This window comes from Siccirubricoccus sp. G192, assembly GCF_019084075.1.
Taxonomy (GTDB): Bacteria; Pseudomonadota; Alphaproteobacteria; order Acetobacterales; family Acetobacteraceae; genus G192.
This window is the reverse complement of the sequence record NZ_JAHREN010000001.1, coordinates 4,042,895-4,262,716: the sequence shown is the minus strand read 5'-3', so window position 1 is coordinate 4,262,716 and position 219,822 is coordinate 4,042,895. Positions and strand designations below refer to the sequence as shown.

The 219,822-nt window shown below is 71.3% G+C and carries 208 protein-coding genes, 1 tRNA gene and 21 pseudogenes (2 of these 230 only partly in view); 120 read left to right on the top strand and 110 right to left on the bottom strand.

Annotated elements, in window-relative coordinates:
- The 5 genes in view from KSF81_RS20555 to KSF81_RS20535 are tightly spaced (at most 2 nt apart) and all read left to right on the top strand, a layout consistent with a single transcriptional unit that may run on beyond the window.
- On the top strand, nt 1-381 hold the 3' end of the coding sequence (locus tag KSF81_RS20555) for a branched-chain amino acid ABC transporter permease (RefSeq protein WP_217380539.1). Its footprint begins 489 nt before the window's first position; 381 of the gene's 870 nt are visible here — the last part of the coding sequence; its start codon lies off the left edge, out of view; the stop codon is at nt 379-381.
- Nucleotides 378-1,253 (top strand): branched-chain amino acid ABC transporter permease, encoded by an 876-nt coding sequence (locus tag KSF81_RS20550; RefSeq protein WP_217380538.1) that lies wholly within the window; start codon nt 378-380, stop codon nt 1,251-1,253. The genes KSF81_RS20555 and KSF81_RS20550 overlap by 4 nt, the downstream gene beginning before the upstream one ends.
- Nucleotides 1,250-2,017, top strand: coding sequence for an ATP-binding cassette domain-containing protein (locus KSF81_RS20545; RefSeq protein ID WP_309139638.1), 768 nt, complete (start codon nt 1,250-1,252; stop codon nt 2,015-2,017). The genes KSF81_RS20550 and KSF81_RS20545 overlap by 4 nt, the downstream gene beginning before the upstream one ends.
- Nucleotides 2,014-2,778: an ABC transporter ATP-binding protein gene (locus tag KSF81_RS20540; protein ID WP_309139637.1), complete on the top strand. Its 765-nt coding sequence runs from the start codon at nt 2,014-2,016 to the stop codon at nt 2,776-2,778. Before KSF81_RS20545 ends, KSF81_RS20540 begins: the two co-directional genes overlap by 4 nt.
- Before the next feature lie 2 nt (nt 2,779-2,780).
- Nucleotides 2,781-3,557 (top strand): fumarylacetoacetate hydrolase family protein, encoded by a 777-nt coding sequence (locus tag KSF81_RS20535; protein WP_217380537.1) that lies wholly within the window; start codon nt 2,781-2,783, stop codon nt 3,555-3,557.
- 5 nt (nt 3,558-3,562) lie between these two features.
- Here KSF81_RS20535 and KSF81_RS20530 read toward each other — a convergent pair whose 3' ends face one another.
- From KSF81_RS20530 to KSF81_RS32355, 4 genes and pseudogenes are all read right to left on the bottom strand, one after another.
- On the bottom strand, nt 3,563-4,915 hold the full coding sequence (locus KSF81_RS20530) for a tetratricopeptide repeat protein (RefSeq protein WP_217380536.1): 1,353 nt from the start codon (nt 4,913-4,915) through the stop codon (nt 3,563-3,565).
- A 22-nt stretch (nt 4,916-4,937) separates the two neighbouring features.
- Nucleotides 4,938-6,224 (bottom strand): hydantoinase/carbamoylase family amidase, encoded by a 1,287-nt coding sequence (locus KSF81_RS30210; RefSeq protein WP_309139636.1) that lies wholly within the window; start codon nt 6,222-6,224, stop codon nt 4,938-4,940.
- Nucleotides 6,221-6,850: a CoA transferase gene (locus tag KSF81_RS30205; RefSeq protein ID WP_254453658.1), complete on the bottom strand. Its 630-nt coding sequence runs from the start codon at nt 6,848-6,850 to the stop codon at nt 6,221-6,223. The genes KSF81_RS30210 and KSF81_RS30205 overlap by 4 nt, the downstream gene beginning before the upstream one ends.
- Before the next feature lie 52 nt (nt 6,851-6,902).
- Nucleotides 6,903-7,352 (bottom strand): annotated as a pseudogene (locus tag KSF81_RS32355) (CoA transferase); the annotation flags it as partial.
- Nucleotides 7,353-7,422: 70 nt separating this feature from the next.
- Here KSF81_RS32355 and KSF81_RS20520 point away from each other — a divergent pair.
- From KSF81_RS20520 to KSF81_RS20505, 4 genes are all read left to right on the top strand, one after another.
- The gene (locus KSF81_RS20520) at nt 7,423-8,391 is read left to right on the top strand and encodes a tripartite tricarboxylate transporter substrate binding protein (RefSeq protein ID WP_254453656.1); all 969 of its coding nucleotides are present in this window, start codon (nt 7,423-7,425) and stop codon (nt 8,389-8,391) included.
- A gap of 26 nt (nt 8,392-8,417) precedes the next feature.
- Entirely contained in the window at nt 8,418-9,419 is a 1,002-nt protein-coding gene (locus tag KSF81_RS20515; RefSeq protein WP_217380534.1) for an NADPH:quinone oxidoreductase family protein, read from the top strand.
- A gap of 96 nt (nt 9,420-9,515) precedes the next feature.
- Nucleotides 9,516-10,901 carry an MFS transporter gene (locus KSF81_RS20510; protein WP_256444358.1) on the top strand — a complete coding sequence of 462 codons (1,386 nt, stop codon included), beginning with the start codon at nt 9,516-9,518 and terminating at the stop codon, nt 10,899-10,901.
- Between the two features lie 98 nt (nt 10,902-10,999).
- Nucleotides 11,000-11,314: a DUF3574 domain-containing protein gene (locus KSF81_RS20505; protein ID WP_217380532.1), complete on the top strand. Its 315-nt coding sequence runs from the start codon at nt 11,000-11,002 to the stop codon at nt 11,312-11,314.
- Here KSF81_RS20505 and KSF81_RS32350 read toward each other — a convergent pair.
- From KSF81_RS32350 to KSF81_RS20485, 5 genes and pseudogenes are all read right to left on the bottom strand, one after another.
- Nucleotides 11,311-11,644, bottom strand: a pseudogene (locus KSF81_RS32350) (DHCW motif cupin fold protein). The gene KSF81_RS20505 and the pseudogene KSF81_RS32350 sit on opposite strands and share 4 nt — an antisense overlap.
- Before the next feature lie 4 nt (nt 11,645-11,648).
- The gene (locus KSF81_RS20495) at nt 11,649-14,741 is read right to left on the bottom strand and encodes an efflux RND transporter permease subunit (RefSeq protein ID WP_217380531.1); all 3,093 of its coding nucleotides are present in this window, start codon (nt 14,739-14,741) and stop codon (nt 11,649-11,651) included.
- 21 nt (nt 14,742-14,762) lie between these two features.
- Entirely contained in the window at nt 14,763-15,347 is a 585-nt protein-coding gene (locus KSF81_RS30195; protein WP_309139739.1) for an efflux RND transporter periplasmic adaptor subunit, read from the bottom strand.
- Nucleotides 15,293-15,889, bottom strand: coding sequence for an efflux RND transporter periplasmic adaptor subunit (locus KSF81_RS30190; protein WP_254453655.1), 597 nt, complete (start codon nt 15,887-15,889; stop codon nt 15,293-15,295). The genes KSF81_RS30195 and KSF81_RS30190 overlap by 55 nt, the downstream gene beginning before the upstream one ends.
- A gap of 66 nt (nt 15,890-15,955) precedes the next feature.
- Nucleotides 15,956-16,555, bottom strand: coding sequence for a hypothetical protein (locus tag KSF81_RS20485; RefSeq protein ID WP_217380530.1), 600 nt, complete (start codon nt 16,553-16,555; stop codon nt 15,956-15,958).
- A gap of 374 nt (nt 16,556-16,929) precedes the next feature.
- Between KSF81_RS20485 and KSF81_RS30185 the strand changes: the two are divergent.
- From KSF81_RS30185 to KSF81_RS20460, 4 genes and pseudogenes are all read left to right on the top strand, one after another.
- Nucleotides 16,930-18,645 (top strand): annotated as a pseudogene (locus KSF81_RS30185) (MG2 domain-containing protein); the annotation flags it as partial.
- A gap of 82 nt (nt 18,646-18,727) precedes the next feature.
- Nucleotides 18,728-21,343: an alpha-2-macroglobulin gene (locus tag KSF81_RS20470; protein ID WP_217380529.1), complete on the top strand. Its 2,616-nt coding sequence runs from the start codon at nt 18,728-18,730 to the stop codon at nt 21,341-21,343.
- Nucleotides 21,344-21,463: 120 nt separating this feature from the next.
- Complete coding sequence (gene pbpC, locus KSF81_RS20465; RefSeq protein ID WP_217380528.1) at nt 21,464-23,452, top strand: penicillin-binding protein 1C; 1,989 nt, start codon at nt 21,464-21,466, stop codon at nt 23,450-23,452.
- Nucleotides 23,453-23,519: 67 nt separating this feature from the next.
- Nucleotides 23,520-24,015 (top strand): annotated as a pseudogene (locus tag KSF81_RS20460) (YaiI/YqxD family protein).
- 191 nt (nt 24,016-24,206) lie between these two features.
- On the opposite strand, the gene KSF81_RS20455 reads toward KSF81_RS20460, so the two are convergent.
- The 5 genes from KSF81_RS20455 to secA form a co-directional block, all read right to left on the bottom strand.
- A complete protein-coding gene (locus tag KSF81_RS20455; protein ID WP_217380527.1) occupies nt 24,207-24,656 on the bottom strand; it encodes a hypothetical protein in 450 nt (149 codons plus the stop codon).
- Nucleotides 24,657-24,876: 220 nt separating this feature from the next.
- Nucleotides 24,877-25,842, bottom strand: a complete 966-nt coding sequence (locus KSF81_RS20450; protein WP_217380526.1) for a tripartite tricarboxylate transporter substrate binding protein — start codon at nt 25,840-25,842, stop codon at nt 24,877-24,879.
- A 29-nt stretch (nt 25,843-25,871) separates the two neighbouring features.
- On the bottom strand, nt 25,872-26,291 hold the full coding sequence (locus KSF81_RS20445; RefSeq protein ID WP_217380525.1) for a hypothetical protein: 420 nt from the start codon (nt 26,289-26,291) through the stop codon (nt 25,872-25,874).
- Nucleotides 26,288-27,064 (bottom strand): RluA family pseudouridine synthase, encoded by a 777-nt coding sequence (locus tag KSF81_RS20440; RefSeq protein WP_217380524.1) that lies wholly within the window; start codon nt 27,062-27,064, stop codon nt 26,288-26,290. The genes KSF81_RS20445 and KSF81_RS20440 overlap by 4 nt, the downstream gene beginning before the upstream one ends.
- Nucleotides 27,010-29,745 (bottom strand): preprotein translocase subunit SecA, encoded by a 2,736-nt coding sequence (gene secA / locus KSF81_RS20435; protein ID WP_217380523.1) that lies wholly within the window; start codon nt 29,743-29,745, stop codon nt 27,010-27,012. Before secA ends, KSF81_RS20440 begins: the two co-directional genes overlap by 55 nt.
- Before the next feature lie 282 nt (nt 29,746-30,027).
- Here secA and KSF81_RS32345 point away from each other — a divergent pair.
- The 8 genes and pseudogenes from KSF81_RS32345 to KSF81_RS20400 form a co-directional block, all read left to right on the top strand.
- Nucleotides 30,028-30,645: pseudogene (locus KSF81_RS32345) on the top strand (peptidylprolyl isomerase); the annotation flags it as partial.
- Nucleotides 30,536-31,036, top strand: coding sequence for a peptidyl-prolyl cis-trans isomerase (locus tag KSF81_RS32340; RefSeq protein WP_254453653.1), 501 nt, complete (start codon nt 30,536-30,538; stop codon nt 31,034-31,036). The pseudogene KSF81_RS32345 and the gene KSF81_RS32340, both read left to right, overlap by 110 nt.
- A gap of 14 nt (nt 31,037-31,050) precedes the next feature.
- Nucleotides 31,051-32,290, top strand: a pseudogene (gene argJ, locus KSF81_RS20425) (bifunctional glutamate N-acetyltransferase/amino-acid acetyltransferase ArgJ).
- Between the two features lie 85 nt (nt 32,291-32,375).
- A pseudogene (locus KSF81_RS20420) lies at nt 32,376-33,405 on the top strand (bifunctional GNAT family N-acetyltransferase/(deoxy)nucleoside triphosphate pyrophosphohydrolase).
- A gap of 47 nt (nt 33,406-33,452) precedes the next feature.
- On the top strand, nt 33,453-33,752 hold the full coding sequence (locus tag KSF81_RS20415; protein WP_217380522.1) for a FitA-like ribbon-helix-helix domain-containing protein: 300 nt from the start codon (nt 33,453-33,455) through the stop codon (nt 33,750-33,752).
- Nucleotides 33,749-34,171: a type II toxin-antitoxin system VapC family toxin gene (locus KSF81_RS20410; protein WP_217380521.1), complete on the top strand. Its 423-nt coding sequence runs from the start codon at nt 33,749-33,751 to the stop codon at nt 34,169-34,171. Before KSF81_RS20415 ends, KSF81_RS20410 begins: the two co-directional genes overlap by 4 nt.
- Nucleotides 34,168-34,928 (top strand): annotated as a pseudogene (locus KSF81_RS20405) (competence/damage-inducible protein A). The gene KSF81_RS20410 and the pseudogene KSF81_RS20405 overlap by 4 nt, the downstream one beginning before the upstream one ends.
- Nucleotides 34,929-34,936: 8 nt before the next feature.
- Nucleotides 34,937-35,620 (top strand): HAD hydrolase-like protein, encoded by a 684-nt coding sequence (locus KSF81_RS20400; protein WP_309139634.1) that lies wholly within the window; start codon nt 34,937-34,939, stop codon nt 35,618-35,620.
- A gap of 8 nt (nt 35,621-35,628) precedes the next feature.
- Here the strand turns inward: KSF81_RS20400 and KSF81_RS20395 are convergent, their stop codons facing one another.
- Complete coding sequence (locus tag KSF81_RS20395) at nt 35,629-36,648, bottom strand: succinylglutamate desuccinylase/aspartoacylase family protein (protein ID WP_217380520.1); 1,020 nt, start codon at nt 36,646-36,648, stop codon at nt 35,629-35,631.
- Nucleotides 36,649-36,894: 246 nt separating this feature from the next.
- On the opposite strand from KSF81_RS20395, the gene KSF81_RS20390 reads away from it, so the two are divergent.
- Nucleotides 36,895-38,454 (top strand): M81 family metallopeptidase, encoded by a 1,560-nt coding sequence (locus KSF81_RS20390; protein WP_217380519.1) that lies wholly within the window; start codon nt 36,895-36,897, stop codon nt 38,452-38,454.
- Here the strand turns inward: KSF81_RS20390 and arsB are convergent.
- The 7 genes from arsB to KSF81_RS31165 form a co-directional block, all read right to left on the bottom strand.
- Nucleotides 38,397-39,485 carry an ACR3 family arsenite efflux transporter gene (gene arsB, locus KSF81_RS20385; RefSeq protein WP_217381788.1) on the bottom strand — a complete coding sequence of 363 codons (1,089 nt, stop codon included), beginning with the start codon at nt 39,483-39,485 and terminating at the stop codon, nt 38,397-38,399. The genes KSF81_RS20390 and arsB overlap by 58 nt on opposite strands.
- A 35-nt stretch (nt 39,486-39,520) precedes the next feature.
- Nucleotides 39,521-39,955, bottom strand: coding sequence for an arsenate reductase (glutaredoxin) (gene arsC / locus KSF81_RS20380; protein WP_217380518.1), 435 nt, complete (start codon nt 39,953-39,955; stop codon nt 39,521-39,523).
- Nucleotides 39,952-40,443, bottom strand: a complete 492-nt coding sequence (locus KSF81_RS20375) for an ArsI/CadI family heavy metal resistance metalloenzyme (RefSeq protein WP_217380517.1) — start codon at nt 40,441-40,443, stop codon at nt 39,952-39,954. The genes arsC and KSF81_RS20375 overlap by 4 nt, the downstream gene beginning before the upstream one ends.
- Entirely contained in the window at nt 40,440-40,799 is a 360-nt protein-coding gene (locus tag KSF81_RS20370) for a helix-turn-helix transcriptional regulator (RefSeq protein ID WP_217380516.1), read from the bottom strand. The genes KSF81_RS20375 and KSF81_RS20370 overlap by 4 nt, the downstream gene beginning before the upstream one ends.
- A 156-nt stretch (nt 40,800-40,955) precedes the next feature.
- Nucleotides 40,956-41,765, bottom strand: coding sequence for an MBL fold metallo-hydrolase (locus KSF81_RS20365; RefSeq protein ID WP_217380515.1), 810 nt, complete (start codon nt 41,763-41,765; stop codon nt 40,956-40,958).
- A 6-nt stretch (nt 41,766-41,771) separates the two neighbouring features.
- A complete protein-coding gene (locus KSF81_RS20360) occupies nt 41,772-42,509 on the bottom strand; it encodes a DsbA family protein (RefSeq protein ID WP_217380514.1) in 738 nt (245 codons plus the stop codon).
- Nucleotides 42,506-43,924 carry a M48 family metalloprotease gene (locus KSF81_RS31165; RefSeq protein ID WP_217380513.1) on the bottom strand — a complete coding sequence of 473 codons (1,419 nt, stop codon included), beginning with the start codon at nt 43,922-43,924 and terminating at the stop codon, nt 42,506-42,508. The genes KSF81_RS20360 and KSF81_RS31165 overlap by 4 nt, the downstream gene beginning before the upstream one ends.
- 181 nt (nt 43,925-44,105) lie before the next feature.
- Here KSF81_RS31165 and KSF81_RS20350 point away from each other — a divergent pair, with 181 nt between their 5' ends.
- Both KSF81_RS20350 and KSF81_RS20345 read left to right on the top strand, forming a co-directional pair.
- A complete protein-coding gene (locus KSF81_RS20350; RefSeq protein ID WP_217380512.1) occupies nt 44,106-45,485 on the top strand; it encodes a gamma-glutamyltransferase in 1,380 nt (459 codons plus the stop codon).
- 3 nt (nt 45,486-45,488) lie between these two features.
- The gene (locus tag KSF81_RS20345; RefSeq protein WP_217380511.1) at nt 45,489-46,673 is read left to right on the top strand and encodes a pyridoxal phosphate-dependent aminotransferase; all 1,185 of its coding nucleotides are present in this window, start codon (nt 45,489-45,491) and stop codon (nt 46,671-46,673) included.
- An 83-nt stretch (nt 46,674-46,756) separates the two neighbouring features.
- On the opposite strand, the gene KSF81_RS20340 is transcribed toward KSF81_RS20345, so the two are convergent.
- Nucleotides 46,757-47,281 (bottom strand): transposase, encoded by a 525-nt coding sequence (locus KSF81_RS20340; protein WP_217380510.1) that lies wholly within the window; start codon nt 47,279-47,281, stop codon nt 46,757-46,759.
- A 604-nt stretch (nt 47,282-47,885) separates the two neighbouring features.
- Here KSF81_RS20340 and KSF81_RS20335 point away from each other — a divergent pair.
- From KSF81_RS20335 to KSF81_RS20315, 5 genes are all read left to right on the top strand, one after another.
- Nucleotides 47,886-48,818 carry a DUF1259 domain-containing protein gene (locus KSF81_RS20335; RefSeq protein ID WP_217380509.1) on the top strand — a complete coding sequence of 311 codons (933 nt, stop codon included), beginning with the start codon at nt 47,886-47,888 and terminating at the stop codon, nt 48,816-48,818.
- Between the two features lie 177 nt (nt 48,819-48,995).
- On the top strand, nt 48,996-49,967 hold the full coding sequence (locus KSF81_RS20330) for a YncE family protein (RefSeq protein ID WP_217380508.1): 972 nt from the start codon (nt 48,996-48,998) through the stop codon (nt 49,965-49,967).
- A gap of 19 nt (nt 49,968-49,986) precedes the next feature.
- Nucleotides 49,987-50,751 carry a hypothetical protein gene (locus KSF81_RS20325; protein ID WP_217380507.1) on the top strand — a complete coding sequence of 255 codons (765 nt, stop codon included), beginning with the start codon at nt 49,987-49,989 and terminating at the stop codon, nt 50,749-50,751.
- A 276-nt stretch (nt 50,752-51,027) separates the two neighbouring features.
- Nucleotides 51,028-51,699, top strand: a complete 672-nt coding sequence (locus KSF81_RS20320; RefSeq protein ID WP_217380506.1) for a hypothetical protein — start codon at nt 51,028-51,030, stop codon at nt 51,697-51,699.
- Nucleotides 51,696-52,931 (top strand): MFS transporter, encoded by a 1,236-nt coding sequence (locus KSF81_RS20315; RefSeq protein WP_309139633.1) that lies wholly within the window; start codon nt 51,696-51,698, stop codon nt 52,929-52,931. Before KSF81_RS20320 ends, KSF81_RS20315 begins: the two co-directional genes overlap by 4 nt.
- An 88-nt stretch (nt 52,932-53,019) precedes the next feature.
- On the opposite strand, the gene KSF81_RS20310 is transcribed toward KSF81_RS20315, so the two are convergent.
- Nucleotides 53,020-53,367 carry an antibiotic biosynthesis monooxygenase gene (locus KSF81_RS20310; protein WP_217380505.1) on the bottom strand — a complete coding sequence of 116 codons (348 nt, stop codon included), beginning with the start codon at nt 53,365-53,367 and terminating at the stop codon, nt 53,020-53,022.
- A 100-nt stretch (nt 53,368-53,467) separates the two neighbouring features.
- Here KSF81_RS20310 and KSF81_RS20305 point away from each other — a divergent pair, with 100 nt between their 5' ends.
- Both KSF81_RS20305 and KSF81_RS20300 read left to right on the top strand, forming a co-directional pair.
- Complete coding sequence (locus KSF81_RS20305; protein WP_217380504.1) at nt 53,468-54,175, top strand: helix-turn-helix transcriptional regulator; 708 nt, start codon at nt 53,468-53,470, stop codon at nt 54,173-54,175.
- Complete coding sequence (locus KSF81_RS20300) at nt 54,175-55,416, top strand: MFS transporter (protein WP_217380503.1); 1,242 nt, start codon at nt 54,175-54,177, stop codon at nt 55,414-55,416. The genes KSF81_RS20305 and KSF81_RS20300 overlap by 1 nt, the downstream gene beginning before the upstream one ends.
- Nucleotides 55,417-55,514: 98 nt before the next feature.
- On the opposite strand, the gene KSF81_RS20295 is transcribed toward KSF81_RS20300, so the two are convergent.
- Complete coding sequence (locus KSF81_RS20295) at nt 55,515-58,628, bottom strand: ribonuclease E/G (protein WP_254453652.1); 3,114 nt, start codon at nt 58,626-58,628, stop codon at nt 55,515-55,517.
- A 791-nt stretch (nt 58,629-59,419) separates the two neighbouring features.
- Between KSF81_RS20295 and KSF81_RS20290 the strand changes: the two genes are divergently transcribed.
- The 3 genes from KSF81_RS20290 (at nt 59,420) to prfB (ending at nt 64,415) form a co-directional block, all read left to right on the top strand.
- Complete coding sequence (locus KSF81_RS20290) at nt 59,420-60,496, top strand: N-acetylmuramoyl-L-alanine amidase (RefSeq protein ID WP_254453651.1); 1,077 nt, start codon at nt 59,420-59,422, stop codon at nt 60,494-60,496.
- A 128-nt stretch (nt 60,497-60,624) separates the two neighbouring features.
- On the top strand, nt 60,625-63,228 hold the full coding sequence (locus KSF81_RS20285; protein WP_217380501.1) for a penicillin-binding protein 1A: 2,604 nt from the start codon (nt 60,625-60,627) through the stop codon (nt 63,226-63,228).
- 55 nt (nt 63,229-63,283) lie between these two features.
- Nucleotides 63,284-64,415 (top strand): peptide chain release factor 2 gene (gene prfB, locus KSF81_RS20280; RefSeq protein WP_217380500.1). Its coding sequence is split into 2 segments (ribosomal slippage): nt 63,284-63,352 and nt 63,354-64,415, totalling 1,131 coding nucleotides; the frame shifts between segments, so codons are not numbered across the junction.
- Between the two features lie 116 nt (nt 64,416-64,531).
- On the opposite strand, the gene KSF81_RS20275 is transcribed toward prfB, so the two are convergent.
- Together KSF81_RS20275 and KSF81_RS30150 are read right to left on the bottom strand one after the other, a co-directional pair.
- Nucleotides 64,532-64,795: a hypothetical protein gene (locus KSF81_RS20275; protein WP_217380499.1), complete on the bottom strand. Its 264-nt coding sequence runs from the start codon at nt 64,793-64,795 to the stop codon at nt 64,532-64,534.
- Between the two features lie 184 nt (nt 64,796-64,979).
- Nucleotides 64,980-65,201 carry a hypothetical protein gene (locus tag KSF81_RS30150; RefSeq protein ID WP_254454294.1) on the bottom strand — a complete coding sequence of 74 codons (222 nt, stop codon included), beginning with the start codon at nt 65,199-65,201 and terminating at the stop codon, nt 64,980-64,982.
- Between KSF81_RS30150 and KSF81_RS30145 the strand changes: the two are divergent.
- The 3 genes and pseudogenes from KSF81_RS30145 to KSF81_RS30135 form a co-directional block, all read left to right on the top strand.
- Nucleotides 65,170-65,304: pseudogene (locus KSF81_RS30145) on the top strand (hypothetical protein); the annotation flags it as partial. The gene KSF81_RS30150 and the pseudogene KSF81_RS30145 overlap by 32 nt on opposite strands.
- Before the next feature lie 67 nt (nt 65,305-65,371).
- Nucleotides 65,372-65,581: pseudogene (locus tag KSF81_RS30140) on the top strand (glycosyl transferase family 1); the annotation flags it as partial.
- A gap of 337 nt (nt 65,582-65,918) precedes the next feature.
- Nucleotides 65,919-66,323 (top strand): glycosyltransferase, encoded by a 405-nt coding sequence (locus KSF81_RS30135; RefSeq protein WP_254453650.1) that lies wholly within the window; start codon nt 65,919-65,921, stop codon nt 66,321-66,323.
- A 96-nt stretch (nt 66,324-66,419) separates the two neighbouring features.
- On the opposite strand, the gene KSF81_RS20265 is transcribed toward KSF81_RS30135, so the two are convergent.
- Nucleotides 66,420-66,659: a hypothetical protein gene (locus tag KSF81_RS20265; protein ID WP_217380498.1), complete on the bottom strand. Its 240-nt coding sequence runs from the start codon at nt 66,657-66,659 to the stop codon at nt 66,420-66,422.
- A gap of 21 nt (nt 66,660-66,680) precedes the next feature.
- On the opposite strand from KSF81_RS20265, the gene KSF81_RS20260 reads away from it, so the two are divergent.
- Nucleotides 66,681-67,244: a response regulator transcription factor gene (locus tag KSF81_RS20260; RefSeq protein ID WP_217380497.1), complete on the top strand. Its 564-nt coding sequence runs from the start codon at nt 66,681-66,683 to the stop codon at nt 67,242-67,244.
- A 24-nt stretch (nt 67,245-67,268) separates the two neighbouring features.
- Here KSF81_RS20260 and KSF81_RS20255 read toward each other — a convergent pair whose 3' ends face one another.
- Nucleotides 67,269-68,402 carry a hypothetical protein gene (locus KSF81_RS20255; RefSeq protein ID WP_217380496.1) on the bottom strand — a complete coding sequence of 378 codons (1,134 nt, stop codon included), beginning with the start codon at nt 68,400-68,402 and terminating at the stop codon, nt 67,269-67,271.
- Nucleotides 68,403-68,575: 173 nt separating this feature from the next.
- On the opposite strand from KSF81_RS20255, the gene KSF81_RS20250 reads away from it, so the two are divergent.
- The 5 genes from KSF81_RS20250 (at nt 68,576) to KSF81_RS20230 (ending at nt 75,614) form a co-directional block, all read left to right on the top strand.
- A complete protein-coding gene (locus KSF81_RS20250; RefSeq protein WP_217380495.1) occupies nt 68,576-70,420 on the top strand; it encodes a glycosyltransferase in 1,845 nt (614 codons plus the stop codon).
- A 138-nt stretch (nt 70,421-70,558) separates the two neighbouring features.
- Nucleotides 70,559-71,974 (top strand): mannose-1-phosphate guanylyltransferase/mannose-6-phosphate isomerase, encoded by a 1,416-nt coding sequence (locus tag KSF81_RS20245; protein ID WP_309139631.1) that lies wholly within the window; start codon nt 70,559-70,561, stop codon nt 71,972-71,974.
- Nucleotides 71,975-71,984: 10 nt separating this feature from the next.
- The gene (locus tag KSF81_RS20240) at nt 71,985-73,157 is read left to right on the top strand and encodes a glycosyltransferase (RefSeq protein ID WP_217380493.1); all 1,173 of its coding nucleotides are present in this window, start codon (nt 71,985-71,987) and stop codon (nt 73,155-73,157) included.
- The gene (locus tag KSF81_RS20235; RefSeq protein WP_217380492.1) at nt 73,157-73,849 is read left to right on the top strand and encodes a hypothetical protein; all 693 of its coding nucleotides are present in this window, start codon (nt 73,157-73,159) and stop codon (nt 73,847-73,849) included. Before KSF81_RS20240 ends, KSF81_RS20235 begins: the two co-directional genes overlap by 1 nt.
- A 349-nt stretch (nt 73,850-74,198) precedes the next feature.
- Complete coding sequence (locus KSF81_RS20230) at nt 74,199-75,614, top strand: amidohydrolase (protein WP_217380491.1); 1,416 nt, start codon at nt 74,199-74,201, stop codon at nt 75,612-75,614.
- A 141-nt stretch (nt 75,615-75,755) separates the two neighbouring features.
- On the opposite strand, the gene cysQ is transcribed toward KSF81_RS20230, so the two are convergent.
- Nucleotides 75,756-76,574 (bottom strand): 3'(2'),5'-bisphosphate nucleotidase CysQ, encoded by an 819-nt coding sequence (gene cysQ / locus KSF81_RS20225; RefSeq protein ID WP_217380490.1) that lies wholly within the window; start codon nt 76,572-76,574, stop codon nt 75,756-75,758.
- A 160-nt stretch (nt 76,575-76,734) separates the two neighbouring features.
- Here cysQ and cysD point away from each other — a divergent pair, with 160 nt between their 5' ends.
- Both cysD and cysN read left to right on the top strand, forming a co-directional pair.
- Complete coding sequence (cysD, locus tag KSF81_RS20220; RefSeq protein ID WP_217380489.1) at nt 76,735-77,655, top strand: sulfate adenylyltransferase subunit CysD; 921 nt, start codon at nt 76,735-76,737, stop codon at nt 77,653-77,655.
- Nucleotides 77,655-79,529, top strand: coding sequence for a sulfate adenylyltransferase subunit CysN (gene cysN / locus KSF81_RS20215; RefSeq protein ID WP_217380488.1), 1,875 nt, complete (start codon nt 77,655-77,657; stop codon nt 79,527-79,529). Before cysD ends, cysN begins: the two co-directional genes overlap by 1 nt.
- A gap of 42 nt (nt 79,530-79,571) precedes the next feature.
- Here cysN and KSF81_RS20210 read toward each other — a convergent pair whose 3' ends face one another.
- Entirely contained in the window at nt 79,572-80,297 is a 726-nt protein-coding gene (locus KSF81_RS20210) for a sugar phosphate isomerase/epimerase (protein ID WP_254453649.1), read from the bottom strand.
- A gap of 350 nt (nt 80,298-80,647) precedes the next feature.
- Here KSF81_RS20210 and KSF81_RS20205 point away from each other — a divergent pair, with 350 nt between their 5' ends.
- Genes KSF81_RS20205 through KSF81_RS20195 form a run of 3 tightly spaced genes read left to right on the top strand, consistent with a single transcriptional unit; the run spans nt 80,648 to nt 84,545 of the window.
- Complete coding sequence (locus tag KSF81_RS20205) at nt 80,648-81,700, top strand: ABC transporter substrate-binding protein (RefSeq protein ID WP_217380487.1); 1,053 nt, start codon at nt 80,648-80,650, stop codon at nt 81,698-81,700.
- Nucleotides 81,701-81,724: 24 nt separating this feature from the next.
- Entirely contained in the window at nt 81,725-83,470 is a 1,746-nt protein-coding gene (locus KSF81_RS20200) for an iron ABC transporter permease (RefSeq protein ID WP_217380486.1), read from the top strand.
- Between the two features lies 1 nt (nt 83,471).
- Entirely contained in the window at nt 83,472-84,545 is a 1,074-nt protein-coding gene (locus KSF81_RS20195; RefSeq protein ID WP_217380485.1) for an ABC transporter ATP-binding protein, read from the top strand.
- A 21-nt stretch (nt 84,546-84,566) separates the two neighbouring features.
- Here the strand turns inward: KSF81_RS20195 and KSF81_RS20190 are convergent, their stop codons facing one another.
- From KSF81_RS20190 to KSF81_RS20160, 7 genes are all read right to left on the bottom strand, one after another.
- On the bottom strand, nt 84,567-85,118 hold the full coding sequence (locus tag KSF81_RS20190) for a transposase (protein WP_217377317.1): 552 nt from the start codon (nt 85,116-85,118) through the stop codon (nt 84,567-84,569).
- A 35-nt stretch (nt 85,119-85,153) separates the two neighbouring features.
- Nucleotides 85,154-85,663, bottom strand: a complete 510-nt coding sequence (locus KSF81_RS20185; RefSeq protein ID WP_217377316.1) for a helix-turn-helix domain-containing protein — start codon at nt 85,661-85,663, stop codon at nt 85,154-85,156.
- A gap of 112 nt (nt 85,664-85,775) precedes the next feature.
- Nucleotides 85,776-87,794 (bottom strand): ABC transporter substrate-binding protein, encoded by a 2,019-nt coding sequence (locus KSF81_RS20180; protein WP_217380484.1) that lies wholly within the window; start codon nt 87,792-87,794, stop codon nt 85,776-85,778.
- A 17-nt stretch (nt 87,795-87,811) separates the two neighbouring features.
- Entirely contained in the window at nt 87,812-88,810 is a 999-nt protein-coding gene (locus tag KSF81_RS20175) for an ABC transporter ATP-binding protein (RefSeq protein WP_217380483.1), read from the bottom strand.
- Nucleotides 88,807-89,808, bottom strand: a complete 1,002-nt coding sequence (locus tag KSF81_RS20170) for an ABC transporter ATP-binding protein (protein ID WP_217380482.1) — start codon at nt 89,806-89,808, stop codon at nt 88,807-88,809. Before KSF81_RS20170 ends, KSF81_RS20175 begins: the two co-directional genes overlap by 4 nt.
- On the bottom strand, nt 89,801-90,931 hold the full coding sequence (locus KSF81_RS20165; protein ID WP_217380481.1) for an ABC transporter permease: 1,131 nt from the start codon (nt 90,929-90,931) through the stop codon (nt 89,801-89,803). Before KSF81_RS20165 ends, KSF81_RS20170 begins: the two co-directional genes overlap by 8 nt.
- Nucleotides 90,928-91,920: an ABC transporter permease gene (locus KSF81_RS20160; protein WP_217380480.1), complete on the bottom strand. Its 993-nt coding sequence runs from the start codon at nt 91,918-91,920 to the stop codon at nt 90,928-90,930. The genes KSF81_RS20165 and KSF81_RS20160 overlap by 4 nt, the downstream gene beginning before the upstream one ends.
- A 310-nt stretch (nt 91,921-92,230) precedes the next feature.
- Between KSF81_RS20160 and KSF81_RS30130 the strand changes: the two are divergent.
- From KSF81_RS30130 to KSF81_RS20145, 4 genes and pseudogenes are all read left to right on the top strand, one after another.
- Nucleotides 92,231-92,398: pseudogene (locus tag KSF81_RS30130) on the top strand (universal stress protein); the annotation flags it as partial.
- Nucleotides 92,399-92,489: 91 nt separating this feature from the next.
- Complete coding sequence (locus KSF81_RS20155) at nt 92,490-93,092, top strand: universal stress protein (RefSeq protein WP_254453648.1); 603 nt, start codon at nt 92,490-92,492, stop codon at nt 93,090-93,092.
- Nucleotides 93,093-93,180: 88 nt separating this feature from the next.
- Nucleotides 93,181-94,257, top strand: a complete 1,077-nt coding sequence (locus KSF81_RS20150) for an NAD(P)-dependent alcohol dehydrogenase (RefSeq protein WP_254453647.1) — start codon at nt 93,181-93,183, stop codon at nt 94,255-94,257.
- 158 nt (nt 94,258-94,415) lie between these two features.
- Nucleotides 94,416-94,835: a CBS domain-containing protein gene (locus tag KSF81_RS20145; RefSeq protein WP_217380479.1), complete on the top strand. Its 420-nt coding sequence runs from the start codon at nt 94,416-94,418 to the stop codon at nt 94,833-94,835.
- Between the two features lie 114 nt (nt 94,836-94,949).
- Here the strand turns inward: KSF81_RS20145 and lon are convergent, their stop codons facing one another.
- From lon to KSF81_RS20130, 3 genes are all read right to left on the bottom strand, one after another.
- Nucleotides 94,950-97,376, bottom strand: a complete 2,427-nt coding sequence (gene lon / locus KSF81_RS20140) for an endopeptidase La (RefSeq protein WP_254453646.1) — start codon at nt 97,374-97,376, stop codon at nt 94,950-94,952.
- 226 nt (nt 97,377-97,602) lie between these two features.
- The gene (locus tag KSF81_RS20135; protein WP_217380477.1) at nt 97,603-97,917 is read right to left on the bottom strand and encodes a hypothetical protein; all 315 of its coding nucleotides are present in this window, start codon (nt 97,915-97,917) and stop codon (nt 97,603-97,605) included.
- Nucleotides 97,918-98,141: 224 nt separating this feature from the next.
- Nucleotides 98,142-98,873 carry an orotate phosphoribosyltransferase gene (locus KSF81_RS20130; protein WP_217380476.1) on the bottom strand — a complete coding sequence of 244 codons (732 nt, stop codon included), beginning with the start codon at nt 98,871-98,873 and terminating at the stop codon, nt 98,142-98,144.
- A gap of 109 nt (nt 98,874-98,982) precedes the next feature.
- On the opposite strand from KSF81_RS20130, the pseudogene KSF81_RS30125 reads away from it, so the two are divergent.
- From KSF81_RS30125 to KSF81_RS20100, 7 genes and pseudogenes are all read left to right on the top strand, one after another.
- Nucleotides 98,983-99,615 (top strand): annotated as a pseudogene (locus KSF81_RS30125) (ELM1/GtrOC1 family putative glycosyltransferase); the annotation flags it as partial.
- A gap of 112 nt (nt 99,616-99,727) precedes the next feature.
- Nucleotides 99,728-99,937 carry an ELM1/GtrOC1 family putative glycosyltransferase gene (locus tag KSF81_RS30120; RefSeq protein ID WP_375293342.1) on the top strand — a complete coding sequence of 70 codons (210 nt, stop codon included), beginning with the start codon at nt 99,728-99,730 and terminating at the stop codon, nt 99,935-99,937.
- A 41-nt stretch (nt 99,938-99,978) separates the two neighbouring features.
- Nucleotides 99,979-100,908, top strand: a complete 930-nt coding sequence (locus tag KSF81_RS20120) for a sulfite oxidase heme-binding subunit YedZ (protein ID WP_217380475.1) — start codon at nt 99,979-99,981, stop codon at nt 100,906-100,908.
- Nucleotides 100,909-100,977: 69 nt separating this feature from the next.
- Entirely contained in the window at nt 100,978-102,066 is a 1,089-nt protein-coding gene (locus tag KSF81_RS20115) for a tartrate dehydrogenase (protein WP_217380474.1), read from the top strand.
- A 384-nt stretch (nt 102,067-102,450) separates the two neighbouring features.
- Nucleotides 102,451-102,741, top strand: a complete 291-nt coding sequence (locus KSF81_RS20110; RefSeq protein ID WP_254453645.1) for a hypothetical protein — start codon at nt 102,451-102,453, stop codon at nt 102,739-102,741.
- 81 nt (nt 102,742-102,822) lie between these two features.
- Nucleotides 102,823-103,197, top strand: a complete 375-nt coding sequence (locus tag KSF81_RS20105) for a DUF1622 domain-containing protein (RefSeq protein WP_254453644.1) — start codon at nt 102,823-102,825, stop codon at nt 103,195-103,197.
- Nucleotides 103,194-103,493, top strand: a complete 300-nt coding sequence (locus KSF81_RS20100) for a hypothetical protein (RefSeq protein ID WP_217380473.1) — start codon at nt 103,194-103,196, stop codon at nt 103,491-103,493. Before KSF81_RS20105 ends, KSF81_RS20100 begins: the two co-directional genes overlap by 4 nt.
- Nucleotides 103,494-103,502: 9 nt before the next feature.
- On the opposite strand, the gene KSF81_RS30115 is transcribed toward KSF81_RS20100, so the two are convergent.
- The 5 genes from KSF81_RS30115 to KSF81_RS20080 all read right to left on the bottom strand — a co-directional run bounded on the left by KSF81_RS30115 (nt 103,503) and on the right by KSF81_RS20080 (nt 108,888).
- A complete protein-coding gene (locus KSF81_RS30115; protein ID WP_254453643.1) occupies nt 103,503-103,811 on the bottom strand; it encodes an aspartate/glutamate racemase family protein in 309 nt (102 codons plus the stop codon).
- Nucleotides 103,709-104,209: an amino acid racemase gene (locus tag KSF81_RS30110; protein ID WP_309139629.1), complete on the bottom strand. Its 501-nt coding sequence runs from the start codon at nt 104,207-104,209 to the stop codon at nt 103,709-103,711. Before KSF81_RS30110 ends, KSF81_RS30115 begins: the two co-directional genes overlap by 103 nt.
- Before the next feature lie 36 nt (nt 104,210-104,245).
- Nucleotides 104,246-104,695, bottom strand: coding sequence for a hypothetical protein (locus KSF81_RS20090; RefSeq protein ID WP_254453642.1), 450 nt, complete (start codon nt 104,693-104,695; stop codon nt 104,246-104,248).
- Nucleotides 104,696-105,216: 521 nt separating this feature from the next.
- Nucleotides 105,217-106,536: a citrate synthase gene (gene gltA, locus KSF81_RS20085; protein ID WP_217380472.1), complete on the bottom strand. Its 1,320-nt coding sequence runs from the start codon at nt 106,534-106,536 to the stop codon at nt 105,217-105,219.
- A gap of 246 nt (nt 106,537-106,782) precedes the next feature.
- Entirely contained in the window at nt 106,783-108,888 is a 2,106-nt protein-coding gene (locus KSF81_RS20080; RefSeq protein ID WP_254453641.1) for a CHAD domain-containing protein, read from the bottom strand.
- Nucleotides 108,889-108,993: 105 nt separating this feature from the next.
- Here KSF81_RS20080 and KSF81_RS20070 point away from each other — a divergent pair, with 105 nt between their 5' ends.
- The 4 genes from KSF81_RS20070 to KSF81_RS20060 are packed head-to-tail and all read left to right on the top strand — an operon-like array spanning nt 108,994 to nt 110,878.
- Nucleotides 108,994-109,326 (top strand): hypothetical protein, encoded by a 333-nt coding sequence (locus KSF81_RS20070; RefSeq protein ID WP_217380470.1) that lies wholly within the window; start codon nt 108,994-108,996, stop codon nt 109,324-109,326.
- A complete protein-coding gene (locus tag KSF81_RS20065) occupies nt 109,326-109,925 on the top strand; it encodes a DUF6134 family protein (RefSeq protein ID WP_217380469.1) in 600 nt (199 codons plus the stop codon). Before KSF81_RS20070 ends, KSF81_RS20065 begins: the two co-directional genes overlap by 1 nt.
- Nucleotides 109,926-109,971: 46 nt before the next feature.
- Entirely contained in the window at nt 109,972-110,106 is a 135-nt protein-coding gene (locus tag KSF81_RS30980; RefSeq protein WP_256444271.1) for a hypothetical protein, read from the top strand.
- Between the two features lie 10 nt (nt 110,107-110,116).
- Nucleotides 110,117-110,878 (top strand): creatininase family protein, encoded by a 762-nt coding sequence (locus tag KSF81_RS20060; protein ID WP_217380468.1) that lies wholly within the window; start codon nt 110,117-110,119, stop codon nt 110,876-110,878.
- Here KSF81_RS20060 and KSF81_RS20055 read toward each other — a convergent pair.
- The 3 genes and pseudogenes from KSF81_RS20055 to KSF81_RS20050 form a co-directional block, all read right to left on the bottom strand.
- Nucleotides 110,856-111,755 (bottom strand): metallophosphoesterase, encoded by a 900-nt coding sequence (locus tag KSF81_RS20055; RefSeq protein WP_217380467.1) that lies wholly within the window; start codon nt 111,753-111,755, stop codon nt 110,856-110,858. The genes KSF81_RS20060 and KSF81_RS20055 overlap by 23 nt on opposite strands.
- A complete protein-coding gene (locus KSF81_RS31610; RefSeq protein ID WP_309139628.1) occupies nt 111,752-112,045 on the bottom strand; it encodes an FAD-binding domain-containing protein in 294 nt (97 codons plus the stop codon). Before KSF81_RS31610 ends, KSF81_RS20055 begins: the two co-directional genes overlap by 4 nt.
- 19 nt (nt 112,046-112,064) lie before the next feature.
- Nucleotides 112,065-113,213 (bottom strand): annotated as a pseudogene (locus KSF81_RS20050) (cryptochrome/photolyase family protein); the annotation flags it as partial.
- A 131-nt stretch (nt 113,214-113,344) separates the two neighbouring features.
- On the opposite strand from KSF81_RS20050, the gene KSF81_RS20045 reads away from it, so the two are divergent.
- The gene (locus tag KSF81_RS20045; RefSeq protein WP_217380466.1) at nt 113,345-113,974 is read left to right on the top strand and encodes a fasciclin domain-containing protein; all 630 of its coding nucleotides are present in this window, start codon (nt 113,345-113,347) and stop codon (nt 113,972-113,974) included.
- 66 nt (nt 113,975-114,040) lie between these two features.
- Here KSF81_RS20045 and pdeM read toward each other — a convergent pair whose 3' ends face one another.
- The 7 genes and pseudogenes from pdeM to KSF81_RS20020 all read right to left on the bottom strand — a co-directional run bounded on the left by pdeM (nt 114,041) and on the right by KSF81_RS20020 (nt 121,107).
- Complete coding sequence (gene pdeM / locus KSF81_RS20040) at nt 114,041-114,733, bottom strand: ligase-associated DNA damage response endonuclease PdeM (RefSeq protein ID WP_217380465.1); 693 nt, start codon at nt 114,731-114,733, stop codon at nt 114,041-114,043.
- A complete protein-coding gene (locus tag KSF81_RS20035) occupies nt 114,730-117,291 on the bottom strand; it encodes a ligase-associated DNA damage response DEXH box helicase (RefSeq protein ID WP_217380464.1) in 2,562 nt (853 codons plus the stop codon). Before KSF81_RS20035 ends, pdeM begins: the two co-directional genes overlap by 4 nt.
- Before the next feature lie 84 nt (nt 117,292-117,375).
- Nucleotides 117,376-118,092 carry a response regulator gene (locus KSF81_RS20030; RefSeq protein ID WP_375293374.1) on the bottom strand — a complete coding sequence of 239 codons (717 nt, stop codon included), beginning with the start codon at nt 118,090-118,092 and terminating at the stop codon, nt 117,376-117,378.
- Nucleotides 117,986-118,564, bottom strand: a complete 579-nt coding sequence (locus tag KSF81_RS31605; RefSeq protein ID WP_309139627.1) for a histidine kinase dimerization/phospho-acceptor domain-containing protein — start codon at nt 118,562-118,564, stop codon at nt 117,986-117,988. Before KSF81_RS31605 ends, KSF81_RS20030 begins: the two co-directional genes overlap by 107 nt.
- Nucleotides 118,565-118,594: 30 nt before the next feature.
- A pseudogene (locus tag KSF81_RS32335) lies at nt 118,595-118,810 on the bottom strand (hypothetical protein); the annotation flags it as partial.
- Nucleotides 118,758-119,615: pseudogene (locus KSF81_RS32330) on the bottom strand (hypothetical protein); the annotation flags it as partial. The pseudogenes KSF81_RS32330 and KSF81_RS32335, both read right to left, overlap by 53 nt.
- Nucleotides 119,616-120,054: 439 nt before the next feature.
- The gene (locus KSF81_RS20020) at nt 120,055-121,107 is read right to left on the bottom strand and encodes a sensor histidine kinase (protein WP_217380461.1); all 1,053 of its coding nucleotides are present in this window, start codon (nt 121,105-121,107) and stop codon (nt 120,055-120,057) included.
- A 917-nt stretch (nt 121,108-122,024) separates the two neighbouring features.
- On the opposite strand from KSF81_RS20020, the gene KSF81_RS20015 reads away from it, so the two are divergent.
- The gene (locus KSF81_RS20015) at nt 122,025-122,258 is read left to right on the top strand and encodes a hypothetical protein (RefSeq protein WP_217380460.1); all 234 of its coding nucleotides are present in this window, start codon (nt 122,025-122,027) and stop codon (nt 122,256-122,258) included.
- 136 nt (nt 122,259-122,394) lie between these two features.
- Here KSF81_RS20015 and KSF81_RS20010 read toward each other — a convergent pair whose 3' ends face one another.
- Nucleotides 122,395-122,715, bottom strand: a complete 321-nt coding sequence (locus tag KSF81_RS20010; protein ID WP_217380459.1) for a hypothetical protein — start codon at nt 122,713-122,715, stop codon at nt 122,395-122,397.
- Between the two features lie 363 nt (nt 122,716-123,078).
- On the opposite strand from KSF81_RS20010, the gene KSF81_RS20005 reads away from it, so the two are divergent.
- The 7 genes and pseudogenes from KSF81_RS20005 (at nt 123,079) to bfr (ending at nt 128,565) form a co-directional block, all read left to right on the top strand.
- Nucleotides 123,079-124,125, top strand: coding sequence for a ligase-associated DNA damage response exonuclease (locus tag KSF81_RS20005; RefSeq protein ID WP_217380458.1), 1,047 nt, complete (start codon nt 123,079-123,081; stop codon nt 124,123-124,125).
- Nucleotides 124,122-125,739 (top strand): annotated as a pseudogene (locus tag KSF81_RS20000) (cisplatin damage response ATP-dependent DNA ligase). Before KSF81_RS20005 ends, KSF81_RS20000 begins: the two are co-directional and overlap by 4 nt.
- Nucleotides 125,740-125,797: 58 nt before the next feature.
- Nucleotides 125,798-126,586, top strand: coding sequence for an HpcH/HpaI aldolase/citrate lyase family protein (locus KSF81_RS19995; protein WP_254453639.1), 789 nt, complete (start codon nt 125,798-125,800; stop codon nt 126,584-126,586).
- A gap of 154 nt (nt 126,587-126,740) precedes the next feature.
- Nucleotides 126,741-127,151: an extracellular solute-binding protein gene (locus KSF81_RS30100; protein WP_254453638.1), complete on the top strand. Its 411-nt coding sequence runs from the start codon at nt 126,741-126,743 to the stop codon at nt 127,149-127,151.
- On the top strand, nt 127,144-127,785 hold the full coding sequence (locus KSF81_RS30095; RefSeq protein ID WP_254453637.1) for an ABC transporter substrate-binding protein: 642 nt from the start codon (nt 127,144-127,146) through the stop codon (nt 127,783-127,785). Before KSF81_RS30100 ends, KSF81_RS30095 begins: the two co-directional genes overlap by 8 nt.
- A 13-nt stretch (nt 127,786-127,798) precedes the next feature.
- Nucleotides 127,799-127,993, top strand: coding sequence for a bacterioferritin-associated ferredoxin (locus tag KSF81_RS19985; RefSeq protein ID WP_217380457.1), 195 nt, complete (start codon nt 127,799-127,801; stop codon nt 127,991-127,993).
- A 68-nt stretch (nt 127,994-128,061) separates the two neighbouring features.
- On the top strand, nt 128,062-128,565 hold the full coding sequence (bfr, locus tag KSF81_RS19980; RefSeq protein ID WP_217380456.1) for a bacterioferritin: 504 nt from the start codon (nt 128,062-128,064) through the stop codon (nt 128,563-128,565).
- A 22-nt stretch (nt 128,566-128,587) separates the two neighbouring features.
- Here the strand turns inward: bfr and KSF81_RS19975 are convergent, their stop codons facing one another.
- The 4 genes and pseudogenes from KSF81_RS19975 to KSF81_RS19960 form a co-directional block, all read right to left on the bottom strand.
- Nucleotides 128,588-128,917, bottom strand: coding sequence for a carboxymuconolactone decarboxylase family protein (locus tag KSF81_RS19975; protein ID WP_309139736.1), 330 nt, complete (start codon nt 128,915-128,917; stop codon nt 128,588-128,590).
- 86 nt (nt 128,918-129,003) lie between these two features.
- Nucleotides 129,004-131,350 (bottom strand): annotated as a pseudogene (gene clpA / locus KSF81_RS19970) (ATP-dependent Clp protease ATP-binding subunit ClpA).
- 207 nt (nt 131,351-131,557) lie between these two features.
- On the bottom strand, nt 131,558-131,905 hold the full coding sequence (clpS, locus tag KSF81_RS19965; protein ID WP_217380454.1) for an ATP-dependent Clp protease adapter ClpS: 348 nt from the start codon (nt 131,903-131,905) through the stop codon (nt 131,558-131,560).
- A gap of 378 nt (nt 131,906-132,283) precedes the next feature.
- Nucleotides 132,284-132,805, bottom strand: a complete 522-nt coding sequence (locus tag KSF81_RS19960) for a phasin family protein (RefSeq protein WP_217380453.1) — start codon at nt 132,803-132,805, stop codon at nt 132,284-132,286.
- Between the two features lie 368 nt (nt 132,806-133,173).
- On the opposite strand from KSF81_RS19960, the gene KSF81_RS19955 reads away from it, so the two are divergent.
- The gene (locus tag KSF81_RS19955) at nt 133,174-134,394 is read left to right on the top strand and encodes a D-alanyl-D-alanine carboxypeptidase family protein (RefSeq protein WP_217380452.1); all 1,221 of its coding nucleotides are present in this window, start codon (nt 133,174-133,176) and stop codon (nt 134,392-134,394) included.
- A 35-nt stretch (nt 134,395-134,429) separates the two neighbouring features.
- Here the strand turns inward: KSF81_RS19955 and KSF81_RS19950 are convergent, their stop codons facing one another.
- The 4 genes and pseudogenes from KSF81_RS19950 to KSF81_RS32325 all read right to left on the bottom strand — a co-directional run.
- The gene (locus KSF81_RS19950; RefSeq protein WP_217380451.1) at nt 134,430-135,536 is read right to left on the bottom strand and encodes a DSD1 family PLP-dependent enzyme; all 1,107 of its coding nucleotides are present in this window, start codon (nt 135,534-135,536) and stop codon (nt 134,430-134,432) included.
- Between the two features lie 136 nt (nt 135,537-135,672).
- On the bottom strand, nt 135,673-138,681 hold the full coding sequence (locus KSF81_RS19945; protein WP_217380450.1) for an SbmA/BacA-like family transporter: 3,009 nt from the start codon (nt 138,679-138,681) through the stop codon (nt 135,673-135,675).
- Between the two features lie 127 nt (nt 138,682-138,808).
- Nucleotides 138,809-139,522 (bottom strand): PHB depolymerase family esterase, encoded by a 714-nt coding sequence (locus tag KSF81_RS30090; protein ID WP_254453636.1) that lies wholly within the window; start codon nt 139,520-139,522, stop codon nt 138,809-138,811.
- 61 nt (nt 139,523-139,583) lie between these two features.
- Nucleotides 139,584-139,844: pseudogene (locus KSF81_RS32325) on the bottom strand (PHB depolymerase family esterase); the annotation flags it as partial.
- A gap of 361 nt (nt 139,845-140,205) precedes the next feature.
- Here KSF81_RS32325 and KSF81_RS19935 point away from each other — a divergent pair.
- The gene (locus tag KSF81_RS19935) at nt 140,206-140,532 is read left to right on the top strand and encodes a hypothetical protein (RefSeq protein WP_217380449.1); all 327 of its coding nucleotides are present in this window, start codon (nt 140,206-140,208) and stop codon (nt 140,530-140,532) included.
- Nucleotides 140,533-140,649: 117 nt separating this feature from the next.
- Here KSF81_RS19935 and KSF81_RS30080 read toward each other — a convergent pair whose 3' ends face one another.
- Together KSF81_RS30080 and KSF81_RS30075 are read right to left on the bottom strand one after the other, a co-directional pair.
- Nucleotides 140,650-140,961 (bottom strand): alpha/beta fold hydrolase, encoded by a 312-nt coding sequence (locus tag KSF81_RS30080; protein ID WP_254453634.1) that lies wholly within the window; start codon nt 140,959-140,961, stop codon nt 140,650-140,652.
- A gap of 2 nt (nt 140,962-140,963) precedes the next feature.
- A complete protein-coding gene (locus KSF81_RS30075) occupies nt 140,964-141,533 on the bottom strand; it encodes an alpha/beta fold hydrolase (RefSeq protein WP_254453633.1) in 570 nt (189 codons plus the stop codon).
- A gap of 152 nt (nt 141,534-141,685) precedes the next feature.
- Between KSF81_RS30075 and KSF81_RS19925 the strand changes: the two genes are divergently transcribed.
- From KSF81_RS19925 to KSF81_RS19890, 8 genes are read left to right on the top strand one after another with little or no spacing between them, the layout of a single operon-like run.
- Nucleotides 141,686-142,159: an SUF system Fe-S cluster assembly regulator gene (locus tag KSF81_RS19925; protein ID WP_217380448.1), complete on the top strand. Its 474-nt coding sequence runs from the start codon at nt 141,686-141,688 to the stop codon at nt 142,157-142,159.
- Nucleotides 142,160-142,167: 8 nt separating this feature from the next.
- On the top strand, nt 142,168-143,658 hold the full coding sequence (gene sufB, locus KSF81_RS19920; RefSeq protein ID WP_217380447.1) for a Fe-S cluster assembly protein SufB: 1,491 nt from the start codon (nt 142,168-142,170) through the stop codon (nt 143,656-143,658).
- Between the two features lie 14 nt (nt 143,659-143,672).
- Nucleotides 143,673-144,419, top strand: coding sequence for a Fe-S cluster assembly ATPase SufC (sufC, locus tag KSF81_RS19915; protein ID WP_217381779.1), 747 nt, complete (start codon nt 143,673-143,675; stop codon nt 144,417-144,419).
- Nucleotides 144,416-145,717 carry a Fe-S cluster assembly protein SufD gene (gene sufD / locus KSF81_RS19910; protein WP_217380446.1) on the top strand — a complete coding sequence of 434 codons (1,302 nt, stop codon included), beginning with the start codon at nt 144,416-144,418 and terminating at the stop codon, nt 145,715-145,717. Before sufC ends, sufD begins: the two co-directional genes overlap by 4 nt.
- Nucleotides 145,717-146,964, top strand: a complete 1,248-nt coding sequence (locus tag KSF81_RS19905; protein WP_217380445.1) for an aminotransferase class V-fold PLP-dependent enzyme — start codon at nt 145,717-145,719, stop codon at nt 146,962-146,964. The genes sufD and KSF81_RS19905 overlap by 1 nt, the downstream gene beginning before the upstream one ends.
- Nucleotides 146,964-147,440: a Fe-S cluster assembly sulfur transfer protein SufU gene (gene sufU / locus KSF81_RS19900; RefSeq protein WP_217380444.1), complete on the top strand. Its 477-nt coding sequence runs from the start codon at nt 146,964-146,966 to the stop codon at nt 147,438-147,440. Before KSF81_RS19905 ends, sufU begins: the two co-directional genes overlap by 1 nt.
- On the top strand, nt 147,388-147,822 hold the full coding sequence (locus KSF81_RS19895; RefSeq protein WP_217380443.1) for an SUF system Fe-S cluster assembly protein: 435 nt from the start codon (nt 147,388-147,390) through the stop codon (nt 147,820-147,822). The genes sufU and KSF81_RS19895 overlap by 53 nt, the downstream gene beginning before the upstream one ends.
- A gap of 19 nt (nt 147,823-147,841) precedes the next feature.
- The gene (locus KSF81_RS19890; protein ID WP_217380442.1) at nt 147,842-148,225 is read left to right on the top strand and encodes an iron-sulfur cluster assembly accessory protein; all 384 of its coding nucleotides are present in this window, start codon (nt 147,842-147,844) and stop codon (nt 148,223-148,225) included.
- A gap of 21 nt (nt 148,226-148,246) precedes the next feature.
- Here the strand turns inward: KSF81_RS19890 and KSF81_RS19885 are convergent, their stop codons facing one another.
- From KSF81_RS19885 to KSF81_RS19870, 5 genes are all read right to left on the bottom strand, one after another.
- Nucleotides 148,247-149,230 (bottom strand): MBL fold metallo-hydrolase, encoded by a 984-nt coding sequence (locus tag KSF81_RS19885; RefSeq protein WP_217380441.1) that lies wholly within the window; start codon nt 149,228-149,230, stop codon nt 148,247-148,249.
- 84 nt (nt 149,231-149,314) lie between these two features.
- Nucleotides 149,315-149,842: an RsmD family RNA methyltransferase gene (locus KSF81_RS31600; protein WP_309139626.1), complete on the bottom strand. Its 528-nt coding sequence runs from the start codon at nt 149,840-149,842 to the stop codon at nt 149,315-149,317.
- Nucleotides 149,843-149,849: 7 nt separating this feature from the next.
- Nucleotides 149,850-150,596 (bottom strand): hypothetical protein, encoded by a 747-nt coding sequence (locus KSF81_RS31595; RefSeq protein ID WP_309139625.1) that lies wholly within the window; start codon nt 150,594-150,596, stop codon nt 149,850-149,852.
- Nucleotides 150,597-150,617: 21 nt separating this feature from the next.
- Nucleotides 150,618-151,817 (bottom strand): acyl-CoA dehydrogenase, encoded by a 1,200-nt coding sequence (locus KSF81_RS19875; RefSeq protein ID WP_217380440.1) that lies wholly within the window; start codon nt 151,815-151,817, stop codon nt 150,618-150,620.
- 92 nt (nt 151,818-151,909) lie between these two features.
- Nucleotides 151,910-153,844, bottom strand: a complete 1,935-nt coding sequence (locus tag KSF81_RS19870; RefSeq protein WP_254453632.1) for a DEAD/DEAH box helicase — start codon at nt 153,842-153,844, stop codon at nt 151,910-151,912.
- A gap of 262 nt (nt 153,845-154,106) precedes the next feature.
- On the opposite strand from KSF81_RS19870, the gene KSF81_RS19865 reads away from it, so the two are divergent.
- From KSF81_RS19865 to KSF81_RS19855, 3 genes are all read left to right on the top strand, one after another.
- Nucleotides 154,107-154,805, top strand: coding sequence for an alpha/beta fold hydrolase (locus KSF81_RS19865; RefSeq protein ID WP_217380438.1), 699 nt, complete (start codon nt 154,107-154,109; stop codon nt 154,803-154,805).
- A 421-nt stretch (nt 154,806-155,226) separates the two neighbouring features.
- Nucleotides 155,227-156,357 carry a type III PLP-dependent enzyme gene (locus tag KSF81_RS19860; RefSeq protein WP_217380437.1) on the top strand — a complete coding sequence of 377 codons (1,131 nt, stop codon included), beginning with the start codon at nt 155,227-155,229 and terminating at the stop codon, nt 156,355-156,357.
- 90 nt (nt 156,358-156,447) lie between these two features.
- Entirely contained in the window at nt 156,448-156,912 is a 465-nt protein-coding gene (locus tag KSF81_RS19855) for an Lrp/AsnC family transcriptional regulator (RefSeq protein WP_217380436.1), read from the top strand.
- Nucleotides 156,913-157,035: 123 nt separating this feature from the next.
- On the opposite strand, the gene KSF81_RS19850 is transcribed toward KSF81_RS19855, so the two are convergent.
- Nucleotides 157,036-158,619: an ABC transporter substrate-binding protein gene (locus KSF81_RS19850; RefSeq protein ID WP_217380435.1), complete on the bottom strand. Its 1,584-nt coding sequence runs from the start codon at nt 158,617-158,619 to the stop codon at nt 157,036-157,038.
- A 186-nt stretch (nt 158,620-158,805) separates the two neighbouring features.
- On the opposite strand from KSF81_RS19850, the gene KSF81_RS19845 reads away from it, so the two are divergent.
- From KSF81_RS19845 to KSF81_RS30970, 7 genes are all read left to right on the top strand, one after another.
- Complete coding sequence (locus KSF81_RS19845) at nt 158,806-160,365, top strand: ABC transporter substrate-binding protein (RefSeq protein WP_254454148.1); 1,560 nt, start codon at nt 158,806-158,808, stop codon at nt 160,363-160,365.
- On the top strand, nt 160,362-161,336 hold the full coding sequence (locus KSF81_RS19840; protein ID WP_217380433.1) for an ABC transporter permease: 975 nt from the start codon (nt 160,362-160,364) through the stop codon (nt 161,334-161,336). The genes KSF81_RS19845 and KSF81_RS19840 overlap by 4 nt, the downstream gene beginning before the upstream one ends.
- A gap of 129 nt (nt 161,337-161,465) precedes the next feature.
- Nucleotides 161,466-162,272 carry an ABC transporter permease gene (locus KSF81_RS19835; protein WP_309139624.1) on the top strand — a complete coding sequence of 269 codons (807 nt, stop codon included), beginning with the start codon at nt 161,466-161,468 and terminating at the stop codon, nt 162,270-162,272.
- Nucleotides 162,269-163,258, top strand: a complete 990-nt coding sequence (locus KSF81_RS19830; RefSeq protein WP_217380432.1) for an ABC transporter ATP-binding protein — start codon at nt 162,269-162,271, stop codon at nt 163,256-163,258. Before KSF81_RS19835 ends, KSF81_RS19830 begins: the two co-directional genes overlap by 4 nt.
- The gene (locus KSF81_RS19825) at nt 163,255-164,298 is read left to right on the top strand and encodes an ABC transporter ATP-binding protein (protein WP_254453631.1); all 1,044 of its coding nucleotides are present in this window, start codon (nt 163,255-163,257) and stop codon (nt 164,296-164,298) included. The genes KSF81_RS19830 and KSF81_RS19825 overlap by 4 nt, the downstream gene beginning before the upstream one ends.
- A 5-nt stretch (nt 164,299-164,303) precedes the next feature.
- Nucleotides 164,304-164,438: a hypothetical protein gene (locus KSF81_RS30975; protein WP_256444270.1), complete on the top strand. Its 135-nt coding sequence runs from the start codon at nt 164,304-164,306 to the stop codon at nt 164,436-164,438.
- Between the two features lie 58 nt (nt 164,439-164,496).
- A complete protein-coding gene (locus KSF81_RS30970) occupies nt 164,497-164,631 on the top strand; it encodes a hypothetical protein (RefSeq protein ID WP_256444269.1) in 135 nt (44 codons plus the stop codon).
- On the opposite strand, the gene KSF81_RS19820 is transcribed toward KSF81_RS30970, so the two are convergent.
- The 6 genes from KSF81_RS19820 to KSF81_RS19795 all read right to left on the bottom strand — a co-directional run bounded on the left by KSF81_RS19820 (nt 164,628) and on the right by KSF81_RS19795 (nt 169,368).
- Nucleotides 164,628-165,806, bottom strand: a complete 1,179-nt coding sequence (locus KSF81_RS19820) for an MFS transporter (protein WP_217380431.1) — start codon at nt 165,804-165,806, stop codon at nt 164,628-164,630. The two genes, KSF81_RS30970 and KSF81_RS19820, sit on opposite strands and share 4 nt — an antisense overlap.
- Nucleotides 165,803-166,615: an NAD kinase gene (locus KSF81_RS19815; RefSeq protein WP_217381776.1), complete on the bottom strand. Its 813-nt coding sequence runs from the start codon at nt 166,613-166,615 to the stop codon at nt 165,803-165,805. Before KSF81_RS19815 ends, KSF81_RS19820 begins: the two co-directional genes overlap by 4 nt.
- Before the next feature lie 5 nt (nt 166,616-166,620).
- Nucleotides 166,621-167,535, bottom strand: a complete 915-nt coding sequence (locus tag KSF81_RS19810; RefSeq protein ID WP_217380430.1) for a carbon-nitrogen hydrolase family protein — start codon at nt 167,533-167,535, stop codon at nt 166,621-166,623.
- Nucleotides 167,536-167,574: 39 nt separating this feature from the next.
- Nucleotides 167,575-167,976, bottom strand: a complete 402-nt coding sequence (locus tag KSF81_RS19805) for a hypothetical protein (protein WP_217380429.1) — start codon at nt 167,974-167,976, stop codon at nt 167,575-167,577.
- 83 nt (nt 167,977-168,059) lie between these two features.
- Entirely contained in the window at nt 168,060-169,049 is a 990-nt protein-coding gene (gene moaA / locus KSF81_RS19800) for a GTP 3',8-cyclase MoaA (RefSeq protein WP_217380428.1), read from the bottom strand.
- 103 nt (nt 169,050-169,152) lie between these two features.
- Nucleotides 169,153-169,368 (bottom strand): DUF3553 domain-containing protein, encoded by a 216-nt coding sequence (locus tag KSF81_RS19795; RefSeq protein WP_375293341.1) that lies wholly within the window; start codon nt 169,366-169,368, stop codon nt 169,153-169,155.
- Nucleotides 169,369-169,435: 67 nt separating this feature from the next.
- On the opposite strand from KSF81_RS19795, the gene KSF81_RS19790 reads away from it, so the two are divergent.
- From KSF81_RS19790 to KSF81_RS19765, 6 genes are all read left to right on the top strand, one after another.
- Nucleotides 169,436-170,089, top strand: coding sequence for a histidine phosphotransferase family protein (locus KSF81_RS19790; RefSeq protein WP_217380427.1), 654 nt, complete (start codon nt 169,436-169,438; stop codon nt 170,087-170,089).
- Nucleotides 170,090-170,200: 111 nt separating this feature from the next.
- Nucleotides 170,201-172,732, top strand: a complete 2,532-nt coding sequence (locus KSF81_RS19785; protein WP_217380426.1) for a chemotaxis protein CheW — start codon at nt 170,201-170,203, stop codon at nt 172,730-172,732.
- A 42-nt stretch (nt 172,733-172,774) separates the two neighbouring features.
- Nucleotides 172,775-173,281 carry a chemotaxis protein CheW gene (locus KSF81_RS19780; protein WP_217380425.1) on the top strand — a complete coding sequence of 169 codons (507 nt, stop codon included), beginning with the start codon at nt 172,775-172,777 and terminating at the stop codon, nt 173,279-173,281.
- Nucleotides 173,282-173,285: 4 nt separating this feature from the next.
- Nucleotides 173,286-173,687: a response regulator gene (locus tag KSF81_RS19775; RefSeq protein WP_217380424.1), complete on the top strand. Its 402-nt coding sequence runs from the start codon at nt 173,286-173,288 to the stop codon at nt 173,685-173,687.
- Nucleotides 173,684-174,781 (top strand): chemotaxis-specific protein-glutamate methyltransferase CheB, encoded by a 1,098-nt coding sequence (gene cheB / locus KSF81_RS19770; protein WP_375293340.1) that lies wholly within the window; start codon nt 173,684-173,686, stop codon nt 174,779-174,781. The genes KSF81_RS19775 and cheB overlap by 4 nt, the downstream gene beginning before the upstream one ends.
- A complete protein-coding gene (locus KSF81_RS19765) occupies nt 174,778-175,605 on the top strand; it encodes a protein-glutamate O-methyltransferase CheR (RefSeq protein WP_217380423.1) in 828 nt (275 codons plus the stop codon). Before cheB ends, KSF81_RS19765 begins: the two co-directional genes overlap by 4 nt.
- A gap of 131 nt (nt 175,606-175,736) precedes the next feature.
- Here the strand turns inward: KSF81_RS19765 and ctrA are convergent, their stop codons facing one another.
- Nucleotides 175,737-176,471 (bottom strand): response regulator transcription factor CtrA, encoded by a 735-nt coding sequence (ctrA, locus tag KSF81_RS19760; protein ID WP_217380422.1) that lies wholly within the window; start codon nt 176,469-176,471, stop codon nt 175,737-175,739.
- 212 nt (nt 176,472-176,683) lie between these two features.
- Here ctrA and KSF81_RS19755 point away from each other — a divergent pair.
- Both KSF81_RS19755 and KSF81_RS19750 read left to right on the top strand, forming a co-directional pair.
- Nucleotides 176,684-177,968 (top strand): annotated as a pseudogene (locus KSF81_RS19755) (FliI/YscN family ATPase).
- Complete coding sequence (locus KSF81_RS19750; protein ID WP_217380421.1) at nt 177,958-178,359, top strand: hypothetical protein; 402 nt, start codon at nt 177,958-177,960, stop codon at nt 178,357-178,359. Before KSF81_RS19755 ends, KSF81_RS19750 begins: the two are co-directional and overlap by 11 nt.
- Nucleotides 178,360-178,409: 50 nt before the next feature.
- On the opposite strand, the gene hppD is transcribed toward KSF81_RS19750, so the two are convergent.
- Complete coding sequence (hppD, locus tag KSF81_RS19745; protein WP_375293339.1) at nt 178,410-179,414, bottom strand: 4-hydroxyphenylpyruvate dioxygenase; 1,005 nt, start codon at nt 179,412-179,414, stop codon at nt 178,410-178,412.
- A 116-nt stretch (nt 179,415-179,530) separates the two neighbouring features.
- The gene (gene phhA / locus KSF81_RS19740; protein WP_217380419.1) at nt 179,531-180,373 is read right to left on the bottom strand and encodes a phenylalanine 4-monooxygenase; all 843 of its coding nucleotides are present in this window, start codon (nt 180,371-180,373) and stop codon (nt 179,531-179,533) included.
- A gap of 117 nt (nt 180,374-180,490) precedes the next feature.
- On the opposite strand from phhA, the gene KSF81_RS19735 reads away from it, so the two are divergent.
- Nucleotides 180,491-180,964, top strand: coding sequence for an Lrp/AsnC family transcriptional regulator (locus tag KSF81_RS19735; protein WP_217380418.1), 474 nt, complete (start codon nt 180,491-180,493; stop codon nt 180,962-180,964).
- 1 nt (nt 180,965) lies between these two features.
- Here KSF81_RS19735 and KSF81_RS19730 read toward each other — a convergent pair whose 3' ends face one another.
- From KSF81_RS19730 to KSF81_RS19715, 4 genes are read right to left on the bottom strand one after another with little or no spacing between them, the layout of a single operon-like run.
- Nucleotides 180,966-181,289 carry a hypothetical protein gene (locus KSF81_RS19730; RefSeq protein ID WP_217380417.1) on the bottom strand — a complete coding sequence of 108 codons (324 nt, stop codon included), beginning with the start codon at nt 181,287-181,289 and terminating at the stop codon, nt 180,966-180,968.
- A 28-nt stretch (nt 181,290-181,317) separates the two neighbouring features.
- Nucleotides 181,318-182,757, bottom strand: a complete 1,440-nt coding sequence (locus tag KSF81_RS19725; protein ID WP_217380416.1) for a hypothetical protein — start codon at nt 182,755-182,757, stop codon at nt 181,318-181,320.
- 7 nt (nt 182,758-182,764) lie between these two features.
- Nucleotides 182,765-183,709 carry a DUF6384 family protein gene (locus tag KSF81_RS19720; RefSeq protein ID WP_217380415.1) on the bottom strand — a complete coding sequence of 315 codons (945 nt, stop codon included), beginning with the start codon at nt 183,707-183,709 and terminating at the stop codon, nt 182,765-182,767.
- 1 nt (nt 183,710) lies between these two features.
- The gene (locus KSF81_RS19715; protein ID WP_217380414.1) at nt 183,711-184,871 is read right to left on the bottom strand and encodes a hypothetical protein; all 1,161 of its coding nucleotides are present in this window, start codon (nt 184,869-184,871) and stop codon (nt 183,711-183,713) included.
- A gap of 212 nt (nt 184,872-185,083) precedes the next feature.
- On the opposite strand from KSF81_RS19715, the gene lysM reads away from it, so the two are divergent.
- Nucleotides 185,084-185,557, top strand: coding sequence for a peptidoglycan-binding protein LysM (lysM, locus tag KSF81_RS19710; RefSeq protein ID WP_217380413.1), 474 nt, complete (start codon nt 185,084-185,086; stop codon nt 185,555-185,557).
- Between the two features lie 34 nt (nt 185,558-185,591).
- On the opposite strand, the gene KSF81_RS19705 is transcribed toward lysM, so the two are convergent.
- Nucleotides 185,592-186,836, bottom strand: coding sequence for a flavin-dependent oxidoreductase (locus KSF81_RS19705; RefSeq protein ID WP_217380412.1), 1,245 nt, complete (start codon nt 186,834-186,836; stop codon nt 185,592-185,594).
- Between the two features lie 112 nt (nt 186,837-186,948).
- Between KSF81_RS19705 and KSF81_RS19700 the strand changes: the two genes are divergently transcribed.
- Together KSF81_RS19700 and mmsB are read left to right on the top strand one after the other, a co-directional pair.
- Nucleotides 186,949-188,538, top strand: a complete 1,590-nt coding sequence (locus KSF81_RS19700; RefSeq protein WP_217380411.1) for an alkaline phosphatase — start codon at nt 186,949-186,951, stop codon at nt 188,536-188,538.
- A 76-nt stretch (nt 188,539-188,614) separates the two neighbouring features.
- Nucleotides 188,615-189,496, top strand: a complete 882-nt coding sequence (gene mmsB, locus KSF81_RS19695; RefSeq protein ID WP_217380410.1) for a 3-hydroxyisobutyrate dehydrogenase — start codon at nt 188,615-188,617, stop codon at nt 189,494-189,496.
- A 15-nt stretch (nt 189,497-189,511) separates the two neighbouring features.
- Here mmsB and KSF81_RS30070 read toward each other — a convergent pair whose 3' ends face one another.
- From KSF81_RS30070 to KSF81_RS19665, 7 genes are read right to left on the bottom strand one after another with little or no spacing between them, the layout of a single operon-like run.
- Complete coding sequence (locus KSF81_RS30070; RefSeq protein WP_309139623.1) at nt 189,512-189,958, bottom strand: hypothetical protein; 447 nt, start codon at nt 189,956-189,958, stop codon at nt 189,512-189,514.
- The gene (locus KSF81_RS30065) at nt 189,894-190,400 is read right to left on the bottom strand and encodes a hypothetical protein (protein ID WP_254453630.1); all 507 of its coding nucleotides are present in this window, start codon (nt 190,398-190,400) and stop codon (nt 189,894-189,896) included. Before KSF81_RS30065 ends, KSF81_RS30070 begins: the two co-directional genes overlap by 65 nt.
- 2 nt (nt 190,401-190,402) lie before the next feature.
- On the bottom strand, nt 190,403-191,446 hold the full coding sequence (locus KSF81_RS19685) for a zinc-binding dehydrogenase (RefSeq protein WP_254453629.1): 1,044 nt from the start codon (nt 191,444-191,446) through the stop codon (nt 190,403-190,405).
- 3 nt (nt 191,447-191,449) lie between these two features.
- Nucleotides 191,450-192,784, bottom strand: coding sequence for a beta-ketoacyl-ACP synthase (locus KSF81_RS19680; protein ID WP_217380409.1), 1,335 nt, complete (start codon nt 192,782-192,784; stop codon nt 191,450-191,452).
- Complete coding sequence (locus tag KSF81_RS19675; RefSeq protein ID WP_217380408.1) at nt 192,781-193,956, bottom strand: beta-ketoacyl-ACP synthase; 1,176 nt, start codon at nt 193,954-193,956, stop codon at nt 192,781-192,783. The genes KSF81_RS19680 and KSF81_RS19675 overlap by 4 nt, the downstream gene beginning before the upstream one ends.
- A gap of 24 nt (nt 193,957-193,980) precedes the next feature.
- Complete coding sequence (locus tag KSF81_RS19670; RefSeq protein ID WP_254453628.1) at nt 193,981-194,415, bottom strand: 3-hydroxyacyl-ACP dehydratase FabZ family protein; 435 nt, start codon at nt 194,413-194,415, stop codon at nt 193,981-193,983.
- A gap of 31 nt (nt 194,416-194,446) precedes the next feature.
- On the bottom strand, nt 194,447-194,734 hold the full coding sequence (locus KSF81_RS19665) for an acyl carrier protein (RefSeq protein ID WP_217380406.1): 288 nt from the start codon (nt 194,732-194,734) through the stop codon (nt 194,447-194,449).
- A 473-nt stretch (nt 194,735-195,207) separates the two neighbouring features.
- Between KSF81_RS19665 and KSF81_RS19660 the strand changes: the two genes are divergently transcribed.
- Nucleotides 195,208-195,501, top strand: coding sequence for a hypothetical protein (locus KSF81_RS19660; RefSeq protein WP_217380405.1), 294 nt, complete (start codon nt 195,208-195,210; stop codon nt 195,499-195,501).
- A 62-nt stretch (nt 195,502-195,563) separates the two neighbouring features.
- On the opposite strand, the gene KSF81_RS19655 is transcribed toward KSF81_RS19660, so the two are convergent.
- Together KSF81_RS19655 and KSF81_RS19650 are read right to left on the bottom strand one after the other, a co-directional pair.
- Nucleotides 195,564-195,646 (bottom strand) — tRNA-Leu (locus tag KSF81_RS19655).
- 46 nt (nt 195,647-195,692) lie between these two features.
- Nucleotides 195,693-196,103: a cupin domain-containing protein gene (locus KSF81_RS19650; RefSeq protein ID WP_217380404.1), complete on the bottom strand. Its 411-nt coding sequence runs from the start codon at nt 196,101-196,103 to the stop codon at nt 195,693-195,695.
- A gap of 132 nt (nt 196,104-196,235) precedes the next feature.
- Between KSF81_RS19650 and KSF81_RS19645 the strand changes: the two genes are divergently transcribed.
- The 3 genes from KSF81_RS19645 to KSF81_RS19635 are packed head-to-tail and all read left to right on the top strand — an operon-like array spanning nt 196,236 to nt 198,653.
- A complete protein-coding gene (locus KSF81_RS19645) occupies nt 196,236-196,451 on the top strand; it encodes a hypothetical protein (RefSeq protein ID WP_217380403.1) in 216 nt (71 codons plus the stop codon).
- A gap of 58 nt (nt 196,452-196,509) precedes the next feature.
- A complete protein-coding gene (gene otsB, locus KSF81_RS19640) occupies nt 196,510-197,289 on the top strand; it encodes a trehalose-phosphatase (protein ID WP_217380402.1) in 780 nt (259 codons plus the stop codon).
- A 23-nt stretch (nt 197,290-197,312) separates the two neighbouring features.
- Nucleotides 197,313-198,653, top strand: coding sequence for a trehalose-6-phosphate synthase (locus KSF81_RS19635; protein WP_217380401.1), 1,341 nt, complete (start codon nt 197,313-197,315; stop codon nt 198,651-198,653).
- Between the two features lie 13 nt (nt 198,654-198,666).
- Here KSF81_RS19635 and KSF81_RS19630 read toward each other — a convergent pair whose 3' ends face one another.
- On the bottom strand, nt 198,667-199,290 hold the full coding sequence (locus KSF81_RS19630) for a glutathione S-transferase family protein (protein ID WP_217380400.1): 624 nt from the start codon (nt 199,288-199,290) through the stop codon (nt 198,667-198,669).
- 24 nt (nt 199,291-199,314) lie between these two features.
- Nucleotides 199,315-199,956 carry a glutathione S-transferase family protein gene (locus KSF81_RS19625; protein WP_254453627.1) on the bottom strand — a complete coding sequence of 214 codons (642 nt, stop codon included), beginning with the start codon at nt 199,954-199,956 and terminating at the stop codon, nt 199,315-199,317.
- A 126-nt stretch (nt 199,957-200,082) separates the two neighbouring features.
- Between KSF81_RS19625 and KSF81_RS19620 the strand changes: the two genes are divergently transcribed.
- The 4 genes from KSF81_RS19620 (at nt 200,083) to KSF81_RS19605 (ending at nt 201,879) form a co-directional block, all read left to right on the top strand.
- Nucleotides 200,083-200,283, top strand: a complete 201-nt coding sequence (locus tag KSF81_RS19620; protein ID WP_217380399.1) for a hypothetical protein — start codon at nt 200,083-200,085, stop codon at nt 200,281-200,283.
- 100 nt (nt 200,284-200,383) lie between these two features.
- Nucleotides 200,384-200,863, top strand: coding sequence for a disulfide bond formation protein B (locus KSF81_RS19615; protein WP_217380398.1), 480 nt, complete (start codon nt 200,384-200,386; stop codon nt 200,861-200,863).
- Nucleotides 200,860-201,396, top strand: a complete 537-nt coding sequence (locus KSF81_RS19610) for a demethoxyubiquinone hydroxylase family protein (RefSeq protein ID WP_217380397.1) — start codon at nt 200,860-200,862, stop codon at nt 201,394-201,396. The genes KSF81_RS19615 and KSF81_RS19610 overlap by 4 nt, the downstream gene beginning before the upstream one ends.
- A gap of 15 nt (nt 201,397-201,411) precedes the next feature.
- On the top strand, nt 201,412-201,879 hold the full coding sequence (locus tag KSF81_RS19605; RefSeq protein WP_217380396.1) for a nuclear transport factor 2 family protein: 468 nt from the start codon (nt 201,412-201,414) through the stop codon (nt 201,877-201,879).
- Between the two features lie 7 nt (nt 201,880-201,886).
- Here KSF81_RS19605 and KSF81_RS19600 read toward each other — a convergent pair whose 3' ends face one another.
- The gene (locus tag KSF81_RS19600) at nt 201,887-202,453 is read right to left on the bottom strand and encodes an HNH endonuclease (RefSeq protein WP_217380395.1); all 567 of its coding nucleotides are present in this window, start codon (nt 202,451-202,453) and stop codon (nt 201,887-201,889) included.
- A gap of 277 nt (nt 202,454-202,730) precedes the next feature.
- Here KSF81_RS19600 and KSF81_RS19595 point away from each other — a divergent pair, with 277 nt between their 5' ends.
- Nucleotides 202,731-204,605, top strand: coding sequence for a triacylglycerol lipase (locus KSF81_RS19595; RefSeq protein WP_217380394.1), 1,875 nt, complete (start codon nt 202,731-202,733; stop codon nt 204,603-204,605).
- Here the strand turns inward: KSF81_RS19595 and KSF81_RS19590 are convergent.
- Nucleotides 204,577-205,248 carry an alpha/beta hydrolase gene (locus KSF81_RS19590; RefSeq protein WP_217380393.1) on the bottom strand — a complete coding sequence of 224 codons (672 nt, stop codon included), beginning with the start codon at nt 205,246-205,248 and terminating at the stop codon, nt 204,577-204,579. The genes KSF81_RS19595 and KSF81_RS19590 overlap by 29 nt on opposite strands.
- 44 nt (nt 205,249-205,292) lie before the next feature.
- Between KSF81_RS19590 and gluQRS the strand changes: the two are divergent.
- Nucleotides 205,293-206,236 (top strand): annotated as a pseudogene (gene gluQRS / locus KSF81_RS19585) (tRNA glutamyl-Q(34) synthetase GluQRS).
- Nucleotides 206,237-206,243: 7 nt separating this feature from the next.
- Here gluQRS and KSF81_RS19580 read toward each other — a convergent pair.
- Nucleotides 206,244-207,434 carry a phosphatidylserine/phosphatidylglycerophosphate/cardiolipin synthase family protein gene (locus KSF81_RS19580; protein ID WP_217380392.1) on the bottom strand — a complete coding sequence of 397 codons (1,191 nt, stop codon included), beginning with the start codon at nt 207,432-207,434 and terminating at the stop codon, nt 206,244-206,246.
- A 60-nt stretch (nt 207,435-207,494) separates the two neighbouring features.
- On the opposite strand from KSF81_RS19580, the gene KSF81_RS19575 reads away from it, so the two are divergent.
- Nucleotides 207,495-208,385 (top strand): DMT family transporter, encoded by an 891-nt coding sequence (locus KSF81_RS19575; protein WP_217380391.1) that lies wholly within the window; start codon nt 207,495-207,497, stop codon nt 208,383-208,385.
- Nucleotides 208,386-208,440: 55 nt separating this feature from the next.
- On the opposite strand, the gene KSF81_RS19570 is transcribed toward KSF81_RS19575, so the two are convergent.
- A complete protein-coding gene (locus tag KSF81_RS19570; RefSeq protein WP_217380390.1) occupies nt 208,441-209,184 on the bottom strand; it encodes a hypothetical protein in 744 nt (247 codons plus the stop codon).
- Nucleotides 209,185-209,253: 69 nt separating this feature from the next.
- Nucleotides 209,254-210,072 carry a pantoate--beta-alanine ligase gene (panC, locus tag KSF81_RS19565; RefSeq protein ID WP_217380389.1) on the bottom strand — a complete coding sequence of 273 codons (819 nt, stop codon included), beginning with the start codon at nt 210,070-210,072 and terminating at the stop codon, nt 209,254-209,256.
- A 167-nt stretch (nt 210,073-210,239) separates the two neighbouring features.
- Here panC and KSF81_RS19560 point away from each other — a divergent pair, with 167 nt between their 5' ends.
- Nucleotides 210,240-211,760, top strand: coding sequence for a DUF3293 domain-containing protein (locus KSF81_RS19560; protein WP_309139622.1), 1,521 nt, complete (start codon nt 210,240-210,242; stop codon nt 211,758-211,760).
- Between the two features lie 17 nt (nt 211,761-211,777).
- Here KSF81_RS19560 and KSF81_RS19550 read toward each other — a convergent pair whose 3' ends face one another.
- The 7 genes and pseudogenes from KSF81_RS19550 to KSF81_RS19525 form a co-directional block, all read right to left on the bottom strand.
- Nucleotides 211,778-211,972, bottom strand: coding sequence for a hypothetical protein (locus tag KSF81_RS19550; protein WP_217380387.1), 195 nt, complete (start codon nt 211,970-211,972; stop codon nt 211,778-211,780).
- A 15-nt stretch (nt 211,973-211,987) separates the two neighbouring features.
- Nucleotides 211,988-213,082, bottom strand: coding sequence for an amidohydrolase family protein (locus KSF81_RS19545; RefSeq protein WP_217380386.1), 1,095 nt, complete (start codon nt 213,080-213,082; stop codon nt 211,988-211,990).
- A 46-nt stretch (nt 213,083-213,128) separates the two neighbouring features.
- A pseudogene (locus KSF81_RS30055) lies at nt 213,129-213,707 on the bottom strand (amidohydrolase family protein); the annotation flags it as partial.
- A gap of 82 nt (nt 213,708-213,789) precedes the next feature.
- Nucleotides 213,790-214,911 (bottom strand): patatin-like phospholipase family protein, encoded by a 1,122-nt coding sequence (locus KSF81_RS19540; protein WP_217380385.1) that lies wholly within the window; start codon nt 214,909-214,911, stop codon nt 213,790-213,792.
- On the bottom strand, nt 214,911-215,705 hold the full coding sequence (locus KSF81_RS19535) for a 3-hydroxybutyrate dehydrogenase (protein WP_217380384.1): 795 nt from the start codon (nt 215,703-215,705) through the stop codon (nt 214,911-214,913). The genes KSF81_RS19540 and KSF81_RS19535 overlap by 1 nt, the downstream gene beginning before the upstream one ends.
- Nucleotides 215,706-215,740: 35 nt before the next feature.
- Entirely contained in the window at nt 215,741-217,174 is a 1,434-nt protein-coding gene (locus KSF81_RS19530; RefSeq protein ID WP_217380383.1) for an NAD(P)/FAD-dependent oxidoreductase, read from the bottom strand.
- 78 nt (nt 217,175-217,252) lie between these two features.
- On the bottom strand, nt 217,253-218,017 hold the full coding sequence (locus KSF81_RS19525; protein ID WP_217380382.1) for a TVP38/TMEM64 family protein: 765 nt from the start codon (nt 218,015-218,017) through the stop codon (nt 217,253-217,255).
- 224 nt (nt 218,018-218,241) lie between these two features.
- Here KSF81_RS19525 and rpmH point away from each other — a divergent pair, with 224 nt between their 5' ends.
- The 4 genes in view from rpmH to yidC are tightly spaced (at most 22 nt apart) and all read left to right on the top strand, a layout consistent with a single transcriptional unit that may run on beyond the window.
- The gene (rpmH, locus tag KSF81_RS19520) at nt 218,242-218,376 is read left to right on the top strand and encodes a 50S ribosomal protein L34 (RefSeq protein WP_217380381.1); all 135 of its coding nucleotides are present in this window, start codon (nt 218,242-218,244) and stop codon (nt 218,374-218,376) included.
- A gap of 22 nt (nt 218,377-218,398) precedes the next feature.
- On the top strand, nt 218,399-218,794 hold the full coding sequence (gene rnpA / locus KSF81_RS19515; protein WP_217380380.1) for a ribonuclease P protein component: 396 nt from the start codon (nt 218,399-218,401) through the stop codon (nt 218,792-218,794).
- Nucleotides 218,791-219,093 (top strand): membrane protein insertion efficiency factor YidD, encoded by a 303-nt coding sequence (gene yidD, locus KSF81_RS19510; RefSeq protein WP_217380379.1) that lies wholly within the window; start codon nt 218,791-218,793, stop codon nt 219,091-219,093. The genes rnpA and yidD overlap by 4 nt, the downstream gene beginning before the upstream one ends.
- 9 nt (nt 219,094-219,102) lie before the next feature.
- On the top strand, nt 219,103-219,822 hold the 5' end (the start) of the coding sequence (gene yidC / locus KSF81_RS19505; protein WP_217380378.1) for a membrane protein insertase YidC. It continues 1,092 nt past the right edge of the window; 720 of the gene's 1,812 nt are visible here — the first part of the coding sequence; it begins with the start codon at nt 219,103-219,105; its stop codon lies beyond the right edge, outside the window.

The following is a 219,822-nucleotide window of genomic DNA, read 5'->3' as shown; positions in this document are numbered from 1 at the left end:
GCCGGGGTGGCGCTGCGCGCCCTGGCGCAGAACCCGGACCTGATCCGGGCCTATGGCCTCTCCTCCTCGCGCCTCTCGGTGCTGACCTTCGCGCTCGGCTCCGCCCTGGCGGCGCCGGCGGCGATCCTGATGGCCATGACCACCGGCCTGAACGAGGCGGTGGGCAACCATGTGATGCTGCTCTCCATGGCGGCGACGATGGTCGGCGGCGTGGGCAGCCTGCGCGGCGCCGCGGTGGCGGGGGTGCTGCTGGGCGTGGCGGAATCGCTGGTGCTGCTGGTGCTGGACACGCAATGGGCGGAGGCCGCCAGCTTCCTGGTGCTGTTCGGCTTCATCCTGTTCCGGCCGACCGGGCTCTTTGGGGTGGTTGCCGCAAGATGACCGCCTATCTCGCCAGCTTGGCGACCCTGGCCGCCATCTTCGCCATCCTGGCGGTGACGCTGAATTTCATGGTCGGCTATGCCGGCATCTTCAGCGTGGCGCATGCGGTGTTCTTCGGCCTCGGCGCCTATGCCGGGGCGCAGGTGGCGCTGCATCTGGTGCCGGATGCGCTGGCGGCCTGCGCGGTGGCGGCGCTGATCGCGGGCGGGCTGTCGCTCTGCCTGGCGCTGCCGGCATTGCGCGTCAGGGGCGAGTATTTCGTCGCCGCCTCGCTGGGCTTGCAGATGATGGCGCTGACCCTGTTCAGCGAGGCGAAGGGCCTGACCGGCGGCCTCGGCGGGCTGATCGGCATTCCGCCGCCGCGCCTCTTCGGCTTCGCGGTGGGTGCGCTGCCGCTGTCCCTGGCGGCGCTGGCGCTGATCCTGCTGGCGATCGCCGCCATGGCGCGCGGCAGTTTCGGCCGCACCCTGCAATCCATCCGTGATGCCGAAAGCGCGGCCGAGGCCCTGGGCAAGAACGTGGCCGTCGCCAAGGCGCTGGCGGTGGCTTTCGCCTGTGCCGGCGCCGGCGTGGCGGGCGCGCTGTTCGCGCTGCACATGCAATTCGTCAATGTGGAGAGCTTCACCCTGGAGCAATCCGTGCTGGTGATGGCCATGGTGATCGTCGGCGGCACCGGCACGCTGCTCGGCCCCGTGGTGGGCGCGGTGCTGCTGCTGAGCCTGCCGGCCGGCCTCGCCTTCCTGCCCTTCATCCCGCCGACCGAGGTGGGGGCGGTGCAGCAGATCATCTACGGCCTGGCGATGACCCTGCTGATGATCTTCCGTCCGGCCGGTCTGGTCGGCGACCTCAGCCGCGGCAGGAGCGAGGCGTGAATCGGCCAGCAAGCATGGACCCGCCGCTGCGTTGCGAGGGGCTGGCGCGCAGCTTCGGGGGCGTGCAGGCGGTGGCCGGCGTCTCGCTGGCCCTGCCGGCGGGCCAGGTGACGGCGCTGGTCGGGCCGAACGGCGCCGGCAAGACAACGGTGTTCAACCTCATCACCGGCAATCTCCGCGCCGATGCGGGGGTGGCCCTGCTGCGCGGCCAGTCCATCCTCGGGCTGAAGCCCTGGCAGGTGGCACGGCGGGGCGTGGCGCGGTCCTTCCAGGATCTGCGGCTGTTCACCCATATGTCGGTGCGGGACAATGTGCTGGCCGCCACCGAGCGCAGCGCCTGGTTCTGGCAGCCCGGCACCGGCCGCCGGGCGCGGGAGGCGGCGGCGGAAGCAGCGCTGGAGGCGACGGGGCTGGCCACGCTGGCCACGGCCCGCGCCGTGGACCTGGCCTATGCCGAGCGGAAATTCCTCTCCATGGCCCGCATCCTGGCCGCGCAGGCGGAGATCTGGCTGCTGGATGAACCCGCCTCGGGCCTCGACCTTGCCTCGCGGCTGCGCTTCGGCCAGTTGCTGAAGGATGCGCGGGCGCGGGGCGTGGCGATCTGCCTGATCGAGCATAATCTGGACGTGGTCGCCGAACTCGCCGACCGCATCGCCTTCCTCGACCAGGGCCGCGTGCTGGCGGAGGGCGAGCCGCAGGCGATTCTGCGCGACCCGCAACTCGCCGCCATCTATTTCGGCGACCGGCCGCAGGAGGTTGCGTGACGGAAACCGTGCCGGAGGCGCGCGGCGTCATGGTCGCGCCGGAGGCGCGTGGCACTGTTGCCATCGAGGCGACCGGCCTCGTCGCCGGCTATGGCGGGCGGGAGGTGTTGCAGGACCTTTCCATCACGCTCCGGGCGGGGGAGGGGCTTTGCCTCATCGGTCATAACGGCGCCGGGAAATCCACGCTGCTGCGCGTGCTGTTCGGGCTGCACCGGCCGGCTGCCGGGCAGATCCGCGTCTTCGGCGAGGTGCTGCCGCGCCATGTCCCGGCGGCGCTGGGCGCGGCCGGCGTGGCGCTGGTGCCGGAGGGCCGCGGCGTCTTCCCCGACCTGACGGTGGAGGAGATCTTCGGCCTCGCGCTGTGGTCGGCCGGGGTGGACAAGGTCGAGGGCGCGCGGCGGGTGGAGGATGTGCTCGACCTGCTGCCGCGCATCAAGGAATTCCGCAGGCGGCGCGCCGGCACGCTTTCCGGCGGGCAGCAGCAGATGGTCTCGATCGCCCGCGCCCTGCTCACCCGGCCGCGCGCGCTGCTGCTGGACGAGCCCTCCATCGGCCTGGCCCCCAAGCTCTTCCAGGACCTGATGGAGCCGATCGCGCGGCTGCGCCAGGAACGCGGCGTGGCGATCCTGCTGGTGGAGCAGAACCTGCGGGAGGCTTTCGCCGTTTCCGACCGTGTGATCGTCATGCGGTCCGGGCGCTTCATCTTCGAGGGGACGCCCGCCGATCTTTCCGACCATACGAAGCTGATGGAGCTGTTCTAGCCATGGCGCTCTGGGTGCGGTTCGCGCGCGACGGCGCGGAGGGCTTCGGCCTGCTGGAGGGCGATTCCGTCCGCGTCCATGCCGGCGATATCTTCGCCGCGCCCGAACCGACGGGGGAAAGCCTGCCGCTGGCCGATCTGCGGTTGCTGCCGCCGGTGCGGCCGGCGCGTTTCATCGGGCTCTGGAACAATTTCCACGAGGTGGCGGCCAAGGCCGGCAATGCCATCCCGGCGGAGCCGCTGTATTTCCTGAAATCGCCCGGCAGCATCATCGGGCCGGAGGCCGCCATCCGCCCGCCCGCGGGCTATACCGGCAAGGTGATCTATGAGGGCGAGCTCGGCCTGGTGATTGGCCGGACCTGCACCAATGCCACGGAAGCGGAGGCCGGGGCGGCGATCTTCGGCCTCACCTGCGTCAATGACGTGACTGCGCTGGACCTGTTGCAGGCCGACCCTTCCTTCCCGCAATGGGCGCGGGCCAAGGGCTGCGACACATTCGGCCCGGTTGGCCCCGCCATCGCCACGGGGCTGGACTGGTCCGCGCAGCGCGTGAAGGTGGCACTGAACGGCCGCGTGCGGCAGGACTATCCGTTGAGCGACATGATCCTGCCACCCGCGCGCATCGTCAGCCTGATCTCGCGCGAGATGACCTTGCATCCCGGCGACCTGATCGCCTGCGGCACCTCGCTCGGCGCCCTGCCGATGCGGCCGGGCATGGTGGTGGAGGTCACCATCGAGGGCATCGGCACGCTCCGGAACAGCTACGCGCCCATAGCCTGACCCCCTCAATGCGCCACGGCGCGGGCGGCTTCGGCATAGCCCACCCGCCGTTCCGGCGGCACCGGATGCCGGCCGGCGACCCGTTCCAGCAGCAGCCGCGCATCCTCGGCAAGCTCGGCCTTCATGGCGGCATCGAGGAAGAATTGCTCCAGCACGTCCTGCTGCGCGTGGCTGCCGCCCAGCACATACATGCCGCCCAATGCCGGGCGCATCGCCGCCACCGCGCCGGCATGGTCACCCTGCCCATGCCGCAGCACCGCCTCGCAGACCGGCAGCGCGATGCGCCCCACGATGGAAGCGGCGCTGCCATGGTTGGCGCCGGCGAAGTCCCGCATCCCCTCGAGCATCCGCCGCGCCGCCTCCCAGCGCCCGGTCGCGGCCAGCGCCATCATCCAATGCGGCAGGGTGAAGGTGGAGAGGCAGTCGCCGATCCGCGCCTCCGCCTTGTCGGCCAGCTCGGTCCAGCGGTCGCCGACCTCGATGCCATGGCGTTGCAGCCGGAACAGCATGGAGGCGGCATTCTGCACATCGATGTAGAGATCGGGCTGCGCCTGCGTGACCGGGCTCTCCAGGTCGCGGAAGCGGCGGTCATAGAGGTCGAGCACCGCGGCGAATTCGCGGCGCTCCATGTGATACATGGCCCGGTGCCACCAGAGGTGGTGCATCAGGTTGTTGCCGCCTTCCCAATGGCGCTCCAGCCCGGCGACCCAGGCGATGCCCTCGCCACGGCGGCCCTGCATCTCCAGCACATGCGCCACCGCATGCGCCGCCCAGAGATCGCCGGGATCGAGCGCGATGGCGGCGCGGCCGGCGGCCTCGGCCACGGTGTAATTGCCGCATTCCTCCTGCGCGAAGGCACGGCAGGCCAGCACGCTGCCATAGGCCGGCAGCCCCTCGCCCCAATGCGGCAGCACATGCTCCGCCGCCACCGCCATGTCCGGCGCGCGGCCAAGCCAGAAGGAGCAGAAATGGTGCAGCCGGAAGGCCAGGATGTCGTGCGGGTGGTCCCGGAAGATGCCGTTCCAGATGGCGATCGCCTGGTCCATGCCGCCATCCGCCCAGGCTTCCAGCGCCGCCACATGCGCCTGTTCGCGCGGGGTCGCGCGGGCGGTGTGGCGCCTGGCCTCGGCCAGCGCCTCCTGCGCCGCGGGCACCAGGTCCTGCTTGTGGGCCAGCATGGTGAAATAGCCCCGCAGCACATGCAGCAGGCCGAATTCCGGGTCCGCCAGCAGGGCGCGCTTGAGCCGCTGCGGCGTATCGGCGCGGTATTTCAGGTAGCCCTGCAGGCTGTCATCGAAGCCGCGCACCGCTTCCGGCGAATCCGTGCTGACCGCCAGGCCATGGGCATCCTTCAGCATGGGCTTGTCCTCCCTGCCGGCATCATGCCGCCTCGCAGCCCGCCTCCGCCAGCCAAACCGCCAGCACGGCGATGGCCGCCATCAGGTCCGCCGTCTCCATTTCCTCATGCGGGTTGTGGCTGCCGTTACGGTTCCGCACGAGAAGCATCCCGGTCGGGATGCCGGCGGCGGCGAAATCCGCGGCATCATGGCTGGCCGGGCTGCCCAACGGGTGCTGCGCGATGCCGAGCCGCGCCGCCGCATCCGCAAGCCCCGCCCGGATGCCCGGGTCCATCTGGCCCACCGCGCCGGCATTGCGCTCGCCGAGGTCGATGGTCACGCCGCGCGCCGCGGCGATGCGCGCGACGATGCCGTGCAGCCGCTGCTCCAGCGCCGCCAGATGCCCGGCCTCATAGGCACGGAGGTCGAGGCTCATCTCGAAACCGCCCGGCACCACGGTCATGGCGTGGCGGTCCGCAAGCGTGTGGAAGCGGCCGATGGTGCAGGCCATGGCGCGGCCGGCTACCTCCTCCTCCCGCCACAACGCCTCCAGCGCCAGGGCAAGGTCGGCGCCGGCCAGCGCGGCGTCGCGGCGGAAGCGGCGCGGCAGGCCGACATGCGCGTCCTCGCCGGTGATGCGGATGCGGGGGTGGCGGATATTGCCGGGGATGCCGGTGCAGACGGCAATGGCCGCATCCGCCTCCACCAGTTGCGGCGCCTGCTCGATATGCACCTCCAGGAAGGCGCGCACCGTGGCGGGCTCGATCAGCCGGGTGCCGGCAGCCAGCGCCTCCGGTTCGCCGCCGCAGTCGCGGATGTGGTCGGCCAGGCTCCGGCCGGTGCCCGTGCGCGGCAGGCCCAGCGCCGCCACCGGCAGCAGGCCGAGCGCCGCGCGGCTGCCGATCAGGCCAAGCTGGAACCACACCGCCTCCTCGCAACGGGTGGCCAGGAGCGTGATGTCCTGCCGCGGCCGCAGCCCCAGCCCGCGCAGCGCGGCGATGGCGGCGAGCCCCGCCAGCACCCCGGCGGCGCCATCGAAATTGCCGCCATGGAGGACGCTGTCGAGATGCGACCCGATCATCAGCCGCGGCGCCGACCGGTCCGCGCCGGGCCAGGTCATCGCCAGATTGGCCGCCGCATCGCTGGCCAGCACCAGGCCGAGGCCCCGCGCCGCCTCCGCCACCAGCGCCTGCGCCTGGTTCTCGCCGGGGCCGAAGGCGTCGCGGGTGATGCCGGGCGGGTCGGCACCGATCTCAGCCACGCCATCCAGCAGCCGCTGCACCAGCGGGCGCTGCGCCGCCACCGCCGCGGCGATGCGTGCCGGGGTCACAGCCCGAGTTCCGCCAGCACCTCCGCCGTATGCTCCCCGAGCGCCGGCGCCGGCACGCTCCAGGGGCCGAGGCCGGGCAGGGCCGGGAAGGGCAGGGTGCCGAGGCCGGGCTGCGCCAGCGGCACCGCCGCCCCCACCGCCTGCACATGCGGGTCCGCCAGCCAATCGAGCGGCGTGTTCACCCTGTCGCAGAGCATCCGCGCCGCCTGGAAACGCTCCACCCATTCGGCGACCGGCCGCCGCAGGAAGGCTTCGCGCAGCATGGGCAGCAGCGCCTCCCGGTTCCGGCCGCGATCGACATAGGTGGCGAAGCGCGGGTCCCGCGAGAGATCGGGCAATTCCAGCACGGCGCACATTTGCACGAAGTCCGGCTCCCGCAGCAGCGCCACCATCACCCAATGGCCACAGCTTCCCTGATAGGTGCCGGCCGGGACATTGGGCGGCTCCGCGGCGCGGCCGAGCAGCCCCTGGTCGGCGATGTTGAAGCCGAGGAAGGCCGCCGCCGACTGCATCAGCGAGACATCCAGCACCCGCGGCCGCGGCGCCGCGCCGGATACCCGGTCCCGCGTCTGTTCCGCCAGGGCCGCCTGCACCGCGGCGAAGGCGGAGATTCCCGGTGGCGACATCCACCGCCATGATCTGCCCGGTGCGGTGCGGCACGCCATCCACCCCCGCATTCAGCGAAACCAGCCCGGTGAAGGCCTGGGCCACGCTATCCGTGCAGGGCCGCTCGGCATAGGGGCCCTGCTGGCCGAAGCCGGAGATGGAGAGGAAGACCACATCCGGCTTCCCCGCCTCCGGCACCAGCCCGATCCGCCGGGCGACCCCCGCCCGGAAGGCTTCCAGCATCACATCCGCCCGGGCCGCCAGCTTCGCCAGGGCGGCACGCCCGGCCTCGGTCTGGAGGTCGAGCACCACGCTGCGCTTGCCGCGGTTGAAGCTTACATGCATCACGCTCTGCGTGCCCTCCCGCGTCGAGAGGCCGCGGGACCAGTCGCCGGCGGGCGGCTCGATCTTCACCACATCGGCGCCGCAGGCGGCCAGCAGGGTGGCGCAATAGGGGCCGGCGATGCCCTGGCTGGCATCCAGTACAAACAGGCCCTTGTAGGGTTTCAGAGTTTCGGCCATGGCGTTTCCCCGCTTTCCCGTCAGGGCCTATCCTGCCTGGAACGCGGCTTGAGGGAAGGGACGACCTGAAATGGGCATCACGCGCCGCCTCGCGCTTGCGGGGCTTGCCGCCGCGCCGCTCACCCCTGCGGCCGCGCAAACGGCGGAATGGCCCAGCCGGCCGGTGCGCTTCGTGGTGCCCTATCCGCCGGGCGGGCCCACCGACATCATGGGCCGCGTCGTGGCGCAGCGGCTCACCCAGGACCTGCCGCAGCCGGTCGTGGTGGAGAACCGCACCGGCGCCAGCGGCTCCATCGGTTCGGAGCAGGTGGCGCGGGCGGCGCCGGATGGTACGGTCTTCCTGGTCAATGCCTCGGCGCATGTGATCCTGCCGCATATGCTGCGGGTGCCCTATGACGCGCTGGCGGATTTCGTGCCCGTCACCAACATCGCCTCGGTGCCGCTGATCCTGGTGGTGACGCCCTCGCTGCCGGTGCATTCGGTGGCGGAGCTGATCGCCTATGCCAAGGCCAATCCCGGGCGGCTGTCCTTCGCCTCTTCCTCCAATGGCGGGGCGCCGCATCTGGCCGGCGAGTTGTTCAAGCTGATGGCCGGGGTGGAGATGATGCATGTGCCCTATCGCGGCAGTGGCCAGGCGCTGCCCGACCTGATCGCCGGCAATGTGCAGGTGATGTTCGATTCCATGCCGAGCAGCGCCGGCGCGGTGCGCGAAGGCCGGCTGCGACCGCTGGCGGTGACGACCGAGGGGCGCCAGGCCGCCTTCCCGGATCTGCCGACCATCGCCGAGGCCGGCCTGCCGGGCTACGAGATCAGCACCTGGTACGGCATCTGGGCGCCGGCCCGCACCCCTGCCGATATCGTGGCGCGGTTGCAGGCAGCGGTGGCGGCGGGCCTGCGGGCGCCCGAGGCGCAGGAGCGGATGGCAGCGCTGGGCGCCGTGCCGGTGGCCGACAGCCCCGAGCATTTTGCCGGCTTCGTCCGGCGTGAATTCGAGCGCTGGGGCAAGCTGGTGCGCGACGCGAATATCCGGGCGGATTGACCCGCTGGCGGCGCTGACGGAACGAGGTGCGGCATGAAGGCCCTGGTCTGCGAATCCTGGCGCGAATCGATGCGCTGGAGCTGAAGGACATCCCGCCGCCGCCGCTCCGCCCCGGCGGCGTGCGCATCCGGGTGGCGGCGGCCGGCGTCAGCTTCGCCACCCAGCTCGTGGTGGCCGGCAAATACCAGCGCCGGCCGCCGCTGCCCTTCGTGCCGGGGACCGAGGTGGTGGGCAGCGTGCTGGAAAGCGCCCCGGACGTGCCGGACCCGCTGCCCCCCGGTACCCGCGTCTTCGCCGTGCTGGACTGGGGCGGCCTGGCGGAGGAGGCGGTGGCGGATGCCATCCATGTGGTGCCGGTGCCGGAAGGATTGCCGCTGGAACCCGCCGTGGCGATGCCCATCAGCTACCCGACCGCCGCCTCCGCGCTGCTCTGGCGGGCGCGGCTGGAGCCCGGACAATGGGTGCTGGTGCAGGGCGCGGCGGCCGGGGTCGGCCTTGCCGGGCTGGAGGTGGCGAAGGCGCTCGGCGCCCGGGTCATCGCCCGCTGCGGCGCCGCCAAGCGAGGCGTGCCGGAGGCCCGCGGCGCCGATGCGGTGCTGGACAGCGCCCAGCCCTTCCGCGACGCGGTGCGCGACATCACCGGCGGCCAGGGCGTGGCGGCGGTGCTGGATACGCTGGGCGGCGCCGCCTTCGACGAGGGGCTGCGCTGCCTCGGTGATGGCGGCACGCTGGTGACGGTGGGCTTCGCGGCGGGCGCCATCCCGCAGCTTCCGGTGAACCTGCTGCTGCTGAAGAACATCGCCGTGGCCGGCCTCAATTGGGGCACCTATGTCGGCTGGTCGCCCGGCGACAACCGGCAATTGCACGCGCCGCGCGCCCGGGCGCTGTGGAACCGGTTGATGGGCTGGTGGCAGGACGGCGCGCTCCGGCCCGAGGTGCATGCCGGCTTCCCGCTCGCGCAATTCCGGGAAGCGATGGCCGAGGTGCGGGAGCGCCGGGCCACCGGGCGGGTGGTGCTGCGGCCTTGATTGGCGCAGTGCCTCCGGGAGCGTAGCCTGCCGGCATGAAGGACACCCCCGGGGGCGCCCCGGCCCCCCCTTGCGCCGGCCAGGGCCGATCCGCGGCTGATCGCGGCCATCGTCGCCAGCGCGCTGTTCATGCAGAACCTGGACAGTTCCGCCATCGCCACCGCGCTGCCCGCCATGGCGCGCGACCTCGGCGAGGAACCGGCGCGGCTCGGGGTGGCCGTGACCTCCTACCTGGTGTCGCTCACCGTCTTCATCCCCTTCTCGGGCTGGGTGGCGGACCGCTTCGGGGCGAAGCGGGTCTTCATGGCGGCGATCGTGGTCTTCACCCTGGCCTCGCTGCTCTGTGCCCGCTCCACCGGCCTTGGCGAGTTGGTGGGCGCGCGGGTGCTGCAGGGGATGGGCGGCGCCATGATGGTGCCGGTGGCGCGGCTGCTGCTGCTGCGGCAGATCCGCAAGGACGAGATGCTGAGCGCCATGACCTGGCTCACCATGCCGGCCATGATCGGGCCGATCAGCGGGCCGCCGCTCGGCGGCTTCCTGACCGATGCCTTCGGCTGGCGCTCCGTCTTCCTCATCAACCTGCCGATCGGCGTCATCGGCCTGGCGCTGGTGGCCTGGAAGATCCCGCGTGTGCCGCCCGCCGATCCCGGGCCGCCGGACCGGCTGGGGCTTTTGCTGCTCGGCCTCGCCCTGGCACTGTTCATGTTCGGGCTGGAGACGGTGGGGCGCGGCGTCGTGCCGCGCGGGCTGCCGGTGGCGGGGCTGGTGCTGGGCTTCGGCCTCGGCTGGGCGGCGGTGCGGCATTGCCGGCGGGTGCCGCGCCCGGCGCTGGATTTCAGCCTGCTCCGCATCCCGAGCTTCAACATGGCGGCGCTGGCCGGCAGCCTGTTCCGCACCGGCGCCGGCGCCACGCCCTTCCTGGTGCCGATGCTGCTGCAGGTGGGATTCGGGAAAAGCGCCTCCCAGGCGGGGCTGGTCTCCTTCGCGACGGCGCTTGGCGCCCTGGCGATGAAGCCGCTGGCCCAGCCGATCCTGCGCCGCTTCGGCTTCCGCCGGGTGCTGGTGGGCATGGCCCTGCTTTCGGCGGCGGGCATCGCGATCTGCGCCGCCTTCACCCCGGCCTGGCCGCTGACGGCGATCTTCCTGGCCCTGGCGCTCGGCGGGCTGTTTCGCAGCCTGCAATTCACCGCATTGAACACCCTGGCCTTCGCCGACCTGCCGATGGCACGGCTTTCCGCCGGCACCAGCTTCTTCGGCACCTTGCAGCAGCTCGCGCCGGCGCTCGGCGTGGTGCTGGCCAGCGCGACGCTGGAGGCGAGCGCCGCGCTGGCCGGCCGGCCGGCGGTCGCGGTGGCGGATTTCGCGATGGGGTTCCTGGTGGCGGCCGGCGTCGTCATCGCCTCGGCTCCCTTCTTCGCGCGGCTGGCGCCGGATGCGGGGGAGGCGGTGAGCGGCCACCAGGCCCGCCGGCCGCCGTCCTGACGGGAACGGCAGCCCGGCTCTGCGGCCTCGCGCTGCTGCTGGCCGGCTGCGCGGGGCCCGCTGCACCGGATTGTGCGGCGCTGGGCGGGCAGCCCGCCGTGCTGGCCACGCTGTTCTTCGGCCGGGCGGTTCAGGGCGGCCCGCCCGTGTCGCAGCGGGAATGGGAGGATTTCGCCGATTCCGTCATCACGCCGCGCTTCCCGGAGGGCTTCACGGTGCTGGAGGGCCAGGGCCAATGGCGCAACCCGGAGACGGGGCGGCTGGTGCGGGAGGATAGCAAGATCCTCCTCCTCGGCGCCGCCGACCAGCCCGCCACGCTGCGCGGCCTGGACGAGATCGCGGCGGAATGGCGGCGCCGCTTCCGCCAGATCTCGGTCGGGCGCATCACCCGGCGCGTCTGCGCCGCTTTCTAATCCACGATGAACAGCTTCACCCCGGTGCGGGTGGAGGACCGGTGCGGCGCATCGCCGAAATCGGAGACCTGGTAGCTCATCCCCGGCGTCAGGGTGAAGCGGCGGCCATCCCGCAACTCGGTTTCCAGCTCGCCCTCCAGCACGTAGAGCACGTGCCCGCGGTCGCACCAATGATCGGCCAGGTAGCCGGGGGGAATAGTCCACCCGCCTTATCCGGAGATCGCCGATCTCGAGCGTCTGCCACACCGCCTCGCCGGTCTCGCCGGGATGGCGCGTTTCCGCCACGCCGGTCCAGTCGGTGACGGTGAAGGGCAGGGGCGGGATCTTCATGGTGCTACTCCGCTGGTGCCGCGGCCGCGGGCGCCTGCCGCCGCCGGGTGGTGAAGCGCCGCGCCAGGCTGTCGAAGCCGAGATAGAGCACCGGCGTCACGAACAGGGTCAGCACCTGCGACACCGCCAGGCCGCCCACCACGGCAAGGCCGAGCGGCTGCCGCAATCCCGCCGCCGCGCCCCAGCCGGCCGCAATCGGCACCGCGCCGGCGCCGGCCGCCAGGGTGGTCATCAGGATCGGCCGGAAGCGCAGCAGGCAGGCCTCGCGCACCGCGCTGAAGGGCGCGGCGCCGGCGCGTTGCCGTTGCAGCGCCACGTCCACGATCATGATGGCGTTCTTCTTCACCAGCCCGATCAGCAGCAGCACGCCGATCACCGCGATGACGGAGAGATCGAGGCCGAACAGCCAAAGCGTGGCGAAGGCGCCGAGCGCCGCGGCCGGCAGGCCGGAGAGGATGGTCAGCGGGTGGATCAGGCTCTCATAGAGCACGCCCAGCACCACATACATGATGAGCACCGCCGCCAGCACCAGCATGCCTTGGCCGGCAAGCGCCTGCTGGAACACCTGCGCCGCGCCGCTGAAGCCGGTGACGATGGTGGGCGGCATGCCCATCTCGCGCTCCACCGCGCGGATCGCCGTGACGGCGTCCCCCAGCGCCACGCCGGGCGGCGTGTTGAAGCCGATCACCACCGCCGGAAGCTGGCCCTGATGCGAGACGTTCAGCGGCCCGGAGCGCCGCTCGATGGTCGCCACCGCCGAGAGCGGCACCAGCCGCCCGCTGGAGGAGCGGAGATAGAGCTTGGCCAGCCCCGTCTCGTCCCGCTGGTCCTCCGGCAAGGCTTCCAGGATCACCGGATAGGCATTGGCTTGGCCATAGATGGTGGAGATCTGCCGCGAGCCGAAGGCGGAGAACAGTGCCTGCCGCACCTGATCGACCGTGACGCCGAAGGCGGTGGCACGGTCGCGGTCGACATTCACCTGCACGACAGGCGCATCGAGCTGGAGGTCGGTGTTCACGTCCTGGAGCTGCGGCAGGGCCTCCAGCCGCTCCTCCAGCCGCGGCGCCCAGTCATACAGTTCCTCAAGCCGGAGGCCCTGCAGGGTATAGAGATACTGGGTGCGGGTCTGGCGGGCGCCGAAATTGATGTTCTGGATCGGCTGCAGGAAGACCCGCAATCCGGGGAAGGCGTTCGCCTTGCCCCGCAGGTCCTGGATCACCGCCTCCACCGGAGGCCGCTCCCCGCGCGGTTTCAGCTCCACAAACATCCGGCCCTGGTTGATGGAGATGCTGCCCCCCACCGTGCCGAGATTGGACACCACATTCGTGACGGCCGGCGAGCGGCGCAGCGTCTCGGCCAAATGGTTCTGCATCTCCGCCATGGCGGCCATGGAGGCGCCGCGCGGGCCCTCGGTATTGACCACCAGCAGCCCGGTATCCTCCACCGGGAAGAAGCCCTTGGGGATGACCACGGCCATCCAGCCGGCGGCACCGACGGAGGCGAGGAACACCACCCAGACCAGCAGCCGCATCCTGAGCGCCCGGTCCAGCAGCCAGGCATAGACGTGCTCGATCCCCAGGAACCCCCGCTCCAGCACCCGGTCGAGCAGGGAGGGCCTGTGCACAGCGCGCAGCCGGCTGGCCATCAGCGGGGTCAGGGTGAGCGAGACCAGGCAGGAGGCGAGCACGGCGAGCGAGACGGTGGCGGCGAAGGCGTTGAAGACCCGGCCCACCACGCCGCCCATCAGCAGGATGGGCAGGAACACGGCGATCAGCGACAGGGTGATGGAGATGATGGTGAAGCCGATCTCGCGGGCGCCGCGGATGGCCGCCTGCATCGGCGCCATCCCCTCCTCGATGTGGCGGACGATGGCCTCCAGCATCACGATCGCATCGTCCACCACCAGCCCGACGGCGATGGTGAGGCCGAGCAGGGTCACGTTGTCGATGCCGTAGCCGAGCCAGTACATCAGCCCGAAGGCGACGCAGAGGCTGATCGGCACCGCCACGGTCGGGATCAGGGTGGCCGAGAGGCGGCGCAGGAACAGGAAGCAGACCAGCACCACCAGGGCGATGGCGATCAGCAGGCTTTCCTGCACGTCATGCACCGCCGCCCGGATCGAGTGGCTGCGGTCGAGCATGACATTGATCTCGGCGCCCGGCGGCAGCGAGGCCTGAAGCTCGGGCAGGCTGGCCTTGACGCCATCCACCACCTCCACGGTATTCGCATCCGGCTGGCGCTGCACCGCCAGGATCAGGGCGCGCTGGCCATTGCGCCAGGAGGCCCGGCGCTCATTCTGGATGCCGTCCACCACCTGGGCGATCTCGTTCAGCCGCACCGGGGACTGGGCGCGGCCGGCCACCACGAGGTTGCCGAAAGCCTCGGCATCCTGCGGCTGGTCATTGGCGCGCAGCGTCAATTGCTGCCGCTGGCCCTCCAGCAGCCCGACCGGGGTGTTGGAATTGGCCTGGGCGATGGATTGCTGCACCGTATCGAAGGCCAGCCCCATGGCGGCGATGCGGTCGGGGTCGAGCCGGATGCGCACGGAATAGAGCTGCTCGCCATAGGTCACCACCTGCGCCACGCCCGGCACGCGGGATAGCGCCGGAGCGATGATGGTGCTGGCGATGTCGTTCAACCGGTAGAGCGGGGTGTCGCCGCCCGAGAGCGCCAGCAGGATCACCGGCGCATCCGCCGGGTTCACCTTGCGGTAGGAGGGCGGGATGGTCATGTCGATGGGCAGGCGCCGCTGCGCCCGCGTCATCGCCGCCTGCACGTCCTGCGCCGCCGCGTCGATGCTGCGGCCCAGCACGAATTGGAGGGTGATCTGGGTGGTGTCCTGGCCATTGATCGAGGACATCGATTCGAGGCCGGCGATGGTGCTGAACTCACGTTCCAGCGGCAGCGCCACGCTGGTGGCCATGGTCTCCGGGCTGGCGCCGGCGAAATTGGCGAAGACGGTGATGACCGGGAAGTCCACCCGCGGCACGGCCGCCACCGGCAGCCGCGTATAGGCGATGACGCCGGCAATGATGGCGGCGATGGCGAGCAGCCCGGTCATCACCGGACGGCGGATGCAGAGTTCTGAAAGCGTCATCCCGCCCGGTCCCCGAATCGCCTATCGCACGCTGGAGACGCGCTGCGGCGTCCCCGGCGGCTGGTTCCGCTCCACCGCCCGGGTGCCTTCGGTGACGCGCTGCGCGCCATCCACGATCACCCGCTCCCCCGCGGCCAGCTCGCCGCGCACCACGGCCCGGCCGCCGACCATCCGCACCAGGTCCACCGGGCGCCGCCGGGCGGTGTTGTCGGGGGCCAGCACGAAGACGAAGCGGCCGCCCTGGCCGGTCTGCACCGCCGGCGCGGCCACGGTGATGGCATTCTCCTGCTCGCGCGGTACCAGCACCACCTGCACGTATTGGCCGGGCCAGAGGCGGGATTCCGAATTGGCGAAGCGGGCCTTCAGCAGGATGGTGCCGGTCGTGGTGTCCACCGCGCTGTCGATGAAGACCAGGTGGCCCTCGACATGCGGCGCCGCATCCTGTTCCGGCTTGGCCCGCACCCTCGGCGTGCCCTCCGCCATCGCGGCGCGGATCTCGGGCAGCCAGCGTTCCGGCACCGCGAATTGCACCAGGACCGGGTCCATCTGCGTCAGGGTGGTGATGGCGGTATTCTCCGCCTGGCGCACGAAATTGCCGACCCGTATCGGGATGGCGCCCAGCCGCCCGTCGATCTCGGCGGTGATGGTGGCGAATCGATGGTGAGCCGGGTCTGGACGATCAGCGCCTCGGTCGCGCGGGCATTCGCGGCGGCGGCCAGGGCATCGGCCTGGGCCTGCTCGAAGCGCTGCTGCGAGGCGAAGCTCTCGCCCCGCAGGGACTGGTAGCGGGCCTGGTCGGCCTGGGTGCGGGCGGAGAGGGCGCGGTCGCGCGCCAATTGCGCCTCCTGCTGCGCCAGGATGGCCTGGTTCAGCCTGGCATCGAGGGTGAAGAGCGGCTGGCCGCGCTTCACCATCTGGCCCTCGGTGACATGCACCTGGGTGATCTGCCCATCCACGCGGGTGCGGACCGTCACCACGGATTCGGAGGCGACGATGCCATTGGCCAGGATCTCGATCGGGACCGAACCGACCTGGACCTGATCGGTGGTCACCGGCACGGCGCCGCCGCCCTGCTGGGCAAGCGCGCCCGCGCCCGGCAGCAGGGCCGCCAGGGCCAGCAGCAATCGTGAGAACAGGCGTCGCTTCATCGGATTCGTCCCTCGGACCGCATATGGCCCTGCCGTCCCGCCCGGGCGAGGTCCGGTCACGCAGGGTTACAATAACGCCTCCCTGGTCCCGTCCCACAAATGATCCCGTGTGGAACGAAAATAGCAACCCCCCATGCCATGGGCTGCCGGGCGCCGGCCCGGCCAGCCTTGCCACATGCCGAAGCAGGGGCGCTGCGCGGCCCGGCTCGGCTGTGGCATGCTGCCGCCATTACGCTTGCCGCCACGCTTGCCGCCCTTGGGGGGGATGCCTTCGCCATGCGCCTGCTGCTGCTCCTGCTCGGCCTGCTGCTCGCCGCGCCTCCCGTCCTGGCGCAGGGCTTCGAATTGCCCGGGCTGTCGCGCGATGCCGAGGGCTATCAGCGCAGCCTCGCCCGCCGCTTCCCGGCCGGCGCCACCGCGCAGCAGCGGAGCCAGGCGGAGGCGCGGGCGGTGGCGGCGGAGCGGGCCGGCACATTGGGCCGCCGCCGCCCAGGCATGGGAGGAGCGCATCGCCGGCGGCGAGGAGCGCCCCGAGCACTGGCTGGCCCTGGCCCGCGCCCAGATGCGGAAGGCCCCGCCCGAGCCGGGCCGGGCCTTGCAGGCGGCCTTCCAGAATTTCCAGATGGTGCCCGGCGGCGCCCCGGAAATCCCCTCGCTCCTGCTCATGGCGGAAGCCCTGGCCGCGCTCGACCGGCCGGTGCAGCAGCTCCAGGCGTTGCAGGCGGTGGTGGAGCGGGCGCCGGAGGACCCCCGCTACCGCCAGATGCTGGCCGAGGCCCGCCGCGCCGCCGGGCTGCTGGTCGCCCGCATCAATACCGAGGCCGAGGCCGAGCCGGCCCGCGCCTGCCTCAGCTTCACCGTGCCCCCCCGCCCGCCGCACCGACTGGCAGCCGGGCGACTGGATCCGGGCCGACCCCGCCATCCCCGGTCTGGCCGTGGTGCGGGAAGGGGACCAGCTTTGCGCTGTCGGCCTGCCATATGGCCAGACCACCCGGCTGATCCTGCGCACCGGCCTGCCCGGCGAGGACGGGCTGCGGCTGATGCGCGATACCCCGGTGCGGGTGGCGATGCCCAACCGGGCGCCGCGCATCATCTTCGACAACAGCAGCTTCCTGCTGCCGCGTGGGCAGGAGCCGCGGGTCGGGCTGGCCACCATCAACATCTCGGCGATCAAGCTGCGGCTGGTGCGGGTAACGGAGCGCAACCTGGTGCCCTTCGGCCGCGACTGGCGGCCGGGCGAGGCGATCGAGGGCTATGGTGCGGACGAGTTGCCCGAAACCTGGGGCCGGGTGGTCTGGGAGGGCCGCGCCGAGCTGCCGGGCTTCGAGGCCAATCGCGTCCAGCGCCACGCCCTGCCGCTGCCGGAGGCCTTCCGCGCCGCCGGGCCGGGGCTCTATGCGCTGGTCGCGCGGCCGGGGGACGGGTCGCGCGCGCGGGCCATGGCGCTGCCGGTGATCGTCACCGATCTCGGCCTCACCGCCTGGCGCAGTCCGCAGGGGCTGGCGGTGCAGGTGCGCGGGCTCCAGGCCGGGCGGCCGGAGGCGGGCGTGCAGGTCCGGCTGCTGGCCACCAACAACGACATCCTGGCCACCGCCGAAACCGGGCCGGACGGGCTGGCGCGCTTCGCCGCGCCGCTGCTCCGTGGCACCGGCCCGATGGCGCCCAAGGCGCTGCATGCGGCGCGCGGAGATGACCTCGTCGCGCTCGATCTCGAAGCCGCCTCCTTCGACCTTTCCGATCGCGGCGCGGGCGGCGTCGCGCATCCCGGGCCGCTGGATGCCTTCCTCTGGCTGGATCGCGGCATCTACCGGCCGGGCGAGACGGTGCAGGCCGCCGCCCTGCTGCGGGATGGCGGCGGCGCGCCGGTGGACCTGCCGGCCCGCTTCCGGCTGCGCCGGCCGAATGGCAGCGTCTTCGCCGAGGCCGTGCCGGCACGGGAGCCCGGCGGCGCCATCCTCTGGCCGGTCGCGCTGGTGGGCGGCGCGCCCGCCGGCGTCTGGACGCTGGAGGTGCTGGCCGACCCCAATGCGCCGCCGATCGGCAGGACCGAGTTCCGCGTGGATGCCTTCGTGCCGGAACGGCTGGAGGTGCGGGCCGGCCCGGCGCCCGGGCCGCTGGTGCCGGGCCAGGTGCTCGACCTGCCGGTCTACGCCCGCTTCCTCTATGGCGCCTCGGGCGCCGGGCTGACCGGCGAGGCCGAATTGCGCCTCACCGCGCTGCGCTCCCCCTTCGAGCAGTATCGGGATTTCCTGTTTGGCCTGACGGATGAGCAATTCGCCCCCGACCTGCTCTCCTTCGACATCGAGCCGCTGGATGGCGAGGGCAGGGGCAGCGTCGCCCTCTCCCTGCCGCGGGCGCCCGACACCACCCGGCCGCTCCGGGCCGAGATCGGCATCTCGATCGACGAGCCGGGCGGCCGCGCCTCCCGCACCTCGGTCACGCTGCCCGTGCGCTCGGCGCATCGGCTGATCGGGGTGCGGCCGCTGTTCAACGACTTCGCCATCGATGCCGATGCCGAGGCCGGATTCGAGGTCATCCTGCTGGAGGGCGATGGCAGCCCCGCCGCCGGGCGGCTCCGCGCCCGGCTGGTGCGGGAGCGGCCGGACTGGCGCATCGTCACCCGCGGCAGCCTGGCCCGCTACGAAACCGTCTGGCGGGACGAGGCGGTGGATTCCACCGAATTGCAGGTGGAGGCCGGCCACCCCACGCGCTTCGCCCGCCGCCTGCCCTTCGGCCGCTACCGGCTGGAGGTGGCGGAGCCGGGGGGGCCTCGCCATCACCTCCATCCGTTTCCGCAGCGGCTGGGCCGGGTCCGAATCCGCGGAGGTGCCGGACAAGGTGGATGTCGCCGCCGACCGCCGCGCCTATGCGCCGGGCGAGACCGCCCGCATCCGCATCACCGCGCCCTTTGCCGGCCCGGCCAGTGTCGCGGTGCTGACGGACCGGCTGGTCGCATTGCAGGAGGTGCAGGTGGCCGAGGGCGGCACCGAGGTGGAGGTGCCGGTCGATGCCGGTTGGGGGCCGGGCGCCTATGTCTCGGTCACGGTCTTCCGGCCGGGCGAGACGCGGCAAGGCCATCCCGGCCGCGCGCTCGGCCTGGCCTGGCTGCAACTCGACCCCGCCTCGCGGCGGATCGAGGTGGCCATTGAAACACCCGAGCGCATCACCCCGCGGCAGCGCCTGGCGGTGCCGCTGCGCCTCGGCAATGCCGGGGATGCCGCGCATCTCACCCTGGCGGCGGTGGATGAGGGCATCCTGCGCCTGACCCGCTTCGCCACCCCGGACCCGGTCGGGCATTTCATGGGCAAGCGGCGGCTCGGCGTCGATATCCGCGACGACTACGGCCGGCTGATCCCGCCCACCGATGCCGCGGTCGCGGCGCTGCGCCAGGGTGGCGATGAGTTCTCGGTCGGCGCCATCGACATCCCGCAGCGCACCGTGGCGCTGTTTTCCGGCCCGGTGGCGGTGGCGCCGGACGGCACCGCCACGGTGACACTGGAGATCCCGGATTTCGCCGGGGAACTCCGCCTGATGGCGGTGGCCTGGGCCGGCAACCGCACCGGCGCCGCCGGCAAGCCCATCACCGTGCGCGACGCGGTGGTGGCAGAGGCGCTGCTGCCCCGCTTCCTGGCGCCGGGCGACGAGGCGCGGCTGCCGGTGCTGCTGCACAATCTCGACCTGCCGGAGGGCGAGGTGGTGGCGACCCTCTCGGCCGAGGGCGCCATCGCCCTCGCCGGCCCCACCCGGCTGGCGGCGCGGCTGGCGCCCAATGCCCGTGCCCTGCCCGCCAGCCTGCTCCGCGCCGAGGCGACGGGGGAGGGGGTGCTGCGGCTGGCTGTCAGCGGGCCGGGCGGCTTCACCGCCAGCCGCGAGAGCCGCATCACCGTGCGCTCCTCCCGCCCCGTCACCACCGAGGTGGCGGGGGCGGAACTGCCGGCCGGCGAGACGCGGTCGCTGAACCCGCCGCTCGGTCGCTTCCTGGCCGGAAGCTGGCGGGCCTCGGCCAGCTTCGGCGGGCCGACCCGCTATGACGCCGCCGGGATGCTGCGGATGCTGGACGACTACCCCTTCACCTGCCTGGAGCAATCCGCCTCCCAGCTTCTGGCCTTCGCCGCCATCCCCATGGACGGCGTGGCGGGGGCGGAGCGGGCGGCGCGCCTGCAGCGGGCGGCGGAATGGGTGCTGAACAAGCAGCGCTTCGACGGCGCCTTCGGCCTCTGGTCCGCCCAGGGCGAGGCGCAGCCCTGGCTCACCCCCTATGCCGTGGAGGCGCTGCTGCGCGCCCACGCCGCCGGTGCCGCCATTCCCGAGGCGGCGCTGGAGGAGGCGCTGAAGCAGATGCTGGAGCAGGTGGACGAGACCAACCGGGACGACACGCCGGAGGAGCGCGCCGCCCAGGCCTATCGCCTGCATGTGCTGGCCCTGGCCGGGCGGCACCGGCTCGGCGCCGCGCGCCGGCTGCTGGAACGGCTGGAGGACCTGCCGACCCCGCTCGCCCGCGCCCAGCTTGGCGCCGCCTTCGCCCGGGCCGGCGACCAGCCGCGCGCCGAGGCGGCTTTCGCCGCGGCCCTGGCATCGGGCGCCCGCCGCCCCTGGCTGTTCGACTACGGCAATGCGGCGCGGGATGCGCTGGCGGTGGCGGTGCTGCTCAAGGAAAGTGGGCTGCTGCCGGCACGGCTGGCGGAATTGCAGGGCCGGCTGCCCGGGCCGGAACTGACCCCGCCCGGGAGCAATACCCAGGAACAGGCCTGGGCGGTGGCCGCCGCGGCGGCACTCGGGCGGGATGGCCGGCCGGTGCGGGTGGCGATCGATGGCCAGGCGCAGCCGCCGGCGCCGCTGGTCATGGTGGCGCTGGGCGGGCCGGCGACGGTGCGGAACACCTCGGATACCGCGGTCTGGCAGGCGGTCTCCGTCACCGGCATTCCGGCCCAGCCGGCGCCGGCCGGGCGGGCGGGGATGCGCGTCACCCGGCGCTTCCTCGACCTCTCCGGGCAGCCGCTGAACCTCGATGCGCTCAGGCAGAACACGGTCTTCGTGCTGCTGCTGGAAGGGCGCGCCGAAACCCGGGAGGCGCATCGGGCCATCGTGCAGCAGGGGCTGCCGGCCGGCTTCGAGATCGCCGGCCGACTGGCGGCGGGCGAGGTGCCGGGAATGCCCTGGCTCGGCACCCTGACCGAGGCGGTGGCCAGCCCGGCGCTCGACGACCGCTTCGCCGCGGCGCTGGACCTGACGCCGGAGGCGCCGGAATCCCGCCTGGCGGTGCGGCTGCGCGCGGTCACGGCGGGGCGGTTCGAACTGCCGGGGGCGGATCTCTCGGACATGTATCGGCCGCAGGTCTTCGCCCGGCAGAATACCGGGCGGATCACCGTGCTCGGCCCCGACGACCCGCTGCCCGCCCTGCCGCCCGCACCGGCACCGCGCCCGGCGGCGCCCGGCGGCGGGATGAAGAACTAGATGGCCGCAATCCGCCTTGCCGGAGCCGCTGACGCCACGGCGCCGGCGGAGGGCTGACCGGTGCGGCGCTGGCGCCGCCATGGCCCGGGCGAGCCCGCGACGGATCGCGCCCGGCCTGGCATGGCGCGATCCACGAAGGCCGGACTCGCTACGCTGGCGCTGGCGGCAATCCTCGGCGCCGGCATCCTGGCGCTGGACCGCGCCCTGCCGCCCGACCTCTCACGGCTGCACAGCCTCGGCACCGAAGTGCTGGACCGCGAGGGCCGCACCCTTTCCGTGCTGCCCGCGCCGGGTGGGATCTGGCGCCTGGCCACCGCCGCCGGCGACGTGCCGCCGCACCTCATCGAATTGTTGATCGCCGCCGAGGATCGCCGCTTCCGCCTGCATCCCGGCGTCGATCCGCTGGCACTGGCGCGGGCCGCGGTGCAATGGGCGCGGGCGGGGAGGGTGGTTTCCGGCGGCTCCACCCTCACCATGCAGGCCGCCCGGCTGCTGGAGCCGCGGCCGCGCAGCCTGCGCAGCAAGGCCATCGAGATCCTCCGCGCCCTGCAACTGGAAGCGCGTTTCAGCAAGGATGAGATCCTCGGCATCTGGCTGACACTGGCGCCGCAGGGCGGCAACCTGGAAGGGGTGCGGGCCGGGGCGCTGGCCTGGTTCGGCCGGCCGGCCGGGCGGCTCGACCCGGCCGAGGCGGCGCTGCTGGTCGCCATCCCGCGCCGGCCGGAAGCGCTGCGGCCCGATCGCCATCCGGAGCGTGCCACGGCGGCGCGCAATGCGCTGCTCACCCGCCGCGCCGAAGGGGCAGCCGGCATCACCCCGGCCGATACCGAATTCGCCCTTGCCATGCGGGTGCCGGAGCGGCGGCTGCCGATGCCGCGTCTGGCGCCGCATCTGGCCCGCGAATTGGCGCAGGGCGCCGATACCCCCCGCATTGCCAGCAGCCTCGACCTCGGCTTGCAGCGGGCCGCAGAGGAGATCGCCACGGCAGCGCTGCGCGGCCTGCCGGACCGTGCCTCGCTGGCGCTGCTGGTGGCCGACCTGCATTCGCGGGAGGTGCGGGCGCTGGTTGGCGGCGATTTCGGCGACCAGGGCCGGGCCGGGGCGCTGGACCTGACGCGGGCGATCCGCTCGCCGGGTTCGGCGCTGAAGCCCGTGCTCTATGCCATGGCCTTCGAGGCCGGCATCGCCGCGCCGGAGACCCTGCTGGCCGATCTGCCGCGCCGCTTCGGCGGCTATGCGCCGGAGAATTTCAACCGCGACTTCGCCGGGCGGATCACCGTGGCGGATGCGCTGCGGCAATCGCTGAACCTGCCGGCGGTGGCGCTGCTTGCGGAGCTTGGGCCACTGCGCTTCGCCGCGGCACTGAAGGCGGCCGGCGCGCCCCCACGCCTGCCGCCGGGCACCGATCCCTCGCTGCCCCTGGCGCTCGGCGGGCTCGGCACCACGCTGCGGGAGATGGTGGGGCTCTATGCGGCGCTCGGCGATGGCGGGCGGGCGGCGCCGCTGCGGCTGGTGCCCATGACGCCGGCCGGGGCGGGGCGCCTGGTGTTCGAGCCGCGCGCGGCGGGCCTCGCCACCGCCATCCTGGTGAACCCTTTCCCGGCCGGCGGGCCGCCGGACATCGCCTGGAAGACCGGCACGAGCTGGGGCGGCCGCGATGCCTGGGCCTTGGGGTTGGATGCCCGGCATGTGGTGGGCGTCTGGGTCGGCCGGCCGGACGGCACGCCGCTGCCCGGTGCGACCGGCGCCCGCATTGCCTTGCCGCTGCTGGCCCGGCTGTTCGAGCGCCTGCCGCCGGCGCCGCGCAGCCCCCTGCCGGCCCGCATCGTCACCAGCCCTGGCGCCACACCCGCCCTGGCCGAGGCGATGGACCGGTTGCGCCTGGTCTTCCCGCCACCCGGCGCGGTGCTGGAGGAAGGGCCGGGCCATGTCACCCTCCGCGCCAGCGGCGGCCGCCGGCCGCTCACCTTCCTGGTGGATGGCAGCCCGGTGCCGGCCGAGCCCGCCCGGCGCGAGGCGGCCTGGACGCCGCCCGGCCCCGGCTTCTACCGGGTGACGGTATTGGACGCGGAGGGCGCGGCGGCGCGGGCGGAGGTGCGGGTGCGGTAGGATTCGCCGGCCGGGGGGCGCGGCGCATGGCTTGCGGCCCGGGGCCGCCAACCGCATGGTCGCCCGCATGACAAGCATCCATGTGGACGGCGATGCCTGCCCGGTGCGGGAGGAGGTGTTCCGCGTCGCCACCCGCCTCGGCCTGCAGGTTTTCGTGGTGAGCAACGGCTCCCGCCCGGTGCGACCGCCGGGCCTGCCGAATGTGCAGATGGTGGTGGTGGCCGAGGGCGCCGATGCCGCCGATGACTGGATCGCCGAGCGGATCTCCCGCGGCGATGTCTGTGTCACCTCCGACATCCCCCCTGGCCGCGCGCTGCCTGGCGAAGGGCGCACGGGCGCTCTCGCCCAAGGGCAGGCCCTGGACCACCGACAATATCGGCGGCGCGCTGGCCGGGCGGGAGGTGGCGCAGGGCCTGCGCGCCGCCGGGGTGATGACGGGCGGCCCGGCGCCGCTGACCCGCGCCGACCGCTCCCGCTTCCTCGCCGCGCTGGATGCCGAGGTCCAGGCGGCGCGGCGCGATGCCACGGCCGCGCCGCCGCGACCCTGGGTGGCTTTCGAGTAGGGATTCCGGGCGCTTTGCGAGACGGGTGCCGGCCAAGCCGGGTGGCGACCGGCTTGGCTGCGGCAGGACCCCCTGCCGCCAGAGGCAGCCAAGCGATTCAGCCCCGCGGAAGCAAGCCCCCTTCGGCCATCGCGCGGCCTTGTATCTTCGGCCCGATTCAGACCTCCAGGCCCTGCGGTCATCGGGCCGCCTCAGCGCCGGGGGCCGACATCCGGTGCTGGAAGCGGCGCCGTCGGGGCCAGTTCGCGGGAGAGTGCATTGAGGTCGCGCAATTGCTCGCGCTCCCGCTCCGGCGGGGTGCTGACGCCGGCGGCACGCTGCTGCTGCTCGACTTGGCCACGCAGGCTGGGTTGGCTTTGCTGCGCCTGGCTGTTCCGCCCCTGCTGCCCTGCCGTGCCCTGGTTGGCGCCGCCGGAGGCCGCGCCGCCGCTTCCTCCGCTGCCCGCGTAAGGCGCCGTGGCCTGGCTGCTGCCAGGGGTGCCGCGGCCTGCTGCGCTGCTGCCCGCCGAACCACCCGGGACGCCCGGCTGCCCGACCTGGCCGGCGGCACCCCGGTTGGCGGCCGCCGTGCCGGGGGCGCCGGCCGATCCGCCCCCCCGCGGTGCCCGCCGCGCCGCCCGCGCTTGCTCCCCCTGCGCCACCCGATCCGCCCCCGCCGGAGCCGCCGCCCCCGCCCGATTGCGCCAGGGCCATGGGCGAGGCCAGCAGGCCAAGCGAGAGGCAGGCCGCGGCGGCCAGATGGGGCGCGCGGGCGGCGCCGGGGAGCCTTGCGCGGATCATGGCATATCCTTTCGGGACAGGAGGCAGATGCCCGGGATCAACGCGCGCCGCCTCGCCGGGATCGCCGCGCCCGGGGCGCCCCTATTCCGGCCGGACGCCGGCAGCGCGCAGCAGCGGCCCGACCCGCTCGATATCGGCCAGCACGAAGCGGGTGACGGCCTCCGGCGAGGCCGCTTCCGGCACCGGCTGCACCCCAAGCTCGCCAAGCCGGCGGGCGGCCTTGGCCGTGGCGGCGTTGAACAGGGCATTGAGCCGCGCCACCGCGGCCGGCGGGGTGCGGGCGGGGGCCAGCACCGCCACCCAGGCATCGGCGCGGAAATCCGGCAGCCCGGCCTCCGCCGCCGTCGGCACATCCGGCAGGATGGCGCTGCGGTTCGCCGCGCCGACCGCCAGGCCGCGCACCGAGCCGCCCCGCACATGCGGCGCGGCGGAGGCGACGGGGTCGATCACCATCTGCGTCTCGCCGCCGATGACCGACTGCATGGCCGGCCCGCCGCCGCGATAGGGGACATGCAGCATCTCCACCCCCGCCGCCGAGAGGAACAGCAGCGAGCCCAGATGGATGGCGCTGCCGACCCCCGCCGAGGCATAGGCGTAACGCCCGGGATTGGCCCGCAGCAGGGCCAGGAAGCCGGCGAGGTCCTGCACCGGCAGGCGCGGGTCCACCGCCACCACCTGCGGGATATTGCCGAGCACCGCCACGCCGGTGAAGCCGCCCGCCGGGTCATAGGGCAGCCGCGCCACCAGGGCGGGGGCGATGGCATGGGCGCTGGAGGTGATGAGCACGGTCTGCCCATCCGGCTCCGCCTTGGCCGCGGCATCGGTGCCGACCACGATGCCGGCGCCGGTGCGGTTCTCGATCACCACGGGCTGGCCGAGCAGGCTGCCGGCGGCCTCCGCCACCACCCGGGCCACGACATCGGTAGTGCCGCCGGGGGAGAAGGGCAGGATGGCGCGGAGCGGGCGTTCCGGGGCGGTCTGGGCACGCGGCACGGTGGGCGCGGCAAGGACCGGCAGGGCGAGCAGGGCACGGCGGCTGGGCTGCATGATGGCGTTTCCCCTTTCCGCCGCCGTTATCAGGAGCAGCCCTGCCGGTCCAGCCGCCCCCGCGCCAGCCCGGCTGAGAAGCGGGCGCGGTCGAGGCTGCGGCGGAGGCGCTCCAGGCTGGCCTCGCTCCCCGCCTGTTCCGCCAGCCCGGCGGCTTCCATGGCATGCAGCGCGGCTTGGCGGCAGCCGCAGCCGGCCAGGCTGGCGGCGGCCGCATGCAGCCGCGCCCCCAGGACCGCCGCTTCCTCCCGCCCGGCGGTGAGGGAGGCGGGGGGCGCCGCCAGCCCGCGCTCGGCCTCCCGCAGGGCGTCCAGCCCCGCAGCCAGGCCGCAGCCGCCGCGCTGCGCCAGGGCGGGGGGTGCCGCCAGCAGGGCGAGCAAAGCGAGGGCGGGGGGTGCCGCCAGCAGGGCGAGCAAAGCGAGGGCGGCGCGGTGGCGCAGTTGGTTCATTCCGCGGCCTCCCGCCAGCCGCAAGCCGCCAGGGCGGCGCGCATATGCGGCGGCACCGGCGCGGTGGCCGTCACCGGCGGGTCGAGCGGCAGGGCGATGGCGCGGGCCAGCAGGTGCAGCATGGCCGCTTCGCCGCCGCCATACCGCGCATCGCCCAGGATCGGGCAGCCGAGATGCGCGCAGTGGACGCGGAGCTGATGGGTGCGGCCGGTGCGGGGGCGGAGTTCCAGCCAGGCGAGGCCCCCGGCTTCGCCCAGCACCCGCCAGGCGGTCAGCGCCGGCTGGCCTTCCGGGTCCACCACCATGCGCCAGCCATCCCGGGCGGTGCTGCGCTTGGCGAGCGGCGCGGCGACCTCCCCCGCCGGCGCCGGCGGGGCGCCGCGCACCACCGCCCAATAGGTCTTCTCCACCCGCCCGGCGGCAAACAGGGCGCCGAGCGCCGCCAGGGCCGGCTTCGTGCGGCCCAGCACCAGGCAGCCCGCGGTGTCGGTATCGAGCCGATGCGCCGGCTGCGGCGCCCGCCGCTTGCCGAGGGCTAGGACGGGCAGCCAATCCTCCAGCGAGGCGCCGCCGCGCGGGCCGCGATGCACCGGCAGGCCGGCCGGCTTGTCCAGGACCAGAAGCTGGCCGTCCCGGTGCAGCAGCCGCGCCTCGGCATCGGGCGGCGGGGCGCCGCCCTGGCGGCTCGGCTCCGGCGCCCGCCTGAGTCGCGCCCTGCCTAGCCGAGGCGGCCGTGGCAGTGCTTGTACTTCTTGCCGCTGCCGCAGGGGCATGAGGCATTGCGCGGGGTGCGGTGCCAGGTGGCGGGATCGGCCGGATCGACGCCCTCGGCCTGGCGCGGCGCCGTGGCGGTGCCGATCGGCATGGCGGCATAGCCGGGGCCGCCGGCATCGGCCATTTCCAGCTCGGCCATGGCGGGGTCGGGGTGGCGCAGGTCGAGCACCCGCACCGGCTCCGGCGAGGGTGGCGGCTGGTCGGGGCGGAGTTCGATCCGCAGCAGCACGCCGGTCACCCGCTCCCGCAGGTCGGCCAGCATGGTGTTGAACAGGAGGAAGGCTTCGGACTTGTACTCGTTCAGCGGGTCGCGCTGGCCATAGGCGCGCAGCCCGATGCCCTGGCGCAGATGGTCGAGCGCCAGCAGGTGCTCCTTCCAGACCTGGTCGAAGATCTGCAGCAGCAGCGACTTCTCGACCATGCGCATGAGGTCGGGGCCGATATTGGCGGCCTTGGCGGCATAGACCTGGTCGGCGGCGGCCTGGATGCGGTCGCGCACCGCCGTCTCGTCGATGCCCTCCTCCTTGCCCCAGGCGATGACCGGCAGGTCGAGGCCGAGCTCGGTGCGGACCTTCTCCTCGAGCCCGACCAGGTCCCATTGCTCGGGATAGGCGTTCTCGGGGATCGCCTTGTCGACCATGTCGCCGATGCTTTCGCGGCGCATCTCGGCCACCGTCTCGGCCACGTCCTCGGCCTGCATGAAGGCGCGGCGCTGGGCATAGACCTCCCGCCGCTGGTCATTCATGACATCGTCGTATTTCAGCAGGTTCTTGCGGGTGTCGAAGTTCCGTGCCTCGACCTTCTTCTGCGCCTTCTCCAGGGCCTTGTTGATCCAGGGGTGGACGATCGCCTCGCCCTCCTTCAGCCCGAGCTTCTGCAGCATGCCGCCCATGCGGTCGCTGCCGAAGATGCGCATCAGGTCGTCTTCCAGCGAGAGGAAGAAATGGCTGGCGCCCGGGTCGCCCTGGCGGCCGGAGCGGCCGCGGAGCTGGTTGTCGATGCGCCGGCTCTCATGCCGCTCGGTGCCGATGACGAAGAGGCCGCCGGCCGCCTTCGCGGTGGCGCGGGCGGTCTCCACCTCCGCCTTGTGGCGGGCGAGCGCGGCCTCGTAGTCCGACCCCTCGCTAGCGCCGCTCTCCTGCCGCGCCAGCATCTCGACATTGCCGCCGAGCTGGATGTCGGTGCCGCGCCCGGCCATGTTGGTGGCGATGGTGACGGCGCCGGGGCGCCCGGCCTGGGCGACGATCTCCGCCTCCTGCTCATGGTAGCGGGCGTTCAGCACGTTGTGCGGCACGCCGCGCTTCTTGAGCAGGGAAGAGATCAGCTCCGACTTCTCGATGCTGGTGGTGCCGACCAGGCAGGGCTGGCCGCGGGTGCGGGCCTCGTCGATCAGGGTGATGACGGCGTCGTATTTCTCGGTGGCGCTGCGATAGACCTCGTCGTCGCTGTCCTTGCGGATCACCGGGACGTTGGTCGGGATCTCCATCACTTCCAGCTTGTAGATCTCGGCGAATTCGTCGGCCTCGGTTGCGGCCGTGCCGGTCATGCCGGCCAGCTTGGGATAGAGCCGGAAGTAGTTCTGGAAGGTGATGGAGGCCAGCGTCTGGTTCTCGGGCTGGACGGTGACGTGTTCCTTCGCCTCCAGCGCCTGGTGCAGGCCATCGGAATAGCGCCGGCCCTCCATCATGCGGCCGGTGAACTCGTCGATGATCACCACCTTGTCGTCCCGGGTGATGTAGTCGACATCCCGGGTGAACAGCACATGGGCGCGCAGCGACTGGTTGACGTGGTGCACCAGGGTCACGTTGTGGAAGTCGTAGAGGGCGCCTTCCTGTAGCAACCCGGCCTCGCGCAGCCGCTGCTCCACCGCCTCCGAGCCTTCCTCCGTGAGCGAGGCGGTGCGCTGCTTCTCGTCCTTGTCGTAGGTGGCCTTGTCCTGGACCAGCAGCTTCACGACCTCGTCCACCTGGCGGTAGAGGTCGGAACTGTCCTCGGAGGGGCCGCTGATGATGAGCGGCGTGCGCGCCTCGTCGATGAGGATGCTGTCCACCTCATCGACGATGGCGAAGTTGAAGTCGCGCTGGACCATCTCGTCCAGCCGGTACTTCATGTTGTCGCGGAGGTAGTCGAAGCCGAATTCGTTGTTGGTGCCGTAGGTGACATCCGCGGCATAGGCGGCGCGGCGCTCCTCATCGGTCAGGCCATGGACGATGACGCCGGTGGAGAGGCCGAGGAAGCGATACAGCCGCCCCATCCATTCCGAGTCGCGCTTCGCCAGGTAGTCGTTCACCGTGACGACATGGACGCCCTTGCCGGCGATGGCATTGAGGTAGACCGGCAGCGTCGCCACCAGGGTCTTGCCCTCGCCGGTCTTCATCTCGGCGATCTTGCCCTCATGCAGGACCATGCCGCCGATCATCTGCACGTCGAAGTGCCGGAGGCCGAGCACGCGCTTGGCCGCCTCCCGCACCGTGGCGAAGGCCTCCGGCAGCAGGCTGTCGAGATCGGCCCCGGCGGCGAGCTTCGCCCGGAACTCCTCGGTCCTGGCGCGGAGCGCGTCATCCGGAAGCACGGCCAGGCCGGGCTCCAGCGCATTGATCTCGGGCACCCGCTGCTGCAGGCGCTTCAGCGCCCGGTCGTTCGAGGTGCCGAAGAGGGCGCGGGCGATGCGGGCGAACATGCGGGCCTTGCTTCTCCGGGGTTGCGCGGGCCGGCCGCGCATGCCACGCGGCCCGGCGGCCCGGCAGACAGCAGTAGGAAACGGAAGGACGGGGCCTCGCCCCTGACCCCTCCGGGCGGCGGGTGCTGCGCGACCCCGGCGCGGCCGCACAGATAGGCAAGCGGCGGGCCGAGGTCAACGCCGGGTCGTGGCCTGGCCTGGCAAGGCTGCCTGGCAGGGGCTGCTTGTGGACCCATCGCGGTTCCGTCATCCTCCGCCACCGTCCCGGAGTTCTGCCCCCGCATGCGTTTTCGCCCCGCGATTCTCGCCGCCTCCCTGCTTACCCCGGTCCTGGCCCTGGCCCAGGCGGCGCCCCAGGCCGGCCCGGCCGCCGCTGCCCCAGCCCCTGGCACCCCGGCCCTTGGCGCCCCGGCTCCCGCGGCCGAGAACCCCTTGATCGCCAAGGTGAATGGCGAGGAAGTGCGGCTCTCGGACGTGGCCGCCACGGCGGCCGAGGTGCTGCCGCCCGAGATGCGCTCGATGCCGCCCGCCATGCTGCTGCAGATGCTGCCGCCCGAGATCTCCCGCCAGCTCGTGGAGCGCACCATCACGGAACGGGCCCTGGTCGCCGCCGCCCGCGCCGCCGGGCTCGACCGCGACGAGGAGGTGCGCGCCCGCATCCGCCGGGCCGAGGAGCAGGAGCTGACCCAGGCCCTGCTCTCCCGCGAGGTGGGCGCCACCGTGACCGAGGCCGCCATCCGCGCCCGCTACGACCAGGAAGCCGCCCGCCGCACCGGGGAGGAGGAGGTGCATGCCCGCCACATCCTGGTCCAGACCGAGACCGAGGCGCGGGCCGCCCTGGCCGAGGTCAGCGGCGGCGAGGATTTCGCCGCGGTGGCGCGCCGCCGCTCCTCCGGCCCCGGGGCGCAGGAGGGGGGCGACCTCGGCTTCTTCAAGCGCGGCGACATGGTGCCGGGAATTCGCCGCGGCGGCCTTCGCGCTGCAGGCCGGGCAGGTGAGCCAGGCGCCGGTCCGCACCCCCTTCGGCTGGCACATCATCAAGGTGGAGGAGCGCCGCACCGCCCCGGTGCCTCCCTTCGAGGAGGCCCGGCAGCAGCTCCAGCGCAAGATGCTGGAGGAGGGGGTGGATGGCGTGGTGCGCCGCATCCGCGCCAGCGCCCAGGTGGAGCGGTTCGACCAGCCGCCGGCGCCGACCCCGGGCGGCGCCCTTCTCGACAATGCGGCGCCGCCGGCGCCCGCTTCACCCCCCGCCGGCCGCAGCCCCACCGCGCCGCAACCGCAACGCCGCTAGAGAGAGCCCGAACCATGGCTGGCAAGGACCTGCCCGTCTCCCCGCTCGCCCTGCCCCTGCCGGAAGTGCCGCCGGTCGCCGGGCTCCGCCTCGGCGTCATCGAGGCCGGCATCCGCTATCGCGGCCGCGCCGACCTGACGATGATGGAATTCCCCCCCCGGCACCAGCGTCGCCGGGGTCTTCACCCGGAACCGCTGCCCCGGCGCGCCGGTGGACTGGTGCCGCGCCGCGCTGAAGGGCGGCCGGGCCCGGGCGCTGGTGGTGAATGCCGGCAATGCCAATGTCTTCACCGGCAAGGCCGGGCGGGAGGCCACCCGGGCCACCGCCGAGGCCGCCGCCGCCCTGGTCGGCTGCAAGCCCGGCGAGGTCTTCCTGGCCTCCACCGGGGTGATCGGCGAGACCCTGCCGCACGAGAAGCTGACCGCGGCGCTGCCGGCGCTGCATGCGGCGCTGGCGCCCGACGCTTGGGCCGATGCGGCGCGCGGCATCATGACCACCGACACCTTCCCCAAGGCCGCGGTGCGGACGGCGGAGATCGGCGGCGCCACCGTCAGCATCGCCGGCATCGCCAAGGGCAGCGGCATGATCGCACCCGACATGGCGACGATGCTCAGCTTCATCGCCACCGATGCGAAACTCCCGGCCGCCGCCTTGCAGGCGCTGCTGAAGCGGGGCTGCGACCGCAGCTTCAACTGCGTGACGGTGGATTCCGATACCTCCACCAGCGACACCGTGCTCGCCTTCGCCACCGGCCAGGTGAAGCACCCCCGCGTGCCGGCGGAGGGCGGGCCGCTGCTGCGCGACTTCGCCCGGGCGCTGGACGAGGTGCTGATGGACCTGGCGCTGATGGTGGCGCGGGACGGGGAGGGGGCGCAGAAGCTGGTCCGCATCGAGGTGACCGGTGCCACGAGCAAGCGCTCGGCGCATCGCATCGCCATGGCGGTGGCCAATTCGCCCCTGGTCAAGACCGCCATCGCCGGCGGCGACGCCAATTGGGGCCGCATCGTCATGGCCGTGGGCAAGGCGGGGGAGCCGGCGGACCGCGACAAGCTCTCCATCGCGGTCGGCGGCACCTGGATGGCGCGGGAGGGCGGCGTGGTGCCGGGTTATGACGAAACGCCGGTGGTCCAGCACATGCAGGGCCGCGAGGTGGAGATTACCATCGATCTCGGCCTCGGCCGCGGCCAGGCCACCGCCTGGACCTGCGACCTGACGCATGGCTACATCGACATCAACGGCAGCTATCGGAGCTGAACCCGGCCCGATCCGGCGCGCCGCGCGTTGACAGCGGCGCGCCTCTGGCCATCCATGCGCCCCCACCGCGACCCCAGGGGCCCCGATCCGCTTGACCCTCTCCCCCCCCGATTTCACCCCGCTGAAGACCGAGCGGCTGACGCTCCGCCCGCTCCGTGCCGAGGATGCGCCCGCGCTGCACCGGCTGGTCAATGACTGGGAAGTGGCGAAGACCCTGGCCCGCGTGCCCTTCCCCTATCCGCGGCCGCTGGCCGATGAATGGATCGCCTCCACCTGGGCGCAGCTCGCCGCCGGGGAGGCCTGGCACTTGGCGATCGTCGGCGAGGAGGCGGGGCGGGAGGTGCTGGTGGGCTGCGTCGGCCTCACCCGCGACCGCGGCAGCAACGACCGGGGCGGCAGGCTGGCGGAACTCGGCTACTGGGTCGGGCGGCGCTTCTGGGGGGCATGGCGTCGCGCCGGAGGCGGCTGGGCGGCTGCTGCGCTGGGCACTGGCCAATCTCGACATCGAGGGCATCCGCGCCAGCGTGCTGCGCGACAATGCCCGTTCCGCGGCGGTGCTGCGGCGCCTCGGCTTCCTGGAGGTGGGGGAGGCGATGCAGCCCTTCCTCTCGCGCGGCGGGCCGATGCCGGTGCTGCTGTTCCAGGGCGGCCGCGAGGACCTCACCGCCGATCCGGCGCCGGAACCTGCGCTGGCCGCGCCGGTGGCACCAGGCGGCAAGCCGATCCTGCTGGTGGCCGCCTGCGCCCTGGTGGATGTCGATGGCCGGGTGCTGCTGGCCCGGCGGCCGGAGGGCAAGCCGCTGGCCGGGCTCTGGGAATTCCCCGGTGGCAAGGCGGCGCCGGGGGAGACGCCGGAGGATGCGCTGATCCGCGAACTGAAGGAGGAGCTGGATATCGATGTCTCCGCCAGTTGCCTGGCCCCCTTCACCTTCGCCTCGCATGCCTATGAGGCCTTCCACCTGCTGATGCCGCTCTACCTGTGCCGGCGCTGGGGCGGCATCGTGCGGGCCACCGAGGGCCAGGCGCTGGCCTGGGTGCGACCGCAACGGCTGGGCGACTACGCCATGCCGCCAGCCGACAAGCCGCTGGTGGCGATGCTCAGGGACTTCCTGTAGCCAGCCGGCACCCCATTTGATAGCACTGCACGCTAGCGGAGGATGCCATGGGCCAGGTTCTCGTGCGGAACCTTGATGATGCAGTGATCGAGCGGCTGAAGCAGAAGGCGCAATCGCGCGGCACCTCGCTCGAACAGGTGGCGCGGGAGGCGCTGGCCGCGGCGGCGCAACTCGATGACCGCAAGGCCTGGGCGGATCGCGCCGATGCGCTGCGGGCGCAGACCACCTACGACCCCACCTGGGATTCGGTGGCGGTCATTCGTGCCTACCGTGACTACGACCGGATGGAACGGCTGCTGGACGAGCAGCTTGCCAAGCAGACGACGGAGGCGAAGGAAGCGAAGTGACGCCGGTTGTCTGCGACGCCTCCGTCACCGTCGCCTGGTACGCCGATGAGGTGCAATCGCCGATTGCGCGCCAGTTGCAGCGCGGCGCCGCCCCGCTCTTCGCGCCCACCCTGGTGCTGGCGGAGACCGCGAATGCGCTGTTGAGCCGCATCCGGCGCCGCCTTCCGACGCCGCCTGGCTATCCGGAGACAGCCCTGCACGAACTCCAGACCGGTGCTATCAGCTTCATCCCCGATCCGGTGCTGCTGGATAGCGCCATGGCAATCGCCCTGCGTCTCGGCCACCCCATCTACGACTGCTTCTACCTGGCGCTCTGCCGGCGGGAGGAGGCGATGCTCGCCACCTTCGATGCACGGCTGGCGCGCCATGCCGAAACCCTCGCCATCCCGCTCTGGACCCCGGAGGCCCCCGCCCCATGAATCCCACCGCCTGCCTGCTCATCATCGGCAACGAGGTGCTCTCCGGCCGCACCCGCGACGCCAACCTGCAATTCCTGGCCACCCGCCTGGGCGAGCTCGGCATCCCGATGCGGGAGGTGCGGGTGATCCCGGATGTGCCCGAGACCATCATCGCGACGGTCAATGAGGTGCGGGCCAATTCGACCATGTCTTCACCACCGGCGGCATCGGTCCCACGCATGACGACATCACCAGCGAATGCGTGGCCCGCGCCTTCGGCGTGCCCTGGGAGGTGCATGAGGAAACCCGTGCCCTGATGGCCGCCGACTACGCCCGCCGCAGCCCGCCGGTGGAGTTCAACGCCGCCCGCCTCCGCATGGCGACCCTGCCGCGCGGCGCCGTGCCGATCCGCTGCGACGAGACCAGCGCGCCCGGCTTCAGCATGGGCAATGTGCATGTCATGGCCGGCGTGCCCCGCATCATGCGCTCCATGTTCGAGGCGCTGGCGCCGCAACTGCCGCGCGGCCGGCCGGTGCTGTCGCATACCGTGCATGCGGATGGCGTCTATGAGGGCCTGATCGCCGAGGGGCTCGCGGCGATCCAGGCGCGCTACCCCGCGCTCGATATCGGCAGCTATCCCTATTACCGCGCCCCCGGCGGCGGCGTGGCGCTGGTGGCCAAGGGCACCGAGGCGGCGGCGGTGGAGGCGGCGGCGCGGGACATCGCCGATTTCCTGCGCCGGCTTGGCCATGAGCCGGTGGAGGGGGAGCCGGCCTGACCCTGCCCGTGCCGAACCAGGCCATGCCCTGGCGGCTGGCGATCTTCGATTTCGACGGCACTCTGGCCGATAGCCTCGACTGGATGCGCGGCGCCATCAATGAGGTGGCGCAGCGCCACGGCTTCCGCCAGGTCTCGGAGGCCGAGGTCGAGATGCTGCGCGGCCAGGACAACCAGGCCATCATCCGCCATCTCGGCGTGCCGCTCTGGAAGCTGCCGGCGATCGCCGCCGCCATGCGCCGGCGCATGGCCGAGCAGGCCGGGGAGGTGCCGCTTTTCGCGGGCACCGGCGGCATGCTGCGGCGATTGGCGGCAGGGGGCGTCACGCTCGCCATCGTCAGTTCCAATACGGAGGCGAATATCCGGCGCATCCTCGGGCCGGAGAATGCCGCGCTGATCGGGCATTACGGCTGCGGCGCCGCGCTCTTCGGCAAATCCGCCAGGTTCCGGCGCATCCTGGAGCGGAGCGGCGTGCCGGCCGCGCAGGCCATCGGCATCGGCGACGAGACCCGCGACATCGAGGCGGCGCGGGCCGCCGGCATCGCCGCCGGCGCGGTGGGCTGGGGCTATGCCAGGGCCGAACTGCTCCGCTCCCGCGCGCCGACGGTGCTGTTCGGCAGCATGGAGGAGATCGTGGCGCTGCTGCTGGGCTGCGGCCGGCCAGTCACCGAAGGGCTGGGCGCCAAGGTTTGATGCCGCGCTCAGCCCCCGACGAAGCGCGCCAGCCGCACCGCGGTATGGCCCGGCATGGTGCGCAGGCTCGGCATCACCAGCAGGCAATCGTCGTGCGGGGTGCGGATCTCCTCCTCGCCATCCAGCGCGATCAGCGTGTTGCGCGCCGGCACCACCTGGCCGCCACGGAAGGGGCGCATGAAGGCGAAGCCCGGGGTGCGGGCGGTGATGGTGCGCGTCACCTCGGCCAGGCGGGGCCGCGGCATCTCCCGGCCCGGCGGGTCCGGCCGGAGCAGGGCATCCTCCGCGCCCGCCGTGCCGAGCAGGCGGAGCAGCCGCGCCGCCACCGCCTCCATGGTGTCGATGGTCGAGGCCTCCCAATGCGCGCCGGCCTCCACCAGCAGGCCGGTGCAGCCACGCCCGGGGTCGGCGAAGGGGCCGAAATCGATCAGCCGCCGGCCGGCCGCATGGCCCTCATCGGCCACCACCAGCGGCGGCAGCCCGACCTCCAGCGCCAGGCGCTGCGCCCGTGCCGTGCCGCCCGCCAGGATCAGCGGGTCGGAGGGCCAGAGCATGGAATGCAGGTCGAGCAGCACATCCACCGTCTCGAAGAACGGCCGCAGCAGCCGGGCGCGGCGCAATTCGCAGGAGCGGCGGCCGCCCGAGAGCGTCTCCTCGTCCCAGAGGCGGTTCATGTCCTCGTCGATGAAGCGGCTCGCGGTGGGGTCTTCCGGGTCGAAGCGGGAATAGGCGTCGAGATTGGCGAAGACCAGGCTGAGCCGGCCCCGCTGCGGCCGGAGGCCGGCGCGCAGCCAGCGGTCCAGCACCACGGCGCCGGCGATCTCGTTGCCATGGGTCAGCGCCACCACCGCGACATGCGGGCCAGGCTCCGGCGCGGTGAAGCTCCAGACGCCGGGCAGCGCATTGCCGGTGATCCAGGGGCGGAGATCCGGCGCGCCGATCCGCACCTCGAGCGGCGGCGCCACCTCGCGGGACAGGCCCGCGACGATCGCCGCCAGCGCGGGGGGGAGGGCATCCTCCCGTATCATGCGGCACGGCGCCCGCTGGGCCGCGGCGCCGAAGCGCCGCCGCCATGGCCTGGGTCGCCCCCGCTGCCGCCTGTACCTGATACCCCCAACCGGGCGAGCATCCCGACCGACTCCCCGATCCTGCCCATCATCCACCCTGCCCCTTGCCGGGCGACGCTTCCCGCCTTGGACCCGGCGGCCCTCCGCGATCGCTGAAACACAGTCTATACGGGCTTGCGGGAGCGGCAATCGGGGGGAGGCACGGAGATGGACCGGAACGGCAGGACAGCGCCCAGGATCGCGGTGCTGGGGTTGCATCTGGAGGCGAATGCCTTCGCGCCGCCCACGGTGCTGGAGGATTTCACCCGGCAATGCCTGGTGCGCGGCGAGGAGATCACCGCGCTCGCCCGGGCCGAGGCCAGCCAGATGCCCTCCGAGGTCGCCGGCTTCTACCGCAGCATGGATGCGGCCGGGCCCTGGGTGCCGCTGCCCTTGCTGATCGCCGCCGCACCACCCGGCGGGCCGATCGAGCAGGCGGTCCTGCACGGCTTCCTGGACGAGATCGCCCGCGGCCTGGCCGCCGCCCTGCCGCTGGACGGGGTCTATATCGCCAGCCACGGCGCCTCCTCCGCCACCGGCGACGAGGATAGCGACGGCACCCTGGCCGCCCTGGTGCGGCGGATCGTCGGGCCGGCGGTGCCGGTGGTCTGTTCGCACGACCTTCACTGCAATGTGAGCGAGCGGCTGGTCGAATCCGTCGATGCCTTTGTCGCCTACCGCACGAACCCGCATGTGGACATGGCCGCCCGCGCCGCCGAATCGGCCGGGCTGCTGCGGGAATTGCTGGCGGGCGGGCATTTCGCCCGCGCCTTCATCCGGCTGCCCCTGGCGCCGCCGACGGTGACGCTGCTGACCGCCGCCGGCCCCTATGCCGACCTGGTGCGGGATGCGGAGGCGCTGATGCGGGAGGATGCGCGCATCGCCAATGCCTCCGTGACGGGCGGCTTCGTGTTTTCCGACCTGCCGAAATGCGGGATGACGGTGACGGTCACGGCACGGGACGGCGCGCTGGACGTGGCACGCGCGGCGGCGCTCGGGCTGGCGCGGCGCGCCTGGGCGGAGCGCGGGCGGCATGTGCGGCGCCTGCTCTCGGTGACGGAGGCGACTGACCTCGCCTTGCGGGCCGGGCGGGGCGAGCATCCGCCGGTGATCTTCTCCGATTCCGGCGACAATCCCGGTGGTGGCGGCCGCGGCAATACCGCCTGGCTGCTGCGGGCGCTGCATGAGGCGGGGGCGCAGGGCGTCGTGCTCGGCGTCTTCATCGATCCGGCGCTGGCGGCGGAGGCGCATCGGCTGGGCGAGGGGGCGCGGTTCGAGGCGGTGTTCAACCGCGTGGAGAGCGAATTCTCGAAGCGCTTCACGGCGCCGGCGCGGGTGCTGGCGCTGCGCGACGGCAAGGGGGTGGGCCGGCGCGGCACCATGGCCGGGCGGCGCTTCGACCTCGGCCCCTCGGCGCTGCTGGAACTGGAGGGGTCCGGGCTGCGCGTGGTGCTGGGCAGCCTGCGGCGGCAATTGCATGAGCCGCGGATGCTGGAGATGCATGGCGTGGACATCGCCGCCGCGCGCTGCGTGGTGGTGAAGAGCCGCGGCCATTTCCGCGCCGGCTTCGACGAGTTCTTCCCGGAGGACCGCATCTTCGAGGTGGATGCGCCGGGGCTGACCAGCCCGGTGTTGGCGAATTTCGCATGGAAGCGGTTGCCGCGGCCGGTTTATCCGCTGGACGAGGGGGCGGAGTGGCGGGAGCCGGATTGGGCGGCGGGGATGTAGCGCGCCGCCGCGCCGCGCTCGTACCACCCCCGCGAGCGGCGGAGGATGTGCACGACCGAGAGCATCACCGGCACCTCGACCAGCACGCCGACCACGGTGGCGAGCGCCGCGCCCGACTGGAAGCCGAACAGCGCGATGGCGGTCGCCACGGCCAGCTCGAAGAAATTGCTGGCTCCGATCAGGGCAGAAGGACCGGCCACGCACCACTCGACCCCGAGCCGGCGGTTGAGCCAATAGGCCAGCCCCGCATTGCAATAGACCTGGATCAGGATCGGCACCGCCAGCAGCGCGATAACGGCCGGTTGCCGCATGATCTGCTCGCCCTGCAGGCCGAAGAGCAGCACCAGCGTCAGCAGCAGCGCCGCGAGGGAGAGCGGGGCCAGCCGCCGCAATATGCGGCCGAGCGCCGCCTGGCCACCGCGCGCCAGCAGCGCCCGTCGCCAGAGCTGCGCCACCACCACCGGCACGAGGATGTAGAGCACCACGGAGAGCAGCAGCGTGTTCCATGGCACCGTGATCGAGGACAGGCCCAGCAGGAGGCCCACGATCGGCGCGAAGGCCACCACCATGATCATGTCGTTGAGCGCGACCTGGCTGAGCGTGAAATGCGGTTCGCCATCCACCAGGTTCGACCAGACGAAGACCATGGCCGTGCAGGGCGCCGCCGCCAGCAGGATCAGCCCGGCCATGTAGCTGTCGATCTGCCCGGCCGGCAGCCAGGGCCGGAACAGCCAGCCGATGAAGAGCCAGCCCAGCAGCGCCATGGAGAAGGGCTTGACCAGCCAGTTGATCCCGACCGTGGCGGCGATCCCCCGCCAGTGCCTGCCGATCTGCCCGAGCGCGGCCAGGTCGATCTTGAGCAGCATCGGCACGATCATCAGCCAGACCAGCACCGCGACCGGCAGGTTGACCTCCGCGAGCGTCGCCGCGCCGATCGCCTGGAAGGCGGCCGGCATGGCCTGGCCGAGCGCGATGCCGGCGAGGATGCAGAGCGCCACCCAGAGCGTCAGGTAGCGCTCGAAGACCCCCATGGAGGGCGCCTTGGCCGCCTCGGCCGCCGTCACGCTCAAGGTGCGGACCCCGTCACCCGGTTGCCCCGGGCGTCCGTGACCGCCTCGCCATCCTCCTTGGCGAAGGCGCCATGCTGTGGTGCGGGCAGGATGTCGAGCACGGCTTCGGATGGGCGGCAGAGCCTCACGCCGAGCGGCGTGACCACGATCGGCCGGTTGATGAGGATCGGATGCGCCATCATGGCGTCGAGCAACTGGTCATCCGTGAGGCCGGGATCGTCCAGCCCGAGCGCATCATGGGGCGTGCCCTTCCGGCGCAGCAGGTCGCGCACCGGGATTCCCATGCGGGCGATCAGGCTGGCCAACTCCTCCCGGCCTGGCGGGGTCTTCAGGTACTCGATGACCTGCGGCTCCTCCCCGCTGTTGCGGATCAGGCCGAGGACGTTGCGCGACGTGCCGCAGGCCGGGTTGTGGTAGATGGTGACGGTCACGATGCGCGCTCCTCCGCCAGCGCGGGACCGCAGCAGGCGGCCGCCGGCTTTGCCTGCACCTGCGGCGCGCAGCAGGCCCCGCCCGTGGTCCTGACCGCCTCGGCGCCGAAGCCGTCGCCATAGACCGTGCTCTCGCCATGCGTCAGGAAGGTTTCCCAGGACAGCCCTTGCGGGTCGGTGATCCAGGACTTTTCCGACCTGGCATAGCAGCAGGTGGTGGCGCCCTCCTCCAGCACCGGCCGGTCGGCCTGTTGCAGCCGGCCATAGACCTCGTGCAGTTCCTCCGGCGTCTCGACCTGAATCCCAAGGTGATCGAGGCCACCCGCCCTGCCACGCGCGGATATGGCGAAATTCACGCGCGGATCATCGAGCATCCACTTCGCATAGTCGGGCTTGAGGACGCTCGGCGTCGTGGCGAAGAGGGCGCTGTAGAACCGGACGGATTGGGCGATGTCCTCGACGGACACATGCACATGCAGGCGCTTCATTGGCGGGTGCTCCCTTCCTTGGCTTTGACGAGGGCGGTGGCATCGCAGAGGCCGGCGTCGCAGCCGGCCGGCTCGCCCTGGCAGCAATTCTCGGTCAGGTAGGCCAGCAGGTCGTTCATGGCACCGTATTCGGCCGCGTAGATCAGCGACCGCCCCTCCCGCCGGAAGGTCACCAGGCCAGCCTGACGAAGCTGGTTCAGATGGAAGGAGAGCGTGGCCGAGGGCAGCCCCAGCCGCTCCCCGATCTGCCCGGCCGGCAGCCCTTCGCCGCCGGCCTGCACCAGCAGGCGGAAGATATCGAGGCGGGAATCCTGTGCGAGGGCCGCGAGGGCGGCGATGGCGCCTGCTTTCTCCATATCTCTAGAATCATGGAAATGAAGGCGCCTGTCAAGCACCATGAGACGGGCGGAGCGATGCGCCACCGGAAATCTACCGGCCCGGGCCTGGTGGACGCTTTGCCACCGCAGCCGCCCGGCAGGATGCCGATGGGCGAGGGTCGTGCAGCAGGCCCCTCACGGCTCCACCATCCCCGCCACCCACCGGCAATACCGCTCCGCCGACCGCGCCACCGCCTGCTTCCCGCCTGTCGTGATCTCCCGCCCCTCGAAGGCGCCATAGATCGCATCGAAGGCCAATGCCTCGCAGCGCGCCGCCATGCGCCGCACCTGCTCCGGCGGCAGCGGGATCAGGCAGGGGTAGCTCCGCATGAAGCCGAGGTGCTTTCGGTCCGGCAGCACCTGCAGGATGTCGCCCGAAAGCAGCACCCCCGCGCCGCGCGCCCAATGCGCCACCGTGCCGCCGGCGAAATGCCCGCCCAACCGGTGCAGCGTGAGCCCCGGCAGCACCGGCTGTTCCTCGCCCTCCCAGAACCGCAGGCAGGGGTCCGGCCGCATCACATGCGCCCGGTCCGCCTGGTGCAGCCAGACCGGGCAGCCGAAGGCGCGGCCCCATTCCACCATGCTGGAATAGTAATGCGGGTGGGAGATGGCGATGCCCGCCAGTCCGCCGAAGGCCCGGATCATCGCCTCCGTCGCCCCATCCAGCAGGGCAATGCAATCCCACAGGAAATTCCCCGCCGGCGTCCGCACCAGCAGCGCCCGCTGGCCGATGCCGAGGCTCGGAGTGGTCTGCACCGCCAGCAGGTCCGGCTCCAGCATCCGCCAGCCATTGGTGTGGGACCCGCACAGCCGCTCCAGCGTGGTCCAGCCCTGGCCACTGGCGGGCACGTATTGCCGCTCATCCTCGCACATCGGGCACCTGGGTGGCGGCGCCGGGCTTTCGGCGAATTGCGTGGTGCAGGTGGTGCAGAGGAAATGCGGCATGGCGCGCTACCTCGCTGGCCTGGCTTCCGCCACCAGCCGCTCCAGCGTCGCCAGATCGACCGCGCCGGGGATCACCGTATCGCCGATCACCAGGGCCGGCGTGCCCTCGATCCGGAGCGCCTGGGCGAGCCGCATGGTGCCGGCCAGCCGCTGCTGCACCACGGGATCGTCCATCTCCCGCCGCAGCCTGGCCCAGTCGAGCCCGATCCGCTCCGCCTCGCGCCGCAGCACCGGCTCGGCCGGCTCCTCGCGCAGCTTCAGCAGCGCGTCGTGCAGTTCCGCGTATTTGCCCTGGCGCTGCGCCGCCAGCAGGGCGCGGCTGGCCAGCACGCTGTTCGGGCCGAGGATCGGCAGGTCCTTCAGCACCAGCCTCACATCCGGCTGCCGCCGCAGCAACTGCTCCATGGTCGGGTGCAACTGCTTGCAGTAGCCGCAGCGGGCGTCGAAGAATTCCACCAGCGTCACCACGCCCTGCGGGTTGCCGCGCACCGGGTCGGCGGGGTCGCGGAACAGGGCATCGGCATGGGCGGCGACGGCGGCGCGCAGCGCGCCCTCGCGGTCCCGGGTCTCGGCCGCCTCCAGCGCCACCAGCGCGTCCCGCAGGATGGAGGGGTCCTGGCGCAGGGCCTCGCGCAGGATGCCGACCACCTCCTGCCGCTGCTCGGGCGTGAACCGCGCGCTTTCCTGGGCATGGGCCGAGGTCGCCAGGGCAAGGGCGATTACCGCGCCCAACACAATCTTCACCGTCTTGTTCTCCGTCGCATGGCGTCTTCCGCGTCGCGCTGCTCGCGCGTCAGGTTATCCCGTTGCGCGGCATGGCGCAGGTCCTCCGCGCGCAGCCGCAGCGGCCCGGGCGGCAGCGCCGCCGCCGCCCGGCGGGAAAGCAGGCGCACCGCGGCGTAGTCGCCCTCCAGCATGGCTTCCTCGGCCAGGGCGATATCCGCCCGCGGCATCCGCCCCAGCCTTCCCTCCGCGATGCCAAGCTGGCGCCAGACGAAGGCATTGTCCCGCTCCATGCGCAGGCTGGCCTCGAATTCACCCACGGCGGCGCGCAGCAGGGGCGCCTCGCCCGCCTCCATCAGCGCGCGGCCGAGCGCCAGGCGGATCAGCGGCTCGCCCGGAGCCAGCCGCACCGCCTCCCGCAGCACCGGGATGGCCTGCCGCAGCCGCCCGGCCTCGAACAGGATCTGGCCCTGCAATTCCCGCAGCCAGGGGCTGCCCGGCTCCTCCCGCAGCAGCCCCTCCAGCAGCTCCAGCGCCGCATCGGTGCGGCCGGAGCGGAACAGCGCGATGGCGCGGGCATAGCGCGCGGGGGCGGAGGCATCCTCCTCCCGGGTGCGCCGCAGGGTGGTGGCGGGGGCGCCGATGAAGCCGTCCAGCTTGGCGCGGACCAGGCGGAAGCCGCTTTCGAAGCCGGGCGGGAAGGCGGCGCCGGCATGCGGGCTGCGGGCCACCCAGTCCTGGGTGAATTCCAGCCGGTCGCGGGAGAGGGGATGGGTGCGGAAATACGGGTCCTGCCGCGCCTCCGAGAGCAATTCCTGCTCCTGCATCCGCTCCAGCAGGTGCGAGAGGCCGCGGCCGGACCAGCCCAGCCGTTCCAGGTACTGCATGCCCGCCTGGTCCGCCGCCTGTTCCTGGGCGCGGGTGAAGGCATAGAGCTCCCCCATCGCCATGGCCTGGCTGCCGAGCAGCAGCGCGCCGGCCGCGTTGCCGCCGACATCCCGCCCGCCCGCCGCCGCCGCCGCGCCGCCCAGCAGCATCCCGGCGATGGAGCGGATCATGGCGTTCCGCATCTCCTCCGGCAGCCGGGAGATATGGCCGCCGGCGATATGCCCGGTCTCATGCGCCAGCACGCCCACCAGGTCGCCGACCGTCTCGGACTGCTGGATCAGCCCCGTATTGATGAACATGCGGTTGCCGGTGGTGACGAAGGCGTTTATGGGCCGCGCCTGGATCAGCGTGATGCGCACCAGGGCGGGATCCACACCGGCGGCGCGAAACAGGGGATGGGCGATCATGCGGAGCAGGCTTTCGGTCTCCGCGTCGCGCACCGTCACCACGGCGCCGCCTTGCGCCCATGCCCGCGAGGGCCAAAGGACGGGGACCGGGGACGCCAGCATGACCAGCAGCGCCGAGAGCAGGGCTAGCGCCTTCCGCATGGGGATTTCTCTAGCCTGCGATCGTCCCGGGTGGAAACACCCAGGGCGTGAATCGCTGGCTCGGCAAGCGCATGGGGCCGCGCCGGGGCCAGACGCGGGCGGGCGGCGGAACGGAAGCGGGCGGGGCATCCGCGCCGGCGCGCTGCTCGGCGCCACCCTGGCCCTGGCCGGCTGCGAGACGATGAACAGCCTGCTCTCGCCCTTCACCGGCAGCGGCCCGGCCCAGGGCGCCCCCGGCTTCGTGCGCGGCTTCCTGGGCGGCGTGGCGGCCGAGGACCCGGCGGCGGCGCTGGCGGCGCGGAGCGTGCTCTCGGCCGGCGGCACCGCGGTGGATGCGGCCGTCGCGGCCGGCTTCACCATGGCGGTGACGCTGCCCTCCCGCGTCGGGCTCGGCGGCGGCGGCGCCTGCCTGGTCTTCGACCCGGCCAAGGGCGCGACCGAGGCGGTGCTGTTCCTGCCCGGCGCGCCGGCGGGCGTGCCGCCCGGCGCCGACCGCCCGGCGGCGGTGCCGCTGCTGGCCCGCGGCCTCTTCGCGCTGCATACCCGCAAGCCCGGCCGCCCCTTCGAGGAGCTGATCGCCCCGGCCGAGCAGCTTGCCCGCTTCGGCACCGAGATGGGCCGGGGCCTGGCCGCCGACCTCGCCGCGGTCTCGGGGCCGCTGCTGGCCGATCCCGGCGCGCGTTCGGTCTTCGCCGGGCCCGGCGGGGCGCCGCTCCAGGCCGGGCAGCGGCTGGTGCAGCCGGAACTGGCGGGCACGCTCGGCCAGTTGCGGGTGGCCGGGGTCGGCGACCTGCATCAGGGCAACCTGGCCCGGCGGCTGGCCGAGGTGTCCCAGGCAGCCGGCGGCGGCCTCACCCTGGATGAGTTGCGGGCCGCCTTGCCCAACCTGGCCGCGCCACTGGTGCTGCCGAGCCGTGGCGGTGACCAGATCGCCTTCCTGCCGCCGCCGGCCGATGGCGGCCTGGCCGCTGCCGTCAGCTTCGCCGCTTTGCAGGCGGGGCAGGGGCTGGAGGCGGCGGCGCAGCGCGGCCTGGCCGCCGCCGCCGCCTGGCGGGAGCGGGGCGGCGACCCGCGCGCCTATCTCACCGCGGCGGCGCCGGCCGGCGGGCCGGGGCTTGGCGTGCTGCCGGCCTCGGCCGGGCTGATGGTCTTCGACCGCAGCGGCAATGCCGTGACCTGCGCCTTCACCCTCAACAACCTGTTCGGCACCGGCCGGATGGCGCCGGGCATGGGCTTCCTGCTGGCCGCGGCGCCGGGGATCGGCGCGGTGCAGCCGCCGCTGCTCTCGGCCGCCATCGCCTACAACCCGAACCTGCGGGCCTTCCGCATGGGCATCGCCGCCTCCGGCCAGCAGGCGGCGCCGATTTCGGTGGCCGGCCCGGCGGCACTGCACCTGCTGCGCGGCGCGGATACGGCAGCGGCGCTGGAGAACGGCACGCTTGGCACCGGGCGGGCGCAGATCGGCGCCTGCCTGAACTACCTGCCGGGCTACCCGGACCGCTGCGTGGCGCGGTCCGACCCGCGCGGCACCGGCGTGGCGCTCGGCGCCGTGGACCAGTAGGGCATGGCGCTGAAGATCGGCCGCGGCGCCGCAGCGCCGCCCTTCCTGGTGATGGACGTGATCGCGGCGGCCAATGCCCGGGCCGCCACGCTGCCGTCCGGCGCCCATGGCGATTCGCTCGGCGTGATCCGCATGGAGGTCGGCCAGCCCGGCACCGGCGCCCCGCGCGGCGCCGCCGAGGCGGCGATCCGCGCCCTCCAGGGGGCCGCGCCGCTCGGCTATACCGAGGCCTTCGGCCTGCCCTCGCTGCGCGAGCGCATCGCCCTGCATTACGCCGAGCGTTACGGCGTGACCGTGCCGGCCAGCCGCATCGCGGTGACGGTCGGTGCCTCCGGCGCCTTTCCGCTGGCCTTCCTGGCGGCCTTCGACCCCGGCGACCGGGTGGCCATGGCGGCGCCTTTCTACCCGCCCTATGCGAATATACTGACCGCGCTCGGCATGCAGCCCGTGCTGCTGCCCTGCGACACCGCGACGCGCTGGCAGCCGAGCCTTGCCATGCTGGAGGCGCTGGACCCGCGGCCGGAGGGGCTCATCATCGCCAGCCCCTGCAACCCCGCCGGCACCATGCTGCCGCCTGAGGACCTCGCCGCCATCGCCCGCTGGTGCGAGGCCAATGGGGTGCGGCTGATCTCCGACGAGATCTACCACGGCCTGACCTATGGCGAGGTGGCCGAGGCCACGGCGGCGGGCTTCTCCGCCAGCGCCGTGGTGATGAACAGCTTCAGCAAGTATTTCTCCATGACCGGCTGGCGGATCGGCTGGCTGCTGCTGCCGGAGGACCTGGTGCGGCCGGTGGAGTGCCTGGCGCAGAACCTCTTCATCTCGGCGCCGCATATCGCCCAGGTGGCGGCGGAGGCGGCCTTTGCCTGCAAGCCGGAGCTTGAGGCCAATATCGCCCGCTACCGCCGCAACCGCGCCCTGCTGCTGCGCGAATTGCCGGCCGCGGGGCTGGACCGGCTCTCGCCGGCCGATGGCGCCTTCTACCTCTGGGCCGATATCGGCCACCTGACCAACGACGCCACGGCATTCTGCGCCCGGATGCTGGCCGAGGCGGGAATCGCCGCGACGCCGGGGGTGGATTTCGACCGCGAGCGCGGCAACCGCTTCCTGCGGCTGAGCTATTGCGGGCCGGAGGCGGATATGGCGGCGGCGGCGGCGCGGCTGCGGGGGTGGCTGGGGGGCGGATAGGCGGCAGCCTAGGGAGGGCGTTGCCCTCCCTGGGACCCACCCACCAAAGGCCGAAGGGCCTTTGGAAACCGTGAGTTCGGGCATCAGGGTGGGGCCAGCTTCTTCGACCATACCCTGCGGCCGCCGGCATAGGCGAGCAGGCGGCCGAGCCGGGTGAGGGTGCCGGGCGGCGGCGGGTCCGAGAAGAGCCGATCCAGCAGCCTGGCCTGGAAGCGGTGCAAGGCTTCGGACAAATTCCGGTTCGGCATGTAGCAGGGCAGCATCGGCAGCGCGCTGTAGAGGCCGAGGCGGCGGGCGAGCGTCAGGCCGGCCATGCCGAGCAGGCGCATGGCGCGGCGGGCGGCGCGGCAGAGCCAGTACTCGATGGCGCGGAGCGCCGGTGGGCAGCGAGGCAGTGCCAAGGCCGCCAGCAGCCGGGCCCAGAGCCCGGCATGGGTGAGGCGGCGGAAGTGGCGGCTGACGGTGTCGCCCTTGCCGAACTGCTCCGGCAGGGCGTGCCAGGGCTGGCCGGAGACGGCGGCGTGCAGCATGGCGTCCATGCGGTTGCGCCATTCATCCCCGAGCGGCCGTCCGGCCCGCCGCCCGGCCGTGCCGGGCGCGGCCCTCATCCAGCGGCGGAGATGCGGCGCGAGCGCGGCTCATTCGGCATCGGAGAGCGGCATCCAGGCGCGGCGGGGCGTGAAGCGAGGCATGGCGGGCTCCGTCACCCGGGGAAAGTGCTTGGAACATATCATGAACTGCGCTGAAATGCAATGGAATGCCAGCGGCGGGGGCCGACCCGGGTTGAAACCAGTCATTGCCTGGCTTCGAGGCGCCGCACCGTCGCCAGAGCAAGGTGATCCTTGACGAGCCTGGCCCTGCTGCCCATCCTGGGCGCACGGGGCTTCCGCGATCGCCCCGTGAGGCTTCGGCCCAAGCATCGCGTCCACACTCCGGCGCCAAGCGCCGGCGGAGGGGACGCCCATGCAAGCTCCCGACCCAATCACCCCATCCCAACCTGCTCGGCCGCTCGGCACGCCGGATGCCCCTCGCGCCATGGATGTTCGGACAGGCGAGGACGTCCACAGCGGTCCCGGAGCCCTGCCAGCATCCGCCCGGCGAAACTTCCGCTGGCTGTCCGGCCGGACAGGCGGGTTCGGGGATTCCCAGGCTCATCGCGGGAGCCTGAGTTCTGGATGGGGGGCAAAGGGGACCGGACGAGGAGGACTTCGCATGATGCGCAGAACCAGCCTTCGGGCCGCATTGCTCGGCCTTGCGCTGACCTGGCCGGCCATCGGGCTTGCGCAGGGGAGCGGACCCGTGCCCTCCGCCGGTGACGCCGATTGGCGGCGCACGGTTGCCTCCGTGCTCGGCAAGCCGGGAGCCGACATGCCGGGCGGCATCTACCGCGTCGCCCTGCCGCGGACGGACCTGGGTGTGACGCTCGACACCCTGCGGCTCCGTCCGGGCTTCGCGCTCGGCTCATGGCTTGCCTTCCACGAGCACGGCGCGGAGGTGATGGCGATGGGCGACCTGGTGTTGCTGGAGGGCGAGGTCGCACCGGTCATGCGCCGTCTCGCCGAGGGCGGCGTCGAGGTCACGGCGCTGCACAACCACCTGCTGCGCGCCCAGCCCGAGACGATGTACCTGCACGTCTCCGGCCGGGGCGACGCGGCCCACCTCGCCACCGCCCTGCGCAAGGCCCTGGACGAGACGGCGACGCCGCTGCAGGGCGCGGCAGGCCCGGCCGGCGAGGACCGGATCGAGGGCCTCGACACCAGCGCCTTCGCAAGGGCGCTCGGCCGCGAGGGCCGCGCCGCGGGCGGCGTCTACGCCGTCTCGGTGCCCCGGGCCGAGGCCATCCGCGAGCACGGCGAGGAGGTGCCGCCGGGCATGGGCCTCGGGACGGCGATCAACCTGCAGTCGGCCGGGAACGGCAGGGGCGCCATCACCGGCGACTTCGTCCTGACCGCGGCCGAGGTCGTGCCGGTTCAGCGCGCGCTGGTCGAGAACGGCATCGAGGTCACGGCCATCCACAACCACATGCTCGGCGAGGAGCCGCGGTTGTTCTTCATGCACTTCTGGGCCGTGAACGACCCGGAGCGGCTCGGGCGCGGCCTGCGCGCGGCGCTCGACCGCACGAACTCGAAGCGGGCGGAGCGCTGAGCGCATGAGCCGCCGGGGCACCACCGGGCGCAGGCGACGCCCGTGACCGCGCCACTCGGGAAGGAACCGCAGGCGATGGGAAGCGCACCGGGCCGCCGACGGGTCCTTGGGTTGCCCCTGGCGCTGGCGGCGCCGTTCGCCGCGGCAGCGCGGCAGGGCCCGGACGGGGAGGCACCCATGCAGGTCGAGGCGAAGATCCCGCTCGGCGACGTCCATGGCCGCATCGACCACCTCGCCGTGGACGTCGCGCGCCGCCGCCTCTTCGTCGCGGAACTCGGCAACGACAGCCTGAGCGTGGTCGACCTCGCCGCGGGGGCCGCCGCGCACCGGATTCGTGGCCTGCGGGAGCCGCAGGGCGTGGCGTTCGTCCCCGCCGCGGACGTCCTCCTGGTCGCCAATGCCGGGGACGGCACGGTCGAGCGCTACCGCGGCACCGACCTCGTGCCGCTCGGCCGGACGCTCCTCGGCGCCGACGCCGACAACCTGCGCCCCAACCCGGCGGGCGGCGGGCTCGTCTGGGTGGGCCACGGCGGCGCCGGGCACGGGGCCGCGGGCGCCAGGGGCGGCCTGACGGCGCTGGACGCCGCGACTGGGCAGCAGGTCGGCCCGACCATCCCGCTGCCCGCGCACCCGGAATCCTTCCAGCTCGAGGCGACGGGGCCGCGGGCCTTCGCCAACCTCCCGGGCGCGGGCGACGCCGTCGCGGTCCTCGACCGGGCCACGCGGCGGCAGGTCGCCACCTGGTCGGTGCCTGGGTTCCGGGCCAACTTCCCCATGGCCCTCGACGAGCGCGGCGGGCGCCTGTTCGTGGGGTTCCGCGGCCCGCCCACGCTCGCCGTCCTCGACCTCGGCAACGGCGCGGTGCTCGCCCGGCTGCCGCTCTGCGGGGACGCCGACGACCTCTTCCTCGACGCGCGCCGACACCGCCTCTACGCCATCTGCGGCGAGGGCGTGGTGGAGACGTTCGAGGATCCGGGTGGCGCGCGGGCGGAGGCTGCCCGCATCCCGCGCCACCTGACGCGCCTGCCGACCGCCGTGGGGGCCCGCACCGGGCTGTTCGTGCCCGAGCTCGACCGGCTCTTCGTCGCCGTGCGCGCCGCCCCGGGCGAGCCCGCCGCGGTCTGGGTGCTGCGGCCGGGTCCGCCTTGATGCGGAGGGGGTCAGGGCGATGCGCTCCTGCCTGGCGATTCCGCCCCACCTGGGACCCGCATGCCGGGCGGTGCTGCTGGGCGCGGCCCTGCTGGCGCGCAGCCATGACGCGCTCGGCTACAGGCCGTTCGATAGCACGGACGCGGCCGTGGCGCCGCCCAGGGAGTTCGAGCTGGAGCTCGGCCCGGCGGGCGTGCTGCTCGATGGTTCCGACCGGACCCTGATCGCGCCCGCCTACGTGCTCAACCTCGGCTTGGCCGAGGGATGGGAGCTCGTGCTCCAGGGGCGCGGCCAGGAGGCGCTGTCCTCCGCCGCCCACCGGGCCAGCTTCGCGGGCAACGCCCTGCTCCTGAAGGGGATGCTGCGCGACGGCGTGCTCCAGGAGAGGGCCGGGCCGAGCGTCGCCACGGAGTCCGGGCTCCTGCTGCCGGGCATCCACCAGGAGAGCGGCGTGGGCGCGAGCTGGGCCGCCATCGTGTCCCAGCGGTGGTCCGGGCTGACCGTCCACCTCAACGCCGCGGCGGCGCTGACCCACGAGCACCGGGCCGACCTGTTCGTCGGCACCATCTTCGAGGGGCCGTCCGACTGGCGGGTGCGCCCGGTCGCGGAGCTCTTCGTCGAGCGGGAGTTCGGCACCGCCACCACCGTCTCCGGCCTCGTCGGCGCGATCTGGCGGGTCCGGGAGAACCTTTCGTTCGACCTGGGTCTGCGCGAGGCGAGCGTGAACGGGCGTGCCGTGAGCGAGGTCCGGGTCGGCCTGACGTTCGGCTGGGCGGCATGGTGACGCACGGGTCCTCCGGCCGACATCGAGGGGTTCCGCCGCGCGAGGAGTGCCCCGGGTACGAAGTCCACCGGGGGGGACCCACGGCCTCGGCGAATGTCTAGTGGGCCGATTCACCTGACACTTGGTTCCCAAGTGTCAGGTGAATCGGCCCACGAAATCAACGGCTAGTGGTGCGTGCCAGGCGGTAACAACCGTCTGGCACGCACCACTAGAAGGGCAGCTTCCGGCGCGAATGCCGTACCAACAGCCGCCCTGCAGGCGGCCAGGAGGAACCTGATGGCGCACTTCACCCGGCACATCGGCAGGCGCGGACTTCTCCTGGCGGCGGGCTCGCTCGTCGCCGGATCGGTGCATGCCCAAGGCAGGCACATTCGGCAGGACTTCGAGGATATGCCAGTGGGTGGCCCGCCGCTTGGCTTCGCCCTCGGGTTCACGGGCGGCGGTCCGCCGCCGCGCTGGGTCGTCTTGGATGACCCCTCGGCGCCCGCCGGGCCGCGCGTGCTCGCGGAGACCAGCCGCGACCGGACCGACACGCGCTTCCCGCACGCCGTCCTGGACGGCTTCGAGGCCCGCGATGTCGCGGCAGCGGTGCGCTTCCGCCCCGTGGATGGCCGGGTGGACCAGGCGGCGGGCCTCGTGGTCCGCTACCGTGATGCCCGGAACTACTACGTCGCCCGCGCCAATGCGCTGGAGAACAATGTCCGGCTGTATCGCGTGGTCGATGGGCGCCGGATCCAGTTTGCCGGGACCGACGCCCGTGTGCCCCGCGACCGCTGGCAGGCGCTCGGCCTGATGGTCCGGGGCGACCGGTTCGAGATCTCACTGGATGGACGGATGCTGTTCGCGGCCGCGGATCGCACCTTCACGGGGGCGGGGAGGGTCGGGGTCTGGACGAAGGCCGACAGCCTCACCCACTTCGACGCCCTGGAAGCCGAGGAGGTGCCGTGAGTCCTTCGACCCGTGCCGCCATGGCCACCGGCATCGCGGCGACCCGCGATCCTGTCCGGCATATCTTCATCGCGCGGGGGCTGCGCGACTTCGGCGATGGCCTCGTTGCTGTCCTGCTGCCCGCCTACCTCGTCGCGCTCGGCTTCGGCGCGGCGGCGGTCGGCGCCGTTGCGACCACGGCCCTGCTCGGCTCCGCGCTGATGACGCTGGGGATGGGCTTCGTCGGGACCCGCGTGGATCCCCGGTTGCTGCTCCTGCTGGCGGCGCTGCTGATGGCGGCGACCGGGCTCGGCTTCGCCGCGGTCGCGGGCTTCGCCGCGATCGCCGCGGTCGCGTTGGTCGGCACCATCAATCCCTCGGCCGGGAGTGTCAGCATCTTCGCCCCGCTGGAGCAGGCCTTGCTCACGCATGCCGCGGCGGATGCCAAGCGCACCGCGATCTTCGCCCGCTACAGCCTCGTCGGAGCACTCGCCGCGGCGCTGGGAGCCCTGGCCGCGGCTGCCCCGGATGCCATGGCGGCCGCCGGAATGCCCCCGCTCCTCGCGCTTCGGTCGGCATTCCTGGTCTATGCCGTGCTCGGCGTGGCGTGCTTCCTGGCGTATCGGCCCATCCCGCCGCTCCCGGCGGCCGACCGCATCGGGCGGCATGCGCCGCTCGGGCCATCCCGCGGCATCGTCATGCGGCTTGCCGCCCTGTTCTGCGTGGATTCCTTCGCGGGCGGCCTCGCGGTGCAGTCCTTGCTGGCGCTCTGGCTCTTCGAGCGCTTCGGCCTGTCCCTGGCCGAGGCCGGGCTGTTCTTCTTCTGGTCGGGCGTGCTCTCCGCCTTCTCCTTTCCGGTCGCGGCCTGGCTCGCGGCCCGGATCGGGCTCGTGAACACCATGGTATTCACGCATATCCCGTCGAGCCTGTGCCTGATCGCGGCCACGCTCGCGCCGACTGCCGAGGTCGCGCTCGGGTTGCTCCTGCTGCGGTCGGCGCTCTCCCAGATGGACGTGCCGACGCGCAGCTCCTACGTCATGGCGGTGGTCACGCCGGCGGAGCGGACCGCCGCGGCGAGCTTCACCGCGGTCCCGCGCAGCCTCGCCGCGGCGGCAAGCCCGGCCCTGGCCGGGGCGGTCTTCGCCGCGGGGTACCAGGAATTGCCCCTGGTCGCCTGCGGCGTGCTGAAGATCCTCTACGACTTCGCCCTGCTGGCGGCGTTCCGGCACATCAGGCCGCCAGAGGAACGGTAGGCTGGAGCAGCCCGCCCGCACCTCACCCCCCAGCTTGCAAACCCCGCCGGTCCAGGGGGCGCCCGAGGGGGCAAGGCCCCCCTCGGCCCTACCCCCCATGCCTTGCCCGCAAATCCGCCGGCGCCTGCTCCCGCTCATTCATGCCGTAGTCCCTGAGCACCGAGGCCACCCGCAGCCGGTAGCCGGCGAAGATGCCGTCGCGCCCCGCCGCCTGGGTTTCGCGGTGGCCCATATGGTTGCGCCAGTTCGCCACCGCCGCCTCATCCGCCCAGAAGGAGAGGGAGAGCAGCTTGGCTGGATTGCTCAGGCTGCGGAACCGCTCCACCGAGAGGAAGCCCGGCATCTTTTCCAGCGCCGGCCGCAGCCGGGCGGCGTGGTCCAGATAGTCGTCCATCCGGCCCTCGGCCGGTTCCACCTCGAAGATCACGGCGATCATGGCATTGCCTCCCTTGCCGGCGCAGCCTGCCATGCAACGCGCGCGCTGTCCTTCGTTCGGGGGCGAAGCCGGCCGGGCGCGGGGCTGCTACACTCCCGCCATGGCCACACCCGCCGCCTTCGCCAGCCTTGCCGCCCTGATGGGCGACCCCGCCCGCGCCGCCATGCTGCAGGCCCTGCTCAGCGGTGAGGCGCTGACCGCGGGCGAGCTGGCCCGCATCGCCGGCATCGGCGCGCCCAGCGCCAGCGCGCATCTGGCGCGGCTGGTGGAGGGCGGGCTGGTCCTGGTGCATCCCCAGGGCCGGCACCGCTACCACCGTCTGGCCTCCGAGGAAGTGGCTGCGGCGATCGAGATGCTGGGCGGGCTGACCATGACCGTCACCCCCGCCCGCCGCTGGCCGCATGGCGAGGCCCTCCGCACCGCGCGGCTCTGCTACGACCACCTGGCGGGGCGGCTCGGCGTCGCGCTGCATGGGGCGCTGGTGGGGCGGGGCTGGATCGCCCCGGCCGAGGGCGGCTGGGCCGCCACCACCGCCGGGGAGGCGGGGCTGGCCGGGCTCGGCATCGACCTGCCGGCCGCCCGCCGCGCCCGCCGCTTCGCCTGCGACTGCATGGACTGGTCGGAGCGGCGGCCGCATCTGGCCGGCGGCCTCGGCCGCGAGATCGCCGCCTGCTGCCTGCGCCGCCACTGGCTCGGCCGGCTGCCGCCCGAGGGGCCGGCCGACCCGCTCGGCCGCCGCCGGCTGCGGCTGACGCCGGAAGGGGCGCGGCGGCTCGGCGAATCGCTCGGCATCAACGCCCTGCCCTGATGGACGGCCCGGCCTTCCCGCCCGCCCGGACCGGGCTTTCGCCCGCCACCCGGCTGCTGCTGGCGCTGGTGGTGGCGACCAGCGCCAGCCAGTTCCACCGCGCCGCGCTCGGCGTGGTGGGGCCGGAGCTGGCGGCGGATCTCGGCGCCGGCACGGCCATGCTGGGGGCGGCGAATGGCGCCTTCTTCCTGGCCATGGGCCTGGCGCAGATCCCGGTGGGGCTGGCGCTCGACCGGATCGGGCCGCGGCTGACGGTGGCGCTGCTGACCCTGCCCGCCACGCTCGGCGCGCTGGCCCAGGCTTTCGCCCCGGATGCCGGCTGGTTCCTGGCGGCGCGCTTCCTGCTCGGCCTCGGCTGCGCCGCGAGCTTCATGGCCAGCGTGGTGCTCTCCGCCCGCTGGTATGCGGGGGAGGGGCTGACCACGGCGCTGGCCCGGGTGTTTGCGCTCAGCCAGGCCGGCATCCTGCTGGCCGGCGCGCCCTTCGCCGCGGCGGCGGGGCTGATCGGCTGGCGCGGCGCCTATGCCGTTTCGGCGGCGCTGACCCTGCTGCTCGGCCTGCTCTGGTGGGTCTGGGTGCGGGACGACCCGCCGCACCGCCCGCCGCCGCTGCGGCCGGCGGAGACGCTGGGGGCGGCCTTGCTCGGCCAGGTGACGGTCTGGCGCACGCCGGGGCTGCTGCCGGTGCTGGCGATGCACCTGGTCGGCTATGCCAGCATGGCGACGGTGCTGGCGGTCTGGGCCGGGCCCTACCTGGCCGAGGTGCATGGGCTGGCACCGGGGCCGCGCGGCGTGGTGCTGCTGGTGATGGGCCTCACGCTCTCGGCCGGGCTGCTGGGCGTCGGGCCGCTGGAGCGCTGGCTGAACACGCGGAAATGGCTGGTGGCGGGGCTGGCTTCCGGGGTGGTGCTGGTGCTGGCGGCGCTGGCGCTCTGGCCGCAGCCGCCGCTGGCCGTGGCGGTGGGGCTGCTGGTGCTGCTCTGCCTGCTGTCCTGCTACCCGGTGGTGGTGGTGGCGCATGGAAGGTCGCTGTTCCCGGACCACCTGGTCGGGCGCGGCGCCACCACGGTAAACCTGGCGCAGACCGCGGGCAGCGCGGCGCTGCCGGCGCTGACCGGCTGGGCGGTGGCGGTGGCGCCGGGTGCGGCGGCTTGGCCGATCGCCTTCGGCACCCTGGCGGTGGCGCTGGCCCTCGGGCTGCTCGGCTACCTGACGGGGCGGGACGCGCCGCCGCGGCCGTGAGGCGCCCCGGCGCCTGAATCCCGCGGGTGAAAGCGGCGGGGCAGGCACTGGACCACGGCCTTCGCGGCCGTGGTCCAGGCTTGGTCAGGCGTGCCGCTTCAGCGCTTCCACCAGCCGCGCCGCCGCGGCGCCGCCTCATCCACCGCATCGATCAACGTGGGCTGGATCACCGGGCCCAGGACCGGCTCGGCGGGCTGCTGCGCCACCGGTTCCGCGGCGATGGGCGCCGCTTCGGGCTCGGTCGGTTCCGCCGCGGGTGCCGCCGGTTCCGGCTCCGGGGCTGCCGGCTCCGGGGCGGGGCTGGCGGCAACGGGCTCCGGTGCCGCGGCAGCGGCCGGTTCCGCTGCCGCGGTGGGGGCCGGGTCCGGGCTGAGGACCGGCTCGGCCGGGGCAGCGGCGGCCGGCTCCGGCGCGGCGACCGGCTCCACCGGCGCGGCGGGTTCTGCCGCGGCGGGCGCAGCCTCGCCCACCAACTCCGGCGAAGGTTCGGCCGCCGGCGCCTCGGGCATGGCCGGCGCCACCTGGGCGGCCGGGCGGCTGCGGCGGGTCACCGCGGCCTCGGCGGCAACCTCGGCCGCTTCCATGGCGGCGAGGATGTCGTCCACATGGCCGGCGAAGGGGTCGGCCGGCGTCGGGCCGGTGTAGCGCGGCGGCGATTCGGCCGCGTGCGGGGCCTCCGGCCCGGCCTCACCATTTTCGGAGTGCGGGGCGGTGGCGGCACGGCCGCCGCGGCGGCCACGGCGGCGGCGGCGCCTGGCCTGGGCCTCGGCCTCCGTCTCGGCCGCATCGGCCGGCTCGGCGGCGGGTGCCGGGGCGGCTTCGGCCGCATCGCCTTCGGTCGCGGCGGTGACGGCGGTGTCCGCGGCGGGCTGGGCCTCGGCTTCCGTCTCGTCGTCCTCGAATTCGCCCTCGCCCTCCTGCGGCGCATCCGTCTCGGAACGGCCGCCGGTGCGGCGGCGGCGACGGCGGCGCTTGCGGTGGGCGCCATTGGCGGCCTTGTCCTCCGCCTCGGGCGCCCTGGCCTCGGCGGGAGCGGCCTCGGCCTCGGCCTCCTCGGCCTCCGCCTCCTCCTCGGGCTCCGGCGCCTCTGGTTCCGGCGCGTAATCCATGCGGAGCGCGGCCGGCATGGTCTCGCCCATGCGCTGGCCGGGCTCGGCGGCGCGCACCCGTTCCAGCCTGAGCGCCGGCGGCAGCAGGGTGTCGTCCGGCTCGAAGACCACGGCCATGCCGAAGCGCGCCTCGATCTGCGCCAGGCGGTCGCGCTTGCGGTTCAGCAGGTAGAGCGCGATGGAGGTCGCCACATGCACCGCGATCTCGGCGGAGCGGCGCTTGGCGCCCTCCTCCTCGATGGCGCGCAGCACGGCCAGCGCGCCGCTCTCGATGCTGCGGACCTGGCCGCGGCCCTGGCAATGCTGGCAGGTGACGAAGGTGGTCTCGGTGAGCGAGGGGCGCAGCCGCTGCCGGCTCATTTCCAGCAGGCCGAAATGGCTGATGCGGCCCACCTGGATGCGGGCGCGGTCGAAGCGCAGCGCCTCCTTCATCCGGCGCTCGACCATGGCGTCGTTGCGGTTCGACTCCATGTCGATGAAGTCGATGACGATGAGGCCGGCGAGGTCGCGGAGCCGCAACTGCCGCGCGATCTCGTCCGCCGCTTCGAGATTGGTGCGGAGCGCGGTGTCCTCGATATGCCGCTCGCGCGTCGAGCGGCCGGAATTCACGTCGATCGCGACCAGCGCCTCGGTCTGGTTGATGACGATATAGCCGCCGGAGCGCAGTTGCACCGTCGGGCTGTGCATCGCATCGAGCTGCGCTTCCACGGAATGGCGCGCGAAGAGCCCGCCATCGCGGTTCAGGTGGATCTTCCTGGCATGCTGCGGCATCAGCATGCGCATGAACTCGCGCGCCTCCCGGTAGGCCTCCTCGCCATCCACCAGGATCTCCTCGACGTCGCGGGCATAGACGTCGCGGATCGAGCGCTTGATGAGGTCGGCTTCCTCGTAGATCAGCGCCGGCGCGGTGGAAGCCAGCGTCCTTTCGCGGATATTGTCCCAGAGCCGCAGCAGGTATTCGCAGTCCCGCCGGATCTCGGGCTTCGGCCGCTGCGCGCCGGCGGTGCGGACGATCAGCGACATGCCGCCGGGCAGGTTCAACTCGTCGATCACCTCCCGCAGGCGGCGGCGGTCGGTGGTGGAGGTGATTTTGCGGGAGACGCCGCCGCCGCGCGGCGAGTTCGGCATCAGCACGGAGAAGCGGCCGGCCAGCGAGACATAGGTGGTGAGCGCCGCGCCCTTGGTGCCGCGCTCCTCCTTGACCACCTGCACCAGCATGATCTGGCGGCGCTTGATGACCTCCTGGATCTTGTAGTGGCGCATGAAGCGGGGCGTCGAGCGGCGCTCGCCGTTCGAGTCTTCCGGGCCTTCGCCGCCGATGGTCTCGGGCGGCGGCGCCTCCTCGGATTCCTCCCCGTGAGAGGCGAAGCCCCCGGCGTTGTGGCCATTCGGCAGGGGCGCCGCGAGGTCGGGCTGGTCGCCCATGCCCGGGGCTGCCGGGGCCGCGTCATCCTCGGCCTGCGGAGCCGAATCCTGCTCGGCCTGCGGAGCCGCGTCCTGCTCCATGGGCGGGGCCGTGTCATGCTCCGCAAGCGCGGCACCCTCGGCGGCCGGTTCGGCGGCCTCCTGGGCTGACGGCCCGGCGGCCCCGGCCGCGTCGTCCGTGGCCTCGGCCGCGTCGTCCGTGGCCTCGGCCGCCTCGTCGCCGGGGCTCTCCTCGGCGTGGTGGCTCTCGGCCTGCATGGCCAGCGGCGCCATCTCGGACCGGCGCTGCCAGGAATCCGCCTCGTCGCCGCCCCAGTGGGCGGCGCGATCCATGGGCGATTCGGGCGGCTCCTCGTCCTCCCGGTCCCGCTGCGCCTGCTCCTCGCGCGCCTCGGCCTCCTGCATCTCCAGCAGGCGCTGCCGGTCGGCCACCGGGATCTGGTAGTAGTCCGGGTGGATCTCGCTGAAGGCGAGGAAGCCGTGGCGGTTGCCCCCGTATTCCACGAAGGCCGCCTGGAGGCTGGGTTCCACCCGCACCACCTTGGCGAGGTAGATATTCCCCTTCAGCGGACGTCTGGTGGCGGCTTCAAGGTCGAATTCCTCTAGCCGGTTGCCGTCCAGCACCACCACGCGGGTTTCCTCCGCGTGGGATGCGTCGATCAGCATGCGTTTGGTCATCGAAGCTGGTGCTCCGCGCCGCGGCGCGCTTTGGCAGGCCTGCGGCGGATCGGGGTGACGTGGCCCGAGACAATGCGGAAACGCGGCGCGGCGATGGGCATGCGGCGGCGGTCCGTCCTCTCTCGGCGGGGCGGCCGCCGCGCGGGCTGCCAGCGCGCCAGGATTGGCGGGCGCGGGCGGCCCGGGACGTCGCCCCAGGGTTCACGCCCCATGCGCAAGGCACGTCGCCCGCAGCGTGGCGCGGGCGGGGCGGCGTCGGCCGCACGGGAACCGGGAGCGGCAGCGGGCCGCTGAGGGTGCGTGGCGCGACCGGTCCCGCGGGAGCGGAGGAAGGCGGCCCGGGCGATGCCTCGGATGGCGGCCCGGCGAATCGCGGTTCCGACCCAGGCTGGTGCAGCCAGATCGATCCCATGCCAGGCACCATCACGGATCCTGCCGGCGGCCCCTTGGCCGTCCCGGAATCACCGCGCCTTGATCCTCCACCGGCAGCGGGCGCCGCCGGGGCAATGCACCATACGCAAGGGGGGGTGGGTTCCACAAGGCCGCAGGCCCGGGCGCCGCCGTGGCGCCTCAGGTGGAATCTCAGGGCCGCGTGGCAAGTCACCGCCGGGCATGATACAGCCCCGGCTTGCAGGATAACGGCACCGCTGGGGGGGGCGTCGCCGCAATGGCCAGGATGGATGCGGCCGGGGGGACCACGGCCGAGGGGATCACGGACGGGAATCGGCCCATGCGACGGGCTTGGCCGGCGCCAGCTTCTCGGGCTGACGGGGGCGGCCCTGGCCGGCTGGATGCTGCCCGCGCCGGCCGAGGCCGCGGCGCCGCGGATCACCGTGGCGCGCGGCCGCACCCGGCTGGTCCTGCCGCTCGGCCGCGGCATCGCTTGGCGCCTGACCGCGCTGGGCGACCCGCCGCGGCTGGTGCTGGACCTGCCGGGCCAGGCCTGGTCCGGGCCGGCGCGGCTCCGGGGCGCCGGGCTGATCGCCGAGGCGCGGCGCCAGGGCAGCGGCGCCTCGCTGCAATTGGTGCTCCTGCTGGCCGGGCCGGTCGCGGCGCCCCGCGTCACCGCGCGGGCAGGCCAGCTCACCATCGAGCTTGCGGCCGGGCCGGTGGCCGGCTTCGCCCGGATGGCGGATGGCCGGCTGCTCGCCGCCGCGCCGCCGCCGCCCGCCGCGCTGCCGCTGGTGGTCCTGGATGCCGGCCATGGCGGCCGCGACCCGGGCACCATCGGCGCGCGCGGCACGCTGGAAAAGCGCATCACCCTGGCCGCGGCGCTGGAGCTGAAGCGGCGGCTGGAGGCGGGCGGGCGCTGCCGCGTGGCGCTGACCCGCGGGCGCGACGTCTTCATCCCGCTCGGCGACCGGATCGACCTCGCGCGGCGACGGCAGGCGGCGCTGTTCCTCTCGCTGCATGCCGATTCGGCGCCCGGCGCCCGCGGCGCCAGCGTCTATACCCTGTCCGAGACCGCCTCCGACGCGATGTCGGCGGCGCTGGCGCGGCGGGAGAACCTGGCCGACCGGGCCGGCGGGCTGCGCCTGCCCAGCGTGCCGCCCGAGGTCGGCCGCATCCTGCTCAGCCTGATCCGGCAGGAGACCCGGGTCGGGTCCGACCGCCTGGCGCGGCTCGCCGTCGCCTCCTTGCAGGGGGAGGTGCCGCTGCTGCCGAATACCCATCGCCGCGCCGGCTTCGTGGTGCTGAAGGCGCCCGACGTGCCGGCGGCGCTGGTCGAGATGGGCTTCCTGTCGAATCCGCAGGACGAGGCGGCGCTGAACCGCCCGGCGCATCGCGCCAGGATTGCGACGGCGCTGGCCGAGGCGGTGCATGGCTTCCTCGGCGCGCAGGCCGGGGCGGTGGCCCGGATGGGCTGACGCCCCGGCAGGCCAGGCCAAGGCATCGCTCCCCGATGGCCAGGGGCGACCTCCGACCCATATGACGCGCATCGGCACGCGCCGGGTTCATTCGCCGGGCTTCCTGCGGCGCTGTATTGGGATCCATCATGTCCGCCCCCGACCTCCGTGCCCCCGATCGGCACGCCCCCGACCTCCGCGCCGATGCGCCCCTGGCCCCGCCTGCGCCCCGCCACCCCGCGGCCGCCGATGGCCCGCCGCCCCGGCAGCGCCCGGCCCGGCGACGGCGTGGCGTGATCTTCCGGCTGGCGCGCTTCTTCTTCGTGCTCGGCCTGGTGGGGCTGCTCGGCGCCGCGGTGGCGGGCTATGGCCTCTATCGCCATGTCGCCGCCGACCTGCCGGACTACCGCTGGCTGGCCGACTACCAGCCGCCGCAGATGTCGCGCATCTATGCCGCCGACTCGCGCCTGCTGGCGGAACTCGCCGCCGAGCGCCGGGTCTTCGTGCCGATCGAAGCGATCCCGCCGCGCCTGGCCCAGGCCTTCGTCAGCGCCGAGGACCAGCGCTTCTGGGAACACCACGGCGTCGACCCGATCGGCATCCTGCGCGCCGTGGTGACGAATATCGAGCAATACGGGACCGGGCGGCGGCTGGGCGGTGCCTCCACCATCACCCAGCAGGTCGCCAAGAACATGCTGGTGGGCGCCGACCGCACCATGACCCGCAAGCTGCGGGAGGCGATCCTGGCGGTCCGCATCGAGGAGGCGCTGCCGAAGGAGCGCATCCTGGAGATCTACCTGAACGAGATCTTCCTCGGCGCCCAGGCCTATGGCGTGGCCGCGGCGGCCCAGGCCTATTTCAACAAGGGCCTGGATGAGCTGACGGTGGGCGAGATGGCCTTCCTCGGCGCCCTGCCCAAGGCGCCCAACAATTACAATCCCGTCCGCTACCCCGAGGCCGCCCGGTCGCGCCGCGACTGGGTGCTGGACCGCATGGCCGAGGATGCCGCGATCAGCCCGGAGGAGGCGCAGGCGGCCAAGGCCGAGCCCATCATCCCCCGCCCGACGCGGCGGCCGGAGGTGGTGCAGGTCGGCCAGCACTTCACCGAGGAGGTGCGGCGCGAACTCATCAGCCGCTTCGGCCAGGACCAGACCGTGCAGGGCGGCCTCGTGGTGCGCACCAGCCTCGACCCCGCCCTGCAGGCGGCGACCGAGACGGTGCTGCGGCATGGCCTGATGGCCTTCGACCGCCGGCGCGGCGGCTGGCGCGGCCCGGTGGCGCAGATCACCGCGGGCCGCACCGAATGGATGCCGCAACTGGAGGCGGTGCAGCGGCCGGGCGGCGCGCTGCCGGAATGGCGCCTGGCGGTGGCGCTGGAGGTGCGGGACCGCGAGGCGCGGCTCGGCTGGGTGGAACGGCCGGACCCGCGCGGCGCCAGCCAGCCGCGCACCGGCACGCTGCATCTGGAGAACCTGGGCTGGGCCCGGCGGGTGCTGGGGGAGGGCCGGCTCGGCGCCGCGCCCCGCCGCATGCAGGATGTGCTGGCCCCCGGCGACGTGGTGATGGTGGAGACGGTGGCGGCTGCCCAGTCCGGGGGCCAGTCCGGGGGCCAGCCCGGCCGGGCGGCGCCGCCGGAACGCCTGGCGCTGCGGCAGATCCCGCAGGTCGAGGGGGCGGTCGTGGCGCTCGACCCCGGCACCGGCCGGGTACTGGCCATGGCCGGCGGCTGGTCCTTCGACAAGAGCCAGTTCAACCGCGCGACCCAGGCGCTGCGGCAGCCGGGTTCCGCCTTCAAGCCCTTCGTCTACCTGCCGGCGCTGGAGGCGGGCATTCCGCCGAACCAGCGTTTCCTGGACGGGCCGATCGAGATCGCCACGCCGCAGGGCATCTGGCGGCCGACCAATTACAGCGGCGGCGGCCACGGCTATGTCAGCATCCGCACCGCGCTCGAGAAGTCGCTCAACCTGGTGACGGTGCGGGTGGCGCAGCAGATCGGGATGGACCGTGTCTCGGATGCGGCGGCGCGGTTCGGGGTGATCCCGAACATGCCGCGCTACCTGGCGATGTCGCTCGGCTCCGGCGAGACCACGGTGCTGCGGATGGCGGCCGGCTATGCCGGTTTCGTCAGCGGCGGGCGGCAGGTGGTGCCGACCCTGATCGACAGCGTGCAGGACCAGCGCGGCCGGGTGATCTGGCGCAGCGACCAGCGCGGCTGCACCGGCTGCGGTGCCGCTGCCCCGGCCCGCGGGCCGGGCGCCGAGCCGCCGGAACTCACCGATGAGCGGCGGCAGATCACCGATCCGATCGCCGCCTACCAGATGGTCAATATCCTGCAGGGCGTGGTGCAGCGGGGCACCGGCACCCGCGCCGGGCAGGGGCTGAACCGGCCGGTGGCGGGCAAGACGGGCACCACCAACGACTATGTGGACAACTGGTTCGTGGGCTTCACCCCCGATATCGTCATCGCCGTCTGGCTTGGCTATGACGAGCCGCGGTCCCTGGGCAATGGCGAGACCGGGGGGCAGAACGCCGCGCCGATCTTCCACGACGTGCTGGAGGCGGCGCTGCGCGGCAGCCCGCCGGTGCCCTTCCGTGCGCCCCCCGGCGTCGCCCTGGTGCGGATGACGACCGAGGGCGGGGCGACGATCATGGAGGCCTTCCAGCCCGGCACGGAGAATTCGGCGCATGCCCCGGGCGACCATGCGCCGGCCACCGCCACCGGGCTGGATAGCGGGCTGGGCGGGCTCTACTGACCGGGCGCCGGGACGGGTGCTTGCCATCCGGCCCGGCATGGCCTATCCGCCCGGCATGCGCGCAGATGCAGAAAGCTTGCACGAGCAGATCACCGATTCGGTGGCCCTGCTGAGGAGGCATCTTTGACTGGGATGCCGCCGTCCGGAAACTCGATGAGCTGAATGCCCGGGCCGAGGACCCGACCCTGTGGTCGGATGCCGAGGCCGCCGGGAAGATTATGCGCGAGCGGAACCGCCTGGCCGACCAGGTCGAGGGTGTCCGCAAGCTCGAACAGGCCGTGGCCGATGCCGTGGAACTGGTCGAGCTTGCCGAGGCGGAGGGCGATGCCGCCACCGCCGATGCCGCCGTGGCGGACCTGCACGCCCTCGCCGCCGAGGCCAAGCGCCGCGAGATCGAGAGCCTGCTCTCGGGCGAGGCCGATGCCAATGACGCCTATGTCGAGGTGAATGCCGGGGCCGGCGGCACCGAGGCGCAGGACTGGGCCGAGATGCTGCTGCGGATGTACCAGCGCTGGGCCGAGGCGCGCGGCTACAAGGTGACGCTCACCGAGGAAAGCGCCGGCGAGCAGGCCGGGATCAAATCCGCCACCATCCAGGTGAGCGGCCCCAATGCCTATGGCTGGCTGAAGACCGAGAGCGGGGTGCACCGCCTGGTCCGCATCAGCCCCTTCGACGCGGCGGCACGGCGGCAGACCAGCTTCGCCAGCGTCTATGTCTATCCGGTGGTGGACGACAGGATCGAGATCGAGATCAACCCGGCCGATCTCCGCACCGATACCTTCCGGGCCTCGGGCGCCGGCGGGCAGCATGTGAACAAGACGGAATCCGGGGTGCGCTTCACCCATATCCCCACCGGGATCGTCGCCGCCAGCACGCAGGACCGCAGCCAGCACAAGAACCGCGCCATCGCCATGAACATGCTGAAGGCGCGGCTCTATGAGCTGGAACTCACAAAGCGCGAGGCGGTGAATGCGGCGACCGAGGCGGGGAAGACCGATATCGGCTGGGGCCACCAGATCCGCAGCTATGTCCTGCAACCCTACCAGATGGTGAAGGACCTCCGCACCGGGGTGGAGAAGGGCAATCCGGCGGCGGTGCTGGATGGCGAGATCGACGAATTCATGGCCGCGGCGCTCGCCGCCCGGGTCGGCGCCACCAGGTCCGAGGCCAGCGCCTCGGCGCGGTAGCGCCGCTGCCTCGCTAGAGCATGATGCGTTCACCTTCGTTCACGCATCATGCTCCAGGCCTTTGTTTGATCGCGTGATTCACGCTTTTCGGCGCGAGCACCTCAAGCGATCACGCTCTAGGCTTCCAGTTGCAGGCTGATTCGCTGGCGGACCGCCGGGTGCCGCAGCGTGAAGCCGCCCGGCAGCCGGGCCGCCTGCCAGCCGGTGGCCCTGGCATGGCGCATGAGGGTTGCCGGCAGCACGATCACGCCGGCGACGGCGTGGCGGCTCGACACCATGATGCGGTCATCGGCGAATTCCACCCGCCAGCCTTCGCGTTGCGCGAGGCGCAGCAGGGTGGACAGGACGGACCAGTCGGTGCGGTCATAAGCTGGCTGCATTGCAGCAGGGAAAGTGCCGCGGACCGCTCCGCGTTGCCTGCCGCGCGCGAATGTGTGCACCGGCTTGCGTCAGTCCCTCGGCCGGCGACCTGATGCCATGCTGGAACAACCTGCGCCGAAGGGCCGTTCCATTGCGGCCATCAAGGTGGAATGCAACCAGAAGGCGTAAGTTTTCGGTATGCAATTACCTTATTATAATGCAATGCGGCATGCGGAAGTGCCGCACCCGGACGTGCGGCGTCCGAATTGCTGAAGCGGAGCCGGTCGGTCGATGCGGGTATTGTTCGTTCATCAGAATTTCCCGGCGCAATACCGCCATGTCGCGCCGGCGCTGGCGCAACGGCGTGGCGTGCAGGTGATCGCGCTGGGCGAGAATGCCGGGGAGGCGCTGCAAGGCGTGCAGCATCTCCGCTACAAGCCGCCGCCGCCGGGGGGGCAAGGAGATCCACCGCTACGTCCGGCGCTTCGAGACCGCCGTCTATCGCGGCCAGCACGTGATCCGCGCGGCGCTGGCCCTGAAGGAGCGCGGCTTCACCCCGGACCTGGTCTGCTGCCATCCGGGCTGGGGGGGAGGGGATGTTCCTCCGGGATGCCTGGCCCGCGGCCAAGCTGCTGTACTACTACGAATACTACTACCGCTCCTCCGGCGGCGATGTCGGCTTCGACCCGCCCGGCGAGGTTCCGCTCGACGATGCCTGCCGGGTCCGCACCCTGAATGCGAACCACCTGCTGGCGCTGGAAGCCGCGGATTGGGGCCATACGCCCACCCGCTGGCAGGCCAGCCGCTTCCCGGACTGGGCGCAGCAGCGGATGTCCGTGGTGCATGAGGGGGTGGACACCAGCGCCATCCGCCGCCGCAAGGGCGCCACCTTCACCCTGCCGGACGGCCGGGTGCTGCGGGCCGGCGACGAGGTCGTCACCTTCATCGCCCGCGGGCTGGAGCCCTATCGCGGCTTCCATATCTTCATGCGGAGCCTGCCGGAAATCCTGGCCAGGCGGCCGCAGGCGCAGGTGGTGATGGTGGGCGGCGACGAGCCGCATTACGGATCGAACCCGCCGGCGGGGGGGCACCTGGCGGGAACTCCTGCTGGCCGAATTGGGCGACCGGGTGGACCGGAGCCGCATGCATTTCACCGGCAAGGTGCCGCATGCCGCGCTGCTGAACCTGCTCAGCCTGTCCTCGGCGCATGTCTACCTCACCTATCCCTTCGTCCTGTCCTGGTCGATGCTGGAAGCCATGGCTTGCGAGTGCCTGGTCATCGGCTCCGCCACCGCACCGGTGCAGGAGGTGATCGAGCACGGCCGCAACGGCCTGCTGGTGGATTTCTTCTCCTCCGAGGAACTGGCCGGAACGGTGGTGCGGGCGCTGGAGACGCCTGCCGCCATGGCCCCGCTGCGGGCCGCGGCGCGGGAGACGGTGGTGCGCCGTTACGACCTCCGTTCCGTCTGCCTGCCGCAGCAATTGGCCCTGGTTGATGCCGTCGCGGCCGGGCGGATGCCGGAGCATCGGGCGGCGGTGCCGGGCTGATTCCGACCGGGGCCGGAAGTTTATTGTAGACAACAACCCGAGGTTGATTTTATCTGACCAAGATAACGGTTTGTACAGGGACCAGGGTCCAGGTTTTCAGGCGCTATCTGGATTGCGGCTATGCAATAAGGCGCCGCGGTAACGAAACGTTCCGTTGATCTCCTGGGATCGCGGGGTTCCTTCTCCCGCCGCATTTGTCGAGAGGGTCATATGACGCAGCTCGGGCTCGGCATTGTTGAACCGGATACGGTTTTCGGCCGGCAGCTCGTCGGCTTCTTCGGGGAGCATGGCTTCACCGCCGAATTGCATGGCGAGGCCAGCCTCCTGCTCGATCATCTGCCGAGCCGGCCGCCACGCATGGTGGTCCTTGGCGATGGTGGCGGGATGGGGAATGCCTTGCAGGTGCTGCGCCGGATCCGGGAGGTTTCCCTGGTGCCCTGCGTGCTGCTCTCCGGCAAGGCGGATGATGTCAGCGAGATCGTCGTGCTGGAAGCCGGGGCGGACGACCTGATCGACCGCGCGGTGCCGCTGCGCGCCCTGCTCGCCCGGATTCGCGCGGTGCTGCGCCGGGCCGAATGGGGGGTGGTGGAGGCGGTGCCGGCGGTGGCCGTGAATGGCTGGCGCCTGGTGCCGCTGCGCCGGCAATTGCTGCGCCCGGACGGCTCCGAATGCCTGCTGACCACGGCCGAATTCGACCTCATGCGCCTGCTGGTCGATGCACAGGGCCGGGCCTTGACGCGCGACGACATCGCGCTGGGCGTCTTCCGCCGCCCCTTCCGGGCCGAGGACCGGACCGTGGACAACCTGGTGCTGCGGCTGCGCCGCAAGCTCGGCCCGAAGCAGCAATACAGCATCAAGACGGTGCGGGGCGCCGGCTACATGTTCGCCGGCTTCAGCGAAAGCGGCCGTCGCGTCGCCTGACCCGGGATGCCGCGCCGCCGCCGGTCACGCCGCGATTCCCGCCAGCACCGCCAGCAGGCGCCGCTCCGCCGCCCGGTTGCCCTTCCGGTGCCGGCGGGCCAGGATTTCCGGCGCATGCAGCGTCTGCCAGGCGATGCCCTCCGCCAGGGCCGCACCGTCTTGCCAGGCATCGAAGCCGCCGTCCGGGCCCATCACCAGCCGGTTCGGCACGCCGAGGGCCCGCGCCAGCGCCTCCAGTACCCCGCCATGGCAGGACTCGATGCTCGCGGCGGCGCCGGCCACCGCCTCCAGCAGATCCGCGGCGGCGAAGGGGCCGAAGAGGAAGCGGATGCGGGGGCAGGCGAAGCGGTCGCCGAAGAGGCTCGCCTCGGGCTGCGCCGCGATGCCGGCCGCCAGATCCCCCGGCGTGCCGAAGAAGCAGACCACCAGCGCCGGCCCGCCAGGCAGCGCCGCGATGGCCCGCAGCACGGGGCCGAGTTCCAACAGGCCGCGGGGCGTGGCGAAGGCGACCAGGTAGCGCCCGGACTCCCGCCGCGCGCGCTCCAGCAGCGCCCGCATCGGGCTGGCGCCGAGTTCCGGCTGACGCCGCAGCCCCAGGAAATTATAGGGGCCGGTCTCGAAGGCGCAGTCGCAGCATGGCACCGGCCGCGGCTCCGCCGCCGCCAGCCCGGGCATGGGCGGCAGCGCCCGGAGCGGCACGGCGCCAGGGGCGGTGGCCGTGGCGGCGGCCGTGGCTGGGCCGAGCACGAAGACCTGGTCCATCAGCCGGAGGCGCTGCCGACGCAGCCCGTTCGGGTTGCCCAGCCGATCCTCCTCGGCCAGGCCGAGCAGGTCCTCGCCATCCAGCAGCAGCAGGTTGCGCGCTTGCGGCACCGGGCAGGCAAGCTCCAGCGCCGCGCCATGCAGCACCCCGAGATCGGCGGACCATTCGGCCATCGGCAGGAAATGCGGGTTGGCGAGCACCGTCTCCGGCCCATCCGCCGCGGCGATCCAGGCCCGCGCCAGTTCCAGCAGGAGGTCCTTCGGCCGGAACATGGTGCTGCCGCCGGCCTGCATGCGGCCCGCCGGGTCCGGATGCCCGGCCAGGACCAGCCTGCGGAGGCCAGTGAGGGACTCATGGGGCAGGAAGCCGGGCGGAGCGGCCGGGGCAGCGGACATCAGATGATCCCTCGGGCGGCTGCGCCGTGGCGAGCGGCAGCATAGGGTTTCGCCTTGTAGGTGCCAATGCCGGCTTGTGACTCGCGCGTAAAGGGGGGTCACGGCGGCCCGATGATCGGCTAGATTGGGGTGGCCCGCCAGGATATCGCGGGCCAGGAGATTGCGGGGAAGTCTTGTCCGAACGCACCGCCAGCATGCCCGCCGAGGATCTCCTGGAGATCGCCCTCGCCGCCGCGCGTTTCCCGCGCCAGGCGCCGGGGGGCGGCGGCTTCGGAATCGCCGATATCGACCGCATCGCGCATCGTTTCCCGGGCTTCCTCGCCGGCCGCCTCGACGGGTTCGGTGCCGGGGGCGCGGGGAAGGCAGGAGTGGTGGCGGGGTTCAACGCCGCCCTGACCCGCTGGGGGCGGCACCGCTTCGAAGGCTTGGGGGAGGGGCCGGAGGCGCTGGCGCAGCGCATCGGCATCACCTTCGCCGCCGGCACTCTGGCGGCCGCCGCGCTGCCGGCGCTCGCCGAATTGCGCCGGCGGGATCTCGCCAACCTGGCGGCGCTGGATGCGCCAGGGCCCGGCGCGGTGCCGCTGTCGCGGCTGTTCCGGCTGCTGCTCTTCGCGATCCGGCTGCGGCGACCGGACATGCTCGGGCTGGTGGATGCCAGCCTGGCCGCGGTCTTCGACTGGGTGGTGGTCTTCGGCCTGACCGAGCAGGGCCTCTGGCACCTGCTGCCGCCCGCCGATCGCCGGCTGCTGCTGGCCGGCACGCCAAAGGACCCGCCGGTCTTCCTCCGCGCGGTGATGCGCTTCCGGCCGGACCTCCGCGCCCTGGCGGACCGGCCCGAGCGGCTGCGCGACTGGTTCCGCGCCTGTGCCGTGGCGGAATACGGCATCCGCTTGGCCGAGCCGGACCGCGACCCTCCGCGTCCCGGCCTGCTGAGCGTGATCGGGCCCTGGAAGCAGGTGCTCGGCATCTCGGACGACTGCTTCAGCGCCTGCCGCGCCCTGGATGCGCTTGGCTGCGATTACGAGGTGGCCGGCACCAAGCCGGCCCGCTGGATCGAGACCGACCCCGACAAGCTCGCCCTGCTGCGCCACCGCGCGGTGGAGGTGCCGGGGGGCGACCGCGCCTTCTTCTGCGACACGCTGTTCGAGGCCACCTTCTGGGCGCTGCGCCACTGGCCGCGCTTCGCCTCGTTCCGCCGGGTCGATCTCTTCGCGCCCTGGGAATTGCCGGGCCTGCCGCCGGGCTGGCAGGCGGCGGCGCGGATGTTCGACACCATCCTGTCGCCCTCCGATTTCGCGCGGCAGGCTTTCGTGGCCTCCGGGGCGGGGCGGGCGCTGGCGGTGACCTCCTCGGTCGAGGTCATCGGCCGGCCGGCGCCGGCCAGCGCGCTGATGCTGCGGCGGCGCCTGGCGCTGCCGGCAGGGCGGCGGGTCTTCGTCTGCGTCTTCGACTTCTCCTCCTACCTGGCGCGCAAGAATCCGGAGGCGGTGGTGCGGGCCTTCGCGGCGCTGCGGCGCCAGGTGCCGAATGCGACCCTGGTGCTGAAGACCACCCGCGGCCGGCGGGCGCGGGATGCGGCGCGGCGGCTGCGCGCCCTGCTGCGCGGCGTGCCGGATGTGGTCTGGGTGGACGGCGCCTGGCCGAATGCGATGGTGGAGGCGCTGCTGCGCCGGGCGGATGCCCTGGTTTCGCTGCACCGCTCCGAGGGGTTCGGGCGCAACATCGCCAAGACCCTGCTGCTCGGCCGGCCGGTGGTGGTGACGGACTGGTCCGGCAATGCCGATATGCGCGCCGAGCCCGGCTATTTCGGCGTGCCCTGCCGCCTGGTGCCATTGACCGACCGGGACTACGTGCTGGGCGGCGGCCAGGTCTGGGCCGAGCCCGACCCGCGCGGCGCGGTGCGGCAGATGCGGGCGGCGCTGGGCTTCCGGCAGCGGGTGGAGCGGCCACGCACCGGCCTCCGCTTCTCCCGCCAGCGCCTGGCCCGGCGGCTTGGCCGCGCGCTGGACCTGGGGTGACGCGGCCCGATGACCGCAGGGCCGCATGGCCCGGAGGTCTGAATCGGGCCGGAGATGCAAGGCGCCCCGGGTTCTCGCCCCTCGGCATTTGGTGTAATCGGCCAGCGCTATGAAGACTGGTACAATGAGGACAGGCGCGTGACAGTTGTTCCGGTGATCCTTTCCGGCGGCACGGGAACCCGATTGTGGCCGCTGTCCCGCGAGGGCTACCCGAAGCAATTCTGGCCGCTGGTCTCCGAGCGGACCATGTTGCAGGAAACCGTGGCGCGGGCCGCCGGCCCCGGCTTCGGCCCGCCGGTCGTGGTCTGCAACGAGGCGCATCGCTTCATGGTGGCCGAGCAGTTGCGCGAGGCGCGGGTCGCCGGCGCCCGCATCCTGCTGGAGCCGCTGGGCCGCAACAGCGCCCCGGCCATCGCCGCCGCCGCCCTGCTGCTGCGCGAGGAAGACCCGGCTTCGGTGCTCTGGCTGATGGCCGCCGATGCCGCCATCGCCGATGTGCCGGCGCTGCATGCGGCCTTGGCCCAGGCGGTGGTGGCGGCGCGGGCCGGGCGGATCGTCACCTTCGGCATGCGGCCGACCGCGCCGGAGACAGGGTATGGCTACATTGAGGGGGGCGAGGTCCTGCCCGGCCTGCCCGGCGTGCAGGCGGTGGCGCGTTTCGTCGAGAAGCCGGATGCGGCGACCGCGGCGCGCTTCCTGGCCGATGGGCGGCACCTCTGGAACAGCGGCATGTTCGTCGCCACCGCCGCGACCCTGATCGAGGAGCTGGAACGCTACGCCCCGGAGCTGCTGCGGGCGGTCGAGGCGGCCATGGCAGGGGCGAGCCGCGACCTCGACTTCGTCCGCCTTGGCGCTGCCGAGTTCCGGCGCGCGCCGGCGATCTCGATCGACTATGCGGTGATGGAGCGGACCGATCGCGCCGCGGTGGTGCCGGCTTCGATCGGCTGGTCCGATCTCGGCTCCTGGGCCGCGCTCTGGGATGTCGGTGCCAAGGATGCCGGCGGCAATGTCGCGGTGGGCCCGGTGGAGATCCTGGAGAGCGAGGGCTGCTATGTCCGCTCCGAGGGCGTGCTGACCGGCGTGGTGGGGCTGAAGGATACGGTGGTGGTGACCACCGAGGATGCGGTGCTGGTGATGCCGCGCGAGCGCGCCCAGGACGTGAAGCTGCTGGTCGACCGGCTGCGCGCCGCCGGCCGCCGCGAGGCCACCGAGCATCGCCGCATCTATCGCCCCTGGGGCCATTACGAGGGGCTGATCCAGGGCGAGCGCTTCCAGGTGAAGAAGATCAGCGTGCGCCCCGGCCAGAAGCTCTCGCTGCAGAAGCATTTCCACCGCGCCGAGCATTGGGTGGTGGTGAATGGCACGGCGATGATCCAGCGTGACGCCGAGAGCATCCTGCTGCGCGAGAATGAGAGCGTCTATCTGCCGCTCGGCTGCGTCCACCGGCTGGAGAACCCGGGCATGATCCCGCTGACCCTGATCGAGGTGCAGTCCGGCGCCTATCTCGGCGAGGACGACATCGTCCGCATCGAGGATACCTACGGCCGCGTCTGAGACTGGCGGGATGCAGGCCGCGGCAGGGGATCTCGCCGGCCTGGCGCGCGAATTCGCGGCCGGGCACAGCTTGTTCTTCGATATCGGCACGCTGCGCGAGCCGGAATTCACCGGCATCCCGAATGTCGCCGCCAACCTGGCGCGGGAGGTGCTGGCGGCGGGGCTGCCCTGCCAGTTCTTCCTGGGCGAGAGCATCATCCGCCCGGAATTCCTGCGTTTCCTGCTGGAGACGAATGGCGGCAGCTTCTTCGGCTACCACCACCAGCTCGGGGAGACCGTGGCGGGGTCCCTGCTGGCGGCAGTGGCGGCGGCACCGCGCTCGGTCGGGCTGTTTCCGGCCGAGAAGCCCTTCCACCGGCTCTTCGACCTCGAATTGCAGGTGCTGCACGACTTCTCGACGCTGGCTACGCCCTATTTCCACTTGGCCGCCACCAATGACCTGCATGGCGCCAGCCTGCTGGCCGATATCGCCAGCAACGACCTGAATTTCTGCGTCTCGGAGGCCACTGCCGCCTATCTGCGGCGGCTCTGCCCGGAGAGCGCGGCACGGGTCGCGGTCAGCCACAACGGGGTGCGCTGGCCGGAGCATTTCGCGCCGGCTGCGGAGGCGCTGTTCGGCGGGCTGGATTTCGAGCCCTATGCCGTGATCCTCGGCACCATCGAGCCGCGCAAGAACCTCGAGATCGTCTTCCGCGCCCTGGCGCAGGACCGCGCCCTGCTGGAGCGCTACCGCTGGGTATTCCTCGGCAAGGCGGGCTGGCTCTTCGATTTCGAGGCGGCGGTGCGGCGCCATCTCGGCGCCATGCCGGCGGGCTTCAGCCATGCCGGCTTCGTCAGCGAGTTCCGTAAATATTGCCTGCTCAGGAATGCCCGCTTCACCCTCTATCCCTCGCTCTTCGAGGGCTTCGGGCTGCCGATCCTGGAAAGCTTCAGTCTCGGCGTGCCGGTGGTGCATTCCGCCTCCTCCAGCATGCCGGAGGTGGCGGGCGCGGCCGGCCACCCCTTCCAGCCGGACAGCGCCGGGAGCCTGCTCGCCGCGATCCATCGCCTGGAGGCGGCGCAGGCGGGGGATGCGCCGGGCCTGCGCCAGGCCTGCCTTGACCGCGCGGCGGGATTCCCCTGGTCGGGCATGCTGCGCACCATCCTGGCGGAGACGCTGATGCTCGCAGCGGGGCGGCGCTGATGCAGGCCGCTTCGCGCTCCCTGCCGCGGGTGCCGGGGAGCCGGTCGCTGCTCGGCGCCTTCGAGGGGATCGAGGGCGGCAGGCTGGCCTGCGGCTGGGTCTTCGATGTCGCGGAGCCGGAGCGGCGTTGCATCGTGCAATTGCGGATCGACGGCAGGCCGGTGGCGCAGGCGGAGGCGGGGTTGCCGCGCCCGGACCTCGGCGCCGGGCCGCGGGCGGAATGCGGCTTCCGGCTGGCGGTGCCGGCCGCGGGTTTCGACGGCGCCATCCATTGGGCGGAGGTCCGGCTGCTGCCGGAGGGGCTGCGGCTCGGCCCGGCCCGGCCGCTCACTGGGCTGGTCGCGGAGGACCGGCCAGAGGCGAGGCGCTTCTCGGTGAACAGTATCCTGCGGCTGCAGGATGGCCCGATCGACCTTGACCGGGTCTTCCCGCCAGCCTTCCTGGAGCGCCACGGGGTCCGCGCCGCGGTGGCCTATGCCTATGTCTGGCTGCTGAAGCGCCCGCCCGACCCGGACGGTTGGGAGCATTATGCCAGGCGCATCGAGGCCGGCGAGCTCACGCTCGGCGGCTTCCTGCGGGAGATCGGTGCTTCCGAGGATGCGGCGCGGGCAAGGCGCGCCGGCATCGACCTGCTCTCGGAATTCAGCCTCGTGCTGGCGGCGGCCAGCCGCCTTCCCGGTGCGGGGGGGTAGGGCCTGTTGGCGCCTGATCCAATCGAAGATGACGGCGCGGCGTTGCCTGCCCTTATGAGAGCTGGCGTTCTACTGGTGTTGGTCGTTGGGGCCGCCTTGAGTCGCTCCCGGAGGCTGGAGCGGCAGGGGCGTGGTCAGGCGCCGCGGAGAAAAAAGCACTTCATTTGATGCGGCCTGGGTCGCTCGGCCTTCAGGTCATCGGCGGGAGGTCTTGCCCTCCGATCCGGCTTTCCCCCCGCAACTGCGGAATTGTTCGGTGCCCCTCGGTTTTGTGCCTAAGGTGTGGGGCTTCGTGCTCCGCCGCGAGCGGCGTGGTGCGCAAGGCTATGCACCACCGGAGGGTCCGATCATGCTGCGACTGATCCGCGTTGCCGCCGCGCCCTGGTCGTGCCTCCGGGCAGAAGCGATCGCGCCAGCGCTGTCTCGGCGAGGGCTGCTCGCCGCGGTATGCGCGTGCTGTGCCGCAGGCGTGCTGGCGCCTGTTGCCGCTGGTGCCCAGATCGCATCGGGTGCGGTGCGGCCGCTGCATGGCCGGCTCGATGTCGCGGCGGCGGCGATCGAGGCGCGGATGATCGCTTGGCGCCGCGACATCCATCAAAGCCCGGAACTCGGCAACCAGGAAGTCCGCACCGCAGCGCTGGTCGCCACGCATTTGCGGCGCCTCGGCTACGACGTCAGGGAGCAGGTGGCGGTGACTGGGGTGGTCGGCACGTTGCGCGGCGATGGTGGCGATGGCCCGGTGCTGGCGCTGCGGGCCGACATGGACGCGCTGCCGGTCACCGAGCCTGCCGGGCTGCCCTTCGCCTCTCGCGTCCGCACTATATGGGCCGGCGAGGAGACCGGGGTGATGCACGCCTGCGGCCACGACTGTCATACCGCGATCCTGTTGGCTGTGGCGGAGGTCCTGGCGGCGCACCGGGCGGAATTGCGCGGGACGGTGAAGCTGCTATTCCAGCCGGCCGAGGAAGGCCTGCCGAATTTCGAGGTCGGCGGCGCCCGCCGGATGCTGGACGAAGGCGCCTTCGAAAACCCACGCCCCGATGCGGTGATGGCGCTGCACATGGTGCCGTTCCGCAGGCTAGGCGAGATCACCTATACGGTCGGCACCACGAACGCGAGTGGCGACGAATTCCGCATCGCGGTGCAGGGCCGCCAGACGCATGCAGCCTTTCCGTGGTCGGGCGTCGACCCCATTGTCGTCGGTGCGCAAATCGTCACTGCGCTGCAGACCATCGCGTCGCGCGAGGTCAATGTCGTAAGGTCTCCGGTAGTGATCTCGGTCGGCAGCTTCCGCGCCGGCAACCGAAGCAACATCATCCCTAACCGGGCGGAGCTGACCGGCACGCTGCGAGCCTTCGACGATGCCGCCCGCATCATGGCGCAGCGCCGGGTCAAGGAGATCGCCGAGGGCGTTGCCGCCAGCATGAACGCCACCGCCGAGGTGGTCTGGTCGCCGGCCGGGATCCCGTCCAATGCGAATGACCCGGCCTTGGCCGGACGGATGGCCCCGACCCTGGCGCGCATCGCAGGGCCGGGCAAGCTGGTGCCGAGCAGCCGAGGCATGGCGCTCGAGGATTTCTCCTATTTTTCGCGGGTGGTACCGGGTCTGTTCTTCAACATCGGCGTCACCCCGGCAGGCGTAGACCCGGCGACGGCTGCGCCCAACCACTCGCCGCTGTTCAAGGTTGACGAGGCAGCGCTTCTTGTGGGCCTGCGGGCGATGCTGCATCTGGTCGCCGACTACACCGGCAGCGGGTCCGCTTAGGCCACGGGGAGGCAGACCAAGGCCCCCGCGGCGGATGGCGGCGAGAGCTTCCTGAGCTCATGGCCTTGGCCAGCGCCACCTTAGGCCTGCCCAAACGTGGGGCCGTCGCCGGCATTGAGTTGCCTCTACGAAGGCTGTGGTCTAGCCACCCCAGGCGATGAAGGCGCCGTTCCTGTAGCCCGCCGCGGCCTTGCCGTAGCGGAGCGGCTTTTCCTCGGGCGTCAGGACCCGGCCGCCGGCGGCCTCCAGCACCGCCTGGCCGGCGGCGGTGTCCCATTCCATGGTCGGGCCGAAGCGCGGATAGACATCCGCCAGCCCCTCCGCCACCAGGCAGAATTTCAGCGAGGAGCCGATGGAGTTGCGCCCGGCCACCGGCAGCCCGGCCAGGAAGGCCGCCGTCTCGGCATCGAGATGCGAGCGGCTGGCCACCGCGGTCAGCCCCCCGGCCGGGCGCGGCCGGACCCGGATCGGCTGCCGGGTGGCCTCGCCGACCCGGCCGGCGGCGACATCGGCCTGCACCAGCGCCGCCTCGGCGCCCAGGACGCCGAGCCAGAGCTTGGCCAGCGCCGGGGCATAGACCACGCCGGCGACCGGGCGGCCGCCGGCGATGACCGCGATATTGACCGTGAATTCGCCGCTGCGGCTGACGAATTCCTTGGTGCCGTCCAGCGGGTCGACCAGCAGGAAGGTCTCGCCCCGCGCCCCGAGCCCGGAGGTGGCGATGGCCGCTTCCTCCGAGATCACCGGCAGGCCGGGGAATTCCGCCGCGAGGCGGGCAGCGATGACGGCTTCCGAGGCCAGGTCGGCGGCGGTCAAGGGACTGCCATCGGCCTTCAGATCAATCTCGCCCGGCGCTTCGTATACATTCATGATGCTGCCGCCCGCGGCGATGGCGATATCCGCCAGCCGCCAGGCGACGGGCACCAAGGCGGCAGGATCGGATGCCCAGGATTCAATCATGCTGAAAACCTTCATCCCTGTTCCGTCGGCGCGCAGCACTTGAGCATCCCCAAAGAAAAAAACCTGTAAGTCGAGGAAGTCGCTGGCCGGTGGTATCATCATAAGCTATTTTCCACCCATGGCTGTAGTGCCATTCCGTGTCCGATCCGGAGAGCCGAGTATGTCGACCGTAACAGCCGCGCAACTTTCGCCGCATCTGAGGCGACTGGAAGCCGAGTCCATCGCCATCATCCGGGAAGTCGCGGCCTCCTTCCGCAATCCTGTGATGCTCTACTCGATCGGCAAGGATTCGGGCGTGATGCTGCATCTCGCCCTCAAGGCCTTCCACCCGGGCAAGCTGCCCTTTCCCCTGCTGCATGTGGATACGACCTGGAAATTCCGGGAGATGATCGCCTTCCGCGACTGGATGGCGCGGGAGAAGGGGCTCGACCTCGTCGTCCACATCAACCAGGAAGGCGTGGAGCGCGGCATCAGCCCGGTGGCCTCCGGCTCCGCCCTGCATACCCAGGTGATGAAGACCGAGGGGCTGAAGCAGGCGCTCGACAAATTCGGCTTCGACGCGGCCTTCGGCGGCGCCCGGCGCGACGAGGAGAAGAGCCGCGCCAAGGAGCGCATCTTCTCCTTCCGCGGCGCCGGCCACGCCTGGGACCCGCGCAACCAGCGGCCGGAACTCTGGAGCCTCTACAACACCCGCATCCGGCAGGAGGAGAGCATCCGCGTCTTCCCGCTGTCGAACTGGACCGAATTCGACGTCTGGGATTACGTGCTGGCGGAGCGCCTGCCGGTGGTGCCGCTCTATTTCGCCAAGCAGCGCCCGGTGGTGAAGCGCAGCGGCACCTGGATCATGGTCGATGACGAGCGATACCCGCTCAATCCCGGCGAGGTGCCGGAGATGCGCTGGGTGCGCTTCCGCACGCTCGGCTGCTACCCGCTCTCGGGCGCGGTGGAGAGCCGGGCGGAGACGCTGGAGGAGATCATCGCCGAGATGCGCGGCGCCCGCACCTCCGAGCGCCAGGGTCGGCTGATCGACACCGACGAGGACGCCTCGATGGAGAAGAAGAAGCGCGAGGGCTATTTCTGATGGACACCAACGCCTATGCCGCCGACCAGGCGACCCGCGGCCTGCTGCGCTTCCTCACCTGCGGCTCCGTGGACGACGGCAAGTCCACGCTGATCGGCCGGCTGCTCTATGACAGCCAGCTCATCATGGAGGACCAGCTCTCCTCGCTGGAGAAGGACAGCCGCAAGCACGGCACCACGGGCGAGGAGATCGACCTCGCGCTGCTGGTGGACGGGCTGGAGGCGGAGCGGCAGCAGGGCATCACCATCGATGTCGCCTACCGCTTCTTCAACACGCCGCGCCGCAGCTTCATCGTGGCCGATACGCCGGGTCATGAGCAGTACACCCGCAATATGGCGACGGGCGCCTCCAATTCCGACCTCGCCATCATCCTGATCGATGCGCGCAAGGGCGTGCTGACCCAGACCAAGCGGCACAGCTTCATCTGCTCGCTGCTCGGCATCCGCAACATCGTGGTGGCGGTGAACAAGATCGACCTGGTGGGCTTCAGCCAGGATGTCTTCGACCGCATCGTCGGCGACTACCTGACCTTCGCCACCTCGCTCGGCTTCCATTCCATCGTGCCGGTGCCGATCTCGGCGCGCTACGGCGACAACGTCACCACGCGTTCCGGCAACATGCCGTGGTATCGCGGCACGACGCTGGTAAATTACCTGGAGACGGTGGATGCCGAGGCGGAGGCGGTGGACCGGCCCTTCCGCTTCTCGGTCCAGTGGGTGAACCGCCCGAACCTCGACTTCCGCGGCTTTTCCGGCACCATCGGCTCCGGCCGCATCGCCGTTGGCGACCAGGTGGTGGTGGCGGCCTCCGGCAAGACCAGCCGGGTGGCGCGCATCGTCACCGCGGATGGCGACCTGCCGGGCGCCGGTGCCGGCGATGCGGTGACGCTGACCCTGGCCGATGAGATCGACATCGCCCGCGGCGACCTGCTCTGCCCGCCCAGCCAGCGCCCGGCGGTGGCCGACCAATTCGCCGCGCATATCCTCTGGATGGATGAGGAGGCGATGCTGCCGGGCCGGCAGTACCTCATGCGGATCGGCAATCTCTGGACGCCCTGCTCGGTGACGAGCATCAAGCACCGGATCGACGTGAACACGCTGGAGCACCAGGCGGCCCGCAGCATCGAGCTGAACGGCATCGCCTTCTGCAACCTCTCCACCGCCAAGCCGGTGCCCTTCGACCCTTATGAAGAAAACCGGAGCACCGGCGCCTTCATCCTGGTCGACCGCTTCACCAACCGCACCGCCGCCGCGGGCATGATCGCCTTCCCACTGCGCCGCGCCACCAATATCCACCACGAGAGCAACCTCGTGGACAAGCAGGCGCGGGCGGCGCTCACCGGGCAGAAGCCGGCGGTGCTGTGGTTCACCGGTCTTTCGGGTTCCGGCAAGTCCACCATCGCCAAGCTGGTGGAGCTGGAGCTGAACCGCGCCGGCCGCCTGACCTATATCCTCGATGGCGACAACGTGCGGCACGGGCTGAACAACGACCTCGGCTTCACCGATACCGACCGCGTCGAGAATATCCGTCGCATCGGCGAGGTGGCGAAGCTCTTCGTCGATGCGGGGGTGATCGTGCTCTGCTCCTTCATCTCGCCCTTCCGGGCGGAGCGGCAGATGGTGCGGGAACTGGTGGAGCAGGGCGAGTTCCTGGAGATCTTCATCGACACGCCGATCGAGGAATGCATCCGCCGCGACCCCAAGGGCCTCTATGCCAAGGCGAAATCGGGCGCGATCCCGAATTTCACCGGCATCGACAGCCCCTATGAGCCGCCGACGGCGCCGGAGATCACCCTGACCACGGTCGGCACCTCGCCCGAGGCGCTGGCGCAGGACCTGCTGCGGCAACTCCGCGAGCGCGGCCACTCCGCGTGAGAGACCGGCGGCCGGGTGGCATGCGCCATCCGGCCGCCGGCGCTACACGGCAACGCCGGCCTGGCGCGCCCGCTCCACCATCCAGTGCCGGGCCGCCTGCATGTCCTCCAGGGAGCCGAAGGCGTTCATGTAGTGGCCCCGGAAGCCCTTCGCCTCCAGCCGGCGGAACATGTCGCCGAAGTCGAAATCGCCCTCGCCGGGGCGGAGATGCTCCTCATGGCCATTCCGCCAGCAATCGGCGAGGCGGACCTCCATGACGCGCTCCAGCGGAATGGCCTCGATGAAGCCCTCGACCCCATCGGGCATCAGATGCGCGTGATTGGCGGTGAAGGAGAGCGCGAAGGCGGGTGAGTCGATCCGCTCGTAGTAATGGCGCCACTCCTCGACCGTATGCGCCAGGTAGTGGACTTCCGCCTTCTCGGGCTCCTTGTTCAGGTTTTCCAGCAGCAGCCGCGCGCCGTGCTTCTCGGCATGCTCCACCATCCGCTGCAGCCTTTCGAGGCCGGCCTGCATCCGCATTTCGACATCGGCGGTGAAATGGTAGCCGGCATGCACCACGATCCATTCGGCGCCGAGCCGGGGTGCGATCTCGATATAGGCGCGGAGATAGGCATCCACCGCCTCTGACAGCAGCGGTGAATATTCCGCGACATTGACCGCGGAGAGGGTGTGCAGGCCGAGATGGATGCCATGCCCCTCGCAGGCGGCGCGGATGGCCCGGCAGCGCGCATCGTCGAACCGGGTGAAGGCATTGGCCCCGGTATCCAATGGATATCGATATGGCGCACCCCGTTGCGGGCGGCCCATTCGATGCCCTCCTCCAGCCGCGCCTTGCGGCCGATATCCACCCCGATCCTGTCGAGCAGCGACATTGCCTTCCTCCCCTGGCCCGCGCGATTGTTTACATCGCCGAAGCCGGGTGGCAACGTCCCGGGCAGGGAGCAAGAACAGCCCGGAAAGGTGCCGATGCCGGCCAGGTCCTGCCGCGATTCCAGAGTGCCGCAGCATGACGGCGGCGGCCGAGGCGACGCCTCCCCATGGACCCTGACGAGCGGCGCGGCCGGCGAGGCCGGGTGCCGCCCCGGGCAAGAATGCAGGATCAAGGGAGGACTCCGGGAATGCAGATGATCACCAGGCGCCAGCTCGCGGCGATGGCCGCGGCCATGGCTGCGATGGGCACGGGCGCCGCCGGCGCCCAGGAGATGCCGCCGCATGAGCGCGAACTGCATGAGGCGGCGCGGCGCGAGGGCGAGATCACCTGGTATTCCGGCCAGTACAGCGCCGAGGGATCGGAAGCGGTCGGCCGCGCCTTCGGCGAGCGTTATCCGGGGGTCCGCTGCAACGTCGTCCGCAGCACTTCGCAGGTGGCCTTCCAGCGGCTGTCGCAGGACAACCGGGCGGGTGTCGCGCAATGCGACGTCTTCAGCTCCACGGATTTCGGCCATTACAGCCTGCTGAAGCGGGAAGGGCGCCTGCTGAAATACCGCCCCGTGAATGCCGATGGGCTGCTGCCGGCGCTGCGCCATGCCGACCCGGATGACACCTACCAGTCGAGCTTCATCGGCCTCTACCTGCTCGCCCATAATACGCGGAAGGTCAGCGAGGCGGAGGCGCCGAAGAGCTGGACCGATGTGCTCGACCCGAAATGGCGCAACCAGCTCGCGGTCGGCCATCCCGGTTTCAGCGGGGCGATCGGCATCTGGGCGGTGCAGATGCGGAAGATGTACGGCTGGGACTACTTCAAGCGGCTGGAGCGCAACCGGCCGCTGATCGGCCGCTCCTCCATCGACCCGGTGACGGTGCTGAATGCCGGGGAGCGGTCGGTGGGCGTCGCGGTGCCCTCGGGCTCGACCCTGCTCAGCATCGAGCGCGGCAATCCGTTGCGGCTGATCTATCCGACCGAGGGGGTGCTGGCGACCATCTCGCCCTCCGCCATCCTGCGGAACGCGCCGCATCCGAATGCCGCCAAGCTCTTCATGGAATTCACCACCGGGCCCTACCTGTCGCAGACGGTGCGGCTGCTCTATGGCGAGTCCCTGCGGCCGGATGTACCGCCTCCGGAAGGATCGCGGCCGCTCGACCAGATCACCCTGCTCGCGCCGACCCAGGAGGAGGCCGAGAAGGGCGTGCCGGAAGTGCGCGAGCTCTGGCGCGACACTTTCGGCATCTGATCCCCAGCCGCAGGACGCCAGACGATGCCGGATACCACTATCGCCCTGCGGGAACCCGGACCCGCCGCCCGCCGGACCACCTGGTTCGGCCGGCTGCGGCATGTCGAGCCGGTGACGCTGCTCTGGGCGGTGCTGATCGCGGCGCTGCTGTTCCTGGTCGCCTTCCCGCTGCTGAAGCTGCTGGCTGTCAGTTTCGAGACCCAGGGCAGCGGCGCCTTCACCCTAGCGAATTACGGCACCGCCTATGGCCGCGCCCGCTATGTCGAGGCGCTGCTGAACTCGCTGACCCTCGGCCTCATCACCGCGACCATCGCGGTGGTGCTGGCGGTGCCGATGGCCTGGGCGGTGTCGCGCACCGACATGCCGGGCAAGGGCTTCACCTGGGCGGTGGTGCTGGCCGCCTTCGTCATGCCGCCCTATCTCGGCGCGGTGGGCTGGATCCTGCTGGCGGGGCCGAATTCCGGCTTCCTGAACCTGGCCTGGCGCTGGGCGACGGGGGCGGAGGACCCGCTCTTCGATGTCTACAGCTTCGCCGGCCTGGCGCTGGTCATCGCGCTGCATTCCTTCCCGCTGGTCTTCATCTTCGTGAAATCGGCGCTCGACCTGGTCTCCTCCGAGATGGAGGATGCGGCGAACATCCTCGGCGCCGGCACCTGGACCGCGATGCGCAAGGTGTCGCTGCCGCTGGTCTGGCCCTCGATCCTGGGCGGCTTCATCCTGGTCTTCCTGGAAACCATCGCACTGTTCGGCACGCCGGCCATCATCGGCATCCCGGCCCGCATCAATGTGGTGACCACCCAGCTCTGGCAGTTCTTCGAATATCCGGTGCGCGTGGAGGTGGCGGCGGCCTATGCCATGCCGCTGCTGCTCATCACGGTGGGGCTGATCGCGGCGCAGCGGCTGGTGCTGTCGCGCAAGGGCTTCGTCTCGCAGACCGGCAAGGGCGGCGAGCGGCGGCCGATCCGCCTCGGTCCCTGGCGCTGGCTGCTGTTCGGCTGGTGCGCGGGGGTCGGGCTCTTCGCGGTGGCGCTGCCGCTGCTGGTGCTGATCCAGGCGTCCTTCGCCAAGGCCTGGGGGCGGGGCCTCACGCTCGACAACCTGACGCTCAGGGATTACCGCCTGCTGCTCTTCGAGCATGAGATGGCGCTGACCTCGGTCTGGAACACCATCTGGTTCTCGGGGGTCGCGGCGACCCTGGCGGTGGGGCTGGCGCTGCTGATCGCCTATATCGTCGCCCGCAAGCTGGTGCCCTTCGGCGAGGCGCTGGGCTTCCTGGCCATGGCGCCCTTCGTGATCCCGGGCATCGTCATGGCGATCGGCTTCTATGCGGCCTATGCGCCGCCGCCGCTGGCGCTCTATGGTACGGCGACGCTGATCATCCTGGCCTTCACCGCGCGCTTCCTGCCGATCGCCTATGCCAATTCCACCGCCGCGATGCGCGCGGTGCATCCCGAGATGGAGGAGGCGGCGCGCATCCTCGGCAGCGGTCGGCTGCATGCCATCCGGCACGTCACCGCGCCGCTGGTGAAGAAGGCGCTGCTCGGCGGCTGGCTGATCGTCTTCATCGTCGCCTCGCGCGAATTGTCGGCCGCGGTCTTCCTGGTGGGGCCGCGGACCCGGACCATGTCCGTGCTGCTCTATGATTTGAGCGAGGCCGGCAATTTCGAGGTGCTGGCGGCCTTCGGCGGCATCCTGCTGGTCATCACCATGGTGTTCGTCGGCATCGGGATGAAGCTGGTCGGACGCGATTTCATGCTGCGGAGAACCTGACATGTCCCGCCTTCAGCTCCGTGGCCTGACCAAGGCCTTCGGCACCCTCACCGTCGTGGACGGCATCGACCTGGCGCTGGAGCAGGGGGAGTTCATCTCCCTGCTCGGCCCCTCCGGCTGCGGCAAGACCACCACGCTGCGGATGATCGCCGGCTTCATCGAGCCGAATGCCGGCAGCATCGAGCTGGATGGCGAGCGGATCTCCTCGCCGGGCTCCGTGCTGCCGCCGGAGCGCCGCCGCATGTCCATGATCTTCCAGAGCTATGCGATCTGGCCGAACATGACGGTGGCGGAGAATGTCGGCTTCGGCCTGAAGCTGCGCAAGCTGCCCGCGGCGGAGGTGAAGCGGCGGGTCCGCGAGATCCTGGATGTGGTCCAGATGGGGCACCTCGCCGGCCGCTACCCGGCCGAGCTTTCGGGCGGCCAGCAGCAGCGCGTGGCCCTGGCCCGCGCCATCGTGGTGAAGCCGGCGGTGCTGCTGCTGGATGAGCCGCTGTCCAACCTCGACGCCAATCTCCGCGAGGAAATGCGCTTCGAGATCCGCCGCCTGCACGACGAGTTCCGCATCACCACCGTCTATGTCACCCATGACCAGGCGGAGGCCATGGCGACCTCGGACCGGATCGCGGTGATGAATGCCGGGCGGATCGAGCAGGTGGATGCGCCGCATATGCTCTATACGCGGCCGCGCACCCGCTTCGTGGCCGGCTTCGTCGGCCGCACCAACCTGCTGGATGCGCAATTGCGAGGCGATGAGATCGGCCTGGCAGGCTTCGCGCTCAGGGGGGAGGGGGTGGCCGGGATCGCCGAGGCGCGGCAGGGGCCGGTCCTGCTCTCGGTGCGGCCGCAAAGCGTGCGCCTCCATCGCGCGCCCCCGGGCACTGCGGATGGCAGGCTGGTGCTGCCGGGCGGCATCGCCGGGCGGGTCTATCTCGGCGAGGCCTGGGACTACCAGGTGCGGGTGGCGGAGGGCGAGCAACAGCTCCGCGTCGCCGCGCCGCCCTCCCAGGTGCATGAGGTCGGCGCGCCGGTCTGGCTGGGATTCGACCCGGAGCAGATGGCGCTGGTCGAGTAGGGTGGGTCTCTTCCCTATAGGCTAAGTAGGTGGCCAAAAGTCTTCTATCAGGTTCCTGAGCCAGAAGTGCTTTGAAGCCATCCCGGCCTTGCGGCACGCCTGCTGGGGTGTCAGTCCCAGCACCCAGTCTGCGGCATCGCTGGCCAGAGCATTCACCGAGGTGGCCTGCCGATTGGCGGCGATGAGCCGCTTCAGTTCGCGCCAGAGTTGGTCCATGGCGTTCAGTTCCGGAGCCTGCTTGGGCAGCCAAAGGAACCGGATGCCAAGCGCCGCGGCCAGCATCTGGGTGCGCGCGGCGGTGTGTGCGCTGGCCCGGTCGGCCAGGAGCCAAATCGTGCCGGCGGCGCGGTAGCGGCGTCGCACCTCGCGCAAGAAGACCTGCGCATCGGCAGCGCCGGCACGCGGACGGACGAGCACGACCCGGTGCGCGGTCCGCAGGTCGATCGCGCCGAACAGCACTCGCTTGGCGTTCGCGCCGGTGATCGGCACGGTGGCCTGCGTGCCCTTGAGAGCCCAGGCCGCGCGCAGCGGGGGAAACAGCCGCAGCAATGTCCAGTCGCAGCACAGCAGCACGTCGCCGGCGCGCCAGCCAGCGCGCAGGCGCCGGATTATTCCCCTTTTTTCTGGGCCAGATGTACTGCCCGTCCGACGTAGACGTAGCGGGGCCGCTTCCAGCGGTAGTTCGCCTCATGCAGGCGGCGGCGCAGCGTTCGGGCGCCGACCGTGATGCCGTGACGTCGGTGCAGATACTGCCTGAGCAGAGGCACCGTCCAACTCGTCGCCTGATAGCCGCAGCCGCGCGGGTCGCGTGCCAGGGCCGCCGCCAGGCGGCACGGAGTGAGCCGCGGGGCCGAGTGCGGTCGCCCGGGGCGCGGGCGGTCCGCCAGGGCGGCGGCATCATGGGCCGCCAGGTAGCGTTCGAGCCACCCGCGAACACTGAACCGTGTGGCGCGCACGTGCCGGGCCACCTCACTGATTGGCTGTCCTTCAGCGACCAGCAGCACCGCCTCGACCCGGCGGTACAACCGTGCCTCGCGCGCCACCGATAACACACGCTCAAGGCGGCGCCGATCGGCCGGAAAAAACCGCTGCACCTCACGCTTTGCATGTCCACGCATGCCAGCCAGTGTGCCAGCAAGATCAGACTGGTCGAAAACTTTTGGCTACCTACTTAGCGCCCACGGCGGATGGGCGTTCAGGCATGAACGCGATCCGCCGTGGGCGCCCTGCCTATTTGAAGTACCACTGCTCCGGATGCGCGCCCCATGGCGTGCGGATATGCTGCGAGATGCCGGTGCGCGCCGGCACGTTCTCCAGCTTCTCGCTCACCACGCGCACGCCCATGAAGGCCGGGGAGAGGCCCACCAGGCCGATCCCCCATTGCTGCTCCACCGCCAGCTTCCAGATCTCCTGCGCGGTCCTGTTGCGCTCCTCCTCGCGCTGTCCGGTCGCGGCGCGCATCAGCTCGAAGGCGCGCAGCATCTCCGGCTCCTCCGGCTTGGTGCCGCGGGCGCCGCCGGAGGCGAACCACAGCGCATAGGCATTGCCCATGACGCCCGCTGTCGGGTCAACCGGCAGGGTATAGCGCGGATAGAGGTAGAGGCTTTCCGTGCCGTTGTTGGTCCAGAGCAGGAACTGGTTCTGGTCGTTGCGGGCGCGCGTCAGCGCCAGGCTGCGTTCCAGCACCTTCACATCGGCGGCGATGCCGATCTGGCGCCAATGTTGCACGATCATCTCGGCCTGCTGCGGCCAGGTGGGCGAGAGGGTCTGCGCCACCACGATCTCGAAGCGCAGCCGCTGCCCGTTGTCGCGCCGCAGCCGGTAGCCGTCACGGTCCTTGCGGTTCAGGCCGAGCGCATCGAGCATGCGGCTCGCCTGCGCCGGGTCATGGTTGGACCAGCGCTGCCGCCATTCGCCGCCCGGGCTTTCCGGCAGGGCATCGGCCGGGATCACCGAGCCCGGCGTGCCGAGGCCGAGCCAGAAGGCCTCGTTCAACTGCTCCCGGTCGATGCCCAGCGCCAGCGCCCGGCGGAACTGCGCGTTGCCGAGCCACTGGCCGATCTCCCGGTCCTCGGTATAGGTCAGGGTCGGGAACAGCACGGAATCGGCGCCGTTGAAGCCGAGGTCGAGATGCACCCTGTAGCGGCTGCGCTCCTGGTTCTCGATGATGACCGGCAGCTTGCCGAGGTCGATGAAGCGCTCCTGGTAGTCATATTCGCCGGCGATGGCGCGGAGGTTCACCACCTCCGGATTCTCCGCCAGGGTCATCTGGATGCGGTCGATATAGGGAAGCTGATTCCCCTCGGTATCCACCGCGTAATAGAAGGGGTTGCGTTCCAGCACCCAGAGCTGGGTATTGATCGGCTGCACCATGCGCCAGGCGGAGAGCGTCGGCAGCTCCCGGTTCAGCCGCCAGTCGGATTTGTACTGGAAGAGCTGCACCCAATTGCCGAAGCCGGCGGCGCGGGCCTGGGCATTCAACGCCTCCACCGAAGCGTTCTTCGGCAGGAACTGCTTCAGGTAATGCGCCGGCGCATAAAGCGCGTAGCTGCGGCCATCCGATTGCTGCCGCGTCTGGCCGCCGCCGATCAGCGTGTCGCCGGCGAGGAGGTTCGGGAAAAGGAAATAGGGTTCCTCGAATTCGAAGGCGATGGTCGCGTCATCCACCTTCACCATGCGGCCGGGCTTGCCGTTCGCGGCAAGCTCCGCCGCCGGGGCGGGCACCAGGTCCTTGTTGCTGTAGATGTCGTTGAACCAGAACAGCCAGTCATCCGCGGTGCAGGGCGTGCCGTCCGACCAGCGCAACCCGCGCCGCAGATGCAGGGTGGTGCGCCGGCCATCCTCGCTGACCTCCCAGCCCTTCGCCAGGCAGGGCATGAGCTTCGTGCCGGTCTCGTCGAAGAAGAGCGGCTTGTCGGCGGACATCAGGCGGTTGCCGTTCTCGCTGTCGCCGGGGCCGATGAAGCCGCGCCGCCAGGTGCCGCCATATTTGCCGATGCTGCGCAGCGGCTGCACCACCATCAGGTCCTGCGGCAGCCGCTGCTCCACCGGTGGCAATCGGCCGGCGCGCACCTGTTCGGCGAGCATCGGCGCCTCGCGGAACTGCTTCGGGAAGCGCGCCGCATCCGTGATGAGGGTCGGGCCCTCCAGCTTGCCCACCAGGCCGGATTGCTCGAATCCGCCGGACTGCGCCGCGGCGGCGCCGGCCCAGCCGGCCAGCATCACGATCCCAAGCTCCCTGCGGCGCATGGCTTCCTCCCTGCTTTCTAACGCACACCCATGAGATCAAGCTCCGCCGCCCGATGGCAGCTCACCCAGCGTCCTGCGCCGGCTTCCGTCAATTCCGGCCGCTCCGTCCGGCAGCGTTCCACCGCATGCGGGCAGCGCGGATGGAAAGCGCAGCCGGGCGGCGGGTGGGCAGGGTCGGCGACCTCGCCGGTGACGGCGATGCGGCGGCCGCGCCGCGCCGGGTCCGGCGCCGGCACCGCGGCCAGCAGGGTTTCGGTATAGGGGTGGCGCGGTGTGCGATACAGCGCATCGGTCGGCGCCACCTCCACGATGCGGCCGACATACATCACCGCCACGCGGTCGCTGACATGCCGCACCACGCTGAGGTCATGCGCCACGAACAGCATGGAAAGGCCAAGCCGGTCCTGCAGGTCCAGCAGCAGGTTGATGATCTGCGCCTGCACCGAGACATCCAGCGCGGAGACCGGCTCATCCGCCACCACCAGCCGCGGATTGAGCGCCAGCGCCCGGGCGATGCCGATGCGCTGCCGCTGGCCGCCGCTGAAGGCATGCGGGAAGCGGGTGCGGGCGCCGGGCGGCATCTGCACCAGTTCCAGCAGTTCCAGCACCCGCGCCTGGCGCTCGGCCGCCGGCACGCCGTTCACCTTCAGGGGCTCGGCGATGATATCGCCCACCATCATGCGTGGATTGAGCGAGGAATAGGGGTCCTGGAAGATCATCTGCATGTGCCGCCGGAGCGGCCGCAACTCCCGCTTCGGCAGGCTGGCGAGGTCCACCACGCGCCCCGCTTCCGGCGCGAAGCGGATGGCGCCGGAGGTGGCGCGCTGCGCCCGCAGGATGCAGCGGGAGACGGTGGTCTTGCCGCAGCCGCTCTCGCCCACCAGCGCCAGGGTCTCGCCGGCGGCGATCTGGAAGCTGACGCCATCCACCGCGCGCACCCGCCCGACCTCGCGCCGCAGCAGCCCGGCGCGGATCGGGAAATGCTTCCGCAGGTCCTCGACCTCCAGCACGTTCATGCAACGGCCTCCGCCAGGAAGCAGCTTGCGCCGGCCTGGCCCGGCGGGATGGGCGGCGGCGCCTCCCGCGCGCAGCGACCTTCCAGCGCCTCGGTGCAGCGAGGGTGGAAGGCGCAGCCGGTGGGGCGGAGGCCGGGATGCGGCACGGCGCCGCCGATGGTGGAGAGGCGCTGGCGCGGCGCCGCCAGGATGCTCGGCACGGCGCGCAGCAGGGCGCGGGTATAGGGGTGGCGGGGCGCCTTGAACAATTCCATGACCGGCGCGAATCCCACGATGCGGCCGAGATACATCACCGCCACGTCATCGGCCATTTCCGCGATCACCCCCATGTCGTGGGTGATGAGCATGAGCGCGATGCGCTTCCGCTCCTGCAAGCCGCGCAGCAGCGCCAGGATCTGCGCCTGGGTGGTGACATCGAGCGCCGTGGTCGGCTCATCGGCGATGACGATGTCAGGGTCGCCGGCCAGCGCCATGGCGATGCCGACGCGCTGGCGCAGCCCGCCGCTGAGCTCGAAGGGATAGGAGTCCAGCCGCAGCTCCGGGCGTGGGATACCGACTTCCCGCAAGAGTTCGATCGCCCGCGCGCGTGCTTCCTGCGGCGAGGCGCCGCTGTGCTGCAGCACCGCCTCCATGATCTGGTTGCCGACGGTGTAATGGACGCTCAGCGCCGTCATCGGCTCCTGGAAGATGAGGCCGATCCGGCCGCCGCGCACCGCGCGCATCTGCCGGGAGTCCGGGTTCAGCGCCACGAGGTCGGCCTGGGCCGGGGTGCCGGGGTCGAGCAGGATGCGGCCACCGGTGATGCGCCCGGGCCGGTCCACCAGGCGCAGGATGGAGCGCGCCGTTACGCTCTTGCCGCAGCCGCTCTCGCCGACGATGCCGAGGGTGCGGCCGGCCTGGAGGTCGAAGCTAACGCCATCCAGCGCCCGCACCACGCCCTGCTCGCTCTCGAACTGCACGGCGAGGTCGCGGATGGAGAGGGAGGTCCGCTCAACCATAGGGGTCCGCCGCATCGCGCAGCCCATCGCCGAGGAAGTTGAAGGCCAGGATCACCAGCGTCACCGGAACGGCGGCCGAGAGCAGCCAGGGCGCACCGGACAGCACCTGGATGTTCTGCGCATCCTGCAACAGGATGCCCCAGCTCACCGCCGGGGGCCGCAGGCCAAGCCCGAGGAAGCTGAGCGAGGTCTCGCTCACGATCATCGCCGGCAGCGCCAGGCTGACCGCGGCGATGACATGGCTGGCGAAGGAGGGCAGCATGTGCCGGAAGATGATCCGCATCTGGCTGGCCCCGGCCAGTTCCGCCGCCACCACGAAATCCTCCTCCCGGAGCGACAGGAAGCGGCCGCGGACCACGCGCGCCAGCTCGGTCCAGCCGATCAGCGAGATGATGACGGTGATGGCGAGATAGACCTGCGTCACGCTCCAGGTATTCGGCAGCGCCGCCGCCAGGCCCATCCAGAGCGGGATGGTGGGGATGGAGCGCAGCACCTCGATCACCCGCTGGATCAGCGTATCCACCCAGCCGCCATAGAGCCCGGAGATGCCGCCGAGCAGCACGCCGAGCAGCAGGCTGAGCGCCACCCCGGCCAGCCCGATGGAGAGCGAGACCCGCGTCGCCACCATCATGCGGGAGAAGAGGTCGCGCCCGAGCTGGTCGGTGCCCAGCAGGAAGATGCCATCGGTGCGGGCGCCACCCTCCAGCCCGAGCAGGTGGATATCGGTCTCGAACAGGCCGAAGAGGTGATAGCTGTAGCCCTGCGCGAAGAGCCGCACCGGCAGCTTGCGCGCCGGATCCGGCGTATAGGCCAGCTTGAAGCTGCGCGGGTCGCGCACCCCGCGCAGCCCATAGACATGCGGGTTGAAGCCGCTGTCGTCGAAAAGATGGATGCCCTGGGGCGGGATGAAGCTGCGCCGGGCGTCGGTGGCATGCGGGTCGCTGGTGGCCAGGAAATCGGCGAAGACGGCGACGCTGTAGAACAGCGCCACCACCACCAGGCTCACCATCGCCAGCTTGTGCCGGCGGAAGCGCCACCAGGTGAGCTGCAACTGGGTCGCCTGGGCGAAGCGCGCCTCGGCCACCGCGCCATCGGGAAGGGCCGCGATGGTGGTCGCGCTCATGCGCCTCCCTCCAGCCGGATGCGCGGGTCGATCCACATCAGCAGCAGGTCGGAGACCAGGGTGCCGACCACCGTCATGACGCCGAGCAGCAGCACGATGGCGCCGGCCAGGAACATGTCCTGCGCCACCAGCGCTTGCAGCAGCAGCGGCCCCACCGTCGGCAGCCCCAGCACGAGCGAGACGATGATGCTGCCCGAAACCAGATAGGGAAACAGGTAGGCGATGGAACTCGCGAAGGGATTGAGCGCCGCCCGCACCGGGTATTTCAGGATCGCCCGCCGCTCGGTGAGCCCCTTGGCGCGGGCCGTGACCACATAGGGCTTGCGGAGCTCGTCCAGCAGATTGGCGCGCATGATGCGGATGAGCTGCGCCGTGCCGGCCAGGGCCAGCACCGCGGCCGGCAACGGCAGGTGCTTCGTCAGATCCCAGACCCGCGCCAGGCTCCAGGGTGCCTGCACGTATTCGGCCGAGAACAGCCCGCCGACATTCAGCCCGAGATAGCGGAAGCCGAGATACATCAGGATCAGCGCCAGCAGGAAATTCGGCACCGCGAGCCCGATGAAGCCGAGCGTGGTGAAGAAGTAGTCGCCCAGGGAATATTGCCGCACCGCGGAATAGATGCCGATCGGCAGCGCAATGGTCCAGGTGAGGAACAGCGCCGCCAGCGACACCACCATGGTGAGCCAGAGCCGGTCGCCGATCACCTCCGTGACGGGCCGGCGCCAGACCATGGAGACGCCGAAATCGCCATGCAGCACGCGCCCGACCCAGCGGACATACTGTATCAGCACGGGCTGATCGAGGCCGTAGTCGCGGCGCATCGCCTCCGCCTGCTCCGCCGAGACGCTGCTGCCGCTTGCGGCGAGGTTGGCGATGAAGGCATCGACGAAATCGCCCGGCGGCAGCCGGATGATGACGAAGGCCACGACGGAGATGAAGACGCAGGTGACCAGCGCCAGGCCCAGCCGGCGCAGGAGATAGATCAGCATGCGGGCCTGCTGCAGGCGCCTGGCAGCGTCACGGTGTCGTTTCCCCCCGGTGGCCTCGCTCGGCGGCGGACCTTCGGAAGGATTAGACCGTGGGTTGGTGCGGCGGGCAAGCCGGCATGTCGGGCCGGTTCCTTGGCCGGAGCACCCTTGCGGCCTGCACGGTTCGGCAATGGTCGCATCATGCTGCTCCTGCCTTTGTGTTGATGCGGATCAAGGTGCCTGCGCCGCGGGGGCCTAGGCTTCGCAAAGCGGGTTCGACAGGCGCCGGAGAGCATCGGGCAGCCGCACCCGTGGCCAGTGGGAGGAAAAGATGCAGCTCAGGGACATCCTTGTTCATCTCGATGCGACGCCACAGGCGGAAGCCCGGCTCCGGTTGGCCGCCGGCCTCGCCCGGCGGCACGACGCGCATCTCACCGCCCTGCACGTGGTCGATGTCATGCTGCCGGCGATCATGGCAGGGGATGCGAGCGGCGGGGTGGCGGTCGCCGAGCTGCTCGGCCAGATGCGGGGGGAGGCGCTCGCCGCCGCGGCCAAGCTGGAGGCGACCTTCCGCGAGCGCCTGCGGCTTGATGGCATCAGGGGGGGAGTGGCGCCTGGTCGAGGGCATGACCGCCGAGCAGGTGACGCTGCATGCCCGCTGCGCCGACCTGCTGGTGGTCGGGCAGGAAGACCCGGATGGCGGCCCGCCCTTCGCCGGGCCGGTGCTGGAGCGGGCGCTGTTCTCCTCCGGCCGGCCGGTCCTGGTGGTGCCCCATGCCGGCCGCTTCGAGACGGTGGGCCGCAGGGTGCTCCTCGGCTGGAACGCGAGCCGCGAGGCGGCGCGCGCGGCGAATGATGCACTGCCCCTGATGGCGGATGCGGAGGTCGTGACGGTGCTCGCCGTCAACTTCCGCCGCGACCAGGACGGGTATGGCGATGCAGCGGAGAGCGCGGAGCCAGGTTCCGATATCGCCCTCCACTTCGCGCGCCACGGGCTCAAGGCGGAGGTCCAGCATGCGGTCGCGCCCGGGCTCGATGCCGGCGACATGCTCCTGAACCAGGCCGCCGACCTCTCGGCCGATCTCCTGGTCGTGGGCGCCTATGGCCACTCGCGGTTCCGCGAGATGGTCCTGGGCGGCGTGACCCGGACCCTGCTGCGGCAGATGACGGTTCCCGTGCTCATGTCGCATTGAGGCACGGCCGGCGGGGCCGGATTGCGGCGGATCAATGCGGGCCCCCATGCCTTCGGCTCTGTTCCCCGGGGACAGGAAGGAGGACGCCATGCCACGGACCATGAAGGCAGCCGCTTTCGTCAGGCCCGGCCGGATCGAGCTCCGCGAGAAGCCGGTGCCCGAGGTGGGGCCGCTCGATGCCCTGATGCGCGTGACCACCACCACGATCTGCGGCACCGACGTGCATATCCTGAAGGGCGAGTACCCGGTGGCGGAGGGCCTCACCATCGGCCATGAGCCGGTGGGGGTGATCGAGCGCCTCGGCTCCGCGGTGCGGGGCTACCGGGAGGGCCAGCGGGTGATCGCCGGCGCCATCACGCCGAGCGGCTGGTCGAATGCCTGCCTCTGCGGCTGCGGCGCGCAGGATGGCGCTGGCACGGCGCATGGCTGGAAGCCCATGGGCGGCTGGAAGTTCGGCAATACCATCGATGGCTGCCAGGCCGAATACGTGCTGGTGCCGGATGCCATGGCCAATCTGGCGCCGGTGCCGGACAGCCTGACGGACGAGCAGGTGCTGATGTGCCCGGACATCATGTCCACCGGCTTCGGCGGCGCCGAGAGCGGCGGGATCCGCATCGGCGATGCCGTCGCGGTCTTCGCCCAGGGGCCGATCGGGCTCTGCGCCACCGCCGGCGCGAAGCTGAAAGGCGCGACCACCATCATCGCCGTGGACCGCGTGCCGGAACGGCTGGAGATGGCCAGGCGCCTCGGCGCCGACCATGTCGTGGATTTCTCGAAGGCCGATCCGGTGGAGGAAATCCGCCGCATCACCGGCGGCCGCGGCGTGGATGTCTCGATCGAGGCGCTCGGCACCCAGGCGACCTTCGAGGCTTGCCTGCGGGTGCTGCGGCCGGGCGGCACGCTTTCCTCCCTCGGCGTCTATTCGACCGACCTGCGGATCCCGCTGGATGCCTTCGCCGCCGGCCTCGGCGACCATCGCATCGTCACGACGCTCTGCCCCGGCGGGAAGGAGCGGATGCGGCGGCTGATGGAGGTGATCGCCGCCGGGCGGCTGGACCTCGGGCCGCTGGTGACGCACCGCTTCCCGCTGGACCGGATCGAGGAGGCCTATGACCTGTTCAGCCACCAGCGCGACGGTGTCCTCAAGGTGGCGATCACGCCATGAGCGGCGAGCCAGTCGCCGGGCCGGAGGCCGGCGTTTCAATGAAGTGGCCGTGATCGGGCGTTGCCGCGCCTCTGCTTACGGCGGATGCTTGCGATGGATCAACGCGGGGGCAGCCTGGTTCGGCTGTCCTTCCCGCACCTGCCGCGAGGAGGCCCGCCATGCATGACCGCACCATGGCCGAGATCATCCGGGACCAGCGCCCGCTTGCGCTGGGCCCGGAGGCGACCGTCGCCGAAGCCTGCGCCGCAATGCACAAGCGCCGCGTCGGCGCCGTGCTGGTCGTCGAGGCGGACGGCCGGCTCGCCGGCATCTTCACCGGGCGCGATGCGGTGCGCTGCCTGGCCGAGGGTTGCGACGCCGGGACCCCGCTCGGCCAGGTGATGACGCGCAGCCCCGTCACCGTGGCGCCGGACCAGCACGCGATGCAGGCGTTGCGCCTGCTCGACGACTGCGGCATCCGCCATCTGCCGGTCTGCCGCGACGGGCAGGTCTGCGGCATCGTCTCGCGCTACGACTTCCGCGCCAGGGAACATGCGCGGCTGGACGAGGAAACCGGCTTCTTCGAGATCCTGCGCTGAAGCCCGCCCGCGCTACAGTGGATTGCGTTCACTCCTGAACGCCAATCCGCTGTGGCTCCTTGTTTGCAGAGCGGATTCACGCTCCCGGACGTTCACCTCCGTCCGCGATCCGCTCTAACCGGCCGTAGTCCCGGCGGAGGGCGGCCCGGCCGGGGCGCCGGCGGCGTCGAGCGCCGCGGCCATGGCGTCCTCGGCCCGCTCCAGCCAGATGAATTCCAGCCGGTTGCGCGCATCCTCCGGGATTTCCTCGTAATCCTTGCGGTTGCGTGCCGGGAGCAGCACGCGGGTGAGCCCGGCCCGTGCCGCCGCGACCACCTTCTCCTTGATCCCGCCCACCGGCAGCACCAGGCCGCGCAGGCTGATCTCGCCCGTCATCGCCGTATCGTTGCGCACCGTGCGGCCGGTGAGCAGGGAGGCGAGGGCGGTGAACATCGCGACGCCCGCGCTCGGCCCGTCCTTGGGCGTCGCGCCGGCGGGCACGTGGATGTGGATGTCGGATTTCTCGAAGATCGCGGGATCGATGCCCAGCGACACGGCGCGGCCCTTCACCAGGCTCAGCGCCGCCTGCGCGCTCTCGCGCATCACGTCGCCGAGCTGGCCGGTGAGGATGAGCCGGCCGGCGCCGGGCGTGCGCGCCGCCTCGATGAAGAGGATGTCGCCGCCCACCGGGGTCCAGGCGAGGCCGGTGGCCACGCCTGGCACGCTGGTGCGCATCGCCACCTCGCTCTCGAAGCGCGGCGGGCCAAGGATGGCGGCGAGGTCCCCGGTGCCGATATGCACCCGCTCCACGCTGCCCTCGGCGATGCGGACCGCAACGTGGCGCAGCACGCGGCCGATCCCGCGCTCCAGCGCGCGCACCCCGGCTTCGCGCGTATAGTCGCGGATGATCGCACCCAGCGCCTCATCGTCGATCGTGGCCTGTTCCGGCGTCAGCCCATTCGCCTCGAGCTGGCGGCGCATCAGGTAGCGCCGCGCGATCTGCAGCTTCTCCGCCTCGGTATAGCCGGGGAGGTCGATGATCTCCATCCGGTCGCGCAACGGCCCCGGGATGGTGTCCAGCATGTTCGCGGTGGCGATGAAGACCACGCGCGAGAGGTCGAAGGGCACGCCGAGGTAGTTGTCGCGGAAGGTACCGTTCTGCTCGGGGTCCAGCACCTCCAGCATCGCGGCGGAGGGGTCGCCCTGGATGCCGCGGCCCATCTTGTCGATCTCGTCCAGCATCATCACGCAATTCCGGGCGCCGGCCTTGCGGATGGCCTGGATGATATTGCCCGGCAGCGCGCCGATATAGGTGCGGCGATGGCCGCGCAGCTCCGCCTCGTCATGCACCCCGCCCAGCGAGACGCGCACGAAGGGCCGCGCCATGGCGCGGGCGATGGACTGGCCAAGCGAGGTCTTGCCCACGCCGGGCGGCCCGACGAAGCAGAGGATCGGCGCCTTGCCCTGTGGCGCCAGCTTGCGCACCGCCAGGTATTCGACGATGCGGCGCTTGACCTTCTCCAGGCCGAAATGGTCCTCATCGAGGATGCGGCGCGCCTCGCCGATGTCGATCGGCTTCTCCTCCGGCAGCGGCCAGGGCAGCTCGATCAGCCAGTCCAGGTAGGCCCGGATCATGCCGTGCTCGGGCGAGGCCTCCGGCATGCGCTCCAGCCGGCGCAACTCCTTGCGGGCGGCCGCCTCGACCTCCTGCGGCATCTCCGCCTTGGTGATCGCCTCGCCCAGATCCTTGATCTCGGCCGATTTGCCGTCCTCATCGCCGAGCTGGCGCTGGATTGCCGCCATCTGCTCGCGCAGCAGAATCTCGCGCTGGCGCTGGTCCAGGCTCGCGCGCGTCTCCCGGCCGATCTCGGCGGTCAGGCGCAGGACTTCGAGCCGCCCCGCCAGGGCACGGGAGACGCGGCCGAGGCGCGCCACCAGGTCCACCGTCTCCAGGATCTCCTGCTTCCCGGTCACCGGGATGTCGAGATAGGCGGCGACGAGGTCGGCGAGCGCCGCGGCTGAGTCCAGCGACCGGACCGTTTCGACCAGGCCCTCCGGCACCTGCGGCAGGAGTTGCAGCGCCTCCAGCGCCTGGGTCCTGAGGTGCAGCATCCGCGCCTCGACCTCGGGCGTGCTGGTCTCCGGTTCCTCGATCCGGTGGATGCCGGCGGCGATGAAGGGGCGGCCCTCGATCCAGTCGAGCACCCGGAAACGCTGCACGCCCTGGCAGATCAACTGATGCGTGCCATCCGGCGCGGTGAGCCAGCGAAGGACATTCGCCACCGTGCCCATGCGGTGCAGTTCCGCCAGCCCGGGCTCCGGCACCGCCGGGTCGCGTTGCATCACCACGCCGATCTGCTGGCCATCCCGCAGCGCGTGCTGCACCGCGGCGACCGAGCCCTGCCGGTTGACCGCGAGCGGCAGGACCGCGCCGGGAAACAGCACCGTCTCGCGGACCGGCAGGATGGCCAGTGCATCCGGCGGCAGGCCGGTGGTATCGCCGCCGCCCCGCTCGGGGCCGAGGTCGGGGGCATGGAGGCGGCGGTCGTGGCGGGGTTCCATGGGCATCCTCCGAGCTTGTATCCTGCCGGTCGGTTCACGCCCTCCGGTTTCGCCTCCGGGCGACCGGACGGCTTGTATCTTGCCGGTCGGTTCACGCCCTCCGGCTTCGCCTCCGGGCGACCGGACGGCTCAGGCGGTCTTGTCGAGCCTGACCAGCAGGCAGCCATTGATCAGGGAATGCCGCACCGCCGCGCTGTAGCGGCCGGGCGGCAGGGGGATGCGCCGCTCAAACCGGCCCTGCGGCAGTTCCAGGCGATGGATCGCGGCGCCGCGCAGTTCCGGCGGCAGGATCCTGAGGCCCCCCCACCTGCAAGGCGCCGTCCTGGATCGTGGCCTCCACCGCGGCGGGGTCCACGCCGGGCAGGGCAACGAGGATCAGCACCTCCTGCTCGGTCTCCAGCACGTCCACCGGGGGCTGCCAGACCGGCAGGCGGGACACCGAGCGGCGCGGCTCGAAGAACTGGCGGTGCAGGCGCTCGGCCCGGGTGAGCATCTCGCAGGCTTCCGCCCACATCCAGGATTCCGCCTCGTCTCGGCCCACGGCGCATGTTCTCCTCGATCCGTGGGCGAGATGGCCCGCAGCCATCCGCGGCACGAGTTCCACAAGGTGGCGGGAGCCTATCGGGGGCTGCCCCGCCTGCCAGGCTGCCGACAGAATGCCCGCCGGGCGGTTTCGTTCCTGGCGGCCGGTACCGTTACGGGATCGGGACCGGCCGCGGTCCCTGGATCATGGGCAGCGCCAAGCGGCGGCCGCGCCGCCGCCCGCTACTCCGCCTCCGCCGCCTCCCGCCTGGAACGCGCCTCCTCGACCGAGCCGATCCCGCCATGCGCCTTCGACCAGGCGACCGGATCCTCAAGGAATTTCCGCACCTCCTTCAGCGCGCTCTCCTGGAAATAGGGACGCTCGCGGCAGACCTCCAGCACGTCCCACCAGGTGCAGAGGTGGTGCAGCGAGAGGTTCATCGTCTTCATCGTCTCGAAGCTGCCGGGGAAGACGCCGTAGTAGAACACCACGAAGGTGTGGTCGCAGATCGCCCCGGCATCGCGCAGCGCCTGGGCGAAGCGGATCTTGCTGGCGCCATCGGTGGTGAGGTCCTCCACCAGCAGGGTGCGCTGGCCCTCCGGCACCTCGCCCTCGATCAGCGCGTTGCGGCCGAAGCCCTTCGGCTTCTTCCGCACATAGGCCATGGGCGTGAGCATGCGGTCGGCGATCCAGGCGGCGAAGGGGATGCCCGCCGTCTCGCCACCCGCCACCACGTCGATCGACTCGTAGCCGACGTGGCGGCCGATCTTCTCCACCGCCAGGTCGCAGATGCGGTTGCGGGCACGGGGAAAGTAGATGATCTTCCGGCAATCGATATAGACCGGGCTCTTCCAGCCTGACGTGAAGGTATAGGGCTCCTCCGGGCGGAAATTCACCGCCTTGATCTCCAGCAGGATGCGCGCGGTCGTCAGCGCGGCGTCCCGATCCCAATCCGAGGCGTGCTGCATGGCCATGGCCTGTACCCTTCCGTCCACCCTTGCGGAGATGCTCCGGGCCATTGGGCCGAGCGGTGGCTGCCTCCGCCTCCTCAGCACCTCGTAACCGCAGCACGGGCCAGCGTCCATGCCAGGGGAAGGGGCAGCAAACGAGGCGATGATCTGGGTTCTGGCCGACCCGCGCGCCGGCACCGCCGCGCAGGCGCTCGGCATCGCCGAAAGGCTGGGAGAAGGGTTCCGGACCGTGCCGCTGGCCTGGGGCGGGCTGGCCCGGCTGCCCTGGCCCTGGCCGAGCCTCGCCGGGCTCACTGCGCAGGCGCGGGCCGGCCTCGCCCCGCCCTGGCCGCGGCTGGTGCTTTCCGCCGGCCGCCGCGCCGCGCCGGTGGCGCTCTGGCTGGGGCGGCAAGGCGCGCGGACGGTGCATTGCATGCGGCCGGGCTTCGGTGCCTCACGCTTCGACCTGCTGGTGCTGGGGCGGCATGACAACCCGCCGCCGGCGCCGAATATCCTGCCCATCCTCGGCGCCACCCACCGGGTCTCGCCGGAGCGGCTGGCGGCGGCACGGCTGGAATGGGCGGCGCTGGAGGCGCTGCCGCGGCCGCGGGTGGCGCTGCTGGTCGGCGGCCCGGTGCGGGCCGAGGGGATGCAGCCGGGCCGCGCCGCCGCCCTCGGCCAGCGGGTCGCGGGCTTCGCCGGCAGCGTGCTCGCCACCGCCAGCCGCCGCACCGGGGCGGCGGCGAGCGCGGCGCTGGCGGGGACGCTCGGTGGCGTGCCCCATCGCTTCTTCGGCTGGGGGGGAGGCGGGGCCCAACCCCTATTTCGGCTTCCTCGCCTGGGCGGATGCGCTGGTGGTGACGGGCGATTCCGTCTCCATGCTGTCGGAGGCGATGGTCACCGCCGCACCGCTTTTCATCGCCGATCCCGGTGGCCTCGGCCCGCGCCACCGGGCACTGGGGGAGAGCCTGGTGGCGGCGGGCCAGGCACGGCCACTGGACCAGGCCCCGGCGCCCTTCGTGCCGCCGCCGCTCGATGAAACGGGCCGGGTCGCGGCGGCGATCCGGGCGCGCGGCTGGCTCGGCTGAGGCTGCGTTACCGCCGGCGCTTCCGGGGCGAAGAGGCACGCATGCTGACCCAGAGCCTCGGGCCATCGCCCGCCAATCCCCGCACCGCCACACGCGGCGCCATGCCGCGCCGATCCCGGGATTGGCGGGCCTGGCCTTGGCTCGACCGCAGCGGCCGGTTCTCGGCCCTGAAGGCGGTGGTGCTGGGCGCGGTGCTGCTGCCGGGCGCCAGCCTCGCCGCGCAATGGGTGGCGGGGGTGCTGGGGGCCGAGCCGTTGAAGGCGGTGCTGCAGGGCACCGGGCTCTGGGCGCTCCGGCTGCTGCTGGTCGCCCTGGCGGTGACGCCGTTCAGGCGCGTGCTGGGCTGGCAGCAGGTGGTGCTGCTGCGGCGGATGCTGGGCTTGGCGGCGCTGGGCTATGCGGTGGCGCATCTGCTGCTGTTCGTCGGGTATCAGGGGTTCAGCCTGCCGGTCGCGGCGGCCGAGATCGTGAAGCGTTTCTACCTGACCCTCGGCTTCATGGCGCTGCTGGGCCTTGGCGCCCTCGGCTGGACCTCGACCGATGGCTGGATGCGGCGGCTGGGGCGGGACTGGAAGCGGCTGCACCGGCTGGTCTTTCCCATCGCGGTGCTCGGCATCCTGCATTTCTTCCTGCAATCCAAGGCGGGCGTCTCGGAAGCGGTGGTGGCGGCGGGGTGCTTCGCCTGGCTGCTGCTGTGGCGTGCGCTGCCGGTTCGTTGGCAGGGGAATGGCCTGGCGCTGCTGGCGCTGGCACCCCTGGCGGCGCTCGGCGCGGCGCTGCTGGAATATGCCTGGTATGCGCTGGCCACCGCCATTCCGGCGGGGCGGGTGCTGCTGGCCAATCTCGATCTCGGCCTCGATTTCGGCTTCAGCCCGCGCCCGGCGATCTGGGTCGGGATCGCGGCGCTGGGCCTGGCGCTGGCGGCCGTGGCGCGGCGGCTGATGCCGGGGCCGGCCGGCGCGCGGGCCTGACACGCCGGGGCTTGCCGCGCCGCGCCGCCGCCGTCACCTTGCGCGAATCCGGCGCAGGGAAACGGCCACATGAACACTCGGAAATCATACCGGATCGCGGTGATCCCCGGCGATGGGATCGGCAAGGAGACGGTGCCGGAGGGGCTGCGCGTGCTGGATGCCGCCGCCCGCCGCTTCGGCTTCGACCTGGCGCTGCAGCACTACGACTGGTCCTGCGAAACCTATCAGCAGACCGGCCGGATGATGCCGGAGGATGGGCTGGAGCGACTCGCCGAGTCGGACAGCATCTTCCTCGGCGCCGTGGGGTGGCCGGGGGTGCCGGACCATGTCTCGCTCTGGGGCCTGCTGATCCCGATCCGCCGCGGCTTCGACCAGTATGTGAATCTCCGCCCCTGCCGGCTGATGCCCGGGGTGCGCACGCCGCTGGCCGACCGCACCCCGGCCGATATCGATTTCTACGTGGTGCGGGAGAATACCGAGGGCGAATACTCCTCGGTCGGCGGCCGCATGTTCGAGGGGACGCCGCGCGAATTCGTCTCCCAGCAATCGGTCCTGACCCGGCATGGCACCGACCGCATCCTGCGCTATGCCTTCGAACTGGCGATGACCCGGCCGCGCCGGAAGGTGACTTCCGCCACCAAGTCGAACGGCATCACCTTCACCATGCCCTATTGGGACGAGCGCTTCGCCGAGATGGCGAAGCACTATCCCGGCGTCACCACCGACCAGTTCCATATCGACATCCTCTGCGCGCATTTCGTGCAGCATCCCGACTGGTTCGATGTGGTGGTGGGCTCCAACCTCTTCGGCGACATCCTGTCCGATCTCGGCCCGGCGGTGGCGGGCAGCATCGGCATCGCGCCCTCCGCCAATATCAACCCGGAAAAGACCGCGCCCTCCATGTTCGAGCCGGTGCATGGCAGCGCCCCCGACATCGCCGGGCGGATGATCTGCAACCCGATCGGCCAGATCTGGTCGGGCGCCATGATGCTGGAGCATCTGGGGGAGAAGGCGGCGGCGGATGCCATCGTCGCGGCGATCGAGACGCTGCTCGGCGAGGGGAGCAAGGGCGGCTGCCCGCGCACCCGGGACATGGGCGGCCAGGCCGGCACCGTCGATGTCGGCCGCGCGCTGGCGGAGATGGTGGCGGGCGGCTGAGGCGCCGCAGGCCGGCACGGCCGGTGCCGGGATGGACGGCGCCATCGCCGGCCAGGTCAGGGAAGGGGGAGGCGGGCCAGAGCCGCGACGCCTCCTCCGCCTCGGCTTCGGCCGAAAGCGCGGCCAGGGTGGTGGCCATCGCGCGGCAGTGACGCCTGAAAGGCCGCATTCCGCTTAATATGGGCCTGCATGGCGGTATTCCTGCCGGGGCCTGCCCGCCGGGCAAGCATGGCCGGAGGAACAGGCTGGCTGCGGATAGTGTCACACCGGGGCATCGCGCTTTTACGCCTCGGGGCGCCAACGCTTGAACGTCTGCTCAACTGTCGTTAAAGTCGGCTTCGGTTGCGAATGATTCTCAACTTCCTCGCAGCCTGGAGGGCAGGCATGGGTCGCGGCGCCAGCGATAGCACCCCAAGGGCAATACCCGCCGGGGACCGGAGCGGATACGGCGCCCTGATCGCCCGCCGCTGCGAACGTGCCGTGGTCACCGCCTACCGGGGATTGCGGGAAGCGGGCACCGGCGATTTCCCGGCCTTCTGCGCCTGCACCGCGCTCTACCGCATCCACCACCCGGAAAGCTCCGCCAATGAGGCGCGGCGCCTGGTTGCCGAATGGATCGACCACCACGTGATCCTGGCCGAGACCGGCCCGACCCCCGGCTGCGACTGCAACTGACCCGGGCACGGCCCGCAGCATCCGCCGCGCCGCTCCTCCGTTGACGCCCCTGCGTCCTGCCGAGGCGGACCGCGCGGGGTGATGATGGAAGACCTGTTCAAGGCCTGGACCGGCTGGATAGCCTTGGCGGTGGAGGGCGCGGCCGCCCTGGTCATCGCCGTCGCGGCGCTGGAGGCGACGTTCCGCGCCCTCTCGCTTTTCGTGGTGCGGCCCCCGAAACCCGATTCGGCGAAGGAGGCGGTGCGGCTCCGCCTGGCGCGCTGGCTGGCGGTCGCGCTGGGATTCGCCCTGGCCGCGGACATCCTGCGCACCGCCATCGCCCCGGGCTGGGAGGAGATCGGCAAGCTGGCCGCCATCGCCGCGCTGCGCACCGCGCTCAACTTCTTCCTGCAAAGGGAGATCGAGCAGCACGAGGCCCGGCGGCAGTCCCCCGATTCTGGCCAAGTCGTCGGGTGAGCCCGCTGCCGGCGGCCGCCTTGCTGATCGAGGCCGGCGGCAGCGCGGCGCTCGCCGGCCATGCCCTGCTGGCGGGGCTCGCCCTGCTGCGGCGGCAAGGGCCGCGCCGGGCGCAATTGCTGCTGGCCGACGGCGCCGTGCTGGCGCTCAGCCTCAAGACCGGCGCGGCCTTGCTGAAGACCATGGAACTCGGCAGCGCCGATGCGATACTCCGCTTCCTCGCCATCCTGGCCCTGCGCATTGCCCTGAAACAGGCCTTCAGCCGGGAAAGGGCCTGGCTGCTGCGGGGTGGCTGATCGGGCGGATCAGGTGGAGCCGGGCTTGGCCCAGCGGATCGCCGCCCGTGCCAGGGCATCGATCGTATCCGCGACCGGGAAGGGCAGGGCGGGGCCGGCCTGCAGGCCGAGCGGGATTTCCGTGCAGCCCAGCACCACCGCCCGCGCGCCGCGCGCCACCAGCCCCCGCGCGGCCTCGGCCAGCGGCGCATAAGCTTCCGCGACCCGGTTGGCCTTCACCAGCGCGATGGCGGGCGTGACCAGGCGGTCCATCGTGGCGGGCTCCGGCACCAGGCAGGCATAGCCGCGGGCGCCCAGCCGCTCCTGGTAGAGGCCCATCGCCAGGGTGCCGGCGGTGCCCAGCACGCCGACCTCTCCCCCGGCACGCCGAGCCGCGCCAGCTCCGCCGCCGCGGCATCGACGATATGCAGGATCGGCAGCCCGGTCGCGGCCTGGAGGGCATCGAACCAGCCATGCGCGGTATTGCAGGGAATGGCGATGGCGCCGCAGCCCGCCGCCTCCAGCCCGCGCAGGCCGCGCAGCAGGGCGGGGAGCGGATCCTCCCCGCCGCCCAGCCGCGCCGCGGTGCGGTCCGGCACCCGCGGGTCGGACCAGAGCAGGGCCGGGATATGGTCCTGGTCGCGCTCGGCCGGGGTCAAAAGGGTCAGTCTGGCCATGAACTGCGCGCTGGCGAGCGGCCCCATGCCGCCGAGCACGCCGAGGAACCGCTCCGTCACCCTGGCCTCCTGTCCGATCGAAGCATCATGCCAGAGTCAGGGCAGGCGCATGAAATTGGCGGTGGCGCTGGCGCGGGAGATCAGGGCGCGCATATCCGGGTCCTCATGGCCACGCTCGGCGGTCAAAGCCTCCATCGGGCAGAAGAATTCATGCGCCTGCGCCACCTGGCTGCGGGCGAAGCCCTCGTAATGCCGGCTCTTCAACCCGAAGACGACGCGCACGTCGCGCACCGGCAGGACCAGGGGCTGCACCGGCTCGGCCTTCAGCATGCGGATCAGCCGCCAGCGCGGTGTCGGGTCATTCGCCTGGCCCGGCGCCAGCAGCCAGTCGACCGGGCAGAGGGCCAGCAGCGAGGAGGTCGTGGGGGCGAAGCGGGAGCGTTTGTCGAGCAGGTTCTGCAGGGAGGAACAGGCTTCGATGCAAAGGATATCCACATAGGGATCGGCGGCGGAGGGGCTGAAATGCAGCCAGAGTCCGTCCGGCAAGGTCCGCAGGCGGTTCGAGCCCGGCAGCTTGAGAAATGGCTGCGCCGTGACCGCAGGATCTCCGGGGCGGCCGCGCAGCCAGGTGCCTGGCTGTTTCGGGCTCGCCAGAACACCTGGCGGCCGCTGGGGCCATTTCTTCAATTGGGCCCGGACGAGCTGGTCCAGTTGGTGATGCGGCGCGCGACCGGGGGGGGCACACTCATTGGGGGAAATCCACACCTTCAAGACAACCTGAAGTGATACTGCGCGCACCCCCATCATCACGCAAGAGTGAACAAGAAGAATTACCGAATTCTTCGGCCAATTGGACGAATGAAAATGCATATATTTGATATATTACTTTAAAAGTGCCCAATAAGTATTTCGGCTTGATGATCTGCTTCGGAAATTCTTCGTGAAACCAATATGGTATCAATCAAGGGATGCATCGGCCGCATGCGCCACGCCCTCCCCGGGCAAGCGAAAGGCGCCCGCTGGGACTCCAGCGGGCGCCTTCATTCAGGCCGGGACGGGGAGGGGGTTCAGCCGCGATCGCTGATCGGCCGGTAGTCCCGCTCGGTGGCGCCGGTGTACAACTGCCGCGGCCGGCCGATGCGCTGCGAGGGGTCCTCGACCATTTCCTTCCACTGGCTCACCCAGCCGACGGTGCGCGCCACCGCGAAGAGCACGGTGAACATGCTGGTCGGGATGCCCATCGCCTTCAGGATGATGCCCGAATAGAAGTCGACATTCGGGTAGAGCTTGCGGCTGACGAAATAATCGTCCTCCAGCGCGATCCGCTCCATCTCCATCGCCATGTCGAGCAGCGGTTCGTCCTTGATGCCGAGTTCGGCCAGGACCTCGTGGCAGGTCTCCTTCATGATCTTCGCGCGCGGGTCGAAATTCTTGTAGACCCGATGGCCGAAGCCCATGAGCTTGGTGTGGCTCTGCTTGTCCTTCACCTCGCGGATGAAGGCCGGGATGTTCTCCGGCTTGCCAATCTCGGCCAGCATCTTCAGCACCGCCTCGTTGGCGCCGCCATGCGCCGGGCCCCAGAGCGCGGCGATGCCGGCGGCGATGCAGGCGAAGGGATTGGCGCCCGTGCTGCCGGCCAGGCGCACCGTGCTGGTGCTGGCGTTCTGCTCATGGTCGGCATGCAGCACCAGGATGCGGTCCATGGCGCGTGACAGGATCGGGTTGTTCTGCCAGGGCTCGGCCGGCACCGCGTTCAGCATGTAGAGGAAGTTCTCGGCAAAGCCGAGGTCGTTCCGCGGATACATGAAGGGCTGGCCGATCGAATACTTGTAGGCCCAGGCGGCGATGGTCGGCACCTTGGCGATCAGCCGGAAAGCGGCGATCTCGCGCTGCTTCGGGTCGTTGATGTCGATGCTGTCGTGGTAGAAGGCCGAGAGCGCGCCGACCACGCCGCAGAGGATCGCCATCGGGTGCGCGTCGCGGCGGAACCCGTCGTAGAAGCGGCGGATCTGCTCATGGACCATGGTGTGGCGGGTGACGCCGCGGGAGAAGGTGTCGAACTGCGCCGGGGTCGGCAGATCGCCCTCCAGCAGCAGATAGGCGACCTCCAGGAAGTCGGACTGCTCCGCCAGCTGCTCGATCGGGTAGCCGCGATAGAGCAGCACCCCGGCATCGCCGTCGATATAGGTGATCCTGCTCTCGCAGCTCGCGGTGGCGCCATAGCCGGGATCGAAGGTGAAGACCCCAAGATCGCCATAGAGCTTCCGGATATCCACCACATCCGGGCCGATCGTGCCGGAGACCAGCGGCAGGGTGGTGCTGCGGTTGGAACCGTCCAGGGTGACGGTGACGGTGGCCTTCGCCGACCCTTTGGCCGTGCTGCTCATGCTGCGTCTATCCTCGGGTCTTGCGGCACCGCATTCCGCGGCACCGCCATGATGCAGTGCAAGATATCGGTCGTCCCGGAGGCTTGGCAACGAGGGCTGGGCCAAACCACGAACGTTGGCCTCGAGGCCGGGATTCCGGCCCGGTTCCGGAAGCCGCGGCGCCAGGCTGCCAGCACCGTCGCCCCGGCCGCCCGGAGCCCGCGTCCCCGCTGCCGGGCCGTGCTGGCAATCAGAAGTTGAATTGGCTCAGGCGCCGTTCCAGAAGGGCTCCGCGAACATCAGGTCCTCCCAGGCGGAGAGCGCATGCCTGCGGGCGGAGTCCGCGCGCGCCACCGCGAAACCCTCGACCGCGCCCACTGCCCAGGCGGGCACCGCGGTGCCGAGCGAAGCGACCAGCGCGCGGGCCACCGCGGTATCATTCGCCGTGCCGAGATCCTCCTGCAGCGCGGCCAGGCGCTTCAGGAAGCGCCGCGCCGGCTTGCCCGGCCAGAGCGGCGCGAAGAGCTCCGCCGCGTAACGCAGGCGCTTCGCCGTGAGCCGCACCTCATGCAGCGCCTCGGCGGAATGCGCGACGATATCCTCGCCCTCGTCGCGGAGGCGGTGCCAGCGCTTGTCCAGCAGGCGGCCGGCGAATTCCGGCAAGGGCCCGTCCAGCGCCGCGAGGCGTTCGGGCCCGGCTTCCTCCGTCGCCTCGCGCCAGGGGCGGTGCAGCAGCAGCGCCATCCCCTCCAGCACCAGGCGGCGGAAGCCCGGACCGTCCAGCTCCTGCCGCAACGCCAGGTAGGCGGCCTGCCGGCGGGCCTCCGCGGCCTTCAGCAGCGCGGCGATGCGGCGTTCGTCCGGCATCGCCGTGGCGACCTCGGCGCCGAGCCCGGCCAGGAACACGTCCCAATCCCGCGCCGGGCCGAGCCGCTGCGCCACTGCCTTCAGCCCGGCATCGAAGCCCTCCAGCGCCGGGCAGCGCGCCACCGGGCGGAAAGCCTTGAGCACGGAGCGCAGCCGGCGCAGCGCCACCCGGGTCTGGTGCACGCCCTCCGGCCCCGCGCCGAGGCGGCAGCCGGGGGCATGATGCAGCATCACCTCCAGCAGATGGCCGATCGCGGTGAGCAGCGCCACCTCCACCGTGCCGGCCTCGGCCCCGGCCAGATCGGGCGGGCCGCTGGCGCGGGCGCGGGGCGGCTTGCCGCGGGCCAGGGCGCGGCCCTCCTCGGCCAGCGCGGCGCGCGGCGGCAGCAGCGGCAGGTCGGCGGCGAGCCGCCCGGCCAGGGCCAGCACCGAATCAGGCGGGCCGGCGAGGCGGAGCCGCGCCGCGGGCCGCTCCGCCGCCACGGCGCGCAGCTTGCCGGCCAGCAATTCGGCCTGCACCGGGCCGGCGGCGCTGGTGAGGGAGATCAGGCTGCGCCGGCCGGTGAAGGCGGCGACGGGAACCAGCGGGGCCGTCGCGGCATCCTCGGCCACCGCATCCTTCGCCGGGGTGGCGGGCGTGCCGGGCAGCCAGGGCAGCCCCTCCGCCGGCCGGGTGTGCATCAGGCGGCGCGGGCCGCGCTGCGGCGCCTCCAGCGCCAGCCCGGCCTTGGCGAGCCCGCCCGCGGCATCATCCAGCCAGATCAGCTCCTCCGCCATGCCGCGGCCACGGCCATTGCGGGCGGCGGCGATGGCGGGATGGCGGGTCAGCCGGGCCGCGGCGGCGGGGTCGATTTCGAATTCCAGCGCGAATGCGGCTGCGGCGTCCTTGACCGGTGGGGGTGCCTCCGGAGCCGGGGCGGCCTCCGCTCCGGTCAGGTCGGCGGCGTCCTGCTGGCTCAGCTTGGGATCTCCGCGGGGTCGCCGGCGGCCAGGTCGCGCGGCGCAAGGAAGCGCACCAGCCGCCCGCCGCCGGGATCGAGCAGCCGCCAGGGGGGAGGCAATGGTGAATTCGGTCAGGGCGCCGGTCGGATAGGCTTCCGTCAGGCGCTGGCCCTCGGCGCCACCGCGGGCCAGGCCGGCGGGATCGGCCAGCGCCAGGGCGAGCTCATGCAGCCCCGGATTATGGCCGATCAGCAGCACGCTGCGCGCCGTCTCCGGCGCCCCGCGCAACACATCCAGCAGCCTTTGCCAGGGGGCGAGATAGAGCGCATCCATCGGCTCGATCAGCGCGCCATCCTCGAAGGGGGTCAGCGCCTCCAGGGTCTGGAGGGTGCGGCGGGCGGAGGAGACGTAGACGATGTCGGGCACCAGCCCGAGCTCGCGCATCGCCCGCGCCATGGCCGAGACGGCGCGGCGCCCGCGCGCATTCAGCGGGCGGGCATGGTCGGAAAGGCCCGGATCGTCCCAGGAGGACTTCGCGTGCCGCAGCAGGAGAAGCTGGCGCATCGCGCGCGATCCTGCCACGGAAGCGCGGCGATGTCCTGCCCCTTACCGTCCCGCGGGGTGTTCCCATCTCCGGCAGAGGCGCGTCGCCGGCGGAAGGGTTGATGCATGTCAGAAGTGGCTTCAGTGCTTGGCGTCAGCGCGGCGCTGGCGCGCCTTCGGCCGGTGTGCGACCAGGTGTGGCGGGAGGCTCTGGCCGGTGAATCCTGCGCGCCCTGCCATGCCGCGGATGTGATCGGGCCGGTGGCGCGGCGCATGGCCGTAGCCTCGACGAAGAACCCGCGAAGGCCGGAGGCAGTGGCGCCGCCGATCCCGCGCCCCGGCAAGCCAGAGGATGCAACACCCATGGCGGATGTCCTGCCCTCCGATCCCGCCCCCTGGATCATCGGCCAAGGGACTGGCGCCGATGGCGGGCATGGCCGGCTGCGGGCGAAAGCCTGATGCTGCGCCGCCGCCTGCCTTTGCTGGTCCTGCCGCTGCTGCCGCGGGCGGCACAGGCGCAGCCATCCGGGATCCGCTTCCGCATCATGCGGGAAGGCAGCCAGATCGGCACGCATCGCGTCACCTTCGCGGAGGAGAATGCCGCGCTGACGGCGCGCACCGAGGTGGATATCGTCGTCCGCCTGATGGGCATCACCGTCTTCCGCTTCAGCCACCGCTTCAGCGAGACCTGGGCCGGCGGGCGGCTGCGCCTGGCGACCTCCCGCCTGGATCGCAATGGCAAGGTGACCGAGATGGTGGCACGGGCGGCCGAGGGCGCGATCCAGGTGCAGGGGCCGGAGGGGCCGCAGCGCCTGCCGGCCGATGCGGCGCCGCTGACCTGGTGGGACCCGTCGCGTTTCACCGGGCCGCTTTTCGACAACGACACCGGCAAGCCGCTCCGGCTGCAATGGAGCCGTGTGCCGCTCCCCGGCGGCGGCACGCGCTGGCGTGCCAGCGGCGATGAGGAGAGCGAGGGCAGCTATGCCGCGGATGGCACCTGGCTCGACTGGAAGACCCGGGGCGAGGATGGCAGCACCGTGACCTATGAGCGTGGCTGAGGGTGTTCCGCTTGACCGGCCGCCGCCCGCGCGCAAACTGCCCGGCATGCGGGAGCGGCTATTGGCCCTGACCACCCTGCCGATGACCGATGCCTCGTCCGAGGCTTTCGGTGCCTTCTGGCGCAGCCAGGAGGGGATCCGGCGCGAATTGGTGGAACAGTCGGGCGCCCAGGCGGAATAGGGGATCTGGCATGACCGAGACCGAATGGATGCGCCTCACCGCGGCCGAATTGCGTGAGCGGGCGGCGGCGGATGCGCTGGTGATCGTGCCGGTGGCCTCGCTGGAACAACACGGGCCGCATCTGGCGACGGGGGTGGATATCGTGCTCGCCACCGGCGTGGCGGCGCGGGTGGCGGGCCGCCTTGCCGCATCCGGCGCGGCGGTGGTGGTCACGCCCTGCGTCTGGACCGGCCTCGCCGAGCACCACATGGATTTCGGCGGCACGGTGACGCTGGACTACGCAGCCTTCGCCGGCGTGCTGCGCGGCATCGTGCAATCCGCGGCGCGCTGCGGATTCCGCCGGGTGATGCTGCTGAACGGGCATGGCGGCAATGCCGAGGCGGTGGCGGTGGCGGCCAATGCCTTCTCCGTGGAATTCGGCATCCACGTTGCGGCCGGCACCTATTGGCACCTGGCCGGCGACGCCTTTGCCCCGATCCTGGAACGCCAGCCCAATGTCATGCATGCCTGCGAGGCGGAGACCAGCATGATGCTGGCGCTGCGGCCCGACTCCGTGCGGCAGGAACGGCTGGCGGAGGCGCATGGCCCCGCCTCCACGCGGGTCGAGGGCCAGCCCTCGGCGCTGACCATGCGCCGCTCCTTCAAGGCGGTTTCGGCCTCCGGCGTGGTCGGCGATGCACGGGTGGCGACGGCGGCCAAGGGCGAGGCGCTGCTGGAGGCCGCGGCGGACCGCATCGCCGCCATGCTGCTCAATCCTCGTCTTTGGGAGTAAGCGGTCCGATCGCCGGAGGGCGCTCGCGCCCGGAGGCGTGAATCGGCCCGCCGGCGTCTTGCGGTCCGATCGCCGGAGGGCGCTCGCGCCCGGAGGCGTGAAACGGCTGGCGGGATGGCTTGCGCGGGGCGGCGTCCAGCGCCGCGAAGGGCAGGTCGATCCAGGACAGGTGCCCACCCTTGCCGGCGCCGGTATCGAGGAACACCGCGCGGCCGCCCTGCGCGCCCGCCTGCACCAGCGGCCGGCCATCGGTGGAGCGCCGGTCGTGGCCGCAATAGACCGTCATCCCCGCCGCGATGCGGTCCACCCAGCCATGCAGCCGCTCCGGATAGCCATCCGCGCGCATCCGCCCCGTCACCTGGCCGAACATGGCGCGCGAGAGCACCGGGTCCGGCCGCTGCGCCCCGGCATCGGCGGGCGAGGGTCGGTGCTGCATGGAGGGGTGCCAGCCGGCATGCACGAAGCCCCAGGGGCCCAGCACCAGCCAGGCGGGGGCCTGGGCTATCTCCTCGATGGCACGCTCCGCCAGGGCATAGCCGTCCGGCGCCTCGGCCAGTTGCTCCAGGGTCAGGCCCAGCCCTTCCGTCGCGATCCGCAGCCGTTGCCCGGTAAGGGCGCGGCGCAGCTTGTGGTCGTGGTTGCCGAGCAGGAAGCGGCCGCGCCCGGCATCCAGCAGGTCGAACATCAGCCGCAGCGCCTCCGGGCTGTCCGGCCCGTAATCGGTGAGGTCGCCGAGTTGCAGCAGGAACAGCCCCGCCGCCTCGGCGCCCGCCACCGCATGCGCGAAAGCCGCCGCGTCGCCATGCACATCACCGACCACGCGCAGCCCCTCGAAGCCGCGGCGGCACAGGTCCTCGAGCACGGAGAAGCCGGTCACGCCGCCGCACCTTCCGCCACGTCATCCGGCGCCGGGTCGCGCAGCGCGGCAAAGGCCTCCAGCGCCCGCTGGCGCCCCGCCGCATGCTCCACCACCGGGCGCGGGTAGTCGCGGCCGAGCGTGATGCCGGCGGCGCGCAGCAATGCATCCGGCGCCTCCCAGGGGCGGTGCAGCCAGCGATCGGGCAGGCCGGCGAGTTCCGGCAGGAAGCGGCGGACATAGCGCCCGGAGGGGTCGAATTTTCTCGCCCTGCAGCACCGGGTTGAAGACCCGGAACCAGGGCGCCGCATCGCTGCCCGAGCCGGCGATCCATTGCCAGGAGGCGCTGTTGTTGGCGAGGTCCGCATCCACCAGCCTGTCCCAGAACCAGGCAGCGCCCGCCTGCCAGGGTTGCAGCAGGTGCTTCACCAGCAGGCTGGCCGCAATCATCCGCACCCGGTTGTGCATCCAGCCGAACCACCGGAGCTGGCGCATGCCGGCATCGACGATGGGGTAGCCGGTCCGGCCACGCTGCCAGGCCCGCAGCAGCGCCGCATCAGGCTGCCAGGGGAAGGCGGCGAAGCGGCCGCGGAGCGGCACCTCCGGCAATTCCGGCCGGTGCCAGAGCAGGTGGTAGGAGAATTCCCGCCACAGGATCTCCGACAGGAAGGGCCAGGCGCGGGCCTGGTTTCCGCCGCTGGCCGCCAGCACCGCATGCCAGACCTGGCGCGGCGAGATCTCGCCCCAGCGGAGATGCGGCGAAAGTCCGGAGGAGCCCTCGATGCCGGGATCGTTCCGTGCCACCGCGTAGTGCCCCAGCGGCCCGGTGGTGAAGCGGGCGAGCCGGGCCGCGGCGCCGGCCTCGCCCGGCGTCCAGAGCGTGCCGAATTCCGCCGCCCAGTCGGGCTGCCGTGGCAGCAGCCGCCAATCCTCCAGGGCATCGCCCGGCGGCGGGTTCTGCACCGGGAGCAGCCGGGTGGGTGCCGGCAGCGGCGCCTCGGGCGGCGCCATCGCGGCCAGGCACTTGGCGAAGGGCGTGTAGATGGCATAGGGCCGGCCGCTGCCGCTCATCACCCGCGCCGGCTCATGCAGGGTGGCGGAGGTCACGAGGCGGAAGCCGCGCCCGGCGGCCGCCAGCGCCTCGGCCACGCGCCCGTCGCGCTCGCGGGCCCAGGGTTCCAGCAGGCGGCCGGCCAGGACCTCGCCGGCGCCGATGGCATCGGCCAGGGCCGGAATCACGATCTCCGCCCGGCCGCGCGCCCGCAGCAGCGGCGCGCCGCGGGAGGCGAGGTCGCGGCCGAGCGATGCCAGCGAGTGGTGCAGCCACCAGCGCGCGGCACCGCCGGGCGCCCAGGCGCCGGCCGCTGCATCGTCCAGCACGAAGACCGGCAGCAGCCTCCTGCCCTCCAGGGCGGCCAGGGCGGGATTGTCGGCGAGGCGCAGATCCTGGCGGAACCAGAGCAGGGCGGGGACATCCATGCCGTCCATTTGGGCCTGCCGGCCGGACTGGAACAGTGCCGCATGAAGTCGAACCGGTGTTGCGACGAGGCGTTGGGTGTCGCGGATCGGGTCCGTTACGGCCCTGGCACATGCAAGAAGGACGGCATTCCGTGCAATTCTGGAACAGACGGCGGCTCCTCGCCACGGGCGCGGTTGCGGTTGGCGGCCTGCTGGGCGCGCGCGGCGCAGACGCCCAGGTGCAGCCCCAGGCACCAGGCGTGCTGGGGCAGCGCAACGTCATCGACACCCTGGCCGCCGATGGCCGCTTCAACCGCTTCATCGAGCTGGTCGGCAGGGCCGGTACCACCGACCAGTTCCGGGCTGGCGGCAACATGACCGTCTTCGCCCCCGTCGACGCCGCCTTCGACCAGACCGCCTTCTCCCGCGTCCAGGACCTGCTCACCCAGGGCACCGGCGGGTCGGGTGGCGGCACGCTTTCGGGTGCCAGCCCGGATCCGGTGCGGCTGCGCGCCTTCGTCGGCTATCACGTGATCCCCGGCGTCGCGCTGACCCCGGCGCAACTGGTCGGCGACCGGCAATACCCCACGGTGAATGGCGCCATGGTGCGCGTCGCCTCCCAGGGTGGCGCGATCGCGGTCAGCAATCCGGCGCCGGAGCGGCAGTCCGGCTCCTTCGGGGCGGGTGGGCTGAACGTGATGCCGCCGGCAGCGGTGATAGGGCCGGAGATCATCGCGCTGAACGGCATCGTCTACCCGGTCAGCCAGGTGCTGTTCCCCTGACGCGGCGGCCTGCATCTTGCGGGCCGGTTCACGCCCTTCGGCTTCGCCTCCGAGCGACCGGACCACTCAGGCCCGCAGCCGTCTTCGCGCCGGGGCGGCGGGCATGCTGAACAACCGCTCCCGCCCCAGCAGGAAGAGCCGGGCGCCGCGCGGGAACAGCGTGGCGATGGCCGGGTCGCCGGCATCGAGCCCGCCGGCATAGGCGCCGAAGGCGGGCAGGATCACCCGCCTGGCATCGGCGACGAAACAGGGGCGGGTGATGCCGCCGGCCCGGGTCGGCATGGTGGCCTTGGGGTGGAAATGGCCGGAGATCTCGGCACCCTGGCCGGGGGCGGTGCTGGCCTGGTGGCGGAAGGTGAGGGGGCCTTCCTGCCATTCGGCCACCGGCTGGCCGGGCAGGGCATCGGGCGGCAGCGGGTCGTGGTTGCCCAGCACCCAGACCGGTTCGATCCCCTCCAGCAGGTGGCGCAGCAGCGCGGCATCGCCCACGGCCAGGCGCTTGGCGCCCCGGGCGTCGTGGAAACTGTCGCCGAGCAGCACCAGCCGCGCCGGTCGCCAGCGGCGCAGCGCGGCTTGCAGCCGCAGCAGCGTCTCCCGCGTGTCATAGGGCGGCAGGAAGCGTCCGGCGGCGGCGAAATGGCTGCCCTTCTCCAGATGCAGGTCGCCCACCGCCAGCAGGCGACCGGCCGGCCAGAACAGGATGCCGGCGGGGTCGAGCATCAGCCGCTCCCCGGCCAGATGGATGGGCGCCGCGGTCATGCGCGGCCCGGTGCGAAGCGGGCGCGGCGTTCCCCGCGCGGCCGCGCGCCCGGCTTTCCGGCATGGCGCGGCCGGTCCACCACGCCGGCGCGGACACGGATGCCCTCGGTCACATCGGCCAGGGTCTCGGCGAAGATCTCCTCGCCGCCCGTCACCTCCTCGACCAGCGCCGCGGCCTCGGCCAGCAGCGCGTCCTCGGCGCCGCCGGCCACCCATTCGCGCCCCTCCTCGATCAGCGCCGGCACCGCCAGCGGCGAGACGCGGGAGAGCCGCATGTGGCGGATGCGCCCCCTGGCGCGCGCCAGGATCAGGCCGATGCGGGCAACGTCCGTCAGCCCGCCCGCGGCTTCCTGCCGGGTGGCGCGCAGCAGCACGTGGTCGGGTTCGTGCTTGCGCAGCACGTCGTAGATCAGGTCGGCATTCATGGTCATCTGGCGGGGGCGCTTCTCGTGGCCGGGGTGGTTCTTCTCGATCAGCCCGGCGATGGTGGCGATGTTGCGGAAGGTGCGGCGGAGCATGCTGCTTTCCGCCATCCACTCCTCCAGCTCCTCGCCGAGGATGTCCTCCTCGAAGAGCCGGGCGACCTCGGTGGGCTCGAAGGCGGACCAGGTGGCGAGCACATAGTCGGTGGCAAGGTAGCCGAGCGGCCCGAAGCCGGCCCGCTCCATGCGCTTCGTCACCAGCATGCCCAGCGTCTGGTGCGCCAGCCGGCCCTCGAAGCAATAGGCAACGAGAAACCATCGCCCGCCGCGCGGGAAGGTCTCGACCAGCAACCCATCGGGCTCCGGCAGCGCCGAGCGGTGCCGTTGCAGGCGCAGCCAGTCCTGCACGGGCGGCGGCAATTCCCCCCAGGCCCGCGGCTCGTGCAGGATCGCCCGCACCCGGGCGGCCAGCCAGGTGGAGAGCGGCAGCCGCGCCCCGGAATAGGTGGGCACCCGCGGATCGCCCTCGCCGCCGCGCGAGACCAGGCAGGTCATGGCGTCCAGCGCCTCGAAGCGGAGCGTCTGGCCGGCGAAGAGGAAGCTGTCGCCGGGCAGCAGGGTGGAGACGAACCATTCCTCCACCTCGCCCAGCACGGGACCGCCGCGCAGCCGCACCTTCAGCAGCGGGGATTCGACGATGGTGCCGAGATTCATCCGGAGCTGCCGCGCCACCCTGGTGTCCCGCACATGCACCAGCCCTTCGGCGTCGCGGAACAGCTTGCGGAAGCGGTCGTAGCTTCGCAGCGCATAGCCGCCATCCTCGACGAAGCGCAGCACATCGTCGAAATCGCGCCGGCTCAGCGCGGCATAGGCGCCGCAGCGCGTCACCTCGGCATACAGATCATCCGGGTGGAAGGGCGCGTGGCAGGCCATGGCCAGCACATGCTGCGCCAGCACGTCGAGGCCGCCGGGGCGGGGCGGGTCGCCATCCAGCTCCTCCGCCCGCACCGCCTCCAGCGCGGCGGCGCATTCGATCACCTCGAAGCGGTTGGCCGGGACCAGCATGGCGCGGGAGGGCTCGTCCATCCGGTGGTTGGCGCGGCCGACCCGTTGCAGCAGGCGCGAGACGCCCTTGGGCGCACCCACCTGGATCACCTGGTCCACATCGCCCCAGTCGATGCCGAGATCGAGCGATGCCGTGGCCACCACGGCGCGCAGCCGCCCCGCCGACATCGCCGCCTCCACCTTGCGGCGCTGCTCCACCGTCAGGCTGCCATGGTGCAGCGCGATCGGCAGGTTGTCGTCGTTCAGCCGCCACAGCGCCTGGAAGCAGAGTTCCGCCTGCGCCCGGGTATTGACGAAGACGATGGTGACGCGCGCCCCCTGGATGCGGCGATAGACCTCCGGCATCGAGGCCAGGCCCATATGCCCGCCCCAGGGCAGGTGCCCCGCCGGCAGCATCACCGAAAGCTCCGGCGCCGCGCCGCCCCGCACCTGCACCAGCCGCACATCGGCGGGATTGCCGCTGGACGACAGGAAGGCCCGCAGCGGCTCGGGATGCGCCACTGTGGCGGACAGCCCGATGCGCCGCGCCGCCGGCGCCAGGCTGGCCAGGCGGGAGAGCGCCAGGCAAAGCTGGTCGCCCCGCTTGCTGCCGGCGAGCGCATGGATCTCATCCACCACCACCGCGCCGAGGCCGCCGAAGAACCTGCCGGCCTCGGGCTGGGAAAGCAGCAGCGCCAAGCTTTCCGGCGTGGTCAGCAGCAGGTTGGGCGGCATCTCGCGCTGCCGGGCGCGGCGGTTCTGCGGCGTGTCGCCGGTGCGGGTCTCGATCCGGATTGGCAGGCCCATCTCCTCGACGGGGATGGTGAGGTTGCGGGCGATATCCACCGCCAGCGCCTTCAGCGGCGAGACATAGAGGGTATGCAGCGCGCCCATCCCCTCGGCGCGGGGATGGCGCGCCAGGTCGATCAGGCTCGGCAGGAAGCCGGCCAGGGTCTTGCCGCCGCCGGTCGGGGCGATCAGCAGGGCAGAGTCCCCAGCCTCGGCCGCCCGCAGCAATTCCAGCTGGTGCGGCCGCGGGGTCCAGCCCCGCCGGGCGAACCAGGCGGCGAAAGGTTCCGGTAATGTTCGCATGAGCCCGGGAATATGGCGGCGTTCCGGCGGATGGGAAAGACCGCAGCGCGCCCTGATCCAGGCCCGCTTCTCAGCGGCGCCGCATCACCCGGCTCTCCGCATCACCTGCGCGATGGTCGCCGCCAGATCCTCCTGGCGATAGGGCTTGGCGAGGCGCGGCAGGTCGTCGCCCTCGCCCGGCAGCAATTCGGCAAAGCCGGTCGCCAGGATCATCGGCAGGCCGGGCCAGCGGCGGCGGACTTCCTGCGCCAGTTCCAGCCCGGTCATGCCGGGCATGGCGAAATCGGTCACCAGCAATTCGCAGGGTTCGCGCGCCAGCGTCTCCAGCGCCGCGGCGCCGGAGGCGGCGACCAGCACGTGGTGGCCGAGATCCTCCAGCATGGCCGCCGTGCCGGCCTGGATCAGCGGGTCGTCGTCCACCAGCAGGATATGGAGCGGCCGGGTCGCCACGGCTTCCACGGCAGGGGGCGCCGGCGGCTCGGCGGCGGCCGCCACCGCCCCGGCATCCACCGGCAGCCACAGTTCCACGGTGGTGCCGGCCCCGGCTTCGCTCAGGATGCGGAGCTGCCCGCCGGATTGCGCCGCCAGCCCATGCACCATCGACAGCCCGAGGCCCGAGCCCTTGCCTGGCCCCTTGGTGGTGAAGAACGGCTCGGTGGCGCGGGCGAGCGTCGCGGCATCCATGCCGGTGCCGCTATCCGTCACCGCGATGCGCAGATAGCTGCCCGGCGGCGCCTCCGGTGCCAAGCCCGGCGGCCGCCGCAGGCCGGGCGCCGTATCGGCCTCCGCCGCGATCCGCAGCTCGCCGCCCTGCGGCATGGCATCCCGGGCATTGAGGGCCAGGTTGAGCAGCGCCAATTCCCAACTGATTGGCATCGGCGCGGACCGGGGGCAGCCCCTCCGGCACCTCGATGCCGATGCGGATGGCGGGGCCGAGCGAGCGGCGCAGCAGGTCGGTCATGCCGCGGATCAGCCGGGCAAGGTCGATCGCCACCGGCCGCAACTCCTGCCGCCGGGCGAAGGCCAGCAGCCGCTGGGTGAGCGCCGCGCCACGCTCCGCCCCCTGCACCGCGCCATCCAGCAGGCGGCGGATGCGGGGCTCGTCCGGCAGGCGCTTCTTCAGCAGGTTCAGGTTGCCGAGCACCGCCATCAGCAGGTTGTTGAAGTCATGCGCGACCCCGCCGGTGAGGTGGCCGAGCGTCTCCAGCTTCTGCGCCTCGTGCAATTGCGCCTGGGCGGATTTGAGGGCGCTGATGTCGCGGCCCTCGGCCACCAGCAGCACCACCTGCCCGGCCTGGTCCGGCACCGGCTTGAGCGAGAAGTCGATGGTGGTGACACGCTCCCCGGTGCCCCGGACCTCGGCCTCGTAGCGGATGAATTCGCCGGCGGCGGCGCGGCGGAGGGCGTCGCGCAGCCTTTCCTTCGCGGCCTCGTCCACATCCCACCAGGGGGGTTTCCCAGAAGGGGCGGCCCACCACCTCCTCGGGCCGGCGGCCGATGAAGGCGAGGGCGGTCTCATTGGCCTCCAGCAGGGTGCCATCCGGCGAGAGCAGGCCGACGAACTGGAAGGTGGCGTTGAAGATGCCGCGGAAGCGCGCCTCGCTTTCGCGCAGGCGGTGATTCGCTTCCGCCAGGTCGCGGGTCCGCTCCGCCACGCGCCGTTCCAGGTCGTCGCGGGCCCGCAGCAGCGCGGCATTGGCGGCGGCGAGTTCCGCCTCCGCCCGTTCCTCGCGGCGGCCCACGGCGGCAGCGAACCAGGTCAGGGCGATCAGGCCGGCCAGCACGGCACCGGTCAGCCAAAGGCTCCAGACCAGGTTTCGGTGGAACAGGGCCAGGCCGCTCTCCACCGGGATGCCGACGGTGACGATGACCGGCCAGTCCGGCAGCCGGCGATGCGCCAGGATCCGCTCCCGCCCATCGATGGTGGCTTTGGTGCGGAGGGTGCCGGCGGCGGTGTCACGGAAGCGCTCGAAGGGCGTGGCCTGGGCCAGGGGGCGCCCGATATCCTCGGGCCGCAGCCCGGTCCTGGCGATGACCCGTCCCTGCAGGTCCCACATGGTCAGGATGGTGCCCGCCGTGGTTTCGGTGCTGAAGGTCGGATCCTGGAAGAAGCCGGGCCGGATGGCGACCAGCGCCACGCCATCCAGCGTCCCGTCCGGGGCATAGAGTGCCCGGCTGTAGGTGAAGAGGATCTCCTTGCTGAAGCGGCTGAGCGCCGCCTCCCCCAGATGCTGCTGGGCGCCGGCCAGATGCGCCTGGAACCAGCCGCGGTCGGCGAGCGTCACGGCCGGGACGGGAGCATCCGCGCTGGTCGCCACCGGCATCCCGGCGGCATCCACCACCATCAGGTGATTGCCGCTGGTCCGTTCGGCCAGCCGCCTCAGCCAGCGATGCACCGCCGCATTGCCGCGCAGCGCCGCGGTGCCGCCGAGGGCGGAAATCTGGACGGCCATGGCATCGGCGATCAGGTCGCTGGTTTCGAAGCTGCGCCGGGCATATTCCTCGACCATGCGGGCGAGGTCGCGGGCGCCCGCCTCGGTGCGGTCCAGCGCCGCCTGGTATTCGGCCCAAAGCGATGCACCGCGCATCCCGGCCAGAGCCAGGCAGAATATCAGGGCAATGAGGTAGATAAGGCGCCTGACGCGCCGGATGCCTGACATGGACCTGCCGAGCGCCACCACTCCAGTTGGGCCGTGCCGCCGGATGGGGCGAGACGGAATCTCTTATCGCATGCGCGACGTTTCGTGAGTAGGCGTCACGGGCTCAGGCTGCCGCGAAACGAAGGGTGGCCCGGGTGCCGGCGTCATTCTCCAGCCGCAGCGTCGCCCGGGCCTGCCGGGCGAGCCGCGGCACGAGATGGATGCCGAGGCAACCTTGCGGGGTGTTGCGGCCGACCAGGTCCGGCAGGCCGATGCCGTCATCGGCCACCACGACCTCCCCTAGGCCGGGGGCGGCCCGGCGCAGGGTCAGGCGGATGCAGCCGTTCCGGCCATCCGGGAAGGCGTGGCGGGCGGCATTCACCACCAACTCGTTCACGATCAACGCCAGCGGCGTCGCCTGCGCGACCGGCAGGGCCAGCCGGTCCTCGATGCGGGTTTCGAGATCGATGCCCGGCCGCCCGGCGACCTCAAGCGCGGTGCGGGCGGTCACTTCCAACTCGTCGCCGAGTTCCACCGCGGCATCACCGGTGATCCGGAACATGCGGTCCTGCACCAGGGTCGCCAGCATGATCCGGGTTGCCGCGCCGCGCAGTGCCGCCGCGACCGTGGGGTCGCTGGCCCGGCTCGCCTGCAGGCCGAGGAAGGAGGTGGTGGCCTGGGCGTTGTTCTTGACCCGGTGGTGCAACTCGGCCAGCAGCCGTTCCCGTTCCTCCAGGCTCTGGCGGTGTTCCTCAAGCGCGGACTTCATCTCGGTGATGTCGATGCAGGAGCCGAAATAGCCCGCGAAGGCGCCGTTGGCCTCATAGGGGCGGCCGCTGTCCAGCAACCAGCGCCAAGCGCCGTCATGCCGGCGGAGGCGGTAGTCCATGGAGAACTCGCGCCGCGCATCGAATGCCTCCGTATAGACCGCGAGGCAGCGGTCGAAATCCTCGGGATGCACGCCTTCGGCCCAGCCGAAGCCGAGTTCCCGTTCCAACGCGCGGCCGGTGAAATCGAGCCAGGGTTTGTTGAAAAAGTCGCAGGCCTTGCTGGTATCGGCACGCCAGATCATCACCGGCGCATGGTCGGCCAGAAGGCGGAAACGCTTCTCGTCGCCTCCCGGTGTGACTCCGGCCGCCGCTGCCTGCTCCTCCGCCATGCGGCCCTTGTCTTCCATCTGCAACGCCGTTGCGCCTCCGGACTCGTCTATCGCGCGGCAAGGCGCCGGGTTCCTTACCTGTGCCGCCCCGCGGGATGGCGTGTCTCCGTTTTCGCCGCAAGAGCAATGGCGGTAACGGTCCGCGGGCGGAGAGGAGCCTTCAGCACATTGGAATGTTCGAGATAATGGGAATCGTCCCGAAATTCCCCTGGCGCATTCGTTGCATTCTTGCATCCATGGCGTCTGGATGGAGTGGGGCGGCTGCGCTGGCCGTCAGCGCCTGGTATGGCGTGTTGATCAGTGAGCGGGCAGAGATGCCCGGGCGCGCTCCTGAGGCGGTGCGGCGGGCGTGGAAGACCACTTGCGGGGGCTCACCGCCGCCCTGGCGACAAGGCAGGTGAACAGGGTCGTGCTTCAATCCCGCCCCCTTGCTCTGTTGCAACCAGTGATATTCGTTACAGAACGTTCCTAAGGCGCAAGAAGAACCCTTGGCCAAGACCGTAGCGGCAATCAGTCTTGTTACGCAAGGACAATTAACCCCCACTCGCGTTTTCGTTCCGTGCAAATATCATTGCAAGGGCGTCCGATGCTCACGCCGGTTGGCCTCCGGTGGGGCCGGGCGTCTGATCCGCGCCACTCCGCGGGCGCCCGGCCTCCTTTCGACCCACCAAAAAGTCAGATAAATGCCGAATCATGTTTCGTGACAGCCGGCGGCGGAGCATGGCAGCCTGTCTCTGCCCGGTCACCGGGCTGCTGCTTGCGCCCCTTGGGTGGCGAGCAGATCTCCCATAGTCCCAGCCTCTGGCCCCCGCCGGATCACAGGCCCCGGCGGGGGCTTTCTTTTCGGCCGCGCCGCGCTGTGCTGTGCGGAAGCGCACACCGCGGGCTCCCTCTTCCGTGCACCCCTGGAGACAGGCGCGGGGCGGAGCGAGGCCATGGCGAAACATCCGAATGAGCCACCAGGCGGAAGCAGGGCGGACCACCCAAGGGCCGAGCCGGAGGGTGATGCCTTCACGCCATGGCTCCTATGGCTGGAGCGCAGCCTGCATCAGCGTTTCGATGCCGTTGCCGCCGAGCCCATCCCGGAGGATCTGTTGCGGCTGATCAAGGAGGATCGCCCGGAGCGGGAGCGGTTCAGGCTGCGCCGGGCCAGCAACCGGGATGAGTAGGAGATAGCTGCGCCCGGCGCAGGCTCGGCGGGCTGCCGTGTTGGGCCGCCTGCCAACCGCGCCCGCTCCACGGCCCTGGCCGCAGGCGCGCATCTGTTCCGGGCTTCCGTGTGAGGAAACCATCTATCGCCTGGACTCAGGCGGCGAGGGCCTCGTGCCTGGCCGGAGCAGCATCGACCGCCCAGCGGGCGAGGAAGGCGAGGCCATCCTCGGCTTTGGCGAAGCAGATCAGCACAGCGGTGTCGTCCCGCAGCGTCACGCTCCAACTGGTGCCGCCGAGACCGAGAGTCATATGGCACCAGCGGAAGCAGGCGGGGAGGCTGCTGGGGTGCTCATGGTCGCCGAGGCCGAGGCGCTCGAACTCGCTCTCGGGGATGATGACGCGCGCCTCGAAGACCCCAGACAGAAATCCGTTCTCCAGCATGTCGCCGCCGAACCGCCCCGATTCCATCCACATGGCCTTACCTCACGTTTTCGTGAGAAGGGGTATAGGGCGAATGTATTGGGCCGGGAAGTCATAAACTTCCCGAACCAATAATCAACCAGAAGTTGTTAAGTACTCAGGCCGTTTACATCAAGCCACGGGCTTTTCCAGTCGCACCACCTGCGGGGACTCGCAGGATGTGCCGGCGCCGGGATCCTGGACGGGGCGATCCCTTCACCACCGCCTTGCATCCAATGAGGGCTTGGCGGTGAGCCAGGGAAGTCTGGCTTATTCCCGTTCCGGCCCGCATCTCAGCAACGCGTGGGGCGGGTTGAAGGGGCATGGATCGGCTCTAAGTGCTTGATCCGAAAGCGCGGATCGCATTCCCACACACTCATGCCCCATCCCGAAACCTGGCTTCGTCCCACCCCTGCCGGGCTGCACTGCCTGCCCGGCGGCTTCCACATCGATCCATCCCGCCCGGTGGAGCGGGCGGTGATCACCCATGGCCATGCCGACCATGCCCGCCCCGGCCATGCCGCCGTGCTGGCGACGCCCGAGACCCTCGCCATCATGCGCGCCCGGATGGGGGAGGGGCGGGCGGGCGACCGGCAGCAGCCGCTCCGCTACGGCGAGGTGCTGGTGCAGAACGGGGTCCGGCTCTGGCTGCGCCCGGCCGGGCATGTGCTGGGCTCGGCGCAGGTCTGCCTGGAATGGCAGGGCAGCCGCATCGTGGTCTCCGGCGACTACAAGCGCGAGCGCGACCCCACCTGCTCCCCCTTCGAGCCGGAGAGCTGCGATGTCTTCGTCACCGAGGCCACCTTCGGCCTGCCGGTCTTCCGCCACCCCGACCCGGCCGCGGAAGTGGCGAAGCTGCTGCACAGCCTGGCGGTCTTCCCGGAACGGACGCATGTGGTGGGCTGCTACGCGCTCGGCAAATGCCAGCGGCTGATCCGGCTGCTGCGGGAGGCCGGCTGGGACCGGCCGATCCATCTGCACGGGGCGCTGGCCGGGCTCTGCCGGCTCTATGAGGAACTCGGCGTGCCGCTCGGCCCGCTGCTGCCGGCGACGGTGGCGGAGCGGGCGGCGCTCCGGGGCGCCATCGTGCTCGCACCGCCCTCGGGCGTCGCCGACCGCTGGGCGCGACGCCTGGCCGAGCCGGTGGTCGCGGTGGCGAGCGGCTGGATGCGGGTGCGGCAAAGGGCCAGGCTGCGCGGCGTGGAACTGCCGCTCATCATCAGCGACCATGCCGACTGGGATGCGCTGAACGCCACCATCGACGAGGTGGGCGCGCCCGAGGTCTGGGTGACGCATGGCCGCGACGACGCGCTGGTGCATGCCATGGCGCAGCGCGGTATCCGCGGCCGGGCGCTGCACCTGGTGGGGCTCGGCGAGGGGGAGGACGAAGAGGAACCGGGGGCTGCGGTGGCGGGCGGCGCATGAGCCTGCCGGCCTTCGCCGCCCTGCTGGAACGGCTGGTCTTCACCCCGGGCCGCAACGCCAAACTCGCCCTGCTGCGCGACTGGTTCGCGACCGAGCCTGACCCGGACCGCGGCGTGGGCCTGGCGGCGCTGACCGAGGAACTGGTCTTCACCGCCGCCAAGCCCGCCCTGATCCGCGACCTGGTGGCGGCGCGCACCGATCCCGTGCTGCTGGCGCTCTCCCATGATTACGTCGGTGATTTCGCCGAGACGGTGGCGCTGATCTGGCCCGCGAAGCCCGGGGTGAATGCGGCGCCGCCGGCGCTCTCCGAGGTGGTGGAGGCGCTGGAGCTGACGCCCAAACCCGAATTGCCGGGGCTGATCGCCGGCTGGCTCGATACGCTGGATGCCAGCGGCCGGCTGGCCCTCATCAAGCTGGTGACGGGTGGGCTGCGCGTCGGGGTTTCCGGCCGGCTGGCCCGGGTCGCGCTGGCGGAATGGGCCGGCAAGCCGGTGGAGGAGGTGGAGGAGGTCTGGCACGGCATCGCGCCCCCCCTACCTGCCGCTGTTCCGCTGGCTGGAAGGCCGGGCGGAGCGGCCGGACCCGCGCGACGCGCCGGTCTTCCGCCCGCTGATGCTGGCGCATCCGCTGGAGGATGCGGATGTCGCGGCGCTCCGCCCGGAAGACTGGCGGGCCGAGTGGAAATGGGACGGCATCCGGGTCCAGCTCACCGCCGGGCCGGGCGGGCGGCGGCTCTGGAGCCGCGGTGGCGAGGATGTCTCCGGGGGCTTCCCGGAGATCGTCGAGGCGATGGACTTCCACGCGGTGCTGGATGGCGAGCTGCTGGTGGTGCGCGACGGCGCCGTGGCGCCCTTCGCCGATCTGCAGCAGCGGCTGAACCGCAAGACCGTCAGCGCGAAGATGCAGCGCGACTTCCCGGCCGGCGTGCGGCTCTACGACCTGCTTTTCGAGGGTGCCGAGGACCTTCGCCCGCTGCCCTTCGATGAGCGGCGCCGGCGGCTGGAGGACTGGGTCGCCCGCGTCGCGCCCGCCCGGATGGACCTCTCGCCGCAGATCGCCTTCGGCAGTTTCGCGCAATTGGCGGAAATCCGCGCCGGCGCCCGCGCCGCCTCGATCGAGGGGCTGATGCTGAAGCGGGTCGACAGCCCCTATGTCGCCGGCCGCACCCGGGGCCTCTGGTGGAAATGGAAGCGCGACCCGCTCAGCATCGATGCGGTGCTGATGTATGCCCAGCGCGGCCATGGCAAGCGCAGCAGCTTCTACAGCGACTATACCTTCGGCCTATGGCGCCCGGACGGGCAGGGCGGGGAGGAGCTGGTGCCGGTCGGCAAGGCCTATTCCGGTTATACCGACCAGGAACTCACTTGGCTCGACCGCTGGATCCGCAACCACACGACCGGCCGCTTCGGCCCGGTGCGGGAGGTGGAGAAGGCGCTGGTGCTGGAAGTGATCTTCGACGCCGCCCAGCTCTCCACCCGCCATAAATCGGGCGTGGCGCTCCGCTTCCCCCGGATCGCCCGGATCCGCACCGACAAGCCGGCAAGCGAGGCGGACCGGCTGGAGAACCTGATGGGCTTCGTTGCGACGAGGGAAGCGGTGCCCGAAGCGGATTGACCGGGGCCGTCCCCCGTGGTGCGCTTGGTTCCAAGCAAGCCGTCGCGAGGAAACGCCCATGCCGATCGTCCAGAACCACGTCAAGCAGCGCCTGGACCGGGGCGAACTCGCCCTCGGCTTCGGGGTGCATCACCTGCGCGGCTCGGCGGTGGGCATGCTGGCGGCGGCCGCCGGCTATGACTGGCTCTTCATCGACATGGAACACGGCGCGATGAGCGTGCATGAGGCGACGCAGATCGCCATCGCCGCGCTGGGCCAGGGCATCACGCCGATCGTCCGGGTCTGCAAGGATGCGGTCTTCGAGGGCACCAGGGCGCTCGACAACGGCGCCATGGGCGTGGTGGTGCCCCATATCGACACGGCCGAGGAGGCGCAGGCGGTGGCCGCCGCCTATCGCTTCCCGCCCATCGGCACCCGCTCCTGGGGCGGCCCGCCCTTCGCCTATGATTTCAAGCCACCGGCCACCGCCGAGGCGCAGGTGGAGCTCAACCGGGATATCCTGGTGGCCTGCATGATCGAGACGCCGGAAGCGGTGCGGAATGCCGAGGCCATCGCCGCGACGCCCGGCGTGGATGTGCTGCTGATCGGCACCTCGGACCTCACGGCCTCCATGGGGATCGCCGGGCAGATCGGCCACAAGGATGTCTATGCCGCCTATGAAAAGGTGGCGGGGGCCTGCAAGCGGGCGGGCAAGACCATGGGCATGGGCGGTGTCTATGACGAGACCCATGCCGCCGCCTATATCAAGATGGGTGCGCGCTTCCTGCTCAGCGGCTCCGACCACAACCTGCTGATGGCCGGCGCCAGCGCCCGCAGCAAATTCCTGCGCGGGCTGCCGGTGGGGTAGCGGTGCCGGGACCGTCGCTGCCTGGCCGCCCTTTGCGCTGGCGCAAGGTGCGGCCGGCAGTAAGGGGTTAGAATCCCACCTGTCCGGCCAGCGGATCACTTGCGAATGGTTCTCATTAACGCTAACACTGGCCGCGACAGTTCGGAGTGAGCCCATGCCAGCACGCCCGCCGCGTCGCCGCCTCTGCCGCATCGCCGCCGGTCTTGCCCTGTTTTTCGCGGCCGGCGCGGCGGCGGAGGCAGAGGAGGTGCATCTCTATTCCTCTCGCCATTACGACAGCGACCGTGCCCTTTATGAGGCTTTCTCCAAGGAAACCGGCATCCGCGTCCGGCTGATCGAGGGCGATGCCGACCAGCTAATCGAGCGCATCCGCAACGAGGGCGCCAATAGCCCCGCCGATGTCTTCATCACCGTGGACGCCGCGCGCCTGGCCCGCGCCGCTGGGGCGGGAATCCTGCAGCCCTTCCGCTCGCCGGCGGTGGAGGGCCGCATCCCGGCGGGGCTCCGCGATTCTGGGGGGGATGTGGTTCGCCATCTCCCAGCGTGCCAGGGTCATCATGTATGACAAGCAGCGCGGCGTGCCGCAGGGCCTCACCCGCTACGAGGATCTGGCCGATCCGCGCTTCCGCGGCCAGATCTGCGTCCGCAGCGCCAACCACCCCTACAATATCAGCCTCGCCGCCTCGATCCTGGCCGCCGATGGCCCGGAGCGGACCGAGGAATGGGCGCGCGGCCTGGTCGCCAACATGGCCCGCCCGCCGCAGGGTGGCGACCGCGACCAGTTCCGCGCCATCCCCGCCGGGCAATGCGGCCTGGCCATCGCCAATACCTACTACCTGGCCGGCATCGGCGCCTCGGAGCGCGCCGAGGACAAGGCGCTGTTCGCCCGGATCGGCGTGATCTTCCCGAACCAGGCGGAAGGCGACCGGGGGACGCATGTGAACATCTCGGGCGCCGGCCTGGTCCGCACCGCACCGAACCGGGAGGCTGCCGGCCGCTTCCTCGACTACCTCACCAGCGACAAGGCGCAGCAGATGCTGGCGCTGGGCAATATGGAATACCCGGCAGTGCCGGACGCGCCGCTGCACCCCGCGCTCGCCGCCATGGGCCAGTTCCGGGCCGAGCCGGTGGACGCCGCCCGCACCGAGGCCCATGCGGGGCCGGCGCTGCAGATCATGCAGCGCGCCGGCTGGCGCTGAGGGGGGGCGGGGGATGATCATCTGCCTCTGCAACGCGCTCAGCGACCGGCAGCTTGCCGATGCGGTGGAGAAGGGCGCCCACCGCCCGCGGGAGGTCTATGCCGCCTGCAACTGCCAGGCCCAGTGCGGCACCTGCACCCGCACCATCCTGACCATGATCCGGGACGGGAAACCCGCGTCGGGGGCGGGGCAGGGTGCGCTCTCGTAGTCGTGCATGGCAGGCGGCCGGGGCACCGGCCAAACGGGGCGCCTGACCTGTGAGAGGGGAGCGGCGCCGTGCAATCCGACCCGAAGGTGATCGAGCACCTGAATACCCAGCTCACCAACGAGCTGACCGCGATCAACCAGTATTTCCTGCATGCCCGCACCTTGCGCCACTGGGGCGTGACGAAGCTCGGCAAGCATGAATACGACGAATCCATCGAGGAGATGCACCACGCCGACTGGCTGATCGAACGCATCCTGTTCCTCGGCGGCCTGCCCAATGTGCAGCGCCTTGACCAGGTGATGGTCGGCCAGACCGTGGAGGAGATCCTCTCCGCCGACCTCAAGCTGGAGGAGAAGGCGATGAAGGACCTCCGCGAGGGCATCGCCTATTGCGAGAGCGTGCGCGACTACGTCTCCCGCGACCTGCTGCGCCGCATCCTGGAAAACGAGGAGGCGCATGTCGATTTCCTGGAGCGCCAGTTCGACCTCATCAAGCTGATCGGCATCGAGCGCTACATCCTGCTGAACAGCGCCTCCGCCCCGGAGCAGGAGGCGGAGGCTGGCAAGGGCTGACGCTGACCGAAAGGCGGGGGGGCTACTCCCCCGCCGCGTCCAGCACGTGCAATGCATAGGTGAAGGCGGCGCCGGCATTCAGCGCGATGGCGACACCCAGCGCCTCCGCCATTTCCTCCTTGCTGGCACCCGCCACCTTGGCCTTGCGGACATGTGCGTCGATGCAGCCGTCGCAGCGGGTGCTGACGGCGACGGCCAGCGCGATCAGTTCCCGCGTCTTGGCATCGAGATGCTTCGTGGTGGCCGCGCCGCGGCTGAGCGCGCTGAAGCCTTTCACCAGCTCGGGGTGCAGGCCGTTCAATTCGCGGCCGCGCTCGCGCGCCGCGCCGTTATAGGCGTCCCAGTCCTTGATGGCGCTCATGCCACTCCCCTGAATTGCCACGGGCGCCGGCTGGTCCGCCGGCGCCCGTGCATCATCCCAGGACTGGTGGCGGGTGGCTACTCCACCGCCTCCGGCTCGCGCTCCGCCTCGCCATCGCCGGGGCCTTCCTCCGGCTTCGGCAGGGCGGGCGGCGCCGCCTCGATATAGTCGAAGGCCAGCGCGCCGTCCTTCATGCCCACCTTGACCGCGCCGCCCTTGGCAAGCTTGCCGAAGAGCAGTTCCTCCGCCAGCGGCTTCTTCACATGCTCCTGGATGACGCGGGCCAGCGGCCGCGCACCATAGAGCGGGTCGAAGCCCTTCTCGGCCAGCCACTCCTTGGCGGCGGAGGAGAGCTCGATCGTCACGTTGCGGTCGGCGAGCTGCGCCTCCAGCTGCATGACGAATTTCTCGACCACGCGGCCCACGATCTCCGGCGTCAGGCCGGAGAAGGGCACGATGCTGTCCAGCCGGTTGCGGAATTCCGGCGTGAACATCCGCTTGATCGCCTCCTCATCCTCGCCGAGGCGGACCTCCCGGCCGAAGCCGATGGCGGCCTTGGCCATGTCGGCGGCGCCGGCATTGGTCGTCATGATGAGGATGACGTTGCGGAAATCCACCGTCTTGCCGTTATGGTCGGTGAGCTTCCCGTGGTCCATCACCTGCAACAGGATGTTGAACAGGTCCTGATGCGCCTTCTCGATCTCATCGAGCAGCAGCACCGCATGCGGGTGCTGGTCGATGGCATCGGTCAGCAGCCCGCCCTGGTCGAAGCCGACATAGCCCGGCGGCGCGCCGATGAGGCGGGAGACGCTGTGCCGCTCCATGTATTCGGACATATCGAAGCGGATCAGCTCGATGCCCAGCGTCTTCGCGAGTTGCTTCGCCACCTCGGTCTTGCCGACGCCGGTCGGGCCGCTGAACAGGTAGTTGCCGATCGGCTTCTCCGCATCGCGCAGACCGGCGCGGGAGAGCTTGATGGCCGCGCCCAGCGCCTCGATCGCCCGGTCCTGGCCGAAGACCATCGCCTTCAGGTCGCGCTCCAGGGTCCGCAGCGTCTCCTTGTCGTCGTTGGAGACGGTCTTGGGGGGGGATGCGGGCGATCTTGGCGACGATCTCCTCGACATCCTTCAGGGTGACGGTCTTCCGCCTTTTGCCCTCGGGCAGCAGCATCCGGCTCGCGCCCACCTCGTCGATCACGTCGATCGCCTTGTCGGGCAGCTTGCGGTCATGGATGTACTTGGCCGAAAGCTCCACCGCGGCCTTGATGGCCTCGGGCGTGTAGCGGACCTTGTGGTGCTTCTCGTAATTGGTCTTGAGGCCCTGGAGGATCTTGACCGTGTCCTCGACCGTCGGCTCGTTCACGTCGATCTTCTGGAAGCGGCGGACCAGGGCGCGGTCCTTCTCGAAGTAGTTCCGGTATTCCTTGTAGGTGGTGCTGCCGATGCAGCGCAGCGTGCCCTGGGCCAGCGCCGGCTTGAGCAGGTTCGAGGCATCCATGGCGCCGCCCGAGGTGGCGCCGGCGCCGATCACCGTATGGATCTCGTCGATGAACAGGATGCTGCCGGGCTGGTTCTCCAGCTCGTTCACCACCGCCTTCAGCCGCTCCTCGAAATCGCCGCGGTAGCGGGTGCCGGCGAGCAGGCTGCCCATGTCGAGCGCGTAGATGATGGACTTGTTCAGCACCTCCGGGACGTCGCCCTCGACGATCCGCTTGGCCAGGCCCTCGGCGATGGCGGTCTTGCCGACGCCGGGATCGCCCACGTAGAGCGGGTTGTTCTTGGTGCGGCGGCAGAGGATCTGGATGGTCCGCTCGATCTCCGGCTCGCGGCCGATCAGCGGGTCGATCTTGCCGGCCAGCGCCTTCTTATTGAGGTTGACGCAGTAATTGGAGAGCGCGTCCTGGCTGCGGCCGCCGCGCGGCTTCTCCTCCTTCTCCGGCTCCTCCGGCGCCGCCGGGCTGCCCTGTACCGGGCGGGTCTGCGCCCGGCCAGGGGCCTTGGCGATGCCGTGGGAGATGAAGTTCACCGCGTCCAGCCGGGTCATGTCCTGCAATTGCAGGAAGTAGACGGCATGGCTCTCGCGCTCCGAGAAGAGGGCAACGAGGACATTGGCGCCCGTCACCTCGTCCCGGCCGCTGCTCTGGACATGGATGGCGGCGCGCTGGACCACGCGCTGGAAGCCCGCGGTGGGCTTCGGGTCGCCGGCGCGTTCCGTCACCAGCCCGGCCAGGTCCTTGTCCAGGAACTCGGTCAGGTCGCGTTTCAGCTTCTCGCCATCGACCCCGCAGGCGCGCAACACCGTGGCGGCGTCGCTGTCGTCGGTCAGGGCCAGCAGCAGGTGTTCGAGCGTTGCATATTCGTGCCGGCGCTCATTGGCGAGGCCGAGGGCACGATGGAGCGTCTGCTCAAGATTTCGTGACAACATGCTAGAGACGCTCCCCGATCAGACCCATCGTTCCCGCAAAGCGCCCGGGCACGAGGGGGGTTTCCCAGACAGGAATCTGGGTGGCTTCATCCCTCCAAACGAGTCCCCCGTTTGGACGGCTGGCAAAACCGTGTTCCGGTCCGGCGTTTCCGGGCCCGGTGCCCTGCCGCGGCATGGCCGGCCTCCTCCGGCCGGATGGTAGCAGGATCATTCCTTCTCAATCGTGCATTGGAGAGGGTGCTGATTCTGCCGCGCCAAGTCCATGACCTGCGTCACCTTGGTCTCGGCGACCTCATAGGTATAAACCCCGCAGACCCCGACGCCGCGCCGATGCACGTGCAGCATGATGCGGGTCGCTTCCTCCCGGTTCTTCTGGAAGAAGCGTTCCAGGACATGCACGACGAATTCCATCGGCGTGTAGTCGTCGTTCAGCATCAGCACCTTGTACATGGCGGGCTTCTTGGTGCGCGGCCGCGCCTTCACCACCACGCCGGTATTCGGTGTGGTGTCGCCTGGCACATTGCCCCCGTTCGGCCGCTTGTCTTGATCGCTCATGAGGTTCCTGGTCGGCAGGCCTTTGCCCGCCTGCGGGCATCCTGGGGCGGCGGGCACATGCCCGCCTGGCAGGGAGGATATCGGACGGCATGGCATAAGGTGAAGTGCCACGCGCGAGCGTGAAGCGGATATGGGAAGGAAACCATGAAACGGAAAGAGCCCGGCCCGGCGATCCCCCCCCCGCGATTGCGGAAAAGGACAGCCGGCGCCGGGCCCCTGTAGCGCAGATCGCGGACGGACGTGAACGTCCGGAAGCGTGAATCTGCCCTGCAAACAAGCAGCTACGGCGGATTGCGTTCAAGGATGAACGCAATCCGCCGTGGTCTCAGCCAACCCTCAGACCCCGGGGCCGGATGGCCCCCGGGTCCCGGGATGGTGTCAGGCCGCGATCGGGCGGGCCATCTTCTCGACGGCCAGCGTCACGCGGGCCGAGATCGGCGCGAAGGACTGCTCGGCAACCTTCAGCGCGGTCTCCTGGAGCTTCGCGCTCTCGGAGAGGGTGCGCTGCAGGGTGGCGCGGGTCAGGTTGGCCTGGATCTCGGTGGCTTCCTTCAGGCTGCGGACGGTGCTGAGGGCCTTGGCGCCTTCGATCGCCTGGTCGGCCAGGCCCTGGACCAGCGCCATGGTCAGGCGGCTGAGGTCCTGCACGCCGGCCACATAGGCCTGGGTCGCCTTGGCCACCGCCTCGGCATTGCCGCGGCCGAATTCCGCCGCCTGCTCGGCCGCCTTCATGAAGCCCTCGGCCGCCTTGTTCGCCTGTTCCATGCTCGTCTCCATCGCAGCACGCGCCTGCACGGCGCTCTCGTCCACCAGCTTGCGGGTCTGGGCCGCGCCGTTCTGCGCCGCCTCATTGACCAGCTTCTTCACTTCGGCAGTCTTCGTCTCAGGGATCGTCGCCATGGTCCTGCTCCTTGTTACCGGGGTCTGGTCCAGCGGCCCCGCCAGAGGCGTCGGCCGTTTCAGTCCTGGGCGCAGCCCGGCCACGGAACCGGCTTTGCTGCGCTGCAACATGGCGCCTTGTAGCGACCTGCGAGGGGGCGATGCAAGCCTTATTTTGCACTGCAACATGAGGGGGAAATCACCAAAACGTGAGGTGAGCAACCGTTCCGCAATCGGCTCCGGCGACGTGAAGCGAGGGCCGCCGGCCAAAGCCTTGCAAAATGTGGAGTTCCCATTCAGTTCTAGGTGACAAGCAACGGCCCCACGCATTAGTGTTGCGTCGATTCGCAGGGACGCCGGGGGGGGCGCACCGCGCATCAGGGGGCAGCATGTTCGGGACCTGCGCTGCGTTGCGCCTGGGGGTCGTGCTGACCCTTTCCACCCTTTTCGGTTTAGCAACCGCCGCGCCTGCAATGGCGCAGATCGGCAGCGACCGCTATGCCGCGATCGTCACGGATGCCCGGACCGGCGCCGTGCTCATCGCCGCCAATCCGGATGAGCGCCGCTATCCGGCCTCGCTCACCAAGATGATGACCCTCTACATGGCCTTCGAGGCATTGCGGGATGGCCGGACCAGCCTGTCCAGCCCGGTCCGCGTCTCCTCCGAGGCCGCCTCGATGCCGCCCTCGCGCCTCGGCCTGGTGCCGGGCATGAGCCTCACGGTCGAGGAAGCCATCCTGGCGCTGGTCACCAAATCCGCCAATGACGCCGCCGCCGCGCTCGGCGAGCATCTAGGCGGCGGCAGCGAGGACCGCTTCGCCCAGATGATGACGCTGCGGGCCCGGGCGCTCGGCATGAGCCGCACCACCTTCCGCAACGCCTCCGGCCTGCCGGACCTCGACCAGATGAGCACGGCGCGGGACATGGCCCTGCTCGGCCGCCGGCTGATGCAGGACTTCCCGGACCGCTACGCCTATTTCTCGACCCCGCATTTCGTCTTCCGCGGCCGCACCCACTGGAACCACAACCGGCTGCTGCAGGAATACGAGGGCACCGACGGCATCAAGACCGGCTATGTGAATGACAGCGGCTTCAACCTGGTGGCCAGCGCGCAGCGCGACGGCGTGCGACTGGTGGCCAGCGTCTTCGGCGGCCGCACCGGGCGCGAGCGCGACCGGCACATGATGGCGCTGCTCGACCAGGGCTTCGCCGGCATGGGGGTCGCGCCGCGCAGCGAGATGGTGGCCCGCCGCAGCCTGCCTGGCGTGGTGGCCGGCGCCCATGCCGCGAGTGCCCGCGTCAGGTCGGCGGCCCGCGCTTCGGCGCAGGCGGGTGCCCGGCCCCAGGCCCGTGCCGTCGCCGCCGGCCGGTCCGTGCAGCGTGCCGCGCCACCTGCCGCCGCCCGGACCACGACACGCCCCGGCCTGCTGCGGATGACCGCGACCAGGCCCGCCCGCCCGCCGGCCGCGCGGATCGAGCAGGGCGACACCTCCAGCCGGAGCCTGGCCCGTCCGGCCCAGACCCTCCGCCGGCCGGTGAAACCCACTGCCGGGCGAGTGGCGGCCGCGGCGCCGGCCGCCAAGCCACGGCAGGCCAGCCGCCGTCGCTGAGGAATTCCGGCCTGGCACAACCAGGCCCGCAGGCCTCAGGCCATGGCGCCGCGCGCGGCCACCGGCCAGAGGCATTCCACCCGGCCCCGGCGGACCCCGACATACCAGTCGTAGCGGTCCACCGTCGGGTCGCAATGGCCGGGCACCAGCCGCAGCCGCTCGCCCAGCACCGGCGCGGCGCCGCCCTCCACCAGGATCTTCCCGTGCTCGTCCGAGGCGCCGGCAAAGCGTAGCCCCGGCCGTTCCCAGACCAGCGGCAGGCCGGAATCCACCGCCACCGCCTTGTGCCCGGCATCCACCACGGCGACACCGGGGATCGAGCGGCTCATCACGGTGGCCAGCACGAACAGGGCGTGGCGGAAGGGCGGCGGGCTCTCGTTCCGGGCGTAGTCGGCATCCATGAAGGCGTAGGAGCCGGCCTGGATTTCGGTGAAGACGCCGCTGCCGGCCTCCAGCGGGAAGGTGCCGGTGCCGGCGCCGCCGACGATCGGGCAGTCGAGGCCGCGCTGGCGCAATTGCTCCACCGTGCGGCGCGTCGCCTCGGCCGCGCCGCCGATGGCCGCTGCCCGCTCCGCCGGGCTCCGCTTGTGCTGGGCGCTGCCGTGATAGGCCTGGAGCCCGCCGAAGATCAGGTGGCGGCTGCCGGCGATCCGCTCGGCCAGGGCGACGGCCGGCGGCCCGGGCTCCACGCCGCAGCGGGCGGCGCCGATATCGATCTCGACCAGCACCGGCAGGCGGATGCCGGCCGCCTCGGCCGCCGCCTCGTAGGCCGCGACCTGTTCGGCGCCATCGGCGCAGACCGCGACCCGGCTGATGCGCGCCAGCGCCGCCAGCCTGGCCAGCTTGCGGGGCCCCACCACCTCGTTGCTCACCAGGATGTCGGGGATGCCGCCCCAGGCCAGGATCTCGGCTTCCGCCACCTTCTGCACGCATTGGCCGATGGCGCCGCGCTCCATTTGCAGGCGGGCGATGACCGGGGATTTATGGGTCTTGGCATGGGCGCGCAGCTTCGCGCCGGTGGGCGCCAGCAGCGCCGCCATCGCATCCAGATTGGCCTCGAAGGCATCGAGGTCGAGCAGCAGGGCGGGGGTATCCACCTCCTCCTCGCGCATGCCGGGTTCGGCGGGCGGCGGTTGCAGCATGGCGTGTCGTTCCCCTCTGGCGATCCGCGCGCAGGCTAGTCCAACGTCGTCCTGGCTGGAAACGCTCGCGTTTCCAGCCAGGACGACGAAGTTGGCCGATCCAGAAAAGCCAGACCACAGTCTGAAAGACTGTGGTCTAGGCCCCGGCGGCGGCGGCCGCCACCTCCGCCAGCAGCCGCGCCTCCTGGCCCTCGTAGCGCGGCGAGAAATGGAAGGGCTCGATCCGGCGAGCCCCGGCGGCGCGGGCGATCTCGCCGGCCGCCCGGGTGGTCAGGTGCTGCCGGTCGGTGGCGAGGGCGGCATCGTCGGCGGCGAAGGGCGCCTCGATGAACAGGATATCGGCACCCTGCGCCAGGCGAATCGCGGCGGCGCGGTTGGCCGGCGTATCGGCCATGTCGGTGACATAGGCCAGGTGCTGCCCGGGCGTGATGTCGATCAGCTCACGCAAGGGGCCGAGCGGCAGGCTGGCGGCGCCATCCGCCTCGGCCGGTCGGGCGAAGACCGGCACCGGATGGCTGTCCGGCCGCCCCTCCGCCACGGCCTGCTTCAGCCCGGCGAGCCAGGGGCCGACGGGCAGTCCGCGCGCCTCCAGCCGGGTCCGCCAGACATTGAGGTGCATTGCCTCCTCCACCGCGAAGCCGAGGCAGGGGGTGCCATGGTCCAGCACCGCGGCGCGCAGCCGGAGCGGGCCGAGCCGCAGCACGGTGCCATCCGCCGCGGCCGGGAGCGGGGGCAGGGGCTCCGGCATGAAGCCGCCATGCAGCCGCAGCCGGGTGCGAGGCCAGGATTCGGCGGCCGTCACCTCCGTGACCTCGAAGGCCAGGTCGGCGGGAATCCGGTCGGCCAGGTTCCAGGTATAGGAGTGCAGCCGGTGGAACAGCCGCGCCGCAAAGCCTGCCGGCCCCACCACCGGCAGCCGCTTCGCCCGGCCGATCTGCAGCCGCAGCAGCCGGTCGAAGCCAGCCCAATGGTCCATATGCGCATGGCTGACGAGCAGCGCGCCGACCCGCAGCAGATGCCGGGGCGACAGGGTGGAGAGGTCGCCGCAATCGATCAGCACGGCATCCGGCAGGTGCAGCGCCTCCAGATACAGGCCGGGGTCGCCGTCACGGCCATTCAGCAGCCGCGGATGCAGGGTGGGGCGCATGCCGGTGGGAGTGCCATGCCGGCGCGGCGCGGTCGAGGCGGCCTGGCGGTGGCCCACGCCTGATGGTGGGGCGGCTAGATCGGGCTTCCCCCTGGTGCCACCGCGCAGGCGGCGGTCGGCATGCGGCCGGCGCCTGCGTCCGGCCAAGTGCCGGGCAGGGGCCCCGGCCGCCATGCGGGGCAGGGCCGGCAGCGCCAGGGCCGGAGCCTCGCCACGCCCTTCCACGGCCGCCAGGCCAGGCGCCCCGAGCCTTGCCCCCGCCGCCGCGCGCCGCAGCACCAGGGTGCGGTCGTGATAGGCATCGAGGCCGGGGCGATGGCCGATCGAGACCAGGGCGCTGCCGGCCAGTTCCTCCCGGAACAGCCGCATCATCAGCTCCTGGTTCGCCTCGTCGAGCGCCGCCGTCGCCTCGTCCATGAAGACCCAGCGCGGCCGATGCAGCAGCAGCCGGGCGAAGGCCAGGCGCTGCTGCTCGCCGAGCGACAGGATGCGGTCCCAGCGCGCCGCCTCGTCCAGCCGGCCGGCGAGCGGCGCCAGGCCGCAGCGGGTCAGTGCCGCCCGGACCGCCGCATCCGGGAAATGCCCGGGCGGGGCGGGATAGGCCACCGCCTCCCGCAGCGCGCCGAGCGGCAGGTAGGGACGCTGCGGCATGAACATCATCCCCTCCCGCGCCGGCACCCGGATGCACCCGGCACCCCAGGTCCAGGCGCCGGCGATGGCGCGGAACAGGGTGGATTTGCCGGTGCCGCTCTCGCCCTGGATCAGCACGCGCTCGCCGGGCCGGATCTCGGCATCGGCGCCGGCTATCAGCAGCGCGCCGCCGGGGGTGGCGAGGCTGAGGCCGCTGAGCGAGAGCACCTCGCGCCCATCCGGCAGTGGACCTTCCTCGATGCGGATGGCCTCGCCCTGGCCGACCGCCGCGGCGGCGGCGAGGCTGTCCTCCAATTCCACGCTGCGCTCGACATGGCTCGCCCAGTCGGCGAGGCGGGGATAATTCGCCATGAACCAGTTCAGCGCCCGCGTCACCTCGTAGAAGGCCTGGCCCACCTGCATCAGGACGCCGAGCGTGATGGCGCCGGCGAAATAGCGCGGCGCGGCGACCAGGATCGGGAAGATATGGGTGACCATGCCATAGGCGGCGGCGAGCCCCATCAGCCGCCGCTCGCCACGATACAGGTCCCGCATCACCGCCAGGACGCGGCCGAAGGAATGGCGCAGGCCGCGCTCCTCATCCGCCTCGCCGCGGATCAGCGCGACCCCTTCGGCATTCTCGCGCAGCCGGACCAGGGCGAAGCGATGGTCGCCCTCGGCCTCGTTGCGGCGGGTATTGATGCCGACCAGTGGCCGGCCGATCAGCCAGGTCAGGCCGGTGCCGATGGCGGCATAGAGCAGCGCGGCGAAGACCATGTAGCCCGGGATCTCGAATTCATGGCCGCCCAGCGAAACCGGCAGCGGCCCCGACAAGGTCCAGAGGATGCCGGCGAAGGAGGCCAGCAGCAGCACCGAATGCAGCAACCCGACCGCCATATCCACCGCCATGGCGGTGGCCCAGCGGGTATTCTCGCTGATCCGCTGGTCCGGGTTGTCGGCGGCGCCTTCCAGGAATTGCAGGCGGTAATGGCAATTGCCCGTCAGCAGCCGCCCCTGCATCCGGTGCACCAGCCAGCGCCGCCAGCGCAATTGCAGCACCTGCCGGACCTGCAACTGGAACACCGCCGCGGCGATGCCGGCGAGGGCCAGCACGGCGAAAAGCCCCATCTGGCCGAGGAAGACCTCGCGGTCGCGCTGCTCCAGCGCGTCGAAGAAATCGCGGTTCCAGAGATTGAGCCGCACCTGGATCGCGATCTGCAGCACGGTGAGCAGCACGACGCCAAGGGTGAGGCCCCAGGCGGAACGCCACTCCTCGGAGCCGTAGTAATCGCGCACCAAGCGCCAGAGGCGGCGCCCGGCGCCTTCGGGCCGGGGGACGGGCTTCGCGTCGAGACCCAATCCTGCCATGGCGCCCTCCGGATCAATAAAGCGTGATCCGGAGATGGTATATCGCACTCAATAGGCGATCAACCTGAAGTTGTCGCCCAGCGACAGACCTTCCATTCGCGCCACTGATGGCGGCCCGCCATTTAAATCAGGATTTGAGCAGCCCCGCCGCTTCGAGCGCCCGCCGGATCACCCTGCCGGGATCGAAGCCCTGCGCTGCGGGAGCCTCCGGCTGCCTGGCAGCGGCGGGGCGCTCCGCCCTTGCCCCAAGCCGCGCCTCGCCATCGCGGCCGATCGCGATGATCCCCGCCGGTACCATGCTGCGCGCCGACATGGCCGCTGCCGCCGGGGCACCGCCGAGGCCGAAGAAGGCGGCGATCCGGTGGGTGGAGGAGATCCCGGCATCCAGGATGAAGGGCCCCGCCATGCCACCGCGCTGCTCGCCCTCGCCGGGATGAATGGGGACGCCATGCGCCATGCCGGCGATGCTGTGGCTCTCCAGCAGGATCGTGCCTGCCGCATCGCGCCAGACCCGGTGGCGATGGCCGCCGGCCGTGGGCTCCGGCACCGGGGCGCCGGAATGGCCGTGCAGGTCGGTCCATTGCCGCAGGATCTGCTCGGCATTCACCGGCCGCACCGTGCTGTCCGCCTCGCCCTGCCAGACCGAGACGCGCGGCCAGGGACCGCGATGCGGCGAGGCGGCGCGGACCAGATCGCCCCAGCCCCGCGCCGGCCGCGGCCGGCCACTGGCCATCGCCTCGAAGGCTTCCTGCATGTTGGAGGCCGCGCCGTGCGGCAGGCCGGCGATGATGGCGCCGGCGGCGAAGACCTCCGGATAGGTGGCCAGCATCACCGAGGTCATGGCGCCCCCCGGCCGAAAGCCCGGTGACGAAGACCCGGCGCGGGTCCAGCCGGTGCGCCGCCAGCATATGCGCCACCATTTGCCGGATCGAGGCGGCCTCGCCGGCATCGCGCGCGGTGTCGCCCGGCTCGAACCAGTTGAAGCAGCGGTTGGGGTTGTTGGCCTGGCGCTGTTCCGGCAGCAGCAGGGCGAAGCCGAGTTGCCGGGCCAGGTCCGACCAGCCGCAGCCGCGGTCATAGCCGGCGGCGTTCTGGGTGCAGCCATGCAGCGCGACCACCAGGGGCGCCCCCTCGGGCAGGCCCTCCGGCACGAAGCTCAGCATGCGGAGCGCCCCAGGATTGGGACCGAAATCCTGGACTTCCGTGAGATGTGGCGCGGCCGTCCGGGTGGCAGCGGCCTGGAAACTGCGCTGGCGGACGAGATCGGCGAGGTTGATGCGGGGTCGGTGCAAGGCTTTTGGTCCTTCCTGGGCCGGCGAGACTGGTCGGGGCGGAACCCGGACCAGGGTTCCGCGACGGCCATGAAAACCGGAGCGCGATCGGCGGCTCACGGTTCCTGTGCGGTGCAACATAAATATGCTGCGGCGCAACATGGTATCAGCCTGCACGACTTACAAAGGGAAGCGGTTCCATTGGCTGCGGAACCGGCGCTAAAAGGCTATCGGGATTGGAGGGCCTGATGCCATGGACAAGGAAGAACTCACGGCCTGGGCGCTGGCGAATGGCTGGCAGATCATCGCCGGCTGTCCGAGCTTGACGAAGCCCTCCTCGCCCAGGGAGGCCATCGTGCGGATGGTCTTCAAGGCGACGGTGGTGAATGTCGAGGTGAAGAAGCCCGCCGGGAAATGGGAGAAGATCTCGGGCGAGAGCTACGGCAACGTCGCGCCGGACCCGGATACCGGCCTGCCGCGCGGCCTTGGACTGGTCAGCATCCCCGGCTTCACCATGCTGATGCAGGAGAACCGGGACCGCATGGTCTTCGCCCGCATGGGTGGCACGACGCGCCGGTAGCGGCGCGCCCGGGGCTTACAGCGGCGTGCCGAATTGATGGTTCGGCACGCCGCTGTAGCCTGTTGTTTGGTGAGCGGATTCACGCCTCCGGGCGGTTCCGCCCTGCGGCGATCCGCTCTAGCCCTTGCCGGCGATGATGCCGCCCGCCAGCGTTTCCGGGTTGCGTTCCCACCAGCGGCCGGCATCGACCCAGGTGATGAAATCCAGCACCGCCCGGTTGAACGCCTCCGGCTCCTCCAGATTCATGGCATGGCCGCAGCGCGGCAGCACCAGCAGGGCGCTGGTGGCGATGCAGCGCTTGAGGAAGAGTCCGGGCTCCAGGGTTGGGTCGTCCTCATCGCCGCAGATCACCAGGGTGGGCAGCTTCATCGCGCGGAACCCGGCTTCGAGATCGAAGAGGCTCGGCCGTGCCCGCTGCACGCCTTGCATGGTCAGGGCCGAGCCCTCGGTGGAATGGCCGCAAAGCTGCGCCTGGAATTCGGCATAGCCGCGCGGGTCCTTTTCCTCGAAGACCAGGCGGGTCGGTCCACGGCTATAGACCTTGCCGAATCCGCCATGCCCTCGGCCCGGATGCGGCCTATGGCGGTGTCGGTTTCAGCGCGGAACTGCTCGCGCTTGCCAGGCGCCGCGCCATAGCCGACGCCCGCCGCAGTGAGGCTGCGGGCCAGGTGCGGATGCCGCAGGCCGAGATGCAGCGCCGCGAAGCCGCCCATGGACAGCCCCACCACATGCGCGGCGCCCAGCCCCAGCCCCTCGATGACGGTGGCGATATCGTCCGTGGCGCGGTCCTGCGAATAGGCGGCGGGCTCGGAGGGCACGCCGCTCGGCGGATAGCCGCGGGCATTGAAGGCGATGCAGCGGTAGCGGCGGGCGAAGAAGCGGAGTTGCGGCTCCCAGCTTCGGCTATCGCCGGCGAATTCATGGACGAAGACCAAGGGCGTGCCCTGGCCTGCCTCCTCATAGTGCAACTCCACGCCATCCTCGGTGCGGATGCTCGGCATGCGACGCCCTCCCATACCACGCGGGCAGGCTACCGGCGGCATTGCCGCACCGGAAGCCCGCCCTTGCGGTGGGTGCATGGCTGTGCCGAGGCAGGGGGGCTTCAAAGGGGACCTGAAAGGTCCTATTTGAGTGCGGAGAGAGGGACAGGCTCGTGTTCAGGCTTTCCAAACTGACCGATTACGCGGTGGTGGTGCTGGGCCGGCTGGCGCGCGAAGGCGCGGTGCCGGGCGGGCAGGTGCAGACTGCGCCCGGCTTGGCCCTGGCCACCGGCATCGCCGAACCGACGGTTGCCAAGGTGCTGAAGATCCTCGGACAGGCCGGGTTGGTGGAGGGGGTGCGCGGTGCCCGGGGCGGCTATCGCCTGACCCGCCCGCTCGCTGCCCTGCCGCTGTCTGAGGTGATCTTCGCCTTCGATGGGCCGATCGCGCTGACCGCCTGCGTCGATGGCGTCGCCGGCCTCTGCGAGGCGGAGGGCGTCTGCCAGGTCCGCGGCCGCTGGGACCCGGTGAATGACGCCATCCGCAATGCGCTTTCCGGCATCACCGTCGCCGATATCGCCGCCCCGCATCCGGTGCGCCAGCCCGTTGCCGCCGCCCCGGTCCTTGCTCAACTCGTCGCCGAGTAGGAATTCCCATGCCCGCCGTTACCGAGACGATCGACACTGTCCAGTCCGTCACCGAGGGTGCCTACAAGTGGGGCTTCCAGACGGATATCGAGATGGATTTCGCCCCCAAGGGGCTGAACGAGGACATCGTCCGCTTCATCTCGAAGAAGAAGAACGAGCCGGAATGGCTGCTGGAATGGCGGCTGAAAGCCTTCGCCCTTTGGAAAAAGATGGAGGAGCCGCGCTGGGCCGCGGTCTCCTATCCGCCGATCGACTACCAGGACGCCTATTACTACGCGGCGCCCAAGGAAGGGCCGAAAAGCCTGGACGAGGTCGATCCCGAATTGCTGCGCACCTATGAGAAGCTCGGCATCCCGCTGAAGGAGCAGGCCTGGCTCGCCGGCGTCTCGCCGCAGCAGGAAGGCGGCGAGGGGCGCTCCATGCCCATCGCGGTGGATGCGGTCTTCGACAGCGTCTCGGTCGCCACCACCTTCAAGGAACGGCTGGCCAAGGACGGCATCATCTTCTGCCCGATCAGCGAGGCGGTGCAGGATCATCCCGATCTGGTGCGGCAGTATCTCGGCAGCGTGGTGCCGCAGGGCGACAATTTCTACGCGGCGCTGAACAGCGCGGTCTTCACCGATGGCAGCTTCGTCTACATCCCGAAAGGGGTGCGCTGCCCGATGGAGCTCTCCACCTATTTCCGCATCAATGCGAAGAGCACCGGTCAGTTCGAGCGCACACTCATCATCGCCGATGCCGGCAGCCATGTGAGCTACCTCGAAGGCTGCACCGCGCCGATGCGCGACGAGAACCAGTTGCATGCCGCGGTGGTGGAACTGGTGGCGCTGGATGACGCCACCATCAAATACAGCACGGTGCAAAACTGGTATCCCGGCGACGCCGAGGGCCGCGGCGGAATCTACAACTTCGTCACCAAGCGGGCGCAGTGCCGCGGCGCGCGGTCCAAGGTGAGCTGGACGCAGGTGGAGACGGGCTCGGCCATCACCTGGAAATACCCGTCCTGCATTCTGCTGGGCGATGACAGCGTGGGCGAGTTCTACTCGGTCGCCATCACCAACAACCGCCAGCAGGCCGATACCGGCACCAAGATGATCCATCTCGGCAAGCGGACGACCTCCACCATCGTCTCCAAGGGCATCTCGGCCGGGCGCGGGCAGAACACCTATCGCGGCCTGGTGCGCATCGCGCCCGCGGCCTCGGCGGCCCGCAACTTCACGCAATGCGATTCGCTGCTGATCGGCGACCAGTGCGGTGCACATACCGTGCCCTATATCGAGAACCGCTGCATCAGCGCGAAGGTGGAGCATGAGGCCACCACCAGCCGCATCGCCGAGGACCAGTTGTTCTACTGCCGCTCGCGCGGCCTCACGCAGGAGGATGCGGTCGGGCTCATCGTCAATGGCTTCTGTCGCGAGGTGCTGAAGGAATTGCCGATGGAGTTCGCGGTGGAAGCGCAGAAGCTGCTGCAGATCAGCCTTGAAGGCTCGGTGGGCTAGGGAAGACGATGACGATGCTGAAGATCGAGGGACTCACCGCCGAGGTTGATGGCAAGCCGATCCTGCAGGGGATCGACCTTGAGATCCCGCTGGGCGAGTTGCATGCCATCATGGGGCCGAATGGTTCCGGCAAATCCACGCTCTCCTACGTATTGGCGGGCCGCGAGGGCTATGAGGTGACGGGCGGTTCCGCCACCTTCGCCGGCCAGGACCTGCTGGCGATGGAGCCGGAGCAGCGCGCCGCCGCCGGCCTCTTCCTTGCCTTCCAGTATCCGGTGGAACTGCCTGGCGTCGGCAACGCGAATTTCCTCCGCACGGCGCTGAACGCGCTCCGCCGCAGCCGGGGCGAGAGCGACCTCGATGCCATGCAATTCCTGAAACTGGCGCGCGAGCGGATGCGGGCGCTGCACATGCCCGAGGACATGCTGAAGCGCGGCGTGAATGTCGGCTTCTCCGGCGGCGAGAAGAAGCGGAACGAGGTGCTGCAGATGGCGCTGCTCGGTCCCCGCATGGCCATCCTGGACGAGACCGATAGCGGCCTCGACATCGATGCGCTGCGGATCGTGGCGGATGGCGTGAACGCGCTCCGCGGGCCGGAATTCTCGGCCCTGGTCATCACCCATTACCAGCGGCTGCTGGATTATATCGTGCCGGATCGGGTGCATGTGCTGATCGGCGGCCGCATCGTGAAGAGCGGCGGCCCGGAATTGGCGCAGGAACTGGAAGCCTCCGGCTATGCATCGGTGCAGGCGGCAGCATGAACGCCATGGTGCAAAGCGGCGCGGAAGGCTTCCTTCATCGCTTCGAGGGGCTGCGGGCGCGCCTGCCTGGCGCCCGGCTGCCCTGGCTGGCCGCGCTGCGCGAGGGTGCAGCGGAGGCTTTCCGCGTGCAGGGCTTTCCGACGCGGCGGCAGGAGGCCTGGAAATACACCGACCTCCGCCCGGTCGCCGAGGCCGGCTTCGACGAGCCGCTGACCATGCTGGACGAAGGCCTGGCGCTGCCGCCGGGGCATGGGACGGCGCGGGCGGTCTTCGTGGATGGGCGCTTCCGCGCCGAGCTTTCGACGCTGGAGGGGATCGGCTTCGCCGTCTCCGGCCTGGCGGCGGCATTGCCCGGGCTGGAAGGGCGGCTGGGTGCGCTGGCGCATCCGCAGGGACAGCCGCTGGCGGCGCTCAACACCATGCTGTTCGAGGACGGGTTGGTGGTCACGGTGCCGGCGGGCATCGCTGGCGGCATGCTGGATCTCGTCTCGGTCGCGACCGAGACCGAGCGCCCCGCCGCCTTCCATCCGCGCCACCTGATCCGGCTGGAGGCGGGCGCCAGCCTCACCATCATCGAGACCGCGACCGGCCCCGAGGGCGCGCGCTACCTGCATAACCCGGTCTTCGAGATCGAGGTGGCGGAGGGCGCCACGCTGGTGCATGCAAGGCTGCAGCAGGAAGCGCCGCGCGCCTTCCAGCTTGCCACGGTCTATGCCAGCGTCGCCGCCGGCGGCACCTACGACAATTTCACGCTGAATGCCGGCGGCCGGCTGGTGCGGAACGAGATCCACACCACGCTGACCGGCCCCAAGGCCGCCTGCCATATGAATGGAGCGCAGTTGCTCGGCGCCGGCCAGCATGCCGATACCACCACCTTCCTGGACCATGCGGCGCCGGATTGCGCGAGCCGGCAGACCTACAAGACGGTGCTCGCCGGCAAGTCGCGCGGCGTGTTCCAGGGCAAGATCCTGGTGCGGCAGGTCGCGCAGCGCACCGATGGCTACCAGATGAACCAGGCGCTGCTGCTGAGCCCGGAGGCTGAGATCGACAGCAAGCCACAGCTCGAAATCTATGCCGACGACGTGAAATGCAGCCATGGCGCCACGGTCGGCGAGCTTGATGCGGAGCAGCTCTTCTACCTCCGCACCCGCGGCATCCCGGAAGCCCGGGCGCGGTCCATGCTGGTGGAAGCCTTCCTGACCGAGGCGGTGGAGGGCGTGAACGATGCCGGCGCGCGCTCTGCCCTGCAAGCCGCCGTCACCGGGTGGTGGGAAAAGCAGGCGGAGGCCGCTGCGTGATGGACGGGCCGATCCTCTCCGCCGGTTTCGACGTGGCGCGCATCCGCCAGGATTTCCCGATCCTGTCGCAGACGGTGCGCGGCAAGCCGCTGGTCTTCCTGGACAGCGGCGCGTCTGCGCAGAAGCCGCGGCAGATGATCGAGGCCATGGTGCGCTGCATGGAGACGGCCTATGCCAATGTCCATCGCGGCGCCTACCACCTTTCCGAACAGGCGACAGAAGCCTATGAGGCGGCGCGGGCCGCCGTGGCGCGCTTCCTGAACGCCGCCGATCCGCGCGAGATCATCTTCACCGGCAGCAGCACCATGGCGATCAACCTGGTCGCCCACAGCTATGGCCGCGGCGTGCTGCGGCCCGGCCAGGCGGTGGTGGTCAGCGAGATGGAGCACCACGCCAATCTCGTGCCCTGGCAGATGCTCCGCGATGACACGGGAATAGAACTGCGCTTCTGCCGCGTGACCGATGCTGGCGAGCTGGACCTGGAAGACCTCGCCGCCAAGCTGGCGGATGGCAAGGTGGGGCTCGTCGCCGTCACGCATATGTCGAATGTGCTCGGCACCGTGACGCCGGCCCAGCGCATCACCGCCATGGCGCATGCGGCGGGGGCCAAGGTGCTGCTCGATGGCAGCCAGGCGGCGGTGCACCGGCAGGTGGATGTGCAGGCGATCGGCGCCGATTTCTACGCCTTCACCGGGCACAAGCTCTACGGTCCCACGGGGATCGGCGTGCTCTGGGCGCGGCTGGAGCATCAGGAGCGCATGCCACCCTTCATGGGCGGCGGCGACATGATCTCCCTGGTGACGCAGGAGCGCAGCGAATGGGCGCCGCCTCCGGCGAAATTCGAGGCCGGCACGCCGCCGATCATCGAGGCGGTGGGCCTGCATGCCGCCATCGACTACGTCACCGCCATCGGCATGCCGGCGCTGGAGGCGCATGAGCGGCAGTTGGTGGACCACGCCATGCGGCGCCTCTCCGATATCGAGGGACTGACCCTGCTCGGCCGCGCGCAGGATCGTGGCGGGGTCTTCGCCTTCGCGCTCGACAACGCGCATCCGCATGACCTCTCCACCCTGCTCGACCGCGCCGGCATCGCGGTGCGCGCCGGCCGCCACTGCGCGGAGCCGCTGCATGCGCGGTTCGGGCTGGAGGCCGGCACCTGCCGTGCCAGCTTCGGCCTCTACACCACCGAGCAGGAGGTGGATTACCTGGCGGATGCGCTGACCAAGGCCCGGGAGTTCTTCACCTGATGTTCGACGATCTCCGCGACCTCTATCAGGAAGTCATCCTCGACCATGGCCGCAAGCCGCGGAATTTCCGCCGGCTGGAGAATGCGGATCGCAGCGCGCGCGGCGACAACCCGATGTGCGGCGACCGGATGGGATTGTTCCTGAAGCTGACGCCGGATGGGCATATCGCCGACGCCGCCTTCCAGGGCCGCGGTTGCGCCATCTCCATGGCCAGCGCCTCCCTGATGACGGAGACGGTGAAGGGCAAGACCGCGGCGGAGGCGGAGGAACTTGGCACGCGATTCCGCGGCCTGGCAATGACCGGCACCTGTCCGGATTGCGGCACCGGCCTGGCTGATGAGATGGAGCGGCTGCAACCGCTCTCGGGTGTGCATGAATATCCAAGCCGGGTGAAGTGCGCGACGCTCGCCTGGCATACGCTGAATGCAGCGCTCGAGGGCACCCCCGGGGAAGAGAGGATGGCGAGCAGTGAGTGAGGACAGCGTGACCACGACGGCCGCCCCCGCCACGCATGGCGCCTGGACGCCGGAGGGCGAGACGCCGCCGCCACAGCAGCGGGTGGATGAGGATGCGGTCATCTCCGTCATCAAGACGGTCTTCGATCCGGAGATTCCGGTTGATATCTACGAACTCGGCCTGATCTACGCGATTGAGATCGCTGATGATGGCAAGGTGAAGGTGGAGATGACGCTCACCACCCCCTCCTGCCCTTCGGCACAGGAATTGCCGAGCCAGGTCGAGGAATCGGTGCGGCTGGTGCCTGGTGTCACCGATGTGGAAGTGGAGGTGGTCTGGGATCCGCCATGGGACCAGAGCCGCATGAGCGAGGACGCCCGCCTTGCTCTCAACATGTACTGACCAGAAGGGTGAACCTGCGATGAGCAGCACGACGACCCAGGCCGAAGCGAAGCCCGCCCGTCCGCGCCGCGCCCTGCCGCCGCTGATGCAGTTGACCGATGCGGCGGCCGAACGCCTGCGCGGCCTTTATGAGAAGGGCGAGCAGGGCAAGCTGCTGCGGATCGGCGTGAAGACCAAGGGCTGTTCCGGCCTGTCCTACGACCTCAGCTGGGTGGCGGAGGCGGCACCGACGGATGAGCGCGTCACCGACAAGGATGTGACCCTGCTGGTGGATCGCAAGGCCAGCCTGTTCCTGATCGGCACGGTGATGGACTACGAGGTGAAGGCGATGTCCGCCGGCTTCAGCTTCACCAACCCCAACGAGAAGGGCCGCTGCGGCTGCGGCGAGAGCTTCCACGTCTGAAGCCCCCGCCGGCCGCGGCTGTCACAAGGCGCTGGACCAGTCGGCCGGAACGAAGCGATAGCCATTGCCTTCCTTCGCCATGTAACCATTGGCGGGGAAGGGGAAGTGGTAGCCGGTGACCCGGATGCGGTCGGTGGCGACGCGGTCGTAGATCCGCCGGCGGGAGGCTTCCGCCATCGCCGGGTCGAAATCGAAGACGATGTGGAAATCGGGCCGCCGGGCCAGCAGTTCCGGCCGGTTCGTGGCATCGGCCACGAACATCGCCTGCGCATCGCCGTCGGCGATCAGGTAGCAGGTATGGCCTGGCGTATGGCCATGGGCGGCCACGGCGCGGATGCCGGGGGCAACCTCCGCCCCATCGGCGATCTGCCGGATGCTGCCCTGGTAGGGCGCGAAGCGTCGGGCGGTATTGGCGAAGGTGGCGCGCTGGCCTTCCGGGCTGCGGCTCTCGTTGCCGGTATCGGTCCACCAGCGCCACTCGACCTCCGGCACCACTACTTCCGCATTCGGGAAGGCGCGCTTGCCTTCGGCGTCGATCAACCCGCCGATGTGGTCGCCGTGGAAATGGCTCATCACCACCAGGTTGACGCGTGCCGGGTCGATGCCGGCGCTGCGCATGTTCCCGATCATGCGGCCATTGGTGGCGCCCGCTGGCGTCACGCCGTTGCCGGTGTCGAAGATCACGAGCTGGCGGCCGGTGTCGACGAAGGTGACCGTGAAGGGGATGCGGATGGTGTCGGTCGGCAGGAAACTCTCGGCCAGGACCTTCTGCACCTCCTCCAGCGGCGCATTGCGCACGAAGCCAGCGACAGGACGCGCGGCAAAGCCGTCATGCACCGTGGTGACGGTGAAGCTGCCGACCTTGAAGCGGTAGAAGCCCGGCGCCTGCGATGCGGCAGCCGGCGCCGCTGCCTGGGCGAAGGCGAAGCGCGGCGACAGGGCGAGCGCCCCCGCGGCGGCGGCCAGGCCGGCCAGGCCGGCGCGGCGGCTGAATGCCTGATGCATGACGGGTTCCCTCCCGGAATTCGCCGAGCCTGGAACAGGTTGCGTTGCCGATCCAGTCAAGATCGGTCGAGCGGCTGGCACACCTCAGCGGGCGAAGGCGACTACCGCTTCCAGATGCGGCGACCAGAGGAACTGGTCCACCGGCGTTGCCGCCACCACCCGGTAGCCGGCCTGCTGCAGGGGCCGTGCATCGCGCGCCAGCGCCGCCGGGTTGCAGGACACATAGACGATGCGCGGCACCGCGGCAGGGGCCAGCAGCGCCATCTGCTCCGCCGCGCCGGCGAAGGGCGGGTCCAGCACCACGGCGGCGAAGGGCTTCAACTCGGGGGCGGCCAGGGGCTGCCGCGCCAGGTCGCGCCGCACTGCCTGGATGCGCGCGCCCGCTTTGCCCGCGGCGGCTGCCAGCGCCGCCACCGCCTCCGCCGCGCCCTCATAGGCGGTGACGCGGCCGCGGCCGGCAAGGGCGAAGCTCAGCGTGCCAAGCCCGGCATAGAGTTCCGCGATGGCGGCGCGGGGCGGCAGTCGCTCCGGCAGCCCGGCCAGGACGGCGTCGATGATGGCGGCCTCGCCGGCAGGGCTGGCCTGCAGGAAGGCGCCGGGAGGCGGGCTCACCACCGCCTCACCGAAGCGAAGCTGGGCGGGGCCGATCTGCGCCGCGGTTTCCGGGGGGGCCGTTGCCGCGTGCCCAGGCGATGCGCGGCAGGCCCTGTGCGGTGGCGAAGGCGGCCAGGGCGGTGCGGCCCACGGCATCCAGCATGCCATCCGTCCGCAGCAGCAGGTCCGGCCCACTATCGAGCAGGTTCAGCACCGCGGAACCCTCGCGCTTCAGCGCGCCGAGGCCGCGCAGCACGCCGCGCAGCGGCGCGAACAGCGCCACCAGGCGCGGGTCCAATACGGTGCAGGCGGCAAGATCGACCACGGAACCGCTGCCGCGCGCATGGAAGCCGAGCGTGATGCCACCCGGGCCCCGCCGCAGGGCCAGGTCGGCGCGGCGGCGCGTGCCCGGCGGGGTGCGGGCGAGGGGAGCGACCGGGGCATCGGGGAAGCCGGCGCGGGAGAGCGCCTCGGCCAGCCTGCCCCGCTTCCATTCGGCATAGGGCGCATCGGCCCAATGCTGCAGGGTGCAGCCGCCACAGGCCGCGAAATGCGGGCAGGGGGGAGACACCCGGTCCGGGCTGGGGCCGAGCAGCGCCTCGATCTCGGCCAGCATGGAATCGCCCCGGCGGCCGGCCGGGCGGGCGTGCAGCCTGTCACCGGGCAGGGCAAGCGGCAGGAAGCAGGTGCCGCCATCCGGCAGCCGAGCGATGCCATCGCCGGCGCCGCCCATGGCCTCCACGGTCAAGTCGAGCGATTCAGCCGCCATCATGCCTGGCCGAACCGCCTTATCCTACCCGCCGAAAGCGTTGAGCCCGGTCTGGGCGCGGCCGAGGATCAGCGCATGCACGTCATGCGTGCCCTCATAGGTATTGACCGTCTCGAGGTTCATGACGTGGCGGATCACGTGGTACTCGTCCACGATGCCGTTGCCGCCATGCATGTCCCGCGCGACGCGGGCGATGTCGAGCGACTTGCCGCAATTATTGCGCTTCACCAGGCTGATCATCTCCGGCGCCGCCTTGTCCTCATCGAACAGCCGGCCGACCCGCAGCACGGCATGCAGGCCGAGGGTGATCTCGGTCATCATGTCGGCGAGCTTCTTCTGGATGAGCTGGGTCTGTGCCAGCGGGCGGCCGAACATCTTGCGGTTCAGCGTGTAGTCCCGCGCCGCGTGCCAGCAGAACTCGGCCGCGCCGAGCGCGCCCCAGGCAATGCCGTAGCGGGCGCGGTTCAGGCAGGAGAAGGGACCGGCCAGCGACTTCACGCCTGGCAGCCGATTCTCCTCCGGGACGAAGACCTCGTCCATCATGATCATGCCGGTGATGGAGGCCCGCAGGCTGAACTTGCCCTCGATCTTCGGGGTGGTGAATCCCTTCATGCCGCGTTCCAGCAGGAAGCCGCGCAGCACCCCCTCGTCATCCTTGGCCCAGACCACGGCGACATCGGCGATCGGCGAATTGGTGATCCAGGTCTTGGAGCCCGAGAGCAGATAGCCGCCCTCCACCTTCTTCGCGCGGGTGCGCATCGAGTTGGGGTCGGAGCCGGCATCCGGCTCGGTCAGGCCGAAGCAGCCGACCCATTCGCCGGTCCGCAGCTTTGGCAGGAACTTCTCCTTCTGCGCGTCGGAGCCGAAGGCGTAGATCGGGTACATCACCAGGCTGGACTGCACGCTGAAGGCGGAGCGGTAGCCGCTGTCCACCCGTTCCACCTCGCGCGCCATCAGCCCATAGGCGACATAGGAGATGCCGGCGCAGCCATAGCCGTGCAGGGTGGCGCCGAGGAAGCCCATCTCCCCGAACTCGTTCATGATCTCCCGGTCGAAATGCTCGTTCCGGTTGGCCATCAGGACGCGCGGGAGAAGCTTCTCCTGGCAGAACTGGTGCGCGGCATCGCGCACCATGCGCTCGTCCTCGGTGAGCTGCTCGTCCAGCAGCAGCGGGTCCTCCCATTTGAAGGGGGCGATGCTGCGCTTCGGGGTGACGAGATTCATGGCTTCCTCCCTGGCGCGCGGCATCCCATCGCCTGCGCGGCCGGTCCTGACAGAACCTGGAATGGTGCCGCCCGGGCCGGGCGGCAAGATCCTCAGGCGGCTTCCTGCTCCGGTTCCTGCTCGGCCGCCGCGTCCCGGCGCGGGCGCGGGATGGGGATGAGCATGAAGGCCGGCACCGCATCGCCGAAACCGCGCACCGCGGGGCCGAGATCATCCCGGTCACGCCGGCGGGAGGCATCGTCGCGGCGGCGGTCGTCGCGCATGGCGGGCGGCGGCGCCCGGTCGAATTCGCGGGGCGCCGGGCGCTCACGCGGCTCGGCGCGCGGGCGTTCGTCGCGGGTCGAGGGGCGGCGCTCCGGGCGAGCCCGGCTCGGCCGTTCCTCGCGGGCCGCCGGCGCGGCCTCCGCGGCAGGCGCCGGATCGGCCTCCTCGCGCGGCGCGCCACGGGGCGACCGGGCGCTGCCGCTGCGGCCGGTGCCGCCACGGCTGCCGGTGCCGGTCCGGGCCGCGCCGCGGGCCGGACCGCCGCGGCCACGCCGGGGCCGCGTCGCGGCCTCCGCCAGTTCCTCGGCGCTTACCGGGTCCAGCCCCTCGATCTCGATGCGCGGGATCGGTTTGCCGGTCAGCTTCTCGATCGCCGCCACGTCGCGGGCATTGTCGGCGGTGGCGATGGTATAGGCATGGCCCTCGCGCCCGGCCCGGCCGGTGCGGCCGATGCGGTGGACATAGTCCTCGGCGTGGTAGGGCACGTCGAAGTTGAAGACATGGCTGAGGCCGCCGATGTCGAGGCCGCGCGCCGCGACATCGCTGCAGACCAGCAATTGCAGCTCATTCGCCTTGAACTTGTTCAGCGTGGCGAAGCGGGTCGGCTGGTCCATGTCGCCATGCAGGGCGCCGACGCTGAAGCCATGCCGCTTCAGCGATTTGTAGAGGACATCCACCTCGACCTTACGGTTGCAGAAGATCAGGGCGTTCTGCACGTCCTCGCGCCGGATCAGCCGCCGCAGCGCCTCCCGCTTGTCGAGCTCGCGCACCCAGACCAGGCCGGCGGTGATGGTGGTCGCCACGCTGGCCGGGGCGGAGACGGAGATCTCCTTCGGATTGGACAGGAAGGCATCGGCCAGGCGCCGGATCTCGGGCGCCATGGTGGCGCTGAAGAACAGCGTCTGGCGCAGCGGCGGCAGCATGGAGACGATGCGCTCGACATCGGGGATGAACCCCATGTCCAGCATGCGGTCCGCCTCGTCGATCACCAGCAGCTTGCAATCCGCCAGCAGGATACGGCCGCGGTCGAACAGATCCAGCAGGCGGCCCGGCGTGGCGATCAGCACGTCGACGCCCTTCTCGAGCACCGCGCGCTGGTCGTTCATGCTCTCGCCGCCGATCAGCAGCGCGTGCACCAGGTTCAGGTGCTTGCCGTATTTAACGAAATTCTCGGCCACCTGCAGCGCCAGCTCGCGCGTCGGCTCCAGGATCAGGCTGCGCGGCATGCGCGCCTTGGCCCGGCCGGAGGCGAGGATGTCGAGCATCGGCAGGGTGAAGCCGGCCGTCTTGCCGGTGCCGGTCTGGGCGCAGCCCAGCACGTCGCGGCCCATGAGCACGACCGGGATGGCCTGCTCCTGGATCGGGGTCGGCGTGACATAGCCGGCATCCGCCACCGCGCGGGCGATCTGCTCGGAAAGGCCGAGATCGGCGAAGGTCACGCTGGGGCCAGGGGCCTCCCCGGCCGGCTCGGCGGCATCCTCCTCCGCCTCTGCGGTGAACTCCGCCACCGGGGCAGGCTCCGCTGTGGCCCCTGTTTCGGCAGGAGCAGCTTCCGCCGCCTCTGCGGTGAACTCCGCCACCGGGGCAGGCTCCGCTGTGGCCCCTGCTTCGGCAGGGGCGGCTTCCGCCGCCTCAGGAGCGGGCGCCGCTTCGGGCGCCTCGGCAAGGATCGAGGGTGCTTCCGGCGCCGCATCCGATGCCGATTCGGGCAGCGGTTCCGGGGCCGCCGCCACGCCGGGCGCCGGAGAGGGGGTCTCGGGCATCAGGTCTGTGTGCTCGGGCTCGGCCGCAACGGGGGCGGGCCGATCGGAGGTATCGGTCAAGTTCGGTCGGTTCCTTCGCCGGGACAGCGGCGGCATGGCGGCCGGATGGGAGAAACCCAAAGGCCGAAAACCGACGCCCGGCGTGCCGAATGGAGGGGCCGCCGCTCCAGGTCCGCGCCGCATATGCGCCTCTGGCGGCGGAAAAGCAAGCATCCCCGGCCATTGTTTGGCCAGGCAAGCCGGTCTAGGACGCGCAGCCACCATGCCCGAAACCCCTGACCTCCTCCTGCTCCCCGGCCTGCTCTGCGACGCCCGGCTCTGGCGCGATCAGGTCACTGGCCTGGCCGGCCTGGCCCGCTGCCACATCGCCGAGGTGGGGCTGGACGACAACCTGCCGGCCATGGCCGCCCGGGCGCTGGCCGCGGCGCCGCCCCGCTTCGCGCTCTGCGGGCTTTCCATGGGCGGCTACCTGGGTTTCGAGATCCTGCGCCAGGCGCCCGGCCGGGTGACGCGGATCGCCCTGCTCGACACCTCCGCCCGGCCGGATACGCCGGACCAGGCGCGCCGCCGCCGCGGTTTGGTGAGCCTTGCCAGGAGCGGCAAATTCCGTGGCGTGACGCCCCGCCTGCTGCCGCAGCTCCTGCATCCCGCGAATCTCGACGGCCCGGTGGGGCAGGAGGTGACGGCGATGGCCGGACGGGTAGGCCAGGCGGCCTTCCTGCGCCAGCAGGCGGCCATTCTCGGCCGGCCGGATTCGCGCCCGCTGCTGCCCGGCCTCCGGCTGCCGGCGGTGATCGCGGTGGGGGAGGCGGATGCACTGACGCCGCCGGACCTGGCGGCCGAGATCGCCGGCCTCATCCCCGGGGCCCGGCTCGCCCTGCTGCCCGGCTGCGGGCATCTGCCGCCGATGGAGGACCCGGCGGCAACCACGGCGCTGCTGCGGAGTTGGCTGGCGCTATAGCGGGCCCGGATCGCGCGACCGGCACTTTCCCGGCCGATTCGCGCTTTGGCGCGTGGATCGCCCGGGCCCTGCCCGGGATTTCGGGCGGAGTTTCCGGCGCCTCCTGCCGCCTGCTGGAAAATAATCTTGCCGGGGGTGCTTTTTCACTTTCCCGGCGAGTGGCCCGGGCCTATATGCCCGCCCAGACGCAGTACGCACGTGCCTCTGGCCCCAGGCCCACGGAACCCCAGGCGCCCCTCCACTAGGCGCAGCCCATCAGGTCACCGCGGCGCAAGGTTTACGCAACGACGTCAAGCGTTCTGGCAACCCCGTTCGGCTCAGGCCGGGCGGCTCACTCTGGTCGCTGGTTCGTTCGACCGTTTCGTCAATCTGGGGCCGCCGCCCGGCAGGGCCGGTCCTTCTGCATGTGAAGGGTAGTGCGATGACCCCGAAGGTCTCCCGCTTCCTGCGCGATTCCGCGCCGGCGACGCCGTGCCTCGTGCTCGACATCGACCGGGTCGAGGAGAATTACCGCCGCCTGATGGGCGCGCTGCCGCAGGCGCGCATCTACTACGCGGTGAAGGCGAATCCCGCCGTGCCGGTCCTGGAGCGCCTGGTCGGCCTCGGCTCCTGCTTCGACGCGGCGAGCTTCGAGGAGGTGGAGGCCTGCCTCGCCGCCGGCGCCGAGCCGCAGGCGATCAGCTACGGCAATACCGTGAAGAAGGAGGGCGCCATCCGCGCCGCCTACGGGCGCGGCGTGCGCATGTTCGCCTTCGACTCCGAGGCCGAGCTGCGCAAGCTCGCCCGCTCCGCCCCCGGTGCGCGCGTTTATTGCCGCATCCTGGTCGGCAATGACGGCGCCGAATGGCCGCTCTCGCGCAAATTCGGCTGCGAGGTCGAAATGGCGAAGGAGCTGATGGTGCTGGCCGGCGAGCTGGGCCTGGACCCCTTCGGCCTCAGCTTCCATGTCGGCAGCCAGCAGACCAAGACCGCGGCCTATGAGGCGGCGATCGCCAGGGTCGCCATGCTCTTCACCGACCTGCGCGATGCCGGCGTGAAGGTGCGCATGGTCAATCTCGGCGGCGGCTATCCGGTGCGCTATCGCCAGGAGGTGCCGGAGATCGACGATTTCGGCGCCGCCATCATGGGCGCGATGGCCGAGCATTTCGGCAATGCCCTGCCCGAAATGGTCATCGAGCCGGGCCGCTTCATCGTGGGCGATGCCGGGGTGGTCAGCGCTGAGGTGGTGCTGGTCTCCCGCAAGGCGAAGGACGACCCGGTGCGCTGGGTCTATCTCGATATCGGCCGTTTCGGCGGCCTGGCCGAGACCGAGGGCGAGGCGATCAAATACGCCTTTCGCACGCCGCATGACGGCGGCGCGGAAGGGCCCGTGACCATCGCCGGCCCGACCTGCGACAGCACCGACACGCTCTATGAGAAGTCCAACTACCGCCTGCCCCTGGCGCTAGAGCCCGGGGACCGGGTGGAGCTGCTGGCGACCGGCGCCTATGTCACCAGCTATGCCAGCCAGGCCTTCAACGGCTTCCGGCCGCTGGCCGAGCATTACGTGTAACCGCCCGGCAGGGGAGCGCGGCAGCGCGCTTCCCCCTGGCGTGCTGATTCTTTCCGTTCACAACCGTTGCCGGCGCGCTAAGCTTCGGCCATGGACGAGATAGACAGGAACATCACCGTCGCGCTGCAGCTGGACGGCAGCGCCGGGCTGGCGGAGCTGGCGAAGGTGGCGGGGCTTTCGGTCTCCGCTACCGCCGAAAGGGTGAAGCGGCTGGAGGAGCGCGGCGTCATCCGCGGCTGGCGTGCCGATCTCGACCCCGCCGCAGCCGGCTGCCCCCTGCTGGCGCATATCCTGGTGGCGGTGGCGCCCGGCCGCGAGGACGCCGCCTTCCGCAAGGCCATGCGGCGGCACGAGGCGGTGCTGGAATGCCATGCCGTCACCGGCGGCTGGACCTATCTGCTGAAGGTCCGGCTGGCCGACCTGCCCGCGCTCGATAATTTCCTCAATGAGGAGTTGCGCGGCCTGTCCGGCGTGCAGCGGCTGGAAACGCTGCTGGCCATCGCCACGCTGAAGGAAAGCGCAATCCTGCCGGTGGCGCCGGCGACGGAGGAATAGAGCGGATCGCGGACGGAGGTGAACCTCCGGGAGCGTGAATCCGCTCGGCAAACAAAGAGCTACGGCGGAATGCATTCAGGAATGGATGCAATCCGCCGTAGCTCCCGTCGCCGATCGGCCTCCTCAATTCGCCTGCCGCACCGCCATCGCCGTGGTGCGCTCATCCATCCGGGCTTCGTAGCGCAGGCCGCGCTTGAGCGCCCAGCTGTTCACCAATTGGAACAGCGGGATGAAGGCCACATCGTCCGTCGCCAGCTTCACCGCCTCCCGCAGCAGCCTTTCCCGCGTCGGATCGTCGATCGTGGCGGCCGCGCGCTCGGTCAGCGCATCGAGCTGCGGGTTGGAATAGCGGCCGGGATTGCTGGCGCCGGTGCGCTTCTCGCGGTCATAGGTGCCGAGGATATTGACCAGCGCGTAGCTCGCCTCGCCGGTCACGCTGCTCCAACCAGCCAGGCGCATGGCGAATTCCTGGCGGTTGGACCGGGTGGAGAAGCTGGCCCAGGGCAGCGCCTCGACCTCGGTGCGCACCCCGATGCGGCTCCACATCTGCGCCACCGCCTGGGCTGCCTTGCTATCGTTCGGGTAACGGTCGTTCGGGCTGTGCAGGGTGAGGCGGAAGCCCTGCGGGAAGCCGGCCTCCGCCAGCAGGCGCTTCGCCGCGTCCGGATCGTAGCGGGGCGTCGCGACTTCCGGGTTGTAGCCGAAGGTGCCCTCGGGCAGCCATTGCCCGGTGGGGCTGGCGCCACCCTCCATGATCCGCTCCGACAGCGCCTGGCGGTTGATGGCTATGGACAACGCGCGGCGCACGCGGATGTCGTCGAAGGGGTTGGCGGCGAGAGGCCGGCCGTCATTGTCGGCGACGAAGGGCAGGTTGCCCTTTCGCGAACGATCCATCGACAGATAGATGAGCCGCAGGCCCTGGATCTCGGACACCGTGATGCGCGCCTCCCGCTTCAGCCGCGGGAGGTCGGTGGAGGGCACCTGGTCGATCACGTCCACATCGCCGGCGAGCAGGGCCGCGGTGCGGGCGCCATCATTGGCGAGGAAGCGGTAGTTCACCCGCGCCCAGGGCTCGGCGCCGCGCCAATAGGCGTCGTTGCGGGCGAGCTCGGTGCGGTCGCCGGAGCGGTAGGCGGCGAAGCGGTAGGGGCCGGTGCCGATGGCCGCCTTGCCGCTGTTGTAGTCCTCCGTCGCCGCGCCCTCGCCGGCATGGCGGGAGATGATCGCGACCGAGGCAAGTTCCGTCGGCAGCAGCGGATGCGGCCGCATGGTGTGGAAGCGGACGGTCAGCGGGTCCACCACCTCCACCCGCTCGATGGCGCGGACGAAGCCGCCGAAGCCGCCTGGGCTGCCCGGGACATTGGGGGTGCGCTGGATGGTGAAGGCCACGTCGTCCGCGGTGAAGTCGCGGCCGTCATGCCACTTCACGCCAGGACGCAGCTTGAATTCCCAGACCGTGTCCGTGACCACCCGCCAGCTTTCTGCGAGGCCGGGATAGGGCTGGGCGCGGGCATCACGCTCCACCAGGCGGTCGAAGATGTGCATCGACAGGCTGTTGTTGGGTGAGGCGTTGTAGAAATGCGGGTCCACCGAGGTGACGGCGCCGCCGATGCCGATATTGAGTGTCTGCGCCGCCGCGGGCGCCGCGGTGGAAAGCGCGGCCAGCAGCGCGGCGGCCAGGGTAGCGGATCGGGGTGAGGGGCGCATCGTTTCTCCTGCGGCAACCAGCCGCCCATCCTAGCCGGGGCGGTGTCCGGCCGCCATTGCCTGCCGGGACGCGCCCGGGCAAACCTAGCGGGCAGGTGAGCAGGCTGCTAAAAGCCTTACATCTGGGAGCTTCCGGGGGCGACAATGAAAAGAAATATTGGGACGGCGGCAGCGGCCGTTGCGGTGATGTTGTCGCTGGGCATGGCGCCCGCCGGCGCCGGGGCACAGACCTTGACCATGGCGGTTGGCGCGCCGGTCACCTCGATCGATCCGCACTACCACCAGTTGTCCCCGAACAACGCGGTCGCGGACATGATCTTCGACAAGCTGGTCAATACCGACGGGCAGGCCCGGCTGATCCCCGGCCTCGCGACGGAGTGGCGGGTGGTGGAGCCCAACCTCTGGGAATTCAAGCTGCGCCCCGGGGTGCGCTTCCACAACGGCAGCGAGTTCACCGCGGACGACGTGGCCTTCACCCTGAGCCGCGTCCCCAACGTGCCGAACAGCCCCTCCTCCTTCGCCATCTACACGCGGCCGATCCAGCAGGTGGAGATCGTGGACAGCCACACCATCCGGCTGCGGACCGCGGGGCCGTATCCGCTGATGCCGATGGATCTCTCGAATATCCGCATCCTGGACCGCGAGACGCATGGCAACGCCACGACCGAGGATTTCAATTCCGGCCGCGCCGCCGCCGGCACCGGCCCCTGGCGCATGGTCTCCCACCGCAATGGCGACCGCATCGAATTCGAGCGGAACGACGCCTATTGGGGTGATCGCCCGGCCTTCCAGCGCGTGGACTACCGGATGATCACCAATGATGCGGCGCGCACCGCGGCGCTGCTGGCCGGTGATGTCGAGTTCATCGACCAGGTGCCGACCAGCGATCTCGCGAAGCTGCGAACCGATCAGCGGGTGGCGCTGTCGGAGACCACCGGGCTGCGGATCATCTTCCTCGGCCTCGATCACATGCGCACGGATGCCTCACCCTTCATCACCGACAACAACGGCCAGCCGGTCCCGCACAACCCATTGAAGGATGTGCGGGTCCGTCGGGCACTCTCCGTTGCCATCGACCGCCAGGCGATCGTGGACCGGGTGATGGAAGGCGCCGCGACCCCCGCCGGCCAGTTCCTGCCGGCCGGCATCTTCAGCCATGTGCCGGGCCTGGAAGCACCGCGCCCGGACCCCGAGGCGGCGAAGCGCCTGCTGGCGGAAGCCGGCTTCCCGCAGGGCTTCCGCATCACCCTGCACGGGCCGAACGACCGCTACATCAACGACAGCCGCATCATCCAGGCGGTTGGCCAGATGTGGACCCGGATCGGCGTGCGGACGGCGGTGGAGGCGCAGCCCTGGACCACCTTCGTCGGCCGTGCCGGGCGGCAGGAATTCTCCGCCTTCCTGATCGGTTGGGGCTCCAACCCCGAAGGCTCGCACCCGCTGCGGAACCTGGTGGCGACGGCGGACCGGGAACGCGGCTGGGGCGCCTCCAACCGCGGCCGCTATTCCAACCCGGAGCTCGACCGCATGATCGAGGTTGCGCTTGGCGAGCTGGACGATGCAAAGCGGGAGAAGCTCCTGCAGGACGCGCAGCGCCTGGCAATGGAGGATGTCGCCATCATCCCGCTGCATATCCAGACCAATATCTGGGCGATGCGGCGCGGCCTGGCGCATACGCCCCGCGCCGATGAGCTGACCCGGGCGCAGGACGTGCGCCCGGCCGCCCAGGGCGGCTCCGCGCGATGACCGTCTTCCTGCTCCGGCGCCTGATGCAGGCGGCCGTGGTCGTGCTCGCCATGTCGCTGCTGGTCTTCATCGGCGTCTATGCCATCGGCGACCCGGTCGAGATCCTCATCAGCCCGGAAGCCGACCAGATCGAGCGGGAGCGGGCGATCGCGGCGCTCGGCCTCGACCTGCCGCTGTGGCAGCAATACCTGGTCTTCCTGGGCAAGGCGCTGCAGGGCGATCTCGGCCGCAGCTTCGTCTTCAACGAACCGGCGCTGCAACTCATCCTGCAGCGCATGCCGGCGACCCTGGAACTGGCCTTCGGCGCCACCTTCGCGGCGCTGCTGATCGGCCTGCCGCTCGGCCTCTATGCCGGGCTGCGGCCGGATTCTTCGGTCAGCAAGGGCATCATGGCCACCAGCATCCTCGGCTTCAGCCTGCCCACCTTCTGGGTGGGGCTGATGCTCATCATGGTCTTCGCGGTGCAGCTCGGCTGGCTGCCCAGCACCGGGCGCGGCGAGACGGCGGAGCTGTTCGGCCTGCGCTGGAGCTTCCTGACCTGGGACGGGCTGGCCCATATGGTCATGCCGGCGATCAACCTCGCCCTGTTCAAGATCAGCCTGGTCATCCGGCTGACCCGTGCCGGGGTGCGGGAGACCATGTTGATGGACTACGTGAAATTCGCCCGCGCCAAGGGGCTGTCACCGGCCCGTGTCACCTTCGTGCATGTCTTCAAGAACATCCTGATCCCCGTGGTGACGGTGGTGGGGCTGGAATTCGGCGGCACCATCGCCTTCTCGGTCGTTACCGAAAGCATCTTCGCCTGGCCCGGCATGGGCAAGCTCATCATCGATTCGATCAACGTGCTGGATCGGCCGGTCATCGTCGCCTACCTGATGATCATCGTGCTGATGTTCATCACCATCAACCTGGTCGTCGATCTCACCTACTCCCTGCTCGATCCCCGGGTCCGGCTGGAGTCCAAGGCATGAGCACGACCAGCGCGCCGCTCGACCTTCCGCCCCCGGCCGCGGCTGAACCCATCCTGGTGCGGGCGGAGACGCCGTTCCGCCGCTTCGCCTCGGGAATTCGCAGCCTCCCGGCTCGCGCTGTTCGGGCTGGTGGTGTTCACGATCATCGCCCTGATCGCGATCTTCGCCCCCTGGATCGCGCCGCAGAACCCCTACGACCTCGCCCAGCTCGACATCATGGATGGGCGGATGGAGCCGGGGACGGTGGGCGGCGCGGGCTTCACCTATTGGCTCGGCACCGACGACCAGGGCCGGGACATGCTCTCCGGCATCATGTACGGGCTGCGCATCAGCCTGACGGTCGGTGCCGGCTCGGCGCTGATCGCCTGCCTGGTCGGCGCTTCGCTCGGCATGATGGCGGCCTATGCGGGCGGTCGGACCGATGGCCTCATCATGCGGCTGGTCGATCTGCAACTGTCCTTCCCGGCCATCCTGGCGGCGCTGATGATCCTGGCCTTCCTCGGCAAGGGCATCCTGAACGTCGTCATCGCGCTGGTGGTGGTGGAATGGGCCTATTACGCCCGCACCGTGCGCGGCTCCGCGCTGGTGGAGCGCCGGCGGGAATATATCGAGGCGGCGCAGTGCCTGGCGCTGCCGACCCGGCGCATCATCTTCCGGCACCTGCTGCCGAACTGCCTGCCGCCGCTGATCGTGGTGGCCACCATGCAGATCGCCCGGGCCATCGCGCTGGAGGCGACGCTGAGCTTCCTCGGCCTCGGCGTGCCGATCACCGAGCCCTCGCTCGGCCTGCTGATCGCCAATGGGTATGAGTACATGCTCTCGGGCAAATACTGGATCAGCTTCTACCCCGGCATCGCGCTGCTGGTGACGATCGTCTCCATCAACCTGGTGGGCGACCAGTTGCGCGACGTGCTGAACCCGAGGCTGAAGAAATGAACGATACCGCACCCACGCTGGAGGTCCGCGAACTGCGGACCCACTTCTTCACCCGCGCCGGCGTCGTCAAGGCGGTGGACGACGTCTCCTTCACCGTGCGCCGCGGCAAGGTGCTCGGGCTGGTGGGGGAGAGCGGCTCCGGCAAGACCGTCACCGGCTTCTCGATCATCGGCCTGGTGGACCCGCCAGGGCGCATCGCCGGCGGGCAGATCCTGTTCCAGGGCAAGGACCTTGCCAGCCTGTCCGAAGCGGAGATGCGGCATCTGCGGGGCAACCGCATTGCCATGATCTTCCAGGACCCGATGATGACGCTGAACCCGGTGCTCCGCATCGACACGCAGATGATCGAGACGGTGCAGGCGCATGCCAAGGTCAGCCGGGAGGAGGCGCGCCAGCGCGCCCGCGATGCGCTCGGCCAGGTCGGCATCCCGAGCCCGGATGAGCGGCTGAAATCCTACCCGCACCAATTCTCCGGCGGCATGCGCCAACGCGTGGCGATCGCCATCGCGCTGCTGCACAAGCCGGATCTCATCATCGCCGACGAGCCCACCACCGCGCTCGATGTCACCATCCAGGGCCAAATTCTGGCCGAGGCGCAGAAGCTCTGCGCCGAGACCGGCACCGCGCTGATCTGGATCACCCATGACCTCTCGGTGGTCGCCGGCCTCGCCGACGATATCGCGGTGATGTATGCGGGCAAGGTGGTGGAGAGCGGGCCGGTCAGCCAGGTGCTGGACGCGCCGCTGCATCCCTATACTGTCGGGCTGATCGGCAGCGTGCCGAGCCGCAACCGTCGCGGCGAGCCGCTGCGGCAGATCCCTGGCATGACGCCCTCCCTGCTCAACCTGCCGGAGGGCTGTGCCTTTCGCTCCCGCTGCCCGCGCGCCGAGCCGAATTGCGCGGTGCCGCCGCCGATGCCCGAATACCGCCCGGGCCGCTTCGCCCGCTGCATCCACCCGCATCTCGAGGAGGCCGTTGCGGCATGAGCGAGGCGATGACCGCGGCGCGCCCCGCCGCAACCGCCGGGGCCGGCGCCCCGATCATCGAACTGCGTGGCGTCTCCAAGCGCTTCTCGCGCAGCCTCGACTTCGCGGCGAAGCTGGCGCGGCGCCTCGGCGCGCCGGTGCGCGAGGATGTGGTGCATGCGGTGGATGGCGTCGATCTCACCATCCATAAGGGTGAGGTGGTGGGACTGGTCGGCGAGAGCGGCTGCGGCAAGTCGACGCTCGGCCGCATGGTAGCCGGCATCATGCCGCCAAGCGCCGGCACGGTCCTGCGCAACGGCCAGGATATCACCACCCTCGGTGGAGCGGAGGCGAGACTGGGAAAACTCCGCACCCAGATGATCTTCCAGGACCCCTATGCCTCGCTCAATCCGCGCATGAAGGTGACGGAGATCGTGGGGGAGGCGCCGCTGGTGCATGGCTTGGTGCGCCGCGCCGGGCTCGATGCCTATGTGGATGCGCAATTGCGCCGCGCCGGCCTCGATCCCGCCTTCAAGCGGCGCTACCCGCACCAGTTCTCCGGCGGCCAGCGGCAGCGCATCGGCATCGCCCGGGCGCTGGCGGTGCAGCCCGATTTCCTGGTCTGCGACGAGGCGGTGGCGGCGCTCGACGTCTCTATCCAGGCGCAGATCCTGAACCTTTTCATGCAATTGCGGCGCGAACTCGACCTCACCTACCTCTTCATCAGCCATGATCTCGGCGTGGTGGAGCATCTGAGCGACCGGGTGGTGATCATGTATCTCGGCCGGGTGGTCGAGGAGGCGCCGGTCGCGGAGATCTTCCAGCGCGCCAACCATCCCTATACCCAGGCGCTGCTCGCCGAGGTGCCGCGGATCGATGCCCGCAAGCGCGCCTTCGCCGGGGTGAAGGGCGAGATTCCCTCGCCGATCAACCCGCCCAGCGGCTGCCATTTCCACCCGCGCTGCCCTTTCGCGATGGAGCGTTGCCGGGTGGAGCGGCCAGCCCTGCGGGAGATCGCACCCGGCCATCGCAGCGCTTGCCACCTCAACGACAGGGTCTGAACGCCATGCGCCCGCTCCTCCTCGCCGCGCTGCTGATCCTGGGCCTGGCGGCCTGCGCCGAGCGCTCCGGCGGGGTCAGCGGCGCCTATGTCGGCGGCGCGGCCGGCGGCAATGCCCGCGAGGATGCGCGGGTGCGATGATCCGCCGCCACCGGGCCACACTGGCGCGGCAGGCCGGCGTGGCGCCAGGTTAGCGCCGATGCCCGGATGCGCTGCCCGCCTGTTGTTGCTCGGGCTGCTGGTCCTGGCCGCCTGCAGCGATGGTGCGGGCAATACCCTTTCGACCGGCGTTGGCGGCACGGTCCGCACCGAATACGGGCGGGTCTGGCGCTAGACACGCACACGCGCCGCCACCGTGAAGGCCGCGGCCCCTGCGAGGCCAAGCCCCGCCAGCAGCCAGGGCACCGGCCCATAGCCGCCGGCGCCTTCCCAGATCAGCGCCAGGAGCAGTGGCGCCGCCATGCGCGGCAGCACGGTCGCTGCGCCGAGCGCACCGGTGATGGCGCCATAACCCTGCCGCCCCAGGATCTCCACCACCCCCGCGGCGCGGATGATGGTCATCAGCCCATCCGCCACCGCCCAGGCCAGCACATAGAGCACCAGCCATTCGAATTCGGGCGGCGCCAGCGCCAGCACCAGCATGGCCAGCGGCAGCAGCAGCGTCGCCAGCCGCCCGACGCCGCGCATCGTCACCCGCCCGCCCAGCGCGAACAGCATGGCCCGGGCCGCGACCTGGAAGGGGCCGTGCAGCGCCACCAGCAGCAGCACCGAAGCTTCCGGCAGGCCACGTTCCCGCAGCAGCGGAATCGCATGCGCGGCCAGGCCGGTGCCGATGAAGGCATGCGCCGAGAAACAGGCAGCGAGTGCCAGGAAGGTCGGCCCGCGCACCGCCCGCAACAGGCTGAACCCGGCCGCTGCGGCGGTGGCGGGCCGCCCCGTATCCGGCGGCAGCAGCCAGAGGGTCAGCAGCCCCGGCAGCACCTGCAGCCCGGCCAGCACCAACAGCGCATCGCGCCAGCCGAGATTGGTGATCAGCGCCGCGCCCAGCGGCAGGAATATCGTGCCGGTGAAGCCGGTGACGAAGGTGATGCCGGCGATCGCCCGCGCCGGGTCCCGCGCGCGGGCCACCACCACCGCCATGGCCGGCCCCCAGAGCGCCGCCGCCTGCGCCAGGCCCATCGCCAGCCACAGCGCCCAGAACAGCGGCAGCGACTGCACCGCCGACCAGCCGGCCAGCGCCACCGCGCCGCCCCAGGCGCCCAGCGTCAGCAGCCAGCGGCCGCCATGCCGATCCACCAGCCGCCCGGCCGGAATCGCGGCCAGGCCCGAGGCCAGCAGGCCGAGCGTCAGCGCCGCGTTGATTGCCGCGCGGGACCAGCCGAACTCGGCCTCCATCGGCGCCACGAAGAGGGGGAAGACCGCGAACATCGTGCCCCAGCCGATGCACTGGCCGAGCGCGATGCACCAGATCAGCCGGGCATCGCCGCCGGCCTTGGCCGCCGCGCTCACACCGTGAACTGCTCCGCGATGATGCGCTCGGAAAGCCCGTGGTCAGGATCGAAGAGCAGGGTCAGGGTCACGCCCCGATCCTCGCGCACCTCGACGCGGCGGATGTCGCGCACCTCGGTATAATCGGCGACGGCGGCGACCGGGCGCTTCTCGGCCTCCAGGATCTCGAAGACCACCTCGGCATCGGCGGGCAGCAGCGCGCCACGCCAGCGCCGCGGCCGGAAGGCGGAAATCGGCGTCAATGGCAGCAGGTTGGCGCCAAGCGGCACGATCGGCCCATGCGCCGAAAGGTTGTAGGCCGTGCTGCCGGCCGGCGTGGACAGCAGGATGCCATCGCAGATCAACTCCGGCAGCCGCAGCTTGCCGTCGATCAGGATGCGGATCTTGGCCGCCTGGCGGGTTTCGCGCAGCAGGGAAACCTCGTTGATGGCCAAGGCCTCGGCCGCGGCACCGGCGGCGTCCACGGTGCGCATCCGCAGCGGGTGCAGCACCGCGGCCTGCGCCTCCGCGAGGCGCTGCGGCAGGTCGTCTTCGCGAAAGTCGTTCATCAGGAAGCCGACGCTGCCGCAGTTCATGCCATAGACCGGCAGGTTGCGGCCGAGCAGCCGGTGCTGGGTCTCCAGCATGCAGCCATCGCCACCCAAGGCCACGATGGCGGCGGCCTGGTCGGCGGGCACATCGCCATAGCGGGCGGCAAGGCGGGCCCGGGCTTCGGCCGCGACCTCCGTGGCGGCGGCATGGAAGGCGATGCGGCCGGCAAAATCCTCGGGCTGCGCGGTGACGGGCTGCGGGAAGGGTGCGGGGAGCAACTCGCTCACGCGGGCTTCACGGCGCCGGCGGCGCCATTAAAGTCCACGCGCCTTGCGGCGCTTCCAAAGTTTACGCGCCTTGCGGCGCGATGCTCCAGCACCGGCATGTCCCGCCGCACCCGCGCCGTCACCTCCGGGTCGATGCGGGCGGTGGCCCAGCCGATGCCGTCCGAAACCTTCGCCACCACATGCCCCCAGGGATCTGCCACCAGCGAATGCCCATAGACGAAGCGCGCCGTCCCGCGTTCCTCATACTGCCCGAAGGACGCCGCGGCGAGGATCCAGCACTGCGTCTCGATCGCCCGCGCCCGCAGCAGCACTTCCCAATGGTCCTTGCCGGTCTGGAGGGTGAAGTTGGAGGGCACCAGGATCGCCTCGGCCCCCATTTGGCGCAGCGCCACATACTGTTCGGCGAAGCGCATGTCGTAGCAGATGGTGCAGCCGAAGGTGATGCCGCCGGCCTGGAAGGTCACCAGCCTCTCCCCAGCCCCATAGAGCGCGCTCTCGCGGTAGCCGGTGCCGTCCGGGCCGGTGATGTCGAAGAGGTGGATCTTGCGGTAGCGCGCAATCTCCTGCCCCTCCGGGTCGAAGACCAGGCTGGTGTTGAACAGCTTCTCCCCATCCTGTGTCCCGCCGGCTTCGATGATGCTGCCGCCATGCAGATGGATGCGATGCGTCCGCGCCAGGTCGCGCAGCATCTCATAGGCTTCGCCACCCGGCGCGCCGGAGCCCGCCAGCGGCAGCACCTCCGCCGCGGCGCGGCGGCTCTCGCGGCCACCGCCGAGATTGGTCCAGGTCTCCGGCAGGGTCACCAGGCCCGGGCGGTCCGCGGCGATGGCGGCCTCGATCAGGCGGCGGGCCTGCGCCAGGTTGGCCGATTTGTCGCTGCCCTGGTTCATCTGCACCACAGTCACGCGCATCGGCACTCTCCCAGGCATTGGTGCTGCTTGGCTGCCGCGTCAACCGGTCCTGCCGTCCCGCCCGCGCGGCCAGTCCAGCCGCGGCTCGGCCCGGCTGCCGCGCGGCGTCTCGGGCCAGGCGGCGGGCGGCGGAATGGGCGGGGTGGCGCGCGGCGGCGGCTCCTCCGGCACGCGGCGGCTGCCGGGCAGTTCCACCCAGTCATCCGCCACGGCGCGGCGCGGCGAATCCGGCAGGCGCATCGCCAGGCTGCGGATCTCGGATTGGATCTCGTCGAGCTGGGCTTCCAGCGAGTCCAGCCGGCCCTTCACGCCGAAGACGCTGAAGGGCATCAGCAGGTAGGAAAGCCCCACCAGCAGCAGCAGCAGCAGCGCCAGCAGCCCGGTCCAGTCCGGCAGCCCCGGGATGGTCAGCCGCGATGTGAGGTCCTGCAGCAGGCCCATCCTCCGCTCCCCTGATTGCGGCGGGTTGTTGTTTCCAGGGCAGATTCACGCTCCGGAGGAATGCCGCTCCTCCGCGATCTGCCCTAGCCGCCCGTCACGCTCATATGCCGTGCCAGTGCAGGGCGATTGTGGCGCCGGTCGATGACGAAGTCATGGCCCTTCGGCTTGCGCGAGATCGCCTCCAGGATCGCCTGCTGCAACCCGGCCTCGTCCAGCGAGGGGTCACGCAGCGGCCGGCGGAGATCGGCCGCATCCTCCTGGCCCAGGCACATGTACAGCGTACCGGTGCAGGTCAGCCGCACCCGGTTGCAGCTTTCGCAGAAATTATGCGTCAGCGGCGTGATGAAGCCAATGCGGCCGCCGGTCTCGCGCACCCGGTAATAGCGAGCCGGCCCGCCGGTGCTGTAATCCGTCTCCTCCAGCGTCCAGCGCTCCCGCAGCCGGGCGCGGACCAGGGAGAGGGGCAGGTACTGGTCGGTGCGGTCGCCGCTGATCTCGCCAAGCGGCATGGTCTCGATCAGGCAGAGGTCGAAGCCATGCTCGCCGCACCAGGCCAGCATCTGGTCGTATTCATGCTCGTTCACGCCTTTCAGCGCCACGGCGTTGATCTTGATGGCGAGCCCCGCCGCCTTGGCGGCGAAAATACCGTCCAGCGTCTGCTCCAGCTTCCCCCAGCGGGTGATGGCGGTGAAGCGCGCGGGGTCCAGCGTATCCATCGAGACATTGAGGCGCCGGATGCCGGCGGCGTGGAGATCCCCCGCCATCTTCGCCAGTTGGGTGCCGTTGGTGGTGACGGTCAGTTCCTGCAACCCGCTGCCCAGCCGCGCGCCGAGGCTGCGGACCAAGCTGATGACGTTCTTCCGCACCAGCGGCTCGCCCCCGGTCAGCCGGATCTTCTCGACGCCGAGGCCGATGAAGGCGCCGCACAGGCGGTCAAGTTCCTCCAGGCTGAGGATTTCGGCCTTGGGCAGGAAGCTCATATCCTCGGCCATGCAATAGACGCAGCGGAGATCGCAGCGGTCGGTGACCGAGACGCGAAGATAGGAGATCCGCCTGCCGAACGGATCGATCATGGGCCGGGTTCCTCAGGACAAGAGCGACATCAGGCATTTGGTCCCCATCCACCACCTCCTGCAAGCCCCCTGGCCAGCCGCTTCGCCAGCGGCGGGCGCGGCATCATTCCGTGCTGTCGCCAAGGATCACCAGGTCGATGACGGCGGCGTTGATCAACACCTTCCCGGCATTGTCGAAATTGACCGTGATCCGGTCCCCGATGACGGACTGGACCTGGCCCGTGCCCCAATCCGGGCGGCCCGGGTGGCGCACCCGCATCCCGGGCTCGATCAGCCCCGGCATGGTTCCGCCCGCCGGCAATGCCATCTGCCGGAACATGACCGAAAACGGTCCGGTAACCCGAGAAGCCTAAGGCCGGATCGGCAAGCCCGAAAGGACGCCGTGGATGAGTCTCGACGCACGCCTCGCCAGTTCCCTTTGTGCCCGGCTCTGCCATGACCTCGGCGGAGCCGTCGGCACCCTCGCAGGGACGCTCGACCTCGTCGAGGGGCCTGGGGAGAGGCCGGGGGAAGGTTCAGGCGAGGTGGGGTCGGAGATGCTGGCGCTTTCGCGCGAAACCGCGACGGCCCTGCGCCAGCGCCTGCGCCTCTATGCCGCGGCCTGGGGCGGCCCGGGCGAGGAATTCGATGCCATCGGCCTCGCCCGGTTGCTGGAGGCTGCCCCGGCCGCCCCCCGCGTCGGCTTCGCCCTCGGCCGGTTGGCGCCTGGCACCCGGCTGCCTGCCGCGCTGGTGCCCCTGGCCCTGAACGCCGCCCTCCTGGCCGCCGAGGCGCTGCCTCGCGGCGGTGTGGTGCATCTCTCCGGCGATCCGGGGGAGGGGCTGGTGGCCTGGCCCGAGGGCAAGGGGGCCGCCTGGCCGCCGCCGCTGCTCGCCCTGCTCGCCGGCGCGCCGATGGCCGAGGCGCTGGCGGGCGGGCCGCGCCGCATCCTGGCACCGCTGCTGAGTGCCCTTGCAGCGGAGCTGCATTGGGAGATGTCGCTCGGCTTCGCGGCCGAGGCCGGGGCTGCGCCGCTGCTGCTGGCGCCCGCTCGGGGCTGACAAGGACGGGCGCCGCGGCCTGTCGGACTTCCATCCCGGTGCCCGGAAGGCTTTACCGAATCTTCGCCCAATCCCCTCATTCTCCCGGTCCCGCCTGCCTGAGGGACCGAGATGGACGACCTGCTGGCTGATTTCCTGACCGAGACGAATGAGGGCCTGGTGGCGCTCGACGCCGCGCTGGTCCGGCTGGAACGGACGCCGGAGGACGCGCCCACCCTCTCCGAGGTGTTCCGCATCGTGCACACCATCAAGGGCACCTGCGGCTTCCTCGGCCTGCCGCGGATGGAGGCGGTGGCGCATGCGGCCGAGAATGTGCTCGGCCGCTACCGCGACGGGGCGCTCCAGGTCAGCCAGGGCGGCGTGTCGCTGATCCTGCGCGCCCTCGACGCGATCCGCGGTATCGTGTCGGAGCTGGAAGCATCCGGGGCCGAGCCCGCCGGGGACGACCTGCCGCTGATCGCCGCCCTGAATGGCGCCGCGGCCGGCGGGGGCGTGCCCGCGCCGCCCGCCGAGCCATTGGATGCTGCCCAGCCGGCAACGCCGCCGGGCGCCCGGGCGGAGCCGGCGCCCGAGACCGGCGCCGCCCCGCCGCAGACCATCCGTGTCTCGGTCGAGGTGCTGGAGGACCTGATGATGCTGGTCTCGGAGCTGGTGCTGACCCGCAACCAGCTGCTCCAGCTTGCGCGCAACGGCGCCGATGGCGCCTTCGCGGTGCCGTTGCAGCGCCTGTCGCACATCACCTCCGACCTGCAGGAAGGGGTGATGAAGACCCGCATGCAGCCGATCGGCAATGCCTGGGCCAAGCTGCCGCGGCTGGTCCGCGACCTCGGCGTGGAACTCGGCAAGCGGATCGAGCTGGAGATGCGCGGCGCCGAGACCGAACTCGACCGCCAGGTGCTGGAGCTCATCAAGGACCCGCTCACCCATATGGTCCGCAATTCCGGCGACCATGGGCTGGAGACGCCGCAGGAACGCCGCCGCGCCGGCAAGCCCGAGACCGGCCGGATCACGCTGAACGCCTATCACGAGGGCGGTCATATCATCATCGAGATCGCCGATGACGGCCGCGGCCTTAGTATCGAGCGCATCCGCGCCAAGGCGCTGGTCCAGGGCCTGGCCACCGAGGCCGAACTGGCGGCGATGCCGGAGCGCGACATCCAGCGCTTCATCTTCCATGCCGGCTTCTCCACCGCCGCCGCCGTCACCGCCGTCTCCGGCCGCGGCGTCGGCATGGATGTGGTGAAGACCAACATGGAGCGGATCGGCGGCACCATCGAGGTGCGCTCCCAGGAGGGCCAGGGGACCGCCTTCATCATCAAGATCCCGCTGACCCTCGCCATCGTCTCCGCGTTGATCGTGCAGGCGGGCAGCGAGCGCTTCGCCATTCCGCAGATCGGCGTGGTCGAGCTGGTGCGGGTCGGCGGCGAAGGGAATGGCGGGCCGCAGCTCGAACATATCAAGGATGCACCGGTGCTCCGGCTGCGCGACCGGCTGCTGCCGCTGGTCAGCCTTGCCGGCCTGCTGCGGCTCGATCCCGCCCAGGCTGCCTCCGCCGCCGGGGAGAGCGCCTTCGTGGTGGTGACGCAGGTGGGCCCGCATGCCTTCGGCATCATCGTGGACCGGGTCTTCGATACCGAGGAGATCGTGGTGAAGCCGGTGGCGCCGATCCTGCGCCACGTCACCATGTTCTCGGGCAATACCATCCTCGGCGACGGCAGCGTCATCATGATCCTCGACCCGAATGGCATCGCCCGCGCCACCGGGGTCGGCAGCGAGGCGGTGGATGCCGAGGCGGAGCGCGGCAGGGCGCGGCCCGCAGCGGCCATGCTGTCCGATGCGCGCACCGCGCTGCTGCTGTTCCGCGCTGGTGACGCAACACCGAAGGCGGTGCCGCTCGGCCTCATCGCCAGGCTTGAGGATGTGCCGCGCGAGCAGATCGAGACCGCCGGCAGGCGGCCGCTTGTGCAGTATCGCGGCAGGCTGATGCCGCTGGTGCCACTCTCCGGCCCCTGGGACCCCGCCGCGGCGCCGGCCCGCCAGCAGGTGCTGGTGTTCAGCGATGGCGAGCGTGCCATGGGACTGATCGTGGACGAGATCCTGGATGTTCTGGAGGAGCGCGTCGCCATCGACGGCACCGGCGAGAGGCCGGGCTATCTCGGCAGCGCGGTGATCGGCGGCAAGGTCACCGAGATGCTGGATACCGCCTGGTGGCTGCGCCAGGGCGGCGAGGACTGGTTCGGCGGCGCCACGGCGCTGGCCGGGCAGGGACGGCGCGTGCTGGTGGTGGAGGACAGCGCCTTCTTCCGCAACCTGGTTGTCCCGGCGCTGGGTGCTGCCGGCTATGCGGTGACCGCGGTGGCGGATGCGCGGGAGGCGCTCAGGTTGCGCGATGCCGGCGCCGGATTCGAGGCGGTGGTTTCCGACATCACCATGCCGGGCATGGATGGCTACGACCTGGCGCGCGCGCTGCGCGAGGGCGGTGCCTGGCGCGACCTGCCGCTGATCGCGCTCTCCGGTCGTGCCGGGCCCGCGGATATCGAGCGCGGGCGCCTCGCCGGCTTCACCGACTATGTCGCCAAATTCGACCGCGCGGCCCTGCTCGAGAGCCTGCGCCAATGCCTCGCCACGGCCACTGCCGCCTGAATGGCGGCGCCTGCCCGCGGCCATCACCTGAGGAGAAGCAGGATGCAGCAGAGCGTCACCCTGGAAGCGCCGGCCCATGGCGTGCCGGCGGCCCGCGACATTCCCCTGGCCGAGGAGGCGGCGGAGGTCTTCCTGACCCTGAGCGTCGCCGGCCAGCTTTGCGGCGTGCCGGTTCTCGCCGTGCGGGACGTGCTGGGGGTGCAGGCCATCACCCGCATTCCGCTGGCACCGGCGGAGGTGGCGGGCAGCCTCAACCTGCGCGGTCGCATCGTCACGGCCATCGACCTCCGCTGCCGGCTCGGCCTGCCGCCGCGCGACAGCGGGGAGGGGGCGCGGGGCGCCATGAGCGTGGTGGTGGAGCGGGATGGCGAACTCTACAGCCTGCTCGCCGACCAGGTAGGGGAGGTGCTGCCGCTGCCGCGCGCCGACCGGGCGCCCAATCCGCCGACGCTCGACCCGCTGTGGCGGGAGGTGTCGCGCGGCGTGCACCGGCTCGGCGAACGGCTGCTGATCCTGCTCGATGTCGAGCGCATCCTGGCGATCGGCTAGGCCGATGGGAACCGGCGAGGATGGCGCGGCCACCTGCATGGTGGTGGATGACAGCCGGGTGGTCCGCAAGGCGGCCCGCCGGATGCTCGAAAAGCATGGCTTCACCGTGACCGAGGCAGGGGATGGCGCGGAGGCGCTTGCTGCCTGCCGGGCCAGCCTGCCGCGCGCGGTGCTGCTCGACTGGAACATGCCGGTGATGGACGGGCTGCAATTCCTCCGCGCTGCACGCGCCGAATTCGGCCCGGATCAGCCGGTGGTGGTGCTCTGCACGACCGAGGCCGGCATGGCGCGGATCGTCGAGGCGCTGGAGGCCGGCGCCCAGGAATATGTCATGAAGCCCTTCAACGAGGCCATCCTGCGCGACAAATTCATCCAGGCCGGCCTGCTGCGGGACGACGCGGCGTGAACGGCGCCGAAGGCCCCGTGCGGGTCATGCTTTGCGACGACAGCGCCACTGTCCGCGCTGCCCTGGCGCGGGTGCTTGAGACCGATCCCGGCATCCGCGTCGTGGCCCGTGCCGGCGATGGCAGGCAGGCGGTGGCGATGCTGGGATTGATGCCGCCGGAGGCCAGGCCGCAGGTGGTCTTGCTCGACCTTGAGATGCCGGTGATGGACGGCATGACCGCGCTGCCGCTGCTGCTGCGCTGCGAACCGCGGCCCGCGGTGATCGTCGCGAGTGCGCTGACCCAGCGTGGCGCGGCCGTGACCATGGCGGCATTGCGCGCCGGTGCCGCGGATTACCTTCCGAAGCCTGGCGCCGCCGGCGGCGGGCTCGCCGATGCCGGCTTCCGGGCCGAGTTGGTCGCCAAGGTGAAGGGCTGGGCGCGGATGCGCCGCGCCGCATCGCCGCGGCCCGCCATGGCATCGCGCCCCGCCTTGCCGCTGCCGGGCCGGCCGCTGCGGGCGATCGGCATCGGCTGCTCCACCGGCGGGCCGCAGGCCCTGGCGGCGCTGGTGCGCGGACTGAACCGGCCGCTTGGCGTGCCTGTCCTGGTGGTGCAGCACATGCCGGCAGGCTTCACCGCCATGCTGGCGGACCATCTCAACCGCCTGGGCGGGCCGCCCTGCGCCGAGGCACGGGCGGGCGAGGCGCTGCTGCCCGGCCGGCTCTATCTGGCGCCTGGCGATCGGCACCTGCTGGTGGCCGCCTCCGCATCCGGGCCGGTAGCCCGGCTTTCGGATGGTCCGGCCGAGAATTTCTGCCGCCCGGCGGTGGATCCCATGTTGCGGAGCCTGGTCGCCGCCGGCAATGGGCCGGTGCTGGCGGTGATCCTGACCGGCATGGGCCAGGATGGCCTGGTCGGCTGCCGCGCCGTCGCCGCCGCGGGCGGGGTTGTGCTGGCGCAGGATGAGGCGAGTTCGGTGGTCTGGGGCATGCCGGGCGCCGTGGCGCGCGCCGGTCTCGCCCGTGCCTTGCTGCCGCCGGAGGCGCTTGCCGGCCAGATGCTGGCCCTGGCCGGCGCCAGACCTGGGCCCATGGCGGCGAGGGCGGTGGCATGACGCCGGAAAGCTTTGCCTTCCTCGCAGGGCTGGTGAAATCCCGCTCCGGCCTGATCCTCACGCCGGACAAGGGCTACATGCTGGAAACCCGGCTGGTCCCGCTGTTGCGCCGGGAAGGACTGCCGACCCTCGATGCCCTCGCGCTCCGGCTGCGCGCGCCCTCGGCGGAGGCCTTGGCCGAGGCGGTGACGGAGGCGCTGACCACCAACGAAAGCTCCTTCTTCCGCGACGGCAAGCCCTTCGAGCACCTGCGCCGGGCATTGCCCGCGCTGGCCAGGGCACGGCCGCCGGGGGCGCCACTGCGGATCTGGTCCGCCGCCTGCTCCACCGGGCAGGAAGCCTATTCCATCGCCATGATCCTGGCGGAGCTGGCGCCGGCCCTGGGTGGACAGCGGGCCGAGATCCTCGGCACGGATATCGCGCAGGAGGTCCTGGCGCGGGCGCGGGAGGGCTGCTTCACCCAGTTCGAGGTGCAGCGCGGCCTGCCGGTGCAACTGCTGGTCCGGCATTTCACGCAGGAGGAGGGGCGCTGGCGCATTGCGCCGGCACTTCGCGCCATGGTCCGGTTCGAGCGGCGGAACCTGCTCTCCGACCTGCGGCCGCTCGGCAGTTTCGATGTCATCTTCTGCCGCAACGTGCTGATCTATTTCGATCCGCCGACCAAGGCGCGGGTGATGGCGGCGCTGGCGGCGCAATTGGCGCCGGATGGCGTGCTCTATCTGGGCGGCGCCGAAACGGTGCTCGGCCTCACCGATTGCCTGGTGGCGGTGCCGGGCGAGCGTGGCGCCTATGAGCGGCCGCGGCCAACGGCCATGGCGGGCTGAAGGGCTCTGCCCAGGCGTACAGGATTCCGCAACGTGGCATGCAGGGCGCGTGGCGGCAGGACGCGAACCGGGGACGCGAAAGGCCGGATGCCAGCGGGGCCCGGCCTGAGGTTCAGGCCGGGCATTCCGGTTCAGGCGGCTTCCACCGCCAGGCGCGGGGCGAAGGTCTGCGCCGAGAGGCGGGAGGCATGCTGGGCGGGGTCGCGCAGCACATAGCCACGGCCCCAGACCGTGCCGATCAGGCTGTCGGCGCCGGCCTGGGCCAGCTTCTTGCGCAGCTTGCAAATGAAGACGTCGATGATCTTCACCTCCGGCTCATCCATCCCGCCATAGAGATGGTTCAGGAAAGCCTCCTTGGTCAGGACCAGTCCCTTGCGGAGCGTCAGCAGTTCCAGGATCGCGTATTCCTTGCCGGTGAGATGCACCGGCGTGCCGGCGACGGTCACTTCGCGCGAGCCGAGATTGAGGGTGAGGGCGCCGACCGAGAGAGTGGGCTGGGAGAAGCCCTTGGCGCGGCGGACCACCGCATGGATGCGGGCCACGAGCTCCTGCATGTCGAAGGGCTTGGTGATGAAATCATCGGCGCCCACGCCGAAGCCCTTCACCTTGGCCTGTGGCCGGGTGAGGCCGGACAGGATCAGCACCGGGGTTTCGACCCGGGCGGCGCGCAGGCGGCGCACCACCTCGTAGCCCTCCATGTCCGGCAGGACGAGGTCGAGGAGGACAATGTCGTAGTCGTAGAGGCGGGCGAGTTCCAATGCCTCCTCACCGCTGTCGACCGCATCCACGACCATGGCGGCCGTCTTGAGCATGGCAACAAGGCCGCGGGAGGCCGTCAGGTCATCTTCAACCAGTAAGACGCGCATGTCTCCGTCTCCTACTCGCGTTATGCGTGTATAGGTACCATGCAGGGTTGCAATGTGAAGTGGATTTTCATCTTTTGGACGTATCAAGATATGAGACGGTTCGCTGAAAGACGATGCCGACACATCACCCAAAACGGATTATCCATCTGAATCAGATACTTGATAGGCAATCTCGGGCTCCGGCAGCGCTCTCGCGGCTGCCCCGTCTTGCCATGCACGGCCGGGTTGTGTCAGCCCAGGGCCTGACCCTTGCGGTCGAGGGTCTTGCGTCGTGGCTCCATATTGGAACGCGCCTCAAAATTGCGCCGCCCGGCAGGCCGCCCGTCCCGGCCGAGGTCGTTGGCTTCCGGGACGGCCTCGCCCAGGCGCTTGCCTTCGCGCCACTGGAGGGAATCGCCCGCGGCGCCGCAGCCTGGCTGGCGCCGGAGGCCAGACTCGCCGTGGCGGATGGCTGGCTCGGCCGGGTGATCGATCCACTCGGCCGGCCCTTGGATGGGCGCGGGCCGCTGCCGCCCGGCCCCGTCGCCCGCCCGCTCAGCGCCGCCCCGCCCGAGGCCGGCGGGCGGGCCAGGCTTGGGCCGCGGCTCGATCTCGGCGTGCGGGTGCTGGATGCCTTCGCCACCTGCCGGCGCGGCCAGCGCCTCGGTCTCTTCGCCGCTTCCGGCGTGGGCAAGTCGAGCCTGCTGGCGATGCTGGCGGCCGGTGCCGATTGCGACGTGGCGGTGCTGGCCCTGGTCGGCGAACGCGGGCGGGAATTGCGGGGAATTCCTGGAGGATGACCTCGGGCCGGAAGGGCTTGCCCGTGCCGTCGTGGTCTGCGCCACTTCGGACAGCCCGCCGCTGATGCGGCGCGAGGCCGCCCATGCCGCCATGACCATTGCCGAGCATTTCGCCGAGTCCGGCCGCCAGGTGCTGCTGCTGATGGACAGCGTCACCCGCTTCGCCATGGCGTTGCGCGAGATCGGCCTGGCCGCCGGGGAACCGCCGGCCACGCGCGGCTACACCCCCAGCGTCTTCGCCGAATTGCCGCGCCTGCTGGAACGCGCCGGTCCGCGCGGCGAGGGTTGCGCCGGCGCCATCACCGGCCTCTTCACCGTTCTGGTGGAGGGCGACGACCATGACGAGCCTGTGGCAGATGCGGTGCGTGGCATCCTGGACGGGCATGTGGTGCTGGAACGCCGCATCGCCGAGCGTGGCCGCTACCCGGCGGTGGAGGTGCTGCGCAGCCTCTCCCGCACCGTCCCCGGCTGCCTGGAGCCGGCGGAACGCGAATTGATGCAGCGGGCGCGCCGCATTCTCGCCCTGCATGCGGAGATGGCGGATCTGGTCCGGCTTGGCGCCTACCGCGCCGGCACCGACCCGGCGGTGGATGAAGCGCTGCGCCTGGCGCCGCGGATCGAGGCGATGCTGATGCAGGGCAAGGGCGAGCGCAGCAGCGTGACGGAGGCCTTCGCGGCGCTCGAGGCAGCGCTGGAGGACAATGCGGATGGCGCGTGACCCGCTGGCCGCGCTGGCCCGGCTGCGCCGGCTGCAGACCGATCTCGCCCGGCACCGCCTGGCCGAGCAATCCACCCGGCTCGCCGCGGCCGAACATCGTAGCGCGACGGCCGCCGAGGCGCTGCAGGCCGAGCAGGCCGCCGGGCCGCCCGCCGATTATGCCGCCTGGCTCACCCGCGGCCTGGCGGAACGCGACCGGGCTGCGCGCGGGCTTGGCCTGGCGGAAGCGCGCGCGGCCGAGGCCCGGGCCGGGCTGACCCTGGTGCGCACCGCCGAGCGGGCGCTGGAGGAACTAAGGGCGCAGCACGCGGCGGCGGCGGCCAAACAAGGTGCCCGCCGCGCCGAACGGATGCTGGACGATCTGGTCGGAGGACGGCAGGCACGGCCCTGATCGGCCCGGCGTTCTGCCGCGTGCCGCCGGCCGCTGAGCTGGCGTCGCGACTACAGCGCCGCCGGCTTCAGGACGCCGCGCCTGACCTGGTCGAGTTCGATGCTCTCGAAAAGGGCGCGGAAATTGCCCTCGCCGAAGCCCTGGTCGCCCTTGCGCTGGATCAGCTCGAAGAAGATCGGGCCGATGACGGTATTGGTGAAGATCTGCAGCAGCCGCCCGCCCTCCGGCGTCGGCGCGCCATCCATCAGGATGCGGTTGCGGCGCAGCCGGTCGAGATCCTCGCTCATCTCCGGCATGCGGCGGGGCAGCAACTCGTAATAGGTGTCGGGCGTGTCGAGGAACTGCACGCCGGCCGCCCGCATGCCCTCGACGCTGGCGAAGATGTCGGCGGTGCCGAGCGCGATGTGCTGGATGCCCTCGCCGTGATAGGCGCGGAGGTATTCCTCGATCTGACTGCGGTCGTCGCGGCTTTCATTGATCGGGATGCGGATCTGGCCGCAGGGGGAGGTCAGCGCCCGCGAACGCAGCCCGGTCAGCTTGCCTTCGATGTCGAAGTAGCGGATCTCACGGAAATTGAAGAGTTTTTCGTAGAACTGCCACCACACGTCCATCCGGCCGCGATGGACGTTGTGGGTGAGGTGGTCGATCACCGTCAGCCCATGACCCCGGGGATGCGGCTCGGCTTCATCCGTCCAGCGGAAATCCACGTCGTAGATGCTGCCGCGCGCGCCGTAGCGGTCCACGAAATAGAGCAGTGAGCCGCCGATCCCCTCGATGGCCGGGATGTTCAGCTCCATCGGGCCGACCTTGCCGGTGACTGGCTTGGCGCCGAGCGCGATGGCCCGGTCGAAGGCGGCGCGGGCATCGGCCACCCGGAAGGCCATGGCGCAGGCGGAGGAGCCATGCACGCGCTGGAAAGCCTGGGCGAAGCTGTCGGGCTCGGCGTTCAGGATGAAATTCACCTCGCCCTGGCGCCAGAGCGCGACCTGCTTGCTGCGGTGCCGTGCCACGGCGCGGAAGCCGAGGCGGGTGAACAGTGCCTCAAGCGCCGGCATGTCGGGGCCGGTGAATTCGACGAATCGAAGCCGTCCGTGCCCATCGGATTGGCCTCCGAGATGTGGCCGGCGAGGGCGGTGCGGTCGGGGGGGGATGTCCATGGCGGCGCGGTCCTTCAGCCGAGGGGGCAGGGGAGGTCGCCAGGGGCGGCGGTGCCTGGCGGGATCGGCGGCGCGTCGCGGGCCGCGGCCAGCATCTCCGGCACTTTGGCCATGGCGGCGAAGAGCGTGGCGAAATCCTCGATGACGAAATAGGTGGGTTGCAGGTCATCGATGAAGTAGTCGCTGCGCAGCACCCGCCAGGGATCGAATTGCAGCCGGCGGGGCTGCCTGCCCTCCGTCGCATGCACCGTCTCGGCGGAGGAGGAGAGGATGCCGGCGCCATAGGCGCGGATCACCCCCGCCTCGCGGATCAGCCCGAATTCCACCATGTGCCAGTAGAGCCGGGCCAGCGGCTTCAGCGCGCCGATCCGCGCCGCCTGCTCGCCGAGCCGGCCATAGGCGGCGAGGAATTCGGCGAAGTCGGGATGCAGCAGCAGCGGCACATGGCCGAAGGCATCGTGGAAGACATCGGGCTCCACGATGTAGTCGAGCTCGTCCGGCCGGCGGATCCAATGCGTCACCGGGAAGCGGCGGGCAGCGAGATGGCTGAAGAAGGCATCGTCGGGAATGAGGCCCGGCACCGCCACCAGCGACCAGCCCGTCGCCGGCCGCAGCCGGGCCGAAACCTGCGCGAAATCCGGCACGCCGCCGGCGAAACCCAGCCGCGCCAGGCATTCCCGGAAGGCCGCCGCCGCATGGCGCGGCAGCAGCGCCGCCTGGCGGGCATAGAGGGTCCGCCATGTGGCGTGGTCGGCCTCCGCATAGGCGGCCATGTCCTGGTTCAGCGTGAAATCGGGTCGGGCGTGGTGATAATCGCCCCTCAGCCCCTCGGGCAGTCCCGGAACGCTTCCATCCATCACGGCCTCCTGCGGCACGCTGCCGAATAGAATGCGCCAGAGGGGTGAGGGGTTTTCGGCGAATTTTGGCCTCAAAACCGCTAACCTGGGCGAAAATAGCTATGAAGGCTAGCCACCATGGCGAAATCCGCCATCGAACTCGATGCCATCGACCGCCGCATCCTGGGCGCCCTGCAACGCGACGGCCGCCTGCCCGTGGTGGCGCTGGCTGGGCAGGTCGGGCTTTCCCCCACCCCCTGCCAGCGCCGGCTGTCGCGGCTGGAGGCGGCCGGGGTGATCACCCGCTATGCCGCGCTGCTCGACCCCGCGCGGCTTGGCCTGCCCTTGCAGGCTTTCGTCATGGTGGCGCTGGAAAGCCATGCGGAGGAGGTGGTGGAGCGGTTCCAGAAGGCCCTGGCGGCACGGCCGGAGGTGCTTGCCGCCTATGCGATGAGTGGCGAGATGGACTACCTGCTGCACGTCCTGGCCGCGGATTTCGAAACCTACGCGGAATTCGCCCTGAAGGCGCTCCTGCGCATGCCCGGCGTGAAAGAGACGCGATCCTCCTTCGTGCTGACCGCGCTGAAGCCGCCGGGCGAGGTGCCGGTCTGAACTACGGCCGCAGGCTCCGCTGCTCGCGCTGCTCGTAGTGCAGGGATCGTGCGTCGAAGCGGGAGAGCAGGGCGCGGGCGGCGGGCGGCACCACGGCGACCTCCATCTCCGGCCCGGCGAATTGCCGAACCGCCTCCCAATCCGCGAACCACATGATGGTGGCGAATTCCACTTCCTGCCCTTCGGCCCGGCGCAGCAACTCGATGCGCCCGGCGCCGGGGATGCCGCGCGCCGCGATGCCCGGGAAGATGGTGCCGCGTAGCAGGTCCTCATAGGCCGCGGCATTCTCCAGGCTGGTCCAGCCGCGCCAGATGCGGACGATCATGCTCCCCTCCCTCGGACTTCGTGGGCGGCTAGAACGACCCGCCGGTCTTGAACCCGCCGCCGCCGCCCATCTGGCCGCCGGTGCGGAAGCCGCCATTGCCGCCGAAGCCGCCGCCGGTGCCGAAGCCACCATCCTGCCCGCCGCCCCAAGCTCCGCCGCCCCAGGGGCCGCCGCCTCCCTGGCCGCCCCAGGGCCCGGCATCGGGCACGCGGTGCTGTCCCATGCGGTCCCAGAAGCCGTCGCGGCTCAGGCCGCCGCGCAGCAATTCCCCGACCAGCACGCCGATCAGCGCACCGTCGCGGAAATCCCACTGGCCCCGCCCATAGCCGCGCTGCCGCATTTCCTGCCGCAGCGACTGCACCTCCATGAGCCGCCGGCGTGCCGCCTCGGCCGCCGTGCGTGCGGCGCCCAGCTCGCGCTCCGCCCGCTCCCGTGCGGCGGCGGCGGCCTCCAGCCGGGCGACGATGGCATCATCCTCGGGGGTCGGGGTGCGGAGGGCGGAATCGCGGAGCGAGCGCAGGCTTTCCGCGCCCAGAGCCGCTTCAAGCTGCGCCATCGCCTCCCGCATGGCCGCATCCTCACCCCCGGCCAGTGCCGCGCGCGCAGCCTCCGCCTTGCCGGCTTCGGCCTCCGTGGCATCGAGGGCCGCCTCCGCCGCCGCGAGTGCCTGGCGCGGTGCGTCGAGCCCGGCATCCTCGGGCAGGCCGGCCAGGTGCCGCTCCTCCACCGCCAGGGCCGCAGCGGCCGCCTCCGCCGCTTGCCGCATCCGCTCCGCATGGGCGGCCAGGCGCGGTGGGAGTTCGCTGAGCAGCGCGTAGTCGCGCCGGGCCGGCTCATAATCCGCGACGCGCGCCACCCAGCCATCCAGCAGCCGGGTCAGCGGCCCGGCCCGGTAGCGGGCGGTGCCATAGCCGCGCTGCCACAGATAGGCAAAGAGCGGATCGTCGAGATAGGGCCGGCCCTTCGCCTCCAGATCCTGTTGCGCCAGGCCGGACTTCTGCGTGGCGCGGGCGGCGATGCGGGCGGAGTCCTCGGCGGCGGCGCGCAGGCGCTGCCATTCGGGATTCCCGGCGGCGCGCTCGCGGGCCGCGGCGAGGCTCCGCTCGGCCGCGGCCTCCGCCTCGTGCAGCAGGGTGGCGGCGCGGTCGCGCTCCGCCTGCGCCGCGGCCACCGCCTGGCGCCGGGCGGCGAGGCTGGCATCGGCTTCCGCAACCGCCGCGGCGCGCGCTTCCAGCAGCCTGCGCACCTGCTCCCCGGCCGCATCCAGCCGGCCGAGCGTGGCCTGGCCGTCGCGCAGGCCAGCGAGGCGCAGCCGGGCCAGGGCACGCAGCGCCTCGGCCTGGGCGGCGCGGGCCTGATCGCGCCGCGCCGCGATGGCTTCGGCTTCGCCTTGTGTGGCGGCGGCCTCGCGCTGGGCGCGGCGGAGGCGTTCGTCGAAACTGTCGAAAAGCTGCGGGCCGCTCAGCATCGGGTGCCTACCATGAGAGAATCGCGCCACCGGTGGTGGGCACCGTCCAGGCCGGGGCCATCTGCCCGGCCTGTTTCACGCCGACCACCGGCTGGCCCACCATGCCGTCGCGCAGCTTGTCCTGGCGCACCCGTTCGAACTCCTCCGCCGGCACGCGCAGGCCCCATTTCGAGACGCGGGCAGTGCGGCCATCCTCCTCGCTGGTGATCGGGACCTCCACCGGCCGGCCATTGCGGTCCACTGCCTCGACGATCAGGTAGAAATTGCGGCCGCGCGGATTGGCCTCCGGCACGCGCCAGACGCCGGAGGGCTCGCCGGGGCGGGAGACGATGCGCACCGCGTAGTCCTGCGCCAGCACCTGCTGCAACTCCTGCAAGGAGGCCAGGCGGGCGCGGGCATCACCCAGCGCGCCGGCCCGGGCGGCGGCCTCGCCTTCCGCCAGCAGCCGGGCGGCGCGTTCGCGCGGTGCCGCCTCCTGGGTGGTGGCCAGCACGCGCGCATGTTCGGCGCGGAGCGCCCGCGGCAGTCCCTCCTCCAACTCCTGCTGCTCGGCGATGCGGGCCTGCTCCGCCGGCCGGTGCACGCCGAACCACCAGCCGCCGCCGAGCAGCACCAGCAGGCCAAGCGCGAAGACCAGCGGCCGCCCCCACCGCGCCCGCGTCACCCAGAGCGTCGCCAGGCTGCGCGCCGGGCCGGGCGGCGTCGGGCGATAGGCGAAGCGGTGCTCCTCCAGCGCCGCCACGCCCTGGTCCAGGATATGCTCCGGCACCGCGATGCCCTGGCCGGCATAGATCTCGCGCAGCCGCTGCTTCAACTGCGCGGCCCGGTCCTCGGCGGAGAGTTCGCGCTCCACCAGCGTCTCGGCGTGGCGGAGCGTGTCCACCACATCCATCGCCAGCATGGTCTCGTCGAGCGGCGGTGCCGCCGGCGCGGGCGCGGCAGGTGCGGGCACGTCAGGCGGCATGCGGGGCCACGGCGGCGGCGTCCTGCGCCAGCCGCGCCATGCGGCGCTTCGCATCCTCGACCGCGCGGCGGATCTCCTCGCTGTTCGCGGTGGCGCTCTCGCGCATCTCGGCGATGATCTCCTGCGAGCGGGTCTGGTAGGTGACCACGGAATCCACCAGCTTCTTCACGGCATCCGCCCGGATGGTCGGGCCATAGCCGGCCTTGAGCGCCGCCTCCTGCACCTTGCCGCCGATCTCGGCCAGCACTTCCAGGCTCTGGTTCACGCCCTCCTTCATGCCTTCCAGGGTGCGGGTGCTTTCGTTCAGCCCGTGCAGCCCGGTGAAGCTGGCGGTCAGCGCGGTCAGCACCGCCTCATTGGTCGAGAAGAAGCTGACCGATTGCTGCCAGACCCGCTCCTTGGCGCTGGTGGTCTGCACCAGCCGCGCCATGATGACCTCGGAGGTATTGTAGGACACGGTGAGGTTGTCCGAGAGGTCCTTGGCGATCTGGTAGCGGCCTTCCTCGGCCTGCAAGGCGCGCAGGGCCTCGTCGCGCGCCAGTTCCAGCCGGGCGCGTTCGGCAGGTTCGGTGGTGGCGGCGCCCTCGACGGTGCGGGAGGCCGCCTCCATGCGGGTCTTCGCCTCGGCGAGCTTGCCTTCGGCCGTCTTCAGCACCTCGAAGGCCATTACCTCGGCCTCCTTCATGGCGCCGCGGAAATCGCGATAGGCTTCCAGGATGGCGTGCTCGCGCTCGATCTGGTCCTTGGTGTCGCGCGACACGTCCAGGTAGGTGTGGCGGATCTTGCCGAAGCGGTCGGCGATGTCGCCGCGCGTCGCCTTCTGCCAGATGTTGGAGAGGCGTTCGGTGGTGCTGATCCGCCCGTCCTCCACCTGCCGCACCATCTCCCGCGCATCGTCCCGGATGGAGTTGAAGGCGTTGGTGATCTCCTGGTAGCGGCTGCCGATCTCCATCGCCTTGATCTGCTCGCGCACCACCTCGTTGAAGGTGGTGGCCTGGTTCAGCACGCGGGCGATCAGCACCACCCGGTCCTGGTCGAGCCCGCTGATCCGGGCGAGCAGCGCGGTGATGGGGCTTTCCTGCGCCGCCGGCTCCGGCAGCGGCAGGCCGAGGTCGCGCAGCGCGCCCATGGCCTTGTCGAGATAGCGCATGGGCTGCCCCATCGCCGGCCGCGTGGCGGGGGTGGTGCGCTTGGCGTCTGCGGCTGATCCATGGCGCGTGGCCTCTCTCTCGCTGGCCAGCGTGGCTGCCGGCCTGGATGACAGGGAAGATAGCATCGCGGCCCCAGCGGTTCGGCAAACCTTCGGTAAACCTTTGCGCTATTCCACCGCGGCTTCTGGAAGTCGCGGAACTGGAGGTTGCCATGGGACTGTTCAATTTCATCAAATCGGCAGGCAGGCTGATCGGCCTGGGCAGCCATGACGCGGTGCAGGATGAGAGCAAGCCCGCCCCGCCACCGCCTGCCGCCGAGGCCATCCGCACGGAGATGGAGCGGCTGGGCCTGCCTGCCCAGGGCATGGATGTGCGGGTCGAGGGCGACACGGTGCGCATCTCCGGTGCCGCGCCGGATGCGGCGACGCGGGAGAAGCTGATCCTGGCCGCCGGCAATGTCGCCGGCATCGCCAAGGTGGAGGAGACGATCAGCACCGCGGTGGCCTCGGCGCCGGAGCCGGTCTTCTACACCGTCGCCAAGGGTGACACGCTTTCGGCCATCGCGAAGCAGCACTACGGCAATGCCAACAAGTACCAGGCGATCTTCGAGGCCAATCAGCCGATGCTGAAGGACCCGGACAAGATCTATCCCGGCCAAGTGCTGCGGATTCCGCCGCAGCCCTGAGCCGGGCGCGGCGGCGCGGCTGCCAGGATCAGGATCAGCGGGCCTGGGGCGGGCTCCAGCTTTCCCGGGCATTCAGCGTCGCCGGGTCGAAGCCAGCCACGCGCTTGTAGCCGCCGACCAGCGCCGCAAGCTCGGCCTGGCTGGCCACACTCTCCAGCCGGTGGAAGCCCATGGGTGCGCGGCCATGCACTAGGTCCATGACGCGGTCAGGACCGTCGCCGCGATTGGCCTCCACCACCGCCGCCGTCGCCGGCCGCCGCGCGGCCTCATAGGCGGCCAGCGCCGCCTCGATGCCCGGCTGCGTCGCCAGTTGCAGTGCCAGCCAGCGCGCATCGAGGATGGCCTGGGACGCACCGTTGGAGCCGATCGGATACATCGGATGCGCGGCATCGCCGAGCAGGGTCACGCGGCCCTGCGTCCACCAGGGCAGCGGGTCGCGGTCCACCATGGGGAATTCATAGACCGCCTCCGCCGCCCGGATCAGCGCCGGCACATCCAGCCATTCGAAGCGCCAGTCCGCGAAGAGGGGCAGCACATCGGCGACGCGGCCGGGCCGGTTCCAGTCTTCGCGCGCCCAGGGATGGTCGGCCGGGAGGCGCGTCTCGCCGATCCAGTTGACGATGCTGCGCCCGTCCGGGGCCGTGCCGATCGGGTAGCAGACGAATTTCCGGTCGCGGTGCCCGGCCTGCACCATGCTGGCGCCGGTGCGGAAGGGCGGCGCCAGGCTGGTCGCGCGCCAGAGCAGCGCGCCGTTCCATTTCGGCGGACCCTCATTCGGGAAGAAGGCGGCGCGCACCACGGAATGGATGCCATCCGCCGCCACCAGCAGGTCGCCCTCCGCTCGGCTGCCATCGGCAAAGCGCGCGGCGACGCCGGCGGCGTCCTGGCGGAATCCGACCAGCCGTCGCCCCGCATGCAGGCAGGCATCGCCCAGCCGCACCCGCGCCGCCTCCCAGAGCAGCATCTGCAACCGGCCGCGGTGGATGGAGTATTGCGGCCAATGATAGCCGGCGGCGAGGCCCCTGGGCTCCGCCCAGATCTCCTGGCCGAAGCGGTTGGCATAGACGAATTCCTGCGTTGCGACGCCAACCCCGGCCAGCGCCTCGCCCAGCCCAAGCTCCGACAACTCGCGCACCGCATGCGGCTGCAGGTTGATGCCGACGCCGAGCGGGCGGATCTCGGCCGCACTCTCGAAGACCTCCGCGCCGATCCCGGCGGCGTGCAGGGCCAGGGCGGTGGTGAGGCCGCCGATGCCGCCGCCGATGATGATTGCCCGCATGGACGCGCCCTCCCGCTGGCGAAGCTTCACCGGAGGGGCAGGCCGCCGCAAGCCGCTCGCCTCCCGCCTGGGGCCGTGGCAGCTTGCGCATGGCTTGGGAAAGAGGCTTGGCATGGAGGGCACGCGGCTTCCGCCAGCGGCGGGCGGGCGGCGGGAGTTGCTGCGCGGCACGCTCGGCCTCGGCGCGCTGGCGGCGCTGCCGCAGGCCGGCGCGGCGCAGGGCGCTTCCGGCAGCCTGTTCAGCCTCGGTGTCGCCAGCGGCGATCCCTGGCCGGATGGCTTCGTCCTCTGGACCCGGCTGGCGCCGGACCCCCTGGCGCCACTCGGCGGGTTGCCGCCCGATGCCACGCCCGAACTGCGCTGGGAAGTGGCGGAGGATGCGGGTTTCACCCGGATCGCCCGGCGGGGCAGTGCGGTGGCGCGCGCCGAATCGGGCTTCAGCCTGCATGTGGAATTGCGTGGCCTGGCGCCCGGCCGGCCCTATTGGTACCGCTTCCTGGCGGCCGGCGAGGCGGGCCCGGTGGGCCGCAGCCGCACCGCGCCGGCGCCCGGCGCCACGCCGGACCGGCTGCGCTTCGTCAATGCCGGCTGCCAGCACTACGAGCACGGGTTCTTCACCTCGTGGCGCCATGTGGCGGAGGAGGAGCTCGACTTCGTCTTCCACTATGGCGACTACATCTACGAATATGCCGGCCGCCAGCCCGGCCAGCCCGGCGGTTTCGGCCCAGCGGTGCGGAGCCATGCCGGCGGCAAATGCCGGACACTGGAGGATTTCCGCCAGCGCTACGCGCAATACCACAGCGACCCCGACCTTATCGCCGCGCATGCCGCGCATCCCTTCATCGCCAGCTTCGACGACCATGAGGTGGAGAACAACTGGGCCGGCGCGGTGAGCGAGGCGGATGGGCTGAGCCCGCGCCACCCCGTGGCGATGCCGCGCGAGGCCTTCCTGGCGCTGCGTGCCACCGCCTTCCAGGCCTGGTACGAGAACATGCCGGTGCGTCTGGCGCAGCGCCCGCATGGGGCGGATGTGCTGGCGCATCGCCGCCTCCGCTTCGGCCGGCTGGCCGAGATCCATGTGCTGGACACCCGGCAGTATCGCGACGACCAGCTCTGCGGCGACCGCAACGCCCCACCCTGCGCCGCGGTGGAACGGCCGGAGGCGCAGATGCTCGGCGCCGCGCAGGAAGCCTGGCTGCTGGAGGGGCTCGCCGCCTCCGGCGCCACCTGGCAGGTGCTGGCGCAGCAGGTGATGCTGATGCGCCGCGAATTCGCCGATGGCGGCATCTCCATGGACAAGTGGGACGGCTATCCCGCGGCGCGCGCCCGGCTGCTGCGGGGGCTTGCCGAGCGGCGCGTGGCCAATGCCCTCAGCCTCAGCGGCGATGTCCACAATGCCTGGGCGGGCGATTTGCGGCTGGACCCCGAAGGCCCCGTGCTCGCCACGGGATTCGTGGGCAGCAGCATCACCAGTACAGGCGACGGCAGCGAGACATTGCCCGCCACCCCGGCGATGCTGGCGCGCAACCCGCATATCGCCTTCTTCAACAACCGCCGCGGCTATTGCCTGCATGAGGCAAGCCCGGCCCGGCTGGAAACCACCTTCCGGGCCGTTCCCTACGTGACCCGCCCGGGTGCCCCGCGCGAGGATCGTGGCCGTTTCGTTCTGGAGGCCGGCCGGCCGGGGTTGCTGTCGGGCTGAAGGCACTTCTCTGGCCAGCCCGGCCCCGCCTGGGCCAGACTGCGGCAGGACGCGGAAAGCGCAGGGAGGGTTCAGGATGGCACGCATCGGCTTCGTCGGCCTCGGCAACATGGGCGGCCCGATGGCCCGCAACCTGCTCAAGGCCGGGCATCAGGTCGCGGTTTTCGACATCGTCCCGGCGGCGCTGGAAGGCGTGGTGGCGGCCGGCGCCAGCCGCGCCGAAAGCGCGGCAGCGGCGGCGCGGGGCGCGGAATTCCTGCTCACCATGCTCCCCGCCGGCCAGCATGTGCGGGATGCCTGGACCGGTGCCGGTGGCATGGCCGCGGCCAGCGAGGCCGGCGCCGTGCTGGTCGACTGCTCCACCATCGATGTCGCCACCGCGCGCGAGGTCGCCGCCGCCGCCGGCCGGCCGATGCTGGATGCGCCGGTCTCGGGCGGCGTGATGGGGGCGGAGGCGGGCACGCTCACCTTCATGGTCGGCGGGCCGGAGGATGCCTTCGCCCGGGCCGAGCCGATCCTGCGCGCCATGGGCCGCACCGTGGTGCATTGCGGCGGGGCGGGCGCGGGGCAGGCGGCCAAGGTCTGCAACAACATGATGCTGGCCGCGACCATGATCGTCACCAGCGAGGCCTTCGTGCTGGCGGAGCGGCTTGGCCTCAGCCATCAGGCGCTATTCGACGTCGCCTCGAAATCCTCGGGCGCCTCCTGGGCGCTGACCACCTATTGCCCGGTGCCCGGTCCGGTGCCGGCCAGCCCGGCGAATCGCGACTACCGGCCGGGCTTCTCGGCGGCGCTGATGGCCAAGGATCTCGGCCTGGCGCAGGAGGCGGCGCAGGCAACCGGCGCAGCGACGCCGCTCGGCGCGCAGGCGCTGGAGCTCTACCGGCGATTCGTGGAGACGGGCGGCGGAAGCACGGATTTCTCCGGCATCATCCGCATGCTGCGCGAGACGGGTTGAGCCCACCCGCGGCCGTCACCGCCAGCGGCGGTGCATCCACAGCCACTGCCCCGGATATTCGCGGACCCAGCCCTCGATGATGCGGTTCATCAGCGCTGTTGCCGCCTCCACATCGACGCGGCCGGAGGCATCGCGCGGCAGGGTGACGGCTTCGGTGAGTTCCAGCCGGAAGCGGCCACCGGGCAGGCGGATGGCGCGGGCGCCATGCACTGGGCAGTCGAAGCGCCGCGCCAGCCGGGCGATCAGCGGGTTGCTCGCCGCCGGCCGGCCGAAGAAGGGAACCCGCGGGCCCCGGCCGAAGCGCTGGTCCACCAGCATGCCGACATGCTTGCCCTCGTCCAGCGCCTCCAGCATGCGGATCGGCGCGGTCATGCCGGCCGGGATCAGCTCCCCCATGCTATTGGCGCGCAGCGCCAGGATGTCGCGCGCCACCGCCCGGTTGTTCGGCGTACGGTAGAGCACCGCGGCATCCAGCCCGTGCCGTGCCGCGGCGATCGCCGGCAATTCCCCAATTCGCCAGATGCGCGCCAAAGAACAGGGCCGGCTTGCCGTCGTCGCGCAGTTCCTCGAAGCGCGCGATCATCTCGGGCGCCGCCTCGATCCGCCCGATGCCGGGCCGTGCCGGGTCGTAGTCCCAGATGCGGTCGAGATGCACGTATTCGCAGGCGGTGCGGCCGAGATTGTCCCAGGCCAGGCGCCCGATGCGGCGATGCTCGGCCGGCGGCAACTCGGGGAAGGCCCGGGCGATGTTGTCCAGCGTCACCCGATGCACCGGCGTGAGCGGCCCGAGGTTGCGCGCGATGCTGGCGCCGAGCGCCGCAGCGCGGTCCGGGCCGAGTGCGCGGAGCAGGGCGAAGGCGCCGCGCACCAACGCCGCGAGTGCGGCATCGGCCAGGCGGGACATGGCTAGAGCGTGACCACGATCTTGCCGAAGACCCGCCGCGATTCCAGCCGCGCCAGCGCCTCGGCGAAGCCCTCCAGCGGCGCCACCGTGTCCAGCACCGGCGTCATGCCGCCCGCCATCTTCGCCAGCCCATCCGCGACGTTGCGCAGGGAGGCGCCGAAGGAGCCGAAGATCCGCAACTGCCGCTGGAAGATCATCATCAGGTTGGTCTCGGCACTGACCCCGCTGGTGGAGCCGCAAGTCACCAGCCGCCCGCCCATGCGCAGCGACAGCAGGCTGCCGGCCCAGGTGGCGGCGCCAACATGCTCGAAGACCACATCGACGCCGCGCTTGCCGGTGACGCGGCGCGCGACGGTCGGGAAGTTCTGCGTGCTGTAATTCACCACATGATCGGCGCCGAGCGCCCGGGCCCTGGCGCATTTCTCGTCATCGCCGGCAGTGGCGATGACGGTGCAGCCGAGCGCCTTGGCCTGCTTGATCGCGACGGTGCCAATGCCCGATCCGCCGGCCTGTACCAGGATGGTCTCGCCCGGCTCCAGCCGCGCATTGTCGAAGAGCATGTGCTCGACGGTGGAGAAGGTGACGGCGGCGCAGGCGGCATCCTCCACCGCCACGCCATCCGGCACCGGCACCGTCAGCCGCGCCGGAAGGTTCACCAGTTCCTGCGCGAAGCCATCGACATGGAAGCCCATGACGCCGGAGACGTTCTCGCAGAGATTGTCGCGCCCCTCGCGGCAAGCGCGGCAATGGCCGCAGGTCAGCGCGCCATAGGGCGCGACCCGCTGGCCGATGGCGCGACCAGTGACACCTTCGCCCAGAGCCACGACCTCGCCCACCGCCTCCGCACCCACCGTCAGCGGCAGCCTGCGCTTGGCGAAGGCCATGCCGCGCCAGCCCCAGACATCGATATGGTTCAGCGCGACCGCGCGGATGCGAAGCTGCACCTCGCCGCGGCCGGGCGGCGGCGGCGGCGGGACCTCGACCAGGCGGCTGTCACGGTCGCCGAACAACTGCAATGCGCGCATGGTGGCCCCCATCTGCGGCATGGCTCAGCCCGCCGGCTCCGCTCCCAGCACCAGGCAGACATTCTGCCCGCCGAAGCCGAAGGAGTTGGACAGCACCCGCGCCACCTTCGCGTCGCGCGCGACATTCGGCACCACATCCAGCGGGATCGCCGGGTCGGGCGTCTCGTGGTTGATGGTTGGCGGCAGGCGGCCGTCGCGGATGGTGAGCAGGCTGAACACCGCCTCGATCGCCCCGGCGGCCGAGAGGGTATGGCCGATCATCGACTTGTTGGAGGAGATCGGCGGCGGCGCATCGCCGAAGACGGCGCGCATGCCGAGCGTCTCCATCTTGTCGTTCTCCGGCGTGCCGGTGCCATGCGCGTTCACATAGTCGATCTGCGCGGGTTCCAGCCCGGCATCGGCGATGGCCGCGCGCATGGCGCCGATGATCGCGCCGCCATCCGGGTTACTGCGGGTGCGGTGGAACTTATCCGCCCGCTCGCCGCAGCCGAGCACCAGGCCGAGCACCCTGGCGCCGCGCGCCCGCGCGCCCTCCAGGCTTTCCAGCACCAGCGCCGCGGCGCCCTCGGCCATCACGAAGCCCTCGCGCGTCTTCTCGAAGGGACGGGAGGCGCGGGCGGGGTCGTCGTTGCGGGTGGAGAGGGCCGAGAGCAGCGAGAAGCGGATCAGCGACTCCGGCTGCACGCTGCCCTCGGCACCGATGCAGAGCGCCGCTGCGGCCTCACCGCGCTGGATCGCCTCGACGCCGAGCTGGATCGCCGAGGCGCCGGTGGCGCAGGCGGTGGTGAGCGAGATCGGCGCGCCGCGCGTGCCGAAGCGGTCCGCCAAACGCTCCCCGACACCGCCGAAGAGGCAGGTCTCGAACAGATCCCGCCGGCCTTCCGCCGCGGCGATCATGGCGGGGTAGCGGCCAGCCTCCGGCCCCTGGCCATGCCGCGCGAGGTCGAACCGGTGCGGCCATTCCACCTCGACCGGCGGCATGCCGAGGAAGAGCGGGCCGGGGAAATCGCCGGGCCCGCCGATGCCGGCATCCGCCACGGCCTCCTCGGCCGCCAGCACCGCCAGGCGCTCCACCCGCGCGGCAGCGGTGAGCGGCGCGCCCTCCCGGTCCTCGGGCAGGTCCACGGCGCCGGCGATGCTGGTCTTCAGGTGATCGGTCGGGAAGCGGGTGATGCTGCGGATGCCGGAGCGCCCGGCCAGCAGCCCGGCCCAGCTCTCCGCCACGCCGAAGCCCAGCGGTGTCATCAGGCCAATGCCGGTGACGGCCACCAGCGGCCGCCCGAGATGATCGCGTGTCGCGCCGGAGGCGCGCGGGACATTTGTCGCGCCGGAGGCGGGCCGATCTTGCGCTTGGCTCATGTCGCGCCTCCGTCGATGCGCTCGACCAGGGCCAGCGCCTCGCCGCGCCAGAGGCCGAAGCCGGTGACCAGGACCTGTGCCGGCGCCCCATCCTGCCCGAGCGCCAGCGCAGCCAGGGCCAGGTTGGCGGGAAAGGCGGCCTCCACCGTATGGCCGATGAGGTCGGCGCTGTAGCGGAGCGGGCCCTGCGCCGGCCCGCTCTCCCGCAGGTCGGCCAGGAAGCCAGCCTCCTCCGTGCCCGGCGCGGCGGCGCCGGTGGCGCCCGAGAGCACCGCATAGCCATCCCGCAGCAGCGGCCGGATCTGCTCCGCCAGTGCCAGGGTGGAGGCGCGCGCCGTATCCTTGCCGCGCCGCCGCGCCGCGCCGGTGGCGACCATGGTGAGGCGCGCGAGGCCCGCGGCGCCGCGGGCCCTGGCATGGGATTCGGTTTCCAGCAGCAGGAAGGCGCCAGCGGTGCCCATCACCATGCCGCCATCGGTGCCGCCGGCCAGCCGCTGCGCCACGGGCGCCCAGGCGCCGCGCCAAAGGCTGCCGCCGGCCGCATAGGGCAGCAGCATGTCCCAGCGCCCGGCGATATAGGCGCCGCCGGCCAGGGCGATCTCGCCGCGCCCCTCGGCCAGCCGTGCCGCGGCGATCCGCACCGCATCGGCCGCCGCCTGCTCCTCGCCCATGAAGGTGCGGGAGGAGCCGGTGACGCCATGCACGATGGAGATGTTGCCGGCCAGCAGGTTAGAAAGCTGCGCCAGGAACAGGGTGGGGCGGAGCCCATTCGCCAGCCGCTCGTTCAGCAGCCGGGCAGCCTCGGCGGGCGGCAGAGGGGCAAGCTCCGCGGCCACCGCCTCATCGAGGGCGATGTCGCGCTCGCCGCCACCGGCCGCGACCACCAGATGCATGTCGCCGACTAGGCCGCGCGCCGCGCCGCTGTCGAGGGCCAGACCCGCCGCATAGGTGCCGAGCCGCTGCCAGGGCTCCATCTGCCGCTGGTCGCCCTTTTTCGGGATCTGCCGGTCGAGGTCGAGCGGCGGCAGCGGATGCACGGGGAAGGGGGCGAAGCCGGTCTCGTCCAGCACCGGCTTCGCCGCCGGGTCGGCCAGGGCCGCCAGATGCGGCGCCGCGCCCTCGCCGAGCGAGGAGACCAGGCCGATCCCGGTGATCCAGACGGGCTCGGTCATCGAATGCCGTTCCGCTGGGGCATGTCAGGCTGCTCCGGTGAGCCCGATGCGTTCGGCCTGGGCGCGCATGGCGGCCTCTAGCTCGGGCGCCGGGAAGGGAAGGGTGCGGAGGGTCAGCTCCGCGTCGCAGATGCGCTTGCCGCCGGCGCTGATCCGTCCGGCGGTCACGGCATAGCCGGAACCGTCATGCACCAGGCTGGCCTCCACCGTCAGCACCGTGCCGGGGCCGACGAAGCTCCGCAGCTTGGCCTCGCGCACGCCGGCCAGGAAGGGCATCCGGTCGAAATTGCAGCGGGCCAGCAGCAGGTAGCCGGAGGCCTGGGCCATGGTTTCCACCAGCAGCACCCCCGGCACCAGCGGGTGGCCGGGGAAATGCCCCTCGAAGACCGGGCTCCGCTCCGGGACGGTCGCCTCGGCGGTGAGGCTCTCCGGGCCGACCGCCAGGACGCGATCGATCATCTGGAAGTATTCGAGGCGCACGGCGGAGGGTTCAGCCGCCGGCGGCTTTCGCCGCCACCAGTTCCTCGATCCGCGCCGCCAGGTTCTTCATGACGAAATACTGTTCCGCCGGGGCATCGCCGGCATTGACCTCCTGCGTCCAGGCCTCGACCGGGACCTTGATGCCGAAGGCCTTGTCGATGGCGAAGACGATGTCGAGGAAATCCAGGCTGTCGATGCCGAGATCCTCGATGACATGGCTGTCAGGGGTGATTTTGTCGCGCGGGACATCGCTCGTCTCCGCGATGATGTCGGCGATGCGGTCGAACGCCGAGGCCATGGGGTATCTCCGGGCAGCCAGGGAAAGGGGTGCGGTCTTTGGCCCGATCCGCGCCGCTTGGCAAGCGCCGCCTCCGCTGCCTGGGCGCGTTCCAGGAAACGGTTGCCTGGGCGGCCGGGCTTCTTCCGGGACGGTACCGGCGGGTGGAGCCGGGCAGGGATCAGGAGATGCCGCATCATCTATAACAGAAGCCATATGGGATGGACTGCTTGCTGTTGCCCGGTCGGCCTTCACACCCCCGGGTGTCAGGCTACCCGGAGCGAAAAGGCGATGATTCCGAGCGTGAATTATCTCTTTACCATTGGGAAACATCGGGGCCGCGCGGTCGCCCGGATGCACGATCGGCCGGGGTGAGGTGAAAACCCCACTTCAGCCCCGGCGCCCAAGATACCAGGCCATCACCAAAAATTATACTAATGCCCATAATTAGGACGTGACGAAACGCGAACACCGCTCCATGATGCTCCCGAAACATGATTCGCGGGCTCGAGGAGAAGAAAACGATGGTGGGCGAGGCGATTTTGCAATTTATGGAATCCACGCTCCCGCCGACGCTCGGCGCGGCTGTGGCCGCTCTCGTCGCGCTCGCCATCCATCGGCACCTCGGCCGGCGCCGCGATGCCGCGGAAATCCGCCGCCGCATGGCAATAGCGAAGGTCGATGCGCCGCAACTCGCCGTCATCGAGGGTAGGCAAGCCCGCCAGCCGCAGGCCAGGCCGGCGCGGCAGGTTGCGGACCCGGCGAAAGGCCGCGCACAGGTCGCCTAGGCGATCTCCCCGAAGCGGGGCTTGGCCGGATGGCGACTGGCGAAGCGATGCCGGCGCTGACATGCCCCCGGGGAGACTCGAACTCCCACGCTCTTGCGAGCAACGGATTTTGAGTCCGCCGCGTCTACCGTTCCGCCACAGGGGCCCGCCGCCGATCTAGCCTGCCGCTCGGCCCCGGTCCAGCGCCGGCATCAGCCAGAGGCGCCATCCACCAGCGCCGTCGCGAATTCGGCCGGGGAGGTGATCTCCACCAATTCCAGATCCTCCGAATGCGCAAGTTCGCGGTGCCGGATTCGCGGCGGCTGATAGATGCTGTCGCCGGCGGCGAGCAAAACCTCGCCGATATCCTCGTATTCGAACCGGACCCAGCCCCGCAGGATATAGACCATCTGGAAGTCCAGCGCGTGGGTATGCCAGCGCGGCTCCGTATGCTGGCCGGGGACGGCGCGAATGACATGCGCTCCGTAGCTGCCGCCCGTTGCCTCGCGGATGCCGAGGTCCCGATAGGTGAAGAAGGGCCGCAGCCCTGCCTCGAACCGGCTCTCCGCGGCATGCCGCACGGTGGTGCGTGCGGGTACGGGGGGTGGGGCATCGTCGGGCATCGCTTGTCCTCCCTTTTTCGTGATGTGTGGCTCACAAATTCGTGTAGTGTGTGCGGCATGCAGGGGGCCGCGCCGCGGTCCCGCCCGGGAAAGCCCTTCCCGGAACCATCTCAGGGTGAAGGGAAGCATCGCATGCGGGAAGCCTCGCAGCAGCAGCTGTTGCGCACGCAATCGCGGGCCTTGTCCATTTCCGTGGTCTGGATGCTGGTGGCCCAGGTGATTTGCGTCCTGCTATGGGATGCCGGTTGGCTGACCCGGCCGGCGGCGCTGGTGCATTGGCTGCTGGTCGGTGTGCTGCCCCCGGCGCTCGCGCTCTGGTGCATGGAGCGCGCCGCCCCGCCGGAGTAACCAAGCGTCGCGCCCGCCGGATGCAACCCGCGGGGCAACGGATGCTTGTTGCGGCGACATGCAAGGACCTCTTCTCCTGCCGCCGCCCCCCCTCCTGCCCGGCCTGGGTCCGGTGCGGGACGCGGCGCTCTTTCTCGATTTCGACGGCACGCTGGTGGAGATCGCCCCGCGGCCCGATGCGGTGCGCGTGCCGCCCACCCTGCCGCCGCTGCTGCTGCGCCTGGCCGAGGGGCTGGGCGGCGCGCTGGCGGTGGTCAGCGGCAGGCCGCTGCGCGACCTCGACCATTTCCTGCCGGTGCCGATTCCCAAGGCCGGCGATCATGGCGCCGCGCTGCGCCCGGTCCCAGATGCGCCGGCGCTGGTTCCCGACCTGCCGCATCCTCCTGTCGCCTGGCGGGCCCGCGCCACGGCGCTGCTGGAATCCCATCCCGGCACCCTGATCGAGGACAAGGAGCACGGCTTCGTCCTGCACTACCGCCTGGCGCCGGCGGCGGGGCCGGAGGCCCAGGTGCTGCTCGCCGCGCTGGTCGCCGAGGATCCGCTCGCCTTCACCCTGCTGGAGGCCCGCATGGCCTGGGAGGTGCGGCCGCGCGGCGCCTCCAAGGCCACTGCGGTCCGCGCCCTGATGGCCCGCCCCCCCTTCACTGGCCGGGTCCCGGTCTTCATCGGCGACGACGTGACCGATGAGGAGGGCATGGAGGCCTGCCGATCCTTCGGTGGGCACGGCTTCCGGCTGGACGACGCCTTCGGCAGTCCGGCGGCGCTCAGGGACTGGCTGGCGCGGGCGGTGCTGCCGGCGGAGGCGCGAGGGGCCGCAGCGCCAGACCGGCCAGCATGACCGGCCAGCATAAGGGACCCGATTTGAATCGCCTGATCATCGTCGCCAACCGCGTGCCCAATCCCCGGGAGCGCGGCGCCACCGCCGGCGGCCTGGCCGTGGCGCTGCGCGAGGCCATTGCGCATCGCCAGGCGCTCTGGTTCGGCTGGAGCGGCCAGACTGCCGAGGCCACCGCCGCCGCGCCCGCGGAGACCAGGCAGGGCCGGCTGACCTATGCCACGCTCGACCTCGGCGAAGAGGACTACCGGCGCTACTACCGGGGCTTCGCCAATGCCACGCTCTGGCCGACCCTGCATTACCGCCTCGGCCTCGCCCAGTTCTCGCGCGAGGATTACATCGGCTACCGCAAGGTCAATGCGGCCTTCGCTGCGGCCCTGGCGCCGCTGCTGCGGCCCAGCGACCTGGTCTGGGCCCATGATTTCCACCTTTTCCCGCTCGGCTCGGAACTCCGCCGGCAGGGCTGCCGGCAGCGCCTGGGCTTTTTCCTGCATGTGCCCTTCCCGCCCTACGGGCTGTTCTCGGCCCTGCCGCGCAGCGGCGAGTTGATCACCGACCTCGCCGCCTATGACGTGATCGGCGTGCAGACCGAGGATGATGCCGCCAATCTCCGCGCCGCGCTGATCGCCGAGAACCAGCCGGAGGCCGCCACCCGCGTCGCCGCCTATCCCATCGGCATCAATGCCGAAGGCTTCACGGCGCTGGCCGAGCGGGCGATCCTCGGCCAGGAGACGGCGCGCTTCCGCCAGAGCCTGGTCGGCCGCGCCCTGGTCATCGGCGTGGACCGTCTGGACTACACCAAGGGCCTGCCGCAGCGGTTCTGCGGCTATGGCCAATTGCTGGCGCGGTTCCGCCAGCACCTCTCGCGCGTCACCTATCTGCAGGTGGCGCCGGTCTCGCGCGGCGATGTGGCGGAATACCGCAGCCTTCGGAAGGAACTGGACGAATGGGTGGGCCGCATCAACGGCCAGCAGGCGGAGCCGGACTGGGTGCCGCTGCGCTACATGACCCGCGCCGTCTCCCGCCCGACCCTCGCCGGCTTCATGCGCCTCGCCCGCGTCGGGCTGGTGACGCCGCTCAGGGACGGGATGAACCTGGTCGCCAAGGAATATGTGGCGGCGCAGGACCCGGAGGACCCTGGCGCGCTGGTGCTCTCCCGCTTCGCCGGGGCGGCGCCGCAACTTCCCGGCGCACTGCTGGTCAATCCGCTCGATCCCGATGAGATCGCCGAGGCGCTGGACCAGGCGCTGACTATGCCGCGCGAGGAACGCCTGGCCCGCTGGCGGCCGATGGCCGAGGAGGGGCGGGCGAGCGGCGCCCGCGCCTGGTGCCTGAGCTTCATTGCGGCGCTGGAAGGCGGCGGGTAGCGCGCCCCCCGCCTCAGCTCAGCGGCTGCGCCACATGCGCCCGATAGGCCGGGCGGTGCAGCAGCCGTTCATACCAGCCGCGCAGCACCGGCATGTCCGGCCGCGCCACCGGCAGCGCGAACCAGCGGTGCACGAAGCAGCCCAGCACGATATCGGCGATGGAGAAGCCGCCGGCGATGAAGCCGGTTTCGCCGAGCCGCGCCTCCACCATGCGCCAGAGCCGCTCCGCCGAATCGCGCGCCCTGGCGGCGGCGGCAAGGTCGCGCTCGGCCTCCGGCGTGCGGACGAAGGTCCAGAAGATCACCCGCATCGGCTCGCCGAGCACGGCGAGCTGCCAGTCCATCCAGCGCTCCACATCCGCCCGTGCCTCGGCGGCCTCCGGATACAGGGCATTGCCGCCGGGCTGCGTGCGGCAGAGGTAGCGCAGGATGGTGTTGCTCTCCCACAGGGTGAAGCCGTTCGGCATCACCAGCGTGGGCACGGTGGCATTCGGGTTCATCGCCAGGTAGTCGGCGTCGCGGGTGCGGCCGAAGGCGCCGCCGGCATCGATGCGCCGGTGATCGAGCCCGAGCTCCTCCAGCAGCCAGAGCACCTTCATCACATTGACCGAATTCTTGCGGCCCCAGACCGTGATCATCCCGCGCCTCCCTCTGTCCGAGCGTCAGACCATCGGCACCGCGACATGGGTGCGGTAGCCGGCGTGGTTCGCCTGCAGCCTGTCATACCAGCCGCGCAGCCGCGGCAGCGCCGCGCGCTCGATCGGCAGCGAGAACCAGCGATGCACGTAGATGCCGAGGCAGATATCGGCCAGCGAGAAGCCGCCCGCCACATAATCCCGCCCGGCGAGCTGACGGTCCAGGATGGACCACAGCGCCTCCGCCTCGCCCTGCGCCTTCGCGGCGGCGGCCAGGTCGCGCTGCGCCTCGGGCGTGCGGACATGGGTGAAGAACACCGTGGTCATCGGCCCGTTCAGGCTGGCGAGCTGCCAGTCCATCCAGCGCTCGACATCGCCGCGGGCCTTCGGCGCGGGCGGGTGCAGCGGGCTGCCGGGGGCGCGGGTCGCCACCAGGTAGCGCAGCGCCGAGTTGCTCTCCCACAGCGTGTAGCCATCCGCCTCTTCGATGGTGGGCACGCGGCTGTTCGGGTTCATCGCCAGGTAGAAGGGCTCCCTGGTCCGCCCGAATTCGCCCCCGGCATCGATGCGCTCATGGGGGATGCCAAGCTCCTCGCAGAGCCAGAGCAGCTTCATCACATTGCTCGAACTGGTGCGGCCCCAGATTTTCAGGCCCTGGATCATCGGCATGGCGGTCCCCCCCTTATGGTTCCATGGGGAGCCTAGCATCGCGCCGGGCGTTGGTGATCCCCGATGCGGCCCGCGGCCGGGGCATTGCGTTTCCGGCTGCCGGCCCACGCGGCAGGAGCAGATCCGATGGCAGGTTCGACCGGCGGCCGGGACAAGCCCACCGGCAGCAGCGAGACCATGAACAGCGCCGACCCGAAGTCCAAGAACACGGCCGCCAAGGTGCAGCAGGGGACCACCACCGCGAATCCCGGCGCGAAGGTGCCATCGGACCTCTACCCGAATCCGCCGGGCGTGAGCGACCAGGAGCCCGGCGCGCCGGATGATTGAGGAGAGGGTGGCAGCCTCCTCGCCGCTCGTGCGCCTTGGGTGGTTCAGCCTTGCCGCAGCCCGGCTTGCACCTGGCGCGGCGGCGTATCAAACAGGGTCCATGGCCGCCACCCTTCTCCTGGCCCTGCTTGCCGCCGCCGCGCCGCTCTTCGCCCGGGCGAGCGAGGATCTCTGGGGCCTCGCCCCCTGCGAGCTCTGCCTCTGGCAGCGCTGGCCCTATTGGGTTGCGGCCGGCCTGGCGCTGCTCGCCGCATGGCTGCCGCGGGCGCGCCGACCGCTGTTCGGCCTGGCGGCGCTGGCGGTGCTGGCCTCCGGCGTCGTCGCCGGTTTCCATGTCGGCGTCGAACAGGGCTGGTGGCCCTCGCCGCTGGCGGGCTGCCAGGCGCCGCGCGCGGCGGGCGCCGGGGCGAGCCTCGACGACCTGATGCGCTCCCTCGCGCCGGCGCCGAACAAGCCCTGCGATGCGGCGACCTACCTCATCCCCGGCCTGCCGCTTTCCATGGCGGCGATGAACCTGCTCTATGCGCTTGGCCTCGGCGGGATCGCCCTCATCTGGATGCGGAGGGGAGCAAGGCGATGACCAAAGCAATGGGCGAGGCGACGTCGCGGCGGGTGGTGGCGCGGACCATCCGGGTGGACCATGCCGGCGAATACGGTGCCAAACGCATCTATGAAGGCCAGATCGCGGTGCTGCGCGGCACCCGCTACGAGGCGCTGCTGCGCCACATGCAGGCGCAGGAACAGGCGCATCTCGACACCTTCTCCCGCCTGGTCGGCGAGCGCCGGGTGCGGCCCACGGCGCTGCTGCCGCTCTGGCATGTCGCCGGCTATGCACTCGGCGCCGCCACCGCCATGCTCGGCCACCGCGCCGCCATGGCCTGCACCGTGGCGGTGGAGGAGGCGATCGACGAGCACTACCAGGCGCAGGAAGCCGCGCTCGGCGAGGACGAGGCGCCGCTGCGCGCCCATATCGCCGCCTTCCGCGCCGAGGAATTGGAGCACCGCGAGATCGGCCTGGCGCATGAGGCGGAACAGGCGCCGGGCTACCGGCTGCTCAGCGCTGCCATCAAGGCCGGCTGCAAGCTGGCCATCAAGGCGAGCGAGCGCATCTGAGGGGGAGAGATCGCCGTGACCCACCTGGCCCTGCCGGAAGCCGATGCCGCGACCGCCGCCTCGGTGAAGGACTGGCTCGCCCGCTTCGCCGCCTGCGTGCGGGCAGTGGACTACGCGGCGGCGCGGCCCTTCTGGCATCCGGATATCGTGATCTTCGGCACCTACCAGGAACTGGTGCGCGGCCTGCCGGCCTGGACCGCGACGCAATGGGACAATGTCTGGCCGCGCACTGCGGATTTCACCTTCGACCTCGACAATACCGCCATCATGGCCTCGCCGGATGGCGCCATGGTGGTGGCGATCACGCCCTGGACCAGCACCGGCTTCCACCTGGACGGCACCCCCTTCGACCGGCCGGGCCGCGCCACGCTGGTGCTGCAGAAGCAGCCGGATGGGCGCTGGCTGGGCGTGCATTCGCATATGTCGCTGCAACGGGGGGTGCCGCAGGACAGCCACGGGAAGCGGGCGGTCAAGGCGCGCTGAGGTTTCCTCAGCTCTCCAGCTCGCTGTCCCAGTACAGGTAGTCCCGCCAGCTCTCATGCAGGTAGTTCGGCGGGAAATGCCGGCCGTTCTCCTGCAATTCCCAACTGGTCGGCTGCCGTGGCGCGGCGCGCGGGAACATCCGGCATTCGCGCGGCAGCAGGCTGCCCTTGCGCAGGTTGCAGGGGCCGCAGGCGGTGCAGACATTGTCCCAGGTGGTGCGGCCGCCGCGGCTGCGGGGCACCACATGGTCGAAGGTCAGGTCATGCGTCGGCCGGCCCTTGCCGCAATACTGGCATTCGAAACGGTCGCGCAGGAACACGTTGAAGCGGGTGAAGGCCGGGCGCCGGGCGGCCGGGATGTATTCCTTCAGCGCGATCACGCTCGGCAGCCGCATCGCCATGGTGGGGGAGCGGACCTGCGCCTCATATTCGTTCAGCACCGAGACGCGGTCGAGGAAGACCGCCTTCACGGCATCCTGCCAGGCCCAGACGGAAAGCGGGAAATAGCTCAGCGGCCGGAAATCCGCGTTCAGCACCAGGGCGGGAAAGGTCTGGCCGCCGATGCCGCCACCCATGGCCGCACCCCCGGCTGCTTGTCCTAGTCCTGGGACCGATCCGCCGTCAGGCAAGCGCCACTCCTCTGCATGAGGGGCGCCAACCAGCCTTGGGGCCTGCACCGACGGATGGGCCCCATATGCTGTGGCGCCGCCGCTATCAGCAGCTTTCATGCCACCGGCCGGGCAGCGCCGCAAGGAGTTGCGCAACCTGCCACGGGAACGTCACGCTTGGTTCGGCCGCGCATCCCTGCCTAGAATTGCCCGCCGCGCGCGAGCGCGGGGGAGGAACAGGGCCATGCGGTTGAGCCGAAAGCAGCTCGAAGCCTGGAGATCCGCCAAGCGCGGCCTCCTGCTGCCCATCGTCTATATCCGCGGCTTCGCCATGCTGGGCGGCGAGATCGAGGAAACCTCGGCCGACCCCTTCAACGGCTTCAATATCGGCTCCACCCTGCTGCGCACCGCCTGGACCGGCGAGACCACGCGGCATGTCTTCGAGTCGCCGGTACTGCGGCTGACCCAGCCGCCCTATGACTACCGGGTGGCCTTCAGCGACGGCATCCGCGGCCTCGACCACGACACGAAGCAGGATCTCCGCGAATGGCGCGATGCGCTGGAAGCCGAAGCGCCACCCGGCCAGGCGCCGCCCACCCCGGTGCTGGCGATCTACCGCTATTACGACGCTGCCTCGAAGGTCTTCGGTGCGGGCGCCCGGGTCGGGATGGAAACCTATGCCTGGGGCCTCGGCCGGCTGATCGCCGACCTGCTGGAGGCCACAAGGGCGCCTGGTGTCTACCTCGCCGCCCATTCCATGGGCGGGCTGGTCGCTCGCGCCTTCCTGCAGAACCCCAGCGTGCTGGATGGCAGCGACCCCGGCCAGGAGGACCGCTGCGACGCCGTGGCCGCCCTGCTGAAGACCGAACCAGGGCTGCGCGTCAGCCAGCCGCAATGGGAGGGCGCCCGCGCCGCGGTGCGCCGGCTTTTCACCTATGGCACGCCGCATAACGGCATCAGCGCCCAGGGCGGCTTCGGCAATGCCGCGCTCGGGCCGATCGACGCGCTGCTCGGACTGGAACTCGATAATTTCGCCCATAAGCGGATGGTGCAGTATCTTGGCGACCCGCCCGAGGCGAATTCCCTCGGCGGCCGCTTCCCGGTGCGGAACGTCTTCTGCCTGGTCGGCACCGCGGCGGCCGACTACCCGGCGGCCGGCGGCTTCTCCCGCCGCCTGGTCGGCCAGCTCAGCGACGGGCTGGTGGAGGTGGACAACGCCATCGTGCACGGCCCGCCCGAGCCCGGCGACCCGCCGGCGGCCGGCGGCAGCCTGCTCGCCGCCCGCGCCTATGTCCGCCGCGCCCATTCCGGACCCTATGGGCTGGTGAATTCCGAGGAGGGTTTCGGCAATCTCTCCCGCTTCCTCTTCGGCGACCTGCGGGTGGATGGCGACCTGCTGGTGCGCCAAGTGGGATTGCCGCCCGGCCTGCTGGCGGAGAAGGCGCGGCAGCAGGCGGCGGGCAGGAATGCCGCCATCCGCGCCTCCTATAATTTCGAGGCCGGCCTGCGCATCCGCGGCGAGCGTTGGGTGCTGACCGAGCGCTCCGCCCGCGACGGCTCTGCCATCTTCCGCCGCTACGACGAGCTATTCGCCGATGCGGAGCTGGCGCCCGAATTGAAGGCCACCGACAAGCTGCGCCAGGACCGCGAGCGGCACCGGCGGATCGAACTGTTCAGCGCCTTCCTGGATACCGGGCTCCGCACCCTGGATGGCAAGCCGGAGACGGTGCAGGGCAAGGAACTCCGCGGCACGCTGGGCTTCGCGCTGCGGCTGCGCGCCGCGGTGCCGGATTACGAGGTGGATGGCGGCTTCTGGCGCACCAACCACTATGAGGGCAGCGCCCTGCTCGACCGCGACCTGGTCTTCCTGGCCTATGAGGACCGGGAGGTTCCCGGCGGCTGGGGCCTCGCTTTCGGGCCGAATACCGCCGGCGACCTGAATGCCGGCATGCGCCTCATCACCGACACCACGCAAGGTGAGCCGGAGGAGGTGGCTGACACGGCCTGGTTCCGTCCGCTGCCGGACTCCGTGGAGTTCTGGATCCCGGTGCGGCAGGGCGAGGCGCCAGCCTTCCGCGCCTGGCTCCGGCTTACCGCCCGGCGCTGGAACCGGAACTGAAGGTTTTGGCAAGCAGCGCCGCGCCGGCGGCCAGCCCGGCCTCGTCGATGCCATGGCCGAGGCCGGGACGGTAGAGCGCCTCCACCGGCACCCCGGCCGCGCGCAGCGCCGCCTCGGCTGCGCGGCTGGCCTGGGCGGGCACCACCTCATCCGCCTCGCCATGCACCAGCAGCACGGGCGGGCGGGAGACGATCTCGGCGGTGAGCGCCTCGGGCGCCAGCAGCGCGCCGGAATAGGCCAGGATGGCGGCCGGCGGCGTGGCCCGCCGCAGCCCGGTGAAGAGTGCCGTCATCGCGCCCTGGCTGAACCCCATCAGCGCCAGGGCCGAGGCGGGCAGCGAGAGCCGCGCCAGTTCCGCCTCCAGGAAGGCATCCAGCAGCGGCGCCACCGCCCGAACCCCGGCCGCCATCCGGGCCGGGCTGCGGTCCTGCAGGGTGAACCATTGCCGGCCGTAAGGGGCCATGTCACAGGGGGAGGGGGCGTCGGGGGCGATGAAGGCGGCCTCCGGCAGCGCCCTGGCCCAGACCGGCGCCAATTCGATCAGATCCTGGCCATCGGCGCCGACCCCGTGCAGCAGCACCACCAATTGCCGGGCCGGGCCGCCCGAGGCCGGACCGCGGCGCGGGCCATGCAATTCCACCATCGCTCTTGCTCCCTGCTGCGGCGTTTCGCTACCCGGTAGGGCCGATGACCGCAACCGGCCTGCTCCCCGACCCACCCTCCAGCGCGGTCACGCGCTTCGCCCCCAGCCCGACCGGCCTGCTGCATCTCGGCCATGCCCATTCCGCCCTGTTCGGCTGGCACCTGGCGCGCCGCGCCGGCGGCCGCTTCCTGCTGCGGCTGGAGGATATCGACGCCACCCGCTGCCGCCCGGGAATTCGCCGCGGCCACGCTGGAGGACCTGGCCTGGCTCGGCCTCACCTGGGACGCGCCCCCCGGCGGGGGAGGCGGTGCGGGTCCAGTCGCGCCACCTGCCGGAATACCGCGCCACGCTGGACAAGCTGGCAGCGCGGGGCCTGCTCTATCCCTGTTTCTGCACCCGCGCCGATATCGCCCGGGAGATCGCGGCGGCAGGCCATGCGCCGCATGGCGCCGAGGGGAGGGGCCTTGCCACCACCTCCCCCGATGCTCCGGCGACCGGGCCGGTATACCCCGGCACCTGCCGCCGCCTCTCCCCGGCGGAGCGGCAGGCGCGGATCGATCGCGGCGATGCCTATGCGCTGCGCCTCGACATGGCGGCAGCCCTGGCCGAGGTGCCGCAGGGGCTGAGTTTCCACGAACTCGGCGAGGGCCGGTTGCGCTGCGACCCGGCACCCTTCGGGGATGTCGTGCTGGCGCGCCGGGACATCCCGGCCAGCTATCATCTCTGCGTCACGCATGACGATGCGGTGCAGGGCGTCACCCTGGTGACACGGGGCCTCGACCTCAAGCCCGCCACGTCCCTGCACCGGCTGTTGCAGGCTCTGCTGGGCTGGCCGGAGCCAAGCTACGCCCATCACCGCCTGCTAACCGATGCATCGGGCCGCCGCTTGGCCAAGCGCGACAAGGCGCCGACGCTGCAGGCCCTGCGGGGGGCCGGGCACGGCCCGGCGGCGGTGCGCGCCATGGCGGGATTCCCCGATCCGGCCTGACGCCCTTTCACACCATGGGCTTCACCACCCGCGCCGCCGCCTCCTTCAGCCGCTGCCAGCGGCCGCGCCGGCGCCAGCGCCGAAGCTCGATCGGCCGGCAGCGCGCCAGGTCTTCCTCCCAATCCTCCGCCAGCACCGTGGCCAGGGCCGGGTCGTGGCAGACCAGGAAGACCTCCTCGTCCTGCCAGGCGGAGCGGCGGTTGAAATTGGCGCTGCCGATGACGGAAACCTGCCCATCCAGCAGCATCACCTTCGCGTGGTACATGCAGGGCTGATAGACCTGCACCGCGACGCCGGCCTCCAGCAGCGGCGCGATCGCCCGTGCTCCGGCAAGCTGGCTGACCCGCACATCCATATGCGGCCAGGGCAGCATCACCTCCACCGCCACCCCGCGTTCGGCCGCCGCGACCAGCGCCGAAGTGGTCGCCGCGTCCGGGACGAAATAGGCGGTGCCGATGCGCAGGCTGCGCTGCGCCAGCGCGATCGCCAGCTCCGCCATCCCCGCCACCTGCGACCAGGCGCTGCCGGCCGAGGAGCACACCACCTGCACGGTGGCGGTGCCCGGCCGCTCGGCCCGGTCCTGCCCGGCCTCCAGCGCCGCGGGCAGGCCGGCAGCGGGCTCCTCCTCCAGCACCGCCTCCGCCCAATTGCCGTAGAAGGCGGCGCGCAGCCCGCGCACAGCGGGGCCGCTGATGCGGAAATGGGTGTCGCGCCACTCCCCGGCATGGCGGGCATCGCCGCACCATTCCTCGGCGATGCCGACACCGCCGGTGAAGCCGAGCCGCCCATCCGTCACCAGCACCTTGCGGTGGGTGCGCTGCCCGGCCCGCCAGACCTGCCAGCGGCGCAGCGGCCGGAACCAGCGGAGATCGACGCCACCCTGCCGCATGATGCGGACCAGCCGCTGGTTCATGGGCGCGGCGCCCCAGGAATCCAGCAGCACCCGGACGGCCAGGCCGGCCCGCGCCCGGGCCGCCAGCGTCTCGGCGAAGCGGATTGCGATGTCGCCGCGCCAATAGATGTAGCTCAGCAATTCCACCGAATCCCGGGCGCCCTCGATGGCCGCCAGCATGGCCGGGAAGATGGCGTCGCCATTGCGCAGCCGCTCGATCCGGTTGCCCTCGGTGAAGGGCGTGCCCAGCGCCTCCTCAAACAACCGCCGGTGGCGGAGGAGATTGCATGCCTTCGCGGGGGCCATCTGGTCCATGGTCCTGGTGCCGTCTCCGCTGCCAGCCCGGAAGGTGGTAGGTCTGCCCGGATGCCGAACAGTCCTGCGCTTCAACGCCCGGAGACCGCCGGGTTCCTTCTGCTGCTGGTGGCCGTGCTGGGCTGGGGCTCCAACTGGCCGCCGCTCAAGCTGCTGCTGCTGGAATTGCCGCCCCTGGCGGCGCGGGCCTGGGCAGGGGTGGCGGCGGCGTTGGTGCTGGCGGTGCTGGTGCGGGCGGCCGGCGTCCCGCTCGGCGTGCCGCGCGGGCTCTGGCCGCGGCTCTGGCTGGCGGCGTTGCTGAACATCACCTCCTGGATGGGGTTCGCCACCCTGTCGCTGCTCTGGCTCGATGCCGGGGAGGCCTGCATCGTGTCCTACACCATGCCGGTCTGGGCGGCGCTGCTTGCCTGGCCGTTGCTGGGGGAACGGCCGACGCCGCGGCGCCTGCTGGCGCTGGGCTGCGGCTTGGCGGGGCTGGTAGTGGTGGTGGGCGGCGGCGGCTTCGCTGCCGGGCTGGGCAAGCTGCCGGGCATCGCCTTTGCGCTGGGGGGATCCGTCCTTTTCGCGCTCGGCACCGTGGTCACCAAGCGCTGGCCGCTGGCGATGCAGCCGGCGGCGGCGGTGGTCTGGCAGGTTGGGCTCGGGATGTTGCCGTTGCTGGTGGGCACGCTGCTGCTGGAGAGCCCGGATTTCGCGGCGCTCTCCACCCGGGGCTGGGTGTTCCTGGCCTATATGGCGGCTTTCCCGCTGTGCCTCTGCTACCTCGCCTGGTTCGCGGCGCTGCGGCGGCTGCCGGCCTCGGTCGCCACCATGGGCACCTTGCTGGCGCCGATCGTCGGCGTGCTCGGCTCGGCGCTGCTGCTGGGCGAACCCTTCGGGTTGCGGCAAGTGGCGGCGCTGGGGCTGACGCTGGGTGGCGTGCTGCTGGTGGTCAGGGGCTGATCCCGCCAGGGCCAGCGATTCACGTCCTCGGTGTTTCCACCTCAGGCGATCGCTGTCAGAAATCCAGGCTGACGATCAGCTTGCCGGCCCAGCGGTCGCTGTTCCGCGTCAGGCCATGGCCCAGCCCGAGATGCAGGGCCAGCCGCTCGTTCACCTTGAAATCCGTCGTGACGAAAAGCTGGTGCGCCTGGCGCCGGTGCGTCTCCCAGCGGTCGAGGCGGCCGAGGTCCATGTAGTGTTCCAGCCCGATCCAGGCGCGCTCCGCCACCTGGCGGACGCCGCGCACCGCCGGGGCGAAGACCACATCGCCGCGGCCGAAGGGGATCTCCACATTCGGGTTCAGGATGAGCTGCCAGGGGCCGCTGCGGAGATCGAGGATGGGCCGCAGCGTCACCGCCCAGTCCGTGCTGGAGAAGCGGTAGGACTGGTGCCGCAACTCAATATCCATGCCCCAGGCCACCGGGCGGTCGCCGGCGCCGGGCAGGACAAAGCTGTTCCGCAGCTTGAAGCCGCCGCCGAAGGTGTCGCCGGAGAATTCCCGCGCCACCGGCAGGCCCAGCGCGACCTCATGCCATTCGGTGGTGGCATAGCCGATCTCGGGTTCCACCAGCAGTCCGTTGCGCGGGGCGCCGTCGCCGGCGCGGCCACGGCGGCCGAATACGATGTGCTGGTTCACATCGAAGCTGCCGGGCTCGGCGATGCGGCCGTCGAAGATCTGGAATTCGTCGAAGCTGCCGGCCGCCGCAACGGCGGAGCCCAGCGCGATGGTCGCAAGGATGGCTTGTGCGATACGGCGCATGCGTCGGTCCGCTCCTGGGTTGCCGCGCGGCAACGCAAGCGGCGCAACGCCGTTCCGCGGCCGGGCGGATCAGGCCGCCGCGATATTGTCGAGCAGTCGCACGCTGCCGAGTCGCGCCGCCGCGATGAGACGGCCGGGCAGGGTGGAAACCTCCCGCAGCGTCTCGGCCTCAACCAGCGCCAGGTAGTCCACCGCGAATCCCTCCTGCGCCAGCCCGGCCTTGGCCGTGGCGATCGCCGCACCCGCCGGCACCCCGGCGGCCAGCTCCGCCGCCACGTGCCGCAGCGCCGCGTGCAGCGCCGGCGCCTGGGCGCGGTCTGCCGCGGAGAGAAAGCGGTTGCGGGAGGAGAGTGCCAGCCCATCCGCCTCCCGCACGGTGGGGCAGCCCTGGATGCGGAGCGGCATGTCGAGGTCGCGCACCATCCGGCGGATCACCTGCAACTGCTGCCAGTCCTTCTCGCCGAACAGCGCCACCGCGGCGCCGGTCTGGTGGAACAGCTTGGCGCAGACCGTGGCGACGCCGCGAAAATGGCCGGGACGGGCATCGCCCTCCCAGCCCTCGGAGGGGCCGCCGACCTCGATCGCGGTGGCGCCCTCGGGCGGGTACATCACCTCGACCGAGGGCAGCCAGGCGAGGTCGCAACCCGCCGCCTCCAGCTTCGCCAGATCCCCAGCCTCGTCGCGCGGGTAGCGGCTGAGATCCTCCTGCGGCCCGAATTGCAGCGGGTTGACGAAGATCGAGGCCGCCACCGCCGGCGCCTGCCTGCGGGCGATGCCGAGCAGCGACAGATGCCCCTCATGCAGCGCCCCCATGGTGGGCACCAGGGCAAGAGGTCCAAGCTTCGCAAGCTCGGCACGGAGGGCGGGCAGGTCGCGGACGATACGCATGGCGGCAGGTTCACCTGCCCCGCCGCCTGCCGCAAGGCGGGGCTTGCGCCGCGCATTGCGCCAGAGGCCAGGCGGCCCCATGGTCCGCCGCGCCATGCCAGACCCTGATCCCGCCAGCCATCCGCTGATCCGCCTGCTGCCCGGCCATGACCGCCGGGTGAAGGCCGGTGCCCCCCTGGGCCTTCTCCAACGAGATCGCCATGACCCCCACGGCCAAGGCCCTGCCACCCGGCGGCCTGGTGCGGCTGGAGGGGGATGACGGCATCCGCCACGGCACCTGGTACTTCAACCCGCACAGCCTGATCGCCGCCCGCCGCCTGGCCCGCGATCCGGCCGCTTCAGTGGATGCCGCCTGGCTGCAAACCCGGCTGGCCGCGGCCCTGGCGCTGCGCGGCAGGCTCTACGGCGCGCCCTTCTACCGCCTGGTCCATGCCGAGGCGGATGGCCTGCCCGGCCTCATCATCGACCGCTATGGCGATGCCCTGGCGCTGCAGGCCAATACCGCCGGCATGGAGCGCCTGACCCCCGCTTTGGTCGAGGCCCTGACCGGGCTGCTCGCACCCCGGCTGATCGTGGCCCGCAACGACGCCGCGGTGCGGCTGCTGGAAGGATTGCCGGAGGAGGTGCGCCCCCTGCTCGGCGAGGCCGGCACGGCGCGGGTGGAGGAGGGCGGGCTCGGCTTCGCGGTGGACCTGCTCGGCGGACAGAAGACCGGCTGGTTCTACGATCAGCGGGAGAACCGCGACCGGGTGGCGAAGCTGGCCGCCGGCGCCACGGTGCTGGATGCCTTCTGCCATACCGGCGGCTTCGGGCTGCGCGCCGCGGCGGCCGGCGCGGCGCATGTCACCCTGCTCGACCGCAGCGCGCAGGCGCTGGACTTGGCGATGCGGACGGCGGAGGAGAACGGCCTCGGCACCCGGGTCGAGACCCGCCGCGCCGAGGCGCTGGAGGAGCTGGAGCGCTTGGCCGCCAGCGGCGCCCGCTTCGACATCGTGGTGGCCGATCCACCGGCCTTCGCCAAGTCCCGCAAGGACCAGCCGGCGGCGCTGCGCGGCTATGGCAAGCTGGCGCGGCTGGCGGCCTCGCTGGTGGCGCCGGGCGGCTTCCTGTTCATCGCCTCCTGCAGCCATCATGTCGCGCCGGGGGGATTTCGCGGAGGCGGTGATCTGGGGCATGGGCCGCGCCCATCGCGAGGGCCGCATCCTGTTCCAGGGCGGCGCGGGCCCGGACCACCCGCTGCATCCGCTGCTGCCCGAGAGCGCCTATCTCAAGGCGATGCTGTTCCAGCTTGCATGAAGCGGGCGCTGGCGCGCGCCTATGCGCGGACGGAATACGAAGCCGCGGGGGCCATCGCCCGGATCGGCCGGCGCTCGCCCGCGCTGGACCGGCTGCTGCGATGTCTTGGCGCGCGGCAGGGCGGTTTCGTCACGGCCTGGAACCCTTGTAGTCGGCGCATGCCGCGCGGCTGGAACGACCGCATGCTGGCCCGGCTCCGCCAGGCGGCACGGCGGCTGCCTGTCGCCGAGGGCTGGGGCAGGAGCCAGGGACGAGGGAATGGCTGGGCGGAGCGGCACCTGCTGGTGGCCGCCGATCCGCGCCGGGTCGCGGTGCTGGCGCGGCGCTTCCGGCAGAATGCGATCGTGGCGGTGCGGCTGGGTGGGCCGGCGCGGCTCAGGCTGCTGCGCTGAGGGTCGCGCCGGCTGGTTCAGTCCCGCGTGGCGCGGTCCTGCCGGTCGAAATACCGGCTTACCAGAAGGAAGACATAGCCCACGGCCAGGGCGAAGATCAGCACACCCACCTGGTCCGTAGTCAGGGCCGGCTCATGCCTGCGGGCCAGCATCAGGCCCGCCAGGCCCACCGCGCCCGCCAGGATGATCCGGAACCATTCGCCGAAGGACATCCCGCCTCTCCGTGCTCACCCGCCGGCCCGCACCAGCCGGCCCGGCCGCGCCCCGGTATCCTGGCCGCGCTCGAAGGTCGGCGTGCCGGAGACCAGGGTCATGTCATAGCCATCCACCCGCTGCACCAGCCGCCGGCCACCCGCCGGGAGGTCGTAGATCATCTCCGGGTGGTGCAGGCGCAGCGCCTCGAAGTCGATGACGTTCACATCCGCCTTCTTGCCCGGGGCGAGCCGGCCGCGGTCGTGGAAGCCGAAGAAATCCGCCGTCTCGCTGGTCTGGCGCTTCACCACGAATTCCAGCGGCAGCCGCTCGCCCCGCTGCCGGTCGCGCACCCAATGCGTCAGCATGAAGGAGCAGAGCGAGCTGTCGCAGATCACCCCGCAATGCGCGCCGCCGTCGGAGAGGCCGAGCACCGTATGCGGATCGGTGATCATCTCCCGCACCACGCCGTGGTCGCCATGGACGTAGTTGGTCACGGGGAAGAACAGCATGCGGCCGCCATCGCCGCCGGCGAGGTAGTCGTAGCAGAACTCGGCCGGCGTGACGCCGGCGCGCTCCGCCATGGCGGCGATGCTGCGCTCCGGCGGCGGCTCGTAATCCGGCGGGTCGCCGAGCAGGTACATGCGGTCCCAGCGCGTGGCGATCTGGCGCGAGAGCGGCGGCAGGACCTCCAGCAGCCTCGGCGAGGCCTCCTCAGCCAGGATCGTGCGCCGCATCGCGGGGTCGCGCAGCCGGGCGAGTTGCTCCGCCGCCGGCAGATGTGCCAGCTCATGGAAGGCTTCGCGCAATGCAAAGGGGTTGAGTGAGGTGGTGAGGCCAAGGATCAGTCCGACCGGCCGGCCCGCCACCTGCGCGGTCATGGCCAGGCCCTCGCGCCGTGCCGCCCGCACGCCCTGCATCAGCCGCCGCCAGCGCTCGGGGTCATAGGAACGGTCGGTCAGCAGGAACCAGAGTGGGCGGCCGCTCTCGCGCGCCACCTCGCCCATCCAGCGGAATTCGGCGGCCTCGTCCTCGAAATCGGAGAGCATGCCGAAGGTACCGCGGCCGGCGCGGCCCATGGCACGGCCGATGGCGATCAGCTCCTGCTCCTCGGCGTAGCGGCCGGGCACCAGCTCCCCCCGCGGGGGTCTTGTGCTGGTCGGTGCGGGAGGTGGTGAAGCCGAAGGCGCCGGCGCGCAGCGCCTCCTCCGTCAGCCGCGCCATCTCGGCAATGTCCTCGGCGGTGGCGTTCTCCCGCCGGATCGCGCGGTCGCCCATGACATAGACGCGCAAGGGGTGGTGCGCGACCTGCGCCCCGATATCGATGCTGCGCGGCAGCCGCTCCAGCGCATCGAGGTAGTCGGGGAAGCTTTCCCAGTCCCATTTCAGCCCCTCGGCGAGGGCGATGCCGGGGATGTCCTCCACCCCCTCCATCAGGTCGATCAGCCCCTGGTGGTCGCGCTTGCGGACGGGCGCGAAGCCGACCCCGCAATTGCCAAACAGGATGGTGGTCACGCCATGCCAGGAGGAGGGCGCCAGCACCGGGTCCCAGGTGGCCTGGCCGTCGTAATGGGTATGGACATCCACCCAGCCCGGCGTCACCAGCCGACCTTCCGCCTGCACCTCGCGCCGGCCCGGCCCGGCCTTGCCGCCGACCTGGGCGATGCGGTCACCATTGATGGCGAGGTCGCCGGTGAAGCCCGGGCTGCCCGTGCCATCCACGATGGTACCGCCCCGGATAACGAGATCGTGCATCCGCCTCTCTCCCTTGGCCCGGCCTTCCCGGCCGCCTTGCGGGGGAGGATGGCCGCCCCGGGGGCTGGCGGCAACCGCTGATCTACAGGTAGCGCTGGATGTCCAGCGTGCTCTCCTGGCCGATCTGCGCGAAATGCCGCTCCAGGAAGCGGTCCGCCGCCTCGCGCCCGAAGCGCCGCAGCACCTGCAGGAATTCCCAGTCGCCGTTCAGCTTGGTGGAGAGCTTGAACTCCCGCATCCGGTCCTCGTCATCGATCACATGCAGGAAGATGCGGCGGTAGCGCGGCTGTTCCAGCCGCCCCGCTTCCAGCAGCCGCTGCACGAAGTCGATCGCCCGCATCTCGCTCATCAGCGAGGCGTTGAAGCTGATCTCGTTCAGCCGGTTCATGATGTCGGAGGTGCTGGTCGGCAGTTCCGGCCGCAGGATGGCGTTGATCTGCACCAGCAGGATGTCGGGCGCGCCACGCTCGTGATAGAGCGGCCAGAGCGCCGGGTTGCCGAGATAGCCGCCGTCCCAATAGGCCTCGCCCTCGATCTCGACGGCGCGGAAGATGGTCGGCAGGCAGGCGGAGGCGAGCAGCACGTCGGCGCTCATCTCGCCCCGGGTGAAGACCCGCGGCTTGCCGGTGCGGACATTGGTGGCCGAGATGAAGAGCCGGATCGTCTTGGGGTCGCGCTTCAGCCGCTCAGCATCGAGGTTGTCCAGGATCACCTGCCGCAGCGGGTTGAACTCCACCGGGAAGGGGTTGAACTGGTAGGGGGAGAAGACGCGGGTCAGCGTGTCGAAAGCCTGGTAGGCGAAGGAATAGGTGAGGTCGTAGCCCCAGAGCGCCTTCTCGAAGGGGGTGTTCCGCAAGGGGCTTGCCGCCAGCCGCGTGGCGACGTCCTTCCAGAGCCTGGCCAGCGCCCGGACCGCGCCCTCGCGCCCGCCCTCGGCCAGGCCCTGCACGAAGATCGCGGCGTTGATGGCGCCGGCGGAGGTGCCGGAGACGCCGTCGAATTCCAGCCGGTCATCCTCCAGCAGCCGCTCCAGCACGCCCCAGGTGAAGGCGCCATGCGTGCCGCCGCCCTGCAGGGCGAGATTGACGCGCCGCGCCTGCACCGGCTTCGCGACAGGGGGCGCCGGCAAGCTCTGCAGTTCGGCCTGATCCGCCGCCTGCCGCGCAGCGAGGGGTGAGGGGACTTCCGGCAGGATGTTGTCCATCAGGCCGCCAGCCAGCCGCCATCGATCGACAGCGCCGCGCCGTTCACCGCGCCGCTGCCGGGGCCGGCGAGGTAGAGCGCCATGCGCGCCACCTCCTCCACCTCGACCCAGCGCTTGCTGGGCTGCTTCTCCAGCAGGTAGTCCTTCAGCGCCACCTCCTCGGAGACATGGTGTTCCTCGGCCAGCGGCTTCACCTGCGCCTCGGCCAGCGGCGTGCGCACGAAGCCTGGGCAGATGGCGTTGCAGGTGAGGGGCGTCTCGGCAATCTCCAGCGCCACCGTCTTGGTCATGCCGACCACCGCATGCTTCGCCGCGACATAGGCGACCTTGTGCGGCGAGGCGACCAGCCCGTGCGCCGAGGCGATATTGATGATGCGCCCCCAGCCCCGCGCCTTCATCCCCGGCAGCGCCGCCTTGATGGCATGGAAATTGGAGGCGAAGTTGATCGCGATGATGGCGTCGAATTTCGCCTCGGGGAATTCCTCCACCGGCGCCACGTATTGGATGCCGGCATTGTTCACCAGGATGTCGAGGCTGCCGAGCGCCGCCTCGGCCGCCCGGACCATGCCGCGCACCGCCTCCGGCTTCGAGAGGTCGGCATCCGAATAGGGCGCCTCCGCAACCCCCATCGCCGCGCCGACCTCGGCCCGCGCCCGCGCGATCTCCTCGGGCTTGCCGAAGCCGTTCAGCATCACCTTCGCCCCCGCCTGGGCATAGAGCAGCGCGATGCCATGCCCGATGCCGCTGGTGCTGCCGGTGACGAGCGCCGTGCGCCCTTCGAGAATCCGTTCCATAAGCCGCTCCGTCCTTCAGGTTCGCGTCATAACGCTCAGGGCAGCAATTTGAGCCACCCGATAAGCCGTTTCGTGAAGGGCGACAACAATCGCGGCGCATAGAAGTCCCCCGCCGCGCGCTTGCCCGCCTCGGCCAGGGTCGGATAGGGCAGGATCATGGTGGCCAGCGCCGAGAGCGGCAGTTTCCGGCCGATCATCAGCCCATAGGTGCCCGCCATCTCCCCGGCCCGCGGCGCCAGGATGCCGGCGCCGAGCAGCCGCCCCCGCTTGCCCACCACCAGCTTCACCAGCCCTTCCGGCCGGCCCTCCGTGATGGCGCGGTCATTCTCGGAAAGCGGCCAGCGCAGGATGGTGAGGTCGGCATGGCCGGCCTGCCGCGCCTCCGCCTCGGTCAGGCCGATCTGCGCCAATTCGGGGTCGGTATAGGTGACGCGGGGCAGGGCGGCGTAATCCACCCGGGCGGGCAGGCGGAACAGCATGGAGCGCACCACCACCCCCGCATGGTGGCTGGCCACATGGGTGAAGGCGCGGGGCCCGATCCCCTCCGGGTCGGCGATATCGCCCACCGCCCAGACCCGGCGATTGGAGACGGAACGGAGATCGGCCCGCGTCGCCACCCCGCGCGGCCCCGCCTGCACCCCGGCCGCCGGCAGGTCGAGGCCGGCCAGCCGTGGCGCCCTTCCCACCGCCAGCAGCAGATGGGTGCCGCCGATGCGGGTGCCGTCCTCCAGCACCGCCACCACCCCGGCAGGGTCGAGCGGCTCCACCCGCGTGACCTTCACGCCCTCCCGGAACTCCACGCCGTCCCGCAGCAGGGATTGGCGCATGCCCTCGACCAGTTCCTCGTCCTCGCGGAGGGCGATGCGTGGCGCTGCCTCCAGCACCGTCACCAGGCAGCCGAGCCGGGCATGCGCCTGGGCCATCTCCAGCCCGATCGGGCCGCCGCCCAGGATCAGCAGGTGGCCGGGCGGCTCCTCCAGGTCGAAGAGCGTCTCGTTGGTGAGCCAGGGCACGGCGTCGAGGCCCGGCAGGTCCGGGATCACGGCGCTGCTGCCGGCGGCGATGACGGCGCGGCGGAAGCCGAGGCGCCGGCCGCCCGTCTCGATCGTGTCGGGGCCGATGAAATGCGCCGGGGCCTCGATCACCTCGACCCCCATGCCGCGGAAGCGGGCGGCGCTGTCGTTCGGCGCGATCCGGGCGATGGCGCCCTGGACATGCGCCCGCACCCCCGCCCAGTCGATCTCCGGTGGCGGCAGGCGAATGCCGAATCGGCCGGCGCCGCGCGCCTCGGCCGCGGCATGGCCGGCCGCGAGCAGCGCCTTGGAGGGGACGCAGCCGTAATTCAGGCAGTCGCCGCCCATCCGCCCGCGCTCGATCAACGCCACCTTCAGGCCGAGCCCTGCCGAGATCGCCGCCACCGAAAGCCCGGCGGCGCCGGCGCCGATGATCGCCACATCGAAATCAGCCATGCGGTTGGTCCCCAGATTGAGTGGCCCGGTCGTCCGAGGGCGAAGCCGGAGGGCGTGAATCGGCCCGCAAGATGCAAATCAGCCAGGCTGCTGCCGACGCCGCCACCAGGCCCCGAGCAGCGACAGCGCCGCCAACCCCAGCAGCGGCAGCAGGATACCGGGCGAGAAGACCACCGAAAGGTCCGGCCGCCCGCCGGCCTCGAAGACCTGCCCCAGCCCCGCCCCGATGCCGGCATAGACCACCGTGGCAGGGATGATCCCGAGGAAGGTGGCGGCGGCATAAGGGCTCAGCGCCATTCCCGCCAGGGCCGGGGCCAGGTTGACCAGCCAGAAGGGCACCACCGGCAGTAGGCGGAGCGAGAGCAGGTACCAGAACCCGCCCCGCCGCAGCTCCTCCCGCACCCGGCCGAGCAGCGGCCCGGCGCGGCGTTCCAGGACCTCCGCCAGGGCATGGCGGGCGGCCAGGAACAGCAGGCAGGCGCCGATCGTCGCCCCCGCCACGGCGAGGCCAGCGCCGAGCCAGGGGCCGAAGAGGAACCCGCCCGCCAGGGTCATCACCGCCCCGCCAGGCAGTGAGAAGGCCACCACTGCCACATAGGCCGCCAGATAGGCCAGCGCCGCCGCGAGGGGTTGCGCCGCGACGAAGCCGCCAAGGCTGGCGCGATGCGCCGCCAGCGCCTCGAAGGAGAGCAGCCGGTGCAGGCCGAGCGCATAGGCCAGGGCCAGGACCGCCAGGATCAGCCCGATCGGCCAGAGGCGCTGCCAGGCCGGGCGGCCGGGGGCGGCATCAGGGGAGGCATCGGGGGGAGGCGGCGCGCTGGTCGGTGCTTCGGGGCATGGCAACTTCCATTTCGTCCGGCATGGCCGCGGCGATACATCGGGGGGGCATCGTGGGCGCCATGTCACGCAGGAGTGGTTGACCCGATCCCCGCCCCCTCCCTATACGTGCCCGCCTTCGCCGGGGCCCGGAAGCAAGGGCCGCCGGCCGTCCGCGCAGCGCATTCCAGCCGGAATGGGCAAGCGGCACCTGAATTGGATTGGGCAGCCTGCCCTGACGGAGACCGACCGTGAAGCGTACCTATCAGCCCTCCAAGCTCGTCCGGAAGCGTCGCCATGGTTTTCGCGCCCGCACGGCGACGGTGGGTGGCCGCAAGATCCTGACCAACCGTCGTGCCAAGGGTCGCAAGCGCCTCAGCGCCTAGGCTCTGCCGGAGGGAGGGAGCCATGCCGGGCCGCCTGCCCCGGCTGACCCGGCGCGGCGAGTTTCTCCGGGTGGCCGGGCGTGGCCGCAAGGCCGCACGCCCCGGCCTGGTGCTGCAGGCCCTGCCGCAGCCCGGAGGGAAACTGCGCCTGGGCTTCACCGCGACCAGGAAGATCGGCAATGCCGTGGTCCGCAACCGCGCCAAGCGCCGGTTGCGCGAAGCCGCGCGGCTGACGCTGGCCGCGGCGCCGCCTCCGACCGGTTCGGGTGGCTGGGACCTGGTGCTGATCGCCCGCGACGCCACTGCCGGCCGGCCCTTCGCGCAATTGCTCGGCGACCTGCGGGGCGCGCTGCGCCAGGCGGGGGTGATGCCGGCCGAGGTGGCGCCCATGGTCGCGCCAGGGCCGGTGCCGTCATGAGCCCGGGTTCCCTGGCGCTGAAGGGCGTGGTGCTGGCCTATCAATGGACCTTGCGGCCGGTGCTGGGCTGCAATTGCCGCTTCCATCCCTCCTGCAGCGACTATGCGCTGGAGGCGCTCTCCACCCATGGCGCGATGCGCGGCGCCTGGCTCGCCGGCACCCGCATCCTGCGCTGCAACCCCTGGCATCCCGGCGGCTACGACCCGGTGCCCGATCCCCGGCCATCGGCCGGCCGAGAATCTCCCCGGCCCCAGGCCGGTCAGGACGCCCGCCGGCTTCAGGCCGGCCAGAAAGGCTAGCCCCGTTCCATGGATCAGAAGCGCCTTATCGCGGCGATCGCCCTTTCCATCGGCATTCTGCTGCTGTTCGACCTGTTCAACCGCCCGGCGCGGGAGGCGCAGCAGCAGCAGCAGCAGGCGCAGGTGCAGCAACCGGCGCAGGTGCAGCAGCCGGCACCCAGGCCCGGCCCGGCCGGGCCGCTCGGCGCGCCGACCGACGCCGCCCCCGCCGCCGGCACGCCGCGCGAGCCCGGGGCGCGGCTGCCGGTGCAGGGGCCACGGGTGCAGGGCACGCTCTCGCTCCGCGGCGCCCGGCTGGATGACCTGGTGCTGCGCGACTACCACGAGACGGTGGACCCCGCCTCGCCGCTGGTGCGGCTCCTGGCCCCGCGGGAGGGCGCGGCACCCTATTATGCGCAATGGGGCTGGACCGCCGCCGATGGCCGCACCCGAGTCCCCGGCAACGACACCGACTGGCAGGTGGCGGAGGGCACCACCCTGGCCCCGGCCTCGCCGGTCACGCTGCGCTGGGACAATGGCCAGGGCCAGGTCTTCGAGATCGTTCTGGCCCTCGACGAGAATTACATGCTCACCGCCGAGCAGCGGGTCCGCAACACCGGCGCGGAGTCGGTGCAGCTATTGCCCTGGGCCCGCATCCGCCGCGAGAGCACGCCGCCGACCCAGGGTTTCTACATCCTGCATGAGGGCTTCATCGGCGTGCTCGATGCCCGGCTGCGGGAAGTGACCTAT

What these genes read in the sequence shown, in the direction of transcription:
- KSF81_RS20550 (WP_217380538.1), top strand. Translation starts at nt 378, where the DNA reads ATGACCGCCTATCTCGCCAGCTTGGCGACCCTGGCCGCCATCTTCGCC.
- KSF81_RS20535 (WP_217380537.1), top strand. Translation starts at nt 2,781, where the DNA reads ATGGCGCTCTGGGTGCGGTTCGCGCGCGACGGCGCGGAGGGCTTCGGC.
- KSF81_RS20530 (WP_217380536.1), bottom strand. Translation starts at nt 4,915, where the DNA reads ATGCTGAAGGATGCCCATGGCCTGGCGGTCAGCACGGATTCGCCGGAA.
- KSF81_RS30205 (WP_254453658.1), bottom strand. Translation starts at nt 6,850, where the DNA reads ATGTCGCCACCGGGAATCTCCGCCTTCGCCGCGGTGCAGGCGGCCCTG.
- KSF81_RS20520 (WP_254453656.1), top strand. Translation starts at nt 7,423, where the DNA reads ATGGGCATCACGCGCCGCCTCGCGCTTGCGGGGCTTGCCGCCGCGCCG.
- KSF81_RS20495 (WP_217380531.1), bottom strand. Translation starts at nt 14,741, where the DNA reads ATGACGCTTTCAGAACTCTGCATCCGCCGTCCGGTGATGACCGGGCTG.
- KSF81_RS30190 (WP_254453655.1), bottom strand. Translation starts at nt 15,889, where the DNA reads ATGAAGCGACGCCTGTTCTCACGATTGCTGCTGGCCCTGGCGGCCCTG.
- KSF81_RS20485 (WP_217380530.1), bottom strand. Translation starts at nt 16,555, where the DNA reads ATGAGCAGGAGCGAGGGGATTTCCGGGGCGCCGCCGGGCACCATCTGG.
- pbpC (WP_217380528.1), top strand. Translation starts at nt 21,464, where the DNA reads ATGGCGCGATCCACGAAGGCCGGACTCGCTACGCTGGCGCTGGCGGCA.
- KSF81_RS20450 (WP_217380526.1), bottom strand. Translation starts at nt 25,842, where the DNA reads ATGCAGCCCAGCCGCCGTGCCCTGCTCGCCCTGCCGGTCCTTGCCGCG.
- KSF81_RS20445 (WP_217380525.1), bottom strand. Translation starts at nt 26,291, where the DNA reads ATGAACCAACTGCGCCACCGCGCCGCCCTCGCTTTGCTCGCCCTGCTG.
- KSF81_RS20440 (WP_217380524.1), bottom strand. Translation starts at nt 27,064, where the DNA reads ATGCCCCTGCGGCAGCGGCAAGAAGTACAAGCACTGCCACGGCCGCCT.
- secA (WP_217380523.1), bottom strand. Translation starts at nt 29,745, where the DNA reads ATGTTCGCCCGCATCGCCCGCGCCCTCTTCGGCACCTCGAACGACCGG.
- KSF81_RS32340 (WP_254453653.1), top strand. Translation starts at nt 30,536, where the DNA reads ATGCCCGCCACATCCTGGTCCAGACCGAGACCGAGGCGCGGGCCGCCC.
- KSF81_RS20415 (WP_217380522.1), top strand. Translation starts at nt 33,453, where the DNA reads ATGGGCCAGGTTCTCGTGCGGAACCTTGATGATGCAGTGATCGAGCGG.
- KSF81_RS20395 (WP_217380520.1), bottom strand. Translation starts at nt 36,648, where the DNA reads ATGATACGGGAGGATGCCCTCCCCCCCGCGCTGGCGGCGATCGTCGCG.
- KSF81_RS20390 (WP_217380519.1), top strand. Translation starts at nt 36,895, where the DNA reads ATGGACCGGAACGGCAGGACAGCGCCCAGGATCGCGGTGCTGGGGTTG.
- arsB (WP_217381788.1), bottom strand. Translation starts at nt 39,485, where the DNA reads ATGGGGGTCTTCGAGCGCTACCTGACGCTCTGGGTGGCGCTCTGCATC.
- KSF81_RS20375 (WP_217380517.1), bottom strand. Translation starts at nt 40,443, where the DNA reads ATGAAGCGCCTGCATGTGCATGTGTCCGTCGAGGACATCGCCCAATCC.
- KSF81_RS20370 (WP_217380516.1), bottom strand. Translation starts at nt 40,799, where the DNA reads ATGGAGAAAGCAGGCGCCATCGCCGCCCTCGCGGCCCTCGCACAGGAT.
- KSF81_RS20365 (WP_217380515.1), bottom strand. Translation starts at nt 41,765, where the DNA reads ATGCCGCATTTCCTCTGCACCACCTGCACCACGCAATTCGCCGAAAGC.
- KSF81_RS31165 (WP_217380513.1), bottom strand. Translation starts at nt 43,924, where the DNA reads ATGCGGAAGGCGCTAGCCCTGCTCTCGGCGCTGCTGGTCATGCTGGCG.
- KSF81_RS20350 (WP_217380512.1), top strand. Translation starts at nt 44,106, where the DNA reads ATGAACAGCCTGCTCTCGCCCTTCACCGGCAGCGGCCCGGCCCAGGGC.
- KSF81_RS20345 (WP_217380511.1), top strand. Translation starts at nt 45,489, where the DNA reads ATGGCGCTGAAGATCGGCCGCGGCGCCGCAGCGCCGCCCTTCCTGGTG.
- KSF81_RS20340 (WP_217380510.1), bottom strand. Translation starts at nt 47,281, where the DNA reads ATGAGGGCCGCGCCCGGCACGGCCGGGCGGCGGGCCGGACGGCCGCTC.
- KSF81_RS20335 (WP_217380509.1), top strand. Translation starts at nt 47,886, where the DNA reads ATGATGCGCAGAACCAGCCTTCGGGCCGCATTGCTCGGCCTTGCGCTG.
- KSF81_RS20330 (WP_217380508.1), top strand. Translation starts at nt 48,996, where the DNA reads ATGCAGGTCGAGGCGAAGATCCCGCTCGGCGACGTCCATGGCCGCATC.
- KSF81_RS20325 (WP_217380507.1), top strand. Translation starts at nt 49,987, where the DNA reads ATGCGCTCCTGCCTGGCGATTCCGCCCCACCTGGGACCCGCATGCCGG.
- KSF81_RS20320 (WP_217380506.1), top strand. Translation starts at nt 51,028, where the DNA reads ATGGCGCACTTCACCCGGCACATCGGCAGGCGCGGACTTCTCCTGGCG.
- KSF81_RS20310 (WP_217380505.1), bottom strand. Translation starts at nt 53,367, where the DNA reads ATGATCGCCGTGATCTTCGAGGTGGAACCGGCCGAGGGCCGGATGGAC.
- KSF81_RS20305 (WP_217380504.1), top strand. Translation starts at nt 53,468, where the DNA reads ATGGCCACACCCGCCGCCTTCGCCAGCCTTGCCGCCCTGATGGGCGAC.
- KSF81_RS20300 (WP_217380503.1), top strand. Translation starts at nt 54,175, where the DNA reads ATGGACGGCCCGGCCTTCCCGCCCGCCCGGACCGGGCTTTCGCCCGCC.
- KSF81_RS20295 (WP_254453652.1), bottom strand. Translation starts at nt 58,628, where the DNA reads ATGACCAAACGCATGCTGATCGACGCATCCCACGCGGAGGAAACCCGC.
- KSF81_RS20290 (WP_254453651.1), top strand. Translation starts at nt 59,420, where the DNA reads ATGCTGCCCGCGCCGGCCGAGGCCGCGGCGCCGCGGATCACCGTGGCG.
- KSF81_RS20285 (WP_217380501.1), top strand. Translation starts at nt 60,625, where the DNA reads ATGTCCGCCCCCGACCTCCGTGCCCCCGATCGGCACGCCCCCGACCTC.
- KSF81_RS20275 (WP_217380499.1), bottom strand. Translation starts at nt 64,795, where the DNA reads ATGCAGCCAGCTTATGACCGCACCGACTGGTCCGTCCTGTCCACCCTG.
- KSF81_RS30150 (WP_254454294.1), bottom strand. Translation starts at nt 65,201, where the DNA reads ATGCTGCACGCCTTGCAGCGCCTCCCCGGCATTCTCGCCCAGCGCGAT.
- KSF81_RS30135 (WP_254453650.1), top strand. Translation starts at nt 65,919, where the DNA reads ATGCATTTCACCGGCAAGGTGCCGCATGCCGCGCTGCTGAACCTGCTC.
- KSF81_RS20265 (WP_217380498.1), bottom strand. Translation starts at nt 66,659, where the DNA reads ATGATCGAGCAGGAGGCTGGCCTCGCCATGCAATTCGGCGGTGAAGCC.
- KSF81_RS20260 (WP_217380497.1), top strand. Translation starts at nt 66,681, where the DNA reads ATGGTGGTCCTTGGCGATGGTGGCGGGATGGGGAATGCCTTGCAGGTG.
- KSF81_RS20255 (WP_217380496.1), bottom strand. Translation starts at nt 68,402, where the DNA reads ATGTCCGCTGCCCCGGCCGCTCCGCCCGGCTTCCTGCCCCATGAGTCC.
- KSF81_RS20240 (WP_217380493.1), top strand. Translation starts at nt 71,985, where the DNA reads ATGCAGGCCGCGGCAGGGGATCTCGCCGGCCTGGCGCGCGAATTCGCG.
- KSF81_RS20235 (WP_217380492.1), top strand. Translation starts at nt 73,157, where the DNA reads ATGCAGGCCGCTTCGCGCTCCCTGCCGCGGGTGCCGGGGAGCCGGTCG.
- KSF81_RS20230 (WP_217380491.1), top strand. Translation starts at nt 74,199, where the DNA reads ATGCTGCGACTGATCCGCGTTGCCGCCGCGCCCTGGTCGTGCCTCCGG.
- cysQ (WP_217380490.1), bottom strand. Translation starts at nt 76,574, where the DNA reads ATGATTGAATCCTGGGCATCCGATCCTGCCGCCTTGGTGCCCGTCGCC.
- cysD (WP_217380489.1), top strand. Translation starts at nt 76,735, where the DNA reads ATGTCGACCGTAACAGCCGCGCAACTTTCGCCGCATCTGAGGCGACTG.
- cysN (WP_217380488.1), top strand. Translation starts at nt 77,655, where the DNA reads ATGGACACCAACGCCTATGCCGCCGACCAGGCGACCCGCGGCCTGCTG.
- KSF81_RS20205 (WP_217380487.1), top strand. Translation starts at nt 80,648, where the DNA reads ATGCAGATGATCACCAGGCGCCAGCTCGCGGCGATGGCCGCGGCCATG.
- KSF81_RS20200 (WP_217380486.1), top strand. Translation starts at nt 81,725, where the DNA reads ATGCCGGATACCACTATCGCCCTGCGGGAACCCGGACCCGCCGCCCGC.
- KSF81_RS20195 (WP_217380485.1), top strand. Translation starts at nt 83,472, where the DNA reads ATGTCCCGCCTTCAGCTCCGTGGCCTGACCAAGGCCTTCGGCACCCTC.
- KSF81_RS20185 (WP_217377316.1), bottom strand. Translation starts at nt 85,663, where the DNA reads ATGCGTGGACATGCAAAGCGTGAGGTGCAGCGGTTTTTTCCGGCCGAT.
- KSF81_RS20180 (WP_217380484.1), bottom strand. Translation starts at nt 87,794, where the DNA reads ATGCGCCGCAGGGAGCTTGGGATCGTGATGCTGGCCGGCTGGGCCGGC.
- KSF81_RS20175 (WP_217380483.1), bottom strand. Translation starts at nt 88,810, where the DNA reads ATGAACGTGCTGGAGGTCGAGGACCTGCGGAAGCATTTCCCGATCCGC.
- KSF81_RS20170 (WP_217380482.1), bottom strand. Translation starts at nt 89,808, where the DNA reads ATGGTTGAGCGGACCTCCCTCTCCATCCGCGACCTCGCCGTGCAGTTC.
- KSF81_RS20165 (WP_217380481.1), bottom strand. Translation starts at nt 90,931, where the DNA reads ATGAGCGCGACCACCATCGCGGCCCTTCCCGATGGCGCGGTGGCCGAG.
- KSF81_RS20160 (WP_217380480.1), bottom strand. Translation starts at nt 91,920, where the DNA reads ATGCTGATCTATCTCCTGCGCCGGCTGGGCCTGGCGCTGGTCACCTGC.
- KSF81_RS20155 (WP_254453648.1), top strand. Translation starts at nt 92,490, where the DNA reads ATGGCATCAGGGGGGGAGTGGCGCCTGGTCGAGGGCATGACCGCCGAG.
- KSF81_RS20150 (WP_254453647.1), top strand. Translation starts at nt 93,181, where the DNA reads ATGCCACGGACCATGAAGGCAGCCGCTTTCGTCAGGCCCGGCCGGATC.
- KSF81_RS20145 (WP_217380479.1), top strand. Translation starts at nt 94,416, where the DNA reads ATGCATGACCGCACCATGGCCGAGATCATCCGGGACCAGCGCCCGCTT.
- lon (WP_254453646.1), bottom strand. Translation starts at nt 97,376, where the DNA reads ATGGAACCCCGCCACGACCGCCGCCTCCATGCCCCCGACCTCGGCCCC.
- KSF81_RS20130 (WP_217380476.1), bottom strand. Translation starts at nt 98,873, where the DNA reads ATGGCCATGCAGCACGCCTCGGATTGGGATCGGGACGCCGCGCTGACG.
- KSF81_RS30120 (WP_375293342.1), top strand. Translation starts at nt 99,728, where the DNA reads ATGCTGTCGGAGGCGATGGTCACCGCCGCACCGCTTTTCATCGCCGAT.
- KSF81_RS20120 (WP_217380475.1), top strand. Translation starts at nt 99,979, where the DNA reads ATGCTGACCCAGAGCCTCGGGCCATCGCCCGCCAATCCCCGCACCGCC.
- KSF81_RS20115 (WP_217380474.1), top strand. Translation starts at nt 100,978, where the DNA reads ATGAACACTCGGAAATCATACCGGATCGCGGTGATCCCCGGCGATGGG.
- KSF81_RS20110 (WP_254453645.1), top strand. Translation starts at nt 102,451, where the DNA reads ATGGGTCGCGGCGCCAGCGATAGCACCCCAAGGGCAATACCCGCCGGG.
- KSF81_RS20105 (WP_254453644.1), top strand. Translation starts at nt 102,823, where the DNA reads ATGATGGAAGACCTGTTCAAGGCCTGGACCGGCTGGATAGCCTTGGCG.
- KSF81_RS30115 (WP_254453643.1), bottom strand. Translation starts at nt 103,811, where the DNA reads ATGGGCCTCTACCAGGAGCGGCTGGGCGCCCGCGGCTATGCCTGCCTG.
- gltA (WP_217380472.1), bottom strand. Translation starts at nt 106,536, where the DNA reads ATGAGCAGCACGGCCAAAGGGTCGGCGAAGGCCACCGTCACCGTCACC.
- KSF81_RS20080 (WP_254453641.1), bottom strand. Translation starts at nt 108,888, where the DNA reads ATGCGCCAGCTTCTCCTGCTGCGGCACGCGAAGTCCTCCTGGGACGAT.
- KSF81_RS20070 (WP_217380470.1), top strand. Translation starts at nt 108,994, where the DNA reads ATGTCAGAAGTGGCTTCAGTGCTTGGCGTCAGCGCGGCGCTGGCGCGC.
- KSF81_RS20065 (WP_217380469.1), top strand. Translation starts at nt 109,326, where the DNA reads ATGCTGCGCCGCCGCCTGCCTTTGCTGGTCCTGCCGCTGCTGCCGCGG.
- KSF81_RS30980 (WP_256444271.1), top strand. Translation starts at nt 109,972, where the DNA reads ATGCGGGAGCGGCTATTGGCCCTGACCACCCTGCCGATGACCGATGCC.
- KSF81_RS20060 (WP_217380468.1), top strand. Translation starts at nt 110,117, where the DNA reads ATGACCGAGACCGAATGGATGCGCCTCACCGCGGCCGAATTGCGTGAG.
- KSF81_RS31610 (WP_309139628.1), bottom strand. Translation starts at nt 112,045, where the DNA reads ATGCGGCGCCCTGGTTCCGGGTCTTCAACCCGGTGCTGCAGGGCGAGA.
- pdeM (WP_217380465.1), bottom strand. Translation starts at nt 114,733, where the DNA reads ATGACCGCGGCGCCCATCCATCTGGCCGGGGAGCGGCTGATGCTCGAC.
- KSF81_RS20035 (WP_217380464.1), bottom strand. Translation starts at nt 117,291, where the DNA reads ATGCGAACATTACCGGAACCTTTCGCCGCCTGGTTCGCCCGGCGGGGC.
- KSF81_RS20020 (WP_217380461.1), bottom strand. Translation starts at nt 121,107, where the DNA reads ATGGAAGACAAGGGCCGCATGGCGGAGGAGCAGGCAGCGGCGGCCGGA.
- KSF81_RS20015 (WP_217380460.1), top strand. Translation starts at nt 122,025, where the DNA reads ATGGCGAAACATCCGAATGAGCCACCAGGCGGAAGCAGGGCGGACCAC.
- KSF81_RS20010 (WP_217380459.1), bottom strand. Translation starts at nt 122,715, where the DNA reads ATGTGGATGGAATCGGGGCGGTTCGGCGGCGACATGCTGGAGAACGGA.
- KSF81_RS20005 (WP_217380458.1), top strand. Translation starts at nt 123,079, where the DNA reads ATGCCCCATCCCGAAACCTGGCTTCGTCCCACCCCTGCCGGGCTGCAC.
- KSF81_RS19995 (WP_254453639.1), top strand. Translation starts at nt 125,798, where the DNA reads ATGCCGATCGTCCAGAACCACGTCAAGCAGCGCCTGGACCGGGGCGAA.
- KSF81_RS30100 (WP_254453638.1), top strand. Translation starts at nt 126,741, where the DNA reads ATGCCAGCACGCCCGCCGCGTCGCCGCCTCTGCCGCATCGCCGCCGGT.
- KSF81_RS30095 (WP_254453637.1), top strand. Translation starts at nt 127,144, where the DNA reads ATGTATGACAAGCAGCGCGGCGTGCCGCAGGGCCTCACCCGCTACGAG.
- KSF81_RS19985 (WP_217380457.1), top strand. Translation starts at nt 127,799, where the DNA reads ATGATCATCTGCCTCTGCAACGCGCTCAGCGACCGGCAGCTTGCCGAT.
- clpS (WP_217380454.1), bottom strand. Translation starts at nt 131,905, where the DNA reads ATGAGCGATCAAGACAAGCGGCCGAACGGGGGCAATGTGCCAGGCGAC.
- KSF81_RS19960 (WP_217380453.1), bottom strand. Translation starts at nt 132,805, where the DNA reads ATGGCGACGATCCCTGAGACGAAGACTGCCGAAGTGAAGAAGCTGGTC.
- KSF81_RS19955 (WP_217380452.1), top strand. Translation starts at nt 133,174, where the DNA reads ATGTTCGGGACCTGCGCTGCGTTGCGCCTGGGGGTCGTGCTGACCCTT.
- KSF81_RS19950 (WP_217380451.1), bottom strand. Translation starts at nt 135,536, where the DNA reads ATGCTGCAACCGCCGCCCGCCGAACCCGGCATGCGCGAGGAGGAGGTG.
- KSF81_RS19945 (WP_217380450.1), bottom strand. Translation starts at nt 138,681, where the DNA reads ATGGCAGGATTGGGTCTCGACGCGAAGCCCGTCCCCCGGCCCGAAGGC.
- KSF81_RS30090 (WP_254453636.1), bottom strand. Translation starts at nt 139,522, where the DNA reads ATGACCTCGGTGATGCTGGCCACCTATCCGGAGGTCTTCGCCGCCGGC.
- KSF81_RS19935 (WP_217380449.1), top strand. Translation starts at nt 140,206, where the DNA reads ATGGACAAGGAAGAACTCACGGCCTGGGCGCTGGCGAATGGCTGGCAG.
- KSF81_RS30080 (WP_254453634.1), bottom strand. Translation starts at nt 140,961, where the DNA reads ATGCAAGGCGTGCAGCGGGCACGGCCGAGCCTCTTCGATCTCGAAGCC.
- KSF81_RS30075 (WP_254453633.1), bottom strand. Translation starts at nt 141,533, where the DNA reads ATGCCGAGCATCCGCACCGAGGATGGCGTGGAGTTGCACTATGAGGAG.
- sufB (WP_217380447.1), top strand. Translation starts at nt 142,168, where the DNA reads ATGCCCGCCGTTACCGAGACGATCGACACTGTCCAGTCCGTCACCGAG.
- sufC (WP_217381779.1), top strand. Translation starts at nt 143,673, where the DNA reads ATGCTGAAGATCGAGGGACTCACCGCCGAGGTTGATGGCAAGCCGATC.
- sufD (WP_217380446.1), top strand. Translation starts at nt 144,416, where the DNA reads ATGAACGCCATGGTGCAAAGCGGCGCGGAAGGCTTCCTTCATCGCTTC.
- KSF81_RS19905 (WP_217380445.1), top strand. Translation starts at nt 145,717, where the DNA reads ATGGACGGGCCGATCCTCTCCGCCGGTTTCGACGTGGCGCGCATCCGC.
- sufU (WP_217380444.1), top strand. Translation starts at nt 146,964, where the DNA reads ATGTTCGACGATCTCCGCGACCTCTATCAGGAAGTCATCCTCGACCAT.
- KSF81_RS19895 (WP_217380443.1), top strand. Translation starts at nt 147,388, where the DNA reads ATGCAGCGCTCGAGGGCACCCCCGGGGAAGAGAGGATGGCGAGCAGTG.
- KSF81_RS19890 (WP_217380442.1), top strand. Translation starts at nt 147,842, where the DNA reads ATGAGCAGCACGACGACCCAGGCCGAAGCGAAGCCCGCCCGTCCGCGC.
- KSF81_RS19885 (WP_217380441.1), bottom strand. Translation starts at nt 149,230, where the DNA reads ATGCATCAGGCATTCAGCCGCCGCGCCGGCCTGGCCGGCCTGGCCGCC.
- KSF81_RS31595 (WP_309139625.1), bottom strand. Translation starts at nt 150,596, where the DNA reads ATGATGGCGGCTGAATCGCTCGACTTGACCGTGGAGGCCATGGGCGGC.
- KSF81_RS19875 (WP_217380440.1), bottom strand. Translation starts at nt 151,817, where the DNA reads ATGAATCTCGTCACCCCGAAGCGCAGCATCGCCCCCTTCAAATGGGAG.
- KSF81_RS19870 (WP_254453632.1), bottom strand. Translation starts at nt 153,844, where the DNA reads ATGCCCGAGACCCCCTCTCCGGCGCCCGGCGTGGCGGCGGCCCCGGAA.
- KSF81_RS19865 (WP_217380438.1), top strand. Translation starts at nt 154,107, where the DNA reads ATGCCCGAAACCCCTGACCTCCTCCTGCTCCCCGGCCTGCTCTGCGAC.
- KSF81_RS19860 (WP_217380437.1), top strand. Translation starts at nt 155,227, where the DNA reads ATGACCCCGAAGGTCTCCCGCTTCCTGCGCGATTCCGCGCCGGCGACG.
- KSF81_RS19855 (WP_217380436.1), top strand. Translation starts at nt 156,448, where the DNA reads ATGGACGAGATAGACAGGAACATCACCGTCGCGCTGCAGCTGGACGGC.
- KSF81_RS19850 (WP_217380435.1), bottom strand. Translation starts at nt 158,619, where the DNA reads ATGCGCCCCTCACCCCGATCCGCTACCCTGGCCGCCGCGCTGCTGGCC.
- KSF81_RS19845 (WP_254454148.1), top strand. Translation starts at nt 158,806, where the DNA reads ATGTTGTCGCTGGGCATGGCGCCCGCCGGCGCCGGGGCACAGACCTTG.
- KSF81_RS19840 (WP_217380433.1), top strand. Translation starts at nt 160,362, where the DNA reads ATGACCGTCTTCCTGCTCCGGCGCCTGATGCAGGCGGCCGTGGTCGTG.
- KSF81_RS19830 (WP_217380432.1), top strand. Translation starts at nt 162,269, where the DNA reads ATGAACGATACCGCACCCACGCTGGAGGTCCGCGAACTGCGGACCCAC.
- KSF81_RS19825 (WP_254453631.1), top strand. Translation starts at nt 163,255, where the DNA reads ATGAGCGAGGCGATGACCGCGGCGCGCCCCGCCGCAACCGCCGGGGCC.
- KSF81_RS30975 (WP_256444270.1), top strand. Translation starts at nt 164,304, where the DNA reads ATGCGCCCGCTCCTCCTCGCCGCGCTGCTGATCCTGGGCCTGGCGGCC.
- KSF81_RS30970 (WP_256444269.1), top strand. Translation starts at nt 164,497, where the DNA reads ATGCCCGGATGCGCTGCCCGCCTGTTGTTGCTCGGGCTGCTGGTCCTG.
- KSF81_RS19810 (WP_217380430.1), bottom strand. Translation starts at nt 167,535, where the DNA reads ATGCGCGTGACTGTGGTGCAGATGAACCAGGGCAGCGACAAATCGGCC.
- KSF81_RS19805 (WP_217380429.1), bottom strand. Translation starts at nt 167,976, where the DNA reads ATGGGCCTGCTGCAGGACCTCACATCGCGGCTGACCATCCCGGGGCTG.
- moaA (WP_217380428.1), bottom strand. Translation starts at nt 169,049, where the DNA reads ATGATCGATCCGTTCGGCAGGCGGATCTCCTATCTTCGCGTCTCGGTC.
- KSF81_RS19795 (WP_375293341.1), bottom strand. Translation starts at nt 169,368, where the DNA reads ATGTTCCGGCAGATGGCATTGCCGGCGGGCGGAACCATGCCGGGGCTG.
- KSF81_RS19790 (WP_217380427.1), top strand. Translation starts at nt 169,436, where the DNA reads ATGAGTCTCGACGCACGCCTCGCCAGTTCCCTTTGTGCCCGGCTCTGC.
- KSF81_RS19785 (WP_217380426.1), top strand. Translation starts at nt 170,201, where the DNA reads ATGGACGACCTGCTGGCTGATTTCCTGACCGAGACGAATGAGGGCCTG.
- KSF81_RS19780 (WP_217380425.1), top strand. Translation starts at nt 172,775, where the DNA reads ATGCAGCAGAGCGTCACCCTGGAAGCGCCGGCCCATGGCGTGCCGGCG.
- KSF81_RS19775 (WP_217380424.1), top strand. Translation starts at nt 173,286, where the DNA reads ATGGGAACCGGCGAGGATGGCGCGGCCACCTGCATGGTGGTGGATGAC.
- KSF81_RS19765 (WP_217380423.1), top strand. Translation starts at nt 174,778, where the DNA reads ATGACGCCGGAAAGCTTTGCCTTCCTCGCAGGGCTGGTGAAATCCCGC.
- ctrA (WP_217380422.1), bottom strand. Translation starts at nt 176,471, where the DNA reads ATGCGCGTCTTACTGGTTGAAGATGACCTGACGGCCTCCCGCGGCCTT.
- KSF81_RS19750 (WP_217380421.1), top strand. Translation starts at nt 177,958, where the DNA reads ATGGCGCGTGACCCGCTGGCCGCGCTGGCCCGGCTGCGCCGGCTGCAG.
- hppD (WP_375293339.1), bottom strand. Translation starts at nt 179,414, where the DNA reads ATGCCGGCGCTTGAGGCACTGTTCACCCGCCTCGGCTTCCGCGCCGTG.
- phhA (WP_217380419.1), bottom strand. Translation starts at nt 180,373, where the DNA reads ATGGATGGAAGCGTTCCGGGACTGCCCGAGGGGCTGAGGGGCGATTAT.
- KSF81_RS19735 (WP_217380418.1), top strand. Translation starts at nt 180,491, where the DNA reads ATGGCGAAATCCGCCATCGAACTCGATGCCATCGACCGCCGCATCCTG.
- KSF81_RS19730 (WP_217380417.1), bottom strand. Translation starts at nt 181,289, where the DNA reads ATGATCGTCCGCATCTGGCGCGGCTGGACCAGCCTGGAGAATGCCGCG.
- KSF81_RS19725 (WP_217380416.1), bottom strand. Translation starts at nt 182,757, where the DNA reads ATGCTGAGCGGCCCGCAGCTTTTCGACAGTTTCGACGAACGCCTCCGC.
- KSF81_RS19715 (WP_217380414.1), bottom strand. Translation starts at nt 184,871, where the DNA reads ATGCGCTATCTCGACAAGGCCATGGGCGCGCTGCGCGACCTCGGCCTG.
- lysM (WP_217380413.1), top strand. Translation starts at nt 185,084, where the DNA reads ATGGGACTGTTCAATTTCATCAAATCGGCAGGCAGGCTGATCGGCCTG.
- KSF81_RS19705 (WP_217380412.1), bottom strand. Translation starts at nt 186,836, where the DNA reads ATGCGGGCAATCATCATCGGCGGCGGCATCGGCGGCCTCACCACCGCC.
- KSF81_RS19700 (WP_217380411.1), top strand. Translation starts at nt 186,949, where the DNA reads ATGGAGGGCACGCGGCTTCCGCCAGCGGCGGGCGGGCGGCGGGAGTTG.
- mmsB (WP_217380410.1), top strand. Translation starts at nt 188,615, where the DNA reads ATGGCACGCATCGGCTTCGTCGGCCTCGGCAACATGGGCGGCCCGATG.
- KSF81_RS30065 (WP_254453630.1), bottom strand. Translation starts at nt 190,400, where the DNA reads ATGTCCCGCCTGGCCGATGCCGCACTCGCGGCGTTGGTGCGCGGCGCC.
- KSF81_RS19685 (WP_254453629.1), bottom strand. Translation starts at nt 191,446, where the DNA reads ATGCCGCAGATGGGGGCCACCATGCGCGCATTGCAGTTGTTCGGCGAC.
- KSF81_RS19680 (WP_217380409.1), bottom strand. Translation starts at nt 192,784, where the DNA reads ATGAGCCAAGCGCAAGATCGGCCCGCCTCCGGCGCGACAAATGTCCCG.
- KSF81_RS19675 (WP_217380408.1), bottom strand. Translation starts at nt 193,956, where the DNA reads ATGACCGAGCCCGTCTGGATCACCGGGATCGGCCTGGTCTCCTCGCTC.
- KSF81_RS19670 (WP_254453628.1), bottom strand. Translation starts at nt 194,415, where the DNA reads ATGATCGATCGCGTCCTGGCGGTCGGCCCGGAGAGCCTCACCGCCGAG.
- KSF81_RS19665 (WP_217380406.1), bottom strand. Translation starts at nt 194,734, where the DNA reads ATGGCCTCGGCGTTCGACCGCATCGCCGACATCATCGCGGAGACGAGC.
- KSF81_RS19660 (WP_217380405.1), top strand. Translation starts at nt 195,208, where the DNA reads ATGATTCGCGGGCTCGAGGAGAAGAAAACGATGGTGGGCGAGGCGATT.
- KSF81_RS19650 (WP_217380404.1), bottom strand. Translation starts at nt 196,103, where the DNA reads ATGCCCGACGATGCCCCACCCCCCGTACCCGCACGCACCACCGTGCGG.
- KSF81_RS19645 (WP_217380403.1), top strand. Translation starts at nt 196,236, where the DNA reads ATGCGGGAAGCCTCGCAGCAGCAGCTGTTGCGCACGCAATCGCGGGCC.
- otsB (WP_217380402.1), top strand. Translation starts at nt 196,510, where the DNA reads ATGCAAGGACCTCTTCTCCTGCCGCCGCCCCCCCTCCTGCCCGGCCTG.
- KSF81_RS19630 (WP_217380400.1), bottom strand. Translation starts at nt 199,290, where the DNA reads ATGATCACGGTCTGGGGCCGCAAGAATTCGGTCAATGTGATGAAGGTG.
- KSF81_RS19625 (WP_254453627.1), bottom strand. Translation starts at nt 199,956, where the DNA reads ATGCCGATGATCCAGGGCCTGAAAATCTGGGGCCGCACCAGTTCGAGC.
- KSF81_RS19620 (WP_217380399.1), top strand. Translation starts at nt 200,083, where the DNA reads ATGGCAGGTTCGACCGGCGGCCGGGACAAGCCCACCGGCAGCAGCGAG.
- KSF81_RS19615 (WP_217380398.1), top strand. Translation starts at nt 200,384, where the DNA reads ATGGCCGCCACCCTTCTCCTGGCCCTGCTTGCCGCCGCCGCGCCGCTC.
- KSF81_RS19610 (WP_217380397.1), top strand. Translation starts at nt 200,860, where the DNA reads ATGACCAAAGCAATGGGCGAGGCGACGTCGCGGCGGGTGGTGGCGCGG.
- KSF81_RS19600 (WP_217380395.1), bottom strand. Translation starts at nt 202,453, where the DNA reads ATGGGTGGCGGCATCGGCGGCCAGACCTTTCCCGCCCTGGTGCTGAAC.
- KSF81_RS19595 (WP_217380394.1), top strand. Translation starts at nt 202,731, where the DNA reads ATGCGGTTGAGCCGAAAGCAGCTCGAAGCCTGGAGATCCGCCAAGCGC.
- KSF81_RS19590 (WP_217380393.1), bottom strand. Translation starts at nt 205,248, where the DNA reads ATGGTGGAATTGCATGGCCCGCGCCGCGGTCCGGCCTCGGGCGGCCCG.
- KSF81_RS19580 (WP_217380392.1), bottom strand. Translation starts at nt 207,434, where the DNA reads ATGGCCCCCGCGAAGGCATGCAATCTCCTCCGCCACCGGCGGTTGTTT.
- KSF81_RS19575 (WP_217380391.1), top strand. Translation starts at nt 207,495, where the DNA reads ATGCCGAACAGTCCTGCGCTTCAACGCCCGGAGACCGCCGGGTTCCTT.
- KSF81_RS19570 (WP_217380390.1), bottom strand. Translation starts at nt 209,184, where the DNA reads ATGCGCCGTATCGCACAAGCCATCCTTGCGACCATCGCGCTGGGCTCC.
- panC (WP_217380389.1), bottom strand. Translation starts at nt 210,072, where the DNA reads ATGCGTATCGTCCGCGACCTGCCCGCCCTCCGTGCCGAGCTTGCGAAG.
- KSF81_RS19550 (WP_217380387.1), bottom strand. Translation starts at nt 211,972, where the DNA reads ATGTCCTTCGGCGAATGGTTCCGGATCATCCTGGCGGGCGCGGTGGGC.
- KSF81_RS19540 (WP_217380385.1), bottom strand. Translation starts at nt 214,911, where the DNA reads ATGGACAACATCCTGCCGGAAGTCCCCTCACCCCTCGCTGCGCGGCAG.
- KSF81_RS19535 (WP_217380384.1), bottom strand. Translation starts at nt 215,705, where the DNA reads ATGGAACGGATTCTCGAAGGGCGCACGGCGCTCGTCACCGGCAGCACC.
- KSF81_RS19530 (WP_217380383.1), bottom strand. Translation starts at nt 217,174, where the DNA reads ATGGCTGATTTCGATGTGGCGATCATCGGCGCCGGCGCCGCCGGGCTT.
- rnpA (WP_217380380.1), top strand. Translation starts at nt 218,399, where the DNA reads ATGCCGGGCCGCCTGCCCCGGCTGACCCGGCGCGGCGAGTTTCTCCGG.
- yidD (WP_217380379.1), top strand. Translation starts at nt 218,791, where the DNA reads ATGAGCCCGGGTTCCCTGGCGCTGAAGGGCGTGGTGCTGGCCTATCAA.